We start from the raw sequence: 230,686 nt of genomic DNA, 5'->3' as shown, positions 1-230,686 counted from the left end.
TATGTGTATAGTTACATCTTCAAGGTATTGGTCTCTTTCGCCACTTTTATCAGCAAATTTAATATTGTAATTACCCACTTCATTAAATTGACCTTCCGCTAAAAGCATTGCAGGTTTTAATTTAGCAATATTCCTTCGCAAATTATAGGAGTTAAGTTCTGCCCAAGGAATGACATTATTAGAGAAGAAAAAAGTAACAATAGCAAGAAAAACAATGAATATGCTTAAACCAGACATAGCCCGTTGTAGTGATATCCCCGTAGATTTCATTGCTGCGAATTCGTAGTTTTCGGCAAAACTACCAAATACCATAATAGAGGATAAAAGAATGGTTAAAGGTAAAACTAGCGGTATAAGTTTTGGCATGAAATAGACCAAGAATTTTACTATTACCATAATATCTAAATCTTTACCAGCTAACTCTTTTATATAAAGCCAAATAGTTTGCAAAATAAATATCAGCATGAGAATAACAAACACGCTGATAAAAGTTTTAAGATATGTGGTTAATATGTAACGGTCTAATATTTTCACACGTTTAAATTTTTCTAATTATTTGAAAATCAAATTAATTATAAAATTAAGAACGTGTGTAACCACTGCGTTCTCTTATTAAAAATCTTTAAAAAGATATTTTTAAAATTAGTTAATATTTGTTTCAAAGGACCTAATCTAATTTATTGATGTAATAATCTTTGTATTTATTAGCATCAAAGGTAAATAAGGATTTTGATAATAGCTCATTGGTTTTAAAAGAATTAACAGTCAACGTTGTTTTTGTACCGTTTTTTCCAACTTGAATTAAATTATAAATATGCTTGGTCTGCGCATCAATTCCTAAAAGAATATTTTTAATTTCAGAGTTAGAATCAATAGGTGTTAACTTTACATATTGAATTTTTCTTCCATTTATATTTTGCTCAATATCCATAGCGTAAGTATAGCCATCCTCATAAAAAGATAACATTTTACTTGGTGTTATAGCATCATTTTCATCATCATTTTCAGATGATATTGTAACTTCTTCATCTTCCGTACTAATACTGTATAGAGTTTTACCATCGAATAATCGTGTAACGCCTAAAATATTCAACCTGTATTTGTCTCCTTGCATCACAACATCTCCTTTAGTTTCTTGTTTAATATTTTCAGAAATATTTTCTAAAGTATATTTAAAATCGATAGAAATATTTTCATAGCTTTTTACTTTTTGAGACACTTCATTCAATAATGTTTTTGCTTTATTCTGAGCAAATGAATTGACTGAAAATACTAATAACAATACGGCTATAATTTTTCTCATTTTATATTTAAAATTAATTTTCATTTTCTAAAAGTTTATCTAATGCTGTTAAATCTGAAACCAACACTTGTCGTGCTTTACTACCTTCAAAAGGACCAACAATACCAGCAGCTTCCAATTGATCAATTAATCTACCAGCTCTGTTGTAACCTAGCTTTAATTTACGTTGCAATAATGACGCTGAACCTTGTTGCGCTGTGACTATAACTTCGGCAGCTTCTCTAAACAATTTATCTCTGTCAGATATATCTATATCAAGACTTGTGCCACTTTCTTCTCCAACATATTCGGGCAACATATAGGCTTCTGGATAGGCTTTTTGAGAGCCAATATAATCGGTTATTTTCTCAACTTCAGGTGTGTCAACAAAGGCACATTGCACCCTAATTACATCATTCCCTTGTGTAAATAGCATATCCCCACGACCAATAAGTTGGTCGGCACCAGATCCGTCTAAAATAGTACGTGAGTCAATTTTTGAAGTTACTCTAAAAGCTATACGCGCTGGGAAATTGGCTTTGATGATACCAGTAATAACATTTACTGATGGACGCTGCGTAGCAATAATTAAATGAATTCCAATGGCACGCGCTAATTGTGCTAATCGTGCAATAGGGGTTTCTACCTCCTTGCCAGCAGTCATAATCAAATCAGCAAACTCATCAACCACCAAAACTATATAGGGCAAGAATTGATGTCCTTCATTGGGGTTTAATTTTCTCGCCTTAAACTTTACATTGTACTCTGCAATATTTCTACACATAGCATTTTTAAGTAGTTCATAGCGATTATCCATTTCAATACAAAGGGAGTTTAACGTATGTATAACTTTGGTGTTATCTGTAATAATGGCCTCTTCACTATCTGGTAACTTTGCTAAGTAATGGCGTTCAATTTTGTTGAAAAGTGTTAGTTCTACTTTTTTAGGGTCGACTAAAATAAACTTTACTTCAGCTGGATGTTTTTTGTAAAGAAGAGATGTTAAAACAGCATTCAATCCTACTGATTTTCCTTGACCTGTAGCTCCAGCCATTAGTAAGTGAGGCATTTTTGCTAAATCAACAACAAAAGTTTCATTACTAATAGTTTTTCCTAAAGCAATTGGAAGTTGCATCTCGGAAGTTTGAAATTTCTTTGAAGCTATTACTGAACGCATTGAAACAATGGTTGAATTTTTATTGGGCACTTCAATACCAATAGTTCCTTTTCCAGGGATAGGGGCAATAATACGAATACCTAGTGCAGCTAAGGATAACGCAATATCATCTTCTAAATTTTTAATTTTTGAAATTCTTATTCCAGCATCTGGAACAATTTCATAAAGTGTTACAGTTGGTCCAATAGTCGCTTTTATACTGGCAATTCCAATGCTATAGTTTTTTAAAGTTTCTACAATTTTGTTTTTGTTCTCTTCAAGTTCTTCTTGATTTATTGTAATACCTTCACTATCATACTTCTTTAATAAATCTAATGGAGGAAATTGGTATTTAGCTAATTCAAGAGTTGGATCAAATTGCCCAAAATCTTCAACTAACTTGTTGGCTAAATTATCTGTTTCAGAGCTTTCCTCTTTTATATCTTCAACTTTTATTTCTAGTTCTTCTTCTTCAATTTTTTCTGGTTTTGAAACGTTAACCTTTAAAGGTGTCGACTCAACCTTTGGAGCATGGTTATCTTTATTATCGTCTACTGATAAATCAAATGCTGATTTAATAGCTTCGGCTTCATCAGATAAATTATTATCTAAAGAAACATAAGTATCATCTTTTAAATCTGAAAAATCATCTTTAATTTCTCTTTTAGCAGATTTAAAAATGCTGGTAAAATTCTCAAAAGTTACTTTAAAACGAATAGCTAGATAGGATATTAATCCAAACAATAATAGGAGAGAAGTTCCTATTATTCCTATATAATCTTGTAAAAAAGTATTGATTTCATAGCCAATGGTGCCACCAAGAACGTCGCTTTTGTCATTAAAAAAACCAAAGAAAATAGATAACCAAATAACAATTAAAATGCCCCAAAACCAATGTTTTCTTAATTTTGATCTTTTAAGGTTCATCAAAACATAAACTCCGGATAAGAAAATTAACCCAGAGAAAATAAAGGAAGCAATACCAAAACCACGTTGAATAAAAAAATCGCTTAACCAAGCTCCAGATTTGCTTAACCAATTTTGAGCATCTGCTTCACGCGACGTAAAATTTGATAAACTACTCTGGTCTGCTTCACCTGTGAAAAAGAAAGAAATAAAGGCAATGCAAAGTATTATTCCGAAAATTACTAGAAAGCTACCTAAGACCAACTTTTGCTGGCTAGATAACTTAGAACTAGGCATTTTTATTTTTTTTCTAGGTGATTTTTTAGTTTTGGGTTTGCTTTTAGCCATTAATGGTTTTTAGTTTGAACAAAAATACAAATTACTAACGTTTATCCTAGTGGGAATAGTATTTTAAAAAATCTTAGGAAGATAGATTATTAACCCTACAATTGACGCAAAAACAGAAGCAATAAAAACGGCTCCAGCCGCAATATCTTTTATTAAACCGATTTTGCTGTTATGTTCTGGGTGAATAAAGTTTGCTATTTCCTCAATAGCAGTATTTATACCTTCAATACTCATTACTAAACCAATAGCTAAAACTTGCAAAATCCATTCTACCGTTGAAATATTATAGTAAAACCCAGCAATTGTTACCAAAATAGCTATTGCAAATTGTATTTTTATACTAGCCTCAGTTTTTAAAAGTAAGAATGCGCCCTTGCAGGCATAACCTACACTTTTTAGTCTATTAATATAAAATGGTTCTTTTTTATTCATTATATAAAACGTCTAATGCTGCTTTATAATTAGGTTCTTGTCCAATTTCAGGAACTTGTTCGGTATATATAATTTTACCTTTTTCATCAGCTACAATAATACTTCTGGATAGTAAACCTTCAAAAGCTCCATTAACTATCATTAATCCATAGTCTTTACCAAATTTTCCTGTTTTAAAATCAGATAACATAACTACATTGTTTAAGCCTTCTGCAGCACAAAATTGGTCTTGGCTAAAAGGTAAATCTCTCGATATGCATAATATTTTTGTGTTTTCTAATTCACTAGCTTCTGTATTAAATTGTCTAACTGAAGTAGCACAAACTCTGGTATTGACACTTGGAAAAATATTTAAAATCAACCTAGTACCTATAAAATCATTTAAAGTTTTAGTTGAGAGGTCAGTAGCTACAAGTTCAAAATCAAATAGTTGATTATTTATACTAGGTAGACTGCCAGAAGTTTTTATTGGATTTCCACCCAAAGTAATATTTGCCATTATTTTCTTTTTAATTTTTTATAAAAGTAATAATAAATAAATGTCATGTTTTAAAAGCGATTATAAATTTATAAGTCTATTTGTTAATAAAATGTTAAAGCCTTATTTTTTAAAAACCTACTCTTAACAATATTCGTTAGTAGTGTAGAAACAAATAAAAGATTAGCATTATGAAGAAAACAAATTTATTGAGCGCAGTTATTTTAATCATGGCACTTTTTATTGGGCAAAACGTAATTGCTCAAAACGGCATGAAGAAAGAAGAAACAAAAATGGTAGGTGGAGCAGCTATGTATCCGAGTAAGAATATTGTTGAGAATGCAATAAACTCAAAAGACCATACAACATTAGTTGCTGCTGTTAAAGCCGCAGAATTAGTTGATACATTAATGAGTGATGGACCTTTTACGGTATTTGCTCCAGTAAATTCTGCATTTGACAAATTGCCATCTGGCACTGTGGATAATTTATTGAAACCAGAAAACAAAAAAACATTACAAACTGTTTTAACCTACCACGTAGTTTCTGGAAGATGGAACGCAAAAGATATTTTAAAACTTATTAAAAACGGTAACGGTAAAGCCGAAATTAAAACGGTTAGTGGAGGAACTATTACAGCTTGGTTAAAGGGTAAAGATGTTTATGTTACCGACGAAAACGGAAACTCTGCGATGGTAACAATAGCAGATGTTAATCAGTCAAATGGTGTGATACACGTAATTGATACGGTTCTATTACCAAAATCTTAGTAAATATATTGTTTTGTTTAGTTAGTTAGAAAGGCGACATCATATTTTTGAGGTTGCCTTTTTTTATAAATCAAAACTATAGTTTTTTATCCTTTGTATAAGTTTTATCAATTTTAATATAATTTATAAAAATTGATTTTATTTATTTTTTGCTATCTAATTATTAATTTTATAGAATAAAGATTTTCTAAAAAATATATTAAAACAATAGATTATGGATAATAAAACTTTTGATATTAACGAAGGTGATGCAAGTAAGTGCCCCTTTTTGAGTGGTAAACAAAATGCTTCTGCAGGAGGCGGAACGAGAAATCGCGATTGGTGGCCTAATGAATTAAAATTAAATATTCTTCGTCAACATTCGGAAAAGACCAACCCAATGGGTGAAGATTTTGACTATGCTAAAGAGTTTAACAGCCTTAATTTTAATGAACTCAAACAAGATGTTTTAAATTTAATGACAGATTCACAGGATTGGTGGCCAGCAGATTATGGTCACTATGGCGGATTTATGATTCGTATGGCATGGCATAGTGCCGGAACCTATAGAGTAGGTGATGGTCGTGGTGGTGCTGGTGGAGGTAATCAACGTTTTGCTCCAATAAATAGTTGGCCAGATAATGGAAATTTAGATAAAGCACGTTTGTTATTATGGCCAATAAAAAAGAAGTATGGTAAAAAGATTTCATGGGCAGATTTAATGATTTTAGCGGGTAACTGCGCTTTGGAGTCTATGGGATTCCCGACCTATGGATTTGCCGGAGGTCGTGAAGATATTTGGGAACCAGAGCAAGATGTGTATTGGGGAAGTGAAACCGAATGGGGAGCAAATGAAGCACGTTACGATGACAAAAGAGACTTAGAAGATCCTTTAGCAGCAGTAATGATGGGGTGGATTTATGTAAATCCAGAAGGTCCAAACGGTAATCCAGATCCAATGGGTTCTGCACATGATGTGCGAGAAACCTTTGGTCGTATGGCAATGAACGATGAGGAAACAGTAGCCTTAGTTGCCGGTGGTCATACATTTGGTAAGGCGCATGGTGCTGCAGACCCAGGGAAATATGTAGGAGCAGAACCTCATGGAGCACCGATTGAAGAAATGAGTATGGGTTGGAAAAATTCATACAAGAGTGGTGTTTTAGAAGATGCCATTACAAGTGGAATTGAAGGTGCTTGGACGCCAAACCCAACGCAATGGGATGCTGATTATTTTGACGTTTTGTTAAACTATGATTGGGAATTAACTAAAAGTCCCGCAGGAGCACACCAATGGACACCAACTGCTGAATCTAAAGCAAGAAAGGCGCCAAGTGCTGGTGGAGGAGGAACGCAGGCTTTGATGATGACTACTGCAGATATTGCATTAAAAACTGATCCTAAATATTTAGAAATATCTAAGCGTTTCCATAAAGATCATAAAGCTTTTGAGGACGCTTTTGCTCGCGCATGGTATAAGTTAACGCATCGTGATATGGGTCCTGTTGATCGTTATTTAGGTCCTGAAGTACCAAGTGAAGAATTAATTTGGCAAGATCCTATTCCAAAAGTTGATTACAAGCTAAGCGATTCAGATATTGATTCTTTAAAGAAAATGATATTAGCTTCTGGACTTACAGTTTCAGAATTAGTAAAGACAGCATGGGCTTCGGCCTCAACATATAGAGATTCTGATAAAAGAGGTGGAGCAAACGGCGCACGCTTAAGATTAGAGCCGCAGCGAAGCTGGAAAGTCAATAATCCAGAAGAATTGAATAAAGTTTTGAATGTTTTTGAAGGTATTCAAAAGGAATTTAACGGAACAATTTCAATGGCAGACTTAATTGTTTTAGGTGGTGTAGCCGGTGTAGAGGAAGCTGCAAAAAATGCAGGACATGAAATATCAGTGCCGTTTTCTCAAGGAAGAGGAGATGCAAGTCAAGAGCAAACAGATATAGAGCAATTTAATTACTTAAAGCCAGTTGGCGATGGATTTAGAAATTATGTAAATCCGAATGTATCTATAAAGGCAGAAGACTTATTAGTTGATAAAGCAAATTTATTATCATTAACAGTTCCAGAAATGACCGTATTGGTTGGTGGACTAAGAGTACTTGGAGCTAACTATGATAATTCGAACTATGGCGTATTTACTGATAGAGTAGGAAGTTTAACTAATGATTTCTTTACTAATTTATTAGACATGACCTACACTTGGGCAGCAACTTCAAATGATGATACTATTTTTGAAGGACGTGACCGCAGAACTGGTGAAGTTGTTTTTAAAGGAACTAGAGCTGACCTGATTTTTGGATCCAATACGGAGTTAAGAGCTATTGCAGAAGTTTATGGAGCAAATGATGGTCAGGAAAAGTTTGTGAAAGACTTTGTTGCGACTTGGACTAAAGTGATGAATTTAGATCGTTTTGATTTGAAATAATATGATTTGATTGATAAGTTAATTGGGATAGGTTTATATAAACTTATCCCAATTTTATTTTAATGCTTTGTAAAATGAATGAAATTGAAATCTTTTTTAGCGCTATTCAAAATAACAATATCGAGAACCTCAAGGCGCAAATTAAAAGGAATCCAGAATTAGTAAACACTCAAGATGCTCGAGGATTTACGCCTTTAATTTTTGCTTCTTATTTTGATAAAGAAGCTATTGTGAAATTATTGATTGAACATAATGCTCAAATTGATAATCGTGATAGTACTGGAAATACTGCGTTAATTGGTGTTTCTTTTAAGGGTAATGAGCCGTTAGCTGACTATTTAATAAAACAAGGTGCAAATATTAATGCCAAAAACTCAACTGGAGCTACTCCTTTAATATTTGCATCAATGTATAATAAACCCAATATTGTAAAACTATTGTTAAACAATAACGCGGATAAAACGGTTATTGATAACGAAGGTAAAACGGCTTTAGATTATGCAAAAACCAAAGGATTTGAAGAAGTGTTAAAGATTTTAGAGTAGAACTTACTTTTTTTCTACCATCATTTTTATCTTAAATCTTAAAGCAGCAAAAAGCAAAGTGGTAAACGGGCTCAACCAATTAAAAAATGCGTAGCCTGCGTAATGAAGTGTATCTACACCTAAAACACCGCTTTGATAGGCACCACATGTATTCCAAGGTATTAAAACAGAAGTGACGGTTCCAGAGTCTTCTAGTGTTCTACTTAAGTTTTGAGGAGCGAGACCTTTGTCATCGAATGCTTTTTTGAACATTTTGCCTGGAATTACAATTGCTAAATACTGATCGGAAGCAATAGCATTTAGTCCTAAACAACTTATAACCGTACTAGCAAATAATCCGAAAATTGTAGTTGCAATTGATAGTAATACTTTCGTTATTCTTGCCAATGCACCTATTCCATCCATAACACCACCAAAAATCATGGCGCAAATAATAAGAAATATGGTCCAAAGCATACCATTCATCCCACCTGCAGAAAATAAATCATTAAGCTTCTCATTGTCAGTTGTAATTTGAGTGTCTGTTAAAATAGCATTGAAAACAGACGCTAATTTTGAATCGCTTATACTATTTAAAATATCAGGTTGAAAAATAAAAGCAAATACTACTGCAATTAAAACTCCAGCACTTAATGCAACTAGAGGTTTGGTTTTCATAAGAATTAGGACAATTACAGCTACTGGAACTAAAAAGAGCCATGGTGTAATATTAAAAGTAGAGCCAATAGTAGATAAAAGGTTTTCTAAATTAGTTTCTCCAGATGTTTCAATAGTAGTACTTATAACGCTAAATATAACTAGTGTTACTAATACGGTTGGTACAGTGGTAATGGACATATAGCGTATATGTGTAAACAAATCTGTTCCAGCCACAGCAGGAGCTAGGTTTGTTGTGTCGCTTAAAGGTGACATTTTATCTCCAAAATAAGCACCAGAAATTACAGCACCCGCAATCATGCCAGTATGTATTCCTAAGGCAGTGCCAATGCCTACTAATGCAATACCTACAGTGGCTGATGTTGTCCATGAACTACCCGTTGAAATAGAAATCAAAGCACAAATAATAACACATGCTGGCAAAAATATACTCGGACTTAATACTTGTAACCCATAATATACCATGGCTGGAATAACACCACTAATTAACCAGGTTCCAGCTAATGCACCAACTAATAATAATATTAAAACGGGGACAAAAACACTTCTTAGGTTTTCCCAAATTTCTTTAAGCATCCTGCTTATCGGTACTTTGTTAAAAAAACCAACAACAGCCGCCACGAGTCCGCCTATTAATAGAATGATTTGATTAGAATATGCTCCAAGCATTTCACCATCAGCAAAAAATATGTTGTAAGCTAAAAGTCCCATTAAAATAATTACAGGAATTAAGGCTTCCCAAATATTTAACTCAGTATTTTCAATTATAGTTTGGTTGTCCGCTTTAAACTCCGAGAGGTTCTTGTCGTCTTGCATGTATTAGTTTTTAGTCGTGTAATGTTACGATTTTAAGAGAAGTTATGCAAATGGAAAGAGTTATGTACATTTGCTTGTTTTTTAAAATTAAGAATGGATTCATTAACTCAAATTGTTTTAGGGGCTGCATGTGGAGAAGCTGCTTTAGGAAAAAAAATTGGGAATAAAGCCTTATTGTTTGGTACGATTGGAGGTACAATTCCTGATTTAGATGTGTTTGTAGCCAATTTGCTGTATAGTAATGATATTGATGCGATGCTTTTTCATAGGGGTTTTATGCATTCTATACTATTCTCAATAATGGCATCACTAATTTTGGGGTGGATATCATATAAGGTCTTTAATAGGGGTAAACGATTACATATTACAAGCCAGAAAGATTGGATATGTTTATGGTTTCTGTCATTATTCACACATCCAATATTAGATTGTTTTACACCTTATGGCACACAATTATTCGCACCTTTTAGCAACGTCCGAGTAGCACTTAATAATATTGCGGTGGTCGATCCAATTTATACGCTACCTTTTTTAATTTGTTTAATTGTTTTAATGTTTTTTAAAAGAACTTCAAACAAAAGGAAATTATGGTTGAAATTGGGCTTTGGAATAAGCACTTTATATATGTTATTTACTTTAGGTAATAAGATCTATATAGATTCAGTTTTTAGAAAATCTTTGAAAGTAAACAACATTAACCATGTGCGATATAGCACACAACCCGCCATATTTAATAATATTTTGTGGTATGGAATAGCAGAAACGGAAAGCGCCTATTTTATAGCTGATTATTCACTTTTTGATTCCAAAAGTGAATTTTTAGAATTTATAGAATTGCCCAAACAACGAGATTTAAACCCTTCTGAATATAAAGACATCAAAGATTTAGCATGGTTTAGCAATCAGTATTATTCGGTTTATAAAATAAACGAAAGCGAATATCAATACAACGATTTACGTTATCCTATTTTAGACCAAAATAATCCTAACTCTTCGGTGTTTAGATTGATATTATATAAAGATAACGGTAGACTTAATACAAAACCTTTTGAACCTAAATTTGATGATATGGAAAATGTAATGTCAGATTTATGGGAACGCATCAAAGGGATTTAGAAATTTCCTTTTTTGTATTTAGAATATTAAGTTCTTCCATACATTGACGCATCATTTGATAAGTGCGTTCAATATCGGCATCTAAACCAATTGAGAAACGAATTAAGCCATCACTTAAACCCATTTCTTTTTGTTCATCTTCAGGAATTTCTGAAGATGTCGAACTTCCCGGTGCGCTAAACAAGGTTTTATAAAACCCTAAGCTTACTGCTAAATACCCCAAATTTCTATTTTGCATAAGTTCCATGAGTTGATTAGCCTTTTCACTAGAACCAACATCAATGGTAAGCATTCCGCCAAAACCATATTGTATATTCATCATACTTTTGAATAAATCATGCGACGGATGTGATTTTAAACCAGGGTAGACCGTTTTTAAACCATCGGCTTCAAATTTATTGGCTAAGAATAAACCGTTTTTACTATGTTGTTGCATTCTAATATGAAGTGTTCTTAAGTTCTTCAAAATAGATGCAGCTCTCATACTATCCATAGTAGAACCCAAAAGCATCGAAGCTCCATCGTTTACATTTCTTAGATTATTTATAAACTCTTGCGTACCACAAACAACCCCACCAACAGTATCGCTAGAACCATTAATAAACTTGGTTAAACTATGTATTACAATATCAGCGCCCAAAATAGCAGGCGAAATTGATAAAGGTGAAAAGGTATTATCCACAACTAGTTTTAAGTTATGTCTTTTGGCAATATCTGCTAATCCTTTTATATCAGCAACTTCTAAAAGTGGATTACTAACAGATTCACAGAATATTACTTTCGTGGTTTTTGTTATGGCTGCTTCAACTGCGTCAAGTTTTGTTATATCGACAAATGATGTTTTTATATCAAATCGAGGCATAAAATTTTTTAAAAAAGCATAGGTTCCCCCATATATAGTTCTGCTTGAAATAATATGATCACTAGCACCACATAATTGCATTAAAACTGGGGTAATAGCTCCCATTCCTGAAGCTGAAACATTAGCAGTTTCGGTTCCTTCCATAGCAGCTAAAGCTTCACCTAAATACAGATTGGAAGGAGAGGAGTGACGTGAATATAAATAACAACCATCTGCATTACCCTCGAAAGTATCAAACATGGTTTTTGCTGATAAAAAGGTATATGTTGACGAATCTGAAATAGAAGGATTAACACCTCCAAATTCTCCAAAATATTGTAAGTCCTGTATATTGTTTGCGGGTTTAAAAGACATAGTATTGTTTTTTATATTTAAATCAAATTTCTATATAAATAGATTATAATACAACATAAATATGTTATTAAAGACTATAAAACTATATTTAAATAAAAATATAGATATATTTTCTTTATATTTATAAATATTTATGATTTTAATGAAAAATTTTCGATTATGCTTTTAGATGAAATTGACAAAAAACTGTTAGAGTATTTACAAGCCGATAGTAAGAAAACAACTAAAGAACTGTCAAATAAACTCAATTTATCAGTTACAGCTGTGTATGAGCGTGTTAAAAAACTTGAAAGGGAAGCGGTTATTAATAATTATGTTGCCCTGCTTAACAAGGAAAAAATTGATAAAAACTTTGTAGTATTTTGTCATGTAAAACTAGTTCAGCATACTCAAGATTATGTTATAAAGTTTGAGAAAGAAGTGGCGAATTTAAATGAAGTATTGGAGTGCTACCATATTAGCGGTGATTATGATTATTTATTAAAAGTTTTGGTAAAGGATATGGCTGCTTATAGAGAGTTTATGGTAAAAAAATTAACCACGATCAATCATATTGGAAGTACCCAAAGTATGTTTGTAATAAATGAGGTAAAGCATACTACTACAATTAACTTTTAAAATGAATTCTATAGCTTATAAATACATTGAGTTTTTTTCATTTTTATTTTAATACCGATTAGTTATGTTATTGATTTTTCGGTTTGGGTAAAGTTGGGAATAGGAGGTGTTGGATTCGTTTATATTATCTATGTTTTATTAAGTGTTGAAGGAGAAAAATTTAAAATTTTGCCTAATTTAAATTGGAGACTATTTTGGTTGGAAACATTAGCAAAACTTATTGCAATAGCTGTTATTACTACTATTTTTGTGTACTTAACTGATAATGATGCTCTTTTTAATGTAGTACTAAACAAACCAAAACTGTGGTTTTTTATATTGTTTATTTATAGCATATTCTCGGTATATCCTCAAGAACTAATTTATAGAACCTTTTTCTTTAAACGCTATTTAAAACTTATTAATAACAAAGCAGTATTAATTTTTGTAAATGCTATTGTTTTCTCTTTAGCACATTTGTTCTTTAAAAATGCGTTAATTTTAGGGCTAACTTTTTTAGGAGGCGTACTATTTGCAATCACATACAACAAAACAAAATCTACTGTATTAGTGTCTATTGAACATGCTGTTTATGGTTGTTGGTTGTTCACCGTTGGTATGGGAGACATGTTAGGTTTTCCTGCATAAATTATTACATAAAATCCTACTTAATTGATTCTTTTTGCTATTTTAGAGGAGCTATTATTAATCAATTAAATTAAAAACATGAAAAAACTAACGTACATTATTTTAGGATTTATTATTGGAGCTGTATTGACTTACTATTTCTGTCCACGGCCTGACAATTTGAATGCTATGGACTCCAAAGTTAAAATCCCAAAAGACACCATTTCTGTAGCAGAGGCTAAACAATTTAGTAAAAATTGGGAAGAACGCAATCCTATCGAGATTGATTCTACAATAGAAGTAGAGGGTGCTAGAAAAGTGACCCGTTCAGTTAAGTGGCCTTTAGAAGAGATTAATGATTATTTAATATATGCTAAGGCAAAATCTGATACTTTAGGCTATAATATGACAGGTGTACGCGTGTACTTAGGCAACTATGGTGAAAATGCTGAACCATCTAAAAAGAACAGAAATACCATGTTTATAGTGCCTACTGGTAAAAAGAAGAAATCAGAAGCTAGTATGAATCCGCTTAATTTTCAAGGCGATGACGAGGATATTCTTGTTCCGCCTTTAAATAACGGTAGTGGAGGACCGAACGGATATCCTAATTAATAATTTTGGAACAATTTATATTAAAGAATTATACTTTACTGACTCATTTAGTGGAATTTTTAGCTGCAATAACTGGATTATTGGTGCTAAAAAAGTACAAAAATAATTCAGTAAAGTATTTTATTTGCTTTCTTGTATACTTATTTATTTGCGATTCATTAAACAACTACACTAGGCTAATAAAAAACAATGGTGTTCTAAGTTTTTTAGAGGGAACAGTTTTCGAAAAAAACTATTGGTGGTCAACTTCTTTTTGGAAAGTTGGAGCCATATTATTTTTTGTTTTTTATTATCGTCTTATTTTAAAAAATGAAATATTTAAACGGATACTAAAATATGCGGGTATTATTTTTTTAATTGTTTCTGTAACTCACATTATTCAAAATTGGGAATATTTTTTCTCAAGATTTTTTCCAGTAATAAGCATTATGGGCGCCATAATAATATTTTTGTGTACCGCTTTTTACTTTTTCGAAGTATTACAAAGTGACAGAATTTTAAGTTTTTATAAATCTATTAATTTCTATATAAGTGTAGCTATTTTTATTTGGTGGTTAATAATTACTCCAATAGTATTTTATGATATTTATGGAGAGTATCGAGATCTCGTTTATATCGAGTTGAGGCGCTATATTTACCTATTTGCCAATATATGTATGTATCTAACATTTACCTTTGCTTTAATATGGTGCAAGCCTGAAAACGATGAATATTAGAACTTGAGTTGGTATTCTTTTCTTATTTTAAAAACTTCGTAAAACATAATTAAATGAGTAGAAAATAGAATCTTTAATAATTCATGAAAGAGTTTTTATTAAAAAACTACACCTTATTAACACACTCAGTAGAAGTTATTGCAGCTTTTACGGGTGTTGTGTTATTAAAAAAATATAAAAGTAAGCACAATAGATACTTTATTTTTTTCTTAGTTTATGTAGTTATCTTAGAGTTTATTGGTGATTATTCAAAGTTTGTGCACCCTAACAGGAGCCTCAGTTTTTTAGTAGGAACTCGTATTGAAAAGAATCATTGGCTGTTTACTTCTGGCTGGAGTATAGGAGCCATAATGTTTTTTGCTTTTTATTATAGGAAAATTTTAAAAACTAGAATTTTTAAAAAAATTATTGAGTTATCGAGTTATTCGTTTTTAGTTATATCAATCATTTATATTCTTTTTAATTGGAATAGATTTTTTTATACTTTTTTCCAAACAATAAGTATTCTAGGAGCTTTAGTTATTTTTTTATGTGCGGTTTTATATTTTATCGAAACCTTAAATAGTAATAAAATATTGTCGTTTTATAAATCTCTAGATTTTTATATAACGTCTGCTATTTTTATTTGGTGGCTAATAATTACTCCAATCGACTTCTATGATGTTTATTTTACTTACGAAATTGGAAACCCTAATCGAGATTGGGATTTCATGTTTTTAAGATGGCAAATTTATTTATTTGCAAACATACTAATGTATTCAACCTTTACCTTTGCTTTAATTTGGTGTAAGCCTGAAAACGATGAATATTAAGGCTTTAATCAACATTCACCTTCACTTTTACATTAATATCATGTAAATCTGACAATAATATGAATTTAGACTAATAATTTGAACAACTTCCTTATAGAGCATTATAGTTTGATAACCCATTTTGTGGAGATTTTGGCAGCGGTTACGGGTCTTTTGTTATTTAATAAATATAAAGGATCAAGCACCAAGTATTTTATTTATTTTTTAGTGTTTATAACCCTGTCGGAGCTAGTTTCAAGATATACCTATTTGGTTAAAGAAGGGGGATTATTAAGCTTTTTAGACGGCACTGTATTTCAAAGAAATTATTGGTGGGGAACCTTGTTTTGGAGTCTAGGTAGCGTTATGTTTTATTCATTTTTTTTCTTAAAAATTATAAAGACAAAGCGCTTTAGGGTCATACTAAACGTAAGTCGTTATTCATTTCTAGTTTTCTTCTTCTTATATATAATAATAAATTGGGGTGACTATTTTATAAGACCTTTTCCTGTAATTAGTATTCTTGGAGCCATAATCATTTTCATGTGCTCCATATTCTATTTTTTAGAAATTTTAGAAAGCAATACCATTTTATCCTTTTATAAATCTATAAATTTTTATATTGCAGCTACAATATTTATTTGGTGGCTCATTATAACTCCCATTGTATTTTTTCATATTTATTACAGAAATATAGATTGGAATTTTATTCACCTCAAATGGATGATTTTTTTAGTTGCTAATATTTTTATGTATTTAACCTTTACATTCGCTTTAATATGGTGCAAACCGCAGAACGATTAACAAGTACAGCCTCAGAGCGCTATTTACTTATATATATGATTGCTGTTTTGGTAATTGTAACCTCGCTGGTAATAATATTTTTTGTGGTTTTTCAAAAACGTAAAAACAAATTACTTTTAGACAGAATTAAGCAACAACAGGCCTTTGAAGAGGAAATAACCCAAGCCCAAACAGAAACCCAAGAGCAGACTTTGAAGAATATTGGTTGGGAATTGCATGATAATATTGGTCAATTACTGTCATTTGCAAGCATGCAACTTAGTATTTTAAAGATGCAAGTAACGGACGATGTAAAAGAGAAATTTAAAGACACATCCGAAGCTCTTAAGGAAAGTTTAACTGAAGTTCGTGCGTTATCTAAAACCCTTAACAATGAAGTAGTTTTAAACATTGGCTTTGAGAAGTCTATCAATAATGAATTGAATAGATTAAAGAAGATGAAGTTTACTTCAGCAGAACTAAAAATAATAGGGGAAAAGGTTGAGTTTAAAGACAGAAAGCATGAGATAATTTTATTTAGGATTATTCAAGAATTTTTGTCCAATTCTGTTAAATATTCCGAAGCAAAAAACTTAGCCATCACTTTAGATTACCAACCCAAAAAGCTAATCATTATTGCAACGGATGATGGCAAAGGATTCGATGCTAATAGCATTGAAAAAGGTTCGGGCCTAATAAATATGAAGAGTAGAGCGGCTTTAATTCATTCGGATTTTCAATTAGCCTCTAAACCAAATGAAGGTGTAAAACTAACTATTATTTATCCCTTTCCAGATTAGTTAGCCAAAGTATTTAAATAGTTTTTTTAGTATTCCCAGTTTTCCTTTGTAAGGAGCATATCGAAATGGAGGATCCATCCAGTTTCCACGTTTAATTATAGGTTTGTGATGAGTAAATGTATCAAAGCCATGCTTTCCGTGATATCTACCCATTCCACTCGCCCCAACACCTCCAAAAGGTAAACGATGATTTCCAAACTGAATTAATAAATCATTAATTACGCCACCACCAAAACTAAATTTTTCAATGCAATTTTTTACAAACCTTTTATTGTTTGAAAACACATAAAGCGATAAAGGGTTTTTATTGTATGAAACAATATTTTCAATATCCTCAAAAGCATTATAAGTTAATATTGGTAATAGGGGTCCGAAAATCTCTTCAGACATAATACCACTATCTAACTTAGGTTCATCAACTATAGTTGGTGAAATGTAATGGTCGTTTTCATCAATATCACCTCCAAAAACAACGGTTTCATTTTCAATTAACCCTTGCAATCTTATGGTGTTTTTTTTATCAATGATTCTTGCTAAATCTGGAGATTTTTTTGGATTTTCACCATAGCTTCTAATTATCTCAGATTTTAATGCATTAATCAATTGCTCTTTTATTTCAGATTTTGCTATGATATAATCAGGTGCAATGCAAGTTTGCCCTCCATTTAAAAACTTACCCCAAACAAGTCTTTTTGTAACAAGTGTTAAATCGACGGTGTCATCAATAATACAAGGAGATTTACCTCCTAATTCTAAAGTAATAGGTGTTAGGTTTTTGGCTGCTGCCTCAGCTACAATTTTACCAACTTTGGTGCTTCCAGTAAAAAATATGTAGTCCCACTTTTGTGCGAGTAATTCAGTTGAAACTTCAACACCACCTTCAACAGTTTTTACGTACTCTTTTGGAAATGTATTGCTAATAATTTTAGTTAAAATTTTTGAGGTATTCGAAGTGAGTTCACTTGGTTTTAAAACTACCGTGTTTCCCGCTGCCACCGCCATAACTAGGGGCTCTAGGGCTAATAAAAAAGGATAATTCCAAGGAGCAATTATTAATACATTGCCATATGGTTCTTTATATATATAATCTGAGGAAGGAAATGTTAAGATTGATGGCCATATACGTTTAGGTTTTGACCATTTTTTTAAATTTTTTATGGTCAAACTTAAGGATGACTTAACTAATGCGTATTCGCTTAAAAAAGTTTCAAATTTCGATTTTTTAAAATCTTTATATAGTGCATCCATTATATCTTTCTCATTTGATATAATTTCACTTTTTAGCTTTTTCAAAAGTGACAAACGAAAAGACACTTCTTTAGTTTTTTGTGACTCAAAAAACGCTTTCTGATCTGATAATATTTTTGGTATGTTGTACATTAAATATTCTTAATTAAGTAAACAGGCATCCCAAACAGGATCATTGGGTAAAGGAGCAGTTATATGAAGAGGTTCTTTTTTTACAGGATGAATAAAACTAATATATCGGGCATGTAAATGAATACTCGCATCCGAATTACTTCTATTAAAACCATATTTTAAATCACCTTTTATTGGACAACCAATAGTTGATAGTTGCGTACGGATTTGATGATGTCTACCAGTTTCCAAATCAATTTCCAGTAAAAAATAATGGTCTAATTTTTTTAATAATTTATAATGAAGAATAGCTTTTTTACTATCCTTAATTTCATTCAAATGCGTGTATGATTTGTTGTTTTTTGGATTCTTTTTTAACCAGTGTATTAAAGTGTCTTCATGCTTTGGTGGTTCGTTTTTTACAAGAGCCCAATATGTTTTTTTTGCGTCTTTTTCAGCAAAGAGTTTATTTAATCTCGGTAATACCTTGCTTGTTTTAGCAAAAATAACAAGACCAGTAGTGGGTCTATCTAACCGGTGAACAACACCTAAGTAAACGTTTCCTGGTTTATTATATTTATCTTTTATATAGCTTTTAACAACTTCGCTTAATGGTTTATCACCTGTTTTGTCACCTTGAACAATATCCCCAGCACGCTTGTTTACAATGATGATGTGATTGTCTTCATATAGAACTTGAAGATTGTTTTTATCTGAAAGTGTTTTTTCGGTCACTAATTGCCAAATTATTTTCGTTAAAAGTGATTAATATTGCTCCGAATCATTGGGAAAATCTAACATCTTTACATCATTAACATATTGAGATATTGCTTTGGTCATTTCTTCATATAAGTGCAAATAACGGCGTAAAAAACGAGGATTGAATTCATGTGTCATTCCTAACATATCATGTAAAACTAAAACCTGACCGTCCACACCATTTCCGGCACCAATGCCAATAATAGGAATGCTAACGCTTTCAGCAACTTCTTTAGCTAGTTTAGCAGGAATTTTTTCTAAAACTATTGCAAAACAACCAATACGTTCAAGCGTTTTTGCGTCTTCAATTAAATCAGCTGCTTCTTGTTCTTCTTTGGCCCGAACGGTATAAGTTCCAAACTTATAAATAGACTGTGGTGTTAACCCTAAATGCCCCATTACAGGGATACCAGCGTTTAGTATACGTTTTATAGAGTCCTTTATTTCACGACCGCCTTCTAATTTTACAGAGTGAGCACCGCTTTCTTTCATAATTCGAATAGCAGAACGTAATGCTTCTTTTGGGTCGCTTTGGTAGCTTCCAAAAGGTAAATCGACCACTACTAAAGCGCGTTCGATAGCTCTAATTACTGAAGATGCATGATATATCATTTGATCTAAAGTAATAGGTAAGGTCGTTTCATGCCCCGCCATAACATTACTTGCAGAATCACCAACTAAAACAACATCAATGCCAGCACCATCAACAATTTTCGCCATGGTATAATCATAAGCAGTTAACATGGATATTTTTTCACCATTAGCTTTCATGTCAACCAATGTTTTTACTGTTATGCGTTTGTATTCTTTTTTAGCTACAGACATATTTATAGTTTAGTTTATTAGATTGCTCGTAAAAATAATAAATTAAGTAGATACTGTTAAACTTTTCTTTAAAGGGATCAATACCTGAGAATGATGTTTTAATTTAGTTAAAACTTTTATTATGGCACGTTTAGTATTCTATTTAGTTTTTTTGATTACAGCAGCAGTTTTTGGTCAGAATGAAGAAGAGTTCAAGGTAAAGTCTGCTGTTGATACTTTTTTTGATGGATTCCATAAAGGTGATACGACTCTTATGAAATCTGTTATGATGGATAAAATTCTTATGCAAACCGCATATAAAAATAAAGAAGGAAAAGATATTTTGGTTACAGATGAACCAGGAAAAATGCTAAATGCCATTGCAACAAGAACTGCTGACCAAAAATGGGACGAACGGTTGCTCGATTATAGTATTCAGGTTGATGGTAACATGGCCAATGCTTGGACACCTTATGAGTTTTGGTATAATGATACGTTTAGCCATTGTGGTGTAAATTCATTTCAGCTATTTAAAGATGGCGGACAATGGAAAATAATCTATTTAATAGATACTAGAAGAAAAGTAGGTTGTGGTACAAATAGCGATTAACAATCTGATAGATGCACGCCAACAGCTAAGCCACCTTCGCTAGTTTCTTTATACTTAGTATTCATATCTTTTGCCGTTTCCCACATAGTTGCGACAACCTTATCTAAGGGTACCTTTACGTTTTCGGGATTAGTATCCAACGCTAACTCTGCAGCATTTATAGCTTTGATAGCGCCCATGGCATTACGTTCAATACATGGTATTTGTACCAAACCACCAATAGGATCACAGGTCAATCCTAAATGATGTTCCATCGCAATTTCAGCAGCTACTAAAACCTGCTCGGGTGAACCACCCATTAATTCGCATAAGGCTGCAGCCGCCATTGCAGAAGATACACCAATTTCAGCTTGACAACCACCCATTGCTGCACTTATGGTCGCACCTTTTTTAAAGATACTACCTATCTCGCCAGCGACTAACAAAAATTGTTTAATATGGCTAAAGTTAGCTTCATGGTTTTCAATTACCATATAATACATTAAAACCGCTGGGATAACACCAGCGCTACCATTTGTAGGTGCCGTAACAACACGACCTAAAGAGGCATTGACTTCGTTAACTGATAAAGCAAAACAACTTACCCATTTTAATATTTGCCGAAATTTGACTTCGGTTTTTCTAATAGTTTCAAGCCATTCTTGTGGTGAGTTGTATGGTAAATCCCCTTTTAAAGTTTGATAAGTATCAAAAGCACGTCGTCTTACATTTAAGCCACCAGGTAAATTACCTTCGGTATGACAGCCAATATACATGCACTCTAACATGGTGTTCCAAACCCTATTCAATTCAAAATCGATAGTTTCAATAGGTCTAATGGATTTTTCGTTTTCTAAAACTACTTCTGAAATAGATTTGTTTAATTGATTACAATATTTTAATAAATCGTTACCCGTTTCAATGGGATATGGAAACGTGCAATAAAATATAATTTTGTTGGCTTTTGAAATTTTTCGTTCTTCCTGTACAACAAATCCACCGCCAATGGAGTAGTAGGTAGATTTTGATTTTCTACCATTGATTGTGGCTGAAAATTGCAGTGCATTAGCATGAAACGGCAAAAACTTTCTGTTAAAAACAATATTTGTTTCTGGAGTAAATGGTAAATCTTTTTCGCCATTAAAACTAATAGAGTTTGTACTTTTAATTTTAGAGATAATATCACCAATCGTTTCTGTTGGAATAGTTTCTGGGTTAGCACCACTTAAACCTAGCATAATGGCATAATCTGTAGCATGTCCTTTGCCTGTTAAAGACAAGGATCCGAACAAGTCCACAGAAATGCTTTCTACCTTGTTGAATTTATTAGTTTCCTTTAGCTCTTTAATCCAGCGCTCTGCAGCTCGCCAAGGTCCCAATGTATGAGAACTTGAAGGACCAACACCAATTTTTAACATGTCGAAAACAGAAATACACTCCATGTAACATATGCTTTAGTTTGACAAATATAAAGTGATTAAATTGAAAAAATGAGTAGTAATTTGGATATTAATTTTAAATGTATTTGCGTTAGGGATTGCAGCACGCTACCGTGTAGCGCGGAAAGCCTGACCACTTGTGGTAACGCCCATTTGATAAAAATATGACACTGTGTCAGTTTATTTGTGTTGGCATAATCATTGACTTATACATTCCGAATTTAAAAATGAACATTCAACACAATAAAAAATATATTATGAGTAAAATTATTGGAATCGATTTAGGAACAACCAACTCTTGCGTTTCTGTAATGGAAGGTAACGAACCTGTGGTAATCCCAAACGCAGAAGGTAAACGTACAACACCATCGGTGATTGCTTTTGTAGAAGGTGGTGAAATAAAGGTTGGTGATCCGGCAAAAAGACAAGCGGTAACAAACCCTACTAAAACTGTTTATTCTATCAAGCGTTTTATGGGGAATAAATATTCTGAGTCTAAAAAAGAAGCAGAACGCGTACCATATAAAGTAGTAAAAGGTGATAATGACACGCCTAGAGTTGATATTGAAGGGCGTTTGTATACACCACAAGAATTATCGGCTATGATTCTTCAAAAGATGAAGAAAACGGCTGAGGATTATTTAGGAACATCAGTAAGTCGTGCAGTTATTACAGTACCTGCTTATTTTAATGATAGTCAGCGTCAAGCTACAAAAGAGGCTGGTGAAATTGCTGGTTTAAAAGTAGAACGTATTATAAACGAGCCTACTGCTGCGGCATTGGCTTACGGACTAGATAAAAGAGGTAAAGACCAAAAAATAGTTGTTTTTGATTTTGGTGGAGGTACACATGACGTTTCTATTTTAGAATTAGGAGATGGTGTTTTTGAAGTACTTTCTACAGACGGTGATACACACTTAGGTGGTGATGATGTTGATGAAAAAATCATCAACTGGTTAGCTGACGAGTTTAATGCTGAAGAAGGTATGGATTTAAGAAAAGATCCTATGTCTTTACAGCGTTTAAAAGAAGCTGCAGAAAAAGCTAAGATTGAGTTATCATCTTCAGCTCAAACAGAAATCAATTTACCATACATAACAGCTACAGCTAGTGGACCAAAACACTTAGTGCGTACGTTAACGCGTTCTAAATTCGAACAATTAATTGACGATTTAGTAAAACGTACTATCGAGCCATGTGAGTCTGCTTTAAAGGCTGCTGGTTTAAGTAAAAGTGATATTGATGAAATTATTTTAGTAGGTGGTTCTACACGTATTCCTGCAGTACAAGCGGCAGTTGAGAAATTCTTTGGAAAAGCACCAAGTAAAGGTGTAAACCCAGATGAAGTAGTATCGTTAGGTGCTGGTATACAAGGTGGTGTTTTAACGGGAGATGTAAAAGATGTATTGCTTTTAGACGTAACACCATTATCACTTGGTATTGAAACTATGGGTAATGTATTTACAAAGTTAATTGAAGCGAATACAACCATTCCTACCAAAAAATCGCAAGTATTCTCTACGGCTGCAGATAATCAACCTTCTGTTGAGATTCATGTATTACAAGGAGAAAGAGCGATGGCAGCGGATAACAAAACGATTGGACGTTTCCATTTAGATGGAATTCCACCAGCAAGACGTGGTACACCACAAATTGAAGTAACGTTTGATATTGATGCCAATGGTATTATAAAAGTATCTGCAGAAGATAAAGCGACTGGTAAGAAACAAGATATCAGAATTGAAGCATCGTCTGGATTAACTGAAGAAGAAATCCAAAAGATGAAAGCGGATGCTGAAGCAAATGCTGAAGCTGATAAAAAAGCTGCTGAACAAGCTCAAAAATTAAATGAAGCAGATTCTATGATTTTCCAAACGGAAAAACAATTAGAAGAATTTGGTGATAAATTATCAGCTGATAAAAAACAACCAATTGTTGATGCTTTAGAAGAATTGAAAAAGGCTTATGAAACTAAAGATTTAGAGGTTATTACACCAGCTTTAGATAAAATAAACGAAGCTTGGAAAGTAGCTTCTGAAGAAATGTATAAAGCACAAGCTGAAGCACAACAAGGTGGGGCAGAAACGCCAGGATCTGATGCTAGCCAAAACGGTCAAGCAGAAGGTAGTGATGTGGAAGATGTAGATTTCGAAGAAGTAAAATAAAACATCATTCTGAACTTATTTCAGAATCACATAACATTAAAAAAGCGCAACTAGAAATGGTTGCGCTTTTTTATTTAATTCTGATAAACCATAAATTTTACTATGCATGCATAATATTTATTATATTTGCTGAAATCAGTTTATAATATGGAAACCAAACTTTGTCAATTACTAAATATTAAATACCCAATTATCCAAGCCCCTATGTTTTTAGTGTCTAATACAGCTATGGTAATTGAAGCTATGAAAGGCGGTATAGCAGGTTGTATTCCTGCCTTAAATTATAGAACCCTTGACGAGTTAAGAGCTGCTGCCAAGGAACTAAAATTGGCAAAAGTGAAAGGTGGTTCGTTTGGATTTAATTTAATTGTTAATAAATCAAACTTAAAATATAAAGAGCAATTACGTGTTATTTGTGAAGAAGGGTGCGATTTTATAATTACATCCCTAGGAAGCCCTGAAGAAACCATAAATCAGGCGCATAAAGTTGGTATTAAAGTGTTTTGCGATGTAGTGGATTTAAAGTTTGCAAAAAAAGTGGAATCTTTAGGTGCAGATGCTGCAATTGCAGTAAATAATGAAGCAGGTGGGCATCGAGGAAATTTGTCTCCAGAAGCTTTGATAAAAGAATTAAAAAGCCAATTGAATATTCCAGTTATTTCTGCAGGAGGTGTAGGGTGTAAGGCCGATATTGATAAGATGCTAAGTTATGGGGCTGATGGTGTTTCGGTAGGAAGTCCATTTATAGCCTCTATTGAAGCCAATGTGACTGAGGAATACAAACAGGCATGTGTTGATTATGGTGCCGACGATATTGTAATGACAGAGCGTATTTCAGGAACTCCATGTACAGTGATAAATACACCTTATGTTCAAAAAATAGGCACCAAACAAACTTGGTTAGAATCCATCTTGAACAAAAACAGGAAACTAAAAAAATGGGTAAAAATGATTCGGTTTTCCATTGGGATGAATGCTACAAAAAATGCGGCAACAAAAGCCACATATAAAACTGTTTGGGTTGCAGGCCCTAGTATTGAGCACACTACAGAAATACTTCCTACCAAAGAAATCATAAATAAATTGATTAATTAATTTTTTATCATTTAATTTAACTACTTTGGTACTTACCTCTTTTTTATTTGATCGACCTACGGCTAATATTAGGTCGAAACATGATAAAATTTTTCCGTAAAATCCGCCAAGGATTACTTTCAAAAAACAAATTCAGTAAGTATCTACTTTATGCCATTGGTGAAATAATTCTTGTGGTTATAGGTATTTTAATTGCGCTATCTATTAACAATTGGAATGAAGAACGAAAAGCTGCAGAATATACAAAACTCCTATTTAAAAATACATTAGAGGAACTAAAATTCAACATTGAAAAAGCAAATGCCAAGGTTGCCTATTTCAGAAGCCAAAATTCTGCGTATTATGTTATTATTAATAAAAAAGCAACAAGACAGAATTTCAAAATCAATGGATTGGCATATTTATTATTTAGTGGTTATGAAGTAGAACTTTCTGATAATACATTTCAAAAATTATTAAGTTCTCATGAAAAATTAACTCAAGAGCAGGATGACCTTCTCTCTAAATTAAAGCTAGTCTACAATAATTACAAAGGAGAAGTAGACTTCTTAGACACTAAAATTGTGGATTTCATTTTTGACCTACACAAAAAATATAAGGACGAACAATCGTGGTACCCTAATTTTATTAGTAACAGTTCTATAAGTGACGATATGATTGATTATTTTTTAAATGATCCTGAATATATTAATGATGCATCATACTTTTATTCATTGGGTGCTGCTCAGCAAAATAGTAGCGTAAAGAGATTCAGAGATAATGCCATAATAACTTATACAGAATTAAGTAATCATTTAAACATTACTCCCGACACAGCGATTGTAAAAGATTTAACTAACTACAGACATTATTTGGGAACCTACAAAAGAGATAATTTAACACTTTATATTAAAGAAGAAGCTGAAGGTTTAATACAAACAATCATTGCTAATGAGGATACTGATAATTCTACAACGGTTAAGAATAGCATACTATACCTTGATTCCAAGTCCTATTTTACGGATAGAAATAATTTTGGTAAATTGATTTATGACAATGACAACAATGTCACTAAAATTGAGTACACAAGAGGAGCGCAAAAATACAACTTTGAAAAATCAAATAAAGATTTATGATATAATTCTTTTCTAAAATTATATTTAACCTCATTATACAAAACAGATAATACTTAAAGCAAAACTGTTTATAAATAGTCTAAAAATTAATTAGTTAACTAAAGCAATTTGTTTTCTTTTTTTAGCCTTGTTTTTACCAACAAACAAACTTAAGGATGTACTTACTACTAATCCGCCAACTGTAGCAGCAAATATTTCACCAGTATCAAACCTTTCGTTTTGACCAGCATCAATAACCTCTTTAGTAACACCCGCTAATGCCGATGCGCCCAAACTATACCAGAAGGCCTTTTTCTTGTTTTTAGTACTAGTATAAACTATTGTATAGGTTGTTCCTGAGATTAATGCTCCAGCAGCTAAATGTAATTTATCATCGCCTGAAATGAATTGAGCAGAACTTAAGCTTGTAAATGATAACGCCAAAAGTAAAAATGTGATTTTCATTTAAATGATTGGTTTGCAGTTATTTGAACATAATTATAAGGAAATTATATATGCTATTCATAAAATAATTGCCAAAATGCTTTTTTTTTGGATTAGATGATAGTTTGTAGAATTCAAAAACCCTTAAGGTGTACACCTTAAGGGTTTTGCTATAACAAATAACTTATTCTATTAATGATTATCTTTTGTTTTTCTTTTGCTTTTTTACTTTACCATTCTGTTTGTAATAGTAATAGTTATCATCATAATCATAATCATTATGATAATCGTCTCTATCATGCTGTTCTAGATTATCATAACATACATCACGATTGTTCCAATTTACATACCCTCTGGTATTTACAATTTCTCCCCAACGGTTGTAATTAACTCTTAATCCTCCAACTTGTGATACCGTTGCGTTTCGGCCTCTACCATATCGTATGTAAACAGATCCTACGCGAGTAATATTTCCATATCTATCATAATTTAAAAACACATTACCAATACGTCTTACTTTTCCATACCTATCTCTTATAATAGAAACACCACGGTTACTATTTCTTGAACTAAATTGGATATTAACATTAGGACCACGGTAAGAAGCGTTTACACTATTTCTTCGAGAATTATTTTTATAATACATGTCATCATAAAAACCATCATTTATATGCGTATTAAAATCAAAACTTCCATCAGGAAAAATTAAAAACTCAATGCCGCGTTCCATAAACATAATAGGTTGAGCATAACGATAACGTTTTGTAATATCTAATTGTTCATCAAATATGTGATGGTCTTGTTGTGTTGCTGATGCGGTTGTTAATCCTATTAACAAACCTGCAAATAATAGTACTAATCTTTTCATAATCATAGGATTTTACATTTTGCCTACTCTTTAGCTTTTCGGCTTTCGCTATTACTCAATACTTTTCAATATGCGTGCCAAAATTGTAATTATTTGATAATCAAAATTATAGAAATTCATATTTGTTTAATCTTTTTTTTTACTTTTATATAAACCAATCAGTTTAATGGAAAACCAATTAGAAACCTGTAAAAATTGCGAGCAACAATTTGAAGAAGGCTTTAAGTTTTGTCCGCATTGCGGGCAACAAGCCAAAGAAGAACTAACTGTTAAGGTATTATTTTATAATACTATAAGTAACTATTTTTCTTTTGATGCGCGATTTTTTAAGAGTTTTTTTCCTTTATTACTAAAACCAGGGTATTTGGCAAGACGCTTTGTAGAAGGAAAGCGTTTATTGTATTTACATCCGGCACAAATGTATTTGTTTATAACTGTAGTGTTTTTCTTTTTGTTCTCGTTTATTCAGCGTAAACAAGTACAAAGTTTAGATGAAACACTTGCCAAAACCTTAAAACAAGAAAAGGCTTTAGATACAATTAAAGATTCGCGGATAAAAGACTCTATATACGCCGTTAAATTATCTAAAAAGAAAAAAGAAGATTCTATAGCTAGAGCAAACGTTAGAAAAACTTTAGAAAACAATAAGATATTTCATGGTTTTTCAGATAATCAAATAGATTCAATTGTAAAATCAGATAACTTTAAAAAAAATGATGGGTTAAATTTTGATTTTAATGAAGCATCCGTTGATTCATTGATAGCTAGCGGAGCTTCAGATCAGGAAATTTATAAGCAAATGGGAATGAGTGATGATGCGGGGTCTTTTACAAGACGATTGTATGCACAAGCACTAAAGTTCTATAAGTCACGACAAGGTGGAAGTATTTTACAAGCGTTTTATGATACTATACCTATAGCTATGTTTTTTTTACTTCCAATATTTGCTTTGATTTTAAAAATATTCTATTGGAGAAGGGGTTTATATGCTCATCATTTGGTGTTTAGTTTTTATTATTTTTCGTTTCTATTTACTGTTTTTAGTATTATAATTGGAGTGAATTTTATAATTGATATTCCAGATTGGATAGATTTTCTTATAGCACTTTCTACGTTTGTTTACCTATTTTTAGCTTTAAAACGGTTTTATCAACAAGGGTGGTTTTTTAGTTTTTTTAAAGCGAGCGTTGTTAGTTTTTTCTTTTTATCATTCGTTGCGCCTTTGGCAGTTTTAATCCTCGGTATGTTTGCTTTTTTATTTTATTGAAATAAAAAGTCTGTTTCTAAAACATCTAACTATTTGGTTTTTAGGCAATTGTTTAGTAAATTTAAAAAGCTAATCAAAAACTATTAATCATGAAAAAAATCAATTCCCTCATTTCATTATGCTTTATTGTTACTTTAATTTCGTCATGTGCCGTTAGAGGAGGCTATCATGCAGGAAATGAAACATACCGTTATTCTGGTGGAATATCATCTGTGGTTGGTCCAACTCAAAAATCTGCTACTTCAAGCAAATCGTCTAGTGCTTTCCAGCAAATAAAGAATACCACATCTGAATCTGGATTTTTTATTGGCATTTATTTTACTGATATTGAGTTAAGTGAAAAATTAGAACTCCAACCAGAAATTGATTTTGTTGGTATAAAAGATTTAAACCAACTACAAGCTCCTGTATTAGTTAAATATGGTGTTGCAGAGAAATTTGACGTGCTAGCTGGACCAAATTTCGGATATCTTTTAGATGCACCAGACGGAATAAAATCATTCAATCTTGGGGTTGATGTAGGTGCTGCGTATGAATTTGTAGAAAATTTCAATTTGAACGCAAGATATGGATTTGGTCTAACCAATCTTTTAGAAAATACAGCGGGTGATGCATCTTCTAAGCTAAGCGGTTTCCAAATTGGTATCGGTTACAAATTTTAAAAAAAACTGTTTTAAAAGTAAAAAACGGAGGTTATTGCCTCCGTTTTTATGTTTAAAGCTTCTCTTTTAAGTATTTTCCAGTTTCGGAAATTTCTACTTTTACGATTACTTCAGGAGTTCCTGAGGCAACTAAATTTCCACCGTTTTCACCACCGCTAGGACCTAAATCAATAATATAATCAGCACATTTGATTAAATCTAAATTGTGTTCAACAACAATTATAGAATGCCCTTTTTCTATTAAAGCATTAAAGGATTTTAATAACTTTTGAATATCATGAAAGTGTAAGCCTGTAGTGGGTTCGTCAAAAATAAAAAGTGCTTTATCTTTATTATTGCCTTTTCCTAAAAACGACGCTAATTTTATACGCTGAGCTTCACCACCAGATAGGGTAGAAGAACTTTGCCCTAATGTTACATAGCCCAAGCCAACGTCTTGTAAAGGTTGTAATTTAGTTTTAATTTTAGTTTGATGGGTTGCTTCAAAAAACGTAATTGCATCATCAATGGTTAAATTTAAAATGTCATCAATATTTTTATCTGCAAAAGTAACTTCCAGAACTTCTTTTTTAAAGCGTTTACCCTTACAGGTTTCGCACTCTAAGTGAACATCTGCCATAAATTGCATTTCAATAGTGACTTCTCCTTCACCTTTACAAGTTTCACAACGTCCACCATCAACATTAAAACTAAAATGTTTTGCTTGATAATTTCTTATAGCGCTAAGTTTTTGTTTTGAGAATAAAGCACGAATATCATCATAGGCTTTTATATAGGTAACGGGATTTGAGCGCGACGAACGACCAATGGGGTTTTGATCAACAAACTCTATATGCTTAATGTTGCTAAAACTCCCTTCTAAAGAGGTAAATTGCCCTGGTTTATCTCCAAAATCAGTTAATTTTTTTTGTAATGCCGGGTATAAAATCTTCTTAACTAAGGTGCTTTTTCCACTTCCAGAAACGCCCGTAATCACTGTTAGCACTCCTAATGGAAAGTGAACATCAATATTTTTAAGATTGTTTTCTCTAGCGCCTTTTATTTCAACGTAATATTTAGATTCTCTACGCTTTTTAGGAACCTCAATCTCCAAAGCTCCATTTAAATATTGTGCAGTTAGCGAATTTGAATCTAGAATATCATGATAAGTTCCATTAGCAACTACATGACCTCCAAAAGTACCTGCTTCAGGACCTATATCTATAATTTCATCGGCAGCTTTCATTATATCTTCGTCATGCTCAACAACTATCACAGTGTTTCCTAAATCGCGTAATTGTTTTAAAACTAAAATTAAACGCTCGGTATCTTTAGGATGTAAACCAATACTAGGTTCATCTAAAATATACATTGAGCCTACTAAACTGCTCCCTAGAGATGTTGCCAAATTTATACGTTGGCTCTCACCACCTGATAATGTGTTCGATTTTCTGTTAAGCGTTAAATAATCTAAACCTACATTTGCGAGGAATGATAAACGGTTGTTAATTTCCTTTAGTAGCCTACTAGCTATTTGTGTATCATTATCATTTAACTCTAGTTGTTTAAAGAAGTTAGCTAACTTATCTAACGGCATTTCTACCAAATCAGTTATAGTTGCACCTCCAACTTTTACATAATTGGCTTCAACTCGCAGTCTTTTACCATTACAAGTTTTGCACTTTGTTTTGCCACGGTAACGCGATAACATAACCCGATTCTGAATCTTATAAGCTTTAGCCTCTAACTCAGCAAAAAAGGAATTCAAACCTTCAAAATACTGATTGCCATCCCAAATAAGTTGTTTTTGAGCATCACTTAACTCGAAATAAGGTTTATGAATTGGAAAATCGAATTTATGCGAATTATTAACTAACTGGTCACGATACCAGCTCATGCTTTCTCCGCGCCAGGGAAATATAGCGTTTTCATAAACAGATAGTCCTGTGTTAGGAATTACTAAATCGTCATCAATTCCAATTATATCCCCATAACCTTCACATTTTGGGCAAGCACCATAAGGATTGTTAAAACTGAATAAATGAATATTAGGCTCTAAAAAAGTGATACCATCTAACTCAAACTTATTACTGAAAGTTTGTTGTTTTTTATCTGCTAATGTTTCAATAGTACATGTTCCTTTCCCTTCAAAAAAAGCGGTTTGAACAGCATCGGCTAATCGATTGAAAAAATCTTCTTCTTTTTTAATAATAACCCTATCTACCACTAATTGAATTGAGGAATTCGTGTTTACGGATTCTATTTCATCAATCCTAAAAACCTCGCTATTTGCCTGTATTCTGGCATACCCTTGCTGCTGCAAAGTTTTAAGTTTGTCCTCTATAGTTCTACCTTCTTCTAAATAAATAGGAGCGAGGAGCAATAGTTTTTCACCTTCAGGAAATGATTTTAAAAAGTTTAAAACATCGGTTACCGTATCTTTTTTAACCTCGTTGCCAGAAATAGGCGAGTAGGTTTTACCAATTCTTGCAAATAATAATTTTAAATAATCATAAATTTCGGTAGTTGTACCGACTGTTGAACGTGGGTTTGTTGAATTCACCTTTTGCTCAATGGCTATGGCTGGTGCAATGCCTTTAATATAATCTACTTTTGGCTTGTTTAGCCTTCCTAAAAACTGACGTGCATAACTTGACAAGCTTTCTACGTAGCGTCGCTGTCCTTCCGCATAAAGTGTGTCAAAAGCGAGACTAGACTTACCAGAACCAGACAAACCAGTAATAACCACAAGCTTGTTTCGAGGAATGACAACATCGATATTTTTTAAATTATGAAGTTTTGCACCCTTAATGATGATGTTTTCTTTTGGATTTACTTCGGAAAGACTAGTGTTCATATGCTTTTATAGAAAATAAAGTGACAAAGATACTATAAGTCGTTCATCTTAAAAAATGTATTCTATTATAAGAATATTGTTAAAAAAAGTTGTTAATTTTTGTTTTTTAGGAATGATTGTTGTTATATTTGATTTATAATTAGCAATTTAATCAATATCTAGCCTATAGCAGAAAATTACTTTTTAAACATTTAACCCCAAGCAAAGAAGCCTTCTTCTGTGCACAAAAAGTAATTATTATGCAATACGAACTTATCTCAGATGCTACGCTTGTTAGCAACTATATTAAAGGCGATGAAAGCGCCTTGGAAATTCTGATTAAAAGGCACAAACAAAAAATTTACAGTTTTATTTATTCAAAAGTATACGATAGGGATGTTGCTGAAGATGTTTTTCAGGACACATTTATTAAAGTAATTCGTACTTTAAAACGAGGTGCTTATAACGAAGAAGGTAAATTTTTACCTTGGGTAATGCGTATTTCTCATAACCTAGTTATTGATTATTTCAGAAAAAATAACAGAATGCCTAAGTTTGATAACACAGGTGAGTTTAGTATTTTTTCAGTTTTAAGCGATACCAGTTTGAATGCAGAAAAAACCATTATTAAAGAACAGGTTGAGAATGATGTAAGACGTTTGGTTGATGAATTACCTGAGGATCAAAAAGAAGTACTTATGATGCGTATTTACAGTGATATGAGTTTTAAAGAGATATCTGATAAAACAGGTGTTAGCATTAATACAGCGCTAGGTAGAATGCGCTATGCATTAATTAATTTACGTAAGATAATTGATAAACATAATATTGTTTTAACAAACTGATGCAATAAAGTAAATTTTGCTACGTTATTGGTTTAAATAAACCCTTAACTTTATAAAATGGCAAAACTTTACTCTGAAAAAAATTCTATTAAAAATGAACTTGAACCGAAAGAGGAAACGGTTAATTTTCTTCTAAATTACTCAAAGGCTTTAAGTGTTATAAATTGTAATAAATTGAAGTTTGAAGCACTTCTAAACTAAGTTTTGAAAGTCCTAATAAATTGTTTGTTAGGACTTTTTTAATTTGTTGTAGTCATCAATTACAGATTTTCTCCCAATAGTTTTTGTTATAATGTCCTTTTCTAAATCCCAACCTCGAGCAGGAGAATATTCTCGACCATACCATATAATTTGAAGATGCAAATCATTCCACAAATCTTTTGGGAATAAACGTTTAGCATCTTTTTCAGTTTGTACTACATTTTTACCATTACTTAAATTCCAACGATACATTAAGCGGTGTATATGGGTGTCAACAGGAAACGCAGGTACACCAAATGCTTGAGACATCACAACACTAGCCGTTTTGTGACCTACAGCTGGCAATGATTCCAGAGCTTCAAAACTTTGAGGAACTTTTCCATCATATTTTTCAATGAGAATTTTGGATAATCCATAAATCCCTTTACTCTTCATTGGTGATAAACCAACTGGTTTGATGATGTCCCTAATTTCATCAACTGTTAACTTTACCATGTCATGTGGATTATCTGCTTTTTCAAACAGCAAAGGCGTAATTTGGTTTACTCTAACATCGGTACTTTGAGCAGACATAAGAACTGCAATTAATAAAGTATAAGGATCTTTATGGTTTAAAGGAATAGGAATTGTTGGATATAGTTCTTTTAAAGTTTTTATTACAAATTCTACCTTTTCTTCCTTAGTCATATTGTATTTTTGTCAAAAATCAAATTTAAGATTATGAAAACACTTAAACAAGGAGATACAGTTCCAAATTTTGAAGTATTTGATGAACAAGGTAATGTTGTTAAATTGTCTGATTACAAAGGAAAGAAGTTAGTTGTTTTCTTTTATCCTGCAGCAAATACGCCAACTTGTACTGTTGAAGCTTGTAATTTAAGAGATAATTACAAGGTTTTAGCCGATGCTGGTTATGAAATTTTAGGAGTCAGTGCGGATACTCAACGAAAGCAATCAAATTTTAAAAAGAAATTTAATTTTCAATATCCATTAATTGCAGATGTTGATAAAATTATGATTAATACATTTGGAGTTTGGGGACCTAAAAAATTTATGGGACGCACTTTTGATGGAATTCATCGTATAACTTTTGTGATAGATGAAAACGGTGTTGTAGAACGTGTTATTGACAATGTCAAAGCAAAAGTTCATACGGACCAAATACTAGAATAAACAAAAAAGCGACTTATTTAAAGTCGCTTTTTTGTTTCTATTTTGTTGCTTTCCTTTTTCTAACCAAGGTTAGTGGTCTACGGGTGTAACCAAATAAACGATAATCCTTTATTAAATCAGCAGTTCCATCAGGTACCATATCTTCCCAACCATGCTCTCCGCTAGAAATCATCTGAAGTATTTCTCTTGAGAAGATATTCATTATGCTCGTGTCGTATTCTTCAATATCTATAACTTTCCCATTGTATTTAAAGAACTTGTATAGTTCCTTCATTCTAGGATAGACCTTTAAGTTCTCACTAGTAATTAACTCACCCGTTTTATGATCAAGCATAGGGTATAGGTAAACTTTTAAATCTTTAAAGAATAACTTTCCGAAAGCTTCAAGAATTCCACCGCTAATATGGCGATAGTATTTCTCATCGAAAATATCAATCAGGTTGTTAACACCCATAACCAAGCCCATTCTAGCTTTGGTATAATTTGAAAAATATTCAACTACCTTATAATATTCCTGAAAATTTGAAATCATTACTGATTGCCCCAGTGAGCATAATAAATCTGCTCTATCAATAAAATCTTGCTCATCAATTTCGCCTTCAGCTCTCAAGTTTGATAAAGTAATTTCAAAAACTACAACTGTTTTATTTTCATCTACCTTATTTTCTTTAATAAACATGTTGTATGATTTCTCAAACATGGCCATGTTTACCTTCGTTACGGGTCTAAAACTACCACGTAAGGCTAATATGTTTTTCTTATAAAAAACTCTAGCAGGTAAAACGTTGGTGCCGTCAGGACCAAACATTACGGCATCTGTCATACCATTTTTCACTAGTTGCAGACTCATTAAACGATTATCCACATTACTAAATACAGGACCAGAAAAATTTATGGTATCAATTTCTATTTGATCTTTATCTAGGTGATCATATAGGTAACGTAATAATTTCTTTGGTTCATTATATTTATAAAATGCACCATAAATAAGATTAGTTCCTAATATACCAAGGGTTTCTTGTTGTAATCTAGCATCAGTTTCCTTGAAACGTAAGTGCAAAATAATTTCGTTATAATCCCCTTTTGCATCAATTTGATATTTAATACCAACCCATCCATGTCCTTTAAATTGCTTAGCAAAGTCAATTGTTGCAACGGTGTTGGCGTAAGTAAAGAATATTTTATTCGGATTTTTTTCACGCGTAAGCCTTGTTTCCATGAGGTTCATTTCATGAGAAAGCATTTTGCGTAAACGCGCTTCTGTAACATAGCGCCCGTCATCTTCAGCACCATAAATGGCATCACTAAAATCTTTATCATAAGCTGACATTGCCTTAGCAATAGTACCAGAGGCGCCTCCAGCTCTAAAAAAATGTCTACAAGTTTCTTGTCCTGCACCAATTTCAGCAAATGTTCCGTAAATATTTTCGTTTAAATTTATGCGAAGCGCTTTTGATTTTAAGGAAGGAATATCATCAAACTCTTTGTCGCCTTTTATGGTAATTTCCATATCTTTTTTAGGTTATAGCAATATAATACAAAGGTATTAAATAAGTAGAGCAAACAAAAAAATAAACTTATTTTTGTATTAAACTTAACTAAAATTTGAAAATCACTTTTCTTGGTACTGGCACTTCTCAAGGTATCCCTGTAATAGGGAGCAATCACCCAGTTTGTTTAAGTAAAGATAAAAAAGATAAAAGATTACGTGTCTCTATTTTAGTAGAATGGGATAATTACAGTTATGTAGTTGATTGCGGACCTGATTTTAGATATCAAATGTTAAGATCGGGATGTAGTAGGATTGATGGTATTTTATTTACTCATGAACATTCCGATCATGTTTTAGGTTTTGATGATATAAGGCCTTTTTATTTCAAACAAGGAGAAATCCCTATATATGCGCACAAACGCGTCTTAAAAGCTTTAAAAAAGCGGTTTGATTATGTTTTTAAAATTGAAAACAAATATCCAGGAGCACCTTCGGTTATTACGAATAAAATTAAAAACAAACCATTTCAATTAAATAATCTGGAAGTAATTCCGGTTAAAGGGGATCATGATGGTATTCAAGTTTTTGGCTTTAGGTTTAAGGACTTTGCATATTTAACCGATATGAAAACGGTTAAGGAAAAAGAAGTTAAAAAGCTTGAAGGAGTAAAGGTGTTGGTTGTAAATGCACTACGAATTGAACCTCATCGATCACATTTTAACTTAGAAGAAGCACTTCATTTTATAAAAAAAGTAAAACCAGAAACAGCCTATTTAACACACATTAGTCATTTATTGGGTTTTCATGAAGACGTTGAGAAAACTCTACCAGAAAATGTCTTTCTGGCTTATGACAACTTGCAAATAACTATTTAAATTTTCATTATGAAACAAAGAATTTTCATGTATCTATTCGTTTTTTCAGTTCTATTAATCATCTTTCAGTATGTTAACTCTAAACGGGTATTTGAAGATATGGATACTAAATTAACTAGCTATAAAGAACAATTTGAAAAATATAAAGATTCGGTGCTTGTTTTGCAAAATGAAGTTTTAGAAGTATCGCATTTTAATTTTGAAAGAAATGAAGATGCTATTTCATACTTTGAAAAAGATGGTTATAAAGTAGATGAATTAATTCCTTTAATCAAAGATCAACTTTATGCATTAAATGAAAAGAAGGGAGAGCATCCGGTAATCCCTTATGTGTCAAGTGAAGGCAGAAAAATGCTTATTAATACTGTGAAGTTATTAAACCATAAATGGATTATTGCTGATTTTTCAGATGGTGAATATTGGGGAGAAATATTTTTAAGATACTACGTTAATGAAGATAAAACGGTAGATTTTGAGCTTTCTGAATCGTTTTTATACCCGTTTGATTAATTAGCTTTATAAGCAACACCTTTTTGCTTCTTAGTTTCACCTACATAAGAATATTCATAGGTATAGGATGAGTCTGTAGTTGTTAAAATTTTTAAATGAATATCCTTTTGTTCAGCCATATTTTTAGGATTTATGGTTTTAAATATGACTTCACAATCATTTATCCACCGTATTTGCGACGAATCAGTTTTATTATTATAGGTTTCTATCTGAAGGTTTTTTGTTCTTTTAAAAGTTGATTTGTATAACACATCATCTATAACTATTTCGCTATAAAAATCACCTATTTTATAGTCCTGACAGTTACGTGTTGTTTGATAACAATTAAAAAATAGCAGAAACAGTAATAAATAAAAAAATCTCATATAAAATTTTAAAACAACAAAGCTAGTAAACAAAATGCTTAATTATTAAAGTTTTTAAAAGTTCCGTCTGAATAAAAAATAACAATTCTTTCAATTGATTTTTTGTTTTCCACCAGATCTTTATTGAATGTATTGTTTTCAAGTAGAGGAGAAGCTTCTTGTTTTTCGTCAGAATCAATTTGTTTCACTTTACCTTCTGAAGGGAATTCTCCTTTACCATTAAATAACCAATACAAATCAACTTCAGGGAAAGCCGATAGCACTTTTAAAATAAAATCTAAACTGGGCTTATTTCTTCCAGATAAAATATGTGAAATACTTGAACGTTGAACGCCAATTTTTTCAGCAAAAGAAGATGCAGATTCACCGTAATAATCAATTACTTTTTGAAGTCTTTTTACAAAATCATCAGTGTTTATCATTGTAAATCGTTCTTGGAGCATTTATGTGTTACAAATGTAATAATATAACTCAAAATATAATCTATTATTATATTTATTATTAAATTAAATATAAACTTAAACATTATATAAAAGTATATAAGTAACTAGTAAACAATAATATATGTTGATTATACCCTGTTTTAAATATTTTTGTTTACAGATATACATATTTAGCACTAAAACTGTATATAAATGTAAACAAATCATTCAATAATTATGTTTACAAATGTAAATTAGTAAATGTTTACATTTGTGACATAATAAATTAGCATGCAATTAGACGAAATAAAATCATTGTATTTAAAGCATAAAGAGCCGAGTCTTTTCCATCGGTATATAACCAATAACCATATAGAACCTTTATTGAATAATTTTAATGAATTCTTAAATATTGAAATTATAGGTAAGTCGGTTTTAAACGCTCCAATTTATGGATTGAACCTAGGTAATGGTGAGAAGCGAATTTTAATGTGGTCACAAATGCATGGAAATGAGTCTACAACTACAAAAGCACTTTTCGATCTTTTTAACACACTTTCAAGCAAACATGAAGCACTAAATATTTTGGATAATTGTTCGCTATATGTTATACCTATACTAAATCCAGATGGTGCTCAAGCATATACAAGAGTAAATGGAAACGAAATTGATTTAAATAGAGATGCTCAAGATTTATCGCAACCAGAAAGTAAAGTTTTAAGAAAGGCTTTCGAAACTTTTAAACCTCATTATTGTTTTAATCTTCATGGTCAGCGAACTATTTTTAGTGCAGGTAGTTTTAATAAGCCAGCAACAGTGTCGTTTTTAGCGCCGGCACAAGATAAAGCTTGCACTGTAACAGCGAATAGAAAAGTAGCCATGGAAGTTATTGGGGCTATGAATAATGCATTACAGGAGGTTATTCCGAATCAAGTTGGAGTCTATGACGATGCATTTAATTTGAACTGCGTTGGAGATACGTTTCAAAGCGAAAATGTACCAACCATATTGTTTGAAGCTGGTCACTTTAAAAATGATTATGCACGAGATATAACGCGTGAATTTATATACACTTCATACCTTATAGCTTTAAATTACATCTCTAATAATACAATAATCGGGGATAACTTTAATTCTTACTTTAAAATCCCAGAGAATGAAAAACTTTTTTATGATGTGATAATTAGAAACGCAAAAATTGAAAACTCCTTACTAGATATAGGTTTTTTATTTCAAGAAAAACTGGTAGATGGACATATTGAATTTGTACCTAAAATAGAAAAAATCGAGAAATTAGATGCGTTTTTCGGACATAGAGAAATTGATGCAAATGGTACGAGCGTTCTGAGTTTTGATGGCCAAAAGCTAAAAGTTGATTACGAAAACGTTTTCGTAATGATAAATAATGAGAAAATCTCATTATTTTCAAAATAAAACGTACCAATAATGTGTTATTTTTGATAAAAATGTATTAATTTTGATTTTTATTTAAGAATAATTAATTATGGGGAAAATTAAATTAGACGAAATCGATCATCAAATTCTTGATATGTTAATCGACAATACAAGAATTCCGTTTACAGACATTGCAAAAAAATTATTAATTTCTGCTGGTACGGTTCATGTGCGTGTTAAAAAAATGGAGGAAGCGGGGATTATTAGAGGTTCTTCTTTGATGCTTGATTATAAGAAACTTGGGTATTCTTTTATTGCTTATGTAGGTGTATTTTTAAATAACACCTCACAAACTAAATTTGTTTTAGAGCGTATTAATGAAATTCCATACGTAACGGTAGCTCATATAACAACAGGCAAGTTTAATATTTTTTGTAAAATAAGAGCCAGAAGTACAGAGCATGCAAAAGAAGTAATTTTTATGTTGGATGATATTGAAGGCGTTTATAGAACAGAAACCATGATTTCTTTAGAAGAAAGCATAAATGATAAAAAGCGTTTGATGCATACCATTTTTAATGAAATGTAGAAAACCTAAACTATAAATAAAGAGCCCTTTTAAGGGCTTTTTTTTATTTCTTTTCTTCACAACAAAAGCAATTATTGCGTTTGTAATAACCTCTTTTATGTAATGATTGAAAAATTCTTTCTTTAAGTATTAAAGTGTACATTTCTTTTTTCGTGTAGCCAAAGTTACTAACACTGATAGAAGAATCTAAAGCCTGAACATAATGCCACCATTTTTTTGGGATAAATAGCACATCTCCTGGTTCTAAAATAATAGTGTTAAATACAGTGTTTTTAAAGTTAGGAAACCTAGTATGGTCAAAATTATTAATATTTACGCTACATGCAATGGCTCCATATATGTGTTTGTTACTTGGGTACATGTTCTTATTGAATTCTGGAGAACAAATAATAAACATTTTTCGCCCTTTTATTTGAGCATAAACATTATTTGCGGTATCCGCATGAAAGTCTGATATGGTTCCAGAAGGCCCTATCCAAGCAGAAACATCATTAAGTTTCGTATGCTTTTCGTAAAAAGAAAAATCTAAATCTTCCTTTAATTCCGGGAAATAGTGAAAAATATTTAGGGTAGTTAAATAATCTTTTACCGTACCATTGTTTTTTTCAGCTTCTTTTAATTTTAATATATAATCTTTGAAAGAACCTTTTTTAAAACCATGGCTGTCTTGAATATAATTGTTATCTAATAATAAAATGTCTTTGTCTTCTTCAAAATTTAGAAAAAAATCTAAACTCCATTTTCTTGTAGCTCCCCAATTTTTAGCAAACCCTTTAATTAATAAAGGTTTTTGCTTATTAATATAATCCTTTTTAAATGTAATAGAATCAATTTCATTTATTACATCTATAGGCTTGCTATTTTCAACTATCTCAGATACTAAGTTCATTTAAGTGAAGTCTATATTGATTTAATAGGCTATTGTAAAAGTAGCAACAAAATTTATAATATAATCTGTAGCATATTGATATTAGTTAACTTACCAAATAATTCGATGTATATACTAGTTGAAATTTATCTTATTTAAGAAATAGGTTTTAAATTATGTTGATTAAAAGATATAATTGCAATTCAAAGAATTATTTTGCTTTTATAAAAGCATTATAGGACATTTAGTTAAATTTTTAAGCTAAAAAACCAGATTTCTTTATGGTATTTAACTCATTAGACTTTTTTATTTTTCTAGCAATAGTCTTTATACTTTATTGGTTTCTTTTTAAAAAGAGCGTTAAGCTTCAAAACATCTTACTTCTTATTTCAAGTTATATATTTTATGGCTGGTGGGATTGGAGATTTCTCTCTTTAATTTTATTAAGTACAATTGTTGATTATTTTGTTGGAATAATGATTCACTCTAGCGAATCCCAATCTAAAAGAAAACGGTGGTTGTGGGTTAGTGTAATATTTAATGTTGGCCTTTTAGGTTTCTTTAAATATTTCAACTTTTTTGTTGATTCTTGGATCGATATGTTTACAATGTTTGGCTATGAAATAAAAAGTACTTGGACATTGCAAGTTATATTACCAGTAGGGATATCGTTTTATACATTTCAAACAATGTCGTATTCGTTTGATTTATATTATAAAAAACTAAAAGAACCGACTAAAGATTTTTTATCATTTGCTGCTTTTGTTAGCTTTTTTCCACAACTAGTAGCTGGTCCTATAGAAAGGGCATCAAATCTATTATCCCAAATTACAAATAAGCGGTCGTTTTCTTATGAGCAGTCGGTTAGCGGTATAAAATTAATTTTATGGGGACTATTCAAAAAAGTAGTTATAGCTGACTCTTTAGCACCTATAGTTGATGATATTTTTGCGAATTACTCGACGTATCCTGCTTCAACACTTATTTTGGGAGTTACTATGTTTAGTTTTCAGGTTTATGGCGATTTTAGTGGATATTCAGATATAGCAATAGGAACAGCAAAACTTTTTGGAATAGAGTTAATGTCAAATTTTAAATTCCCTAATTTCTCTAGAAATGTAGCGGAGTACTGGCAACGGTGGCATGTGTCATTATCTACGTGGTTTAGGCACTATGTATATATTCCATTAGGTGGTTCTAGAGTAAGCAAATTAAAGTCAGTAAGAAACATAATAATTATATTTTTAGTTAGTGGTTTTTGGCATGGTGCTAATTGGACATTTATTTTCTGGGGTGCATTTCACGCATTAGCGTTTATTCCAGTTTTTTTAATGGGTAGAAATACTATTTATAAAAATAGTGTTGTAGGAGAGAACTCTATTTTTCCTTCATTAATAGAAATTGGACAAGTTTTATTAACGTTTTCAATAGTTACTTTTTCTAGAATATTTTTTAGGTCAGAGTCTATTACCGATGCATTTAATTTTATTAAGCGAATCACATCTAATTTCTCTTATGAAATTTACAATCATCCTATGGGCTATAGAATGATAGATTATTATATTCTTATAGGTGTTTTTATTTTATATGAATATAGAATTAGAAAAGATGAGCGTGCACCCTTTAAGTTTAAATCTAAAATAATTAGGTTTATTGTGTATACAATAGTTATATTATTGATGCTTTTATTTTTCGATAGCAATATTGATAGATCATTTATCTATTTCCAATTTTAAACGATATGAAAAAGTTATTTTTTAAAAGTTGCCTTTATGTTGTTTTAATTCTGATAACTTTAGAAATTATTGTACGGATATTTCATTTAAGTAAAGATAACCCATCTCGTTTTGTTGATGAGTTTAATGTTGAAAAATGGGTTCCTAATCAAGAAGGATATTCTGTTACTGGAAACAGACGACAAAATTTTTCCAAATTTTATATTAATAATTCTGGATATAATTCATATAGAGAGTTTGCACCAACGTTAAATAAAAAAGAATTAGCATTAGTTGGTGATTCATTTATAGAGGGTTTTCATCAAAACTACTATAACTCCATTGGAAAAAAAATTGAAAATAAATTACAAGATTTTGAAGTTTACGAATATGGTTATGCGGGTTACGATTTTGCAGACCAACTACATCTAATACATGCTTATAAAGAAACTTTTGATAAGATAGATTATGTTGTTTTAGGTTTAAAGTTTGAAAACGATTTAATGCGAAGTGAATATAATGTAGTGACCGATAGAATGCATTTAGAGTCGCCACTTTATAGAAATGCAAGAAAAATAAAACTATTGGTATATACACAAAACATAGGTGTTTTAGAACCTTTATGGAAACTAGCGGGAAGAATAGCATCCATTGGTAAAAAAGCTAATAGCAATGAAGAAAAAGAGGTTACAGAAGCCGAAATTCAATATCAACAGAACATTTATGTTGATAATTTTAAAAGTTTGATTGATAAATACGGATTTGATAAAACAAGGTTTATTCTTCTTTTAAATGTAGATGTAACCCCGCAACATTTTTTAGATTATTTAAATAAAAACAACTTTGAATACATAGATTTTGGGAATGCATTAAAACAATCGAAAAAACCTACTACACTTATTTACGATAGACATTGGAACAATCATGGAAGAGAAATTATTGCTAACTTAATTGCTGAACATATTAAAAAAAGTAATTAAAAAGCTAAGAATCATATCTGTATAATGGAAAGAAATTTGTTTTGTTATTCACGGATAAATTTTCTTTAACCAATGTATCATAAACGTCTACATTCGCAATAAACTTCCATATTTTAAATGGTTTAAAATCGTTAGAAAAAGACGATTTAAATTTAAATAATCCATCCTCAAGATTACCTAAACCGCCACCTAAATTAAAGTAAGTTTTGTTTTCTTTAGATGCTATAATTCTCATTTCATCAATTAATAATCTTATTGGTGATAAATTTAAAAACGCTTCTTTAGTACCAGATAAATGGTATTGTACAATGTTATCACTTTTTACCATTAATGCAGATGATATTATTTCGCCTGTGTCTTTCATTACAGCAAAAAGTATGTCAGTTTTATAGGCTTCGCTACTGATAAACTTTAAAAAATAGTCTTTAGTAAAATAGTAACGCTTTTTGGCATTTACACGTTCCATATTACTATAATATAGCTCAATAAACTTGTCAATATCTTCAGGAGAGTTACTTTTAATTACGTTACAATGTTTTCTACACTTATTAATATAGCGTTTAGTAGTTTTTGAGTACGCTTGGTATTGTTTATCTAAACTAAGTTTTAAATTAATATTTACAACCTTGCCAAGATTTTGTACTTCTCCAATGTTTTGTAGTACGTTATATTGATTATCTATGTAAGGATTTAATCTAGAGAATACCGAAATAATATTTTCTTTAATAAAATATTGTTGTAAAGCTTTAGAGAATTTAGAGTTGTTAAAATTAGTACTAATATTTTTTTGAACCGGCCCGGGATACCCATAAACAGAGGTTGCATCAAAAAAAACTGTATTATTTATTTTTCTTAATAACAGAGGAAAACAAATTAATTTATCATCTTCGCTGTATTTTAATAAAACAGGTTTTTCATCACTTAATTTCGATAAATAGTGGTAATCATAGGTATGATAAAAATCATGGTTACCAACCTCTTTTAAAACTTGTTCCCACTTATTCTTTTTATATATTATTTCTAAATTGTCTATCATATAAATAATACTCAAAATTGTACTATTTGAGAATTAGATTTACCAGTTATTAAATAAACTTTCGCTTGCTTAGGTTTTTCAAATACTGAAACATCCTTTTCATGTTCAATTTTTGAATACAAGAAATCAAATATTGCATTCTTTAAAAATTGATTTTCTGGTTTATTGTAATTTATTTTTATATAATCTTTTGCGTCAATATTTTTACTATCAAGAATTGTATAAGAGTCACTATAATCTTCAGTTTTTTTAAGTTTTGATTTAAAGTTTTTATAGCGTACATAAGCCAATTTATATATTAACTCTTTAAAATAAATCTTGAGATATTCTAAACAAGCGATTACTTTTAATTGAATGGATTTTTTAGGGTAAACAATATGGTGTTCAAAGTTATACACATTATTACTCCATTCACGTTTGTAACTTAAATCTCCCATACCCATTTCGTAGGTGTTATGGTTGTTGTTAATACACCATTCCAACTTTTTATAAATCTCAATATTACCTAAACTAAATTTCCCATAGTCAATATTGTATGACGACACAGAGCTAAACATTTTTCCGTTAAAATGATTGCTTATAGAAATACAAATGGGTTCGTTATTGTTCTTTATAACAAATAACGATGCTTTTTTGCTGTTAATTAAATCGAAAAATATTTTGTAATAATGCTCCCAGTTTAACAGGTTTTGACTTACGTCGCCTCTTTGTTTAAACCTTTTAATTATCATTAATTTTAGCTCATCCATATAAAAATCATAATCCTTTTGTGATATTTCACCAAAATAAAAATGATAACTTACTGAAAAACAATGCTCTAAACGTTTTACCTTTTTTAGTATTGATTTTGAATTTTTTTTAAAACGGAACTTTAAATACTCATCTATCGTCTTAAACTCATCAAGTTCTATGGCATAGCCTTTAAAAAATTGGCTTATTTTTTTTAATTTAAAGACTGTGCCATCTAAACTAGGTTGTATGTATGCAGGAACAAACATAACAGAGTTTACCTTTGTTTTACATTTATTTAAATTATAGCATGGGTTAGTGTAGACCTTGTTTCCTTGAGTATATAAAATTTCATGGTAAATTTCAGGGACATTACTTTTTTCATAATGTTCAAAGAAAAAATCCGAAACTGTTTTTTTCATTTTATTGCTATTAAACTACTATGAACTATCTTGGTTATTAAGTCTATATAGAGGAAAAAAGTAATTTTTCATTTCATCTTTATGAATATTTTCATAACCTTCAACATGACTTTGGCATAGAAAATCATATACTTCATGATTAATTATTTTTCGTCCAGTATAAAAAACTTTATCTTCATCTTTGGGAAAAAGACATTTTTTACTTTTATAAAGCCCGTCGCCGTCAGATAAACCTCCTCCTAAAACATAGTGTTTAAAGTTGTTTTTTATAGCCCACTTAATTACTTCAACTCTTAAGAAATCATTAGGTCTGTAATTGTAATAATTTGAGTCAGTACCACCTAAAAAGGCACTTAATGTTTTATTATGATTTATTATGAGTTCAGTAGATATTGCTACATTATCAACATGAACCATCGCTATGGAAAATTTTTCTAAATTGTTTAATATTAGATTTTTAAAGTACGTTGATGAAAAGAAATAGATTGACTTAGCATTATGCCTTTTCATTGTGCTTGTATAAATATTTGAAAATGTTTTTATGACTTCTTCATTAATTTCTTTATCACTATAAATTTTAAATTTGAGATTAAAGGATGAAGCTTTGCGATAGTTATTTCTAACTTTTGGCAAGAATGATTCCCATTGCTTTTCAAAATCGCTTGCTAACTTTCCTTTTACATTCAACAAGGTGTTTACTAAAAGACCAGAATAACCAGAATAATTTTCATTTAAGCTAAAACGAATAAACTCAGCTACTACATTATTTTTGTTATACCAATTATCTACTAGTTTCCAAAACGCGCTTAAATCTGAATCAGTTATTTCGTTAGAATTATAAAGTGGTCCACTGTAACCATACGGTGTAATTGCATCAAAATAATTGGTATTTTCATCATTAAAGTTTATTTCTCTAAATATTATGGGCATTAAAATTTTATTGTCATCATTAATTTTTAATAGAAAACACTTTAATGAGTTCGTGCTGTTTTCAAAATACTTTAAGTGGTCGTAGGCATAATATATATTATTGTCCCAGTTGTCTATTAATAAATCTTTATATTTGGTTATGGTTGATTCTTCATCAAGGTTAACAACTTCTAACTTATATTCCTTTTTTTCAACTTTTGTTTGGTCTAATAAATCTTTTGCCAGTATTTTTGATAATATTTTTGATATCCATATAATTCTCCCGCAGTGCTCAACATGCCATACAGCTTTGTTGTCTATAACATTTCCTGCTAGCATCGGTCCCATTATGTAAAGGTTTTTACTAGCTTCTAGTAATTTGTTAACATGAAAACCAATTTTAGAATTATTAGGCTCACAATACCCTTTGTTCATTAAATTTTTATGAAGTTGAGGTAAATGTTTGCTTTCTAAGTTTTTACTCCCAATACAGTTTATGACAATATGAAAATATTTGTCTAGAGTTTTTTCTTTTTTTGTGGCTGTATCGATATAGCATAAAGCATAATTTTCGTCTTTAGCTTTGCTTAACGTTTTAAACCTACCAGAAATATGCTCGAACTTTTGTTGTGATTTTAGATTTTCAACTACATTAGAGTAGTGCAGACCAGCACATCTTTGTCTTTTTCCTATGTCATTACCATATTGACAAGCAAAGATTTCAAGCTCTTTAGGGTCTAATTTTTCTAATAAAGCACCAAAATATTTAGAAATTGTATCGACTGTTGATGCGGGTCCTAAATTAATTTCATCGGCAACATCAAGATCTTTAAATGTTGCATCAGCTATTATTTTAGCTGTTAATTTTTTTTCCTTTTTTAGATTGTTTAAATTCTCTGGTATGAATTTGTTTTGTCGCTCATAATCTATTATTGCATCTGGCACTCTGCCTTGTGTAGATAAAAAGGTGTAAGTTATATTTTTTTCATTTTTAGGGCTTATGTCATTAATCTTGTAGAGGAGTTCTAAAGCACTGGCATTTGCACCAACAATTAATACGTTAGTTTTTATATTTTCTCTTGATTCAATAAAGTTTTTAATGTTATCTAAAATTACTTTTAATTCTGGTTTATAGGGGTTATTAACAAATAATATATTCTTTTCAGCAATTAAGTCTTTATTTTTCCACAGGTAATTGGTTGGTAGCGAGCCAATGGATAGTACAACTTTATTGGTGTCTATTCTTTCATTCTGGTTTTCTAAATAAACACCATATATACCTTTTTTCCGTTCAATATCAATAACCTCTCCTTTTATAAAGTTTACTTTTACATATCCTTTTTCGGTAAGTTTTTTAACTTTATTGTTAACCTTTAAGTTTATATAACACCCAAAAAATCGTCTAGGAATAAAAAGTTCTTCCCATCGGTTATTTTTTATATCCTTTTCATTGTCTTTTATCCATTTTTTTGATAAAATACCGCCTTCATTTTCAAATTCCTCTAATAGCCAACTTTTGTTTTCGTTTAACCACTTTATGAAATCACTGAGTTCAGGTTTTACTAAAAAGTTCCTCAACGAAGTAATTAAAAGTGTTGAAAAACCAGACCTAGAGCCGTAAGGAATACCTAAATTAAATTCCGAATACTTCTCAATAATATTGATAGATATAGGGTTGTCAATTTCGCCCCTTTTCTCAATAGCATTCAAAAAGTTAATTATACTAAAAGAGGTTGAAATTCCAGAACCAATAAAAGTTATATCTACTATTGTGTTATGTGTATTCAATTTTTAAACAGGTTTTTTTGTTTTTATAATTTTACCAGGATTTCCCACAACTGTTGCATAATCTGGTATATCTTTTATTACAATTGTTCCAGCACCAATGGTACACCATTTACCAATTTTTACTTTAGGTATTACAACTGCACCAACCCCAACATGACTTCCTTCACCAACCTCAACATGTCCACACAAAGCAGCTTTAGGTGAAATATGAGCGTAATCACCTATTATATTATCATGATCAACGCTAGCTCCAGTATTTATTATAACGTGCTTTCCGATTGTTGTGTTGGGTTGAATAATAGCTCCGGCAAAAACCACCGTACCTTCACCAATTTTTGAAGTATTTGAAATAATGGCAGACTCATGAATAGCTTTTTCGTATGTGGATTTTAAAAATTGTGCAATTTCTGCTCTTTCAGAATTAATTCCTACTGCTATTATAACTGGATCTCCTTCATGCGGAAAAGCACTTAAATCTTTTCTAGCTCCTATCGCTACATTTTTAGAAGCATAATGTACGCCTTCTGGTTTATCATCAAAAGTTTCTGTTACTATGTAATTATTCATAAGTAAAACTTCTTTAATAACCTGTGAGTGGCCTCCAGCTCCATATATTCTAACTTTCTTTTTAGAGGTTTGCTTCTCCATCTAGTTTTCTTTTTATATTTTTTATTAAATGTTATTGCCTTTCCAAACCTCCATTGTAACATTTTGGTTTGTATTTACCCCATCTTTTTTAATGACCTTTAAGATGGTTAAAAGTAAAATTCTCATATCTAAGGTAAAACTTAAATTTTTCACATACCATATATCATATTCAAATTTTTGGTTCCAGCTAATTGCATTTCTACCTTTTACCTGTGCCCAACCGGTAATTCCAGGCTTTACATTATGCCTGATTTTTTGATTTTCATTATACAAAGGTAAGTACTCTATTAGTAAAGGTCTTGGGCCAATTAAGCTCATATCTCCTTTAAGCACATTTACAAGTTGTAAAATCTCATCTAGCGAGTACTTTCTAATAAAAGAACCAATTTTTGTAACCCTATTTAAACTATGAATATCATTACTAATGTTTGGATCAATGTCTTTCATGGTTTTAAATTTTATTATTTTGAAAAGCTTTTCGTTTTTGCCTGGTCTTGTTTGAAAAAAGAAAGGTTTTCCTTTATTATTAAAAAATAACAAAACTATTATTATCAAAATAAATGGAGATAAAAATAATAAAGCAGCGAGAGCAAATAAGAAGTCAAAAATATTTTTAAAAAAATGTTTATACATTATTTTAAGTTTATGATACCTTTAATTCTGATTCTAAGCTGTCTAACAAGTCTCCAATACTATTCATATTCATCAAGTCCATGAGCTTAAATTTGATGTTAAAGTCATTTTCTATTTCTGAAATAATCATCATATGTGTTATTGATTCCCAACCATCTACATCATCGGCAGTTGTATTATTGGTAAGGGTGAAATTATTATGTTCTAATACTTTTGAAAAAGCTATTGTTACCTTTTCTAAAATGTCTTCTCTATTCATAAATTAACTTATATTAAAATGTTTTTTTAATGCTTTTCTATCAATTTTCCCATTGATACTATGTGGGAACACTTCTATAAACTCTACGTGCATTGGTATCATGTAATTTGGCATTTTTGATTTCATATACTCAAATATTTGAGTAGTATCAAAAGGATTTGATTCTATGGCGAGCCCTATTTCGGCGTTTCCTAGTTTATTATAAATATCTACGGCTACCATATTTACTTTTTTTTCAGATTTGGCCTTTGCATGATATTCAATTTCAGATAATTCCACTCTATATCCACGAATTTTTACTTGAAAATCGGCTCTACCAACATATAAAAAATCTCCTTCTTCGTCTTTTATACACAAATCACCCGTTTTATAATACCTAATTTGTTCACCATTTTCCTCTCTAGAAAAAAAACTAAGTTTGTTTCTTTCTTCGTTCTTCCAATAACCTGGTGTTATTTGTGGACCTCCTAAACAAAGCTCTCCTGTTGCACCAATAGGGACTTCTTTATTGCTATCGTCTACAACAAGATATAAGGTGTCTTTTTGAGGTTTTCCAATAGCAATAATGCCATTATAAGATTTTGTATGCGTTTCCTTATGATAAGGGTAAAATCCGCTATACACAGTAAACTCGGTAGGTCCGTAGTAATTAAAAATTTTACAGTTTGGTAAGCAGTTGCTCCATTCTTTAGCAATATCGGTATGCAATGCACCACCTCCAAAGCTACAGTACCTCACAGATTCTTCATTAATTTCATGAAAATAGGGGCGAAGGTAATTTATAATTGAAGGAACCATGGTGAGTACAGTAAGTTCCTTTTCTTTTATTAATTTAAAAATATAAAAATATTTAATGACGCCTTTAGGGATTGTATACATACAAGAGCCTGCGAGGATAGGGAAAAGGTAGGTAACTACCGAAAAATCAAATGTTAATTCAAACATTTGTAAGCATCTATCGGTATTGTTTAAGTTAAAAGTTGGTTCTTCGTCAATAGCGTTTACTAAAGCTTGAACATTATTAAATGTAATCGGTACACCCTTTGGTTGCCCTGTTGTGCCCGATGTAAATAGTATATATGCTAAATCTTCTCCTTCAATTTTTTTTGGATTTAAATCGGGATAAGACTCGGTTAGATTTAGTGGACTAATAACAATATGATTATTATAAACTGATTCTTTTGAGGAGTCAATAACATATTGTGTTTGGGTCGAGTTAAACACCTGAAGATTTCTATCTAACGGAACCTCTGGATTTACTGGTACATAAGCTTTACCTTCTAACCATAATGCTATTATACTAGCATAAGTTTGTATATCATCATTAGTAACTAAACCTATTAGTTTTTCAGTTGATTCTATAGTATTTGCAATAGCATATCTTATTTTTTTTATTTCGGTTGCAAAATCATTATAAGAATAAAACACATTATTAACACAAAGTACATTATGCTCAGAGTTATATTCTATTGAATTTTGTATGTTTTTTATAAACTTCATTTATTGCTATGCTCGTTTATTTTAATAAAAATGACCATCTCTATTGTTCAGAGAAACTGTGTCTAAAGTTAAATCTAAACTGTTGTGAGCCAATCCTTTTTTTAAAGACTTATGAGTAAAAACAGTAATAAATCTCTTTTTTATATTTTCTGCTAGAAAGGTGTCATCAGTAAATATATATCTAGCTTTTTTAATTATAAAATTCTCGATAAGAGCATCAACACATTCATCATAATCCCCTTCTTTTTCAACTAAAAAATATTTTACATTAAATTCATTATAATTAATTATATACGACAAAAAGCCTATAGTTTTATTCTCCTTTAAAATCTTCATATTATGAAGATAAATATTATTGCTTGTACCAATTTCGATAGTTTTATAACTAAACTTTTTTGAAACAGGTATTTGGGTAAATTGCTTAGCATCAAGCATCCAATTTACGTAGTCTTTAGTTTTAAGTATCAAATCATTTTTACACAGTGGTTCAATAAACCTCCATGTCGATTCGTCTATACTGTTAAGATATTCATACTTTAAATTAGCTGTGCTTTTTTTAAGTTTATGTTTATTAAATAAATTATTAATGATAAAGTAAACAGCATGGTCTAATGCATTAAAAATAAATTTAATAGGTTTTAAAAACTTAAACTTACCAATTAGCATGGATGGATCTAAACTTAAAAACAGGGTGTACCGATATCTTGAAGCAATAGTGGTAAAAGGCATTTTCTTGTAAAACGAATCTATATGTTCAGCATAAGATTTAATTACTATTTTGTTGTTTGTTAGTTTTAAGGCTTCATGAAAGGTATAGGTGCCTATTACTGTTTTTTCGACTTTAGGATTTACCCACCAAGAAACCATCCAATACACTTTTTTATCGGAGTTATTTTTTAGATTTAAAAAATCAGGTATTAATGAAATAAACGATAGTATTTGGTTGTTTTCTGAAGCTATAACCGCACAGTAGTCGTTATCGTCAATTCTTGGATTATTCAACATCCAAATTGCCTTACTTTTTGGCATTGGGGCAAAACCACTATTCCAATAAGTATTTTCATCAATGCAGTCTTTAAGCATTTTTTTGGTAAGCCCTATTACATTTAAATCGTTACTCATGATTAATTCTTACCATTAAAATATTCAGATGTTAATTCTTCAGATAGGTTCACGTCTTTCTTTTGTAATACTTTTATAAATGTTAATTTTAGTATTTTTAAATCTAGTTTAAAACTTATGTTTTCTACGTACCAAACGTCTAATTCAAACTTTTTTTTCCACGATATAGAATTTCTACCATTTACTTGAGCCCAACCGGTAATACCTGGTCTAACATTATGACGTTTTTTTTGTTCTTCATTATAAATAGGTAGATATTCAATAATTAGTGGACGGGGTCCAATTAAAGACATATCGCCAATAAGCACATTAAATAGTTGAGGGATTTCGTCTAGCGAGTATTTTCTAATAAATTTTCCAACAGCTGTGATACGATTCTTATCTGGTAGTAAATTGCCATTAGCATCCTTTAAGTTATTCATTGTTTTAAACTTAACAATTTTGAATATCTTTTCGTCTTTGCCTGGTCTCCTTTGAAAAAAAAATGGGGTGTCTTTATTTACTATTATCAAAATAATGGAAACCAATATTAAAATAGGTGACAATAAAATTAGACCTACCAAGGCAAAAATGGAATCTAATAGTCGCTTTACAAAATTTTTATACAAACTTTAAAGTTATAATTTAAATTATAATGTTGCTGCTATTAATCATTCTTAACTCAAATATATAACTATTAATAAAACTTCAGGTTTACATATGACTAAAACCGTTATTTTTAATTGTTTTATCGGTAAGTTACTCGCTCAAACTAATTTAAATACTTGATTTAATTATTTTGGAAACTGAAGATGTAAATAATTTTGCACCTTTATCATTTAGGTGTGATGCGTCATGAAATAAGTTGTATTTGTTTAAATAGTTGGGGGAATTTAAAAAATCAATAAAAATCACTTCTTTTGATTTTGCTATTTCTTTAATTTTAAGAAGTGATTCATTTTTAGTTATATCCCTAAGTATCAAATTTGGAGATGTAACGAATACAACTTTTATTTTTTTAGCTTGAGCTTCTTCAATGAAGTCTACTAAAGTATTTACAAAAATATCATCAATTACTTCCTCATACTCTTTTAAAGGTTCCCTCTTTTCTAAACTTTCAATTTTATTAGCAGTTGTTTCATCAAATAATGGACGATATCCTTTATAATCTTGTTGGGGCTTTAGATAGTATTTAATAACATGTACAAGCGTTGAATTTGTTTGATAAGATTTAAAAAGCATTTTAAAGTCAATCATACTTGAGTTTAATCTTAAAATTGGATGCAATTCGCTTTTATAATCCGAATAATAAGGGTGTAAATCAGATAATCGCTCAAATGCTATGTCCGATTTAAACAAAAAATTCTCATCAATATTTAAGATGATAATTTTAGGTGTAATTCTTTTAAAAATCATTTTCTGTAAGGCTCTGTGGAACAATAGTTGTTGCCCTTCAGCACCAGCATTATAACAACTTAGGGATAATTGTCTTTCGACCACTTCAGGGACATAATGTCTATGAGCATGTGAGCTACCAAAAATTAGTATATCATCTTTTGATTTTTTTATGGCGTAAGTCGTTCTATGAAATTTACCCGTTTTTTGACTAAAAAAAACTTCTTTCGCTATAAAGCCAAGGCCAAAGTCTATTATCATTAAAACAATTATAAATTTCAATAATTTTAGTATGGTTAATTTGATTTCTGACTTCATTATAATTAAAATTGAAAATATATAAATTGACTTTCTCCAAAAACACCTAAATACAGAATAATAAAAATTAGGCAAGAATATCCTATTAACCTTACAAATTCGATTCTGTTATTGGAAATAGAAAATAAACCATTAAAAAATTCTTTTTTAACTTCAATAATTAACAAAATGCTAATCGCTAAAACTGTATATAATGAAGCAGTTATATCATCACCACTACCAATGTATAAATTTCCTGGTTTGGTAAAGATTTTAGTTATTATTTTAAAAGCATTATCAATATTATCAGCTCTAAAGAAAATCCAAGCAAAATTTATTAAAATAAAAGTTACAAAAATACTTAATAATCCTCTTTTGTTTCTTTTTTTGAATAAAGCTTCAATTATTAAATAAATCCCATTTAAAGCACCCCAAATCACGAAAGTCCAGTTTGCACCATGCCATAAACCGCTAATTAAAAATGTTATAAATAAGTTGAATAACCAACGCCATTTTTTTGTTCTATTACCTCCTAAAGGAATATAAACATAATCTCTGAACCAAGTAGATAGTGATATGTGCCAACGTTGCCAAAACTCACCAATGGAAGCTGCAAAATAGGGGCGATTAAAATTCGTCATTAAATCAATTCCAAACATTTTTGCGACACCAATAGCAATTAACGAATATCCAGCAAAATCCCCATAAATTTGAAAAGAGAAAAATAAAGTAGCTACCAGGAAGCTTAATCCATCGTGATTTTCAATATTATTATATACGGCATTTACATATATAGCAGCTCTATCAGCGATAACTAATTTTAGAAAAAAGCCGAAAATAGTTAACTTAATTCCATTAGATAGATTTTGGTAAGTATACTTTCTAGAATTTAATATTTGAGGTAATAAATTTGATGCCCTTTCTATCGGACCAGCAACAAGTTGAGGGAAAAATGAAACAAAAGCCGCAAACCCAATGAAATTTTTTGTAGGCTTTATTTTTTCATTATAAATATCTATAGTATAGGACAACGTTTGGAATGTATAGAAAGATATTCCAACTGGTAAAATAATGTTTAGTGTCCATGAACTATGTATTGAAAAACCTAATGATAAGATCAAACTTGTAAAAGTCTCAATAAAGAAATTGTAATATTTGAAAAAACCTAAAACACCAATATTAAATATGACGCTTAATAATAGCCATTTCTTTTTAATTGCTTTATTACTAGACCTATTTAGCTGTATTCCAACGCAATAATCTACCAGTGTGCTTGTTAATATTAATGCTAAAAACCTATAATCCCACCAACCGTAAAAAACATAGCTGCTAATTAAAAGCAATAAGTTTTGAAACTTCAGCTTTTTCACCAAAGACCAATAGAGAAAAAAAACTATCGGTAAAAAGAATATAAAATCTATCGAATTAAATAACATTTATAAACAACGTTGTTAAGAATTTAAAAGTTGGTCCTCCTTATAAATTATTGTATTCTTTTAAAAGAGCCTCCCATATTCTTTTACGCTCAAATTTATTTACGATATTAAGCCTTGATTCTTTCCCCATTTTTATAGATTCTTCTTTATTATTAAGAACATAACTCATATTATTATAAATAGCGTCACTATCTTTAGTAGGAATAATAAAACCATGTTTTTTATCATCAATAATTTCATTGCAACCATTAATATCTGTAACGATGGCTGGTAATTCCATTGCTCCAGCTTGCATTACTACATTTGGAAACCCTTCTCTATAACTAGGGAAAACAAGTACATTGGAAATGGCAAAGTACGGTCTAACATCATCAACCCAGCCCGTAGAAATGATATTTTTGTTATTTTCTATTATCTCCATAGATTTCGGAAGAAGTGGGTCCAACTCATTTTCATAAGTGCCTACCAATAAAAGTTTTACATTTTTACTTTGACTATCTATTTTATCAAATGCGGGCAATAATTCATTTATACCTTTATCCGACACTAATCGGCCAACATAAACAAAAACATAATCTTTTTCAGTAATACCTAATGAAGTTCTAAATTCCAATTTACCTTTGGCATCACCAAAAAGCTTTGGGTCGAAATAAGAAGTATCTATACCATTAGAGCTTCCATTTGCAATTACTTTAAGCTTGTTTTTGTGGGTAAACTTATTTTCAAGTATAATATCTACTAATCCATAAGAATTAGGGTAAATTTTTGTTGCGCACCTATATGTGATTTTTTCTACTAAATTTAAAACAAATCTTTTAAACCCTCTGACTTCAACAAGAGGTAAGCCAGCTATGGTATGCAATCTGTGAGGTACTCCAGCAAATTTTGCTGCGAGCATAGATAGTGTTCCTGCTTTGGGCGTATGAGAATGTACTATAAATGGTTTTTCTTTTTTAAACAATTTATAAAGTTGCCATGTAGCCGCTAAATCTTTAAAAGGGGTTATTTTTCGTGTCATTTCAACTTGAAAGGTAGGGACACTTTCAATTTCTGAAACTCGTTGTAAGTCGTTGTTTTTTCCTTTTGAAGAGACAGCTAGAACATCAAAATAGTTCGACATAAATCTTAATTGACCGTAGAGTAAACCGCTTAAAGATAAAGGTACTGTAGTGATTCTAATAAGCTTCTTTTTCATAAAATGCGGTTTGCTTTTACAGGTTGCTTGTAAATATATTAAAGTATTTAGTCTTCATTTTATATTTTCTTTCTACTGCTAACTTTATGGATAAACAGTTTGTTTATTAGAAATTGACTAAAATTTAACTAAATGATATTATTTGGTAATGACCTTTCCCTTCTAACATGAAGGTATTTTGGTTTGATTTTTTAAAAACTTTCAAATCGCTTTTGTGATTTTCAGTTGTATATAAAAAATCGTGTACATACTTGTTTAAAAAGTTATAGGTTTTATTAGTAAACTCAATTTCGGAAAAATCTGTTTTGATTGTATTCTCCTTTTTGGTTATTTCTTTACATTCTGCATTATTTGTGGTTTCTACTTGTTTTTTTGTTTTGCCAACAAGTCTGAGTGAAACTTCATTAAGTTTTTTAGATTTTAAATATTCTTTTAATTGAAATTTTAAAATAAGCAGTTTAACTTTTATTGTGGGTTTGTTATAGACTATATAATGTTTGAATTGATAAATATTATTACTCCAGCGACGTTTATAATCCATTCCGCCAACACCCATTTCAAAAAGTATGTAATTATTATTTATACACCATTCAATTTGTTTGTAAATTTCTACATGACCTAAACCAAATTTAGAGTAACTTATATCGTAAGAAGATATGTAGCTAAATAATATTTTGTCAAAATGATAATTTAACGATATTTCTATGGGTCTATCTTCATCATAAATTACAAATAATGAAGCCTTTTTGTTTACTATTTCTTGATAAGTATTTGCATGTAGCTCGTTCCATTCATGTAAATTTTTATGAAGTTCGTTTCGTTCTTTAAATCTAGCAAGAATCATGTTATATAAAGCCTGCATAATGAAGCCATAATCTGATTCAGAAATCTTGCCATAAAACATTCTGTATTTTACATTGAAGCAACTTTCTAATCGTTTAACATACCTTGTGAAAATATTTCTTTTTTTTGAATTGAATTGCTTTTGCATAAAACCGTCCATGGAGTTAGCGTTATTTAGTAAAATAGAATAACCCCAGTTATGCTGTGCAATGACTTTAGTTTTTAGTGACGGGTTTCTTAAATGTAATTTAAAATATTCTGGAATCAAACGAAATGAATAATGCTTATAAGGTTTGATTTTTGAACTTTCTTTTAATAAAATTTTTAAGTCAAAGTACTCAATATTTTCATATAACTGTTGTATCATATCATCTCTGAATAATACAGGAAATACAGTTATTTTTTTTCTTTTGCTCATTTAATAAATAATATAAACTACTTGGTAATTGTTAGTTTTTGTTGGCTTTTTAGACCTTTAAAATAGTAAGTGTTATTTTCTTTTAAGCAAGAATACACTTTAACATTATCTACAAACTCTTGATTTTTATGTATGAAATAATTTAGTGGCTGTATTAAAAAAGCATTTTTATTAACGTCAATTAGCTGTAATTCTTCAGTTGTTGGAATTTGGGAAACATTGTAAATAGAAGTTATATTTTTTAAATCAGTATTATACGTAAGTCTGTATTTCAACTTTGCATATTTTCTATATACTTTATGAAAGTTGACACTTTTAAGTAGGTTTATTAATGTAAATCTAGTTTTTAGCTTAAGTATTTCAAAATAAGCTTTAAAAGTAGTAATGGCTGATTTAGAATTGTAAATCAAATGCTCTATATACATATACTTTTTATTAATATATTTTCTTTTATGTAGAAAATCACCACGACTCATATCGAACAATTTAAAACCATTGTTAAATGCCCAATCTAAATGGTTTACCATGTTAATATGTCCTAAATTAAACATTTGATAATCAATATCGTAGCAGCTATTCCAATGAAAAATTGTTTCGTTATCAATAAAATTAAGCGTTATGTTTATTGGTTTGCTTTTATGATATATAACAAATATACTAGCCTTTTTTTCTAAAATTAAAGGGTACATTATATCATGATAAATTTTTAAAAATGGTATTTCAAAATTCACCTCTTCTTTTTGTTTAAACCTACGCTCTGTAATAGATAATAATGCTTCAAAAATAGTATTGTATTCTTCTTTATTAATGGCTCCAAAGTAAATTTTATAATTTGGAGCGATGCATAAATCTAGCCGTTTTCTATACCTTTTTAATTGAGATTTTCTGGGGCTTCCTAAATGATTAGTAAGGTAGTCTTCTAAATCTTTGAAACAAGTTAAATCTATTAAATAGCCTGGGTAGAGTGGTGCCGTTAAAAGTTTAAAAGAATCAGGGCTACAAAACTCTGGTGTTAAATAGTTTGGTATATCATAAACGTTAAAAATAGAATAATTAGAATTTAAAATGATGCTTGTGTTATTTTTATAAATTAAACTATTCGTGAAAGTATTTGTGATTTTAGTATAACAACGAGGGAAGTCTTTCTTTTTAAAAAAAAGATCTAAAAAAAAACTAGCTCTAATATGTTTATTTTTATAACTCATTTATTTTTTGGATGAGCCGATTTTTAATAAAAAACATTTACTTCTTGATTGAATTATAAACGTATTCTGTGAATTAATTAATTCACTAACTGTAATATTACTTTTGTTTTCGCTATTTAAAAATAAAAAATCGTAAACAGGCCTTCTTAAGAACAAAAAAGAATCGTTTTTATCAATATCAATTTTATTCTTTTTGTCTAAATCATCTATGTTAATTTCTTTAAAAGTATATAGGGTGCTTTTTATTTCACTTTTGTGTTTAAAGCCATAGAATATTTTTTTTACACGCTTATATTTTTGAATTAAATTATAGTGCTTTAATACATTATAAGCATAATATTTAACCTTCTGTATTATAGAGGTATAATATCCTTTAATTGAATTAATACTATAAATAATATGATTGTAATAATAATGCGTTTTTGTAGCCCAATTTGATTTATAATAGTCGTAACCTTTTAAAAGATCATAAACTTTAAAGCGTTTATTTATACACCACTCAATGTTTTTTAACATATCAATGGAGCCTAAATGAAATTTAGAATAATCAGTATCATACCCACTTAAAATGTAATATGCTAAATATCCTTTAAACATGTTAATTCTTATGCTAATGGGATTGTTATTGTCATATATAACAAATAGGCTAGCTTCCTTACGTAATAACATGTCATATACAATTTGTTGATATTCGTCTAAATGCTGTAGTTCGTAATTAGTTTCTTGTTTTTGTTTAAAGCGCTTTATTAATAGCTCTTTTAAACTTACAAATAGCCTGTTGTATTCTTCTCTGCTTATATCACCGTAGTATGTTATACATTTAATATTAAAGCAAGTTTCGAGTCTTTTTACATAGCGTCTTAAATTCGACCTGCTTTTAGAACTAAACTTATTATTTAAATAGTCTTCAATATTTTTGAATTTATCGAGTTCTACCAAATGTCCTTTTAAAGTTTTTATTCTTTTTAGTACTGTTTTTGGTTTTTTAGCGGTTTCTATTGTGAAATAATCAGGAATATCTTTAACAATAACAATGTGCTTATTTGAGGTGTTTTTTTCGTTTTTTTTAATATTAAAATCATAGCCATTTGTATCCAAAATTTTAGTGTAAATAGGAGGTAGGCTATTTTCAAAAAGAAAAGCTTTTAAAAATGATATATTCAATCTTTTTCTCAAATTAGCGAACTTTTATTTGTTGTATTTGCTTCGTTCCTTTTACATAAAATGTACTTAAATCGTTTTTCAAATTGAAAACCTCTATGCTTTTTAATGATTCATCATAATGGTATAAAAACTTGTAAACCACTCGTTTTAAAAAGCTATAATCGTTATTATTTAAGTCTATTTTAATTAAGTCTTTGGTTGATATATCGAAAACATTTTCAACCAATATATTTGTCATTGTTTTATCAATTTTTCTTCGATAAATAAAGTTTGAAAACTTGCGATAAAGTATATCTATATTGAGGTTTTTTAAAATTTTAATTATACCATAATAAGTTTGCAATTTTAAAGCTAAAACATTTGCTGTATAAGTAGATAGCAAAGATTTTGAATTATAAATTATGTGTTTCTGATAGTAAAATTCTTCATCAATTAGCTTGTTCTTATAAGGGTAATTGCCTTTAAGTAAATCATAAACTTTAATATTGTTTTCAAAACACCACTGTAGTTGTTGTAAAAAGCTTATAAACCCAATTGAAAACTTAGAATAATCTATATCATAAGATTTAATATAGCCGTAAATAGTGTTTTGGTTTAAAAGATTTAAGTAGCAGCTAATAGGGGTTTTATCATTGTAAATTACAAATAAAACGGCTTCTTTATTATTAATTAATGGGTATGCCATTTCATAATAGTCTTTCCAACGGGTTAAATCATCATTTCTCTCTTCTTTTTCTAAAAATCTATTTTTTAGCATTTTATAAAATTCACTAAAGAGATAATCGTAATTATCTTTCGATATATTACCAAAATAGCTTTTATATTCAATATTAAAACTTGTTTCTAATTTGCTTTTATATATTCTAAATCTTTTTGGTGTCTTAAATTTTTTCTTTAAATAATCATTTGTATTGGTATAATTATCCAAAAGAATAACCGAGCCTTTATAGCTATTTATTACGTTAGTTTTCCAGTTTTCACTTATGGCTTCAGCTTTTAAGTAACTGGGGAAATCTGTTATATAGTATAGTTGCTTTTTAGAATAATTGTTTGAGTTGTGAATGATATTTTTTGAAAATGTATTTACCAAAGAGGTATAAATAGGTAATGCTTTTCTTTTTTCAAGAAATGCGCTTAAAAAATTTATATTTTCTGGCATTATACTTTTTAGCATGGTTCCCTATAAAAGTGTTACTTTTTGATTTTTTTTCTTGCCTACTATTAAATACGAGTTTGCATCATTTTTATATTTAAATAACTTAATGTTTTGAAAGTGCTCTTTACTACTATATAAAAAATTAAATATTAGTCTTTTAGGAAAATTTTTTGATGCTTCGTTTATATCTATATATTCTAATTCATCACTCAAGTTGATTTGAACATTGTTTGTAATTGTAACCTCTTTAAGATGATCTTCATTATTGTTATTTAACTCTTTATTCCGGTATTTGTAATTAATATACTTATAGTAAAGCTTATTAATTTTTACTTTTTTCAAAACCCTTACTAAGCCATAAAAAGCTTTGGTTTTGGTAGTAATAAAACTAGCAGAAATAGTTGACAAAACAGATGTTGAATTGTAAAGGATGTGCTGTTGAAAATTATATTGAGAATCAATTAAACGTAATTTATAAGGGTAACTACCTTTTAGTAAATCGAAAATTTCTATGTTATTCTCAAAACACCAGTCTAGTTGTTTTATAAAATCTGTAAACCCTAAATAGAATTTAGAGTAGTCTACATCATAAGTTCTTAGATAACCATAAATAGTTTGGTTTCTTACAAAGTTTAAACAAATGCTTATAGGTTTTTTGTTGTTAAATATAACAAACAATACAGCGTCTTTATTTTTAATAAGCGGGTAGGCAATATCGTAATACACTTGCCACCTAGTTAAATCGTAATTTTTTATTTTTTTTTCTTGAAAACGCTTTTTTATCATTTCGTGGAAAGATTCAAAAAGTAATTCATATTCATCTTTATCAATTTTTCCATAGTAGCTTTTATATTCAATATTAAAACACGTTTCTAATCTTTTTTGGTAGGTTCTAAATTTAGATCTTCTATCGCTGCTAAATTTGTGTTTTAAATAGTCATCAGTATTTTTATAGTTTTTTAATAAAATTAAAGAGCCTTTATAAACATTTATTACTTTTAATTTCCACTTTTTGCTATTGGTAATACCTTTTAAATATCCAGGGAAATCATAAATGCAGTATAAATTACTTTTACCATCTAATTCTAATTTAGTGCTTTCATAAATAGTGGTTCCAGAAATAGTGTTTACAATTTTGTTGTAAATTGGTAAAGCTTCCTTTCTTTCAAGAAAAGTACTTAAAACATCTAATGTTACTGGTTTTATTTTGTCTAACATGTAACTATTATTTAGCTGATTTCCTTTTAAATTTATACAGAAGTTTATCAAAATTAATGAAGTTTCCAACAATGTTTTTGTCTCTTAAAAATTGTATAAACTTTAATTCTAAGGCGATAATATTTACAAGTATTTTTGATAATAAAGATTTTCTTTTATAAAAAATATGGTAATAAAAAATATACTTGTAATTACTCCATTTTTCTTTATAATAAGTTTTTCCCATTGAAAGGTCAAATAAAGTAAAGTTATTATTTATCAGCCAATCAATATGATTAATCATACTAATGTCGCCTAAATTATATTTTGAGTAGTTTACATCGTAGGTTTGTATATGACTAAATACCACATCACCTTTATGAAAATTTAGTGTAATTAGTATAGGGTTTAACTCGTCGTAAATAACATGTAATGATGCCTTCTTGCTTAAAATTTTGTGATATGTTGATTTTTGTAAATCATCCCAGTTTGTTAAATACCTATTGAGCATTTTTTTTTCTATAAATCGCTTTTTTAATAGGCTATAAAAGATTTTAAAAATGCTATTATAATCATCTCTATCTATAGCTCCATAATAAAACTGAGACGTAATATTATGATTTTTAAACAACCTTTCCTTTTTTGAGTTTAAGTTTTTTCTATTTCGTTTGTTTAAATTGTCCAGAATAAAGGCATTCGAATTTTGATAATCCTTTAGATTAAGAAGATATCCATTATACTGCTTTATTGTTTTATAATGCAACCCTTCAGGTTGTTGAAGCTTAAAATTTAAATAACTAGGAACATCTTTTATAATTAATATCCTTTTAAAGTGATTGGAAATAACGTGGCTAAGATTAAAACTAGTATTAGATTGAATATTTATAACTTTCGAAGCATAAAATTCATTTAACCTATCTTCAATAAATAATTCAAAAATTAAATGACTACTTTTAAATGAAATAAGCTTATGCATCATACCTTAACTAAGTTGTTTCGTTTAAGAGAAAAAGTTTCTTGCTAATTATCCAGCATATTTTTTCTTATTGAGAATAAATTTTATTTCGTGAATTAGGTTTGTTAAGTGTTTTTTTCTTAAAAATAATTTAAACTCGAAAAATATTTTAAAAAACCTTGCTAAAGCTTTAGAAGTAAATGAATTTCTATCATAATAAATATGATACTCAAACCAATACGGTTTATTAGCCCATCGTTCTTTATATTCAAAATAACCTTTTGAAAAATCTAAAAACTTAATATTATTGTTAATACACCATTCAATTTGCGCCATAATACTAACAGTTCCTAATCTATACTTTGCAAATGCTATATCAAATGTTCTAATGACATCGAACATGGTATTATTACAAAAATTTAGCAATGTAATGGCTATTGGTATTTCGCCATTATAAACTACAAAAATGCCTGCTTGTCTATTTTTCATCATCGAAAAAGATACCTCTTTATAAAAAGACCATTCATCCGGATTTAAATTATTATTAATCGTTTTTTTGTCAAAGAATCTTTTCTTTAATAGGGTTTTAAATTTAATAAAAAGAACGTCGTACAATTCAGGAGTTATGTCATCAATATACATTTTATAACTTATGTTGTATGAAGATTCTAGTTTCCTTTTGTAACTATTAAACTTATACCTGCTTTTTCTGCTTAATTCTTTAAGCATGTAATCGTTTAAATTTTTGTGGTTACTCAAACCACATATGTATCCAGGGTATTGTTGAATTTTATAGTAACTTAATTTGTTATTATCATGTAAACTTTCAACTTCGGCTTTTTGTACATCATAAATTATAAATATTTTGTTTTTATAGTCGTCTAGAATCTTGGATGATAATTTATAGTCTATCCCTTTAGTGTTGGTCTTACCTATATTAAAATAAACTGGTAGCTTTTTATGCTTTACAAATGCTAGCTTTTCCACAAAACTAAATAAAACAGGTTCTTCTCCATCATTAAAATGATTTAGCCAAATAGTTTTAAAAGGATCCTGTAGATAGGGCATATTGGTAGTTTACAAATAACTATTCTTGTTTTGAATTAAAATATTCTTAATATCGTCACATAAAACCCTCGTGAATTTTTTTGCACTTTCTGATTCTAAGTGTGAGCCATCATAAGTTTTATATTCGTTAGATTGCTTTGAGTAATTAAGGTATGGAATGTTGAAAACTTTTGCAATGCTATCCATGTCTTTATCAAAAGTTTGCCAATGGCTATTTTCAATCTCAACAACATCCAAGTCTGATGGTACACGGGTTAAAAATACATGACCTTTAGTGGTTAAATATTTAAGGGTTTTTATAAAACAATCATATCTATATGGAGCAATATGTTCGGACTCTGCTTTTTTTGTATAAAATTTGATGCTTTCTGTTTTCCAATAATTTATAAGATTATCAGTAATAGTGTCGCTTTTAGTTTTTAGTATTATTTCATTCCAACCATTTTTGTGTGATACTCGATGATTCCATTGATCTAAATTATGAAAGGAACTATATAAGGGTAACCCATAAGTATTTATAATATAATTGTGGTTAGGATAGGAGGTAAAGTTTGTTATTTTACCCATTTTAAGTTTTTTATCAAAATCAAATATTTGATTTTCATCTAATCTTTTTGGCGCTGTAAAGTTTGCTGGACTTACAGAAATAATAAACAACCCGTTATCAGATTTTTTTATTTTCTTCTTAATCGTTTCTAAATAAACATCACCAAAATGAGCTTCGTTAATACCTAAATTCACAATAGGCCTATTTTGCCTAATAAAACTATCAAGCTTGCTTTCAACTATATAAGGTGAAATCCCTTCATTAGCTCTTGATAAACCTAATATTAAACCTCCAGCTTCTTGAGTAAACTTATAATAGTAAGGATCAACATACCCTTTTGATAGTTTATCAACAAAAAAATAATAAACCCCACAAAATGCTACTGCGAGTAATGTAAGCTTTAACAAGAATTTTTTTAAATCCATCTTAAAATTGAAAATATATAAATGTGTTTTGTCTGTTAATAGCAAATAAAACTATTATAAAAATATAAGCAGTATACATACTATACCTTATATATTTAGGGCGATTAGTTACTAATTCATAGATTTTATCATTTCCTTTAAAATAATGTATCGTTTGTACAGTAATAATTAAAATAAGGCATAAAGCTAACTCAAAATAATTGTTTAAAATATTTACATGCAACCCAGTTATATTAAACATTTGCTTTATGTATGAAAAGGCATCAGCAGTAGAAGCCGACCTAAAGAATATAAGTGTTATTAGTAAAAAATTAACCCCAAATATTCTGGCAAGTAAGTTTATTGTTTGTTGGTTTAATCTTAAAGATTTAAAAACTCGCCTTCTCAATGGTGTTGTTACAAATTCAAGTATTAATATTACAGCATTGAGTGCTCCCCAAATTATAAATGTCCAATTGGCACCATGCCATAAACCAACAGCAACAAAAAGTATAAAAACATTTCTTACCGTTTTTAGTTTAGACCCTTTTGACCCTCCAAGTGGAATAAACAAATAGTCTTTTAACCAATCCATAAGTGATATATGCCAGCGTTTCCAGAAGCTTGCAACCGTTGTAGCAAAAAAGGGTCTATCAAAATTTTGTATTAAATCAACTCCCATGATTTTAGCTGCACCTATAGCAATTGATGTGTAAGCTGAAAAATCATAATAAATTTGACCCGCAAAAAAGAGTGCTGCAATATAAAGTGGCAACCCATGATTACGTTCGGGATCAATAAAAGCAGCGTCAACATAAATACCTATTCTATCGGCAATAACAACTTTTAAGAAAAAACCCCATGCCATCATTATTAACCCTTTCTTAATATTAGAAATATTAATATTAACTTTTTTCTTTAGTTGCGGAATGAGCCTTGAAGCGCGCTCTATTGGACCTGCTACAAGTTGCGGAAAAAACGATACATAAAGTGCAAAAACGCCAAAATGCTTTTCTGGTTTAATTTTTCCTCTATATATATCAATAGTATAACTTAAGGTTTGAAACGTATAAAAACTTATACCCACTGGAATCAATATTTGATCAAAACTATAAGATCCTAAATTCTCTGATTTAGGTATATCTACCCCAAAAAAAGCAAATACCCCTTGGAGCGAAGTTGTAAAAAAGGACAAGTATTTAAATGCAAATAAAATACCGAGGTTAACAAAAATGCTTATAAGTAAATACAGTTTTTTATGGGCTTTACTGGCACTAGGTATTTTAAGACCACAGAAATAATCTACACATGTAGAAATAAATAGTAGAATTACAAGTTCTAACTCATGCGCTAAGTAAAAATAATAGCTACCAAGTAATAACCACAACCATCTATATTTATGCGGAAGTAGATAAAATCCAAAAATTACTATTGGGAAAAATAATAAAAATTCAAACGAATTAAATAGCATTTCTTAAGATTTGAGTTTGATTAATAGCAAACATAAATCAAAATATCAATACTATTTTTATAAATAAGTTCAAGTGAGAAAATATTAGTTGATTCACTTAATATGTTTATTTATTACTTTTTTATTAATATTCTTTTATAGGAATAAGGTATTAATTAGTTAATATGGTCACTATAATCATCTGGATGCTAACACTTTATTCAAATTAAGTTATTAATACTTATTAACAATTCTGTCATATTAAATACTAAGATTTTATTTTTGCTCGCTATTAAATTTTAGAAGTGATAATCCAAAATATATAATTACACGTATATAAACCTTTAACGATTTTTTATTAACATTTAATCGTTGAAATAGGTATTTAATCGATTTGTAAATGCGTTTAATCGAAAAATTAAACCACTTAATCGATAATTTAAAAAATATATTTACTATTGAAAAAATTTTATTAAGCCCCAAATTATGAGAACGATGAAAATGAATTTTAAAACGACGATGCTATTATTTATGTTCATGATATCTTTTTTATCATGCAACCAAGAAGAATTATTTGTTGAACCTATAGCTGAAGAAGAAGTTATAGATGATACGGATGAGGACAATGACGAAACCAATGATGGAGATGGAGAACCCGATACGGGAGGAGATAATCAAACAGATCCTACTTTACCTTGTGATTTTAACTTAAACAATGTTCAAGCAAATTCTACTATAGTTATTAATTGTGTTTTAGACTTAGAAGGACAAACAATAACGCTTCCAAGTAGTGTTACTATAGAGTATGAAGGTGGTGATATTATTAATGGAACCATAAATTTTTCTGACAATGGAGTGATTGATGGAAATTTATTGAATTCTACATTAACAATAGGAGGGTCAAGTCCTCAAGTGAAGGATACGGCGTTTAACTTTATACCTGAAAGATGGGGAATTGTTCAAGGAGTAACCACATCAGATATTGCTTGGAGCAATAATAAAATATTAGAGTCTACAATGGCACTGGTTAAAGAGCTAGGAGTTACCACTTTCAAAATTGATAAAATAGATGCCTATTTTGAGGGTTCTAGACCAACTCCACCAGAAACAAATTTTTATCCTCATAGAGAAGCTGTCAACATACCATCAGATTTTAATTTAGTAATGACGGATAATACGCATTTACGTATACAACCTGCAACTAGTCAAACAGAGCAATTGGATAATGGTGCAATCTTGTCTATAAATGATGCTTCTAATATTACTGTCACAGGAGGTACTCTGCACGGCGATAGACAAACTCGATATTTTTCCCCAAATGATGATGGATTGGAAGGGAGTCATTTATTCTATATTCAATCAGGGGTTAATGTTACTTTGGATGGTATTAAGTTTGTGAATGGTTCAAAAGGTGGATTAAGTATTAGTTCTATAGGATTTACTTACCAGCCTATCTATAAACCAACTAATAACATAAAGGTATTAAATTGCGAGTTTACTAATATCAGAAGAATGTCTGTTGCTTTAACGGATGGTAGAAATTTGCTTTTTGAAGGTAACACTTTTACTGATACTGCACAACCAGATGCGAATGCAGACGGAGGCGAAGTTGGTTATGCTATGAACATTGAAGCAGGTAGGGTTCGTGATGCCAACGGCGTATTAGTTGAAAGAGAAAAAGTAACAGACGTCATTATTAGAGGAAACACCGAAACAGGAAGTAGAGGAGGGTCCATTTCTGTACATATTGGACAGAATGTGACAATTGAAGATAATGATTTCGAAACTCAAGTGTCATACACTTATACAAATGGTACAAAAATTATTAATAACAGATTTTCAAAAGGATCATCAGATTCCAGTTATGCTATATTTGCTACTGGTAGTGGAGAAACAGTTTATAATAATGAAATAGGAGGTAATATAATTGATGGTTATACTACTGGGATTATTTTGAATTCAAATGATATAGATGTACACGATAATTTGATAACAGGAGTGGCTACTGGTGTTTTGTTAACAAAAACTATAAATTCGAGAGTTTATAACAATGATATTACTGCTTCTTATTCTGGAATTAGTGTTGGTAACACATGGCTTGATAATGTAGAAATTAAAGGCAATGAAATTTCTGCTGGAAGTTTAGGAATGTCGTTTACGCATAGTAATAACAAACCTGAACATGCTAATTATACATTTACAGTTACAGAAAATATTTTTAAAACTGATAAAAAAGTTAGCTTTTCAAATGTGAATGGAATCACTTTTAGTAAAAATGAGGTAGCTGGCATACAAATTGGGAATTGTAGTAATTTAACAATATCTGAAAACACGATTGCACCTACTGATTTTGATGGTATAAGACTTTATGAAGGACATACTAACATATCGCTTTTAAATAATACCATTTATGAACCAACTGGGGCAGATAGGTATGTATGTATAAACAATAGTTCTACCAATCCTAGTGAAATTAATGATACAGGGAATACTTGTAACTAAGTTAAGAAAGGACATTTATAAAAAAAGAAGGATTTAAATCCTTCTTTTTTTATAAATCAATTTTAAAATTTCTTTTTACTGCGTCAAATTTGCCGTTGGGGCCTAAAGGGATATCCTCAACGATATTTATTTGATAATTAATATTCTCTCCTAGTCTGTTTTTTAAATTATGCAGAAAATTAGATTTCATTTTAGAATCAAATTTACTATCAGCAATTAGGTTTACAATAATTTCGTTAGGATTTTCCTGAATAATTTGGCTTTTTATAATACCCTCTAATCCTTTATAAGCTGTATCCATTCTTCCTACATAGCCTTTTTCATCAGTCCATAAAATGTCATCCTCTCTACCAGTAAGTTTTTCAATAATTGGCATCATACAACCACAATCACAAGTCTTTTCGTTTTCAGCAAGTAAAACAGTATCTTCTATATTATACCTAATTAATGGCGTTTTTAAGTTGGTAAAGCTGGTAACTACTAATTGCGCTACTTCACCTGGTTTGGCTTTTTTTCCTTCATTAGTTATAAATTCAAATACTCCGGAATCTAAATTTAAATGCAAATAACCATTTACACACTCTGTTATAAATGGACTTCCTTCACTGGAGGCATATTGATTATAAACGTGGCAGTTAAAAGCTTTTTCAATTTCAATTCTTTGATAATCATAAAGTGTTTCCGCCGTAACAGCTATGGCTTTAGGCGTAAATAAAAATTTTAAATTATTTTCATTTACAAATCTGCTAATAATATAGAGAGCAGAAGGATAGCCATCTAGCAATATGGGTTTAAAAGTGTTCAGTTTTTTTATATAATGAATTAAATTTTCTTCCTTTAAATGATACGTAGACATTAGCAATTGTCTTTCAAAATAATTATAAACCCAAAAAGGCGGTTTTTTAGCATCGGGTCTTACCATTAATCTGCCAGAAAACCTAACTTGTCTTACTTTTTTTGTGTTAAGCCCTATAGCCTTATGAAATCTTCGCCATAAGGCAAAGGAGCGGTTTATAGATTCAGAATCTAAATAATTGATTGTTGGTGACCCCGAGGTGCCGCTTGTATAACCAATCCCATCTGTTTTGCGATTGGTATTAGCTATCAAATCCGCATTATTTTTTCTTTCTGATTTTTTTAGAATCGGCATCTTATTAAGCACCTTAAAAGGAGCATCTTCGATATTCTTTAAAGTAATTCCGAGATCTTTCATTTTATTGGAATACCACTTGGAGTACTGATATACTTCAGTAAGTAGTAAAATCAACCGTTCTTTTTGATATGTCTTTATAACAATCTCATCAGCATTCCATAAACTTATATACTCTTTTAAATAAGCATCAAACTCTTTTGTATAACGTTGATTAGAATTTTGGTACCCTTTAATATTTAGTAATACATATTTAAATGGATAGGGTAGATTATTATATATTTTTTCTTGAAGTTTCCCCATAATTTATGAGTTTGGTTGTTGCATATAAAATTCTTGAATATTTTTAGTGTTTGAAACTATATCATAATTTGCTTCAACAATTTCTTTACTCTGATCAACTTTTTTGTCTACATTTAATTCAACAATTTTACTTGCCCAAAAATCTGGGGAATCATTTATTGACAAAAACTGTATATTATTCGTTAAGTGTACCTCATTGGTAATCGTATCGGATGCTAAAATTTTTAAACTTGAAGCTTGAGCTTCAATTAAAGTAACGGGCAAACCCTCATAAAATGAAGGAAACACAAATACATCCATCATTTGACACAATTGAGGAATATCGGTTCTAACACCCAAAAAATGAGTTTTGTTTTTAATATTTAAGGCTAAAGCTTCTTCTTCCAAATTTTTTCGTAATGGACCATCACCAATTAATACTAAGCTTGAATGGGGTTTAATTTTTAACAATTCAGCAAAAACTTTCAAAAGATACGAGTGATTTTTTTGACTAACAAACCTACCAATATGACCAATTACAAGTTCGTCTTCAAGCTTGAATTCTTTTTTATACTTTGCTGATACTGCTTCATTATATTTAAATTTAGTAGTATCGATAGCATTATTCATTGTTCTAAATGAGGTATTTCCGAATAACCAATTCCCAGCTTTTTTTCCACATGAAAATAAATGTGTAGCATCATTTTTCACACGTTTTTTTAATTGAAGTTTAATTAGTTTTTTTAAAATTTCTTTTGGGCTTTCTTTCTGGTTTAAAAATGATGAAAGATTAACTTTATCAATAGCTATGTGAGCATGAGCTATTCTACAGGGTATATTAAACTCGCTCGCAATCTTTAAGGGAAAACAACTAAAGGTATTTAAATGCGAATGTATTATAGAATATTCTGGATGTTCTTTGAAGAACCTTCTTAAATTTCTGTAATATTTTTTTGGGAATAAAGGGTTTATAGCGTTAAACCTATATATTTTACCGCCTAAACTTTCTATTTCATCATCAAAAGCAGCTCTTTCCTGTCTATGCACTAAAAAATCGAATTGCACTTTTGTTCGGTCTATTTTTCGATAATAATTCATTATCATAGACTCAGCACCGCCACGGTTCATAATTGTAAATACTTGTAAAACTCTAATTTTAGCCATTAAAAATCATTTTTCGTTTTATAACGTATATATAAGTTTAATAAAACACCAAAAGGTATTGCAAGTATTGTTGTTAGTTTTTTTGGTGATTCCATTAAAAACCTCCCATTTTTAATGAACATAGAACTAGAAACATAATGTATGGCGTTTTTAAATTTATCTTTAAAGTTTTGTGCTAATTGCATTCTGCTTTTTCTTGAAAACGCGAAGCCTCTTGGATGCCTTCTGTACTGTTTTAGCATATTCATACTAGACCCATCTTGCATGTATTCTACAATGCAAAAAACTTCATTTACAGGAAACAATTTGTAGTCTTGATCAATTAATTGATATAAATAGCCCAGAGGAACAAAACGTTCTTCCTTAAAGATTGGGTAGGGTGGGTATTGTTTTACAACTTCAGTCCGTAGCACCAATTTTTTATCACCTAATACATGGTACTTATTATATAAATCGTAAAGGGTGGTTTCATTAAGTTTACTTGGTATTTTAGTTCCTATAATAGTTCCTGCTTTGTCGGCATCTAAGCCAACTAAGCCAGCAAAATGTTGCTTGTTAGCTATTTTTTTCCAATTTAATAGAATTTTTTCAATAGCATCATTAGGCATAAAGTCATCACTATCAATGCAAACATTTAAAGTGGTATTAATAAGTCGGTAGGCTGCGTTATGGCCACCATGCATACCTTGATTTTCCTGGAAATGGTACTGAATATCAATTTTATTTTCATCAATCCAGGATTGCACTAATTCTTTGGTATTATCAGTAGAACCATCATCAATGATAAGCCAAATAAAATCCTTGTTAGTTTGATTAACCAGACTTTGATAGCATTGATCTAAGCAATATGCTCTGTTGAATGACGGGGTAAATACAGTAATCGTTTTCATTTTTAATAAAATTAACCTGCATATAAATAATACATGGAATATGTGAATAAAAAATAGACAAACACTATTTTTCCGAGCATTATATGATGATTTTTAAAGAGACGCTCTTTTAACATAGGATATACAATTACTATAGCCATCATAAACCAAGATAAATAGGCAAACCTGTTAGAGAAATTAGCATTTATTACCAATATCCAAAACCCATTACAAATAAGATAGGTGTTTAAGAGTTGATTATAAAAACTATCAACAAATTTCTTTTTAAAAATAAAATACCACCCTGCAAAAACGGCAAAAGCACTATGGAATAAAAAATCCCAACGAAATCCAGTCTGCGAAAAAGTTCCTTCTTCTGCTTGAGTTGTTAAATAGCCCGCTAACCTATCATCATCTCCAAAACCTAAATTAGCAAATAATGCAATCCAAACACTGCCTAAAGCCAATGAAAGTGGGATACAAAGTAGCCAGCCTTTTAAATAAAACTTTGGACTATTATAAACATATGTTATAAGAAAAGCTGTTATTGGCAAAAACATCGTTTTATGAAATGACAGAGCTGCTAAAAAACATAGCCCCATTAATATTTTTTTGTCTTTAAAACTAACCCCTAACAAAAACAAGGAAGCAGCGGCACCATTTCTAATGCCATTAACTCCATAGGTATAAAATGAATAGGAGACTAAGAACATAAAAAAAGAATAATACCAATACTCTTTGAAAAAAACTTTTGAAATTCTTACTAATGGTAAAATGTATATCATGGCGCAAAGTGTAAAAAAACCATGAACAGAAAAGGCATATGATGATGCTTTCATAAAAACATGAAAAAAGATATCTTTAGTCCCTTTTATTTCAGCCCCCATTTGATAATCATAAAAATAAGTAACATAGGTTCTCATATCTCCAAAATACCTGCCGCTGATTGGTCTTTGCCCAATATAAAATATGACGAATACAAGTAATATATAACCTGCAATATTAATAAAAGCAATATTTTTTGTGTCATTAATTTTTAACACCCAGGTATGTAATAATGTAAACAATACCAAAAAAAGAAATGTATTTATCCATACATCAAAATAATCGCTTAAGGGTACTAACGTATTCATTTCTTTTTGAATATTAACATAAGGTTAGATTAATTATGCACAATAGAATCACATAAACTTTTAGTAAACTTATCACTATATATTTTACTTATGTGCATGCCATCAAGTGTTTTGTAAATTTCACTTTCATGTTTATAATTAAAATAATTGATATTATTTTTTGATGATAAGGAATCAATTAACTTGTCGAAATTAGGGTACATGCTTTCTTCCAATGGAAGAAAAATTGAATCAACAGGTAGTCTTGCTAAATGTACTTCGCCATATTGTTTTAGTGTTTTTATTAAGGTATCAAAACTTGCAAGCCGATATTTTGAAATTGAATATTTCTTTTCAAAATTATTATAACTATTTATCCACCAATCACGCCTCTTTTTATAATCTGCTTCGGTACTTGGTAAATTATTGTCTTGTAACCAACCATTTTTTTGCAATATTAAATTTTTTCTTAAAAAAGCTTTAAAATGAAAACTACTGTAGTTTTTAATCAAATATTCATAGTTGGGATTCATATCTACAATTTGCATATTATGAGGTGATAAACCAGCTTCAACGAACTCTCCTTTATAATTATTATGATCGTTTTCCGAAAGCAACATCAAGGGAGATATTGATATGATAAATAAGCCGTTTTTAGTATTGGTTTTTAATTTTTTTAATATGCTTTCTCTATACAGAGGACCAATTGGAGCTTGAGCAATAGTAAAACAGTAATTTGTTATTGGTAATTCATATCCTTCATTTTTCAGTTCTTCATTAATAATGTCAGGTCTAATACCGGTTAATCCTCTTGAATCACCAATAATCATTGAAGATGCCTTCGGTGTTGTGAATTTAACATAAAAACTATCTATAAATCCTCCATAACTTATTAAGAAAAAAGAAAATAGAGTGAAAACAAGTAAAATAATTATTACTATTTTTTTTATGAACTGTTTCATTTAAAATTGAAAATATATGAATGATTGAGATTTAGCACCAAAAATTATAATTATAGCTATTACTAGTATATAGATAAACCACCTAAAAGCGATGTAATTAATTGCTTTTAAATCCATTCCAAACTCTTTGTCTCTTTGAATCCATTCTACAAGTATCAAGCAGGGTATAAATAATATTATTCTGATATCTGGTAAATTAATATTGAAAATGTTATTATTTATTATTCCTTCTGATATTGCTACATTATAATTAATAGCTTCCGATAAATTAATTGATCTGAAAAAAATATATGTAAAACACACCATTGTAAATGTTAATAACATCTTAGGAATTTGGTTATATGAAACATTATTCTTCGTAACTATATTGCTAGTTGATATAGAACTGAATCGCTTTTTAGAAAAAATAATCGGAATATAAAATAACCCATGGAGACCTCCCCAAACGATATAGTTCCAACCCGCACCATGCCATAATCCAGAAATTAAAAATGTAATAAAAACTGCTGAAAAAATACCGTACTTTTTATAGTTCCTTAAGTCTATAGCTAATGGAGTAAATAAATAATCATTTAACCAACTAGATAACGAAATATGCCAACGTTTCCAAAAGTCAGATATGTTAGTTGAAAAATAGGGATAATTAAAATTTCTTTTGAACTGAAAACCAAATAATTTTGCTACTCCTATAGCAATGTCTGTGTAACCACTAAAATCTGCATAAATTTGAAAAGCAAACACCGCAACGCCTAAAACAAGTGTTCCTGCAGAATATTCTGAATAATTTTGAAAAACATCATTCACATATGATGCACAGTTGTCTGCAATAACAATTTTTTTAAATAAACCCCATAGGATTTGACGGGACCCATCTACCGCCATGATATAATCAAAGTTTCTTCTTTTAAAAAATTGCGGTAATAAATTAGATGCTCTTTCAATAGGACCAGCAACCAATTGAGGAAAAAAGGAAACAAATGTGGCAAAAGCTATAAAGTCTTTCGTTGGTTTTATCTTATTTTTACTTATGTCCAATGAATATGACATTGTTTGAAAAGTGTAAAAACTGATACCAACAGGGAGAATTATATTCAGAGAATAATAATCCATATTATAACCTATGGAATTAAAAGCGTCAATCCATGATTCAATAAAAAAGTTGAAATATTTAAAGAACCCAAGCAAGCCTAAGTTGAAACCAATTGATAACCAAAGCCATCTTTTCCTAGTTGATGAGTTTTCAGTTTTATAAATCTGAAGTCCTACAAAATAATCAACCACAGTACTCATTAAAATCAATGATAGGAATCTCCAATCCCACCAACCATAAAAAATATAACTAGCAATTAGCAGAAGAACATTTTGCATTCTTAAGTGTTTATTAAGCACCATCCAATACAAAACAAACACAATTGGTAAAAAAATAAAAAAATCGATAGAGTTAAAAAGCATATTTTCTCTTTATTTTTTATCTTGGATTGACTCAATAATTTCTCCTACATTTTTCCATTCTAATATTTGGGAACTCTTAAATTTAATGTTGAATTTTTTTTCAATTTCTACGACCAAATAAATATGATTTATGGAATCCCATTCATCAATATCATTTGCTGTAGTTTCTGGTTTAAGGTCAATACTCTCGTTGTCTAAAACTTCACGAAATAGTTCGTTTAAAATATCTAAATATTGGTTCATGAAATATGATTTTTAATTGGGTTAAAATGATTCAATTCAAGTTTATATTTAAAACCTTCATCTATTTTGGAAAACGAAAGGTTGTCAAGTAAATCTGAAACTAAATGGTTCTTTTGAGTTTCTAGATATTCACCAGTTAGTATAGATATGTTGCTATTTAAAAGATCCTTTACAATTTTGTTCAAAGCAAAAAATTCAACCCCTCTTTTTAATACTCTACAACTCATAATCCATGTATCGATGAAAAAAGTAGTTTTATTTATTTTTTTTAAAATTACTACAGATATTAACCCATAATCACCAAACTTATCTTTTAGTTTAATACTATAAGTTAAATAGTTATCAGAGTTCTTAAATCGGGTAATATCTTCGTCAGTATAGCGTTTAGTTCTCAAATTAAATTGATTTGAACGTTGTGTTAATTGTGCAATCCGAGGAATATCTTCAACTTTAAAACTTTCAATAGTCCCAACCATTTCTAATGACTTTAAATAGTCATCCATGTTAGTTACAGATGTAATTGATTTTCTTCTTTCGGCTTCTTGTTGGTATTGTAAAGTCCTATCTTTATCATTATCCGAGTATGATGCCGTTTCAAATAAATTTAAGCTACTTAAATATGGTAGATAGAGAGCTGGATCCTCTGGTAAGTCTGGAACTGTAACTAATGGTAAACTTTGTTTAACAATATCTCTTTCAGCTGGATTATCATCAATGAATACCATGGAGTCAAAACCTATATTTAGAACTTCTTGGATGTATCTAATATTGTCAGCTTTATTGTTCCAATTTGCTACAAAGACAGAAATATCTTCTAATTTAAGAATCATTTCAGAATGCTCTAAAAATGGTGTCTTCGCAACGTCTTCATTGTTTTTTGAGCATACTGAGATAATAATTCCCCTATCTTTTAATTCTTTTACCCATTTTTGGAGTTTTGTAAAAGCTTTTCCAATACCTAGCGCTCCAACTTGAATATTATCAATACCATCATCCCCTATAATACCACCCCAAATAGTATTGTCTAAATCAAGAATTAGACATTTCTTAAAATTACCCTTTAAGGCTTTTAGAAATAATGTTACATGATAGCTTAGCTCCGCAAAAGTGTCTATTGAGTAGTGCAAATCCGAATTTATATATGCAGGCCAATCCCTATGGTTTGTAGTACCGCTTAAGTGCTTATTAATATCAAATAAATAAAAACTATTCTCATTTTCAGATATATTGATTAGCGCATTGTTTGCTTTCCACAATTGATTATAAAAACTATGCGGAATTTTAGAAAATAAATTTCCGTAAAGAGCATCATCTATTAATTCATAAGATAAATAAATGATTTTAGCATTACAATTATTGTTCTTTAAATGTGATACTCTACTTTTTGCCTTATTTGATAATTGTTTATAATATTGAGATCGATCTAAATTCGATTTAATTGCGTAAAAATTATCTTTAATTGTTAATGTTGATTCAAATACAATTACGAATTCAGGGTTGAAATTATATAGTTGCGAAGATTCATCAATCAATGTCATATCAATTTGGTCGTAATCTCCTTCAAAAATGCTGGGGTCATAACCTGCTAAAAGCAAATGATTTTCTAAAGCTTTACAAAAAAAATTTGTAGTATGATTTCCGAGTACTGCAATTTTAATTGCGTTATTAGCTCTAGGTAAATCTTTAGCTAATTTATGAAGTTCTCTATAACTTAAATTTAAGTTCATTTTTGTTCAATTTAGGCTTTAAGTCTATAAAATTTGACAAACAAATATGTTGATTTTTTTTTCAAGATATGCGTAATAGCATAAAAATTCGTCTAAATGTGCTAAGAAATAGTTAAAGAGGGAAATTCTATATTTGTTAAAGTTTGAGAAAGCACAATTGTAAGCTAATGTAATAAAAACAAGTTTCTACTTAGTTTCTTTTTTTAAAAGACTACTCTGAATTAGATCACAGAGATCTTTAGAGAAAATTTTACCATCAAACTTATTTAAATGATGCCCATCATAGGTGCCGTAGCTGTTTTTTATATTATTAAAATTAAAATAATCCACATTCGTTAACTTAGAAATTGAATCAAGTATTTTATTAATCTCCGGAAAATACTTTTCTTCATAACCATAATATTCATTACTTATTGGCATTCTAAGTAAATACACATTTCCTTTTTCTTTTAATTGATTTATTAGTTCATGCAAACTTTCAATTCGGGTATTAGAGAGACTTGCCTTTTTTGCTTCTTTTAAAAAAACCTCAATCCCATTGCTTTTCCATTCTTCAAAGACTTTTTCATTCCTAGGTAAGTTTGTTTCTTCTAACCAACCATCTTTATGTGTTGTAGAACTTTTTCGAAACATTGCTTTAAAGTGAAAAAAGGAAAGGTTTTTAAAAAAATACTCGTAGTTAGGATTTACATCTACAAAAATCATATTATGAGGTGGTTGACCTTGTTCTCTAAACTCCCCATTTATATTGCTGTAACCATCATGCTCTGTTAGCATTTGTGGTGTAATTGATATAATAAAAAGACCATTTTTGGTTGACTTATCTAATTTTTTAAGGATACTTTTATTATATAGTGGGCCAATAATTGCTTGAGCAATAGTAAAACTATAATTAAACATAGGAAGTTCGACATTGCTATTTTTAAAATATTCATTTATTATACTTGGTTGGATTCCTTGGAAACTTCTTGAATCACCAATTATCATGGATTTAGTTTTTGGCGTTGTGAATTTTTCATAGAAATAATCAATATTTCCACCAAAGTTGAATAATAAGAATGAAATAATTGTCAAACATATTATTAAAAACAAGCATAATTTTATTACTAATGATTTCATAATTTAAAATTGAAAATATATAAATGTTTCTGATGTTTTACCAAAAATTAAAGTGAGAACAAATACGAAAGTATAACACGTCCATCTCACTACTAGTTTATAATTTCTGATATCAAAGTCATGGCTCTTTTCTTTATTTATCCACTCAATAAATAAAAAAAATAATACTAAGGCGAAAGTTATATAGGTAGTATTCCCCATTATGATTTCTGGCGAATAAAATAAACTTTTTGAAAAAATCCCTTGTAAATATTGAAACCCTAAAAAAACAGTATCCACTCGAAAGAATACATCGGTTAGCACAATTATCATAAAAAGAGACACCATTTTTATAGAATTTTTAAAAGATGGTATTAAGTTGTTTTCTGCTGTAGTTTTTGATGAGTTTAACTTTCCATAATAAACTAATGGAATAAAATATATACCATGGAGTAAACCATAAAAAACAAATGTCCAATTTGCTCCATGCCAAAAGCCTACTAAAACGAATGTAAAAACAATAGAAATAATCAAACCCGTTTTTTGATATTTTCTTAAAGTAAATGAAAGCGGTGTGAACACATAGTCCAACATCCAAGTAGTTAAAGATATATGCCATTTCCTCCAAAAATCGCTAATATTTTTTGAGAAAAATGGTGTTGCAAAATTCCGCATTAATTGAATCCCAAATAATTTCGATACCCCAATTGCCATATTTGAGTAACCAGAAAAATCGGCATATAATTGTATGGCATAAAATGTAGCCCCAATTAACAATACGCTTCCAGAATAATCCGTGTAATTATCAAAAATGAGGTCTACAAAATCAGCACAATTTTCTGCAATAACAACCTTAGCAAAGAGACCCCACAGAATCTGCCTTAATCCATCAACAAACACATCGTATGAAAAGTTTCTTTTTTCTTTAATTTGAGGCATCATTTTAGAAGCTCTCTCTATAGGACCAGAAAGTATTTTTGGAAAATAGCTTACAAATAATGAAAATTCTAATAAATTTTTACTTGGCTCAATTTCTTCATTATAAACATCAATTAAATACCCTAACGTTTGAAATGTAAAAAAGCTTATTCCTAAAGGAAGTAGTATCTGAAGTGAATTATAGCTTAAATCTGCTGAAAAAACATTCAAGACTTTTACGAAGCTTTCATAAAAAAAATTGAAATACTTAAAGTAAATTAATAATCCTATGTTAAATATTAAGCCTAAATATAAAAAACGGCGTTGAAGCACTTCTTTTTCTGCCTTACGAATTTTTAACCCAAGGTAATAGTTTATTATTATGCTTAAAACAAGTAAAATTAAGAACCTGTAATCTGCGTAAGCATAAAAAATTATGCTTGATACCAATAAGATCATGTTTTGGTATACTGAGCTTTTTTTGAAAAAAGCCCAATAAATAATTAGCACAGGAACTAAAAAAACTACGAAGCTAAAAGAATTAAATACCACCTATTTAAGTTTAGAGTTTACTTTGAATTACTGAAACAAGAGACCCCATATTTTTAAGCTTATTTAGATCCCTAAGTTTAAACTTAATATTAAAAGCTTCTTCAATTTTGGTTATTATCATCATATGAGATAATGAATCCCAACCATCTACATCTTTGGCGGTTAATTCATCATGCATTTCAAAGTTGTTATGATTTAGTATTGATTCCAATACTTGCCTGATAGTGTCCTTTATAGTTATGGTTTCCATTTTAATAATATTTATGCAAAAAGTTGAGTAAGCTTATTTCTATCGGTTTTGCCATTTGAATTCAATGGAAAACTTTCAATAAATTTTATTTGAGTAGGTATCATATATTTTGGTAATTTATCATTAAAATATTCAAATAATAGTTTTGTATCAATTGGATTTGACTCTATTACTAAACCAATCTCTGTGTTTTGAATATTATTGGTAAAAGCTAGCGCAACTACATTAAGTTTATTTAAAGTTGCTTTTGCATGATACTCAATTTCAGATAATTCTACTCTAAAACCCTGTATTTTGGCTTGAAAATCAACTCTACCTAAATACAAAACATCACCATCTTCATCAGCACAACACAAATCACCAGTTCTATAAAATCTAGTATTTGTTCCTTCATGATTCTTATAAAAGAATACTTTTTTATTTTTTTCTTCGTTTTCCCAATAACCAGTTGTTAGTTGTTTACCACTTAAACACAATTCACCAGGTTTTCCTATGTCTACTTCATTATTATCATCATCAACTATTATTGTAGATGTATTTATCATGTCTTTACCAATAGTTAAAATACCATTATGCGTTTTATTTTTTTCACCCCTTTTATATGTGTAATCCATACAATAAATAGTACACTCCGTTGGCCCATAAACATTTGCGATAGTAGCATTTGGAATACACTTACTCCATTCTTCTGTTACATCTAAGGGTAGAGCTTCACCACAAAACAAACTAAACTTCATGGATGGGCAATTAATTTCATCAAAATAGGGCCTTAAATAATGTAGAATAGAAGGGACCATTAAAGAATACGTTAGTTGATGATCTTCCATGAGTTCAAAAATATAACTATACTTTATTTCATCCTTTGGGATTGTATACACACAAGCGCCTTTAAGTAAAGGTGCTAAATAAGATACTACAGATAAATCAAAAGTTAGCTCGAACATTTGCAAACATCTGTCTTCATAAGTTATTTTATAATTTAACGCCCATTGGGCTTCAATAAAACTCGATAAATTACCAAAAGTTATAGGAACTCCTTTTGGCGTGCCAGTTGTTCCAGAAGTAAAAAAAATATATGCTAATGTCTCTTTAGTAACTGTATTGGGAGATAAATTAAATTCAGAGTCTTCTAAATTCAGGGTACGAATAGAATTAAATTGAGTGAAAATTGTTTTTTCTGATGAATCTAAGACAGAGTTAATATACGCTTGTTTAATAACCGTTAAGTTTCTATCAGTTGGAAAATCTGGATTCAAAGGGATATAAGCTTTTCCTTCTAACCATAGGGCTATAATAGAAGCATAAGTATATATATCATCATTAGTTATTAAACCAATATTTGTTTCTTTAGGATTACAAGATTTTTTTATAGAAATTCGAATATTAGACACCACCTCAGCCAATTGCTTATACGTATAAAACGTGTTGTTTATACAAAAAGCATTTCTATTGAGATTACTGTTTATAGATTGCTGTAGGTTGTCAAGTAAGTTCATTTTATTATTATATTATTACCATTAATAAACTAGAGTTCTAAAAACTTTGCATTTAGAAATAATTCTAATCCAGATGCTAATATTAATTTATTTCAGAGGGAAGACTAATAATAACGTTGCTAACATAAAGCATTTACGAAGTAGTTCAATTTTTAATCTATGAATTAACAATAATTTCGTTGTAATTATAGCAAACAATCAAATTGAAGTTTAGTTTGAGTTTTTATCCATTCATGTTTAGTTAATTACTCTGGCTGGATTTCCCACAACGGTACAATTATCTGGTACATCCTTAACAACTACTGACCCTGCACCAATATTAACATTATTACCGATTTTAATATCACCAATTACTATTGCACCTGTGTAAATGGAAACGTTATTACCAATAGTTGGTCTTTTGCCATTTATTTCACCAACTGTAACTAAATGGTTTACATAAAAATTTTCTCCAATGCTGTCGGCATTTAATATTGTGCTGTAAGGATGTCCAGTTAATATACCACCACCCAATTTTGTAGTCATGTCGATTCTGAAATATTTTTCTCGAGGGCAATACAAATTTAGTATGCTTGAAATAATACCCCGATTTCTAAAATAAAAAATGGTTCTAAAATCTGTTGAATATGCAAGAAAGTGTAGTAGTAACGATACTTTACTTCCACTTCGTTTTTTAGAATTAGCCCATCTATCAATATCCATATCAATCGCTTTTTTATTTCTACTCCTATTGTATAAAATAATGTGTGGAATTAGAAAAATTTTAAATATGTTAATTAATAGGTTCATTAAAAATTGTCTTTATTTGATACAAGATCTTTAAACATGTTTAACCACATTGCCATAATTTTATCTACGCTATAATTATAAGCATTTTTTCGTGCATTTTCTCCCATAATTTGTAATTCTTTACTCTCGCTAGCCAACTCAACTAGTTTATTTGCAAACAAATGAATATCGGACACAGGAATTAACAAACCATTATCTTTATTAATTATGTTTCGAGGTCCATGAGGACAATCAAAAGAAATAATCGGTAACCCACATGCTTGAGCCTCTAATAAAACAAGTGGAAAACATTCATTATGCGAGGTCATTACATAAATTGATGCATTGAGCATTTTAGCCTCAATATTGTCCGTTGAGCCTTTTAAACTTAAAGTATCTTGAAGGTTTAATGCCCCAATTTTATCTCGTAATTGTTTTAAGTATATTGAGTTGCCATCTCCATAAATATGTAATTCCCATTCCGGTAGCTTTTTGGAAGCATTTGCCCATATATCTATAAGCTTATCGTAACCTTTTACAGGTGCTATTCTTCCTGCCGAGATAATTATTTTACTATTTAAATTGGAAACTTTTTCTGGAAAAAAGGTAAGTGGGTTTGGTATTACAATAGTGTTATTACTTTTATAATACTTAGACTCATCTGGATTTAATATAATAATTTTATCATATTTTTTTTCAACATAATCTGTAAAGGAAAAAAATAATTTCTTTAAGGTAATTCCATGTTTGTTACGTTTGTTTTCTTCAATAGATTTTGAATAATGAAACTCTTTTATTTTAGGAATTGATTTGTTTATAAAAGGGACAAAATAAGTGTCGGAACTATGACTACATACAACTACCACATCTGGATTGATGTTTTTGATTGTTTTCTTTAATCTAAAAATATGCTTTATAGATTTTAATAAATTAAGTGGATGGAAATAAGACTTGCTTCTACAGTAATTTATTTTTAAATCTTTAAAAATTATGTTGTTATTGAAAGTATAACAAGGTTTTTTGTTTCTCTGCTCCGTTGTAATTATTGATATTTGATTATAATCAAGCTGTGACAAATAATTGGCCTTTATTGATAGCACCCGTTCGATGCCGCCATGTAAGTAAACTTGATCTATAATAAAAACAATTTTCATTTTATGTGGCTGTAGAAATTAAACTTTGAAACAGACTATGCCATTTAGCGACAATCTTGTTTGGTAGAAAATCCTCCACATCGTTTCTTGCTTCTTTACCCAGAGATTTTCTTAAATTAACATCTGTTATTAATTTAGAAATTTGGTTTGATAATGCATTAATATCCCCGTTTTCAACCAAAATACCGTTTTTATTGTCCTGAATGATGTCTGATGGTCCGTATGGGCAGTCAAAAGAAATACAAGGTACGCCATAAGCCATTGCCTCAATGAGCACCATACCAAAACCTTCATATCTAGAAGACATAACGTAAATTGATGATTCTTTATATTTATCTTGAATATTTTTAACTGGTTGAAAGAAATTGATAGAATTATCAACACCTAAACCTATTGCAAGTTGCTCTAGTCCAACATGTTCATTAATAGTACCGTAAATATCAAGTGTCCAATCAGGGTGGTTTGAAATTACTTTTTTCCAACTCCTAATTAATCGGTCATATCCTTTTTGAAAACTATGTTTACCTACTGTAATAACTCTTTTGCTTTCCAAAGAACTGATTTCAGTTTCCTTAGGAAAAAAAGATAAAGGGTTAGGTATAACTTCTAAATTATTTAAATTCCATTCGTTCTTATTGCCATTAGTAAGCACAATAAACTTGTCATAAAAGCTTCCACCTACATTCATTAATTTAAATTTAATAAAAGTTAGAAGTTTTTGAAAAACAGAGTTATTATCGTTTTTTATTTCAATGTTTTTTGAAACATGTCTTTCATAAATCATTGGACATTTTTTCCTAATAAATAGAGGTAAAAACAAGCCCTTTAACCCGTCATCACATACTGATATTACATCAGGTTTGATTATTTTTATATACCTTTTTATAGATTTTAAATACGTAGTAAAATATTTAATAGGGTTTCCTGAAGCTAAAATGTCGTGCTGAGAAATGTTTGGATGGAATTTATAAAAGGTGTCTGTGCTATTTTGGTTGATAGTTATTATATGCACTTCATAATTAAAATGTTCTACTAAATAACTTGCTTTTATTGATAAAACACGCTCTAAACCTCCCGGTCCAGATATTGCATTAGTTATATAGAGAACTTTTTGGGGCATATAGATTATTTCTTTATAACAATATCAAGATAAGGATAACAAAATCCACTATGTAATTTTTTATTTAATGATTTTAAGAATTTTATATAGCGTAAGCCTTTTAACCCCGTTTTCATGAAAGTTGTTTTTTCAAATTTCATTAATGAACTAACGACATTTAAGTCACCTAGTGGTGCAATGGCTAATTCAAATTCATGATAACTAGCACCTCGTCCCCAGCGAGAAAAGTTTACTAGGTTTTCATCGTTTAAATCTTTTTTATGAGTGTCTTGAAAGTTTTTTCTTTTTGAGAACTTTGAATAGTAAAAAGCTAATTCATCTGGTAACCAATCATAAAAAGGCATTGCCGCAGTGTGTGAGTCGAAATACCAAAGCCTATTGGGAGTTTCTATGACAGCTAAATACCCATCTTTAGGTAACATTTCCCATGCCTGTCTCAAAGAATCCAACCTTTCTTTTATCGTCATATGCTCTAAAACGGCATAATAAATTATAAAGTCAAAAGTTTCTTTTTTAAAATTTTCCTGGATTTCATCAGCATTTAATAAATGTAACTTGGTATTATCAAAGCCTGCTATTTTTAATCGATCTTTTGCTACAGCAAGTGCCCCAGCATCAACATCAACTCCAGTAACAATGGCTCCTTGTTCACTAAGTGCCTGTGTTGAAATTCCAGTACCACATCCTATTTCTAAAATTTTAACTCCTTTTAGGTTTTTTATACTATGTAACCAAGGTGCGATGCGATTTCTGTTGTAATGTAATCGCTCAAATAACTGCCCATTGACAGCTTTATTGTACTCTTCTTTTGATAGCTTACTTTTGGTATCCCCTCTATCTAAATAGTTTTTTTCAAGAGAATCTTTTAAATTATTAACCTGCTCATCAGTAAATACTAAATGCTTTTTCTGCATGGCTTTTGGTGCAGTGTAAAAAAGTTTTTTAGTAATAGATTTTAATACTGTTTTCATATCTATGATTTTTAGGATGGTTATAATTGTGATTTCACCTTTTCCTTTAAGGCTTTAGCCAAATCATGGTGTTTTTCTAGATTTTTTACACGGGTGTTCTTGTTAACTTTTCCACTCAATCCAAAATTGGACGTAAATTCACCTGTTTTACTATTGATGTCTATACGATTGAAAAGTTCTAAAATCCCATCAAACCTGCACGAGTCAACAAAACTGTCAAATCCGTTTACAAAAATTACAGGCGTACCAAGCGCCAAACAAGGTAAGGCACAATGAATTCTAGAAGTAATAACTAACTTAGCTTTTGCATATTTTTTTAAAAGCGTTTCAGCCATTTCAAATTTTTCCTCATCAGAATAAGTATTTGAAGGAGGCTCTTGATTTATAAATTCGGCTGTATTTAATAAGTCATCACTTATAAAATTTTTGAGGTGCTTTCTTTTTTTTGAGAGTTGAAAAGCTGTTCCATTTAAGATATTACGCAATGTAATCTTAGGATTATAAAATATCTTTTCAGGTCTGGGATAGCTATATAGCGGATCAACAATATAAATTTTGTCATCTCGTTCAGTATCATCAACTTTATAGGAATCAAGTGTAAGCGTTAAACAACCCGTAAAATACGCATCGATACCCTTTTCTTTAAGTATATTAACAGTAAATTGATCCCTACAACCTATGGGTTCATGCTTTTTTAAGTAAGCAATTCCATTTTCACTCAGCATAGCTGGTGCAGCGGTATTATTCATATGGAATGACACAAAGATAGGTGAGATATCATCTGATGGTGTCCAATTATGAATATTGTGGGTAAACCAACCATTCATTATTAATTTTACCTTATCGCCTTTATAGTCTGCTAGTTTTTCTCTGTTTAAAAACACATCTACTTTTGGCAAAAATTGTTTAGCCGCCAAACTTTGTATATTGTCTCCAACATTAAAAAAACGCTTATTTTCATCGTATTTAAGTAATCCGTATTTCATTTTAATTAATTTCTTAGCTTTTTAAAAAGTCTATAAAACGTAGAAAACTTATTTCTAGCAATAAACTTTAATTTATAAATGAACTTATTAGGGTTGTTAATTTTATAATCAATAAGTTCATGAATTTCACCATTTCTTATTCGATTTAACTCAACTTTTTCTATGTCTTCATTTTCAAATACATAGATAGTCTCACTGTTTTTGGCTTTCTCCATAAGTTCCCACCAAAAGTATTGCATACCTCTACTAGCTCCTCCAATATTTAGTACTTTAAACATCTCTGAATAAACATTTTTGTCAACTTTAAACCCATAATCATTGGGGTTTTTTCCATTTAGTATAATACCTAATATAGTGCGATAACATTTTTCGCAATGACTACAATTAAAATTATCTCTAAGCTCCGAATAGCACACACGAAGTTTGAAGTTAGTTTTAGTGTTGGTTGAGAACTGCGTAATTAGGTCAACCTTATCTTGTCGCTTAAGTTCATAGCCATCATGATGAATTTTAACTCCTGCCCAAGAAATACTTTCATCAATATTTGGTGTTGACCCCCAAGCAATATCTATATTATCTGTATAAGATGATGCAATATAAATATTAGTGTAGGAATTGACATAGGAAATAGGAGCAAGAGAACCTAATAACGATAAACCGTGTTGAACTTTTCCCCACCAACCAATATCTTTAAGTAACAATTCAACTTGATAAGTGTAAAAGGTCCTAACATTGGTTTCTATATATTCTTTTTTATTTTTATTTAAGAGCTTTTCGTTTTCAATAAAACTGGTAAATGTATTCCACTGTGATTTGTCTTCTATTTCAATATCAGCACCTAGAATAGTAACTAAATCTGGAGTGCTATCATATATTCTAATATAAGTTGCATATGCATCAACGCCTCCGCTAAATAACATAGCTGATTGATTACCGTTTATTTTATTTTTAACTAACCTTTCTGCAATTAAACCTCCTGTTAATTTATAGTCAGGGAATTGTTTTTCAAATTCGCTTTTGACAAGGTTCATGGCGTTAAAAAAGTCTTCATCAACTTCTGATAACTCAATATTAAAGCCTCCAAACCAAGCTATTGGAAGCATGTTGCATAAAAAAGGAATTGCTAAAATGCTTTGAGGAACCTCACTTACATTAACACCATATTTTATATAGTATGGATTCTTTAAATTAAGGTATTTTTGAACACCTTTGCTGGCGGTGTAATCAAAAAGAACTTTTCTGCCTTCTTCTTTAATATGGATATTTTCAAGTTTAAGCATTACTTGGCTAATTTTGTTAATTTGAATAGAGGGTTCAATGTTTTTTTAAACAAATCTTTTTCAAAAGCGATCATTCCAACATTGTAAGCTATGAAGCAAAATATAATAGAATAAATTATGGCTTTAATTATAAAATTCATCCAACCTATACCTGGTATTAAATTAATGAGAAACCCTATTACTAAAGAAATTATTACTACCAAAACTATTCTATTTAATAATTCTTTAAAAAACCTAAAGATATTAAGTCCTATTGTGTTATGATAATAGAAGTTCATCACGTTTTGAACTATTATCCATCCAATCACTGATCCTGCCATCATCCCAATGGCCCCATATTTATGAGCCAATAATGCTCCTAAGACAGTGCCTAGAAACATAAAGGAAAGATATAAAATGGCTTTAAACTTCAGTTTATTTTTAGCTTCTAAAATGGAATTACCAAATCCTTGAACAAGCGGTAATGTATAAGCCACCATAATCATTAAAGCAATTACCCACGATTGATGGCTTCCTTCTTCTCCTAATTCACTACCAACCCACAAATAAACGAATTGCTTACCGAAAAGAAAAAAAGACGTTAAAATAAACATAAGAACAATAAATGATAATCTTCCTATCTTAATCATCATATCGGTTAATTCTTCACCAGAGGCATTGTCAACGGACATTTTTGTAGCTCTGGGTAAAAAAACACTCGATATTGCTGTTGAGAAAGCACCGTAATAAGTGCCCAAAACAATTCCTATTCCATATATACTTAAAACTTCTGGAGGGCTAATTCTTCCTAGAACCCAATGACCAGCTTTCCATTGAAATATGCCTACTAATGCAAACACAAATATCCATACAGAATAACTAAAAATTTCTTTAATAAACTTAACTGAAAATGAATGAATTCTTATTTTGACTTTTAGATTTTTAAATACGAAGTAACTTGTAATTAAAATTATAAAAATATTAAATATGGTATCAACAATAACGAGAGCAATTGCTTTGCCACCTAAAAGTAATACTCCGACTATAACAGCGGACCTTACAATGTACTTTATAAGACCAAGTGTTTTTGGAAAAACAAATTTTTCATAACCATAGCATATACCAGTTAACGCACCACCCGGTAGACCAATGGCTACATTAAAAATTAATATCCCAAAAATAATCTTAGCGATTCTAATTTCTTCAGGAGTCATTTTGGTAAAATAGGTATCGATATAACCATAGAAAATAAAACCCGTAATAAGAACTAAAGATGAAATTCCCATGTATATAAGCATAGTTGTAGCAAGAAAATTTTCTTGCCCAACTTTATCTTCTTCTGCTTTATACTTGGCAACAAAACGAACTACTGTATTATTTAGTCCAAAATCCAATAAAGAAATCGTACCAACTAAAGCACCTATTGTTAAGTAAATCCCGTACTCTGCCTTACCTAAGTGGTTAAGAATAAAAGGAGTCATTATCAACCCAACCACATTAATAACAACGATAGTTGTGTAATTTAAAAAAGCTCCTGTTTTTAATTGACTCAAAATAGTAGGTATTAGTTAATAAATTTTATGGTAAAAGTAATTTACAATCTACCATTAACACGCTCTTTTAAAATTCCTTTAACATCGTACAAAACCCCATTAGAATTTAATAAAGCATTTAAATTTTCTTGAAGAAATTCTTTATGAGCAACCGTTAAAACAATAGCATCAAATTTGTCGTTTGGTAGTTGTTTTACAGTATTAAGGTTATACTCATGTTTTACTTCATCTGGGTTGGCCCAAGGGTCATATATTGTTACATCAGTTCCATAACTTTTTAGTTGATTTATAACATCAACAGCTTTAGTATTTCTAACATCAGGACAATTTTCTTTAAATGTGATACCTAATGCTAAAACTTTGGCTCCTTTAATACGAATATCATTTTGCACCATAAGTTTAATAACCTCTGAAGCCACATATTGTCCCATACTGTCATTAACACGGCGACCAGCTAAAATAATTTCAGGATGATACCCTACTTCTTGAGCTTTCTGAGCTAAATAATATGGGTCAACGCCAATACAATGTCCACCAACTAACCCGGGTTTAAAGGGTAAGAAGTTCCATTTTGTACCCGCAGCTTCTAAAACGCTGTGTGTATCAATATTCATTAAATTGAAGATTTTTGCCAACTCGTTTACAAAAGCAATATTAATATCGCGTTGCGAGTTTTCAATTACTTTGGCAGCTTCAGCAACCTTTATAGTAGGAGCAAGGTGGGTTCCAGCTGAAATAACACTGGCGTATAATACATCAACTTTTTTCCCTATTTCTGGTGTTGAGCCTGCAGTAACCTTTAATATTTTATCAACGGTATGCAATTTATCTCCAGGATTAATACGTTCTGGTGAATAACCAGCATAAAAATCTTTATTGAATTTTAGCCCACTAACTTTTTCCAACACTGGTACACATTCATCTTCGGTAACACCAGGGTAAACCGTGGACTCATAAATAACAATATCACCTTTTTTAAGAACTTTACCTACGGTTTCACTCGATTTATAAAGTGGTGTTAAATCGGGTCTATTATTTTTATCGATAGGAGTAGGAACTGTAACAACAAAATAATTACAGTCTTTTATATCATCTAAATCTGAAGAACAAAATAATCCCACCTCACTATTAGATTGTTCTTTTAGAACAGCCTTAAGGATATCTTCTTCAACTTCAAGTGTTGAATCGTTTCCTTGCATGAGTTCATTAATTCTTTTTTGATTAATGTCAAATCCTACAACGCAATATTTTGTTCCGAAAAGTCTTGCTAATGGTAAGCCTACATAGCCTAATCCAATAACAGCAATTTTAATATCCTTCATTTTTTATTTGGTAATAGCTTATTTTAAGTGTTTCCAATACCACGTAACAGCTTCTTTTAAACCACTGCTAATATCGTACTTTGGGTTATAATTTAATAGTTGTTTTGCTTTATTTATAGAAGCTAAGGAGTGAGGAATGTCTCCAATTCTATTTTCTCTATGTTTAATTTCAACGTCTTTTATGGATGCGTCGAATTCTGATAAGTAAGTCTTTAACAATGTAGCTAATTCAATTAAAGTTGTTCTTTCTCCAAAGGCTACATTATATACAGTGTTTAATGCTTCTTTATTACTTGTAGTTAAAGCATTTATATTCATTTGAATCACATTATCTATATAAGTGAAATCTCGAGAATAGCTTCCATCACCGTTAATGATAGGCGATTCATGATTTATAAATTGATTTACAAATTTAGGAATTACTGCTGCATAAGCACCATTTGGGTCTTGTCGTTTTCCAAAAACATTAAAATATCTTAACCCAATGGTATCAAAATCATAGGTTGTATGAAAAATATCGGCATATAATTCATTTACATATTTTGTTATTGCATAGGGAGAAAGCGGCTTTCCAATGGTTTCTTCAACTTTAGGAAGTGCTTCGTGGTCGCCATAAGTTGAAGAGCTAGCGGCATAAACAAATCGTTTTACACCAGCATCTCGAGCGGCAACAAGCATATTTAAAAAGCCTGAGATATTAACCTCGTTTGTTGTAATGGGGTCGTTTATTGATCGGGGAACCGAACCAAGCGCAGCTTGATGCAAAACATAGTCTGCATGAGCACATGCTTTTTGACAATCTTTTAAGTGCCGTATATCACCTTCAACCAGTTTAAAATTAGAATTACTTAAAAATGGTTCTATATTTTCGCGCTTTCCAGTAGAGAAATTGTCAAGACAAACTACTGATATATTGTTATTTAGTAAAACTTCACATAAATTTGAACCAATAAATCCGGCGCCTCCTGTTACTAAAACTTGATTTCCTTCTAATATGTCTAACTGGTCTTTAGTCATTTAAATTTGGGGTTGATTTAACTAATGACAAATATTAGAAAAATATATTTAAAAGGTTAACTAATTATATCAAGGCTTCATTTTTCCCGATGAAATTCAAGTTAATGTCAAAATCATCGATTAAGTAAGGGTTTATTTACCAAATAATAAAATATACGCATTGATTGATTTTACTTGAGTTTTTCCTCAATGTAAATTTGCTTATCTGTTTTATTTAGTAAATAACAACTCGTTTAAAAAAAATCGATAATCGGCATAGTTTTTCTTTTATGCAAAAACAGAAATGTATTTAGCCGATTATTATCAGGGTTTTAGCGAATTAAGTTAGGAGTACAGTGGATACATTAAAACAATTACTAAATTTACACCGTTAACACAAAAATTGAATTGATTAATAGCAAATTAATTTAATTAGTAAAAAAAGGATATTTAAAAAAGACACTTAAACTCTCAATTCTATTACAAACAGTTATAGATTATTTTTTTTAAAGTCATTTTGAACGATTAAATTAAGCTAATAATGTAAAAATTAATTTTGTTTAACTACATGAGGGATTCATCTAAATCATTTTATAATTGTTACAATAACATTGTTTATGTTGTGGGTGATTACTTATGTTCAAAATTCAAGTATAAATCTAAGTTTTAAATGTTGACTAAAACAAAAATATATTTATCATCTCCACATATGGGCGGTTCGGAACGAAAGTTCGTTGCTGATGCCTTTGATACAAATTGGGTAGCTCCATTAGGACCTAATGTGGATGGATTTGAAAATGATTTAAAGAATTATTTAGGAAACGAAAAATACGTTGCTGCATTAAGTTCTGGCACGGCAGCTATTCATTTAGCCTTAGAACTTTTAAATGTTTCAAAAGGAGATGAAGTTTTATGCCAGAGTTTTACTTTTTCTGCATCGGCTAATCCTATCTTATATCTTGGTGCGACACCTATATTTATTGATAGTGAGGCAGATACTTGGAATATGTGCCCTGAACTATTAGAAATAGCTATAAAAGACCGTTTAGAAAAGAATAATAAACCAAAGGCAATTATAGCAGTTCATTTGTATGGAATGCCTTATAAAGCTAATGAAATCAATGCGATTGCTAAAAAATATGACATACCAGTAGTTGAAGACAGTGCTGAAGCATTAGGTAGCACCTATTTTGATAAATTGTGTGGAACGCTTTCTGATATTGGAATTCTATCATTCAACGGTAATAAGATTATCACAACCTCAGGTGGCGGTGCCTTAATCACGAGTAGTAGAGCGTTAAAAGACAAAGCAGTATTTCTTTCTACCCAGGCACGGGACAATGCGCCACATTACGAACATTCATCCGTTGGTTACAACTATAGAATGAGTAATGTTTTAGCTGGTATTGGTAGAGGACAGATGGAAGTATTAGACGAAAGAGTATGTGCTAGAAGAAAAAATTATAATTTTTATAAGACAAATTTATCAAAATATAAAAATATTGAGTTTTTAGAAGAACCTCAAGGTTTCTTTTCAAACAGATGGATTACATGTATAAAAACAGACTCGTATGCTTTACGAGAAAAATTAAGGCTTGCTTTACTTCAAGATGATATAGAGTCTAGACCCTTATGGAAACCAATGCATATGCAACCCGTTTTTAATGGTTATTTACATTTTACAAACGGTATATCAGAAGATCTTTTTGAAAAAGGACTTTGTTTACCTAGTGGCTCTAATTTAAGTGAAGGTGACCTAAATAGAGTACTTAATATAATTACAAAAACCCTCATCTATGATAAATAATTACTTTACGTATCTCTCACAAAAGTATGCATCAAAATGGCTTGTTTATGCTATTGATTTGGCTATAGTTTTAACAACCTTTGTTGCTGTTTACTTTATACGTTTTAACTTTACTTTGAATTTTGATTTAAACCAGCTATTTATTCAACTACCTTTTATACTAGTTGTTAGTGGTTTAAGTTTTTTAGTGGTTGGGTCATTCAAAAGTGTAATAAGACATACTGGGTTTACTGATGTGGTAAATCTTTTTAAGTCAATTTCATTAATGACTGCGTTAACAATAGCATTTATTTTAGTTAATAAAGCAACCAACTTAATTAGTGGTTTTACAATACCTAGATCAATTCTTGTAATGCATGCGTTATTAAGTTTTGTGGCGCTTAGTGCAAGTAGGCTTTTATTTAAAATGCTTTTTAATCACTTGAAGTGCAAACTAATGAGGACTAAAAGAGTTTTGATTTATGGCACTGGCGATACTGGAATTGCTACTTACAATGCATTAATTAATAACACTAAACTAAAGTTTCAAGTTGTTGGTTTTATTGATGATAATTCTAATAAAAAGGGGAAATCTATTAACGGTATTCCCGTTTTACAAAAAGGTAAATTAACAAATACTTACATCAATTCAGAAAATATAGATGAAATTATTGTGGTTTCAGATAATATTAAAAATGATAACTTAGTAAGTTTAGTAGATTTAGATGCGAAGGTAACTAAAGTACCACCTATTGAGCAATGGATGAATGGTGAGTTAAACGTTCAACAAATAAAACAAGTACAAATTGAAGATTTATTAGGGCGTCCCCCAATTGAAATTGATAACCCTAACCTTCAAAATGAATTTAGAGGTGAAACTATTTTAATTACTGGCGCCGCTGGGTCAATAGGTAGTGAATTAGTGAATCAATTGTCAAATTTTGATGTCAAGGAATTGATTTTAGTTGATCAAGCTGAATCAGCTTTGTATGATGTACAGCAAGATTTAAAACGTTCTGGGAAATATAACTTTATTGCCATTGTTGCTGATATTAGAGATGGATTAAGAATAGATTCAATTTTTCAAAATCATAAACCAACTATGGTATTTCATGCAGCAGCCTATAAGCATGTGCCATTAATGGAAAAATCACCATATGAAGCTATTAAAATTAATGTAAATGGCACAAAACTTTTAGCTGATACGTCATCACGTTATAATGTTAAGAAGTTTGTGTTTATTTCTACAGATAAAGCGGTAAACCCAACAAGTGTAATGGGAGCCACTAAAAGAATGGCTGAAATGTATATTACTTGTCTTCAAAAAGAAAGTAAAACTAAATTTATAACAACTCGGTTTGGTAACGTTTTAGGTTCTAATGGCTCTGTTATACCTTTATTTAAAAAGCAAATTGAAAATGGTGTACCATTAACATTAACCCATAAGGATATAACTCGATACTTTATGACAATTCCTGAAGCTTCTCAATTAGTATTAGAAGCTGGAACCATGGGTAAAGGTGGAGAGATATTTATATTTGATATGGGAGAATCTGTTAAGATATTTGACTTAGCTAAGAATATGATTAAACTTTCTGGATTAAGATATCCCGAAGATATAGACATTAAGATTACTGGGTTGCGTCCTGGAGAGAAACTATATGAGGAACTTTTGGCTAATGGTGAGAATACTTTATCGACATATCACAAAAAGATATTAATAAATAAGACTAGAGAACTGGATTATAATAAAGTAAAATCTGAAATAGAAGAATTATGTATTACAAATCGTTTCCAAAACAATAATATTGTTATGAAAATGAAACAGTTAATTCCTGAGTACAGATCAAATAATTCAGATTATGAACGATTTGATAAACGCGTTCAAATTTATAAAAAGGTTAAAGGGGTTTCTGAAGATATATCTGATAAAACTTATAGTAACCTTTAAAAAAATTAATTTAATTTCATTATTTTCCCCAAATATTTTAAGAAATGACTTTTTCACTTTCAAGAGGTAAACTATTACTTGGCTTAATTGTAATTATCTTTTTTAATTCATGTAAATCAAAAAAGGATATTGTTTATTTTCAAAATGCTAAAAATTTTGAAACAATGGTTGATACAGATACTTTTACTGCAAAGCTAAAAGTAGGCGATATTATTAACATTTATGTATCAACACTTGATCAGACTGTTACTCAACCTTATAATATAGTTAGATCCGTTGGGTCACAAGGCACTTTAATTGATTATTTAATAGATGTAGACGGAAATATTGACTATCCTGTTTTAGGGAAAATCAAATTGCTGGGATTGACTGTTGAAGAGGCTAAACAGCTTTTTAAGAAAAAATTTGAAGAAGGAAAATTACTTAAAGATCCAGTAATTATTTTTAGAGTACAAAATTTTCGGGTGACGGTTGATGGTGAAGTGAGTAGTCCTGGTGTTTACCCTGTTTCTGGTGAGAGAATTTCTATTTTAGAGGCCTTAGGTATGGCTGGTGGATTAACCATAAAAGGGCGAAGAGATAACGTCATGGTAGTTAGAGACTTTAATGGTACAAAAACCTTTTCTAGAATTGATTTAACTACTAAGGAAGTTTTTAATTCACCGGTTTATTATTTAACTCAAAATGACTATGTTTATGTTGAACCTAATAATTCCGCCATTAGTGGAGCCACTGGTGATGCGAGAGTAGGCACATTAATATCAATTACTTCATTTCTTATCACTACAACATTGTTATTGATTACTAGAAGATAAACTATATGGCATTAATTGAAAATAACGATTTATCGAATACTTCATCAGGGAATTTTAATTTTGACCTGAAAAAAACTTTAAGCACCTATTTAAAACAATGGAAGTGGTTTGCTTTAAGTTGTCTTATCTGTATTGGGTTAACCTATCTGGATTTACGATATACAACACCTCAATACCTTGCTGTAGCTAAGATAATGCTGTTAGATGATAAAGATAACTCTTCAATGGGCGCTTTAAAAGATTTATCATTGTTTTCTGAAAAGGAAGACGCCATGGTTGAAGATGAAATTGAAGTAGTAAAATCTCGAAGCTTTCTAAGAAATATTATAAAGCGATTAAACTTAAACACAAAATATTATGTGAAAGGTAGAGTGGGCGAATCGGAGTTGTATAAGAATTCGCCTATTGTAGTGAATTTTATTGAATCAGATTCAATTATAAATAAAACGAGCTTTCAATTTTATGTTGAGGTTTTATCATCCACTGATTTCAATTACAGAGTAAATGAAGAGGATAATTCTAAACAATATGTTTTTGGAGAAACAATACCAACTTCATTTGGCGGGATAATAATATCCCCAAAAAGTAATAATTTAGAAAGTTTTATTGGTAGTGATATAAGGGTAAAAATCACACCACTTGAGTATTTAGCCGAATCACTAAAAAACAAAATTGATATTGACCCTATAGGTAAATCATCTAAAGTAGTTGAGGTTAGTATGGTTGACCCTGTAATAGAAAAAGCCAAAGATATAGTTAACACCTTAATTGACGAGTATAATAAATCGACTATTGAAGAGAAGAATGAAATCTCTAAGAGTACAGCAGATTTTATAAACGAACGTGTTGAGTTAATTGCTGAAGATTTAGTTAATGTTGATGATAGTATAGTAAGATTTAAAACTGGGAACAAAATTACAGATGTAGCTTCAGAAGCTGGACAATTTTTGAGCTCGAGTGTAGAAAATGAGCAACGACTTGACCAGGCAAAAACCCAAATAAGTCAATTAAACTACATGAAAGAAACTCTTGGAGATGATGCTTCTATGTATCAGCCTATTCCTTCAAATCTAGGTTTAGGCGACCCTACAATTACGGCACTCTCCATGAGATATAATGAAGTATTAGAAACCAGAAGAACATTGTTAAAAAGTGCAGGTGAACAAAATCCTGTAGTTATTCAATTAGATCAAACTTTAAATGGTATTCGTCAAAATCTTGGACAGAGTATCGACAATTCGAGTAAATCACTTCGATTGCAAATAAGTAGTTTACAGAGCCAATCCCAAAGAATTAATTCAAAAATTTCTGCAAATCCAAGGCAGCAAAGTCGTTTACGCTCTATTGAAAGATCTCAGGGCATTAAAGAATCTTTATACTTGTATTTATTAGAAAAAAGAGAAGAAGCAACTATATCATTAACAGCTACTTCACCAAGTGCTAAAGTGATTGATGAGGCATACAATAGTGCTGGTGGCCCCGTATCTCCAAATAAACAAATTGCCTATATTTCCGCCTTGTTTTTTGGATTAGCAATTCCTTTTGGGTTCTTTTATATTAAAAACTTACTAGACACAAAAATCCATAATAAAGAAGACATTGATAGAGAGTTAAAAAACATTACAGTTCTTGGAGAATTACCTAAAGTAAAAAGTAGTGGTAAATCGTTAGTTGAACGTAACGACCGATCTATTTTATCAGAGTCTTTCAGAATGATTCGTACTAATTTTGAATTTGTTAAGAATGGTAAAGAATCAAAAGAGTATAATAATGTGGTTTTTGTGACTTCAACAATTAATGGTGAAGGGAAATCATTCTTTAGCTTAAATATGGCGTTAACACTTGCAAATGCTAATAAGCGAGTATTACTAATTGGAGCAGACGTTAGAAATCCACAAATTTATCCAGCTCTCAAGAAAAATTATAGCAATGCTAGGTCTAATATTGGATTAACAGAGTTCTTAGTTGATAAGTCAATATTAGTTGGTGAAGCTATTAATACATATAAAATTAACGACATTAATATCGATATTTTATTATCTGGAAAAGTTCCGCCAAATCCTGCAGAATTATTAATGAATGATAGGCTAAAAGATTTGTTTGATCATGTTTCAGATCAATATGACTATGTAATTGTTGATACTGCGCCAGCAATGTTAGTTACTGACACCTTATTGATTAGTAAATATGCTGGACATACCATTTATTTAACCAGAGCAGGTTATACCGAAAAGCAAATATTAAACTTTGCCAAAGACTTACATCAAAACAATAAGCTTAATGGAATGATGTTAGTGGTAAACGATGTTAGAGAATCTAACTTTGGCTATGGAGCTCAGTATGGTTATTATGGTGCACCAGTAAAGAAAGGTTTTTTTAGAAGAAAAAGGGTTTAGCTTCTAATCAAATAAAATAACTGAGTATTAATTCGCGTAAAACTCAAACGCATCTATTATAATTTTGTCATCAACAATGCAATCTATTTTAGGTTTTCCAATTGCTTCTAATAGCACAAAGTTAATATTTCCGTGATTGTTCTTTTTATCGTATTTAAGTAATTCAATTATTGTAGAATGCTCACTTTTTTCAATAATTACTTTGCCATAGTAACCTATAAGTAAATTTTTAATATCATCTCTAGTATCTTTTGGGAATCCCGTTAATTCAGTTGATATGTAAGTGGCTAAAATCATTCCTATTACAATAGCTTCTCCATGTAATAAAGTCGTTTTTTCATCATTACTTAAAAAATAGGATTCTATTGCATGTCCAAGTGTATGACCAAAATTTAAAGTTTTTCTTAAACCATTTTCAAAAGGATCTTCTTCTACTACATGTTTTTTTATCATAACAGATTGATGTATTAAATCATCTAAATCGTTTAATGACAAATCTGACATATTTTTAAACTTATTCCAATAGTTTTCGTCACTAATTAATCCATGTTTAAGCATTTCTGCCAATCCAGAACGCATTTGGTTTTTGGGCAAAGTATCCAAAAATTGTGTGTCAATTAGCACCAAATTAGGGTTGCTTATAACGCCTATTTGATTTTTTAAATGCCCTAAATCTACACCTGTTTTACCACCTACCGATGCATCAACCATTGATAATAGCGTAGTGGGAACATTGATGTAAGCAATACCACGCTTAAATGTACAGGCTACAAAACCTCCTAGGTCGGTAATAACACCACCACCAATATTGATCATTAAACTCTTTCTATCCGCATCTAATTCCGAAAGTGCATTCCAAACGCCAACACAGGTTTCTATAGTTTTATTTACTTCGCCAGATTCTATTTCAATTATTTCAATAATCACATTAGTTTCTAACCTCTCTAAAAAACGGGGCAAACAATATTGATGCGTATTTTCATCCACTAAAATGAATATTTTAGAAAAATTATTTTCTTTAAGATGTTGATTTATAGATACGTAGCACTTGTCATTGAAATGAATAATACTATCGTTCGCTGTAATAGAATCCATAAAATAGATAATGTTTTTTAAGGCTGTTAAATTAAGGAGTTTTTGTATAAAATTATAACTTAGCTATAATTATCTTTGCTCAAATTTTATAAATGAATACAGATTTAATTTTTGATAACACCGAAATTGCCTTTTCCTTAAAGAGTGATTCTGAGTTAGAACGTGCTTATTTTTTATTTAAAATGATTTCTATAGAACCACTTGTTAAAATTGGTACAGCTGCAACCAATTTTGCAATTAAGGCTCATTTACCTATTGAAGGGCTTATTAGGTCAACTGTCTTTGATCACTTTTGTGGTGGTGTAAATGAAGAGGATTGCCTACCTGTCATTGAAAAAATGTATACAAAAGGAGTAAGCTCTGTTTTGGATTATTCTGTTGAAGGTAAGGCAGTTGAAAAAGAATTCGATTCTGCAAAGGATGTGATTATTAAAATCATTGAATTTGCAAGAGATAATGATGCAATGCCCATCGCCGTTTTTAAGCCAACAGGTTTTGGACGTATGTATTTATATAAAAAAATAGGAAAAGGAGAAACCTTAACAAAAGACGAAGAAGATGAATGGAATAGAGTAATGAATAGGTTCGATGAAGTTTGTAAAAAAGCAAAAGCTTGTGACATTGCTGTATTAATTGATGCAGAAGAAAGTTGGATGCAAGGTGCCGCTGACCAATTAGTTACCGATATGATGAAAAAGTATAATACAGAAAAGGCTATTGTATTTAACACTTTACAAATGTATAGGCATGATAGATTAGTTTTTTTAGAAAAAGAACATCAAAAGGCTAAGAAAGATAATTACTTTTTAGGTTATAAATTAGTTCGTGGTGCATATATGGAGAAAGAAAACGATAGAGCAGAAGCCAAAGGGTATTTATCTCCAATTTGCGAAAGTAAATTTGCTACCGATCAGAATTTCAATAAAGGGCTGCGTTATATTATGAACAATTTAGACTGTATTTCATTATTTGCCGGAACTCATAATGAAGATAGTTCGTATTTGTTAATGCAATTAATGCAGGACAAAGGTTTGCAAAATAACGATCCTAGAATTTGGTTTGGACAATTATACGGTATGAGCGACCATATTAGCTTCAACCTTGCTCATAAGGGCTATAATGTGGCAAAATATGTGCCTTTTGGACCTGTAAAAGATGTGATGCCTTATTTAATTAGAAGAGCAGAGGAAAATACATCGGTTGCAGGACAAACAGGACGAGAGTTAGCCTTATTATCAAAGGAAAAAATGCGTAGAAAGCATTTATAAATAGCTTTTAAGCAATAATTTTATTTCATTATTACTCAAATAGGGATTGATACTAAAGAGTTTATCAAAGTCTAAGCTTTTTATTTGTGAGTGTTCTTTTTTGTTAACCAAAAGAATATCATCGTCATTAGTAGGTGCTAAATTTTCTTCATGTTCTATCATTTCCTCATGGAGTTTTTCTCCTGGTCGTAATCCGGTAATTTTCATTTTAATGGCATTCCCATTAATTTCATATAATTGAAGTAATCTCTCAACTAAATCAACTATTTTAATGGGCTCGCCCATATTAAAAGCATATGTAGAGCTTTCTTTATTTAAAGTCGCGATTTTTAGTATTAAATAACAAGCTTTGTATTTGCTTATAAAGTATCTTGAAGCTAATTTGTCTGTTATAGTTATAGGACTTTCAATCTCTATTTGTTTTTTTAATAGTGGCAATACAGATCCATTGGAGCCCAATATATTTCCAAAGCGAGTTATCAAAAAGATAGTTTTACTACTTAAAGAAAGCTTATTTAAATATCTTTCAGCAATATACTTAGTTATACCCATAACACTTATGGGTTTAACTGCCTTATCGGTTGAAATAAACACAAACTTTTTCACATCAAATTCTATCGACAAATCAGCTAATAATTTTGTTCCAAGAATATTAAGTTTCACTGCTTCATAAGGGTTGTCTTCCATTAAAGGCACATGCTTGTATGCCGCTGTATGAAATATAACAGTAGGTTTATAAGTTTCGAAAAGCTTTCTTAATGATATGTCATCTGTGATATTAAAAATTATAAATTCTACAGAATTAGTATCTACAAACTCTAACTCTTTCATTAAATCATATAGCGGAGATTCCGCAATATCAACAAGTATAAGTTTGTTGAATTTAGTACTTATTAATTGTTTTGAAAGTTCACTACCAATTGAACCCGCAGCTCCAGTAATTAAAATGGTTTCATTAGAGAAATCAAAATTATTAGAAAGTTTTTTTGGTTTTCTTTTGTTTGGAAATAAACCAGAATCAAGTAATAGTTGATCTATATGATTTGAGGTTGATTTATTCATTGAGGCTTAACTTCGCTAAAACGTAAATTTTTTGGACGAATTACATTTGCAAAGTAGCAATAAATAACTTTTATACCAAATTGTTTAATTTAAAGTAAGGTTGAAAAGCTATTTGGTGATTACCTTTATTATAGTAATGAAAATTAGTTTCAAATCAAAAAAGAAATTGCGACGTTTAATATATTCCTTATTATACTTTAACTTATCAGGTATAATAGTATGTATAAAGAAATCCTCAGGGTCTTTAGCAGCTTTTAAAAGTTCTACTTCATTTCGGTATTTTAACGATGCAAGTCCCGTAATACCTGGCCTTACTACAAAAATTTTCATATCATCTTCGTTATAAAAATTAACATAGTATCTTAATTCTGGTCTTGGCCCTACAAAACTCATATCACCCTTTAAAATATTAATCAGTTGAGGAAACTCATCAATTTTATATCGTCTTAAAAAGTACCCAATTTTGGTAATTCTGGAATCGTTATTACCAAGCGTAAGCAACCCTTTAGTTTCAGATTGAATCCGCATAGTTCTAAACTTATAAATGTTGAAATCTTTGTTATTCTTACCAACTCTTCCTTGAATAAATAAAATAGGCCCTTTGGAGTCTAGTTTAATAAGAATAGAAATAATTATAAGGATAGGAGCAAGGACTATTAAACCAATCAGAGAGAAAACAACATCGAAACTACGTTTAATCATATTATTTTTCTACTATAATATTTAATACAGTTGATTTATTTTCACAATTTTCAACTGTAATCGTTACATCATTGTCATTATCTAACCCCTCTATTACGTAAATACCACATGGTTTTTGTCTTGTTTTACTCTTTGAAAAATTGATATCACCTTTTTTAAGAATATATGCTATTATTGTAGTATCTATAGCGTTACTTTCTATAAGAGATTCAACATCTTCGCTATACACAATAGTTTTCGAGTTAATATTTTTCAAAACTCTAGCTTCTGGTCCATAGCTACACGACGTCTTTTTTCCACTTAAAAAAAAGGCAAGAATTACTAATCCGATGGAAAAGCCACCAAGATAATATCCAATACGTTGAATGAGTTTCATTTTATAGGTTTAGAACACGATTTGAAGCTAGTTCAATTAAAAAATTAGCAAATTAACGTCGCTATATTTTAAATCAAACCATTCGGCAACAGATTTACTCGTTAAAATTCCGTGGTAAAAATACAATCCATTTTTTAAACCTCTATCAAATCTTAAAGAATTTTCTATTCCGCCATCCTCGGCTATCTTTAATAAATAAGGGGTAAAAATATTACTTATTGAAACCGACGAAGTTCTAGGATATCTTGCGGGAATATTAGGAACACAATAATGCAATACATTATGCTTAATGTAAGTTGGTTGTTTATGTGTGGTTACTTCGCTAGTTTCAAAACAACCTCCCATATCAATACTTACATCAATAATTATAGCGCCTTTTTTCATTGATTCTACCATAGTTTCTGATACAACAATGGGAGATCTATTCAAACCTCTAACAGCACCAATAACAACATCGCACCGCTTTAGAGCTTTATTTAAATTTTTGGGTTGAATAGTAGATGTAAAAAGAGTACGACCCAAATGTACTTGTATGCGTCTTAGTTTAGTAATAGAATTATCAAAGACTTTTACGTTTGCACCCAACCCAATGGCACTTCTAGCAGCAAATTCACCAACGGTGCCAGCACCTAAAATAACGACCTCTAAAGGAGGAACACCGCTAATGTTTCCAAACATTAGTCCGTTTCCGTTTTTGGTGTCAGAAAGCAATTCTGATGCAATTAAAACAGAGGCTGTACCAGCAATTTCACTTAAAGATTTAACTGCAGGATAAGTTCCGTCGGTATCTCTAATAAACTCAAAAGCAAGTGCTGTAATGCGTTTAGAAGCTAAGGCTTCAAAATACTTTTTTGTTTGTGTTTTAATTTGAAGTGCAGAAATAAGTATCGTTTGTGGGTTTATAAGTTTAATTTGCTCTAAACTTGGCGGTTCAACTTTAAGAATCATGGGGCAAGCAAAAACTTTGGCCGTATCTTTAGATATTTCAGCTCCGGCTTCACTATAATCTTTATCGCTAAAATTTGCTCCATCACCTGCTCCAGACTCTAATAAAACCCTATGCCCATTATTTACAAGTGCATAAACAGCATCAGGAGTAAGGCAAACGCGCTTTTCTTGAAACGCCGTTTCTTTTGGAATACCTATAAACAATTCGCCTTTTTTCTTAAAAATTTCCAAGGTTTCTTCTTGTGGTAAAAGTTGCTGCTTAGTAAAAGGTGAAAGCGGTTTTGTCATGGTTAGTGCAATTAATAAAAATCAAATTACAAATAAATTTTCTAATCATAATAGAAAGTAAAAAAATAATTATTTTAGCTATCCATTGCGAGCAATTTATTTATTATTAGTTTGCAGTTTAAATCAATTTATGATAAAAAAAATAACACCTCTTTTTTTACTCTTATTTTCTTTTCTAAGCTTTTCGCAAGAATACAACATTGTTGGAGATTTAAAAGACGAAACCAATTTACCAATCGAATTTGCCAATGTTGTACTACTAAATAAGGAGGACTCATCTCCTCTAATTGGAACTACAACAGATGATTTAGGAGCATTTATTTTGAATAACGTTAAGGCAGGGAAGTATACATTAAAAATTAGTTTTTTAGGATTTAATGAATATACTATTGACGTAGAACTTTCTAATGACATTAACTTAGGAACTATAGTCCTTAAAGAAGCATTGGAAGAACTAGAAGGTGTATCAATAGTCGCTAAAAGACCAACTGTAAAAAGGCTGGTTGATAGGGTGGTTTTTAATGTGGAGAATTCTACACTATCAAATAATAATGTATTAGATGTATTAAAACACACACCAGGTGTTTTGGTTTATGATGGAGCTATTACTATAAAACAATCTACTCCAACAGTTTATATAAACGATAGAAGGGTTCATTTATCTTCAAGTGAAGTGGCACAACTTTTGGAAAGCACACCAGCTAGCAATATTAAGTCTGTTGAAGTAATTACAAATCCTCCTGCAAAATATGAAGCTGAAGGAGGAGCTGTACTTAATATTATTACAACAAAGAGCATAGCTACTGGCTACAACGGTAGTATATTTGGTAATTATAGACAAGGCTTTGAGTTTCCAAAATATTCATTTGGCACTAGTCATTTTTTCAAAACAAAGAAATTAAATACCTATTTAAATTATAGTATTAGCCCAAGAAAAGATTACCGAAATAATGATGAGTTTATAAATTTTATGGACAATAATCAAATTTCAACAAGTTGGGAAACAGATTATAAAAGAGTTAGACAGTCCGAAAACCAAAATATAAATGCTAACATAGACTATGAAATAGATAAGAATAATAGTTTCGGGTTTTCCACCAATATGTTAATATCTCCAAGGGAAGGCACTAGAACTAATATAAATTCAATAACGGAAGTTTTTAACTCCAACCAAGTTCTAGACTCAACCTTTACAACTACAAACAAAGCCGTAGATGAAACATTTAACTTAGCGTTTACTTTAGATTATATTCATAAATTTAATAGACCTGGTGAAAAACTTTCTACAAGTTTGCATCATACGTATTATGATTTTTCAAACTTTCAAAATGTAGATACCGATTACCGTTTTCCAGATGAATCTTTAATTAGAAGTAACAGATTTCAAACCTTTACAAGTCAAGATATAAGGCTATATACGGGTCAAATGGATTATGAATTACCAGTAAATAAGTCTTCACAATTTGAAGCTGGTGTAAAAGTATCTAATATTAATTCTAAAAGTATTTTAAATCAATTCACTTTTAATAATGGAGTAAAAGAGGAAGATTTACAAAACTCGGATACTTTTTTCTATGATGAAATGAATTACGCCGTTTACACAAGTTTTTCTAAAGATTGGGATGCATGGAGTTTAAAATTAGGATTAAGAACTGAATATACAGACATAAAAGGTAATTCAATATCAACGAATCAAGTCAATGATAATAATTACTTAAAAGTTTTTCCTTCATTTTATTTATTGAGTAGAATTAACGAAAACAATGAGGTTTATTTTAATTATAATAAACGTATTCATCGCCCAAGATACAGTCAATTAAATCCGTTTAGATACTTTTTGAACGACAATACTTTTATAACAGGTGACCCAAACTTGAAACCACAATTAGATGATGTGTTTACTTTAGGTTATACACTTAATAACACGTATACCTTTGAATTGTATTACAGATACGAAAAAAATCCAGCATTAGAAATAGGCTTTCAAGATAATGACGAAAATATTATTAAATATATCAATACCAACATTAACAGAAGTATTTCTTATGGTTTTGATTTTACAACATACACATCATTAACCAATAATTGGAGTATTTATGCATTATCATCTATCTTTTATTACGATAATCAGTTTTTTGCTCTGCAAAGTAATAATGAAATTGAAAATATTGATAAATGGTCTGTATATGCACAAATGGTTAATTATTTTTCTTTCCTTAAAGACAAAAGCTTAACTGCCGATGTGTCATTTCTATATATATCACCTTTGGCTGAAGGCGTTTCAATAGCCAGTGATAGGTTTGGATTTGATGTTAATTTGAGGAAAACATTTTGGAAGAATAGAGCGTCCTTAAGTATGGGAGTAATAGATATTTTTAATACCCAAAACTTTAATAGAACAACTAAATATCTAAACCAAGATATTTTGGTAAACTACAGATTTGAAAACAGACTATTTACCATCGGTTTCAACTACAAATTCGGTAATTTCAGATTAGATTCCAATAAAAAGGATATAGACCTGATAGAAAGAGATAGATTAGGTAACAATTAAAAATATTGCTTTATTTTACCCCAAAAAGTTTTTGGTGATAACTTAAATTCATCTTCCAATTCTTCAAGCGACTTATTTACCTCATTTATTTTATTAAAAATTCTAGCTCTGATTAAATATATTGAAGGAATTATTACAGCCATTATTGGTATTAAATATATTAACTGATTAGAATCAACAAATGAGAAATCTTCATTAAGGGTAGTGAATATCTGGTAAACATACATAGAAATAGGTATCAGTAGAACATGATACCACCAATGCCTACAGGTAAAAAACCAGATAAATAGTAGGAACAAAGGAATTATTTTGCCTGTAAGTGTCCATGCTAAAACAAACACACTTTCGTAATATTGACTATTAAAAGTACCAAAAAAGGTGTTCCAAACTTTAACATCTGGAACACCTTCATATAAGTAAAATAAATAAGGAGTCGATGCTATAAAAGTAGCAACAATACTCCCTATAATCAAGCTTTTCTTATCCGTGTGTTGGAACCTTGATTCTGTCCTTTTCGATTTTAGCTGTTTGCTCTCCATCTAAGTTATATTGGTTTGCAGCTGAAGCCAAAAACAACATACCTCCGAAAATCGCAATTGCAATTACATACTTTTTTGTTTTCATTTTGTAAGGGATTTAATTAATTAATTACCCAAACTTAAACTAAAGAGTATCTTGAAGTTTTTGTTGAAATGTTAAAATTATGTTAAAACCAAACTTTTTTAAAATTTCTGCTGTGGGTTTCCCGTAAAACTTCAATATTCGAAGATTTTAAAGTTATTTTTTGCTTATAAACTGGTTAATTTAGGGTTAATATTTCTAATTTAATTTGACAATTCTTTGATTCTTTTTTCCTAATTTTAAATTGATTTCATCAAAATTTTCGTTAAGAATAGGCTTAATTATTTCCGGCCATTCAATCAACTTCCAACTATCTGAATCTAAATAATCTTCAATTCCAAAATTATATGTTTCTTCAATATCTTTAATTCGATATAAATCAAAATGATAAATTTTTTCAGCGCCCAATTCGTATTCATTGACTATTGAAAATGTTGGACTACTTACTTCATCATTACTTCCTAAAACCTTTACTAGTGTTTTTATTAAGGTTGTTTTTCCAACTCCCATATTACCATTAAACAAAAGTGTTTTAGTTTTTACATTTTTGATAAGCCGAATCGCAACGTCATCAACTTGATTCAAATCATAAGAAATTTCCAATACTATTAAAATTTATATGCAATATTAATGAATAAATTTTATAAAACCTAACAAAAAGTGTATTTCGTCGGTATTTTTTAACACTTTATGGATTATTTTGGATTAAATACCACAAACGGAATAATCATTTCCTCAAGTGAAACACCACCATGTTGATAGGTGTTTCTATAATAGCTTACATAGTGATTATAATTATTTGGGTATGCAAAAAACAAATCACTTTTTGCAAAAATGTATGAACTACTCATGTTAATTGAAGGTAAATGTAACTCTTTGGGATCTTTGCTAGCTAAGACATCTTTGTCTTCATACGTTAAGCTTCTGCCTGTTTTATAGCGCAGATTTAAACTAGTGTCTCTATCACCAATAACTTTTGATGGGTTTTTAACATTAATTGTTCCATGATCAGTTGTTAAAATTAACTTGAATCCCATTTGTTGAGCCTGCTGTATCATTTCTAAAAGTGGCGAATTTTTAAACCAACTTAGTGTTAACGACCTGTAAGCTTTATCATTTGAGGCTAACTCCTTTACAACTTCCATTTCTGTTTTTGAATGAGATAGCATATCTACAAAGTTGTAAACAATCACGGTTAAATCATTGTTTTTAAGAGCTTTAAAATTATCTGCTAACTTTTTTCCTGTTTTTAAATTAGTGATTTTATGATATTCATATTTTAAATGATTTAAACTTAAGCGTTTCATTTGAGTGCTTAAAAAATCAGCTTCGTGCAAATTTTTACCTCCATCATCTGTGTCATTTTTCCAATATTGGGGAAACAATTTTTCCATATCGCTAGGCATTAATCCAGAAAAAATAGCATTTCTAGCATATTGTGTTGCAGTAGGTAGAATACTGAAAAAGGCATCTTCCTTTTGCTTTTTATAATAGTTGTTTATTATGGGCTCAAAAACTTTCCATTGGTCGTATCGCAAATTATCTATTACAACTAACACGGTTGGCTGCTCTTTACTAATTTCTGGTACCACTTTTTCTTTAAATACTGTATGCGACATAATAGGAGCATCCGTATTGGGCAAAAACCAGTCTGCGTAATTTTTCTCTATAAATTTTCCGAATTGAATATTAGCTTCATTTTTTTGCGATTCTAAAATTTCAAACATGCTAGCATCTTCAATATCTTCTAATTGAATTTCCCAATAAATAAGTTTTTGATATAGATTTACCCATTCTTCATAACTATTAACCATAGATAAGTCCATAGCAATTTTTCTAAACTCTTGCTGGTAATTTGAAGTGGTTTTTTCTGAAACTAATCGAGAATGGTCTAAGTTTTTCTTTAAACTTAAAAGAATTTGGTTAGGGTTTACAGGTTTAATCAGGTAATCAGCAATTTTGTTGCCAATGGCTTCTTCCATAATATATTCTTCTTCACTCTTAGTAATCATTACCACTGGCAAATTATCTTTCTTCTCCTTAATTTCATTTAATGTTTCAAGTCCTGTAAGTCCTGGCATATTCTCGTCTAAAAATACAATGTCAAAGTTTTCATCATCCAAAGCATCGATTGCTTCGGTACCACTTTTACAGGTTGTGACCTTATAATTTTTGTTTTCAAGAAATAAAATATGCGGTTTTAATAAATCAATTTCATCATCAACCCAAAGTATTTTTATTTTAGACATATAGTTATATTTGTAAATATTATTGTAAAAAATTAAAGTTTGAACAAACTTAAAATATTAAACGACCCAATTTACGGATTTATTACTATTCCAAATTCGCTAATTTTCGATTTAATTCAGCATAAATACTTCCAACGCCTTCGAAGAATTTCTCAAATGGGAATGTCTTATTTAGTATATCCTGGGGCGCATCACACCAGATTTCATCATGCAATTGGTTGCGTGTATTTGATGCAGCAAGCGGTTAATGTACTTCGTTTTAAAGGAGTTACGATAACCAAAGAAGAAGAAACTGGTTTATATGTTGCTATTTTATTACATGATATTGGTCATGGCCCATTCTCGCATGCCATGGAACATAGCATTGTAAATAATGTATCTCACGAGGATATTTCGTTGCTTTTTATGGAGCGATTAAATGAAGAATTTAACGGAAGTTTAACGCTTGCGATAGATATATTTAAAGGAAAATACCCAAGAATATTTATGTGTCAGCTAATTTCTGGACAATTAGATATGGATAGAGCCGATTACCTAAAGCGTGATAGTTTTTATACAGGTGTAGCTGAAGGCAATATTAATAGTGAGCGTTTGATAACAATGCTTAATGTAGTGGATGATAATTTGGTCATAGAAGAAAAAGGCATCTATAGCGTTGAGAAATTTATAATTGCAAGGCGCTTAATGTATTGGCAAGTATATTTACATAAAACAAGTTTAGTTGCTGAACAACTACTAATTAGGGTTTTGCAACGTGCGAAAGAGTTATTTGATAAAGGAGAAGAACTAAAAGCAAGTGATGCATTGCTATTCTTTTTGAAAAATAAAATAACTATAGATAATTTTAATAGTGAAACTTTAGATGTATTTTCTAAATTAGATGATTACGATATTATATCCGCGATGAAAGACTGGCAATATCATAAGGATTTTGTATTAAGTAATTTGAGCGAAATGATAATCAATCGAAACCTGTTAAAAATTAAAGTGAAAAACAAAGCTATCAGCGAGAGTAGTTTAACCAAACATGCTGAAAGTTTAATGACTCGGTTTTCTATTTCAAAAGAAGAAGCAAACTATTTTGTTTTTACTGGGAGCATTTCAAACCAAGCTTATCAACTAAATACGAAGCGAATAAACATATTGCATAAGAGTGGAAAAATTCAAGATATTACAAAGGCATCCGATCATTTAAACCTTAAAGCTTTATCAAAACCTGTAACTAAATATTATATATGCTATCCTAAGCAAAAACTTTAGTACATTTTTCCTATTTTTGCCAAAATATATTATTAACAATTATCCTTAAAGTGTGAAATTTACAGCACAACAGATAGCAGAAATTTTAGAAGGTGATGTTGTGGGTAATTTAGATACAGAGGTTTCTAAATTATCTAAAATTGAAGAAGGTGTAACTGGGTCACTAACATTTCTTGCAAACCCAAAGTATACACCTCATATTTATACAACAAAAGCTTCTATAACTATTGTTAATAAAACATTCATTCCTGAAAACAGCCTAGATACCACTTTAATTAAAGTTGATGATGCCTATGCAGCGTTCTCGAAATTGCTAGAATATTATAACCTGGTAAAACTTAACAAAACAGGAATTGAACAACCCTCATTCATATCAGATAGTGCTAAACTTGGAGAAGATGTTTACATCGGAGCCTTTTCTTATATTGGAGAAAATGTTAAAATTGGTGACAACGTAAAGATATTCCCAAATGTATATTTGGGCGATAATGTTTCTATTGATGATAATACAGTTGTATTTGCTGGTAGTAAAATATACTCTGAATGTATTATTGGTAAGTATTGTGTAATTAATTCGGGTGCTATAATAGGTGCAGATGGCTTTGGTTTTACACCAAATGAAAATGGGGAATATAGTAAAGTACCTCAAACAGGAAATGTTATCCTTGAAGATTTTGTTGATATAGGCGCTGCCACAACTATAGATAGAGCAACTCTAGGTTCTACCATCATAAGGAGAGGAGTGAAATTAGATAACCAAATTCAAATTGCACATAATGTTGAAATCGGTAGAAATACAGTAATAGCAGCTCAAACTGGTATTGCAGGTTCAACCAAAATAGGAGAAAATTGCCAAATAGGAGGGCAGGTTGGTATTGTTGGGCATATTATAATTGGTAATAATGTTAAAATTCAAGCGCAATCTGGTATTGGAAGAAATGTAAAAGATGATGAAGTACTGCAAGGTTCTCCAGCATTGTCGTATGGTGATTATAATAAATCTTACGTACACTTTAAAAATTTGCCTAAAATTGTAAAAGATATTAACGATATAGAAAAAAAGATAAATGGGAATAGTTAATACCGAAATAAAGCAAAAAACTATTAAATCTGAAGTTTCATTAACAGGTGTAGGGTTACATACTGGAAAAGATGTTACTTTAGTTTTTAAGCCAGCTCCTGCAAATTCTGGTTTATCATTTAAACGTGTTGATCTAGAAGGAGAACCACTTATTGAAGCAGATGCAAATTACGTTACAAATACACAACGAGGCACTTGTTTAGAAAAAAATGGTGTGATTATTCAAACTTCAGAGCATGTACTTGCAGCTTTGGTAGGTATGGATATAGACAATGCAATAATAGAACTGAATGCCTCTGAACCACCTATAATGGATGGGTCTTCTAAGTTTTTTGTTGAAGCATTAGAAAAGGCTGGCATTGTTGAACAAGATGCTCTTAGAGAAGAATTTGTGGTAACAGATATTGTTTCTTATGTAGATGAAGAATCTGGAAGTGAAATATTAGTAATGCCATCAAACGAGTATCAAATAACAACGATGGTTGATTTTGGTACTAAAGTTCTGGGAACTCAAAATGCCACTTTAAATCACATTTCAGATTTTAAAAATGACATTTCAAACGCAAGAACATTCAGTTTCTTGCATGAAATTGAAATGCTTTTGGAACACGGATTAATAAAAGGAGGCGATTTAAATAATGCTATCGTTTATGTAGATAAAGCCTTATCGCCAAAAACTATGGAAAAGTTAAAGGTTGCCTTTAAAAAAGATTCCATAGCCGTAAAACCAAACGGCATTTTAGATAATTTAACTTTGCATCATCCAAACGAAGCTGCTAGACATAAATTATTAGATGTTTTAGGAGATTTAGCTCTTGTAGGTACACGTATTCGTGGTAAAATTATCGCTAACAAGCCCGGGCATTTTGTGAATACCCAGTTTGCAAAAAAGCTATCAAAGCTTATAAAAAACGAAAGACGTAATAACGTCCCTAATATAGATCTGAATCAACAACCTTTAATGGATATTACACAAATTATGGCGATGCTTCCTCATAGACAACCATTTTTGTTAATAGATAAGGTATTTGAACTTACAGATAGTGATGTTATAGCAACAAAGAATGTGACCATGAATGAAGAATTCTTCAAAGGTCATTTTCCTGGTGCTCCTGTTATGCCAGGAGTTTTAATTGTGGAAGCTATGGCACAAACTGGTGGAATTTTGGTATTAAATACAGTACCTGATCCTGAAAATTACTTAACATTTTTCATGAAAATGGACAATGTAAAATTCAAACAAAAAGTGATGCCAGGAGATACTTTAATATTTAAATGCTCGTTAATTACTCCTATTAGAAGAGGCATCTGCCACATGCAAGGTTATGCCTATGCAAATGGGAAACTATGTGCCGAAGCAGAACTAATGGCACAGATTTCAAAAGTTAAATAAATATATCCCTAGCAATAGGTTCATTATGTATTAAAAACAAAACCTTAAATTGCGAACACATTTTTACAGATTGATAAAATAATATTAAAAAAATGAATCAACCGCTCGCTTACGTTCACCCTGGTGCAAAAATTGCAAAAAATGTAGTTATTGAACCCTTTGCAACCATTCACAACAATGTGAAAATTGGAGAAGGTACATGGATAGGAAGCAACGTTACTATAATGGAAGGTGCTAGAATTGGAAAAAACTGTAACATATTTCCAGGTTCAGTAATTTCGGCAGTCCCTCAAGATTTAAAATATAATGATGAAGATACAACCGTTGAAATTGGTGATAACGTTACCATTAGAGAATGTGTAACCATTAATAGAGGAACTGTTGATAGAATGAAAACTGTAGTAGGAGATAATTGCTTAATTATGGCGTATTGTCACATTGCTCATGATTGTATTGTTGGTAATAACTGTATTTTTTCAAACAACAGTACATTGGCAGGTCATATTACTATTGGAGATTTTGTGGTTTTAGCGGGTATGACAGCAGTTCATCAATTTGTATCAATTGGAAATCATGCTTTTGTAACAGGAGGGTCATTAGTTAGAAAAGATGTGCCCCCTTACGTAAAAGCAGCACGCGAACCGTTATCTTATGTTGGAATAAATTCAGTTGGTTTGAGAAGACGCGGTTATACAACAGAAAAAATAAGAGAAATTCAGAATATTTTCAGGATACTCTATCAAAAAAATTATAATAATACTCAGGCTTCTGAAATTATAGAAGCTGAAATGGAAGCAACTCCTGAGCGCGATGAAATCCTACAGTTTATAAAAAATTCACATCGCGGAATTATGAAAGGTTATTTTAAATCAAACTAATTATATGGCTACTACAAGTGATATTAGAAACGGATTATGTATTCGTTATAATAATGATATTTACAAAATAATTGAATTTTTACATGTAAAACCTGGTAAAGGTCCAGCGTTTGTAAGAACAAAAATGAAAAGTGTTACTAACGGAAAAGTTTTGGATAACACTTTCTCTGCAGGGCATAAATTGGATGATGTACGTGTTGAAACACATAAATTTCAATATCTATATAATGATGGTGAGTTTTATCATTTTATGAATCAAGAAGATTACACTCAAATTAGGTTACTAGAAGCAGCATTAGACAATCCAAGTTTAATGAAAGAAGGAGAAGTAGTAACAGTTTTAATCAACACTGAAGATAATATGCCACTTTCAGTTGAAATGCCCGCGAGTGTTATTTTAGAAGTTACTCATACCGAACCTGGTGTAAAAGGAAATACAGCTACTAATGCCACTAAACCGGCCACTGTTGAAACTGGTGCTGAAGTTAATGTACCATTGTTTATTAATGAAGGCGATAAAATTAAAATTGAGACCGATAAGGGTACGTATAAAGAGCGTGTAAAGGAATAATTTTATGAAAAAAGGCATTTTTGCACTCATCATTATTTTACTCACCACGTCATGCGTAGATATGGTTAAAGGAGCAATGCAAGCCGCAGGAAATGAATTAGATTCAGCTCCCGTAACTACTTCAGAGTCAAATTATGTAACTGTTGGTGCCGATGATTTGTTTCAAGTAGATTTACCTTACTATATGAAACCCGTTTCTCAATTACACCCCGATGCATCATTTCAATATGCCAATATTTTTAAAGAGGCGTATTTTGTAATAATTCAAGAGGATAAAAATGAGTATATTGATACTTTCAAGCAATTTGGGGAATACGATGATGAACTTCCCGTAATTGAGAATTATAAAAATGCGCAAAAAACATTGTTTAGAGAAAGGTTAATTAACTCTAAAATTCAGGAATATGGATTGAATAATATAAATGACAATCCAGCTCGCCAATTAAAAATTTTAGGTCAAATTGAAGACATAAAAGCGGCTTATATCGTTACTTTCATTGAAGGTGAAAAAGATATATTCATGTTAATGAATTGGACTTTAGAAGACCGTTTTAAAAAGCTAGAAAATTCTTTCGAATATATAAATAGTACCTTTCAATTAATTGAAGAAAATAAATGAAGTTTCCTGAACCGTATACACTTAAACAAATAGCCACTTTAATAGACAGTAAGTTTGTTGGCGATGATGATTTTATGGTTCTAGGAATGAATGAAATTCATGTGGTTGAAGCTGGAGACATCGTTTTTGTTGACCATCCTAAGTACTACGACAAAGCTTTAAATTCTGCTGCCACTATTATTTTAATAAATAAGGAAGTAGATTGTCCAGAAGGGAAAGCATTATTAATTAGTGATGACCCTTTTAGAGATTTCAATAAGCTAACAAATGTTTTCAAACCCTTTAAAGCATCTAACAGCTTAATCTCACCATCAGCAAAAATTGGAAAAAACACCACAATACAACCAAATTGTTTTATTGGTCATAACGTAGTTATAGGTGACAATTGTGTTATACATTCAAATGTTAGCATTTATGATGATTCAATAATAGGTAATAATGTTACTATTCATGCTGGAACTGTTTTAGGAGCAAATGCTTTTTATTATAAAAACAGACCAGATGGGTATGATCGATTATTATCTGGGGGTCGTGTTGTTATAGAAAACAATGTAGACGTAGGTGCGGCATGCACTATTGATAGAGGTGTTACAGCCGACACCAGAATTTGTGAAGGCTCAAAAATTGATAATCAAGTTCAAGTAGGGCATGACACTGTTATCGGTAAAAAGTGCTTGATAGCTTCACAAGTAGGAATTGCAGGATGTGTCGTCATTGAAGACGAAGTCACCATTTGGGGACAAGTTGGTATTACTAGTGGAATTACCATTGGTAAAAAAGCTATAATCTCTGCAAAAGCAGGGGTTAGTAAATCTTTGGAAGGAGGAAAGAGTTATTTCGGAATTCCTGCCGATGATTTTCGTTCTAAATACAAGGAAATAGCGTCTATTAGACGTATTCCCGAAATACTTGAAAAACTAAAAAATCAAGAAAAAAACATGTGAAATAAAAGTTCTGTTTTTCTTTAAAATTCAAATTCGAAACGGTACTTTTGCAATGCTTTCTTTTAATAAATAACAAACAAATGAGTGTTTTAGTAAATAAAAAGTCAAGAATAATTGTTCAAGGTTTTACAGGTAGTGAAGGAACATTTCACGCTAGCCAAATGATTGAATATGGTACAAATGTAGTTGGAGGTGTAACACCTGGTAAAGGAGGACAAAAACATTTAGATAAACCCGTTTTTAATACAGTAGCTGATGCCGTAAAAGAAGTAGGTGCTGATACAAGTATTATTTTTGTGCCACCAGCTTTTGCTGCTGATGCAATTATGGAAGCTGCTGATGCAGGTATAAAAGTAATTATTACAATTACCGAAGGTATTCCTGTCGCAGATATGATAACTGCTTCTAACTACATTAAAAATAAAGATTGCCGACTAATTGGACCTAACTGCCCAGGGGTTATTACACCTGAAGAAGCCAAAGTAGGTATTATGCCAGGGTTTGTTTTCAAAAAAGGAAAAGTGGGTATTGTTTCAAAGTCTGGAACATTAACGTACGAAGCGGCAGACCAAGTTGTAAAACAAGGTTTAGGAATTACCACGGCCATTGGTATTGGCGGAGATCCAATTATTGGAACTACAACTAAAGAAGCAGTTGAACTTTTAATTAACGACCCAGAAACTGAAGCAGTTGTAATGATTGGTGAAATTGGTGGACAATTAGAAGCCGATGCTGCAAACTGGTATAAAGAAAGTGGTAGCAAAAAACCAGTTGTTGGATTTATAGCTGGCGAAACGGCTCCTGCTGGACGTACTATGGGACATGCAGGTGCTATTGTTGGAGGAAGTGATGATACAGCTCAAGCTAAAAAGAAAATTATGAGAGCATGTGGAATTCATGTTGTAGACTCTCCAGCTGAAATTGGCAAAAAAGTAGCTGAAGTTTTAGCTTAAAACATAAAAATCAAATGTTAAAACCTTACAAATCTTGTAAGGTTTTTTTATTTGAAGCCATTTGTATTTATTATATTTGAATATATCAAGATTAATCATAAACTAACTGAACTTATAGATGAAATTATTAGAAGGAAAAACAGCTATAATAACTGGTGCTAGCCGAGGAATTGGTAAAGGAATTGCTCAAGTATTTGCTCAACAAGGCGCTAACGTAGCGTTTACTTACAGTTCTTCAGTTGAAGCTGCCAAAGATTTAGAAAACGAATTAAATGCGTTAGGAATTAAATCCAAAGGATATAAAAGCAATGCGGCAAGTTTTGAAGAAGCTCAAAAATTAGCAGATGATGTTGTTGCTGAATTTGGAAGCATAGACATTTTAGTAAACAATGCTGGTATTACTAAAGATAATCTACTCATGCGTATTACTGAAGAAGATTTTGATACCGTTATTGAGGTAAACTTAAAATCGGTATTTAATATGACTAAAGCCGTTCAAAAAACTATGTTGAAACAACGCAAAGGTTCTATTATTAACATGAGTTCGGTTGTAGGAGTAAAAGGTAATGCAGGTCAAACTAATTATGCGGCTTCAAAGGCTGGTATTATTGGATTTTCAAAATCTGTTGCTTTAGAATTAGGCTCAAGAAATATAAGAAGCAATGTTGTGGCACCTGGGTTTATAGAAACCGAAATGACCGCCAAACTTGACGAAGAAGTTGTAAAAGGATGGCGTGCGGGCATTCCTTTAAAACGAGGTGGAACTCCTGAAGATATAGCAAATGTTTGCGTGTTTTTAGCAAGCGATATGAGCGCATATGTTACGGGGCAAACCTTAAATGTTGATGGCGGAATGCTTACTTAAAAAGAAGTCTTAAGTTTTAATGCAAACAGAAACACTAATTTACATTGTACTTGCTGGAATTGTTGCACTTATTATAGCAGGTTTTCAATATTATAAAAAAAAGAAAGGCATGTCTAAATTAAACATGCTTTTTTCTTTTTTGAGATTTATAAGTGTTTTTTCTATTCTTCTTTTGTTAATTAACCCTCGCTTTGACCAAATAAGTTTATCCGTAGAAAAACCAAATTTAGTAATTGCAGTCGATAATTCTAGTTCAATAAGCTATCTTAAACAAAATAAACAAGCTATTGATTTTATAGAAGTTTTAAAAATTAATGAGAATTTAAGTAGTAAATTTAATCTAGAATTCTACAGATTTGGTGAATCCATTAAAACACTAGATTCGTTAACATTTTCAGAAAAACAGACTAATATTTATAATGCATTCAGTCAATTAAACCAAATATATAAACAAACAATATCACCAACATTGTTAATTACTGATGGTAATCAAACCTATGGAAACGATTACCAATTTAGTTCGAGCTCTTATAATCAACCTATTTATCCCGTAATTTTAGGAGATACCATAACTTATTCAGATCTAAAAATAGAGCAGTTAAACGTTAATAAGTATGCCTATTTGAAAAATAAATTTCCGGTTGAAGCTATTTTGGTTTATAATGGAAGTGAAAATTTATCTACCAATTTTATTGTTACTAAAGAAAACTCAGTTGTTTACTCACAGAATTTAAACTTTTCTCAAACCAATAATTCAAAAGTTATTAACTTTAGTTTACCTGCTAATATTGTAGGTGTAGGTAATTTTAAAGCAAATCTCGTTCCTTTTGAAAATGAAAAAAATATTGTAAATAATACTAAGAATTTTGCTGTTGAAGTTATCAATCAAAAAACAAAAATAGCCGTAGTAAGCGATTTTCCGCATCCAGATTTAGGGGCTTTAAAGAAAAGTATAGAGGGTAACGAACAACGTTCGGTTTCATTTTTAAATTCAAAAGAAATAATAAATCAAATTAATGATTTTCAATTAGTTATATTATACCAACCAAATGATTCATTTAATGTTATATCAGAATATTTAGATTCGCAAAACAAAAATAAACTAGTAATTATTGGTGCTAAAACAGATTTAGATTTCATTAATCAAAATAATCCATTTTACGATATAGAAATAACAAATCAATTGGAAGACTACCAAGCTGTACTTAATGTTAATTATTCGCCTTTTTTAATTGATGATATAAATTTTGAGTCTTTTCCTCCTTTAAAATCTGTTTATGGAAGCGTTATCTTTTCAGTTCCATTTCAAACAATTTTAAATAAAACTAAAAATGGAATCTCCATTAACGAACCACTTTTAGCAACTATGGATGTTAATAATAGGAGAGAAGCTGTTTTGTTTGGAGAAAATATATGGAAATGGCGTTCACAAAGTTATTTAAATTCAAAATCGTTTAATCAATTTGATGATTTCATTGGAAAGTTAATCCAATACTTAGCTTCAAACCAACAAAAAAGTCGATTAAATATTGAATATGAATCGTTTTATAATGGTAGCAGCAATGTTATTATTAAAGCAGAATTTTTTGATAAGAACTATGTTTTTGATACACGCGAAAAATTATTTATAACTGTAATAGATAAGATTTCTAAAGAACAGAAAACTTTACCATTAATTTTAAGAAACAATAATTATCAAATAGATTTGAGCAGTTTACCTGCATCTGAATATGCATTTACTATCAAGGCAACTAATGAAAACTTGTCTAAATCTGGTAATTTTCAAATTTTAGAATATAATGTTGAGCAACAATTTTTAAGTGCTGATGTAACAAAACTTAATCAATTGGCTACAAATAGTGGAGGGTCTACTTATTTAATTGAAAATACAGAAAACCTAGTTAACACTCTACTTAATGATAATAGATATCAGCCTATTCAAAAAAGCAGTAAAAATACCATACCTTTGATAGATTGGAAATACCTACTCGCCATAATGGCAATAAGTCTAGGGCTAGAGTGGTTTTTAAGAAAATATAACGGATTAATTTAAACTAAAAAAAGAATGGAAAAATTACCTAAAGTAGCATTGCCTATAATAATTGTAGCAATAGTATTAGTAGTGTTATTAGCAAAATCTGCTGTTACCATAGATTCTGGTGAAGCAGGAGTATTATTTAAAACTTTTGGAGAAGGCGTAGTTGTTGATGAACCACCTATGGCAGAAGGGTTCCATATAGTTGCTCCTTGGAATAAAGTATTTGTATATGAAGTTCGTCAACAAGAACTTTTTGAAAAAATGAAAGTGTTATCGTCTAATGGGTTAGAAATTCAAATTGATGCATCAGCATGGTATGAACCTGTTTATAATGACTTAGGTAATTTACACCAGTCGCTTGGTCAAAATTACTTACAGCGAGTTATTCAACCTGCAATTCGTAGTGCAGCTCGTAGTGTTGTGGGGCGTTACACCCCTGAACAATTATACTCAAGTAAGAGAGATGCTATTCAAGATGAAATATATGAAGAAACAAAAAAAATACTTGAAAAGCAATATGTTCAATTAAATGAGGTTTTAGTTCGCGACGTAACTTTACCAGCAACAATTAAAGAGGCTATTGAACGTAAATTAAAGCAAGAACAAGAATCACTAGAATATGAGTTTAGATTAGTTACTGCAGCTAAAGAAGCAGAAAAAGTAATTATTGAGGCTGAAGGAAAAGCAGAATCAAATAGAATTCTAAGCGCCTCATTGACTGATAAAATTTTGCAAGACAAAGGCATTGATGCTACAATGAAATTAGCAGAATCGCCTAATAGTAAAGTAATAGTTATTGGCTCTGGAGATAGTGGACTACCTATTATTCTTGGAAATCAATAAAATTAAAAATAAAATAATTCAATTAATTCTTAACTATTTTTGAATTTTAAATAATTAATTGAATTAAAACTATCTTATTTTCAATAATTACAAGAAATGTAAGTTTAATTTGGAATTGTAAATATAAATTATAGATATTTGCACAAACAAAGGAAAACATGAGCTTTATTCAATCACATCATTATTTTCATATTTGCTCTCAAGCGAACTGAAAATGTATTGAATAAAATCAACATATATTTTTAAACCCGTTTGAGACAATCAAGCGGGTTTTTTAATTGTAAAATCATCTAGATTGTTTCAAACTCATAACAAAACAACATGAGTAAACTAAGAATTGCAGTACAAAAGTCGGGTCGATTAAACGAAGACTCGATGCAAATTTTAAAAGACATTGGTATTAATATTGATAACGGTAAAGATCAACTAAAAGCCTCAGCAAAAGGGTTCCCTGTAGAAGTTTTTTATTTAAGAAATGGTGATATTCCGCAATATCTAAAAGACGGTGTTGTAGACGCAGCTATTATCGGTGAGAACGTTTTAATTGAAAAAGGAAATGATATTAAAGTAGCTGAAAAATTAGGGTTTTCGACTTGTAGAGTCTGCATCGCAGTACCTAAAACTATGAAATACCAATCCTTAAATGATTTAGAAGGTAAACGTATTGCTACGTCTTACCCTAATACCGTAAAAAGTTACTTAAAAGAAAAGGGTATAAATGCTAACCTTCATATAATTAATGGCTCAGTTGAAATAGCCCCAAATATTGGTTTAGCTGACGCCATTTGTGATATTGTTTCCAGTGGTAGTACACTTTTTAAAAACAATTTAAAAGAGGTTGAAACTATATTGAAATCCGAGGCAGTTTTAGCTGTTTCACCAATTTTAAATGCTGATAAACAAGCTATTTTAGATAAAATTCAATTCAGAATTCAATCGGTTTTAAAAGGCAGACAATCAAAATACATATTGCTTAACGCTCCCAACGAAAAACTAGAAAGCATAATAAAAGTACTACCCGGAATGAAGAGCCCAACAGTTTTACCTTTAGCTGAAAAGGGTTGGAGTTCAGTACATTCAGTAATTAGCAAAAATGAGTTTTGGGAAGTCATTGATGACTTAAAGGCTAATGGAGCTCAAGGCATATTGGTATGCCCAATTGAAAAAATGGTACTTTAATTTAAGGTTATGCAGATAATAAATAATCCAAATAAAAGTCAATGGTTGGACATTGTAAAACGTCCTACTCAAACCTTAGATGATATTGAAGCAACGGTTATAGATGTTTTTAATGACGTAAAGCAAAATAAAGATAGTGCGATAAAAAAATATACTGAACGATTTGATGGTGTTGATTTAGTATCTTTTTTGGTAACTGATGAAGAAATTACAAAAGCTGTTGCTATAATTCCAGAAAACCTAAAAAAAGCTATTAAACAAGCTAAACAAAACATTGAAGCTTTTCATAAAGCACAAAAAACATCTAAAATTGAAGTTGAAACATCAAGCGGTGTTACATGTTGGCAAGAAAAACGCCCTATTCAAAAAGTGGGATTATATATTCCTGGAGGTACAGCACCACTATTTTCAACGGTTTTGATGTTGGCTGTTCCTGCCCAAATTGCTAGATGCAAAGACATTGTTTTATGCTCACCACCAAATAAAGAAGGCAAATTGGCTCCTGAAATTTTGTTTGCAGCTCAACTTTGTGGTGTAACAAAAATTATAAAAGTAGGAGGTATTCAAGCAATTGCTGGATTAACATTTGGAACCGAAACTATTCCTCAAGTCTATAAAATTTTCGGACCAGGAAATCAATTTGTAACCGTTGCAAAACAACTAGCAACCAAATTTGGAGTTGCCATAGATATGCCTGCGGGCCCAAGTGAACTGCTTGTAGTTGCAGACGAAACAGCTAATGCTTCATATATTGCTTCAGATTTACTAAGTCAAGCTGAACACGGTACGGATAGTCAGGTGATTTTAGTTTCTACATCAAAGCATATAATTGGAAAAGTTTCTGAAGAAATTGAAAGGCAATTAGAAGTGCTTCCTCGAAAAGTGATAGCTGAAAAAGCCATAGCTAATTCAAAATTAATTTTTGTTGAGAACGATAATATTGCGCTTGAATTAATTAATGAATACGGACCGGAGCATTTTATTATTTGCTCTAAAAATGAAAATTTTTATGTTGATAATATCATAAATGCGGGTTCTGTTTTTATAGGCGATTATACACCGGAAAGCGCTGGTGATTATGCTTCAGGAACCAACCACACCCTACCAACCAATGGTTTTTCAAAAGCTTACTCCGGTGTAAACTTAGATAGCTTTTTAAAAAGTATGACTTTTCAAAAAATATCTAAAAAAGGTCTTGTAAATTTAGGCAAAACTATTGAGCTTATGGCAGAGGCTGAAGGTTTGCAAGCTCATAAAAATGCAGTATCAATTAGATTGAAGGATTTGAAATAATGAATATTCAAGAATTAATTAGACCAACAATAAAAAGGCTAAAGCCCTATTCATCGGCACGTGATGAGTTCCAAGGAACAAGTAATGATATGGTGTTTTTAGATGCAAATGAAAACCCTTTTGAAAATGGCGTTAATCGGTATCCAGACCCACAGCAAAGAAAATTAAAAACTGTACTTTCAGAGATAAAAGGATTACCAACGCAAAATATTCTTTTAGGAAATGGAAGTGATGAAGTATTAGACCTTATTTATCGAGCATTCTGCGAACCAAATCAAGATAATATTATCACATTACCACCAACGTATGGTATGTACAGTGTGTTGGCAAATATCAATGCTATTGAAATTAAGGAGGTAAACTTAACTGATGATTTTCAGCTTCAAGTTGATAAAATATTGGAAGCTGCCAATAAAAACTCAAAGATTCTATTTTTATGCTCTCCTAATAACCCTTCAGGTAATAGTTTTAAAAATGAAGATATCGAGCAACTTTTAAAATTATTTAAAGGTATTGTGGTGATAGACGAAGCTTACATAGATTTTTCAGATAATCCAAGTTGGTTAGTTCGACTATCTGATTTTCCTAATTTAATTGTCACTCAAACGCTATCTAAAGCATATGGTATGGCGGGAATAAGGTTGGGTATTTGTTATGCATCAGAATATATTATTTCAGTTTTAAATCGAATCAAGCCGCCTTATAATGTTAACGAGTTAACACAACAAAAGGCAATCGAATTACTATCAAAAAAAGATATAGCTAACCAGCAAATTGAAAATATTTTAAAAGAACGTAAAAAATTGAATTCAAAATTAGAATTGGTTCCTTTTGTTTTAAAAACATTTCCATCAGATGCTAATTTTATACTAGCTAAGGTTGACGACGCCACAAAACGCTATAATCAACTTATTGAAAAAGGTATCGTAGTAAGAAATAGAACGACTCAAAAAGGATGCGAAAACTGTTTACGATTTACAGTTGGAACTTCTGATGAAAATATAAAATTAATAGATACATTAAAATCTATACAATGAGAAAAGTATTATTTATAGACCGCGACGGTACCATTATTAAAGAACCAGCCGATGAGCAGATAGATTCATTTGAGAAATTGGAATTTTACCCAAAAGTGCTCACTTATCTAGGTAAAATAGCAAAAGAGTTAGATTTTGAAATTGTTATGATAACAAATCAAGATGGTTTAGGTACGGAAGCCTATCCTGAAAATACGTTTTGGCTAGTTCATAATTTTATTTTAAAAACTTTTGAAGCTGAAGGCATCACTTTCGAAGAGCAATTTATTGATAGGACGTTTGCTAGAGATAATGCCCCAACGAGGAAACCAAATACTGGACTATTAACTAAATATTTTTCAGATGAGTACGATTTAGAAAATTCGTTTGTAATAGGCGATAGATTAACAGATATAGAATTAGCCAAAAATCTAGGTGCTAAAGGAATATTTATAAATGACGAAACCCACTTAGGAACCAACGAAATTACTGTAAAAAGGGAAGAGTTAAACAAGTTTATAGCACTAGAGACTAATGATTGGGCTAAAATTTATGCTTTTTTAAAGGCTGATGAACGAACTGGAGGCATTATTAGAAATACCAATGAAACTAAAATAGCTATTCAGTTAAATTTAGATGGAACAGGCAAAAGTAAAATAGATACTGGAATTGCATTTTTCGACCATATGCTCGATCAAATTGCAAGACATGGTCAATTAGATTTAACTATTAAAGTTGATGGCGATTTGGAAGTAGATGAGCACCATACTATTGAAGATACAGCAATAGCTTTAGGAGAGTTGTTTAATAAGGTTTTAGGCAACAAATTAGGAATTGAACGTTATGGGTTCTGTTTACCAATGGATGATTGTTTCGCACAAGCTGCGATTGATTTTGGTGGTAGAAACTGGCTAGTTTGGGAAGCTGATTTTAAACGTGAAATGATAGGGAAAATGCCAACAGAAATGTTTTATCACTTCTTTAAATCGTTTACTGATGGTGCTAAATGTAACTTGAATATAAAAGCAGAAGGCACAAACGAGCATCACAAAATTGAAGCCATTTTTAAAGCATTCGCAAAAGCAATTAAAATGGCGGTAAAACGGGATATCGAAAAAATGATTTTACCATCAACAAAAGGTATGTTGTAATGAAGTTGGTAATAATAAATTACGGAGCAGGAAATATAAAAAGCATACAGTTTGCATTTAAACGTTTAGGCTATGAGGCTATTTTATCAGATAATCCTGAAGAAATTATTGCTGCTGACAAAATAATTTTTCCGGGTGTAGGTGAAGCAGGTAGTGCAATGGCAATGCTTAAAGCGAGTGGGCTAGATATTGTCATTCCACAATTAAAACAGCCCGTACTAGGTATTTGCCTAGGTATGCAGCTTCTTTGCGAGTATACCGAAGAGGGAAACACTAAGGGGCTAGGGATTTTTAAAACTGTAGTAAAACGTTTTTCTAACAATGTAAAAGTTCCTCAAATGGGCTGGAATGTTATAAAAGACTTGAAGTCTGATTTGTTTAAAGGAATTAAGGAAAATGAATACATGTATTTAGTTCATAGCTATTACGCTGAACATTGCGATCAAACTATTGCAAAAACAGATTATGGAATTAATTATGCTTCTGCGCTTAAGCACAATAATTTTTACGGTGTACAATTTCACCCAGAAAAGAGTAGCTTAGCAGGCGAAAAAATATTAAAAAACTTTATAGAGTTGTAATATGAGAATTATACCAGCCATAGATATTATTGACGGTAAATGTGTTCGTTTAACAAAGGGGGATTATGGTACTAAAAAAATATATAGCGAAAGTCCTGTAGACATTGCCAAAACTTTTGAAGATTCTGGGATTCAGTATTTACATTTGGTGGATTTAGATGGTGCCAAAGCTAATCATATAGTCAATTATAAAGTTTTAGAGCAAATAGCCTCAAAAACAAGTTTAAAAATAGATTTTGGCGGTGGTTTAAAAACTAATGAAGACTTGCATATTGCATTTAATTCCGGGGCGAAACAAATTACAGGTGGTAGTATTGCGGTTAAAGATCCTAAAACTTTTGAAAGTTGGATCTCTAAATATGGTGCTGCAAAAATTATTTTGGGAGCAGATAGTGACGATGGAAAGGTATCCATTAGTGGTTGGATGGAGCAAAGCAAGGAAAGTGTTATCCCTTTTATAAAAATGTATCAAAAAAAAGGGATTCAGTATGTCATTTGTACCGATATTTCAAAAGATGGAATGCTTGAAGGCCCTTCAGTCGAACTATATAAGGAAATTATAGATGAATGTTCAAATAGCAGTCAAGGACAATCCATAAAGCTTATCGCTTCTGGTGGTATTTCACATATCGACGAACTCCCGATTTTAAGAGAAATAGGTTGTGAAGGCGTTATAATAGGAAAGGCTATTTATGAGAACAAAATCACTTTAAAGCAATTAGAAAAGTTTGTGTAAATGTTGACAAAAAGAATCATACCATGTTTAGATATTAAAAATGGGCGTACCGTAAAAGGCGTGAATTTTGTTGATTTACGAGACGCTGGCGACCCCGTTGAACTAGCAAAACAATATGCCGATTTAGGTGCAGATGAGTTGGTCTTTCTTGATATTTCGGCTACTTTAGAAGGTCGCGCTACTACGCTTGATATGGTTTTACATGTTGCTGAACAAGTCAATATACCATTTACCGTAGGCGGTGGTATATCATCCATTGAAGATGTAGATGCCCTTTTAAAGTGTGGTGCAGATAAGGTTTCAATTAATTCTTCAGCAGTAAAAAGACCAGAACTAGTTAATGAATTAGCTGATAAATTTGGGAGTCAATGTGTGGTAGTTGCTATTGATGCAAAAAAGATCGGTGATAATTGGAAAGTGCATTTAGCCGGTGGAAGCATTCCTACTGATATTGATTTATTTAAATGGGCAAAAGAGGTTGAATCAAGAGGCGCAGGCGAAATTCTATTCACATCAATGAATCATGATGGTACAAAAAATGGGTTTGCAAATAAAGCCTTAGCAAAACTATCTGAGGAATTAAATATTCCGATTATAGCTTCAGGTGGTGCTGGGAACGTTCAACATTTTGTTGATGCTTTTAAAAGCGGAAAAGCAGATGCAGCCTTAGCGGCAAGCGTATTTCACTTTGGCGAAATCCCGATTCCTGAACTAAAAAAAGAATTAAAAGAACATAATATAGAAGTGCGACTTTAATTGTCATACTGAACTCGATTTAGTATCTCACAAAGATAAAACATGAATATAAAATACGACTCAAACGGACTTATACCAGCCATCATTCAAGATGCCTCAACTAAAAATGTGTTGATGTTGGGCTATATGAATGAAGACGCTTATAACAAAACGCTAGAAACAAAAAAAGTCACTTTTTTTAGTAGAAGCAAGCAACGGTTGTGGACTAAAGGTGAAGAAAGTGGCAACTTTTTAAATTTAATAGATATAAAAAACGACTGCGATAATGATACATTACTTATTCAAGTAAAACCTGAAGGTCCTACATGCCATAAAGGAACCGATACTTGTTGGGGAGAAGAAAATGAATCTAATTTTGGTTTCTTTTCAACTTTAGAACATGTGATAGCAGACCGTATAAAAAACAAAGACATAAGTAATTCTTATGTGGCCAGTTTGTTTTCTAAAGGCATCAATAAAATAGCTCAAAAAGTAGGTGAGGAGTCTATTGAAACTGTTATTGAAGCTATGGATAATAATGATGAATTGTTCTTATACGAATCATCAGATTTATTATTTCACTATTTAATGTTGCTTCAAGCAAAAGGATTTACTTTAAAAGATATCGAAAACGAGCTTAAAAACAGGCATAAATAAAAAAGGTATCATTACAATGACACCTTTTAATAAAGTCTTTTAAATTGATTTTTTTAAGAAAGCCATCCTTTTGATGCTGACATTCTTGAAAACCATACAAATACAAATGCAAAAACAATAATCATGATGGTCATTGTCATATCTGATTGATACCCATTAATTAAAATATATCCCATTTGTACAATAACCGCAAGTAACGAAAGCGTCCAAAGTGTAGTTGCCCATTTTTTCCTTAATAAAAGTCCTATCGCTCCTAATGCACCCGCAAAAACGGCAATAGCAAAGGCTGCTGTTACCCAACTAGGCATATTTGCTGCAATTTCTAGTTGCTCTTCACTATACATAGCACGATAGCTTTCTGTATTGTAAGCCTGTTGTAAATAAGCATTAACGCCCATTCCGTTCCATATAAGTGCAATAACACTCACTATCCAAAACCAAATAGGCGGTTTGATTGTTGATTGATTTGTCATAATAATTAGTTTAGTTAATAAATGAAATACAATTTATAAATTTTTTGTTAGAATTAATAAATAACTTACTTTCAACCCTCTTTAAAAATTATGGCCAAAAAATATTTTTACCTTATAACTATTCAATATTTGGGGTATCGTTTTCACGGTTGGCAAAAACAACCCGACGTAAAAACCTTGCACTTAATGGTGGATAGAACTTTAAATTTTATTTTAGAATGCAAGCCCTTTAAAAGTTTAAGTTCTGGTAGAACAGATGCTATGGTGTCGGCAGAAAGTGCAGCAATCGAGTTGTTTTTGTCTGAACCCATTGAAGACGAAAATGCCTTTTTAGAATTGTTTAATTACAACTTACCTCAAGATATCAGAGCCTTAAGCATCAAAGAAGTTGATAAAAAATTCAATATAATAAACCATTCAAAACTAAAAGAGTACAATTACCTTTTTACATTTGGTGAAAAATGCCATCCCTTTTGCGCACCAATCATGACAACCATACTTGATAATCTCGATATTGATTTAATGATTCAAGGCGCAAAACTTTTTCAGGGTGAACATTATTTTAAATCGTATTGCTACAAACCATCCAATAATGGCGTTTATAACAGAGAAATAATGCTTTCCGAAATTATTGAAAACACCATTTATACCGCAAATTACTTTCCTGAAAAATCATACATTTTTAGAGTAAAAGGTAAAGGATTTATGCGCAACCAAATACGATTAATGATGGGTACATTAATAGATTTAGGTAAAGGTAAATTATCCCTTTTAGATATTGAAAACAGCCTGAAAAATGACAGTAATATTAAAATGGATTATATCGCCCCAGCATCAGGATTAATTCTCAGGAAAATAGATTTCATATAAAAACACTTACAGTATTTGTTCCTAATTTTTTTAACATATTAAGTTTTATTTAACATAAATTATGTTAAATAAAACTTAATAGAGTTAAAGCTTGTTAAATCACTTGACAAATCTAATATTCATCATAGTTTATATGTAGTAGAACAATAAAAAACAGATAAAAATTATGAGCTATTTGAATATGAAGGATGAAGAATTACTAACAGTTGTAGTAGAACTAAATGTATTATTAGCTGATTACCACATTTATTATCAGAAACTTAGGAGCAACCATTGGAACATTCTGGGTAAAAACTTTTTTGAACTGCACGTTAAATTTGAAGAGTTATACAATGATGCTCAAATAAAAATTGATGAAATTGCTGAGCGCATTTTAACTTTACGTTACCATCCAATGAGCAAGTATAGTGATTACTTAAAAGTATCATCAATTAATGAAGCAGCTCCATTACAAACTGATATTGATATGGTCACCGAAACTTTAAACGACCACAAGCTTTTGCTCAAACAAATGTCAAAAGTTATAGAAACTGCTACAAAAATTGGTGATGAAGGCACTATAGACTTAATTGGTGCTTATATAAGAGAACTTGAAAAATCAAGTTGGATGCTTGATGCTTGGAGTAAAAGCACAAAAGATTCGTTAAAATCAAGGGTCGTTGAAGTAGATTCTTAAAAAATAAATTCAAAAAAATCACGCTTTTTCTTTCTTAAAGAATTTAACATTTACACAAAAAATATCATAAATAATGTTAAACAAAAGTCTGCCCTTAATGGCAAAAGCGTATTTAAAACAAACACGTGTTTCAAATTGAAATGAGGTGTATTCTCTAAAAATTAGAGTAGGACCATGTTTTAGACATTGTCTATTAAATCCAAACTTAAAAAAATTAAATTATGTTACGTTGGACAATCACATTTGTAATAATCGCAATAATTGCTGGAGTTTTAGGCTTCGGAGGAATAGCAGGAGCATCTGCTGGAATAGCAAAAATATGTTTCTTCATATTCCTAGTATTATTCATATTATCCTTGCTAAGGGGAGTAATGAAAAAATAAAACTTATATAAACCATTAAAATTAAAATCATGAAAAAAATCATATTAGCATTAACATTATTATTCACTTTATCAATTGCATCAACAAGTTGCAGAGACGAAAAAAGTGCAGGTGAGAAAATTGAAGACGGCGTTGAAGAAGTTGGAGAAGGACTAGAAGATGCCGCAGATGATATTGAAGATGAAATAGATTAATAACCAAAAAAACTAGAAATAATGAAAAAATTAATATTAGCAATCGTATTTATATTAACAACCGCTATGGTGTTTACTGGATGCAGAGATCAAAAAACTGCCGATGAAAAAATTGAAGCAGCAATTGAAGAAGTAGGAGATGACATTGAAAATGCATCTGACGATGTACAAGATGCCATAGAAGATGTTAAAGATGAAATAAACGAAGTTAAAGAAGAATCCAAAAAAAAGAAAGATAACTCTTAAAATTAAAAAGATGAAAAATATAATATATGTATGTGCATTACTATTATGTACAAGTAGTTTAATGGCTCAAGAAAAGCCAAAAGAAACTAAAGAAGAAACAGAAGTAAAAGTTGTAAAAATAAAAGATGGTGACAAAACAACCGAGAAAAAAGTTAAGGTAGTTACCAGAGAAACAGCTTCTGTTAAATTAAATGAGAAAGACAAAAATAAAGTAAATCAAGATCGTGTAAATACCTCTACTAAAGTTGAAAAAATGGTTATGGTAGATAACGATAATGATGAAAATTATGATGTCTTGTCTAAAGAAACTTATTATAAAATTGGTGATAAAAATTATTTATTCAAACCAAGTGACCGAGGATTCGATATTGCTTTTAATAAAGATAAAGCCATGTTTATTCCTGTTGAAAAAGCATTAAATACTAATGCAAACGGACACTATTTAGTTAATGGAGAAAGTTATACTGGTATTGGATATTTTAACAAAGAAGGCAACTTTGTAATTCAATATTATGATAATGAAAAAGATAGTATTGAAACCAAAACCTATGTTTTCGCAGAGACAAATCAATAAAACTAGATAAACAATCATTCAAAAAGTCCTATTAATTTAGGACTTTTTGTATTTTTATAAAAAAGCAATTATCCATGAGTGTTACTGTACCAAAATCTGTTTTTCAATTTTTTAATCAGTTAGAAAAAAACAATAACCGCGATTGGTTTAATGAACATAAACCTGAATTTAAAGCTATTGAAAAAGAGGTTAAAGCTTTTTATAATAAGGTTTTAGAAAATTTGAATAAGCACGATGACATTGATAAACTCAAAATTTTCAGGATTTATAGAGATGTGCGATTTTCAAAAAACAAATTACCTTATAAAACCCATTTTGGAGGATCATTTCATCGAACAAAACCTAAGCTAAGAGGTGGTTACTATCTTCATATTCAACCTAACAATGAAAACTTTATTGCTACTGGTTTTTGGGAACCTGCTCCAGCAGACTTACTTAGAATGCGAAAAGAATTTGAAACAGATGATTCTGAAATACGTGCTATTTTAAAAGACAAAAAATTTAAAAGTGTTTGGGGAGATTTTGTTGGTGATGAAGTAAAAACTGCGCCAAAAGGATTCAGTAAAGATCACAAAGCGATAGATTTAATAAAAAAGAAGCAATATATCTTTATTAAAAAATTTACCGATAAAGAGGTTTTAAGTGATAACTTTATAAGTGAAGTTGACGAAGCATTTAAAGCTGTTCGTCCATATTTCAACTATATGAGTGATGTTTTAACTACTGATTTAAATGGTGTTTCCCTCATTTAATTTAAACAGCCTGTAGTACCTTTGGCTTTTCAAAAAGTAGCATATTACTTAGTAATCGCTCTTTAACAATATTCATCATACGCTTATTTAATGCTGAAGAGTTTTCAATATATAGCAAGTATTCTTCAACTGTAAATTGACCAATAATCATCCCTTTTAATGAATTTCTAAATTTCATGTCTTTTTGGATGGCATTCTCTATGTAGTCAATCCGCTTTTCTAAACTTAAATCATAAAAAACAGATTTATGTTTGGTTATGTAGTTTATAAAAACCTCAATTAATAATTCGTTTTGTAATTTAACTACTGGTCGTAAAACCAAATTCTGAAAACGCTCGTCTCTACTCATATCATCATTAATCGTTACGGTTTCAATGTCAGGTCTGATGCTCTTTAGATTGAAGTCTCTGGTGTTCATGTTTTGGAGTTTGGATTAAAAATATATATTATTAAACCTTATATGAATCTTTCAAGCTATAATTATTAACCACCTTATTAACAATAAAGATTTTTCTATCTTTAAATAAAATTATTTAAATGAAATTTGGAAGCGTAGAAAACCCTGTAAATATTGATTTTACTTTACCAAAAGACCATCCTGATACAAAGCTTGTGCTTAATAAAACAAAGGATGATAATATACCTGAAATTTACGTAGGATGCGCCAAATGGAATAAAGCAGACCTTAAGGGGTTTTATCCAAGAGGCACAAAAGATGAGCTGATTTATTATTCAAACCAGTTTAACTCAATTGAATTAAATGCCACATTTTATAGAATATTTTCTCCAGAGCAGTTTTCAACATGGTATGACAAAACCCCTGAAGGATTTAAATTTTTTCCGAAATTAAATCAAGAAATAAGCCATTGGAAGCGTTTAAATTAGACGCAACAAGTGGTTGATAACTATTTGTACAATGCATCAAATTTAAAAGAAAAGTTAGGGACCATATTTTTGCAAATGCATAACAATTTTGCTCCAAAAGATTTTGATAGAGTATTGGATTTTGTTGAAAGTTGGCCTAAAGAAATTCCGTTAGCTATTGAATTTAGACATACCAATTGGTATAATGATTTAGCAGTTTCAAAAGATTTATATGCGTTATTAGAAGAACATAATATATCTAATGTTGTTGTAGATACTGCTGGGAGAAGAGATTTAATGCACATGCGATTAACCAATGCAACGGCATTTGTTCGTTATGTTGGTGCTAATCATAAAAGCGACTATACGCGTCTTGACGATTGGGTATAGCGCTTAAAAACATGGAAAAATCAAGGAATAAAAGAAATCGATTTTTTTATTCATCAAAATATTGAAAAAGAATCGCCTTTGCTTTCTGCCTATTTTATTCAAAAATTAAATGATGAGCTAGGAAGTAATTTAATAATCCCAAAAATGGGAAATGATAAAGTAGAAACACTTTTTTAAATTTAGTAGTTAGGTATATTTAAACCTAAAATAATGTTTCTTTTTGCTTCTTTTAGTTCGCCTGTCCTTTTTAACGCAATAACACCTGAGCCACCTCTTGGGCGTGCTCTTACTTTTATGTTTTTTGTTAAGTAAGGGTCGTCATTAAAATAGAAATCCTCAACATAATACTCGGTTTTATCAGGTTCTTTTACTGTAATATGTATGTGTTGTGGCACGTTTGAATTTGGGTAAGATGCTGGTCTTGTTGTATAAAATGCATAAGTTCCGTTTTCACTGGTTTTTAACCAAGTGCGTAAATATCCATGACGCCTTTCCCAACCGTTAGAGTTTGCATTAGTTGGGTATTTACCTTTATTATCAGTGTGATAAATGTATAAAATAACATTTTTAGCTGGTGTTTTTCCATCCAATTGATAAACTACACCACTAACTTTAATTTTATTTCCTAATGTGTTAAATCCTGTGATGGTATCAACATGCTTTAATATTTTATCGCCATATTCATAAACAGCTTCGCAGCCTTCACATGGTCCTCCAACGATCTTGTTTTGAGATTCAATACAAGAAGAAAATATAGCAAAAGCAAAGAGTGTAAAATAGAGTTTATACATAATATTATAAGTTATGATACTAAAAATAGAACATCGATTTCACAAAGTTTGTATGTTTAAGAAAAGTTTAGAAAAAGATTAACAACACTTTATGCTTTTGAGACCCTGAAACGAGTTAAGTGTGACGGCCATATATATGATTGATAAATGACAAACCAAAACACATCTAGAATGAAATATAGAGTACTTTTTTTGTTTTAAATATTTCAAACAAATTTACCGTTCTATTGAATAAAATTCATTAAATATTATATCTATTGGCAATTTTATAAAAATACAATAACAAAGTCGCTTATAGTTTTAAATAACTTCAATATAGCATAACTTTGTTATCCTTTTTAGCATTAAATAAGTTATTATAAAAAATCAAGATATTTATGAGTAGTACATTGTTTGACAAAGTGTGGGACTCCCATGTAGTTAGAAAAATTGAAGGTGGACCTGATGTTTTTTTTATTGATCGTCACTTTATACATGAAGTTACAAGTCCTGTAGCATTTTTAGGTCTAAAGTCTAGAGGTTTAAAAGTGTTATATCCAGAGCGTACTTTTGCGACTGCAGATCATAATACACCAACAATCAATCAGCATTTACCGGTTGAAGATCCTTTATCTGCAAAACAATTAAAAGCTTTAGAAGACAACTCAAATGAATATGGCATTAGCCATTGGGGATTAGGTCATCAAAAAAATGGTATTGTTCACGTAGTGGGTCCAGAAAACGGTATTACATTCCCTGGAGCTACCATCGTTTGTGGTGATTCACACACATCAACACATGGCGCTTTTGGTTGTATTGCCTTCGGAATTGGTACTTCTGAAGTTGAGATGGTTCTTTCTACACAGTGTATTATGCAACCTAAACCTAAAAAAATGCGCATTAATGTGAATGGGCAATTAGGCAAAGGTGTTACACCTAAAGATGTAGCACTTTATATTATTTCGCAATTATCAACTTCCGGAGCTACAGGTTATTTTGTAGAATACGCTGGTGATGTGTTTGAAAACATGACTATGGAAGGTCGTATGACTGTTTGTAACTTATCTATCGAGATGGGAGCACGTGGAGGAATGATTGCGCCAGATGAAACAACATTTGCTTATTTAAAAGACAAACCCTTATCGCTTAAAGGTGAAGCATGGGATAAAGCAGTAGCACATTGGAAAACTCTAAAAACTGATGAAGGTGCTAAATTCGATAAAGAATTAACATTCAATGCAAGCGATATTGAACCTATGATTACCTACGGAACCAATCCAGGTATGGGTATTGGTATTTCAAAACAAATCCCGGATGCTGAAGCAGTAGAAGGTGGTGTTGCTACTTACAAAAAGTCATTAGACTACATGGGCTATAACGAAAATGATGCTATGATTGGTAAAAAAATTGACTATGTATTTTTAGGAAGTTGTACCAATGGTAGAATTGAAGACTTTCGTGCCTTCGCTTCTATTGTAAAAGGTAAGAAAAAAGCAGATCATGTAACTGCTTGGTTAGTTCCTGGTTCACATGAAGTTGAAGATAAAATTAAAGAAGAAGGTATTTTAGATATTATTACTGAAGCTGGATTTACATTACGACAACCTGGTTGTTCTGCATGTTTAGCTATGAATGACGACAAAATTCCTGCTGGAAAATACGCGGTAAGCACTTCAAATAGAAACTTTGAAGGGCGCCAAGGTCCTGGTTCCAGAACCTTATTAGCAAGTCCATTAGTGGCAGCAGCAGCAGCAGTTACTGGTGTAGTAACCGATCCAAGAGAATTATTATAATCATTGAATTTCATAAACAAATCAACGATTAAACACAAAATATAATATAAAAATGGCTTACGATAAATTCAATATATTAACAAGTACAGCGGTTCCATTACCTTTAGAAAATGTTGATACCGATCAAATAATTCCTGCACGTTTCTTAAAAGCCACCAAACGTGAAGGTTTTGGTGATAATCTTTTTAGAGACTGGAGATATAATAATGATGGCTCTCCAAAAGAAAGTTTCGTTTTAAATAATCCAATCTACTCTGGAAAAATACTAGTAGGAGGAAAGAACTTCGGTTCAGGTTCTTCACGAGAGCATGCTGCTTGGGCTGTTTACGATTATGGGTTTAGATGTGTTGTTTCAAGTTTCTTTGCCGATATTTTCAGAAACAACTGTTTGAATGTTGGTGTTTTACCAGTTCAGGTTAGTCCTGAATTTTCAGAAAAAATATTCACTGCTATTTATGACGACCCTAATACAGAGATTGAAGTACACCTGCCAAACCAAACAATTACAATAAAATCTACAGGAGCTCAAGAGTCTTTCGAAATCAACAGCTACAAAAAAGAAAATATGCTGAATGGTTTTGATGATATTGATTATCTGCAAAATATAAAAGGTGAAATAGAGTCATTTGCTAACGATTTGTTGTTGTAAATGAGTACTAAGCGGCGCATAGAAATAATGGATACGACATTACGCGATGGTGAACAAACCTCGGGTGTGTCGTTTTCTGCTTCCGAAAAACTAACCATTGCTAAGCTTTTATTAGAAGAATTAAAAGTTGACCGTATCGAAATTGCGTCTGCAAGAGTATCAGAAGGCGAATTTCAAGCAGTAAAAGATATAACCGATTGGGCTAAAGAAAACGGTTATTTAGATAAGGTGGAAGTCCTAACTTTTGTTGACAATGGAGTATCTATCGATTGGATGATTAAAGCAGGAGCCAAAGTGCAGAACTTATTAACAAAAGGTTCATTAAATCATTTAACTTATCAGCTTAAAAAGACTCCAAATCAGCATTTTAATGAAATAAAAAATAATATTGATTTAGCAAAATCAAAAGGTATTGAAACCAATGTTTATTTAGAAGATTGGAGTAATGGTATGCGTAATTCTAAAGATTACGTTTATGAGTATTTAGAGTTTTTAGCTACGCAACCTGTTAAACGCATTATGCTTCCTGATACTTTAGGAGTCCTAACGCCTTCTGAATCTTATACTTTTATTAAAAATATAAAAGATAAATACCCCGCATTACACTTTGATTTTCATGCACATAACGATTATGATTTAGGGGTTTCAAATGCCATGGAAGGTTTAAAAGCTGGTGCTGATGCTTTGCATTTAACTATTAATGGTATGGGAGAACGTGCAGGAAATGCGCCTATGGCTAGTACCATTGCTGTTATTAATGATTTTATGCCTCATATAGAAGTTGGTGTAAATGAAAAAGTGCTTTACACGGTAAGTAAATTGGTAGAAAACTTTTCAGGTATATTAATTCCTGCCAATAAGCCTGTAATTGGTGCCAACGTATTTACGCAAACAGCCGGGATTCATGCGGATGGTGATAATAAAAAGAATCTGTATTTTAGTGATTTAATGCCTGAACGCTTTGGTAGAAAACGTCAATATGCATTAGGAAAAGCTTCAGGAAAAGCTAATATTCAAAAGAATTTACAAGAATTAGGGCTTCAGCTTAATGACGAGGATTTAAAGGCAGTTACACAGCGCATAATTGAATTAGGCGATAAAAAACAAGTGGTTACTAAAGAAGATTTACCGTATATCATTTCTGATGTTTTAGATAGAACTTACGAAGAAAAGGTAAAGGTGAATTCCTATGTATTAACGCATTCCAAAGGATTAAAACCTTCTACCACCGTTTCAATTACAATTTTAAATGACACTTTTGAAGAACATGCTCAGGGTGATGGTCAGTTTGATGCCTTTATGAATGCAATAAGAAGCATCTTCAAAAAGAAAAAATTAGTACTACCAGATTTAATCGATTATGCGGTTAGAATACCTCCTGGTAGTCATTCTGATGCCTTATGTGAAACCATAATCACGTGGAAAAATTCAGAAAAAGAATTTAAAACGCGTGGACTAGATTCCGATCAAACCGTGTCGGCAATTAAGGCCACTGAAAAAATGTTAAATATTATTACAAATTAAATATATATGAAATTTAATATAGCCCTTTTAGCCGGAGACGGAATAGGACCTGAAGTTATTGATCAAGCAGTAAAAGTAAGTGATGCTGTTGCCAAAAAATTTGGCCATGAGATTACCTGGAAACCTGCCTTAACGGGTGCTGCAGCTATTGATGCCGTAGGTGAACCTTATCCCGATGAAACTCATGAAATATGTTTAGCTTCTGATGCTGTGTTGTTTGGCGCTATTGGGCATCCAAGGTTTGATAACGACCCATCGGCTAAAGTACGTCCAGAACAAGGGTTACTAAAGATGCGAAAGAAATTAGGATTATTCGCTAATGTGCGTCCAACATTTACGTTTCCTTCTTTAATAGATAAATCACCATTAAAAAAAGAACGTATTGAAGGCACTGACTTAGTGTTTTTAAGAGAGCTTACTGGTGGCATATATTTTGGAGAAAAGGGGAGAAGAGATGGTGGAGAAACCGCTTATGACAATTGTGTTTACACACGCGAAGAAGTTCAGCGATTAGCAAAAAAAGGATTTGAGTTAGCAATGACACGTTCAAAAAAGCTATGCTGTGTTGATAAAGCCAATGTATTGGAAACATCAAGACTTTGGAGAGAAACTGTTCAGGCAATGGAAAAAGACTATCCTGAAGTTGAAGTAAGTTATGAGTTTGTTGATGCCGTAGCGATGCGATTGGTACAATGGCCAAATAGCTATGATGTTTTAATTACTGAAAACTTATTTGGTGATATTTTAACGGATGAAGCTTCCGTAATATCGGGTTCTATGGGATTAATGCCTTCGGCTTCAATGGGAAGTGATATCGCTTTATTTGAACCTATTCACGGGTCTTACCCTCAAGCTACTGGCTTAAACATAGCAAATCCTTTAGCTACTGTACTTTCAGCGGCTATGATGTTTGAAACTGCATTCAACTTACCTAATGAAGGAAAAGCCATCAGAGATGTAGTAAACAAGTCTTTAGCTGAAGGCATTGTAACTGAAGACTTAGCAGATGGTGGTAAAGCCTATGGAACCAAAGAAGTAGGGGATTGGTTAGCCAAAAACATTTAATATAAAAGTTTAAAACAAAAGAGCCTGCTAAAATTTAGCGGGCATTTTTTTAAGGAGTATACTGATAAAGTTATTAACATCAGAATGCTATGTCAAAATTATTTCATAACTTTCTGATAATCTTTAACTTACCAAACCATGCAATCAAAATTACACTTCAAAACCCTAATCATTTTATTAGGCTTTCACTGCCTAAATGCTCAAAATATTGCTGATTTTACTTCAGTAACTCCGGCTTCACCAATTGACTCATTTGTTATTCCTAGTTCGCATACATTTCAAATGTTAGCTATAGCTGGAGATGTTTTAACTGCTGGCGGAACCTTACCAGATACACCAGATTTTACGGGATATGTTCCTATAGCCAATAGTAGTACTAATGGTTATTTAAGTTTGAATCACGAAAAAGCTCCAGGAGATGTTACGGTTTTTGATTTAAATTTAAACGGAACCACAAATCTTTGGGAAGTTACAGCCTCTCAAGCTATTGATTTTACGGCTTGGGGAGATACTGCTGCCAACTGTTCTGGTACCGTTACATCATGGGGAACTGTAATATCCTGCGAAGAGTTTGCATATATACCTGGAAATCTTATCGATTTTAATTTTGATGGCTATAATGATGTTGGTTGGAATGTAGAAATTGACCCAGCAACAAAAACTGTTATTGGAAAACATTGGGCAATGGGCAATATGGCACATGAAAATGTTGTAATACATTCAAACGATCGTACGGTTTATCAAGGTGCCGACTCTAATCCTGGATATCTATATAAGTTTGTGGCAAATACAGCGCAGGATTTAAGTTCTGGTGATCTATATGTTTTTTCAGGCTCTAAAAGTGGAGTAGGTGCTTGGATACAAATAAATAATACTACACAAGATGATCGAAATAAAACTATCGAGTTAAGTGCAGCAGCAGGAGCTACTGTATTTAATGGTATCGAAGATGTTGAAATAGGGCCAGATGGCATGGTTTATTTTGCTGTAAAAGGAGAAGGGCGAGTTTATCGTTTTTCAGATTCTGATGTTTTAGAAACAACGACATCAACGGTTACCATGGAGACCTATGTAGGAGGGATGAGTTACGATATAAATGATGGAAGTTCTACAACATCAGTAGCTTGGGGTAATGGTAACGACAATTTAGCATTTGATGGACAAGGAAATTTATGGGTTCTTCAAGATAGCGGTAACGCTTATATATGGGTTGTGAAAAATGGGCATACACAAGCAAGTCCTGATGTTGAAATTTTTGGAATTTCTCCAACAGGTTCGGAGCCTACAGGTATTACCTTTACACCCGATTTTAAATACTTATTTTTATCTATTCAACATCCAAGCTCTGGAAATGTAGCAAACCAAACAGATGCAGCTGGTAATGTTATAAATTTTGATGATGGCACAACCTTAGTTTTAGCAAGGAATGAAAATTTAGGCGCTCCTTTGTCTATCAATAACGAAATCAGCAAAGGTTTTAAACTATATCCTAATCCTATAAATGAAACCAAACAACTACATATTACTGGCAAAGACATAAAAAATGTCAGGTTGTATTCCATCTTAGGTGAAGAAATGCTTAATAGTGATTATGACAATGTAAGTGATGTAGATTTAATTATAAAAAATTATAATCCAGGGCTCTACTTACTTAGAATTAATAATCAATTTACATCGAAACTAATTATTGAGTAGTTTTTGATTGCTTAAAACTAGAATGACTTGGCAATTCAAAAATTTCCAAATCAAAATAAGGTAGTGATGCTATAAGGTGATCAAAAATATCAGACATGATATATTCGTAATTTTCCCAACGTTTATCACTACTAAAAGCATAAATTTCCATTGGAATACCTTGTGTTGTTGGTTCTAATTGTCTCGCCATAATCATCATGTCTTTGTTTATAGCAGAATGTTGTTTTAAATAGCTATCAATGTATTTTCTAAACACTCCTATATTAGTTAGGTTCCTTCCGTTTAGAAGCAACTCTTTATTAACGTTATGCTCTTTATTGTACGAAGCAATATCACCTTGTCTAGTTTCTAAATAAGAGGTGAGTAGTTGTATATTTTTAAGCTTGTCAACTTCGGCTTCTGTCAGATATTTTACACCTTCTTGTTCAATAAAAAGGGCTCTTTTAATTCGTCTGCCACCAGAATTCGTCATTCCTCTCCAGTTTTTAAACGAATCAGAAATTAAGGCATATGTAGGAATGGTTGTTATCGTCTTATCAAAGTTTTGAACTTTCACTGTGGCTAGATTTATTTCAATCACATCTCCATCAGCGCCATATTTCTCAAAAGTTATCCAGTCACCAATTCGTACCATATCATTAATGGACACTTGAATACTGGCAACGAATCCTAATATGGTATCTTTAAAAACCAGAATAAGAACTGCAGAAATAGCACCCAACCCTGTGGCAAACTGTATAAATGGAATGCCTGTAATAATAGCTATTGCAGACATAAAACCACCCAACCAAGCAAAAATCATAAACACTTGTATGTAACTATCTATGGGTTTATCTTTAAATGCTGGCAAGCTTTTTAAGTAATCTTTTAAGGTATTTAATAGGCTTCTAACTATCCAAAGCGCTAAAACAATGGCAAATACTATTAATCCCTTTTCAACAAAATTTTCAAATGAAGGAAAGTCAATGAAAACCGTTGGAATAATCTCTATTGCTATTAATAAAGGAATTATATGCGCAATGTTTCTAGGCACTTTATTGGTGATTAAAAGGTCATCAAAACGCGTTTTTGTTTTAATAGCTAATTGTATAAACGTAATTCGTATTAATTTTCTAACCACAAAATCGGTTATGGCAACAATAATTAACAATCCCAGTAACAGTGCCAGCATGTTCAAATACTTAGCCATAACCTCAGATGTACCAACTGATAGTAAATAATCGTATAGTAAATGTTTTAATGAATCCATTTATCGTGTTGTTGATTTAAAATATTTTCTGTCAATATAAAATGTACCAAATGGAATGATAGATGCTAAAAGTACGATGATAAACTGTTTTTTATTCCAATTAACATCATTCCTAATAACAAACGCCAGTGCTACGTAGGCTATAAATAGCATTCCGTGAGGCATACCTAAAAGCTTTACGAAATATGGATTGTCCGCAAAATACTTTATAGGCGTTGCAATAAACAGCAAAAGGATATAAGAAACACCTTCAAAAAAGGCAACAATTCTAAATATATTAACAAAGGAAAACATACTAATTTATTTTTGTGCAAAAGTAGAACACAAAACCATAAAAACAGTAGCTTTTAAGACTTTTTTAAAATTTATAAAACATTGAAAATAATAAGTCCGTAGATTAAAAAACGAACAAATCTTAAGGAGCCGTAAACCATTACGTTTCTAAAAGGAAATTCTATAATCCCTGCGGCAATACAAGCTATAGAAAAGGGCAGTGGCAATACTGCACCAACCATAATTAAAAAACCACCCCATTTTTTTGAGTTTTTAAGTTGCTTTTCCATCTTGGTTTCTAAATAATTATGAACCGAAGGCATTTTAGTAATAGAGCGTCCCATCCAATAAGATAATAAGCCGCCACTGTACGATAAAATTGCTAAAAGCGTTAAATATAACCAAGGCGCATACATTTTTCCTGCCCAAGCAATAAAAATTTCCGGTGGAATTAATCCTAAAAGCGTTTCAGAAACAAAAAAGAAGCTTAAAACACCATAAGCTGGTAAAATTTCAGTAAAACGAATTAAAGCCGCATTAATATCAAAAAAATGATTGACTGTATAAATAAGAACAACCGCAATAACAATGTAAGGAAGTGCTTTTATTATGGCATTCCAAACAAACTTATAAAAGCCAGTATAATTATAATACTGATGTAGAAGCTGTAAACGCGACTTGTTAGTTTTATTTGGTTTTGGTTTCATTTTATTCACACGTAGCAATAAAAGCGGAGCAAATATAAGACTAGAAATTTTATTTATGAGTTAGGAGAGTGTTAAAATATTCTATTTTACATAATATTAATTATAGTACATTTTACAACAATTAGCGAAATAGCGCTTTTGGGCGATATTTGACATAATTATAGATATAATGACACGCAGTGTTTTATATCGTTAATAATTATGTACAAGCTAATTGTGGTTTATAATGAAAAAACAATAATTTATTTTTTTCATATTCTATACAAAGCTCAAGAAAAAATCCTATATGCGATTCTCAGCGATTCTTATCGAAACGTACTTTTTATTAAAGTGTTATATCCAAATCCAATCATCCACTGGATAATTGCATTTGAATAGCCTAAAATATGAATGCTTTATTTCCCAGCCGCATCATCTGGCAGATTTAAATAATTGATGTATTAATCAATTATTTAAACTCCAGTTTTGACCAAAATATTACGAGGTCACAAGTTTAAAATTAGATTTTTTATTTTCAATTTTAACCTTAGGAATACTTTCTAATATTTTTGACAGAATGTAATAACCAATTAATGTTGGTCTTGGTATAGATTGATTAATAAAATCGACATTAATTAAATTTAATGGATCATGAAAACGGTACTCTTTTACTAAATGATTTTTTATGATAACTAACAATTCATCTGGTCCAATGATATTATTATCTTTCCGATAATTTGAAGTATTACAATATGCTTTTTGTAAATTTTCATGAGAAACTACTTTAGTTAAAGTAGAATTAATAAATAAGTCAGCCTTATTCTTGTCGTCATCATTTAACATAATTAAATTGAAATCTGGAGTAAACACCTTCATTCTTTTACCTTGACTGTAATGTATTTCAGTATTCCATTGATAAGACTCGTTTTTAAAATCGGAATAATGATTAGTAAGTTCTACTCTAAAGACTTTATGAATAAAATAAGGAATATGATACTTATATTTTGAATTTAGCCTCTTAACTTTCTCAGTGTTAATAGGAATATCTTCTGTTATGTTAATAAGCTCTATTTTATTTGAATGCTTTAATTTAATATATTTATTTAAAACATCTCTTCTTTCTTTCTTTAAGATAGCTTTTGCTAAAGCAAAAGACATTTTTGGAGGAACTGCATTTCCAACTAATTTATATTTTGACAATACTGAACTACCATAAAACTGATAGTCAATAGGAAAACTCATGAGAGTAGCTACTTCTCTAATAGTTGGAGCTCTAAAGCCATTTGTATTATATTTTAAAATAAAAGATTCCCTCGCAGAAAAAGACATTGTTGCCATAATTGTACGAGATGGCTTATCTAAATTTTCAGGTATTGACATTTTACCCATATAACCTTTATCTTGCTTCAATTGTTTTGCCTTCTTCCATTCAAAATCAGCTAATGGATGAAAATAATGGTGATCTGTTAACTTATTCCCTTTGGTGCTAAAATTATAATTAGGATCTGTAATTCTTTTATTTAATTTAGTTTTAGGTACACCGAGAGCCTTAAGAATTTTTTTTAAAGGTATAACTTCAGACTCTCTTAAAAAAACCTTTTCAGGTTCTGGAAAATCACCACAAAAATATCTTTTTCTATTTGAAGGTACTCCATAATATTTCATTTGGTAAACACCAGAATTAACATTTTTGACCTTCAAAGACCACTTACCCTTTAGTTTTAGGCTACTAGGTTTATACTCAGTTTTTATATGAGATTCAACTTTTGGAACATTTTCTAGAATCCAATATTTTAAAATTGAATTCTTTTTATATTTCTTTCTAGCTATAATTCTTAAATAAGCCTCAATTAATTCAATACCTTTCGACTTATCACCTTTACCAGACTTATTAGAATTAGAAAAATCCGTACACGGAGGTGATCCTATAATAATTTCAGAATCTGGAACTGTAGCTTCAAAATCTTCATCTGATAATTTTGATATTTTTATGACATCCATTTTTATAGCATTGCAACCAGGATGGTTACCATTATGCGTATCCACAGCAGGTTGCCATATATCATATGCCGCTATAACTTTAATCCCAGCTTGTCTAAATCCTTCAGAAAAACCACCTCCACCACAAAAAAAATCTACTGCTGTCATTATTTATAAAATTTCATCATAATAATTATCCTCTTCCAACATTTCTTGTTCTTCATAGTTTCGTTTAAACTCTTTTAAATAATTGTAAAAAGGGATAAATGCTCTATCCTTTTTATTTTTTGGTCTTATGATATTAAAATGATTTTTACTAGAAACTAATTTTACATTCTTGTTAGTACTATCTCTCATTGAAGCACTTTTTTTATCAACTACCCAATCATAGCCACCAAATATTCTAAAAAAATCAATTTTTGTATTTAATCCTAGTTTGTTCCAATCAGAATTTAAATCTTCTAAAAATTCGGAATTGGTTCTGCACATATCAACTATTTGCTTAGAATTACCGCTTCCCCATATGTAATGCAAAGGTGTAAAGATTGGCTTTAATAATAGTTTATAAAAAGTTGCCAATTTTGAACCATAGTGTGGTGTCGCATAAGTAAATAGGCATTTTACTTTACCTGTTGTCTTTGTATTTATTAATGTATTAACTAAATATTGTCTGGCAATTAAACCACCCATACTATGAGCTACTAAAATAACTCGTTTATGTTGTTTACATATTTCATCAATTGTATTACCTAGATGATTTGATAATTCAATTACTTGTGGACCTCCTTTTAAACCACTATAAATACTTCTTACTATTGGTACTTTTTTTAGTAATCCCATTTCAACAGTATAGCATTCGTATTCTAAATCATAGCAATCATCAACATCCCAATTTTTATGTAAACAATTTGAGAATTTATTCCAAGTTTTTTCATTGCCATTTAATCCATGAATAAAAACAATAGCATTTTCAACTGGTGGTTTACCAATTTGTTCAGGCAATTTTAATTCTCCCATTATTTAATCTTATGAATTATAGCTTCAATCTCGCCAATCAAGAGATTAATTTCATTATCACGAATATGGTTTAATTTTTCTAAATCTATTCTAGATAAGGAGTTTCTTGCTCTTTGTAGTAATCTAAGAGGAGCATAATCTGCAATAAAATCATCAATTACACCTGAATAGTATAAGAATATTTCGTTCAATGGTGCTTCTACTTGTTCTTTCCAATTATCTTCAACTTGCTTTATTAAACTCTCGTTTGTTTCTTCAGGATTGTCTTCACGCAATTTTTGCAAGCTAATTTCTTGAACATTATCAATTATATTATCCCGTTCTTGTACAAAACTTGACCAAATATCATGATGGCAAAAAAAGCTTCTTGATAAATTAGGTCTTGCAATTATACGTGCATTCATCACAGGAACACCTAACCTTATGTAGTCAAAATAAATATTTCTTAATTTAGTCACATCTGCATCAGAATACTCCCAATTAACATTGTTATTACCACCAGCATAGTTTCTTATATATTGCACTAAATCAACAAAATGACCCTCTTTTTTATCTAATTTTGTATACACATTAGGAGTTCCAGTATATGTTAAATAATTATCCATCAAATTAAGAATCTCTAACCAAGAATTAATTTTTTTCTCATCTTCAGCCATAATCGAGGATATTTGCTGGATACTGTAATATTCATTAAGCTCCTTGCATCTAATATATTTTTCAATTGGATTATAATCAACTTTGCTATCAACTCCCATTTGATATGAAGTCTCTAACTTGATTATTTCTTGAATATTATCTTGTAACTTATCCTCTAAAATAACAGCCTTAAACTTAGTGTTAGAGTTATTTTTTCTATTAATCATTCTTAGAAGTAAAGACCTTCTATTACCATCTATAACTACACCATCTTCTGTGATTATTCCCGATTCTTGCTGACCAATTTCTTCAATACTCTCTAATGTTTTTTCATTTCTACCTTTGGCTGAATCAAAAAGAAATTGCTCAATAATTGTTGCGTCATCATCGTTGCTAGGATCTAGTGCTCCAAATCTTTCCTCATGAGATCTCGTTCTACTTCTTATTCTGCCATTGACAACATTATAAACTAAATATTCCAATGGGATTAAATAAACAGGATAAGGCTTTATTTCTCCATTGTAATTTATTATTCTAACCTCTTCAGTTTTACTATCTGGATTATTTTTAATTTCTTGAATTGCAATAATTCTATCTGCTTGTGTCATTTGAAGCTATGTAAAAGATTGGTAAATAATTTTCTTAACTGTAATATAAGAAAATCAAATATAATATAAATGTTACATATTACACCATTCCACACACATTCCTACTCTCCTATCGTCGCTGCGTAAAAAGAGTGTTCCATTAACCTTGTAGAAGAAACATTTTAGAATAAATTTTTTAAAGAAACTGTAGTAACAACTTTCGCTTTTAACCAAAGCTCAAGTTACATAACGCAGAACATTATAGTACAAATGTTTAATTATCTAAACCTCCCTTCGTAATATTTCTAAAGGAGAACTATTCAATACACCTCTAATATTACTTAAGCCTATACCTAACACCAAAACTGAAATTGCAGGTAAAAACACCACAAACGGAATTATAGAAGGCACAAAAGCTTCCCTAAATACAAAAAGTGCCAACAGCAGCGCACTAACTAATGCCAATAAAATACCTACTAAACTCCCTACCATACCAAGTAATAGATACTCTAAAGCAGTAATTCTTAAAATTTGTTGGTTTTTTGCTCCTAAAGTTCTGAGTAGAACACTTTCTTTTATACGCTGATGTTTACTTGTACGCACTGAGCCAATCAATACAATAATACCAGTAATGATACTAAAGAATGCCATAAAATTGATGATCCAAGAGACCTTGCTTAAGATATCATCTACAATGGTAAACACTTGTCTTAAATCAATAATGGTAACGTTAGGAAAATCAGCAACAACAGTACGTTGCAGTTGCGCTGAACTTGCCTCTGTAGGTGCATTTGTAGATAACACTGTAAATTGTGGAGCGTTTTCCAATACACCTTTAGGGAATAGAATATTAAAATTAAGTTGTAATTGTCCCCAATCTACCATACGAATACTACCTACTACGGTTTCCATAAGTACACCTTGTACATTAAAAACAATGTTGTCACCAACCGTAACTTTTGCAGATTCTGCAACATTCTCTGAAATTGAAATTGGAATGACATCACCAGAATTGACCTCAGGAGTCCATTCTCCTTCCAGTAGTTCTTCGGAAGCAACTAAATGATTGCGATACGTTGTTCTAAATTCATGATTATATACCCAACGTCTAATTCTGAGGGTGCTATCCTGCTCTGCTTCATTTGCTTCTACACCATTTCTACTATGAATACGCATGGTCACCAATGGAATATTGTCTATTATTTCCATTTGATTGGCTGCAATGGTTTTTTCTATAGCCTCGGTTTGTTCGGGCTGTACATCTATTATTATAATATTAGCTTTACCAGAACTGTCTCCTATGGCAGTCTTAGACAACAAAATATCTTTTGTAAAATATAGGGTGCTGATTAAAAATGTACCCAAACCTATAGCAACGATAAGCACTAAGGTTTGGTTATTAGGTCTAAAGAGGTTTAATAAACTTTGTCGTGTTGTATAACCCCAAGTTTTAGGAAACCAAGCCTTTATCATTTTCATGGTCAACGTTGCAATTCCTGCCAAAATAGCAAAGGTGATCAGCATACCAACCACAAACGCAATAGCGTATAGTACATTGTCGAGCAACCAGTACGAAAACAGAAAAAGAAAAACAATGATGAGCGCAAATACAATAAGTTTGGCTTGTTTAGGTGTTTTTTGAGTGCTCGTATCACTGATGCGTAACGCTTGTAATGGTGATACATACCAGGTATTAAGTAATGATAATAAAGCGAAGAGCACAGCAATTAAAAACCCTAATACTATTCCAAAAATCAGTGGTTGAACCGTTATTGTAATGTCTACATCAAAGGGTAAAAATTCTTTTAGGATATAAGGGAAGGATTCTTGTATAACAATGCCAATGGCGCCACCTAAAACACCTCCCAATATTCCGATACCAGCAATTTGAATGAGATAAATTAAGAAACTTTGTTGTCGCGACGCTCCTAAACATTTTAGAACTGCAATATGCGTTAATTTTTCACGAATGTAAATATGTACAGAACTGGCAATGCCTACACATCCTAGAAGTAAGGCAATAAAAGCCACAAGATTGAGAAACTTGCCCATGTTTTCATAGCGTCTTCCCAAACGTCTGCTTGTGCTGGTATGTGTATCTAAATCGGCACGCTCTGCATCGAGCATCGGTTCTAATGTATTTTCAAGTTGTATGAAATCCGTTTCTGATGTCGCTTTATAAAAGTATTGGTATTCTTTTCGACTCCCGAATTGCAATAAATTGGTCTCACCAACCAAATGCCTAGGAATCACCACTGGAGGAGCAACCGAAGAGGTTACTGCCGAATTTCCTGGCATACTGCTTAAAGATCCAACTACAGGCAAGGTCAACTCCCCTACTTTTATAGAATCTCCTGTTTTAATATCATACTGCAATAACAAGGTTGCATCTACTAAAGCACCACCTTTTTGCTGATAGGTAGTTGCAGCATCTTCGGGTTGTGTTACCATTTTTCCATAAATGGGAAAAGGGCCTTCAATTGCACGAACACGCGCTAATTTAGTCCCTCCATTTTTAGGAAAGACCACCATGGAAACAAAATTGACTTCGGATGCAACAGGGTTTAACGAATCGATAATGGCTTGTGCACGTTCATTGGGCGTTTCGTTAATGTCAATGAGATAATCTGCACCCATTAATGATTTGGACTGGTTTTTAATATTGTCCTGTAGATTATCACGAAACAACTGAATGGAAACCACAGCCGCAATTCCCAATACGATAGATGCTGTAAATAATAGCAAACGCATCCGACTTGCTTTAGCATCGCGCCATGCCATTTTAAGTAACCATGGTAAATCTAATTTAGTTGAGAGCTTGTCTGTTTTCAATGTGTAGCAGTAGGTTGATTCGTAATTATTTCACCACCTTTTAGTCGTAAAATCTGTTGCGTACGATTGGCTAAATCTAAATCGTGTGTTACAATCACTAAAGTGGTATCTGAGGCTTTGTTTAAATCAAATAATAATTTAATTACCTTTTCTCCGGTTTCATCGTCTAGGTTTCCTGTAGGCTCATCAGCAAATAAAATTGAAGGCGAATTACTAAATGCCCGAGCCAAAGCTACACGTTGTTGCTCTCCACCTGAAAGTTGGGATGGATAATGGTGAAAACGATCTGCTAAACCAACCTCATTTAAGAGCTCCATGCCACGTTTTGCAGCATGTTTTACGCCTTGTAATTCTAAGGGTACACTTACGTTTTCTAAAGCTGTAAGCGTTGGTAGTAGTTGGAAATTCTGAAAAATAAATCCTACTTCCCTATTGCGTAATTGAGCACGTTCATCTTCGTTTAATGTATTAAAATCATAACCACACAATTCTACACTTCCAGCATTTGGCGTGTCTAGTCCAGCACATAATCCTAATAAAGTGGTTTTACCACTACCTGACGGACCTACTATTGAAAAGGTTTGTCCCTTTTCAACATCAAAGGAAATGTTTTGTAAAACGGTTAATTGTCTAGATCCGCTTGTATAGGTTTTCTCTAGACCATTTATCTTTAATATCTTTGACATAAATATTATAAATTTTGTACGACTTATGAATGACGCTCAAAATACTGAAATGAATTTAAATACCAATACTTTCCATACACAGAAACTCTTAAAGTTTTGTTATTTAATCTTGATAAGTGTGTTCTTGTTTTCTTGTGGTAATAAGTCTAGTAAGGACAATAATGAAGCTGATGAAAACGTCAGTGTTGAAGAAGCTGATGAAACTGTGAAGTCCATAGATAAGAAAACCATTCTCTTTTTTGGTGATAGTATAACGGCAGGTTATGGATTGGATACAACGGATGAAGCTTTCCCAGCCTTAATACAAGAAAAAATAGATTCGTTACAATTGAATTATACCGTTATAAATTCGGGTGTTAGTGGAGAAACCTCATCTGGTGGTAGAAATAGAATTGATTGGATCTTAAATCAGGATATTGATGTGTTTGTTTTAGAACTCGGTGCAAATGACGGCTTAAGAGGAGTCCCTTTATCAGAAACACGTAACAATCTGCAAGCCATTATAGATGCTGTAAAGCAAAAAAAACAAAGCACTGACATAATTTTAGCTGGTATGGAATTACCACCAAATATGGGACAAGCATACACCTCTGAATTTAGAAATGTGTTTGCTAATTTGGCAGAAAAAAATGATGTGGTTTTTATTCCATTTATTTTGAAAGACGTTGGTGGTATCAAAGAACTTAATCAGAATGATGGCATTCACCCAACTGCTGAAGGACATGAAATTATTGCGAATACAGTTTGGGATTATTTGAAACCATTGTTATGAGATCATTTAATAATCAGCTCATACTATTTATCTTTTGCTTTACGTAAAATTTTAACAACGCGACTGTGTGTTATTTCTAAGAGATTCCATTGGTAGCCTTCAAAATCGGTAGTATTCATAAATTGAACAACCACAGCATCAATATCTTTATGATATTCTGCCATGCATTGGTAACCAGGAACCAATCCGCCATGATTAAACTCATAAAGCGAGCTGTAGAGTTTCATTTCGCTTTCATTAAGTAATGTACCATCGTTTAATGCTCTCAAGAATTTACCAACATCTTCTGCTGTAGCTATCATGCCTTGATCTTCAGTCTTAAAATCATCTTCAATACCAACATAATAACCACTCATCACATCGTCTAGATTTTTTACTTCATCAAGAGAACCAAACGTATTGTTTAGTCCAAGTGGTATTAAAATTTCAGTCTTAAAATAGTCTTGACGAGGACCTCCTGTAACTTGTTCAATAATTCTTGAAAGCAACAAATAATTGGTGTTGGAATAGCCATAATCTTTGTTTGGCTCAAAATTGGCTGGTAAATCAAGTGCATATTGAAGCACATCTGTATTGGTGTTGGGTTGATTTTTCCAAAAGTCAGGGTTGTCAGTAAAATTAGGAATACCACTTCGATGTTGTACCATCATGCGTATCGTGATTTCATTGGCATTTTCTATTCTACCTTCAAGTTCTGGGAAAAAATCAGTCAGTGTTTTATCCAATGACAATTGATTAGTATAGGCTAATTTGGTTATAGCAACTGCAACATATAACTTGCTTATACTAGCAATTTTGAATAAAGCATTTGGTTTGGCAGGTATTTTCTGTTCTTTATTATGATAACCAGCTGTGTAAAATGCTGGTGGTTTGCCTGCTTCATCTACATAGACAATAACGCCGTCAAAACCATAACTTAAAGTTTGATCTACTTGCTCCTGAACAGTTTTTGGTAAAGGTAATATCCATGCTTTTACCAGAATCCATGGCACAAACCATAAAGAAATGAATGTACCAACTAGTAATACAATTCTAAAAACTTGTTTTCCTTTACTTGGCTTTTGTTTTGCACTTTTCATGATTCTATTAAGATACTTATTTCTACTCTATTTGTATTTACAGGACAAATATATTTAAGATTGTAATACATGTAAATTGTAGATTACTGAACTGTAATATACTATGGATGAATTGATTTTTTAGGGTTAAATAGGTAAATAATTTACTGTATATTTAACAGTATCAGACTATTGCTAATTAACAAAGGCTATGGGTAAAGTAAACGTGAATAGAAAACCACATAAATTTGGCACCTTTCTAGGAGTTTACACACCTAGTATATTAACTATACTAGGTCTGATTATGTATTTGAGATTTGGTTGGGTGGTTGGTAATGTTGGCTTCACTAAAACTGTTATTATTGTTTTAATGGCTAGTTCTATTACTTTTATTACAGGATTGAGTGCTTCGGCTATTGCAACAAATATTAAAGTTGGTGTTGGAGGCGAATATTTTATGATTTCTCGAAGTCTTGGTCTCGAACCTGGAGGGGCTATTGGTATTCCTTTGTATTTATGTAGAACTTTAAGTGTTACATTTTATTGTTATGGTCTATCAGAAGCAATTCTAGTATTGTGGCCAGAAAGTCGAGGTATTTTGCCTTCATATGCCTTACAGGTATTAACTATTGGATTTATAGTTTTAGTGACAGCTCTATCTGGTAAAAGTGCTAAACTGGTTTTAAAATCTCAAATACCCATCATGATTATTGTTGGAGCTTCTATTCTGGCTTTAATTATTGGCGTATTGAGTCAAGATATTCATGCACCAATTACTGAAGCGAGTTATCAAACTGCACCGGAAGGGTTTTGGTACGTGTTTGCTGTATTTTTCCCTGCAGTTACAGGGTTTACGGCTGGTATCGGATTAAGTGGTGATTTAAAGAATCCTCAAAAATCAATTCCAAAGGGAACATTAGGTGCAGTAGTTAGTGGTGCTATTATTTATCTTATTATTCCACTGCTTCTAGCAATTACTGGAGCCTTAACTATAGAACAATTGGCAGACCCAGAAGCTGGTGTAACGATTTGGACACGTTTAGCAATTTTCGGTCCTTGGATTGTTTACCCCGCAGTTTGGGGTGCTGTTTTATCGTCAGCTTTTGGGAGTATTTTAGGAGGTCCTAGAATTCTTCAAGCATTGTCTATGGATGGTATTGTTCCCAAGTTTTTATCAAAGCTTTCTAAATCTGGACAACCTACAATAGCAACGTGGATAAGCGGCATTATTGCAATAGCCGCTGTTTTTCTAGGTGGTTTAAATACTATTGCGCAATATGTTTCAGTATTGTTTTTAACACTTTATGTTGCCGTTAATGTAAGTGCAGCTACCGAGCAACTCATTAAAGAGCCTTCCTATCGCCCAAAAATACATGTGCATTGGATGATTTCTCTTTTGGGAGCTATTGCAGCAATGGTAGTTATGTGGTTAATAAACCCTTTGGCATTTTTGTTTGCGCTCGGATTGGAAGCACTAATTTTTATTTATTTAATAAGCAAAAAACTAGAACAACAATGGGGAGATGCCTCAACTGGAATATGGATGCATCTGAGTAGATATGCTTTATTACGATTAAACACAAAAAAGATACATTCTAGGAATTGGCGACCTATTGTCATATTATTTATTCGAGATATTAAAGAGCATATTCAATTGGTGAAATTTACTGAAATGCTCGGTCAAAACAGTGGTTTACTAACTATTTCTAAACTGGTTACCATTAATGATACAAGTGAAGTGGAACGTCGAAACGAATTTGCCTTTGAGATGCAAAAAGATTTGGCTAAACAAGGATTGCAAGCTTTAACAGAAGTAAATGTAGTTGAGGATTTTAAAAGAGGTATGTTAGAAATTGCTGCTTCACACGGTGTTGCTGGAATAAAAACCAATACCGTAGTATTTGGTTGGTCGAGTTCAAAAGATGGGAAAGCTCAAGAGTTACAAATTATTAATGCCTTATCATTAACAGGAAAGAATATTTTAATGGCACATTTTAATAAACCATTTAGTGTTCGTATAAAAAAACGCATTGACATTTGGTGGAGAGGTAAGGATAATAATGCTGATTTGATGCTCCTTCTCTCCTATTTAATTAAACTAAACAGTAAGTGGAAAAAAGCTGAAATAAATATTTTCTCTATTGTAGATTCAGAAGAAGAAAAACACAGAATGGATCAATATATCCAATTTTCTACGCGAGAAGCACGTATTGATGCTGAAATTCATATTTTAATCAATAATAACAAAGATGTCGTGGACTTGCTTATTGAAAACAGCAGTAGAGCGGATCTTGTTTTTTCTGGTTTAGCTCGTGGTAATGCTAATTTAGATAAGCGCATTGAAATTATAGAGCGTATAACATCTAAATTAAAAGCCGTTATTTTTGTTCAAAATAATGGTATGGAAAACGAAATCCCGATTATTTTTAATGCTTCAAAAGGTGATGTTATATGATGTCCATTGGTATTTTACCAATAAACAGAAACTATTTATAATGGTAACACCTTACCTATTCATGACAAATAAGTAAGGTGTAATTGAATTGCTATTAAATCAATTCTAATTCTACTTTTGGAAAATCTATTGGAACCTTAGCAACTTCATTTAAGTAATTTGTAAATGTAATATCTGTGATTACTAAAACTAAATCTACCAATGCTTTTTCAGAATACCCGAGGTTATAAAATTCTTCAAGTAGTTCTTCTGAAGCTCGTCCTCTATTCGTTACAATTTCAGCTGCTAACCTTGTAAGAACATTTAATTTAGAGTTATTACTGGTTAATTGCCTAAACGACAAGGCTTCTTCATCTGTAAAGCCATTCATTTTCGCTATTGCGGTGTGTGCCGATAAACAATAATGACACCCATTAACTTGTGAAACGGCTAATTTAATGGCTTCTAATTCTTTATTGGAAAAACTACCCTTTCCCGCCTTATTGGTCATATTTATATGTAACGCTAAGCTTTCGGATGAATACCCTGTAACGGCATATACATTAGGGAGCATACCAATTTGTTTTTTAATAGAATCAAAAATTTGTTTTGAATCATTATTTACTTCGTTTATAGTTGGAACTGTTATTGTCTTCATGTTTCTATTTTAAAGATTTAAACATCTGTAAGCCTTAATTAGGACAAAGACCTACAGATATTTATTGCTATTATTAAATTAATTATAGGTTTTACTTAATTTTTTCCAGTTAGTATTGGCAACTGATAGTAATTTGTTATGGTTATTTTCCGCTAGCCATAATTGCTGAGCGTCTAACTCGATATTATACAAGTACAAGAAGTATTTACCATCTTTTACAATAAACTTGTTTGGGTCCGGTCTAAATTTAGCTCCGGCGTAAACACCAAAAGCACAAAATCCGCCAAACTGAGGTAAATATTTATCTGGGTTTTTATCGAATTTTGCTTTTTGATCACTCGATGTAAAGTAATAGACTATCTTATTGTGCTCTGTTTTGTATTGTTTTAATCCTCTTTGAGCAATACCTAAATCTAGATATGATACAGGACTATAACCTTGCAGAGCAATATTACTATTATCAATATTATTGGCTTTGTTATCTTGTGCAAAAGTTGTGGTCGCAACCATAATTGCCAATATTAAAACTGTTGATTTTACTAATTTCTTCATTTTTTTAATTTTTAATTGTTTTATTTTTTAATAATCGTTTTCGCTTAATGAAACTACTGTAAAAACAACAGCAGCATTAAACAGGTAGTAGTTTGCTTCTATGCCATTAAACCCTAAAGCAAATGGAATAATCATAAAAACTATAGCAACTACTAAATCTATGGCTAAATGCCCTTGAAAAGGGATTGATCTGAATGCACCCAATTTATAATCTGTTAAAAGGCTTACTCCTAAAACGGCAATTCCAGTTATGATAGAAATCCAAAGTGATGCAGGGTTTGTGCTACCTAATCCTAAAAGAAAAGGAACCGTAATAAGGCCTAAACCAGCTGAATAATCGGCTACACCATGAAGTGTTGGCGATATAAATCGAAATTTCATTTTAATTAGCTTTAAAATATTCTTCTCGAATTACTTTACCTTCATCGTTCCATGTACGAAGAATGATTTCGTGCCAATAGATTTTAGTCTCATCCTTCATGTCAAAATCAAATGTAAATTCTGATGCCGAAACATTGCCGTCAAATAGTGTATGATATTTAGTAATACCATTTACTTTAGCAATAGCTTCAGCAAAACCTTCCATTTTTTCTACCATTTGTGCCTTATTGGTAGTTTCTAAGTCATTGTAGTCTGACGTTGTAGCATCTTCAGCAAAAAATTGTTTTACAGCATCTACTATCGCCCCTTGAGCAACAATACTGTCCATTTTTTCCGTTAATGATTTAATGTCCATTTTAATTATTTTTAATGTTAAACAAAATTTTAGTTTGTAATTACATTGCAAATATCAGAATGGAAACTCAGCACCTGTTTGCGAAAAAAACGCTATTTATTGTACTTTTTGAATTTTAAATTGGGAAGGAGAAATCCCAGTTTGGTGTGTAAAGAAATTTGAAAAATGGCTTACTTCTTCAAAGCCTGTAATAAGTGAAACATCTTGTATGCTAATATCCTCAAGCAATAAAGTTTTTGATGTGGTGATGATTTCGTGTCTTATTAATTTTCCTATAGAAGTATGCATTTTGTCTTTTACCTTTTTTGATAAGGTTTTAACAGATACATTCATTTTTTGCGCATAAAACTCTAATTGATGCTCTTCTTTATGATGTAATTTTATAAGCTCAATGAGATCTGAAACAAAACGATTTCTACTTTCAAAATCGAAATCTGTTCGAAACTTATTAGGTGTCTGCCCTACTTGATTAGTAAACACACGATTAAAGTATGCAGGGTCGTTATATCCTAAATTATATGCCACTTCTTTTATGCTTTTATCTGTAAAGGCAATCTCCTTTTTGCTTTCTAACACTTTCCTATTATCAACCATTTTTTTTAAAGAAATGCCTATTTTGTCTTTTATTAAATGCTGAATATTATAACCATTGGTATTAATTAAATCCGCTAAATCTTTACTGGTTAGGTTATTTTTAAATTCTTGGTCAATAACGTCTTTAGCATCAAAAATAAGTTGATATTCTTCTTTATTAGCTTGAAACGGATTCTGCCAATACCATTGTTTTGCAGATATATCAATAATGCTATGATTTTCAGTATTAAAAACAGTGCTGGTTAAATACTTTTGACATTCTGTACATTCCTTAAAATTGATATAACCTAAAGCAATTAAATGCTTAAACAACACACGGACGTCTTTAGATTTGAACAGAATTTCATCGGGAAATTCAATTAAGCGTACAGTAAAATCATCAGATAGGAATTTAATATATTGCCCTTTAGATAAATATATAGCTTTGTCTTCCCAATCGGTATAATTTAGAAAATCTACTTCTATACTTCCTGTCCCGGAAAGTATGTGAACCAAAGTATATTTGTTAATAAAGTAAACTTTGTTTATTTCGGCAATAAGTTTTTTAACCATTTCTAAACCTTAAGTCTTGAAATAGTCGTAGATACTATTTAAACTTGACAAAATGAATCCTTTGCAACCACTTTATACTTCTTCTCTCCTATGTCGTTGCATAAAAAGAGTTTTTTATGCTTTTATTAAATAAGTTTATCAATAGTTACTTTCATTTATCCTATATTGAGAATTCAAAATCAAAATCTTATAAACAGGAAAGATTATTATATGCTGTTTTTTTACTATTTAATTTTCTTATTCGTTTTTACTGTATTATTGAGACCGTTTTCAACGTTAATCCATGAATTAGGTCATGGCATTCCTGCTTTGTTACTAACAAACAAGAAAGTTACTCTGTATTTAGGTTCTTATGGAGATCCAAAAGAAAGTTTTAAAGTAGAAATTGGTAGGCTAGAGCTTTTTTTTAATAAAAAACCTTTCCACTGGAAAATTGGACTTTGTGTATTAGAACAACAAACGCTTTCAATAAATAAGCAAATTTTTATTGATTTAATGGGACCTTTAGCATCGTTAGCTTTATCTCTAGTTTTAAGTTACTTTGTTTTCCTTAGTGATATAAACGACAACGTTAAAATTATTTTATTCTTTTTTAATGTTTCCACTTATTATGATTTTTTCATAAACATTGTTCCAAGCAGGAAGGTTATTGAGCTCCATGATGGTTCTGCTGTTTATAATGATGGTAAACAAATATTAGATTTATTAAAGCTTAAAAGTATGCCTAAAGAATATAGTATTGCTGTTAATTATTACAACAATCAAGAATATCGTCTCGCAGCAGTAGAACTAGAAAAAGTTTATAAAAAAGGGTATCGTGAAGGAATCATTTATCAATTATTAATTAGTGCATATCTACAGGTAAAAGATTACTCAAATGCATTAAGAGTAAATGATTTATATACTAACGATTTAAAAAATAAATTTAACTCCAATGATTACAACAATTCAGGTTTAATTAAATCATTTTCTGGTTCATATAATGAAGCGTTAATTGATTACCAAAAAGCTATTGAACTTGACCCAAAGAATAGTACAGCTTTTAATAATCGAGGCTATACATATAATGTAATGGGAAATTATAAAAATGCAATAAAGGATTTTGAAAAAGCAATATCTCTAGAAGAAAGTTTTGCTTATGCACTGAATAATAGAGGTTTTGCAAAGATTAAACTTGGTTTGAAAAAAGAAGGTCTAAGGGATCTTGAGAAATCAATGACATTGGATGGTACCAACTCTTATTGTTATCTAAATTTCGGTATTTATCATTATGATAATGGTGAATATGAAAAAGCTTTAGAATACTACTATAAGGCAAAAGAACTTGATGAAAAAACTTATTTACTTGACAATTACATAAAAGAGGCTAGAGATCAATTAATATTGTAACTCCTATTCCATTCTACACACATTATGCTTCTTTCCTTGCATTGTTCTGTAAAAGAAGTGCTTTATTTAAAATACTTATTCCTATATCTATGTCTTCTTTACTAATAGTTAATGGTGGTGCTATTCTAAATACACTACCATAACCTTTCACGCGGACAATATTCATGTTTAACCCCAACTCAAGACAAGTATCGCATATACGCATTCCTAAATCATCATCAGGTATTTTCGTTTCCCGGTCTTTTACTATTTCAACGCCTAATAAAAGACCATTACCCCGCACATCGCCAATACATTCATGTACTTTTTGCAATTCTAATAATTGGTGCTTTAAATACGCTCCCATGCTTAAAGCTTTCTCCGCTAGATGCTCTTCATGAAGTATTTGTAACGCAATTAACCCAAAGGATGCACAAAAAGGGTCTGATACGTGCGAGGTCATATAAATAAACCCTTGCTCGTGACAATATGCCTCAATTTTATCACTGGTTATAGTTGCTGCAAGCGGTAACCCGCCACCAAGTGTTTTTGACAGCGTAACAAAATCTGGAGTTATATCATAATTTTCGAAAGCAAAGGTTTTTCCAAGTCTTCCCAATGCTGTTTGGGCTTCATCGAGTATTAGTAAAAGTCCGCGTTCCTCACAAAGTGCTTTTAATCGCTTTACATAATTTGGCTTTAATTCTATCATTCCCGCAGCACTCAATAAGGGTTCTGCAATGAGGGCAGCATATTCACCAACCGATTGTTGATCTACCATTTTAATACCAACCTCTAAACACGTATTATCACAAGTGCCCTTGCAATGTGCTATAGGGCATCTATACGCATAAGGTGCAGGTATCATTAAACTACCAGGAATCGTGGGGCCGTAGCCTTTTCTGGTTTTTGAATAGGTATATGATTGAGCACCAGCTGTCATACCGTGCCATGAACCTGAGAACCCAATAACTTCGAAGCCACCCGTATAAAGTTTTGCCATGCGTATAGCGACTTCGTTAGACTCCGATCCGGTATTTAAAAAAATGCACTTCGATAAGGATTCTGGTAGTTCTTGAGTTAGTTTCTTCGCTAAATCAATGACAGGAGGTGATAAAATACTACTTAATAAGTGAATGGCTTTGTCTCCTGATTTTTTTAACTGTTCAACAAATTTAGGGTGGTTGTGCCCAAAAACCGAACACATTTGACCTGAAGTAAAATCTAAAATGGCTTTACCCCTTTTATCGTACATATAGCTCCCAGAGGCTTTTTCGGCAATAAAAGGTGAAAATTCACCACAATAACGTATTAATGATTTTTGTGCTTCGGTTATTTCGTCTTGTAAATTTTGCATACTATTTTTTTATGCAAATTCACATTTTTTAAAATTTAAAAATTGTAAAATTCAATCATATTTTAATAAAGTCGGCATAACGTTTTGGAATCATTCCTACATTTATTTTAAAGTACTTATTAAAATGGCTTTGGTCATAAAACCCCGTTTCGTAAGCTACTTCAGTAAAGCTATCTTTATTCTTAATGTATTCCTTAGCTTTTTCAATTCTTAAATTTAATAAATAACGCATGGGAGAAATGCCTATGTTTGATTTAAATAAGCGCTGAAAATGACTATCGCTCATACAAGTTATATCTGAAAGTTCTTCAACCAAAATGGGTCTATTATAATTGTTTTCAAAAAGTTGAAGAGCCTTTTTTAAAATAGCTCTAGACTTACTGTTTCCGCCTACATTGTCAATTAAGAATCGCTGAAATACCTCAGGAACATTATTACAAACATCCTCATTGCTTGTGTTTAAATTATTTCTAATGGATTCAAACCAATTATTGAAATGTGCTTTATAAGAAAAACAGTTTTGTATTATAGTTAAACCTAATTGATTATTGGAAACATTAATAAAAGGATTGAATTTAGGAACTCTTATAACCTTATAATGGAAAAAATGGTCTATCATGGTTTGATGAGCCACAAATGGTGGAACAACCACTAAATCATTTGATTTAAGCTTAAAAACATTGTCGTTACAGATAAGATTCGCACCTCCGTTGATTACAAAACTAAAGGTGTAACGGTCCGGATGCAAATGCATTGGAAAGTAATGCTTTTTATCATAATATATGGTTGCACATTCCATTACCTATTTTTATAAACACGGTTATGTAAATATAGATAATTACAAAAAAAAAGAACAACCATGACGATTGTTCTTTTATAAACTATGTTGTTGAACTGTTTTTAAAACGAAGCATTTTCTTCTTTTCCTAATATAATATCGCGCTTCGCAACGAATAACCCTTCTTTTTTATCAAGTTTAAGAATTCTATTAGGATTTGTTTGTTCTATTTTTTCACGACAAGCATCTTTTAATAAGGGGTCGTCATCAAAAACAAAGGTTTCAATTTTTTGCTCTGGTTTTCCTGGTTCTTTTATAATAGGAAGTATTTGTCTTAACTCGTTGCCATAAATATAACTTCCAGGAACAAACGTATAAAATGTATATTGTCCGTCGTCATTAGTCTTTACCCAACCTCTGTGGTGAACATAACGTTTTTTGTTTTCTCTTTTTAATTCAAAATTCCCATCTTCATCGGCTTGGTGAATAAAAAGTAAAACGTTTTTTGCTGGTGTTACACCATCGCTTTCATAAATAGTTCCTGTAATCTTCAATTTATTTGATTTTGAAGCAAAATCAGGAATAGTATCTACGTTGTTTAATTGTTTTTCAGAGTAGTCGTAAATAGGACTACGCTTTTTATAATCTTGTGGAATTTCATTCGATGCTTCGGCAGATTCTTGTGCATCAATCGTTTGAAAAGTAGCTATAAAACTTACTAAACAAAAAAGAGTTATTAATTTTTTCATGGGGCATTAATTATTAATTCACTCAAAACTAACCAACTAAGCCTTTTCGAAATAAAAAAATCGTTTGAACCCTAAAATTTTCGATGAATAGATGAAATACACTTTTGTAACAAATTTTGATTGTGGCAATAGTTTTATTCTGTAACAGGTTTAACCATTCCCGAATATCTTATCCCAAATCGAGAGGCACTTATAAGCCTTATATTACTTTTTAATGATGGCCAAAGCGTTATATTTACTTTGAAATTTTCAGAATTGCTATCTGCCTCAAATGCTATATCATAACCATTATCTTTCCGTTTTACAACTTGATAATTTTCTATAGCACCTTTAAACTCAATGGTACCATCCCTACCACCATAGGCCACATTCATTTGACGTTCACCAAAATAAGGTAAATAGGATGAAATACTATCACCAGAAATTTTTAAAAAATTAGGGTTTCCAATTAAATTTATGCTTGCAGAATTATTTCCAGGTTGTAATAATCCAGAATTTATAACCTGTTGCATGGCTCTTGTAGTTTGTGGATAAGCCCAATCTGATTCAATAACATACTGCTTTCCTTCAACTAATGCTGTCAATGCTTGTATTTCAGAATCCGTTGTGTGTTCTTTTGAAGATCCACAAGAAAACATAATTATAAAAAGAAAGCTGATTATATAATAATAAGGTTTCATAAGTCTACTTTTTTCTTTCTAAAATACAAAAAATTCAGATTAAAGATTTCCATAAACAATTAATTATGAAACCATTAACAATAAAAAAACCAGTACACTGTTGCATACTGGTTACAATTAATTTGTTTTAGACTTTTTAAAGAAGTTTTGCTTCCAATTGTATATCAGCCTTTAAAAGCTTTGAAATCGGGCATATAGCCTTAGCATTATTGGCAATTTCGATAAACTGTTTGCTATCAATATTTGGTACATCCCCTTTTAAATCTAATAAAACATGCGTAACATTACCATCTTCAAACTTAACTGTGGCATCAACATCTAATGTTGTAGCCGTAAATCCAGCTTCATTTAATAAAAAACTTAATTGCATTGCAAAACACCCTGAGTGCGCTGCTCCTATTAATTCTTCTGGGTTTGTTCCTTTTTCACCATCTTCAAAGCGCGTATGAAATGAATATTGGGTGTTTTCGAGTACTTTACTACCTGTAGTTAAAGTTCCTTTTCCTTCTTTACCACTACCCTTCCACTGCGCTTTTGCTTTTCTTGTAAATTTCATATTGTTTATTTGTTAAATGTTTTATTTAATAAGTTTTGTAATGCTTCCCACGATTTTGCATCGGCCTCGGCATTGTATTCTAAAGGTAATTTAAATTTTTCTCCCATAGCATCGGCTCCCCTGCTAGTATAAGCATGTTTTGCGCCTTCGTAAGCAATGTACTCATAATCTGCCTGAATACTATCCATAGCTTTTTTAAAGTTCACTACCGACTCTTCAGAAACAAAAGGATCGTCTGCTCCGTTTGCGACCAATACCTTGGCTTTCAATTTATCATTTGGCATAATTGGTAATTGCACGCCACTATGAAATGCCGCAACAGCATCTAAATCTTTACCAGCATTCGCCATAGTTAATACTACACTACCTCCAAAACAATACCCGATAGCCGCAATTTGCGTAGTATCAACCGAAGGGTGGCTTTTTAATACTTCCATAGCTGCGTCAAAACGGGCTTTAGCTAAATCGATGTTTCTCATAACCATACCAGAAAATTTTCCTGCATCTTGTGGATGTGCTGCTTGCTTACCATCGCCGTACATATCAATCGCAATAGCTGTATAGCCTAAATCTGCCAGCATATCAGCACGCTCGCGGGTATAATCGTTATGTCCCCACCATTCATGCACCACAATAATCCCTGGTCGTTTTGCTTCTATGTTTTTATCATAAACTATATAGCCTTTCATCTGAGTGCTATCTGCACTATATTCAACCTCTTTGGCTTCGAGTTTAATTTCTTTTATTTCTACATCTTCAACTTTTTCTTTGGATTTGTCTTTACAAGACACTAATACGCCAAAAATCATGAATACCATGAATAAATTCTGAATATTTTTAAAATGTAGTCTCATATTTATTAGGTTTAGAGTTAGATATTTATTTCTTATAAAGATAAAACAACAAAGAAACAAATCCCAGAAGAAGTTATAAGATATTTTTATTTAAGGATTTTATTAATAGATACTATCCAATCATCTATGGAGGTTTCGTTTGTATTAAGGGCAACACTACCATTTCCGTATGGTGCATAAATGCTAGGTTGTGTAACTGAGAAAAAACCAACCGTTGGTGTTAATGACGCACTCGCTAAATGCATAACACCGTTATCCGCTGCGATAAAAATTGAAGTGTTTTTAATAATAGCTCCCATTTCACGAATATCTTTACTGTAAAAGTTAGGCGCTTTAAAGCTAATTTTTGAAATGTTTTCAATAGGCAACATTTCAATAATGTTGTAGTTTGGGTATTCTTTCAACAAACGAGCATAAAAAGTTTCCCACCATGTTTCCGAATAGCATTTATCACCAGTTGCATTGGTATAAATACAAATAGTTTTACGGTTATTATTAATAATACCATCTAATATTATTTTTCCATCTGCAATTTCTTGCGTACTGAGTTTTATATTTAAAACGGGTAAACTACTTGTATTTTTTTCGAATCCTAGTTTTACTAAATATCGTCTTAAATTATAAATAGGGTATTTTGAAATGTGTGTATAATCAGGAAATTCTGCTTGTATATCTTCGTGTACATCACCAAACACCTTAAATCTAGCTTTACTAATTTGCGTGAGCAACCTACCAGAAGACGAATCTTTATCACCATTAATAACCAAATCATAACGCGTTTGCTTAACAGATGCCCAAACCATCATATATTTAAACAAATGATTAAAAGGCTTTTTAGGAAGCTGAATGATTTTATTGATTTGAGTATAATTTTGAAACACAGGATTTGCAACACCTCCTTTAACGAATAAATCGATTTTACAATTAGGAAAGGTATTGATAACCTCTTGCACGATAGGTGTTAACAATAATTGATTACCCAAACGGTGATTAGGACGTATAATGAGTACTTTCTGAATGTTTAGTGGTTTTGAAGTATCAACAACGGGATCTTTATATTTTTTTCCTATATTTTTAGTAATGCTATGCATCACACGTCGCCTAATATTATTGACACTTTTTGGTATTTTCACAACCTAATCTTTTTTTGTTTGAAGTTTTGACTTGTAATTAACATTTAAAACTAATCCTAATATTATTAGAGCAATACCTAATAAACTCCACATAGTATAAATTTCTGTAAATATAAAGATGCCAAATAATACCGTAAAAATAACTTCCATGTATTTAAGTGGGGCCACTTGATTTGTTGATGCTACCTGAAATGCTTTCGTCATGTAAACCTGTCCAAAATACCCAAAAACACCCAAACCAAATAGTAGTAGCCATTCTTCTCCAACAGGATTAACCCAATTATTTATAGCTCCTAAACCACCAACAATGGTTGCAATGACCATAAAATAGTTTACCACTACCACAGGATGATCACCCTTTCCTATTTTACTTAACAAAACATAAACCATTCCACTAAATAGAGCCGCAGCCAGAATAAGAATCAGTCCATAAGTGTTTATTTGTGCATCAAAACCTTTTAAAATAATCACTCCAGAAAAAGCAATAAAGAAAAATACCCATTGCCATGACTTAATTTTTTCTTTTAGGAAGAATACTGCTAAAATAGCTGCAAAAATTGGAGCTAAATAACGCAATGACACAGCGGTTCCTATGGGTAAGTATTTCGTAGACATAAAAAATAAACTCATAGATGTAACACCGACGATTCCCCTTAAGATTAGAAGTTTTTTGTTATTACCTAAAATGGGGATTTTATTTTTAAAAAGGAATCCGAATGTAAAAAACAAAGAGCTTAACGACCTAAAAAATACAATTTGAAACGCATCAACATGTACAAGGTACTTAACGGTGCCATTCATACAAGCAAACGCTATGGTACTAATAAGCATATATTTTATGGCTAGTTTAACGTCCAATGCCTCGAGGTTTTATTACACGGTTAGTATTAATAAAATAAACTCCCGTAAGTAACACAATAGCTGCTATAATAGATTGAAGCGTGATGGTTTCATTTAACACCCACCAGCCCAAAATTAATGCTATAATAGGGTTTACATAGGTGTTTGTTGCTACTTTTTCGGGTGATACTTCTTTAAGTAAAAAATTAAATGCGGAAAATGCTATAATGCTTCCAAACAAAATAAGTCCAAGCATCGACCATTGTACATCGGTATTCCAAGTTGATGGTAGGGTCCACGTTTCTCCTAAAATCATACTAACTATAAAAAGCATAATACCTCCAGTAAGCATTTGGTAACCTGTATTTACAAAATAATTTGAAGGCAAATTTGCTTTTCCAACAAATAAACTCCCGTAACCCCAACTTATCATACAAGCAAATATCATTATCATACCTATAATTTGACCTTCTTGACTTACCAGTTCTTTTTGACTTACCAAAAGATAAATACCAATAAAGCCTAAAACAACACCAATATAAGCCATTGTTGATATTTTTTTACCCTGTATAATACGCATTAAAATAAGTACTACTAAAGGTTGTGCCGATATTTCTAACGCTGCAAAGCCACTATCAACAAATTTTAAAGCCCAAACAACAACCCCATTTCCAAAGGTTAAAAATAAGAAACCTGCAATGGCAGTGTTTTTTAGTTGTTCCTTGGTAATGGAAATATTAATCTTTAAGATTTTAGCAATAATAAATATGAGAATTGCAGCAATAACAAAACGTATGGATGCTAGTTTAAAAGGAGGTAATTCTGAAACGGCAATTTTATTAAGAAGATAAGTAGAACCCCATATTACGTAAATGGCAAAAAATGCTAATACAATCGTTAAGGTCTTTTTTTGTATTGCCATATTTAAAAACTCAGTTTTAAAATTCTAAGGTAGTTAGAAACGATCAATTATAAATTATTTACTTAAGCACTCTTTAAGGCTTTCATTGTCAAAAACTTCTGAAACTATAGATTTATCAAGCTCCAGTCGCTCTCCTGTTTCACCTTTCTTATCGTAGTCAAATCTATTAACTACATATCTAATCACTTCTTTTCTAGCAACGTCGCGTTCATTTCCATTAATAACAATCCAAGGCGCATTGGGTTTGCCGGTTTTTTTAAACATGGCTTCTTTATACTTTGTAAAATCTTCCCATTTTGATTGCGCTGCTACATCCACACTACTCAATTTCCATTGTTTTAAAGGATTATGAACACGCTCTTCTAATCGTTTTTTTTGTTCTTCTGCGCTAATTGAAAACCAAAATTTAAACAAATGGATACCATCTTCAACCAGTAATTTTTCCAGTTGTACCACTTGCTTATTAAATAAATTGTATTGCTTTTTGGAACAAAAGCCCATTACAGGCTCTACAACCGAGCGGTTATACCAACTGCGGTCAAAAAGCACCATTTCTCCCGGACCGGGTAAGTGCTCAATATAACGTTGAAAATACCATTGCCCAAGTTCACGCTCTGTAGGTTTTGAAAGTGCTACAACTTTAAAAAGACGCGGGTTTAAAAAGCGAATAAAACGCATAATAGCACCACCCTTACCTGCAGTATCTCTACCTTCAAATAAAATAAGTACGCGTTGGTTGGTTCCTTTAATGTGTTGTTGTAGTCTAACTAATTCTGTTTGGAGATTTATATATTCTTCATCCTCTTCAAGTGTATGAAATCTCAAGGACATAAATAAAGCAGTTTATTAAATAAAATTATGTGCTAAATCTTTTTTACTCTTACGGCATTCATTCCTTTTTGTCCACGCTCAAGCTCATAAGTAACTTTATCATTTTCCTGAATTTCATCAAGTAAACCGCTTACATGAACAAAATATTTTTCTTGATTAATGCTGTCAAGTATAAAACCGAACCCTTTTGAATGATCAAAGAAAGATACTTTACCTTCCTTAGCGGTTGGCTCCTCTTCTCCTCTATCTTCTTTTTTAGGAATACCCAATTCAATGCTTTCAGCATCTACTTTTACTTTCATATTTGGGTCTGGTGGTGTATCGGTTAAATTTCCGTTAAAATCTACATATGCAAATTGAATACCTTGAGGATTTTCTTTGGCTAAAGCTTTTCTTGCCTCTTTCTTCTTTTGTTTCTCTTCTCTTTTCTTTAAGCGTTTCTTTTCTTTTTCTATTTTATTAAAAGTAACTTGTGATTTAGCCATAGTTTAAGGTATCCTGCTGTTTTTTTGTGAATAATAGGCAGTAAAGATACATCTTATTTTAAGGATGGAATAATTAATTGGTGGTAAATTGTTCCGAAATACTATTCTACCGGTGGATAACCATGAATTTCCTCAAAAACTTCATCAAAATTAGCACGTAAATAGGCATTTAGTTTTTTTCGATAATCTCCTTTTAGCCATTCTACAAAATTAAAAGTGCTCTTACTGATGCATTTTGTGTAACGTTGAATTCTGAAATCTATATCTTCTCCTAACATTTTTGCTAGTCCAATAGCATCATATACATCTTCACTATTTTCAATACAAATTTTAGCATGTTGCTCAATAGAGCGTTCTAAAACAACTTTTGATGACTCACCATTTCGAATAGAATCCACATAAGTTTTTTGGATGTCGAAATACACTTCTTCTGATTTTGAAAACTCAGCACGTAATTCATCAGGCATTTCATATCTGAAATTACTTTCTAAATCTTCATCACTTAAAATAGAATCTAAATAATAATTTGGCGATTTAAAGATGCGTTGCCAATCTAAATCATCACCCCATGGACCGAATCGATGGAAGTTATTTCCTAAATCTACAACAGTAAAGGACTTTTTGTTTTTTAATACACGTGACCCTCTACCAATCATTTGGTAGTAAAGCGTTAATGATTTTGTTGCTCTGTTTAATATAATACTATCTACAGTGGGCTCATCAAATCCGGTTGTTAGAATACTCACTGACGTTAAAATAGCATCTGGAGTTTTCTTAAACCATTTTAATATAGCAGCACGCTCTTTTTTTGTATTCGTATTATCTAAATGAGCAACAGGATAACCTGCTCTTCTAAACGTATCGTAAACATGTAAAGAGGTATTAATACCGTTATTAAAAATCAATGTTTTTTTACCTTTTGAACGTTCTTCATAAGCTTGTAAAAGCTTGGTTAACATATCGTTATCGGTGTATAGATCTTCTGAAGATTTAACTGTATAATCTCCATTTGCACCAACCACCAGAGACGTTAATCCTACGTTGTAAGTATACATTTCGGCACGTGCCAAAAAACCATTTTCAATAAGGGATTCTATGCTTTCTCCAACAATTAATTCATCGTAATTATCGGTCATTGGTAACTCAATACTCGAACTTAAAGGGGTTGCAGTAACTCCTAAAATAAAAGATTGACTAAAAAACTTAAATAATTTAGTAAATGAATTGTAATGAGCCTCATCAATAATTACTAACCCAATATCAGAAATATCTAATTTATCGTCATGTAACCTGTTGTTTAAGGTTTCAACCATGGCCACGAAGCAACTATAATTGGCTTGATCGCTTAAATCGGCTTTACTATCTATTACTTTATTAACAACACCAAATTCGGTAAGCATATTTGATGTTTGCTTACATAACTCAATACGGTGCGTCATAACTAAAACCTTCTTTTGATGGTGTTTTAGATATTGCCTAACTATTTCAGAGAAAATAACTGTTTTTCCACCACCTGTAGGCAATTGATAAAGCAAATGATAATCATCTGGTGATTCTTCGAAGGCTTTAAAAATTTTATTAATAGCCCCTTTTTGGTAGCTATATAAGTCTTTTCCGGTTTTTCTTTCTTCTAACTCTGTTTTAGAAATGGACATAATTTCATTTTACTGACGTGCAAAAATAACATCTTTAAAGGGTTTATTTAGCATGTTTACCATGAAAATTATTAAGGAATATTAACAAGTGTACTTTACCACTCATTTTTTAAGAATTAATCGTCTTGATATTGGGAATAGTATTAATTTCAAATAATTCTTTAATTATATTGTAACATATTTAATTTTTTGGCTTCTAACTGAATATCTAGCTTAATTAAAATTAATTTTAATAACAAAACTCAAATGAAAACTACAATTTTAAAACTAACTGGTACATTGTTCCTTTTTTTAGGGATGATTACCCAAATTAATGCGCAAGACATTGCTGGTTCTTGGGAAGGAAAACTATCTGTACAAGGCACAGAAATACCTTTAGTATTTAATGTTAAAAACGAGGATGGCAATTATTCTTCTACAATGGACAGCCCTTCACAAGGTGCTACCGATATCCCTATGGATGAGACAAGTTTTGTGAATGACACACTTACTATCAAGTTTAAGCAAGCAGGGATTAAGTTTGTTGGCACTCCAAAGGAAAACACAATCTCTGGTACCTTTTTTCAAGGAGGTATGGAGTTGCCACTAACATTGGCAAAAACAGTAAAAACACTTCCTGGTAATACCGCTTTACCAACCTCTGATGAAGATTTAGAAAAATTAGCAAATTGGAATCCTACAAACTATAAGTACTCTGTTGAAGATTATTTTGCGAGACCTAAGGCTCGATCTTTTAGTTTTTCTCCTAATGGAACGTACTTATCATATCGAGAAAAGGACGAAAACGCTAAAAATCATGTATATGTTAAAAATCTTGAAACCAACGAAGTAAAAAGAGTTATAGAAGAAAAAGAAGAATTAATTCGTGGATTTGGATGGGCAAATGATGAACGCTTGGTTTATGTTATGGATAAAGGTGGTAACGAAGACTACCACTTATTTGCAGTAAATATTGATGGGTCTAATCAAAAAGAACTAACTCCTTTTGATGGGGTAAAAGTGAATATTTTAGAAGGATTGAAAGAAGATAAAGACCATATGATTATTTCAATGAATCAAAATAATCCACAAATTTTCGAACCTTATAAAATCAATATAGTTACTGGTGATTTAGTACAATTATATAAAAACGATGATGCCGCTAACCCTATTAACAGTTATGAATTTGACAAAGATGGTAACCTTAGAGGGTTTGCTAAATTAAGAGATGGCGTAAATATAGATTTATACTATACACTAGATGGCGATAATTTTGAAGTAAAAAAACAACTAAGCTGGAAAGATAATTTTGGTATTTCTTCATTTAACTATGCGACCGATTATCCTCATGATGCCTATGTAATATCAAACCTAGATAGTGATAAAACTGAAGTTTTGTTGTATGACTTAAAGGAAGATAAAGTAATTAAAAAGCTATACTCTAATGATAAATATGATGTATCAGGTCTGGGCTTATCAAGAAACAGAAATTACGAACTAGATTATTTTTATTATGAAGGTGAGAAAAGTGAAATTATTCCTGTTAGCGATTATTACAAAAAACTACACAACCGCATAACTACAAAATTTCCAGGATATAATTATTCAATTCCTGATGCTACCGACGATGAAAGCAAGTATTTAATATTTCTTCAAAGTGATAAATTATATGGTACCTACTACTCTTATGATGCTAAAAAGGACGAATTTAAATTACTTTATGATTTAATGCCTAATCTAATTGAAAGCGATATGGCTGAGATGCGCCCGATTACTTTTAAAAGTAGAGATGGTAAAACAATACACGGATATATTACTCTACCAAAAGCAGCGCTTAATGGACAAAAAGTTCCTGTAATTGTTAATCCACATGGAGGACCACAAGGTATTAGAGATTCTTGGGGCTTTAATCCAGAAGCTCAGTTATTTGCTAGCCGTGGCTATGCAACATTACAAGTTAATTTTAGAATTTCTGGTGGTTATGGAAGAGAGTTTTTAGAGTCTGGATTTAAAGAAATTGGTAGAAAAGCCATGGATGATGTGGAAGATGGTTTAAAATATGTTGTCGAGCAAGGATGGGTTGATAAAGATAACGCAGCTATTTATGGAGGTAGCCACGGTGGTTATGCTGTATTACGTGGATTGACTAAAACACCAGATTTATATGCTTGTGGTGTTGACTATGTTGGTGTATCTAACTTATTTACTTTTATGAATACAATTCCTCCATATTGGAAACCGTATTTAAAAATTATTAAAGAAATATGGTATGACCCAGATGTACCAGAAGAAAAAGCTATTATGGAAGAGGTTTCTCCTGTATTCCAAATAGATAAAATTAAAAAACCGCTTTTTGTAGTTCAAGGGGCCAATGATCCAAGAGTAAATATTGATGAATCTGACCAAATTGTTGAAGCTTTAAGAGCGAAAGGTTTTGACGTGCCATATATGGTGAAATATGACGAAGGACATGGATTTGGAAAAGAAGAAAACAGAATTGCACTTTATGAAGCTATGATGGGCTTTTATGCAAAACACCTGAAACAAGAAATCAAACAACCTTTAAAAGACTAATATTTTAAATTAATAAATCAAAAAGCCTTCAGAAAATATTTCCTGAAGGCTTTTCTTTTTCTAAAAGTAAAAACTAATTAATACATTTACACTATAAACAATAAAAAGCATGCAAATTAACGACAAATCGGGAGTACAGAGGTATGTAGCAGACGCTAAACGTTATGATTCAATGACTTACAAAAGATCTGGAAAAAGTGGTGTTTTATTACCTGCAATTTCTTTAGGCTTGTGGCATAATTTTGGGTTTGTTGATAGCCTTCAAAATGGTAGAGATATATTAAGAACTGCTTTTGATTTAGGAATTACGCATTTTGATTTGGCAAATAATTATGGTCCTCCATTTGGTTCTGCTGAAGAAACTTTTGGAACTATATTTAAAAATGATTTTAAGTCTTATAGGGACGAACTTTTTATAGCAACCAAAGCTGGTTTTGATATGTGGCCTGGTCCCTATGGTAATTTAGGGTCTAGAAAATATTTGATGGCGAGTTTAGACCAAAGTTTAAAGCGAATGGGGCTTGATTATGTTGATATTTTTTATCATCACAGACCAGACCCCGATACACCTTTAGAAGAAACCATGGGTGCCTTAGCAGATATTGTAAGACAAGGAAAAGCTTTATATGTAGGCATTTCAAATTACCAACCTCAAGAAACAGAGCAAGCAGCTGAGATTTTAAAACGCTTGAATGTACCTTTTATACTGCATCAAGCCAGATACTCTATGTTTGATAGATGGGTTGAAGATGGCATTTTAGATACTTTAGAGCAAAATGGTGTGGGTTGTATTGCGTTTTCTCCTTTAGCTCAAGGTTTATTAACTGATAAATACTTAAAAGGAATTCCAAAAGATTCCAGAGCTGGTAAAGATTTAACTTATTTAAATTCAGAAACTGTTACCAGTCAAATCGATAAGATTCAGAAATTAAATGATATTGCCAAAAAACGTGATCAGAAACTATCTCAGATGGCCATTGCATGGATTTTAAGGCAAAAACAAGTAGCATCGGTATTGGTTGGTGCTAGTTCGTCAAATCAATTAAAAGATAATGTAAAAGCCTTGGATTGTTTAGAGTTTTCTGAAGAAGAATTAAGGCTAATTGAAAAGATAATTTCTTAGTTACTCCTTCACAACAATAATCGTTGCTTTAACACCAGTGGCTAAATTCCATTGATTGTGCGATACTATATGTCCTGCATCATCAATTACTTGAAATTCTGCCGTATTGGGTCCGGATTCTCCTTGATTCAAAGCTAAAAAGTCTATTTTGTTAAAGCCTTCTTGTAAATCAAGTTTAAATCCTTTATAACCGCCTGTTAAATAAACTCTTGGGTAAATAATATCGTCATTTACTAATACTTGAATTAAGTCACCATCTGTATAACCATGGTCTCTATAAATGACGTTAACAAATTTCGATTTACTTTTAAAATCCCCTAAAAATTGATCGGTTGAACTACCATTGCGTTGTTCGACCTCAGCAGGAGATAATTTTAAATCTTCTATATTTTTATCAATCCGTTTTACGTACAACTCTCCTGGATTTCCAAATTCCTCCTGAGGAAACATAGAAAATTCCTTTTTTGGAAATTCTAAAATCGGAGAAAAATTGGGCTTTTTAACCCCTAGGTTAGTATTCTCTATGGGTTTTGAAGGTGTTAAAGGAGTAATATCTGAAGAATCTTTTTCACTTTCAACAGCTGGTATAGCAACCGATTTCTTTTTATTATCTACTTGCGCATTTATAGATAACGAAAAGAACATTAGTAAAATACATACAATATAAGGTTTCATCAATCGTATATCATTTTTAAGGTTTAATCCTTTAAAGGTTCAAAGATATTTTTTTCTGTCAAAAGAAACTCATCACCTTTCATTTTTTATAAATCGTTTAACACAAAAACTATTCCTAAAGTTATTTAGACGCAAAAATGTATTAGTACTTGTGCCCTATTTCAATATAAAATAGTTAAAATTTGTTAATTTATTACTTTGTTATACATAGTACTGTAACATTTTTTAGTTGTGGTCGTCTATCTAGTATAAAACAATTAAAAAATAATCATTAATCAAAAATCAAACAATCATGAGAACTTTAAACAACAATCAATTATCAGGAACCTTAAACGGTACAAAAAGCAACGAATGGAACAGTAAAAGACGTTACAGATAAGTAACGTCTTTTCTTCCAAATCTTTCATCTATCAAATCTTAAAAAAATGAAATCAATTCATAAAATATCGAGACATCTAAATAACATCACACAAGAAAATTTATTTGCAAATAGTCGCATTATAGATTTCAACACTTCTAACACTTGTGTTTGGAAAGGCGCTAAGCGTTACGCACATTAAATACGGTATTGTTTTTGTGATTTAAGTTTCTATTAACATTTAAACTATAATCATGAGACATTCAAAATTAGTACCCGAAGTAAATGCGGGGTCTATGGCAGACATCGCATTTTTATTACTCATTTTCTTTCTTGTTACAGCAACCATATCGACAGATGAAGGCATTAATAGGCTATTGCCAAAAGATTGTCCTACTGGCGATTGCACTAACCCAATTCATGAGCGGAATATACTCCGCATTGTAATTAACAATAATGACGAAGTAATGATTGAAAATGATATTGTTGCTCTAGAAGATTTAAAAGAAATTACCAAATCTTTTATTGATAATAATGGCGATGGAAGCTGTAATTATTGTTATGGAGAAAAGGATTCGAACGCTTCTGATAATCCAAAGGAAGCAGTTGTTTCATTACAAAATGGAAAAAACACAACTTACAAGCAGTTTATTGCCGTACAAAACGAGTTGACAAAGGCCTATTACGAATTGCGAAACACTTATAGCATTAATGTGCTTAAAAAACCATCAGACAAATTATCAAAAGAAGAACTCAATCAAGTAAAAGAGGCTTATCCGTTTATACTTTCGGAAGCTGAAATTAAATAAAAATCAATCCGCTTTTGGTATACCATAGTCAATGCAAACCATTCTCCTGCCCCACTGTTTTGCAGCTTTTACATCAACACCCATGTAAATATCTATGTGGTTTTTATAACGAACATTCATTTTATCTTTTACAAAAAATACCCCTTTAAAGCCTTCAATCTTTACAGGGGTATTGTGTTTTAAACCTTTGCGTAATAAATCTCTAGATACCGCAATATATTTTAAACCAGGTTTTAAACTATCTCCAAACGCGGTAATATGCGGATTTGAACTAGTTTGGTAGGCTAAAGAATTATATGCAGAAGCCATAACAATTCTGGAGTTCCAGTCATAGTCCTCTTCAAAATTAGGTTCCTTTTTACAACCTACAATGCATAATATCAATACAAATATTGGCCAACGCATGAATTAAATATACAAATTTTGATATTCAAAATCATAAAAGCATATTTTGTATATTCACGAGATTAACTTTAAATGTAAAAACATAATGAAGCAATTTGCTCTAATTATCTGCTTAGCAGTTTTTTTTTCTTCTTGTAAAAATAAATCTAATTCTTCTAAAGACTCTATGACAAATAATGATTCTATTGCGCTTTTAGAGCGAGCTAAAGCCATTCATGACCGCGTTATTACATTAGATACACATTGCGATATAAACGTAAAGAATTTTACAGACTCTATAAACTATACGCAAAATTTAGAATCGCAAGTTAATCTCCCAAAAATGAAAGCTGGCGGATTAGATGTTGCATGGTTTATCGTTTATACTGGGCAAGACTCTTTAACGGATACCGGCTACAAGAAAGCTTATGGCAATGCCATGTCTAAATTTAATGCTATTCATAAATTGGTTAAAGAAATTGCTCCAGATGCTATTGAATTAGCAACAACTTCTGAAGATGTTAGACGCATTTATAAATCCGGTAAAAAAGTTGCCATGATTGGTATTGAGAATGGCTACCCTGTTGGTTTAGATATTAAAAATGTAGAAAAATTTTATAATCTTGGTGGACGTTATATGTCGCTTGCTCACAATGGGCATAGTCAACTAAGCGATAGTAATACTGGTGAAGATGATGATGTTTGGTTACATAATGGATTAAGTGAATTAGGTAAAGAAGTGATTAAAGAAATGAATCGATTGGGAATGATGATTGATGTTTCTCACCCCTCAAAAGAAGCCATGAGACAAATGATTGAACTGAGCAAAGCACCCATTATAGCGTCGCATTCCTCGGCAAGAGCATTATGTAATCATAGTCGAAATTTGGATGATGAACAGCTAGAATGGCTAAAAGAAAATGGTGGCGTTGTACAGACCGTTGCATTTACATCATATTTAAATACAGAAAAAGTTGAGGCTCGATCTAAAATAGAAAAGGAAATTGGAACAAAAATCATGGACTCTTTGGGTGTAAAATGGGTTGACAGAAAGGATATTAAAAACTTACCCAATGACGAGCGGGAAATTTATTATGATCATTATAGCGTGATGCGCACACTTTTAAAAGAAAAGCTAAGTAAAATGAAGAATTTACCTCCTGCGGTGGATGTTTCAGATTTTGTAAACCATATTGATTATTTAGTTGACAAAATAGGTATTCAACATGTTGGAATCAGTAGCGATTTTGATGGTGGTGGCGGCATTGAAGGCTGGAGTGATGCTTCCGAAACCTTTAATGTTACATTGGAGCTTGTAAAACGCGGCTACACTGAAGATGAAATAGAAATGCTTTGGAGCAGTAATTTACTTCGTGTTTTAGATGAAGTACAGGCTGTTGCTAAAACATTAAATTAATAATCTATTAAATTTTTAAGCTCAGCTTCAAACCTGTTTTTTGGTAAATACTGATTTTCAAGTTGTTTAGCAAATGGTATGGGTGTTTCCATACTTGCCACTCGTTTTACCGGTGCATCTAAGTACTCAAAACATTGTTCCATAATAAGCGCTGAAATATCACTTGCAATACCACCAAATAAGGAATCCTCTTGTAATATAATAGCCTTCCCTGTTTTTTTTACAGACGCATAAATGGTATCCATATCTAATGGCTGAAGTGTTCTTAAATCTAATACATCTGCTGAGATTTCAGGATTATTGGCTAAAGTTTCTAAAGCCCAATGTACCGCAGCTCCATAAGATATAACGGTAACATCTTTTCCTTCTTTTAATAACGAGGCTTTCCCGAAAGGAAGTGTATAATAATCAGTTGGTACGTCTTGACGTATGCTTCTGTATAAGCCTTTATGCTCAAAGAATAAAACAGGATTGGGGTCATTAATTGCCGTTGCCAATAAGCCTTTTGCATCGTAAGGAAACGCTGGATAAGCCACTTTTAACCCTGGAGTTTTTGTAAACCATGCTTCATTAGTTTGCGAATGAAATGGTCCAGCTGCAACGCCACCACCACAAGGCATTCTTATTACAACGTCCGCATTTTGACGCCATCGGTAATATGATTTAGCAAGATAGTTAACTACAGGATTAAAACCCGAACTTACAAAATCAGCAAATTGCATTTCTACAACACTTTTCATTCCCGAGATTGATAGCCCCATGGCAGCTTCAACGATAGCAGATTCACAAATAGGCGTATTACGTACACGTTCTTTACCAAATTGTTTAACAAAGCCCTCAGTTATTTTAAAAGCACCTCCATATTCAGCAATATCCTGCCCCATGATGACCAAATCTTCATGCTGCTCCATACTTTGTTTTAGGCCATCAGAAATAGCATCAATAAAACGAACTTCATTTAATTCTGAATTATTTATAACTTCCTGATAATTATAATTTTGATATACATCATTTAATTCTACACTTTCACTTGGAATAATATCATCTTCATTAAAAGCAATATCTAAATGCTCGTTAATTTCATTTATTATTTCATCTTTAAGCTGTTCATTTTCTGTGTCATTTAAAATATTTTCATTTAACAAAAATGCCTCAAAATTTAATACAGGATCTTTCGCAGCCCAAGCATCCATTAATTCTTGTGGAACATATTTTGTACCACTAGCCTCTTCATGCCCACGCATTCTAAAAGTTATAAATTCTATTAAAACTGGACGAGGGTTTTTGCGCACACTTTCCGTAATGCTTGCTAATTTATTATAAACTTCTAAAATGTTATTCCCGTCGATAATATGCGATTCCATACCATAACCAACACCTCTGTCTGCTATATTCTCACAATTATACTGCTCTTTTGTTGGCGTAGATAGTCCATACCCATTATTTTCTACACAAAATAATACGGGTAATTGCCACACCGAAGCAACATTTAAAGCTTCATGGAAATCGCCCTCACTGGTTCCTCCTTCTCCTGTAAAAACAGCTGTAACCTGACTCTTCTTGTTCAATTTTGAAGCCAAGGCAATCCCATCAGCAACACCCAATTGTGGTCCCAGATGAGATATCATTCCAACTATTTTATACTCTTGCGTACCAAAATGAAAAGATCGATCTCTACCTTTTGTAAATCCAGAAGCTTTTCCTTGCCATTGAGCAAACAATCTATGTAGTGGAATATTTCTAGTTGTAAAAACGCCTAAATTTCGGTGCATTGGCAAAATATATTCATCGCTATTCAAGGCCATAGTAACACCAACTGAAATAGCTTCTTGCCCGATTCCTGAAAACCACTTACTTATTTTACCTTGGCGCAGTAAGACAAGCATTTTCTCTTCTATTAGCCTCGGTTTCAGCATGTTTTTATACAATGCCAATAAGGTTTCATGATTTAAATTGTCGATGTTATATTTCATGCTATCAGAAACTGTTGAGGTTTTCATAAAAATTTGACTATTTCTTTATCAAATATACCATAAAAAGAAAATATCGATAAAAAAATTGAACATTATTCAATGCAAAAAACTTTGCAATGTTTTGTACATTTGTAATAGATTATTTTTAAACATATCAACTCATGAATACAATCCCTAGTGTTAATTTAAATGATTTTACTTCTAACGACCCTGTTAGAAAACAAAATTTTGTAAACGCCATTGGAAAAGCTTATGAAGAAATAGGTTTTGTAGCCTTGAAAGGTCATTTCTTAGACGATGCTTTAGTTGACAACTTATATAAAGAAGTAAAGAATTTTTTCGATTTACCAGTTGAAACTAAACAGAAATATGAGATACCTGGAATTGGCGGACAGCGTGGTTATGTTTCTTTTGGAAAAGAAAGCGCTAAAGGAAAAAAAGAAGGGGATTTAAAAGAGTTTTGGCATTTTGGGCAATATGTTGAAAATGATGATGCTTTAAAAGCTGAATATCCTGATAATGTTATTGTTAAAGAACTCCCAGAATTTAATAAAATTGGAAAAGAAACCTATAAAATGCTAGAGAAAACAGCAAAATATGTTTTAAGAGCTTTAGCATTGCATTTAAATTTGGAAGAAACTTATTTTGATAAATATATTCATAATGGAAACTCCATTTTAAGACCGATTCATTATCCACCAATTAAAGAAGAGCCTAAAGATGCTGTTCGTGCTGCTGCACACGGAGATATCAATTTAATCACACTATTAATGGGCGCCCAAGGAAGAGGTTTACAAGTGCAAAATCATAAAGGAGAATGGATTGATGCCATTGCAGAACCAGATGAATTAATGATAAATGTTGGTGATATGCTTTCAAGACATACCAACAATAAACTAAAGTCAACCATACATCGTGTGATTAATCCACCAAGAGAGCTTTGGGGAACATCAAGATACTCTATTCCGTTCTTTATGCATCCTATAAGCAGTATGAAGCTAGACGTATTGGAAGGATGTATTGATAAAGATAATCCAAAAGGTTTTGATGATATTACAGCTGGCGAATTTTTAAATGAGCGTTTAGTAGAGTTAGGACTTATTAAAAAATAACGTCATGGATCTTCAAGATCAGCTTAAAAATTTATTTCCTGATCATATTCAGGAAGAAGACTCAAGTACAGAGGAATCCTCTAATATTTGGATGCAAGATGACCCCATAATTTGCAAATACGAAAAACGAAAAGGTAAGCCTATTACTATTCTTGAAGGTTATACTGGAGCAACCGAAGATTTTAAAATTCTTGCTAAGGAAATTAAAACTAAATTGAGTGTTGGTGGTAGTTTTAAAGACGATAAGATTATTATTCAAGGAGATTATCGTGATAAAATAATGCGAATTCTGAAGGATAAAGGTTTTCAAGTAAAGCGCGTAGGCGGATAATAATGAACAAACTACCACTTCATATTACCAACGGAGACGTATTAACTAATTTTCTTAATGAGTTAGGATTTGATGGTGAAATATTAACATGGCAGGAAATGCTTTGTGAAGGCCCAACTATAGAAAAAGTAGGTTCTAACGCCTTTCTAAAAACTCGACAGGATTTTTTTAGTTTATTTTATAATATAGATTTAGATACTGAAAAAATTAAAAAAGAGTTAGAAAAGTTAAATCATCTGGACAACTATTCCGAAATTGTTTTGTGGTTTGAATACGATTTGTTTTGCCACATTAATATGGTTGCAGTTATCAGCCTTTTACAACAAAAAAAAATAGATGCTCCAATATTTCTTGTATGCAGTGGAAGAATTGAAGGAAGCAAAAACCTAAAAGGTTTAGCAGAGTTAAATTCTGAACAGCTAATGAAACATTTTGAAAATAAGGTTTTATTGAATGAAGATGATATAACTATGGCAACTACCGTATGGAGTATTTACTGCGGAATTGACCATAATTTACTAAAACCTTTTATTGTAAAACCGTCTTCATTTAAATACTTAAGTAATTGCTTAAAAGCACATTTAGAGCGCTTCCCCGACTCCGTTGATGGTTTAAATGTTCTTGAAAAAAACATACTAGAAATTATTAATAAAAAGGAAATTACATCAAAAAATCAGTTGTTAGGCTATGCCTTAAATTATCAAGGTTTTTATGGATATGGTGATTTACAAATAGAAAGAATTATTAACAAATTAAGCATATTTTTTACTTTTGAAGATGGTAAAATCAAATTGAATAGAGACGGACATGAGGCGTTACTAGGTCAATATAATTTTTCATCAAAACTTAACAATAATATGATTTTCGGAGGTGTTAAAAAGTCTGATTTCCAATTTAGCAAATCCGAAAACAGACTTATAAAATCCGTTTAAATGTACATAAAGGAATCTGAACTTATTTTAAATCACGATGGTAGTGTTTATCATTTAAACTTAAAGCCGGAACATGTTTCTGAAACCATCATCTTTGTTGGAGATCCGGATCGAGTAGAAAAAGTAACAAAGCATTTTGACTGCATTGAATTTTCCACCCAAAAAAGAGAGTTCAAGACTCAAACAGGAACATATAAAAACAAACGAATAACAGTAATTTCTACAGGAATAGGTCCGGATAATATTGATATTGTTTTAAACGAACTAGACGCTTTATTTAATATCGATTTACATACTAGAAAACTAAAGAAAACCCTCAAAAGTTTAAATATTGTTAGAATTGGCACATCTGGTTCATTACAAGAAGATATCCCCGTAAATTCATTTGTCATCAGTGAATACAGCTTAGATTTAAACGGTATGCTTCACGCCTATAAATTAGATTCTTTTGGCAATCCTGAAATTGAAAATGCGTTTGTTTCTCAAACCAATTGGAGTAAAAACAAATCGAAACCCATTGTTGTTAGTGGTAGTGAATTGCTTATTAATGCTTTCTCAAGTTCTCAAACGCAAAAAGGACTAACAGCAACTGCAGGGGGTTTTTATGGTCCGCAAGGACGCGTTTTAAGGCTTCCCATTCAAGACCAGAATTTGAACTCAAAAATGGATGCTTTTAATTTTAAGGGTATAAGAATTACGAACCTTGAAATGGAAACATCGGCCATTTATGGGTTGTCTAAACTATTAGGCCATCAAGCCATATCTCTAAATGCGATAATAGCTAATAGGGCTTCTGGTACTTTTAGTGATAACCCATCTCAAGTTGTAGAAGATTTAATAATATATGCGCTAAATAAAATTGTAGAACAAATAGATTGATTTAATGAAGAAAGTTAATATTGGTGGGGTGCCTGAACATTTTAATCTGGCTTGGTACCTAACTCTTAAAAACGGAGAATACAAAGAAAAGGATATTAATTTGCGATGGCACGATTACCCAGGTGGTACAGGAGCCATGTGTAAAGCGTTACGAAATAAAGATATAGATATAGCTGTAATCCTTACTGAAGGAATTATTAAAGACATAATTGACGGTAACCCGAGCAGAATAGTACAAACGTTTGTGCAAACACCACTTGTTTGGGGCATTCATGTTGCAAAAAATTCATCATACAAAACCATTAGCGATTTAAAAGGAACTAAGGCAGCCATAAGTAGATTCGGTTCTGGTTCTCATTTAATGGCTTTTATAAATGCTGAAAACAACAACTGGAATTTAAATGAAGATTTAAATTTTGAAGTCATTAAAGACCTAGAAGGTGCCGTTGAAGGTTTAACAGATGGAACTGCGGATTATTTTTTATGGGAAAAATTCACCACAAAACCTTTGGTAGATGATGGTACTTTTAGACGTATAGGTAATTGCCCTTCTCCATGGCCATGTTTTGTAATAGCTGTAAGAGAAGATTTTATTAATTCAAATAAAGAGGATTTAGAAACGATTTTAAATATTATAAACAACACCACAGCTGATTTTAAAGATATTCCAAGTATAGATAAAACTATAGCAAATCGATATAAACAAAAGCTTGATGATGTACAAGAATGGTTAAGTATTACCGAGTGGTCTCAATCATTAATTGATAAGGAAACAGTATTAACCACTCAAAAGGAGTTATTTGCACTTAATATTATTCCTGAAATAGTAGATTACAATAAGTTAACGTATAAACTTTAAATGTTAATTTTTAACTAAAAACCACAACTCTCAACCTCAAATACATATTTTTGATAATAAAAATATGAAATGCCTTTTTACAAAAATTAAACGAATGAAAAAACTGCTTATATTATCATTAGCCATTGCAATAATTGCTTGCAAAGAAGAACCCAAAGACTACGCTTCATTATCTGGAAAGATCACTAATAAAAACAGTGACTCTATTACTATAAGTACACGCACCTACTCAAAAACTATTAAAGTGAATGAAGATGGCACTTTCAACGATACATTGAAAGTTGAAACTGGTGTACATACTTTTTACGATGGAACCGAAGCCACATCTGTTTTTCTTAAAAATGGATTCGATTTAAATATTACTCTAGACACTAAAAAATTTGATAAAAGCGTCGAATTTACTGGTATTGGCGCAGAACACAGTGATTTTTTAGCTAAAAATAGGCTACTACAGCAAGAGCTTCTTGATTTAGATGCATTAAGAAATTTAGATATGGTAGGCTTAGAAAATGAACTTAATAATATAGAATCAAAACTATCGGATTTTTATGCTTCAAATTCTCAAATAGACACCTCTATTACCAACGTTTTAAAAAAGAATTTAAAGCCTATGTTAGGCTCTTATAAAAACTATTTAGCAGGTTCTATTATTTTAAAAACTGAATTACCAAAAGGGTCTCCATCACCTAGTTTTGAAGATTATGAAAATTATAAAGGTGGTACAACATCCTTATCTGATTTAAAAGGAAAATATGTGTATGTTGATGTGTGGGCTACTTGGTGCGGACCATGTAAAGCCGAAATTCCATCGCTGAAAAAATTAGAAAAAGATTATCATGGTAAAAACATACAATTTGTTAGCCTTTCAGTGGATGATGGTAGAGGTTACAGAGCAGAAACCAAAGAAGAAGCTGCTACTTTAGCAAAAGAAGGTTGGAAAGCCATGATAAAGGAAAAAGAATTAGGAGGCATACAGATAATTGCTCCTGAAGGTTGGCAATCACAATTTGTTAGAGATTACAAAATTAACGGAATACCTAGGTTTTTATTAATAGATCCTGAGGGAAATATAGTGTCGCCAGATGCACCTAGACCATCTAGTGAATCTATCACAAAGTTATTCACAGAGTTAAACATTTAAAATTAAAAGCCGCAAATTGCGGCTTTTTTTATTCGTTCGATTTTTCTTCAGGGGTCTGCTTGTTGAACAGGTTCTGGTTGTTTAAATAAATCTAAGTAGGCTTCCCCTAAATACTCTATCACATGGCTGGCAATTAAACTTTGATATCCCAAATCTTCAACAGCAATGTCAGCAGATTTTCCATGTAAATACACACCAATAATACTAGCTACTACGGGGTTATACCCTTGAGATATTAATCCTGTTATAATACCCGTTAATACGTCACCACTACCTGCAGTTGCTAATCCTGGGTTACCAGTTGTATTTACGTAAAGTTTGTCATCATAAATCGTTATGGTGTGTGCTCCTTTTATAAGCAAAATAACATCGTACTTTTTTGAAAATGCTTTAGCTTTTTTTAATTTATCGAAATCATTACTCCATGCTCCAATTAAACGCTCCAGTTCTTTTGGATGTGGAGTTATCACTGTTTGAGGAGGCAACAGCTTTAACAATGTCTTCTTTTTAGAAAGGATATTAATCCCATCTGCATCAATCACTAATGGCACCTTATTAGTTTTTAAAAAAACTTCAAAGGCACTTACAGTTTTTGAATGAGTTCCTACACCCATTCCAATACCAATTACCGTAGGCTCTAAATCAAAATCAATTGAGGTTATACGCTCTTCATCAACATCAGTAATTACCATAGCTTCTGGAAGTGACGATTGCAATACTGTATAACCGCATTTAGGAATGTAAGCTGTTACCAAACCTGCTCCCGCAGATAAAGCCGCTCTGCTGGATAAAGTAACGGCACCTATTTTTCCATACGTCCCACCAATTATTAGCGAGTGACCAAATTGACCTTTATTTGCGAACTTTTCTCTTGGAATGTAATTTGGTAATACTTCAAACTTTCCAATTAATTCAGCTTCTGTTTGAGTTGTATGCAAAAACTCTTGGTCTAAGCCAATATCTAAAACTTCCCATTGCACAGTATATTTTGCAGTTTCAGGTAAAAAGAATACCAATTTTGGAGATGCAAAACTTAAAGTGTAACCTGCCCAAACTACAGCATTTTCATCTTCAATTACTTTATCTGTTAGCAAACCAGATGGAATATCGATTGCTAAAGTAAAGGCTCTACTAGCTCTAAAATGCATAAATAAGTTTTTAACCCACTCATCAACAGGTCTATTTAGACCTATCCCAAATACAGCATCAACAATAATATCTTCTGGATTAATTTCAGGGAAATCTTCTTCACATTTTAATAGGATTGGCCACTTTTTAGTTACATTCTTGATACGATCATAATTAACCAAAAAGTCTTTTGAACGCTTCTCACTGCAATTAACAACATACGTGTTAACATTATATCCATCTAAAATTAAATGTCTTGCCAAAACCAAACCATCACCTCCATTATTACCTATTCCACAAAAAATATGAATAGGAACTTGTGCTCCTTGCATACGCATATGCATCCAATTAAAAATTTGCGTTCCTGCCCGTTCCATTAAATCTGTAGAAGAAATATTTTGGCGTTCGGCGGTTAATTTATCGCCTTCATAAATTTGCTCTTTTGAAAAAATTTTCATGAAATTTAGATGTTTTTTAATCGTCATTAATATTACGCATTTTTAAATTTTAAATCAAACAACAATTATATAAATGAAAAAATCCTCAACACAAAATAGGTCAAGGATTCTTATATTCTTTAAAAGTTAAGGTATATAAAGAAGCTTTACTTAATTTTTAATAAACTTAATTATTTCAACGTCTTCTAATTTTAAAAGGTATAGCCCTTTTTCTAAAAACCTAATATCAATTTTATTGTTAAAAGATATTTGACCTCTAGTTAGTTCTTTTCCTTTCATATTATAAATAATATAATTTTTGGTTTCCATTAGTCCGGCAAGACTAATATAATTTGTAGAAGGGTTTGGATAAGTTTTTAGTTTAGTATTTAAAGTAACATCAATACTTGGTTGAGAGCTTGTATCAATAATATTTAAACTACCATAAACCACCCCATTTTTGTTAATTATGTATGGTCTTATATTATAAAAGGTATTTTGTAATAAATCCGTTAATTTACTTTTGAAAATTCTCTCATTGCTTTCATTGATAATTTTAGTGTCGTTTATTGTTGGAAGATTTTCAGTAGTACTATAAACAAACCCTCTTTCAATAATATCATTGCTATCAAGATTGGTAACTTCACCCCTCATATCAATCTCGTTTGTTACATCATTCAAACCAGCACTACCTACAATATGTAGTTGCAAATTAAGTTTTTCCTTTAAAGGATTCGTGGGTTCTTGCGCTTGACATAGCACAACTAAAAATAAACAGACTAAGGTTAAGTATGACTTTGAGTGTATTTGGGGATACATGTTAAAGGGTTTTAATGGATTAACTCTGCAAATATAAGAAAAATTGCATACAAATTACATTTTATCGTAAAAATATGTATTTAAACGATATTTAGCTTGAAATTACTTCATTCAGTTCTATAATTTTAACGTTAATAATTGAATTTTTGTTGTTAAACAACTTAGAAGTGATAATGCTCTCAACAGAACTATATTAAAGATTTTTTAATGCTTATTTTAAAAACCGAATTTTCTTAAATTAAACTTGACTGATAATAAGAATACCGCAAAAAAAATTAATTAGTTTTTTTATTAAGCTAAATGTGATACTTTTGGCTAGTATTATATTAAGTATAATGAATCATTCAAGCCAAAATACAACTGTTCTTACTTCTTTTTCATTAAAAGGAACACCTTCTATTTTTGCTACTTATACAAATACTACAACCCTTTGGGGTTGCTAGTTATATATTCTTCAGGCTATTTTTGTAATTTTTTAAATTACAGTGTTTCAAGTATTATTTTTAATTATCAATATATTAAAACATGAAAGTTTTAAAATTTGGAGGAACTTCTGTAGGTTCGTCAAAAAACATAAATAATGTCATCAATATTTTAGAAAATTATTCTAAAAAAGATACGGTTGTCTGCATAGTTTCTGCAGTTGGTGGAATCACAGATAAACTGTTGCTTGCTGGAAGACAAGCACAAAATAAAGACAATGGTTACATAGAGACTTTTAACACCATAAAAGACATCCATTTTAATATCATTAACGAATTAAATCTCGATAAAAGTTCACCAATTGTAGAGTCAGTAGATATTAAATTAAATGCTCTTAAAAGTCTATTAGACGGTATTTTCTTAATAAATGAATTATCACCTAAAACATCTGATAAATTAGTAAGTTTTGGTGAAAAACTATCTTCTTTTATCATAGCTGAAACTATGAAAAACAGAGCGTTATCAGTTGAGCACAAAAACTCTCAAGATTTAATAACAACAAATTCAAACTTCACCAAAGCTGAGGTTTATAGCAGCATAACAAATAAAAGTATTCAGGATTATTTTAAATCTGCTACTCAACGTATAACCATTTTACCAGGATTTATTTCTAAATCTAAATTAGGTGAAGAAACCACATTAGGTCGTGGCGGATCAGACTTTACAGCGGCAATTGTTGCTGCTGCATTAAAGGTTGAACAGTTAGAAATTTGGACAGACGTAAGTGGTATGTTTACCACAAATCCGAAATTAGTAAAACAGGCCTACCCTATCGAAAAAATTTCATATCAAGAAGCCATGGAGTTGTCGCATTTTGGTGCTAAAGTTTTATATCCTCCAACAGTTCAGCCAGTATTAGATTTAAATATCCCAATTCATATAAAAAACACCTTAGAACCTCATGCCGTAGGAACTATAATTTCGAATGATGTAGCTAACGGAAATTATACCGTAAGAGGAATTAGTAATATTGAAAACATTGCTTTGTTAACATTACAAGGTAGTGGAATGGTTGGCATTCCAGGGTTTTCTAAACGTTTGTTTGAAACCTTATCACAAGAAAAAATCAATGTGATTCTAATTACTCAAGCGTCTTCAGAGCATTCAATTTGTTTGGGTATTGATGAAAACGATGCCGAAATTGCAAAAACGACTATTGACGCTACTTTTGAAAACGAAATTGCTTTACACAAAATAGATCCAATCATAGTAGAAAAAGAGCTTTCTATCATTGCTTTAGTTGGTGATAACATGAAAAGCCACCAAGGTATTAGCGGTAAAATGTTTAGTACGCTCGGAAAAAACAATATTAACATTAGGGCGATTGCTCAAGGAGCTTCTGAAAAAAACATTTCGGCAGTTATTGCCAAAACAGATGTAAAAAAAGCACTCAACTCATTACATGAGCAGTTTTTTGAAGCCAAAACAAAACAGCTTAATGTGTTTATTACTGGTGTAGGTAATGTAGGAGAAAAACTTGTTGATCAAATTAAACAACAACGCAAATATTTAAAAGACAACCTTAAAATTAACATGCGAATTGCCGGCTTATCAAACTCCAGGAAGATGATTTTTGATGAAGATGGTATTGATTTAAATACTTGGAAAGAGCAATTGGCAGAAGGTGAAAAAGCATCACTAAACGGCTTTTTTGAAAGCACTAAAAAGTTAAACTTACGTAATAGTATATTTGTTGATGTTACAGCTAATAACGAAGTAGCAACCCTCTATGAAAAATATTTAAGACAAAGTATTGGCGTTGTTGCTTGTAATAAAATAGCGTGCTCTAGTGATTTAGAAAATTACAAATTATTAAAACGGTTATCTTTAAAATATAACGCACCATTTTTGTTTGAAACTAATGTTGGAGCAGGTTTACCAATTATTGATACACTCAATAACTTAATTGCATCTGGAGATAAAATCACTTCAATTCATGCAGTTTTGTCAGGAAGTCTGAATTTTGTTTTCAATAATTTTAATGATTCAACAAAGTTTTATGATGTAGTTAAACAAGCTGCCGCTGAAGGTTATACTGAACCTGACCCTAGAATTGATTTGAGCGGTGTTGATGTAGCTAGAAAAATATTAATTCTTGCTCGTGAAAGTGGTGTTGAAATGAATTTAGAAGACATTGAAAACACACCATTTTTATCAAAATCAGGACTTGAAAGTGGTTCCGTTGATGATTTTTACAAAACTTTGATAAAAGATGAAGCACATTATCAACAGTTATATGCGTCTGCAAAAGCCAAAAATTGTCAGTTAAAATATGTGGCTCAATTTAATAATGGTAAAGCAAGTGTGGGCTTGCAAGAAATTCCAATAGGTCACCCATTTTATAATTTAGAAGGGAAAGATAATATTGTGATGTTCTATACCAAACGATACCCTGAGCAACCTATGATTATTAAAGGTGCTGGAGCAGGAGCCGATGTTACAGCTTCAGGTTTATTTGCAGATATTATAAGAATTGGAAACGATTAAATAATGAACGAAATAAAAATATTTTCTCCAGCTACCGTAGCAAATGTATCCTGCGGATTTGATGTACTAGGGTTTTGCTTAGACAGTGTTGGTGATAACATGGTAATTAGAAAATCTGGCAAAAAAGGTATTCATATTACTAAAATTGAAGGTTTTGATTTGCCTTATGAAACTGTATCGAACGTTGCTGGTGTATCTGCATTGGCAATGTATGATAAATTAGACGTAGATTTTGGTTTCGAAATTGAAATATATAAAAACATAAAACCAGGTAGCGGAATTGGTAGTAGTGCTGCCAGTGCTGTGGGTAGTGTTTTTGGAATGAATGAACTTTTAGGAAGACCTTTTAATAGAACACAATTGACCCAATTTGCCATAAAAGGAGAAGCATTGGCTAGCAAATGCGAACATGCTGATAACCTTGCTCCTGCCATTTTTGGTGGTTTTACTTTAGTGAAAAGTATTTCTCCGTTAGAAATTTTGAATATTCCTTCACCAAATAATTTATACGCTACTATTATTCATCCTCAAATTGAAATAAAAACATCGGAGGCTCGTGCCATTTTACCTAATGAAATACCTTTAAGTAAGGCCATAACACAATGGGCAAATTTTGGGAGTTTAATACACGCTTTACATACAAATGATTACGAATTAATTGGAAATTCTTTAAATGATGTGGTTGTAGAACCCTACAGAAGCAAACTTATTCCTCATTTTGATGACGTCAAAACCGAAGCAATAAAAGCTGGCGCTTTAGGAGCTGGAATTTCTGGTTCTGGGCCTTCAATATTTTCATTAAGCAAGGGATTAGTTAATGCAATGAATGTGAAAGAAGCAATTAAAAATGTATACTCTAAAACAGAAATTACTTTTGATATCCATGTTTCAAAAATTAACAATGAAGGTATTAAAATTTTGAATTTAAAATAATGAACTATTACTCATTAAATCATAAAGCTCCCATTACATCATTTAAAGATGCTGTTATAAAAGGATTAGCACCAGACAAAGGCTTGTATTTTCCTGAATCAATAACACCTTTACCTCAAACGTTTTGGGATAATATTGATAATTTATCTTATGCAGAAATTGCTTTTCAAGCCATTAATCAATTCGTTTCACCTGAAATCCCCGAGGATACATTAAAAACGATTGTTGAAGAAACTTTATCTTTTGATTTTCCTGTCGTCAAATTAAATGACAATATTTCAACTTTAGAGCTTTTTCACGGACCAACTATGGCATTTAAAGACGTTGGCGCTCGCTTTATGGCGCGTTGTTTGGGGTATTTCAATGAAAACAATAGTAATGAGGTTACAGTACTTGTAGCTACTTCAGGTGATACGGGTGGCGCCGTTGCTAATGGTTTTTTAGGTGTTAAGGGTGTTAATGTGGTGATACTTTACCCTAGCGGAAAAGTAAGCGATATTCAAGAAAAACAGCTTACAACACTTGGTGAAAATATAAGAGCCTTAGAAGTTAATGGTACATTCGATGATTGTCAAGCCATGGTAAAAAAAGCTTTTTTAGACGAAAGCTTAATTAGTAAAATGCAATTAACTTCGGCAAATTCAATTAATGTAGCACGATGGTTACCGCAATTATTCTATTTTATATTTGCATACAAACAATTACATAATCAACATAAAAATATTGTGTTTTCAGTCCCTAGTGGTAATTTTGGTAACATTTGTGCGGGAATTATGGCGCAACAATTAGGATTGCCAATAAAACATTTTGTAGCATCAAATAATGCCAACAATGTAGTAACAAGGTATTTAATTTCGAAGCTTTACGAGCCGAAACCTTCGGTACAAACCATAAGTAATGCTATGGACGTTGGTGCACCAAGTAATTTTATTCGCGTTCAGGAAATTTATAAAAATGATTTCAAAGCTTTAAAGAATAATCTCTCCTCATATAGTTTTACAGATAACGAAACCAAAGATGCCATGTTAGAAATTTATAACAATTTTAATTATGTAGCAGATCCTCACGGTGCCGTTGGTTATTTAGGATGTAAGACATATTTAAAAGATAATCCCGATGCACATTGCGTGTTTTTAGAAACAGCGCATCCAACCAAGTTTTTAGATGTCGTTGAAGAAGTAATAAAGGAGGAACAAGTATTACCAAAACAAATCCAATCGGTTATGGGTAAAGAAAAAGAATCAACCGTTATTTCTACTTATGATGAATTGAAAGAGTTTTTATTAAGTTAATATTACCATTTCTAATTTGATGTGGAATCAACTTTAAAAAACACGTACTATAATGACATTAATAGACTGGATAGGATTTATAGGTGTATTTCAAATACTATTGGCATATTTTTTAAATGTTATTGGTAAAATCTCCAATACACATATAGCATTTATTTTACTTAATCTTGTTGGGGCTTCTATGGCATGTTTAGCCTCTATTCTTATAAACTATTGGCCTTTTATAATACTAGAAGCAGTTTGGGCTTTGGTGTCTTTATATGCCCTTTTTAATTATAAAAAGAATCATTAAATTAAGAACGTTTTTTCTTTTAATCAAATTTGACTTTGTTAGAAAAAAAAGATAACTTCGTTTACTTGTGCTGAACTTGTTTCAGTAACTCCGGACATGAGCATTTAAAAAAGGTCATATCATAGCATTAACTACAATTAAAATGAAACAAATAATCTTTATTTTGTTGACTTCAATAATATTGAGTTGTAATCAAAATCATAAAAAAGATGACTTTTTGGGAATTTGGGATGTTGTATCTTCAACTGATTTTGAAACGGGGGAAGTAGAATTGCTAGAAAAGGAGTTTGTGGAATTTAAATTAGATTCACTTTATTTGATTTCGGATTTTGAGGTGAATCAAGTTTTTGCATGGCGAATTGAAGGTGATTCTATATTTTTAGATGAGGATGGTTCTGTTTATATTAAAGAGTTGACGGCCAATAATCTGGTTGTAGAATATGATTTTTTTGGTAAAATACAATTGGTGTTAAATAAAAGAAAGTAGTTAACATCGTGTAAAAATAACCGCTTGGTTCTAGCCTATTCCGAAAATCCTGATGACTTCCCCCTGGTTCGTTTCATTTTTATTAAATTTAGTTGCTTAACCACGACTTACAATTCACAAGCTGGTTAAGTAAACTTCATAAAACAACTCTAAAATCTAAAACTAATTCTAGAAGCTTTTCATTCTTCCACGAAAGTAATATCTATAAATTTTCAATACATTTGCCCATCATAATATTTTATTCAAAAAAAGCAAATGAAAAATACTGCATTATCATCAACTCACGAAGCGTTAGGAGCTAAAATGGTGCCTTTTGCGGGCTATAATATGCCTGTCCAATACGAAGGTGTAAACACAGAACACGAAACTGTTAGGAATGCTGTAGGTGTGTTTGATGTATCGCATATGGGTGAGTTTTTAATTGAAGGCGAATATGCGTTAGAATTGATTCAAAAAGTATCAAGTAATGACGCTTCAAAACTTACTGTTGGAAAAGCACAATACAGCTGTTTACCAAATGATGATGGTGGCGTTGTTGACGATTTAATTATTTATCGCGTAAAGGAAGACACCTATTTACTGGTGGTAAATGCGAGTAATATTGAAAAGGATTGGAATTGGATACAATCTAAAAATGATGTAGGTGCTACGATGCGGGACTTAAGTGAAAACTATTCACTTCTTGCCATTCAAGGTCCAAAAGCTATTGAAGCCATGCAATCTTTAACAAGTCATGATTTATCTGCTATCAATTTTTACAATTTTGTAGTAGGTGATTTTGCAGGTATCGAGCATGTTATTATTTCGGCTACAGGATATACTGGAAGTGGCGGATTTGAAATTTATTGTAAAAACAACGAAGTCAAGCAAATTTGGGATAAAGTTTTTGAAGCTGGTGCTGATTTTGGTATCAAACCTATTGGGTTAGCCGCACGTGATACATTGCGCTTAGAAATGGGATATTGTCTTTATGGGAATGATATTGATGATACGACCTCGCCTATTGAGGCTGGCTTAGGTTGGGTATGTAAATTCACAAAAGATTTTACAAATTCTGAAGCCTTAAAAAGAGAAAAAGAACAAGGTCCGGAGCGCAAATTAATAGCTTTTGAATTAGATGAACGTGGTATTCCGCGACATGGTTATGATATTGTTGACAGCAATGGAAAAACGATAGGCATAGTAACTTCCGGTACGATGTCTCCAAGTTTAGGAAAAGGCATTGGTTTAGGATATGTTCCAACTGTTTTTGCTGACATTGGTAGTAAATTAAATATTCAAATACGGAAAAATGCCATTCCTGCAACAGTTGTAAAACTCCCCTTTTATAAAAAATAATATTTTCTTGGTTAATGAAAGAGACGGGGAAAGAAAGTAAACATACCATACTGATATTAGGTGCTAGTGGCTTTTTAGGGAGCGCTATTTATAAAGAACTATGCCCCTATTTTAAAACTTTTGGCACCTACAATACCAGCAATAAATCTTTAGAAAAAAACCATCACTTCTTTGAATATAATTTTGAAGATGATGATATTTTTGAAATTCTTGAAATAGTAAAACCGTCCATCATAATTTCAGCGCTCCGTGGTGATTTTTCAAAACAAGTACTGCTTCATCAACACCTTTCTGAGTATATTTTTAAAAACGATTCTAAACTTATTTTTCTATCGTCTGCTAATGTTTTTGATGCTTACAGCAAATACCCAAGTTACGAACAAGACAAGACCTACAGTAATAGTATTTACGGGCATTTCAAAATAAAAATTGAAAACATGCTTTTGCGTTTACCAAAAAAGCGAGTCGTAATTTTAAGATTACCTATGGTATTTGGAAATCAATGTCCTAGAATATTAGAAATGCATCAACATATTAACGAAAATAAACCCATTGAAATATTTCCTAATTTAATCATGAATGTTAATTCAGATAATAAAGTAACACAACAAATTCACTATATCATTAATAGAAATAAAACGGGCATATTTCATTTAGGAAGTTCAGATTTAGTGCATCATGATGATTTTATAAAGGAAATTATTTCAACCCTAAATTTAGAAACCAAAGCAATATTTAAACACGTTTACACTACCAATGACGAAAGATATTTAGCAGTATTGCCAAAATACAACCTATTGCCTAAAAATTTAAATTTGAACAGTCAGGAAATATTAAATGAATTAAAAGTTTAAGTCATAACCTCTTCAGCTTAAAAACCAAGCGCTTTATTTGACTTTAAAAGCGTAAATGATTACATTGTATTAAAATATAATTCGATATTATTATGGATAAATTATCTGATCAAGACATAGAAAAAAGAATCCTTCGTTTCCCTGATTGGGAATATTATGACAATGCGTTACACGCTGAATTTGAATTTGAAAACTTTAAAGATTGTTTTAGTGCCATGAGCAGAATAGCCTTTGAATGTGAAGCATTAAACCATCATCCAAACTGGTCAAATGTTTATAATGTTTTAACCATTTCATTATCCACACATGATGCTAATGGAATCACAGAAAAAGACTTTAAGCTTGCTGAAGCCATTGAAAATATTGTTGAGCCAGAAGACGAATAAATAAACACATAAATTATTTGGGTTAGTAGATTTTTTTAAATTTGCCATCAAATAAATCAAACTATTATACTATGGGAAGAGCTTTTGAATTTAGAAAAGCAAGAAAGATGAAACGTTGGTCTGCCATGAGTAAAGCTTTTACTCGCATTGGTAAGGATATTGTTATGGCTGTAAAAGAAGGAGGTCCAGACCCAGATAGTAATGCCCGTTTAAGAGCAGTAATACAGAATGCAAAGTCTGTAAACATGCCTAAAGACAATGTTGAAAGAGCGATTAAACGAGCAAGTGATAAAAACCAAGGTGATTACAAAGAAGTTATTTTTGAAGGCTATGCTCCGCACGGTATCGCTATTTTAGTAGAAACTGCAACAGATAATAACACCAGAACTGTAGCCAACGTGCGTAGTTATTTTAATAAATGTGATGGAAGTTTGGGAACATCTGGGTCGGTGGTTTTTATGTTCGACCATACTTGCAATTTTAGAATAAATGGAGAAGGCTTAGACCCTGAAGAAATAGAATTGGAATTTATTGATTATGGCGCTGAAGAAGTTTTTGTTGATGATGATGGCATTTTAATTTATGCTCCTTTTGAAAGCTTTGGTGCTATACAAGCGGCACTGGAGGAAAAAGGTATTGAAATACTATCTTCGGGTTTTGAACGTATTCCACAGGTTACTAAAAAGTTAACACCAGAGCAAGCAGAAGATGTTGAAAAACTTCTTGAAAAACTTGAAGAAGATGATGATGTACAAAACGTATATCACACCATGGAAGAAAGTGAAGAATAATAATTAAGATAATTAAAAAGAGAGTACTAGTACTCTCTTTTTAATTTTTATATGAGCCAACAAAAGAACATAATAAATTGGGGTATTATAGGTTGTGGCAATGTAACTGAAATAAAAAGTGGTCCAGCATTTAAAAACACAGAGGGTTTTAATTTAGAAGCTGTTATGCGTCGTGATGCAGAAAAAGCTGAAGATTACGCAAAAAGACACACTGTAAAAAAATTCCATACCGATGCTGATGAATTAATAAACGATAGTGATATTGATGCAATTTATATTGCAACACCTCCCGATACACACCACTATTACGCATTAAAAGTTGCCAAAGCAGGAAAACCTTGTTGTATTGAAAAGCCTATTACACCCAATTATCATGAAGCCTTAGAAATATATGAGGTGTTCAATAAAGCAAACATCCCACTATTTGTAGCCTATTATAGACGCTCTTTACCCCGCTTTTTAAAAATAAAGGAATGGTTAGATGACAAATTAATTGGTGAAGTAAGGCATATAACCGCTCATTTAAGCAAACCTGCAAGTAAAGTTGATGTAGCAAAATCATACAATTGGCGAACTGATGCCAACATTGCAACTGCTGGTTATTTCGATGATTTAGCGAGTCATAGTTTAGATTTGTTCACATTCTTTTTAGGAAATATTAAAGAAGCATATGGCGTAAGCATCAACCAACAAAATCTTTATACCGCAAATGATGCGGTTTCAAGCTGTTGGTTACACGAAAATGGAATTACAGGCTCTGGAACTTGGAATTTTGGTTGTAATGACCATGTTGATGATGTTGTTATTTATGGGAATAAAGGCACTATAGAATTTTCAATTTTTCATGAAAACCCTGTAGTTTTAAAAAGTAGTTTAAAAAATGAATCTATTTTTATAGAAAACCCTAAGCATATTCAAACACCTCATGTAGAAAACATGAGAGACTATCTTTTTGACAATAGTAAAGTGCATCCATCTACAGGTGCTACTGCTTTACATACTAGTTGGGTAATGGATAAAATTCTTGGAAAAATTTAATTTTTATTTCTTACATAAATAAGTTTAAATCGCCCGTTACTTTGGTCACGTTGTTCCATTTCAAACTGAGGTAGCGATTTAAAAAGAGGGGTTAGTTTTTGAAACCCAAAATTACGAGAATCAAAATTAGGTTGTTTTTTAAGTATTAACGAACCAACATCACCTAAAAATGCCCAACCATCATCATCGGCAGCATCATCAACAGAATTCTGAAGTAGTTTTATCACTTTAGGTGTTATATTATATAAGTTTTCCTTTTTGGCTTTTCCACTCTTAGCTCCTTTTTCACTTTCGTCGGATGCCAAAATTTCCAAATAAATAAACTTATCGCAAGCAACAATAAATGGATTTGGAGTTTTTTTCTCTCCCATACCGTAAACGACCATGCCTGCTTCACGCAAACGTGTTGCCAATTTAGTAAAATCACTATCAGATGATACTAAACAAAATCCGTTAACTTTTTCTGAATACAAAATATCCATGGCATCTATTATCATTGCAGAATCAGTTGCATTTTTACCGGTAGTATAACCATATTGTTGTATAGGTGTTATGGCGTTTTCAAGTAGAATATGCTTCCATTTTGACAAATGCGGTTTGGTCCAGTCTCCATATATTCTTTTTATCGTAGGTGTACCGTATTTCGTGATTTCTTCCATCATTTCGGAAATGTATTTTGAAGGGATATTATCTCCATCTATTAATACGGCAATTTTTGTGTCTTTTATCATAGTTTATAAAGATACTGAAATATAACAGAAGCCTACGAATAGACAGAAATAAATATTTTAACTTTTATTTAGACATTTTAACATTTGTTTATCATTATTTTTACTTCCGACTAATTCAAATAACAAGGATACTTTCCTAAAATTATTTCAATATGAAACTAAAACACACTATTAAATTTGCAATGTTACTCTTTGTAACTGGTTGCTTTTTAACTTCAAATTCTGTTGAAGCACAAAACAGAAAAAAGAAAAAAGATAAAAACCAGACCGAAGCAGCAGTAGCACCAGAAAAAAAGTCGAAAGAGAAAACGATTAAGGATTTAACTAAATCTAGTAAAAAAATCGAAGGACTATTTACCATGTATCAAGATACCATTACGGGGTCTTTACAGTTACTAATTTCAGAAGATCAAATCGGTAAAGAATATATTCACTTCAGCCAGGTTGCTGATGGTGTTTTAGATGCTGGAAGAATTAATAGAGGCTCATACCGAGGTTCTAAAGTATTTAAAATTAAAAAGTATTTTGACAAAATAGAGTTTGTTACTCAAAATACCTCCTTTTATTTTGACCCAGAAAGTCCTTTGGCAAAATCGAAAGATGCCAACATAAGTTTGGGTAATATGGCTAGTTTAAAAATTGAAGCTCACGACAAAAAAGATGGTCTTTATTTAGTAAAAGCGGATGATTTATTTTTAAAAGAAACATTGTTACAAATAAAGCCTCCATCAAGACCTGGAACTCCTCCTACAGCTTTTAAGCTTGGGAGTTTAGATAAAGGAAAAACAAAAGTAAATGAGATAAAAAACTACCCAAACAACACTAATGTGAAAGTAGAATATGTATACTCATCACCTTCGGTTTTAAATGGTGGTTCTAATGCCGTTTCAGATGGTAGAAATGTGAGTATTAAAGTATTGCATGATTTAATTGAAATTCCAGATAATAATTATAAGATTAGATTGGATGACCCAAGAGTGGGCTATTTTACTACTCAAGTTGAAGATCAAACCTCAACGAGTTCGACACCTTATAGAGATTTGGTTCACCGATGGAATTTGGAAAAGAAAAATCCTGAATTAGCAATATCCGAACCAGTTGAACCAATAACCTGGTGGATTGAAAATTCAACACCAATGGAATGGAGAGAAACTATTAAAGAAGGTGTTTTACAATGGAATGAAGCCTTTGAAAAAGCAGGTTTTAAGAATGCTATGGTTGTAAAAATTCAACCAGATGATGCCGATTGGGATGCTGGTGATATAAGATATAACGTATTAAGATGGACGTCTTCTCCACGACCTCCATTTGGTGGTTACGGACCAAGTTTTGTAAATCCTAAAACAGGTCAAATTTTAGGGGCTGATATTATGCTTGAGTTCGTTCATTTTACAAATAGAGTTTTCTATGATAAAGTTTATGAATTAGCTACCGCTGAAGAACCTTATGAGTACAATGATTTTAATGAGAAAGACAATTTTTATTGTTCGTTAGGTCATTTAATGCATGATGATATCATGTTTGCCAATGCAGTGGCATCAGCAACTGGTACTTCTGATATGGAAATGGAACGCGTTAAGAGAGAATCGATGTTGGCTTTAATCATGCACGAAGTTGGGCATACTTTAGGGTTGAATCATAATATGAAAGCAAGTTATTTATATTCGCCTGAGCAATTAGCTGACCCTGAATTTATTAAAGGAAAATGTTTAACAGCTTCAGTAATGGATTATGCTACTTTAAACATTACAAGAGATAGAAGTAAACAAGGACAGTATGATGATGTTGCCGTGGGACCTTATGATATTTGGGCCATTCAGTTTGGTTATATGCCTTTTAAAACGCAAGAAGAAAGAGAAAATTTATTAAAACAATCAACAAAGCCTGAACTTATTTTTGGTAATGATGCTGATGATATGCGTTCTCCAGGTAAAGCGATTGATCCAAGAGTTATGACTAATGATCAATCTAACGACGCTATAAGATACTCTATAGATCGTATAGAATTGTCAAATGACCTAATGAAAACAGTTAAGGATAAATTTATTAAAGATGATGAATCGTATCAAGAACTTAGACGTGTTTATTATTTATTAAGTGGCCAAAAAGCTGGTGCAGCTAATGTAATTTCCAGATATATTGGTGGTGTTTATGTAGATCGGGCTATGGCAGGACAAGAAGGAGCGCAACAACCTTACACACCTGTGAGTCTTGCAGACCAAAAACGTGCTATGTCAGCATTAAACAAATATGTTTTTGCACCAGATGCCTTTGATGCACCGAATGATTTATATAACTATTTAGCAATGCAAAGACGTGGATTTGGTTTCTTTAGAGGACCTGAAGACCCTAAAATTCACAATCAAGTTTTAAATTATCAAAAAAATGTGCTAAATCATATTTTACATCCAAATACTTTACAACGTATAACAGACTCGGAATTATATGGAAATAAGTACACTTTGTCTTCATTTATGACTGATTTAAATAATTCAATTTTTAAAACGGATATTTATGGTAACGTGAATACATTTAGGCAAAATCTTCAATTAGAATATACAAATATGCTAATAGGAATGCTTACGGGTAAACAAAGTGGTAATTATACTAATAATGCTAAATCTATGGCATTATATAATTTAAAAGCCATAAGAAATATGGCTAACCCTTCTGGGGATGTGTCATCAATAGCGCACAAGCACCATTTAAGAACGCTCATAGATAATGCTATGAAAGAGATAAAATAGAATCTTTGATATGATTCTTAATTAAGAAAAAAAGCTACTCATAATGAGTAGCTTTTTGTTTTATGTAGCCAATGTTTCTTTTTAGGAACAAATAATTGTTTACTTTATGTTTCATAGCTACAATATCTATACGACAATTTTAATGCCAAGGTTTTTTATTTGAAAAAAAAATTAAGAATATTTGGGAATTTTGCCCTTTACATCTTTAAAAAAATTATGCATAAACTTAAAATCAGCTTCCATATCATCCGTAGGATAAAAAGGTTCTGAAATTTTGTTTTGTTTGTTTTCAAAATCAAAGGTAATCATGATAATTGGTACATTGGCCTTTTTTGCAATATAATAAAAGCCTGTTCTCCATTTATTTACCTTTTTTCTCGTTCCTTCGGGTGCCATCGCCATTCTAAACTCCTCTTTTTCGTTAAACAATTTAGCTATTGCGTCAACTTTATTTTCTTTTGTATGTCTGTCTATTGGCGCACCTCCTAAAGCTCTAAAAAACCAACCAATTGGAAATACAAATAATTCTTTTTTACCAACAAAATTTGTTTTTAAGCCAACTACAGAACGTAAGAGAATCCCAATATAGAAATCGTGCCAACTCGTATGCGGGACTGCAATAATTACTGCTTTTTTTATTGACTCTTTTGATAAATCGGTATTGCCAACAACTTTCCAGCCTAAAAGCTTCAAATAGATAAATTTGGCTAACCACTGCATATTACATTTTCAGATATAAATTCTTTAATTTATCAGGAGTAATTATTTTTTTCCAACCATCACCTAATGCATTTTCCCATAGAGGAACAAGACTAAGAGCAACATTAATCATGGTATCCAATTGAGTATCATTTAAATTAGCACAAATACCTTTAGGTAATTCAATATCATGTTTTGCCATCATTTGTTTAAAAAGCTTCACCCCTTCCGGGTAAAATTCTTCTAAATGATTAAAAACAATACAATTACCAATTCCGTGTTTTGTACCAAGTAAATAAGATAGCCCATAACTCATTGCGTGAGCAATACCAACTTGAGAATACACAATGCTCATGCCACCATGCCATGAGGCCATCATAAGCTTTTCTTGAGCTTCAATATTTGAAAGATTATTTTCAAAATAGATTTCTTTACACAACTCTAAAGCCATATTTCCATAACTTTCACTAAAGGCGTTTAGGTAAGTACCCGTTAAAGATTCTACACAATGAATATAACAATCCATACCCGTGTAAAACCACTGATCTTTTGGCACATCTTTAGTAAGTTCAGAATCTAAAATAACCTGGTCAAAAGGTGTATAATCTGAATTTATTCCCAATTTTTTTTCTGGTCCTGTGAGCACAGTCGTTCTTGAGACCTCGGCTCCAGTTCCGGATATAGTAGGAATCCCAACGTGATAAATTGCTGGGTTTTTTACCAAATCCCATCCTTGATAGTCTTTAGCTTCACCCTTATTTGTAAGCATAATAGATACTGCTTTGGCTAAATCTAACAAGGTCCCTCCTCCAATTCCTATGATTCCTGAAGGTCTATCTTTACTCATTAATATTATATCTTCAACAAGGGCGTCGACCTGAGAGGTTTTCGGTTCTTCTTTAGCTGAAATAAAGATAATTCTATCACCGTAGGCTAATTGTATTCTAGATGTTAACCAAGCATTGCTTTTAAACACATCATCAATTAAAAATATAAATGGAGCGTCAATGCTTAAGCGTTTTGGGGCTAAAACTTCGTTTATTTGATTAAAACTACCTCTACCAAAAATAACTCTTGGTACCATTGGAAAGTTCTTATAACTCATGTAATTCGTTTTCTTTTTCGATTGATAAAAATACCATTATTTTATAATCTATTGGTTTAAATAGCTTTGAAATTTTTCTGAAAATAATCCAATATGATATCCATCAACTAATGCATGATTCACGTTAATAGATACATTCATTATCAATTCGTTATTAACAGTTGTTGCTTTGCTAAAAGCTATTTTGGGCACTGAATCTAATATACCAGATACGGGTTCTTTTGTGCTTGAAAAATTAAACCAAGGCATTGCAGAACAATGTATACAGTCTAAACCGTTCTTTGGCGGATATAAATCATCCGTATTATTTATTCTATTTTTTTCACTTTCAATATTTTTAATAAACACATGCAAATCTTCATCATAATTAATGAATGAAAAACCATATGTATTATCACTTCTCATTATGGTTGGAGAAGCATGAATAAAATCATACTCAACCACGTTATTGTTTTCAATTCTATATTTTAAGTTATCTACCGAATTAATTGCTCGCATACAATCGTGCAAATATTTTGCAAAAAAGCTAATACCATTTTCTTTTGAGAAGTTATATGCTTTGGTAACATTAAAAGGTAAAGTAATTGCGAAATACGGGTCTGATAAAGCTGAAAAATGCTCGAAATGACGTTTTCTATTCCATGTATTTAAATCAATAATCCTCAAAATGCTAATTCAATATTTTTAATAATTCTGTTAAGGTATTTATAGTTTTATAAGCTTTCCCATTGGTTTCGGCTTCACTTACTTGCTCATGTGCCCAAGTTGTATGGAAAGGAATATGAATAGCGTGTGCCTTGATATTTACTAGTGGTAAAATATCTGATTTCAATGAATTTCCGATCATTAAGAACTCCGAAGGTTTTATGTCTAAATGATTTAACAGTTTTGAATAATTGGCTTCTTTTTTATCGCTCAAAACTTCTATATGATGAAAATAATCAGTTAAACCAGATTTTTCTAGTTTACGTTCTTGGTCAAGTAAATCGCCTTTTGTAGCTAAAATTATTCTATATTTTTTTGATAATGTTTTTAATACTTCTTCAACCCCATCCAATAATTCAACAGGCTTATTCAACATGTTTTTACCAATGTTTAGAATAGCCTCAATAGTTTTTGTAGAAACCTGATGATTTGATATCTCCAGAGCCGACTCTATCATTGACAAGATAAAAGCCTTAACACCATAACCATATAAATCTAGGTTTTTCATCTCCATTTTAAAGAGTTCTTGGTCTATTTTATTAATAGTTTCATAACTAGATAATAGCTTCCCAAACTCTATTTCGGCATCTCTAAAATACGTTTCATTTACCCAAAGGGTATCGTCAGCATCAAAGCCAATAACTTTTATTTTTTTATAATCTATTTCCATAGTTTTTTGGCACGTTCTAAATCTTCAGGAGTATCAATTTCAACTCCTTGTACATCGGTCTCAACCATTTTAATTCGCTTGCCGTATTCTAAATAACGTAACTGTTCCAGTTTTTCAGAAGCTTCAAGCGTTAGCATCGGTAAACGATAAAAATCTAAAATGGCTTGTTTTCTAAAGGCATAAACACCTTTGTGTTTATAATATTTCACATCTACTGTTTTATCTCTTGGGTATGGAATTGGGCTACGGGAAAAGTACAACGCAAAATTATTGTTATCGACAATAACTTTTACGGTATTAGGATTATTAATTTCGTCCTCATCGGTAATATGCACCATTAATGAAGCTAAGTCTACTTCCTTATTCGGGTCACTTTTAAAAACATTTATAAGCTTAGATAAAGATTCTCTATCCGTAAATGGCTCATCACCTTGTACATTAATAACCACATCAATATCTAAAAACTCAACTGCTTCAGCTATCCTATCACTTCCACAATCATGCTCTTTTTTACTCATTATGGCTTTACCTCCATGATTTGTTATTTCGTTATAGATAATTGAATTATCGGTTACAACAAACACATCATCAAATAAATTGGTAGCAACGGTTGCTTCGTAAGTTCGAAGAATTACTGTTTTACCATTAAGGTCTTGCATAAGCTTACCTGGAAACCGCGTTGCACTATAACGTGCAGGAATCATGGAAATTATTTTCATCTACATTATTAAAATATACTTCAAAAATACTATAAATATTAAAGATTTTAAGTTTTAGACGGTCTAAACTTTATATATAATTTGTAAATAACAAACAAGATTATAATAACTAAAATAAAAGCTAGAAATGGTAAAAAAATTGAAATTATAGACATAACTAGTGATGTACCAGTTTCAACGGTTGAAACAATTGGATTTGCAAAACCACCAGTAGTTGCTGTTGAAGTTATTCGTGTTGCACTTGATGACCCCGAGATAGCCGCGGCCGTTCCACCACCAGCTATAATAGCTAATGACCAAGTAATTACTGGGCTTAAATCGGCAACCGTAGATAACATAATGGCTGTTCCGGCCAATGCTGCCAAAGGCACTGAAATCGTATCCAGTAAATTGTCAATATATGGAATGAAATAAGCAAATATTTCTACCAAGGTAGCAACACCTAAAGTAATTAATGCCGTAGCACTACCAATCCATTGCCAAGATTCATTGAGTTGCCAAACATCAAAATAAGAAGCAAGACTCAACGCAAATAATGGCAGAAAAACTCTGAAACCCACAGATGCGGACAAACCAATACCCAAACAAATGCTAATAATCGTCTCAAATGTCATATAAAAAGTTTAGTCTTCAAAAAAATCATCTTTAAAGCCAATAAGATACAATTTTTCTTTGGCTCTGGTAACGGCGGTATATAGCCAACGTAAATACTCTTTGTCTATACCATTTGGTAAATAGGGTTGCTCTACAAAAACTGTATGCCACTGTCCTCCTTGAGATTTATGACATGTAATTGCATACGAGAATTTAACCTGTAAAGCGTTAAAATGTTTGTTTCCTTTAATCTTTAAAAATTTTCGATAATTACTGGTTTCATCTTCATAATCTTTTTGCACTTCTTGGTATAATCTATTTGAATCTTCGTAAGGCAATGAAGGTGATTCTGCTTCAATAGTATCTAACAACAAAACGGTTTCAAAAGAACGCATTTTAGGGTAGTCTACCATTCTAACTTTAACTTCTGCAAAGCGGAATCCATATAACTCTTCAATTTTGAATATTTCGAGTACCTCAATAATATCTCCATTAGCAATAAAACCTGCTTCGGTTGTTGGTTTTATCCAGAAATAATTGTTTTTAACCACCATTAGATAGTCACCTGGAGTCAGCTCATTTTCATTAAATAAAATACGATTTCTAATTTGTTGATTATACAAATTAGCGCGTTTATTACTTCTTACAATTATAGCTGTTTCTTCTTTTCCTAAATCGCTGTAAGCATCATTTATTGCATCCATAATTTCATGCCCATCAATTAGCCTAATAATATCTTTAAATCCATTTATGTCAAATTTAAATGAGTTATGAAAAGAATTAGATAAAGCTTCTCTTAAAACCGTCGCATTTTCAAGAATCCCTGAGTTTTGTTCTTGTCTTACAACTTCGTCAAGTTCCATTTTTGTAACCAGTTTATTGTAGTTTAAACTCAGTGAATCTTCATTAAGGGCAGGGCTTAAGTCTAATTTAACAGGTGGTAATTGGGCTGTATCACCAATTAAAAGTAATTTACATTGATGCCCCGAATAAACATATTGCATTAAATCATCAAGCAGCGAGCCATTTTCAAAAAGTTTAGATTCTCCAGGTGTATCGGGAATCATTGACGCTTCATCTACTATAAAAATGGTATTTTTATGTTTATTTGGTTGTAATACGAATTTAACACCCCCATTTTTTTCCTTTTTAGGAAAGTAAATCTTTTTATGAATTGTAAATGCTTCTTTTCCTGAGTAATTTGATATTACTTTGGCGGCTCTACCTGTTGGAGCCATTAAAACAGCACTCTTTTTCGCTTTCCAAAGATTAGTTACAATACTACCAATAATCGTTGTTTTACCAGTACCAGCATAGCCTTTTAATAAATATAGTGCATTGTTGTCCTTACTAAAAATAAACTCCGAAAGTTGTTGAAGGACAATATTCTGTTTTATGGTTGGATGGAACGGAAACTGTTGTTTTATAATGGAATAGAATTCGGATGCGGTCATTTAAAGAGGTTCCTTTTAATAAATTATTCAAAGATAGAAATGATTTTTACTACTATTGGTTTTTACGATTAAAAAAAAATTGTAGATTTGCTAAATACCATTAATAACTTTTTTAATTAAAACAGACTATGTTAAAATTTATTCTTGTTGCCGTTGCAGTGATATTAGTTACAATTGGCTTAGTGAAGTTAGTTGATAAATTCATACCTCAAAAATTTAAGCCTATACTAAACGTAGTCTTGTGGGTATTAATAGCATTTTTAGGTTACCAGACCTATATGTCTATCTACGAACCTATTCAGTTCAACAAAGTTAAGAACAAGCGTTATGCTGTAGTAATTGAAAGTTTAAAAGATATAAGAGATGCCCAATTAGCTCATAGACAGGTAACTGGTAAGTTTGCTGATAATTTTGATAATCTGGTTAAATTTATAGATACTGCGCAATTTACCATTACACAACGTCGTGACTCGAGTATCCTTGATGTAGAGTTAACAAAAAGATATGGTGTAGATACACATAAAGATATTGTAGTAATTGATACTTTAGGGTTTGCATCTGTTAAAGATTCTTTATTTAAAACATCCCCTAGGTATAAGACTATGATGAATGTACCTGTTGGTGAAGACGGGGCAAAGTTTAAATTACAAGCTGGATTTATTGAGCAAAACAATATTAAAATACCAGTTTTTGAAGCTTCGGTTTTAAAAAATGTTATTTTATTTGATCAAAATAAAGACCTCCTAATGCAAGAAAACCAAGTTGTATCGGTGGATGGTGTTAATGGCGATAAGTTGAAAGTAGGTTCAATGGATGAAGTAAACACAAACGGAAACTGGCCAAAAACTTATGGCTCTGCAGAATAAAAGTTCTAACAAGCTAACAAATTTAAAACTGTCCATTCAAATAAGTTTGAGTGGACTTTCTTTTTGTATCCTAAATTCTAATGACAATACAATAACGTTTTTAAAAGAAATTCACTTTAGTAAAAACTTAAATCCGTTACAGATTTTAGATAATTTAAAAGCAGAATTTAGCAAAGAAAAAGCATTATCTGGTCCGTTTTCAGAAGTTTGTGTTGTACATGATAATGATATTTCTGCATTAGTACCAAAACCATTATTTAAAGAAGATTGCTTAGCAGATTATTTAAAATTTAATTCTAAAATACTCAAATCAGACTTCATAACTTACGACGAACTTTTGGTAAATGATAGTGTAAATATTTATGTGCCATACATAAACGTGAATAATTTTATCTACGATAAGTTTGGTGCTTTTACATATAAACATGTATCTACTATATTAATTGAAAATATTTTACTTTTAGAAAAGCATTCAGAAACTGTAAAAGTTTATGTTAATGTAAGTAAAAACCATTTTGAAATTATTATTGTTGATAAAGCCAAATTATTACTTTATAATACATTTAAATACCAGACAAAAGAAGATTTTATATACTTTATCCTTTTTACTGCTGAACAGTTAGAACTTAATCCAGAAACCTTTAATTTAATTTTTCTTGGAGACATTACAAAAAACGACGAATTATATAAAATTGCCTATACGTACATTAGAAATATTAGTTTTAGCGATAGACAAGACTCTTATACTTTTGAAGATAAACCAAAATCAAGCTATTCAAATTTTGCTTTAATAAAAAGTTTTTAATGCGCATAATATCAGGAAAATACAAAAGTAGAAAAATTATTGCGCCAAAGAATTTACCTGTGCGTCCAACCACGGACATGGCAAAAGAATCGTTATTTAATATTATAAATAATCTTTATTATTTTGATGAAATTTCTGTGTTAGACTTGTTTGCTGGAACTGGCAATATTAGTTACGAATTTGCATCAAGAGGCGTAGAACAGATAACTTGTGTTGACCAAGATTTTGGATGTATTAAATTTATCAACCAAACATCTGAGGCATTTGAAATGCCAATTCAAACTATTAAGAGTGATGTGTTTAAGTTTTTAGAAAAATCTTCATTACAAACAGATATTATTTTTGCAGACCCTCCTTACAGTTTTTCTGATGAGGAGTTTTCAAAAATTCCAGAGCTCGTTTTTCAAAAAAATCTATTGTTTGAAAATGGTATTTTAATTATTGAGCACTCAAAGCATACTAACTTATCTCAGCTAAAAAACTTTAATTATTCAAAAAACTATGGCGGAAGCGTATTTAGTTTCTTTGAATAACTAAGCCTATAAACTTTATTTCTATAATTCTCTTTTTTTTCAGTATATTAGTATTCTCCTTAAGAGTCCCAGACTCTATACATACTTTTCACTCTGCAATAAAAAGTCATTCTTTTTATAACATTTGTTTATGGTATTAATTTTAATACTAACTTTTTAAACCATAAATAATATGAGAAAACTTTTTTTTATTGGATTAGCATTAATAGTATTTATTGCTTGTCAAAACAAACCACAACGTTATTTCGCTGATTCAGCTGAAATTGAAACAGTAAAGGCTGGAATAGCAGCTTACGAAAAAGGTGATTGGGACACGTGGAAAAGCCATTTTGCTGATACCGCAAAAATTTATGTGAATTCTACTAAACCAGTCAACATTGAAGATAGGGTAGTCGCATTAAAAGCAATGACGAGTGCTATGTCTTCATACGGATTCAATCATGAAAAAGAATACATCGAGATGGTTCTTGACAAAGAAGATGAAACTTGGGTTTACTATTGGGCTGCCCACAAAGGCACGTTTGCTGCGAGCAATAAAGAAATAATTATACCTGTACATCTCGCTTTACAATTTGTAGATGGGAAAATGGTGGAAGAGCATGTTTACTTTGATGCTACCGAGATGAATGCTGAATTTGCAGCTTTAGCCGCCGCTGCAGAAGCTCAAGAAACAGAATCTACCGAAGAAGAATAACAAATAGCTATTAACCAAAATTACAAATTATGAAAACTATTAAATCGACACTATTACTAGCATTAGTCTTTTGCATTTCTGTTAGCTCTTTACAAGCACAACAGATGTTTCAAGTCCATCAAGACAACGTAAACCCATCAAAAATTATGGAATATGAAGCAGCTGCTAAGGCATTTAATGAGGCTTGTAAAGAACATAATGTTCAAGTATCATGGGTTACAGCTACTACTAATGATATGAGGTATTTGTACATATCTCCTCTTGAAAACTTTGCTGAATTAGATAAAAATCCATTTTCAGATATGGCAAAAGCCATGGGTGATAAATTTGGTGAAATGTTTCAAGCGTTTGATAAATGTTATGATTCGCATACAACGTACACCATAACTTTGGTTGAAGATTTGACCTATATGCCCGAAGGTATTTCAATGACTCAGGATGGTCAGAATTATCGCAAATTTTTCTACATTTATTTTACACCTGCCAATGCAGCTAAAATAAGAGAAGGTATGAAAGCAGTAAAAGAGCTTTATTCTAAAAAAGGGTCGAAAGAATACTATCGCGTTTATAGAAATGGGTTTGGTACCGCTGAGGACTTTTATTTGGTAGCTGTTTCAGCTAAAGATGAAATTGATGGTGCCACTCGAGCAAAAGCAAATGAAAAGGTACTAGGAACTCAAGAAGAACGTTGGGAAGTATTTAGTAAAGTAATGAATTATGCTTCAAGATTTGAAGAAGTTTCTGGAGAGATGCGTCCAGACTTAGATTATTCGCCAAAATAATTCTTAACCCTAACTTATTAAATGGTAAACCCTTCTATAAGCATAGAAGGGTTTATTTATTTTTAAGCAAATCTATAAGCCGAATTCTGTTCATTCTGAACTTGTTTCAGAATCTCTTCTAAATAAATTCAAAATTACCTTATCATTTATCTGAATGTATTGTTACCAATACATTTTAGCTATCTACCCTCCAACAATCGAGCGTGCAGCCCTCAAACGTTGGTATACATGATATTGCACCACATAGAGTTTACCTGGTTTCACTACAGCATTACCTGTACATACTTTCTGTTGCACTTTTCCTAGCCTCACGGCTGGTGGCTATTAGCCACTATGTTGCACTACGGTGTTCGGACTTTCCTCCCTTAGTGCTGAACTTGTTTCAGTACCCTTTCAAATTAACTTTAAAGTCAAAAAGAATAAGATGCTGAAATAAATTCAGCACAAGAGCGATAAGGCGATTTACTTAAGTACAAAAATACAATAAACAAGTTTCTAATTCCAAAAATGAAATATATTAAAATGTACTTAACTTTAATATTTTCATAAAAACAACTATATTTTATTTTTTAAAGTGACTTTTTTTAAACAATGCAGTCATAATAATATAACTAACAATTAAATACTTGAAAACTGAAAGTAAGTTCCAAAATCTAACTGATGAGGAACTTGTAGAACAAATAACAAATACTAAAAACGACATCCTTTTTGAAGTTTTATATGAAAGGTATGTACATATAGTATATAACAAATGTTATGGTTTTACAAAAACTAGTATGGAAGCCGAGGACTTGTCGCAGGATGTTTTTGCTAAACTATATATAAAATTAAGTTCGTTTAAAGGAAAATCTAAATTCTCAACCTGGTTATATGCTTTTACATACAATATGTGTGTAGATTATGTTAAAGAGAAGGCTAAAAAGAAATTTGAACCTATTAAAAGAGATATTGAAGATTACGACAATTTACAAATAGACGTGGAAGACTCTTCCTTATTTCAATTAAAAGAGGATACCTTAAAGCTTGCACTAGAAGCAATTGCTCCAGAAGATAAAATGATTCTATTGCTAAAATACCAAGATGATTTTTCAATTAAAAATATCATGGAGGTTTTAAACATAAGTGAGAGCGCCGTAAAAATGAGGCTTAAACGAGCAAAATTGAGAATAATAGAAGCCTACAATAATTTAAGATAAGAGTATGCAAAACCCATTTAAAAAAATCTCTTTACCACCTCAAGAGGTGCCCAAAACATTAAAAAGTAAAGTGATGGCTGATGTTGCAAGAATTAAACTATTTATGGAAATAACTGAATTGTTTTCTTCTAACTATTCCTCGGCAGCTAAAGCATTTTTTGAAAAAAAGAAGAAAAAATAAAATAACTATTTAACTAAATAAAAATTAAAGATGGAAACAATTACAAGTATTCAGGAGTTAACACTTAATTCGCTTAATCAAATGGCAACAAACATCGCAGAAGTGGCTCCAAAGGTGTTATTTGCAATACTAATACTTATTATAGGGTGGCTAGTAACCAAAGTTATAGTCTTTATTTTAAAGCGAACTTTAAAATTTGCCAAAGCAGATAAGTTAACCGATATAATTAATGAAAAAGACTTGTTTGGAAAAACCGATCTTAAGTTTAATGTAACTTCAGTAATTGTAGGGTTTGTAAAATGGGTCATGTTTTTAGTGTTTCTTATAGTTGCTTCTGATATTATGAATTGGGAAATAGTATCTATCGAGATTGGAAACTTACTTCGTTATTTGCCTAGACTATTTAGTGCAATCGCCTTATTTATGATTGGCTTATATATAGCAAATTTTATTAAGAAAGCAATAAGAGGATTGTTTGAGTCATTTGATTTAGCTGGTGATAGAGCAATAAGTAGCTTAGTTTTTTATGTGATTATTATTACCATTACAATTACAGCATTAAACCAAGCGGGTATTGATACTGAAATTATAACTAATAACCTAACAATTATCTTAGGTGCTTTATTACTTACAGCAGCATTAGGTTTTGGGTTTGGATCTAGAGACATTATAAAAGGTCTTTTATTATCATTCTATTCGAAGAAAAATTTTGAAGTAGGTCAAACAATTAAACTTGATGATATTTCTGGAGAAATAATATCAATAGACAATATTTGCGTAAATGTAAAAGTAAAAGAAAATGAAATTGTCGTAATTCCAATTAAAGAATTAGTAGAAAATAGAATTACAAAAAAGGATTAATAATAACTAAAGGATTTTTATTGGAACCTGCAAAACCTAATCTAGTAAACAAAAGTGGTTGATTAATAGCAGATCTTCCTAAAAGATGAGAACGATTATTCTATACGTAATAAGCTTAATTCATCACCGTACAACGGATAATCGTTTCTCTTTAAATTAAAAAACAAAATGAAAACAATGAAAAGAATAATAGCTTTAATAGTATTAATAACCATACTTTTTTCATTAAAGCTGTCAGCACAGAAAAAAGAAAAAATAAAAGGAAATGGTGAGGTAACCGAAACGTTTAAAAACCTAGATAATTTCTCTCAAATAGAGATTTCTGATGATTTAGAGGTCTTTGTTACACAGTCATACAGTAACGGCTATCGTTTAAAAACAGATGCCAATTTAATAAATGTGATTAAAATTGAAGTGGTAGATAGTATTTTAAAAGTATATACTACCAGTAAAATAAAATCTAGTAAGAAGCTAGAAATTTATCTAACATTCCAAGAAATCGATAAAATAACTCTTAGACAGAGATCGAAATTAACGGGGCAGAATTATATGCGATTACCTAATATGCAATTAAGTTGTTATGACAACGCTGAATTTGAATTAGATATAGAATCATCTCAATTACGGTTAGAGATGAACAATGGCACCAATGGAAAAATAAAGCTAAAAAGCAGCAATACTAATATAACGTTAAATGATAATGCGTTTTTAAAAGGCACCCTAACTTCTGAAACCTTGGATTTATCCATATATAAGAGAGCCGACATGAATGTAGAAGGTTCTTGTGATAATTTTAATTTAGTAACTACCGGTTCATCTGATGTTAAAGCAAAAAAACTACATGCCACAAATGTTAGTATCAATGCATCTAATACATCTGATATTTTTGTACATGCTACCAAGCAATTAAGTGTATTCGCTAAAGGCAGAAGCTATGTTTATGTGTATGGAAATCCAGAAATTAAAGTTGATGGCTTGAACGATAAATCTCAAATTATTAAAAAATAATTAAATGAAATTTAGAACCTTTGCAGCTATCTTTTTTGCTACTGCTATTGTTATATTTTCTCTTCAAAATACCGAAGTAACCGACGTGAAGTTTTTAACGTGGAAAGTTTCAATGTCTAGAGTATTAGTTATTCTAGGAAGCTTTATTTTAGGCATAATAGTTGGAATTTTAATTAAAAAGAAGAAACGAATACATTACTAAATATCACAGTTTAAACAAGTTTAAAAATGGCAAAAATCGAATCAGTCTCTTTAAAATCTATACCAGAAACTATTAATGTTGGAGACGAAATAAGTGATATTATAGTGGTTACAAAGATTAAGTTTCATCAATTGGATTTCAATCTGAGTATGGAATATCTTTTACACTTATTTGTATATGATATTCATGGAAGTGTCGATGTCCCTATTATAATTAATAATTGGGATGATAGTAATGTAATTGGAGTGAAAGAAGATGCTAAAGATGATTTTTTAGGAAAAAAAACTGTAACGATTCATGCTTCCGATGATATTATTAAAACCTTTGAAACTCCAATGACTTTAAAATTGGGAAATCTTAATGGAAGCCACTCATATTATAAGAGAAAACTAGAAGTTTTGGCAACAATTACCCCTGCTATTGGAAGAGCAAGCAAATGGTCAGAACCTTTTGAAACTAACCTAGTATTTTAATTTTCTCTTCAGAAAACCATATTTTATGACACCACTTTACAAAGTTGAACTTCTTAATTTTTCAACAATTACTGAATTACCAAATGCTTGGAATGAACTTCAGTATAAAGTTTATTAGAAATGATGGAGTATGGAGATACTTCAGATATTTCTTTAAACGATTTAAAGGAGACTTGTTTAATACTGCTTTCGGAGTATGAACCTGAAGAGGCAGCTGAAATTGTTTTAAAATATATTTTTAAAAACAAGTTAAATCAAGGCCAAATTGGGAATATTTCTCATGAAATGCAAGACGAAAAAATGTGGGAAGAATATGCGGACTTATCATTTCATGAAGATTTTTTTAACGCAACTCAAATACTCTACAGAGCTTACAATGGAAAATTCCCTCATCCTGAAGCTGTTCAATTTAAAATTAAAGTAAGTACGAATAGTATTGAAAGTTTATCCGTTTTTAAAGCTAAATCCGAAGCGGCCCTTATTCGATTACTAGCCAAAGGAATGCCTCCAAACACTCTTATTAATAGATTGTATCAAGAAGAACTAAAAGGAGTCGAATTTGAAGAAGCTAAAGATATTATTTGGCAATTACAAAAAGTTGAACTAGAGAGTAATTCAACGGAATTTACAGTAATATCTTCCTCATATTGGTTTAAAGATCTTAAATACATTGAAGACTTCGAAGCTTCTACACATCCAGACGTATAAAACTTATTGATTATACGTGTTTATTATTAGTACTTGTTCTATGTAACTTGTTAATAACTCTTGTTAAATTTCGAGTGCATACTTAAGATTTTCCAATTGAATTTTTAACTTTGTTTACTAAAGAATTTTCAATGGAACACTTTATAGTATCGGCCAGAAAATATCGTCCTCAAACGTTTAAAGACGTTGTTGGACAACAGGCTATTACGAATACTCTTTTAAATGCCATTGAAAACAATCATTTAGCACAAGCATTACTGTTTACAGGTCCTCGAGGTGTAGGTAAAACTACTTGTGCTCGTATTTTGGCAAAAATGATTAACAGCGATGGAACAGAAACAACTGATGAAGATTTTGCTTTTAACATTTTTGAATTAGATGCTGCCTCCAATAACTCGGTGGATGATATTAGAAACTTAACGGATCAAGTTCGTATTCCGCCACAGGTTGGAAAATACAAAGTTTATATTATTGACGAGGTACATATGTTGTCGCAAGCGGCTTTTAACGCTTTTTTAAAAACCTTAGAAGAACCGCCTAAGCATTGTATTTTTATACTAGCAACTACAGAGAAGCATAAAATTATCCCAACCATTTTATCACGCTGTCAAATTTTTGATTTTAAGCGTATTACGGTTACCGATGCTAAAAACTATCTGAAATATATTGCTGATGAACAAAATATATCAGCAGAGGATGACGCCTTACATATAATTGCTCAGAAAGCAGATGGCGCTATGCGTGACGCATTGTCTATTTTTGATAGAGTTGTTAGTTTTTCTGGTAAAAATTTAACAAGACAAGCCGTAACTGAAAACCTAAATGTACTTGATTATGAAACCTATTTTGAGAGTACCGATTTAATTTTAGAAAATAAAATACCTGAATTACTGCTACAATTTAACAACACACTTGCAAAAGGCTTTGATGGGCATCACTTCATTGCAGGATTAGCATCTCATTTTAGAGATTTGTTGGTTAGCAAAACCCAAGAAACTATTGAATTACTTGAAGTTGGTGATGAAACCAAAACAAAATACTTAGAGCAATCTAAAAAAGCATCTCAAGAGTTTTTAATGCAAGGAATTAATCTCGCTAACGATTGTGATTTAAAATATAAAACAAGCAAAAACCAACGCTTACTTGTTGAGTTATGTTTAATGCAGCTTGCCTCTATCACTTTTGATGGAGAAAAAAAAAATAGCAAACACTATATAATACCAGCTTCATATTTTAAAAGCAAAGGTATTACGCCTATTCCTGTTAAAGTTCCTAAACTTAAAGAACAAAATACATTTTCAGAGAATCTAAAGGAGGAAGATGAGTTGGAAGTATCTAATTCTAACACAGCCACAATAGAAGCCTTACAAGTAAAGGAGCCACCAAAAATTATATTAAAACAAGATAGTAAACGAACTTCTGGCCTTTCTTTAAGAAGCATAAAAGCTAAAAAAGAACATCTCATCAAGCAAATGGATGTTATTATAAATGAAGAAGACTTACCAAAAGACCCTTTTACTGAAAAAGAACTTATAACGGTTTGGAATAATTATATAAAGGAATTGAAAAATGATGGGAAGCATATTTTAGCCTCAATTTTATCAATTGATACGCCTAAAGTTATAGATACAACTATTAATTTAGAGTTCCCCAATGAAACCAATAAAATAGAAGTTGAACGGCAGCAGTATGATTTATTAGCTTACATTAGAAAGACTTTGAATAACTTTGATATTAATTTGTCAATTACCGTCAATGAGATTTTAGAAAAGCAATATGTTTACTCCACAAAGGAAAAATTTGAGAAATTAAAAGAGAAAAATCCAAATATAGCTATTTTAAGAAAAACTTTCGATCTAGATGTTTAAAATATTAAAATTCAATAAGTTAATAGTTTTAACATTAGGAGTTACACTAGTGCTATTAGCTTGTAATGGTGGTAAAACAAAACGTGATGCTTTAAATGAATCTATTTCAAAATTTAAAGATTCTATTGAACCCATTGAGATTGTAGAATACATTCCTAAAGAATATTCAGAAGTTGTTACTGATACTATTTTGAGTAATGGTTTTAGTGTAAAGATTAAGTCTTTTACTAATATGAATGAATCGGTTTTATACACCTTTACTTCGAACACCAAAAATTCAAATCATTACTTCAGAAAAATTGATTCAGAGATTATTGTTTACAAAAATGAAAAGGAAATTTTTTCAGAAGTGCTTAATAAGGAATTTTTACTTAGGCATTTTCCAGATATTGATAATTTAGAAGATTTCGTCACTAGTGAAATTTATATAGATCAATTAGAGTCTATTCAAACTAATAAATTGGTTTTAATAGCCTCGCAATGTTTTCCAACACAAAATGATACTTGTCCAATTTATAAAATAGTAATTGACGACTTTGGACAGTATAATACAAGTAAGATATATAATCATGCTAGGACTTAAACTTCCCACAGACCCGCGTTGGGTGAATATTGTTGAAAAAAATATTGAAGAAATATTAACCGATCATGCGTTTTGCGAACAAAAGGCAGCAAGTACCGCCATTTCACTTATAGTAAGTTTTCCTGAGTATACCGAGTTAGTTCAAGAAATGACCGCTTTAGTTAAAGAAGAAATAAGTCATTTTAAAATGGTGCACGATAAAATAATTGAACGTGGTTGGACATTAGGCAGAGACAGACGTGATGATTATGTTATTGATTTGGTTAAATTTTTTCCAAAAGGTGGTAGCAGAACTACCCAATTAGTGCATCGTTTGCTCTATGCTGCTTTAATTGAAGCCAGGAGTTGTGAACGCTTTAGACTACTTTCGGAGGAACTAGAAGATAAAGAATTGGCTAGTTTTTACCGAAATCTAATGGTAAGTGAGGCAAATCATTATACTATGTTTTTAGGGTTCGCACGTAAGTACGGAAACAAAAAAGAAGTTGATACCAAGTGGCAACAACTTCTAGAATATGAGAGTAAAATTATGAGTGAATTAGGAAAGAATCAGGCTATACACGGTTAAAATTTATAACCAACTCCTAACTGAATGTTAGTGTTTTTTGCTTCTATTCCTAATTGGTCATCAAAAATATTTCTTAGTCCGTAAATGTATCTTACATCGGCAAAAATCGCGTGGTTTATTTTATATTCTACTCCAGCAACTGCCGAATATGCAAAGTTATGAATACCATCTTCAAACTTATGTACTTTCAGTCCTACCTGAGGACCAAAACCTGCATGAATCTTTTCGCTAAATCTAAACATTAGCATAACAGGTGCCTGAATATAATCCAAATGTAAAGGTTCAGCGTTCGCTCCCTCTGGAGAAAATTGTAATTCTGGTACTAAAGAAATTGTTCTGGATAAGCCAATATTCGCAAAAAAACCAATATAAAAACTGTTTCTGTGCTTATTTTCCATAGTAGGAGCACCTTCAAAATCTAAATTAGATATAGTATAACCGCCTCGAACTCCAAATTTAACTCCATGGGAGGCAGAACTCTTAGCATTAGCCTCAGGATTTGGAATACTATCGCTAGGTTTTATATTCTGTGAGAAACCATCAATAGAAAAACTAAGTAGGACTATAAGTAGTAATATTTTTTTCATAATAACATAGGTTTGGGTTATAATTTCTATAAATTATATATGCACGAAGATATATTATAATATTAAAACTGTGCAATTATTAAAGGTAAAGTGCAAAATTTTACTGTGTATTGCTAGAAACCGTGTCATAATAAATACTTTTTATGATACCGTCTGCTAATCCAATTTTAGGGACATAAATGTTTTTTGCTCCACTCCACTTCATGGATGAAAGGTAAATTCTCATGGCAGGAATTATAACATCTGCTCTATCTTGATTTAAATCTAATTCTGTAATACGCTCTTCGTATGAATAGGTTTGAAGCATGTTGTAATAAGAGGTCATATAGAAGTAAGACAGTGGTTTTCCCATAGCTTTTCCTGATATTTTAAATATCTTATTTATGTTCCCACCAGAACCAAGAACATCAATTTTAGCATATGATTCTGTGCTTTTTCTTATCCATTGCTCTAACTCTAACCAGGATTCTTTTGAAACCATGTCATTAAGCAGTCTTACCGTACCAATTTTAAAGGATTTTGATGCTATTTGATTGCCCTGATCGATTATAGTAAACTCTGTACTGCCACCACCTACATCCACATACAAATAGGTTTTATTATTATCAATGAACTTATTTAAATCCGTTGCTGCAATTATAGCCGCTTCTTCTTCCCCTTCAATAACATCAATACTGATGTTACATTTTTCTAACACTAAATCAACAACTTGTTTGCCATTACTCGATTCTCTCATGGCTGATGTAGCACAAGCTTTATACTTAACTACTTTATGAGACTTCATAAGCAATTTAAAAGCAAGCATTGTATCCACTATTCTTTGTGTGTTTTCTTTAGAAATTCTATTCTTTATAAATACATCGGCTCCTAAACGAATTGGAACTCGAACCAACGAATTTTTTTTAAACTGAACTGGTTTTCCTTTTTGTTCTATAATATTTGAAATAAGTAGTCTTACAGCATTTGAACCAATATCGATGGCAGCGTATTTTTTAATTGAAAGCATTCTAGTTTTCTAGTTTTTTTAAATAATAATCATACATAGCGAATTGAGATCTCACTTTCTCTTTATCGTTTATCCTATATACATTTTCTTGCGAATCATTTAATAATCTAGCTTTAACATTATCACTCCAACTAATATTAAACGTATCTATAATTTCTTTTTTAACATCGGCGTCATAAATTGGACAGCTAACCTCTACTCTATTCTCAATATTTCTGGTCATCCAATCGGCAGATGATATATAAAGCTTTGAGTCTTCTCCATTACCAAAAATATAAACTCTAGAATGTTCTAAAAACTTGTCTACCACACTAATAACTTCAATATTTTCGCTCATTCCTTTTACACCAGGAATTAAACAGCAAATTCCTCTAACAATCATTTGAATTTTAACTCCTGCTCTACTCGCTTCATATAGCTTATCTACCATTAAGTAACTAGACAAACTGTTCATTTTTAATCTTATTAAACCTTTTTCGCCATTTTTTACCTTATCAATTTCGTTATCGATTAATTTAAAAATGGCCTTTTGTGTATAATGAGGAGATACGATAAGATGTTTATACCTGAATATTTTATAGTTAGTCTCGAAAAAACTAAATATTTTCATGACGTCCTTCAGTATTTTTTGATTGGAAGTAAACAAGGTATAATCAGTATATATTTTAGCGGTAGATTCGTTGAAATTACCAGTACTTATAAATCCATAGCGCTTTAATTTTTTACCTTCTTCCCTTTCAATAATACACATTTTACTGTGCACTTTTAATCCTGCAACTCCAAAAATTAAATTTATACCTTCATCTTCCATTTGTTGAGCATAATTAATATTGGCTTCCTCGTCAAATCGTGCCTGAAGTTCAATTGAAACTGTTACAGATTTTCCATTAATGGCCGCATTTATTAAGGAACTTGCTATATGAGAAATTTCAGCAAGCCTGTAGATTGTAATTTTTATTGCTTTTACGCTAGGATCAAGAGCTGCCTCTCTTAAAAACTTTACTATGTATGAAAACGTTTGATACGGTGCATGAAGTAAATAGTCCTTTTTTGATATAGCTTCAAATATGCTATCCTGCAAACTAAGTCCTTTGATTGGTAGAGCTTCTATTTTTTCATATAACAAATCTGTTCTTCCTAAACTAGGAAAACCCATATAATCTCTTCGGTTGTGATATCTCCCTCCAGGAATAATACTATCGGTATTATCAATGCCCATTTTAGTCATTAAAAACTCAAGTGTCTCCTTATGTAAGTTTTTATCATAAACAAACCTTACTGGCTCTCCAACCTGCCTGTGCTTAACACTATCAGATATTTTCTCAATAAAACTTTTACTCAAATCACTTTCAAAATCTAACTCTCCATCTCGAGTTATTTTAATCATATGAGCAGAAATAGATTTATAATCGAAAATATTAAAGATGTCACTTAAACAATGACGCAGCAAGTCATCAATAATTATGATAAAGCTTTTATCTTCTTGATTTGGTAATTCAATAAATCGATCAATAGATTTAGGAATTTCTATTAAAGCAAATTGTTTTTTATCTTCTGGCATTACCATGCGTACAGCTAAATATGCAGCACTGTCTTTTAAATTGGGTAACACCACAGAATCATTAAGAATAATGGTTACTAACGCTGGACTTACTATTCTTAAAAAATAATTTTTTATAAAATCATGTTGTAAACCATTAATCTCGGTTTCATCAATTATATAAATATTTTCCTCTTCAAGTCGTTTTTGAATAGTTTCAAGAATATCTAAACTCTCACTTTGCTGTTTAATAACTATTTGAGTAATAATTTCAAGTAGTTCTTTTGCTCTTATTCCACCTAATTCACTTTTTCCTCCCTTTCCAGCTTCAACAATACGTTTTACGGTGGCGTAACGTACTTTAAAAAACTCATCTAAATTATTAGAAAATATACCTAAAAAGCGAAGTCGTTCAATTAGAGGAACTGTCTCGTCTGACGCCTCTTGCAAGACCCTAGCATTAAATTGTAACCAACTAATTTCTCTGTTAACATAAGTATTGTTCGCCGTTTCAGTTTTTATCATTAAAAAGTAAATTATATATACGTACAAATATATTCTTTTTAAGATTAATTATTAAGTAGAAGGTGCCAAGTAATTTGCAATATGTAAAAGTTATACCGCTTATTTAAATGTTTATGATATAAAAATGAATAAACTATTTCAAATCTCTTGGGAAAATAGTCTTTATTGTTTTGCCTTTGCGTAAGTCACTCCAATTTTCAATATCAAATTGCAATGCAACGAGACCACATGTAGGAACATTATCTATATATAAATCTCCAAAGCTGTTTACAAAATATGTAATGGCATGATTATGTCCAAACAGCATGAGATTGTTTACGGAATTCCTGACAGACTTAATAACATTAATTAAATCATTTCCCGAAAAATCATATAAATCATGGTTTAGACTAACCATATAATCACTGATTTTCAAGGTATTAACAAAAATATCAGCTGTAGTTCTGGCTCTTACAGCGTCGCTTGAAATAACAAGATCAATAGCAGTGTTACTTTCTTTAAAAGCTTTTGAAACTAAATTAGCGTCATTTACACCTCTGCTTTTTAACGGTCTTTCATGATCAGACACATTAAATTCCCATGAAGATTTGGCGTGTCGTACTATTATTATATTTTTCATATTACTCGATTAAATGCAAATAATATCGATTAAAAGTTGTTTTTCTCGATAAAATTCAATTAATTTGCTTTATAAATTTAATGTAAAACTGGGAAATAAAAAATAGAGTTAATTTAAAAATGGAAAATTAGTTACAATGAGTGGTTATACCGTGTTCGCTAAAAAACTTTTTATATCGGTAAAAGGATACACAAAAGCTTTTAATCGAATATATGGGTGATTTGCCATATATTTTTGAACAACCGAAACAGTATGATTTCTTTTGCTCTACCTACAAAAATTTGAAAATATGACCCTAAATCGAAATATTGCTCTCAATTACTCCATTGTTATACAATGTAACTCCCTCTTTTTTTTTCCCTCAAAAAACGTTTTAACTGTTTTAATTATTAAAATGTTTGGTATTTAATTTAAATACTAAACATAGTTATTGTTATAAATAAAAATTTAGTAAACATGAAAACTAAACCTGTTGCAATATTATACACTTTTATAATAACTTGCTTTTTTGCTCAATTTTCTTTGGCTCAACATGACAAAAGAGTTGATAATACATTTGAATTAGATATAATAAATTATAGTGATCAACCAGATGGTAATTTAGAACATTATCATTTATTAAAGGTTAAAAATAATTCAGCAAATAGTCAGACTTTCAAACTGTCAAGCTATGCAATTAGTTGTGATGACAATTACAACAATATTATTGAAAATAAAAATGGTAAGGTTGAAAATGCGGGTAATGGGAATTCAAATAAAAAAAATAGTAACGATTTATCTATAGATTTTTATACAAAAAACTCTAACACAAAATTTGAGGAGATTACTTTGTCATCAAATGAAGTCATTGAATTTTATGTAAAAACTACTAGACAAATAAATGCCGAAGTAAATAATTGGAATTGTAACAAAATAGTTACATCTATTTCTCGTGCTAATCAGAATATTAAAAAATATGTAGTAATAAGATCTTATAATCCAGACCCAACTATTTCTGGAGAGTAAATTGATTTTATTAAAAAATATTAATTAGTTAATTAAAGGCTTATGAAAATCTTTACTAAATATATAAATCTCCACAATGCTATTTTGGTGGTTTTTCTTTTTACTTGTGTTTTGGCGAATGCACAGTTAAAGACACCTTTCACACCTAGATTTAATGAGGCGGTCAATGGTGATTTTACAATTATTGCCAATAACATGATTTCTACTACAGCTACAGGGAATTATACAGGTGGCAGTAACAACCATAATTTATCAAACCTGGTTTACGTAGATATAGATGGTAATAGCGGTATAGGTAGCAGCACTTTTAATTCAAGTAGTGCAAACTTTGCTAATCCTTCCCCTTCATCAGGTTGTTTAACCATTAGAAAAGCATATTTATATTGGGCTGCTTCTGATAAAGAACCCGATAGTAATAATCCTAATTCAGAAAATCAACCTAGTTGGAATTATAATGATATAAAACTAATGTTACCGTCAGAAACGGATTATACAACTTACACTGCAGATGAAGTTATATATAGAGGAAGAGAAGATCATATTGGACCTCCTTATGATGGTCACTTTAGTAACGACCCTTATATATGTGTTAAAGATATTACAGCTTCAATCACAAACCTAGTGGATAACAGTATTAGTCCTTATGGTACTTACCAAGTCGCTAATGTGGAAGGTAAAATAGGATCATTAGTTGGGCATGATGGTACAACTATTGGTGTTTCCGGTGGATGGCAAATTGTTTTTGTTTATGAAAGTCCTTTATTACCGCTCAAAAATATTTCAATATTTGATGGCTATGGTCATGTTGTTAATGGAACTGGTGGCTACGATATTAATTTTAATGGTTTCCAAACGGTCCCATCCGGTAATGTTAATGCAAACATTCTTATTGGTGCTCTTGAAGGCGATCAAGGATTAGGTGGTGATAGACTTCAAATACAAAATACAGCAAGTGCTTTTGTGGACCTATCAACGGCAACAGTAGCTCCAATTAGACCAACTACTAACTTTTTCAATAGTAGAATAACAATCGATAATGCAAATTTTTTAGATAGAAACCCTGCAAGTACAAATACGCTTGGTTTTGATGCCGCCGTTTTCCAATTATCAAACCCATTTAATACTATAATGGGTAATAATCAAACTTCAGCAACAATAAGACTTTTATCAAATGCCGAAACCTACGGATTGTATTTGTTAGGTCTATCAGTAGACGTGTGGTCTCCAAGCTTAAGTCCTATTCACCTAACATTGGACTCTCCTTCTGGCACAAAAAACCCAGGAGATACAATAGGTGCTGGTTTTACCATAGAAAACAAAGGTAATGATGATGCTGTAAATTTAGAAATCTCAACAACACTTCCTCCTCAAGTAAGTTTAGTTGAACCTATTTCTCCTCCTCTTCCGTCTGGAGTTACTTATAATTATAATTCAACTACTAATCTTTTAGAATTTTTTATTGAGGATGGTATCGCTGATGCAGGTTCTCCTGCTTTAAGTGTTGAATTTGACTTACAAATTAAAGATGAATGCTATTTTTTAGAAACTAGTTGCGACCTTCAATTTGAATTACAATTGGAAGCAACGTATAACGGTGATCAAAACCCAGCTGCACAATCTACTTCTAGTTCTGCAAGTTTAGATGCTTGTGGTGTTGGAGTTCAAGATCCAGTAATTGTTGATGTTAATCAACCTACAATTTCGTGGCAAACTTTAGCCAATAGTTTAGATAGAACCTTAGAATGTAATGATACTTCTGGGTTAAATAATGCTCAAGTTTTAGAGCCAGTTGCTAATAAATGTAATTTAACTTTAACCAAAACATCTGGAGCATTTGTGCCTGATGCAGGATGCCCGAGTACTGGTACCTATACAAATACGTGGAACTTTACGGATGCTTGTGGTGTTACTATTAGTGATTTTACACAAACTATAACAATAATCAATTCTACAGCTCCTATAGTACCTGCCAATGACAGTAGTACCGTGGAGTGTCTGAATCAGGCTACACAACCAGCTGCACCCGTAGTAACTGATACCTGTGGAAATGATATAACACCTATAATCACTGAAAATGCGGACCCTGTTTGTGAAGGCTATAAAATATACACCTTCACTTACACCGATTGTGCCGGCAACAGCTCTGTTTACACTTATACTTACACTATAGATGACACTATAGCACCTACTGGAACAGCACCTGCTGATATCACTAATTTACAGTGTATCACAGATGTACCTGCTGCTAATATTAATGATATTACCGATGAAGCCGACAATTGTGGTGGTACTGTAACAGTTACGGTAAATGATACCAACAATGGTGGATCGGGTTGTAATGCAGACCCTTATATTGTTACAAGAACGTACACACTTACAGATTGTAGTGGTTTAACTACTGACTTAGTTCAGACTATTACTGTACAAGATACTACAGCACCTACTGGAACAGCACCTGCTGATATCACTAATTTACAGTGTATCACAGATGTACCTGCTGCTAATGTTAATGATATTACCGATGAAGCCGACAATTGTGGTGGTACTGTAACAGTTACGGTAAATGATACCAACAATGGTGGATCGGGTTGTAATGCAGACCCTTACATTGTTACAAGAACGTACACACTTACAGATTGTGGTGGTTTAACTACTGACTTAGTTCAGACTATTACTGTACAAGATACTACAGCACCTACTGGAACAGCACCTGTTGACATCACTAATTTACAGTGTATCACAGATGTACCTGCTGCTAATGTTAATGATATTACCGATGAAGCCGACAATTGTGGTGGTACTGTAACAGTTACGGTAAATGATACCAACAATGGTGGATCGGGTTGTAATGCAGACCCTTACATTGTTACAAGAACGTACACACTTACAGATTGTGGTGGTTTAACTACTGACTTAGTTCAGACTATTACTGTACAAGATACTACAGCACCTACTGGAACAGCACCTGCTGACATCACTAATTTACAGTGTATCACAGATGTACCTGCTGCTAATGTTAATGATATTACGGATGAAGCCGACAATTGTGGTGGTACTGTAACAGTTACGGTAAATGATACCAACAATGGTGGATCGGGTTGTAATGCAGACCCTTACATTGTTACAAGAACGTACACACTTACAGATTGTGGTGGTTTAACTACTGACTTAGTTCAGACTATTACAGTTTCTACTGAAGCTATAACTTATACAGCGCCTGTGAACGCTAGTTCGGATGCTTGTGATTATGCAGACCAATCGGAAGTCGATACTGCCTTTAATAATTGGGTGGCTGCGCAAACCAGTGCCTTTGCTATTGCTAATGGATGTTCACCTGTTTTAACTAACGATAGTGCTTCTGCTACTATCCCTGAGTTATGTAACGGTGGTACTGCAACAGTAACTTGGACGATCACTGATTTATGTGAAACTATTAATGTATCTGCTGATTTCTCTGTAACAGCGCCTACGGCTATAACATACACAGCACCTGTGAACGCTAGTTCGGATGCTTGTGATTATGCAGACCAATCGGAAGTGGATACTGCTTTTAATAATTGGGTGGCTGCGCAAACCAGTGCCTTTGCTATTGCCAATGGATGTTCACCTGTACTTACCAATGATAGTGCTTCTGCTACTATCCCTGAGTTATGTAATGGTGGGACTGCAACAGTAACTTGGACGATCACTGATTTATGTGAAACTATTAATGTATCTGCTGATTTCTCTGTAACAGCGCCTACGGCTATAACATACACAGCACCTGTGAACGATAGTTCGGATGCTTGTGATTATGCAGATCAATCGGAAGTTGATACCGCCTTTAATAATTGGGTGGCTGCGCAAACCAGTGCCTTTGCTATTGCTAATGGATGTTCGCCTGTACTTACTAATGATAGTGCTTCTGCTACTATCCCTGAGTTATGTAATGGTGGGACTACAACAGTAACTTGGACGATCACTGATTTATGTGAAACTATTAATGTATCTGCTGATTTCTCTGTAACAGCGCCTACGGCTATAACATACACAGCACCTGTGAACGCTAGTTCGGATGCTTGTGATTATGCAGACCAATCGGAAGTTGATACTGCCTTTAATAATTGGGTGGCTGCGCAAACCAGTGCCTTTGCTATTGCTAATGGATGTTCGCCTGTACTTACCAATGATAGTGCTTCTGTTACTATCCCTGAGTTATGTAATGGTGGTACTGCAACAGTAACTTGGACGATCACTGATTTATGTGAAACTATTAATGTATCTGCTGATTTCTCTGTAACAGCACCTACGGCTATAACATACACAGCACCTGTGAACGCTAGTTCGGATGCTTGTGATTATGCAGATCAATCGGAAGTTGATACCGCCTTTAATAATTGGGTGGCTGCGCAAACCAGTGCCTTTGCTATTGCCAATGGATGTTCACCTGTACTTACTAATGATAGTGCTTCTGCTACTATCCCTGAGTTATGTAATGGTGGGACTGCA

At 31.3% G+C, this 230,686-nt stretch carries 220 protein-coding genes, 1 other RNA gene and 2 pseudogenes (1 of these 223 cut by a window edge); 105 read left to right on the top strand and 118 right to left on the bottom strand.

The genetic code is table 11. The features are described 5' to 3' along the window. The 5 genes from L3X39_RS09390 to tpx all read right to left on the bottom strand — a co-directional run. Positions 1–534 carry the beginning of an LptF/LptG family permease gene (locus L3X39_RS09390; RefSeq protein ID WP_369411637.1) on the bottom strand. It extends 1,449 nt beyond the left edge of the window, so the window shows 534 of its 1,983 coding nt (coding positions 1–534); it begins with the start codon at positions 532–534; the stop codon falls past the left edge of the window. Positions 535–667: 133 nt separating this feature from the next. Next, complete coding sequence (gene lolA1 / locus L3X39_RS09385; RefSeq protein ID WP_237231529.1) at positions 668–1,303, bottom strand: outer membrane lipoprotein periplasmic chaperone LolA1; 636 nt, start codon at positions 1,301–1,303, stop codon at positions 668–670. Between the two features lie 13 nt (positions 1,304–1,316). Further along, positions 1,317–3,692: a DNA translocase FtsK gene (locus tag L3X39_RS09380; protein WP_237231528.1), complete on the bottom strand. Its 2,376-nt coding sequence runs from the start codon at positions 3,690–3,692 to the stop codon at positions 1,317–1,319. A 63-nt stretch (positions 3,693–3,755) separates the two neighbouring features. Continuing rightward, on the bottom strand, positions 3,756–4,124 hold the full coding sequence (locus L3X39_RS09375) for a diacylglycerol kinase (protein ID WP_237231527.1): 369 nt from the start codon (positions 4,122–4,124) through the stop codon (positions 3,756–3,758). Further along, positions 4,117–4,623 (bottom strand): thiol peroxidase, encoded by a 507-nt coding sequence (gene tpx / locus L3X39_RS09370; protein WP_237231526.1) that lies wholly within the window; start codon positions 4,621–4,623, stop codon positions 4,117–4,119. The genes L3X39_RS09375 and tpx overlap by 8 nt, the downstream gene beginning before the upstream one ends. Before the next feature lie 170 nt (positions 4,624–4,793). Here tpx and L3X39_RS09365 point away from each other — a divergent pair, with 170 nt between their 5' ends. The 3 genes from L3X39_RS09365 (at position 4,794) to L3X39_RS09355 (ending at position 8,336) form a co-directional block, all read left to right on the top strand. Then, positions 4,794–5,372 carry a fasciclin domain-containing protein gene (locus tag L3X39_RS09365; RefSeq protein ID WP_237231525.1) on the top strand — a complete coding sequence of 193 codons (579 nt, stop codon included), beginning with the start codon at positions 4,794–4,796 and terminating at the stop codon, positions 5,370–5,372. Between the two features lie 214 nt (positions 5,373–5,586). Beyond that, the gene (gene katG, locus L3X39_RS09360) at positions 5,587–7,791 is read left to right on the top strand and encodes a catalase/peroxidase HPI (protein ID WP_237231524.1); all 2,205 of its coding nucleotides are present in this window, start codon (positions 5,587–5,589) and stop codon (positions 7,789–7,791) included. Positions 7,792–7,865: 74 nt separating this feature from the next. Then, positions 7,866–8,336 carry an ankyrin repeat domain-containing protein gene (locus tag L3X39_RS09355; RefSeq protein ID WP_237231523.1) on the top strand — a complete coding sequence of 157 codons (471 nt, stop codon included), beginning with the start codon at positions 7,866–7,868 and terminating at the stop codon, positions 8,334–8,336. 3 nt (positions 8,337–8,339) lie between these two features. Here L3X39_RS09355 and nhaC read toward each other — a convergent pair whose 3' ends face one another. Further along, entirely contained in the window at positions 8,340–9,809 is a 1,470-nt protein-coding gene (nhaC, locus tag L3X39_RS09350) for a Na+/H+ antiporter NhaC (RefSeq protein WP_237231522.1), read from the bottom strand. Positions 9,810–9,902: 93 nt separating this feature from the next. Between nhaC and L3X39_RS09345 the strand changes: the two genes are divergently transcribed. Next, a complete protein-coding gene (locus L3X39_RS09345) occupies positions 9,903–10,925 on the top strand; it encodes a metal-dependent hydrolase (RefSeq protein WP_237231521.1) in 1,023 nt (340 codons plus the stop codon). On the opposite strand, the gene L3X39_RS09340 is transcribed toward L3X39_RS09345, so the two are convergent. Further along, on the bottom strand, positions 10,912–12,141 hold the full coding sequence (locus L3X39_RS09340) for an aminotransferase class I/II-fold pyridoxal phosphate-dependent enzyme (protein ID WP_237231520.1): 1,230 nt from the start codon (positions 12,139–12,141) through the stop codon (positions 10,912–10,914). The two genes, L3X39_RS09345 and L3X39_RS09340, sit on opposite strands and share 14 nt — an antisense overlap. A gap of 159 nt (positions 12,142–12,300) precedes the next feature. Here L3X39_RS09340 and L3X39_RS09335 point away from each other — a divergent pair, with 159 nt between their 5' ends. The 6 genes from L3X39_RS09335 (at position 12,301) to L3X39_RS09310 (ending at position 17,070) form a co-directional block, all read left to right on the top strand. Next, the gene (locus tag L3X39_RS09335) at positions 12,301–12,759 is read left to right on the top strand and encodes an Lrp/AsnC family transcriptional regulator (protein ID WP_237231519.1); all 459 of its coding nucleotides are present in this window, start codon (positions 12,301–12,303) and stop codon (positions 12,757–12,759) included. Between the two features lie 168 nt (positions 12,760–12,927). Next, positions 12,928–13,386 (top strand): CPBP family intramembrane glutamic endopeptidase, encoded by a 459-nt coding sequence (locus tag L3X39_RS09330; protein WP_237231518.1) that lies wholly within the window; start codon positions 12,928–12,930, stop codon positions 13,384–13,386. Positions 13,387–13,464: 78 nt separating this feature from the next. Further along, positions 13,465–13,980 (top strand): hypothetical protein, encoded by a 516-nt coding sequence (locus L3X39_RS09325; RefSeq protein WP_237231517.1) that lies wholly within the window; start codon positions 13,465–13,467, stop codon positions 13,978–13,980. A 799-nt stretch (positions 13,981–14,779) separates the two neighbouring features. After that, positions 14,780–15,508 carry a hypothetical protein gene (locus tag L3X39_RS09320; protein ID WP_237231516.1) on the top strand — a complete coding sequence of 243 codons (729 nt, stop codon included), beginning with the start codon at positions 14,780–14,782 and terminating at the stop codon, positions 15,506–15,508. A gap of 78 nt (positions 15,509–15,586) precedes the next feature. Beyond that, positions 15,587–16,291 carry a hypothetical protein gene (locus L3X39_RS09315; protein WP_237231515.1) on the top strand — a complete coding sequence of 235 codons (705 nt, stop codon included), beginning with the start codon at positions 15,587–15,589 and terminating at the stop codon, positions 16,289–16,291. Then, a complete protein-coding gene (locus tag L3X39_RS09310; RefSeq protein WP_237231514.1) occupies positions 16,267–17,070 on the top strand; it encodes a sensor histidine kinase in 804 nt (267 codons plus the stop codon). Before L3X39_RS09315 ends, L3X39_RS09310 begins: the two co-directional genes overlap by 25 nt. Here the strand turns inward: L3X39_RS09310 and L3X39_RS09305 are convergent, their stop codons facing one another. Genes L3X39_RS09305 through panB form a run of 3 tightly spaced genes read right to left on the bottom strand, consistent with a single transcriptional unit; the run spans position 17,071 to position 20,013 of the window. Then, a complete protein-coding gene (locus L3X39_RS09305) occupies positions 17,071–18,450 on the bottom strand; it encodes an aldehyde dehydrogenase (protein ID WP_237231513.1) in 1,380 nt (459 codons plus the stop codon). It lies immediately after the preceding gene. A 9-nt stretch (positions 18,451–18,459) separates the two neighbouring features. After that, positions 18,460–19,164 (bottom strand): RluA family pseudouridine synthase, encoded by a 705-nt coding sequence (locus tag L3X39_RS09300; RefSeq protein WP_237231512.1) that lies wholly within the window; start codon positions 19,162–19,164, stop codon positions 18,460–18,462. Positions 19,165–19,194: 30 nt separating this feature from the next. Next, positions 19,195–20,013 (bottom strand): 3-methyl-2-oxobutanoate hydroxymethyltransferase, encoded by an 819-nt coding sequence (gene panB / locus L3X39_RS09295; RefSeq protein WP_237231511.1) that lies wholly within the window; start codon positions 20,011–20,013, stop codon positions 19,195–19,197. 121 nt (positions 20,014–20,134) lie between these two features. On the opposite strand from panB, the gene L3X39_RS09290 reads away from it, so the two are divergent. Next, positions 20,135–20,602, top strand: a complete 468-nt coding sequence (locus L3X39_RS09290) for a nuclear transport factor 2 family protein (RefSeq protein WP_237231510.1) — start codon at positions 20,135–20,137, stop codon at positions 20,600–20,602. Here the strand turns inward: L3X39_RS09290 and L3X39_RS09285 are convergent. Then, entirely contained in the window at positions 20,599–22,023 is a 1,425-nt protein-coding gene (locus tag L3X39_RS09285; RefSeq protein WP_237231509.1) for an L-serine ammonia-lyase, read from the bottom strand. The two genes, L3X39_RS09290 and L3X39_RS09285, sit on opposite strands and share 4 nt — an antisense overlap. A 254-nt stretch (positions 22,024–22,277) precedes the next feature. On the opposite strand from L3X39_RS09285, the gene dnaK reads away from it, so the two are divergent. From dnaK to L3X39_RS14730, 3 genes are all read left to right on the top strand, one after another. Next, positions 22,278–24,185, top strand: a complete 1,908-nt coding sequence (gene dnaK / locus L3X39_RS09280) for a molecular chaperone DnaK (RefSeq protein WP_237231508.1) — start codon at positions 22,278–22,280, stop codon at positions 24,183–24,185. Between the two features lie 147 nt (positions 24,186–24,332). Next, on the top strand, positions 24,333–25,280 hold the full coding sequence (locus L3X39_RS09275) for an NAD(P)H-dependent flavin oxidoreductase (protein WP_237231507.1): 948 nt from the start codon (positions 24,333–24,335) through the stop codon (positions 25,278–25,280). 80 nt (positions 25,281–25,360) lie between these two features. Next, a complete protein-coding gene (locus tag L3X39_RS14730) occupies positions 25,361–26,395 on the top strand; it encodes a DUF6090 family protein (RefSeq protein WP_262910973.1) in 1,035 nt (344 codons plus the stop codon). A gap of 90 nt (positions 26,396–26,485) precedes the next feature. On the opposite strand, the gene L3X39_RS09265 is transcribed toward L3X39_RS14730, so the two are convergent. After that, complete coding sequence (locus tag L3X39_RS09265) at positions 26,486–26,839, bottom strand: hypothetical protein (RefSeq protein WP_237231506.1); 354 nt, start codon at positions 26,837–26,839, stop codon at positions 26,486–26,488. A gap of 178 nt (positions 26,840–27,017) precedes the next feature. Continuing rightward, positions 27,018–27,686 (bottom strand): hypothetical protein, encoded by a 669-nt coding sequence (locus L3X39_RS09260; protein WP_237231505.1) that lies wholly within the window; start codon positions 27,684–27,686, stop codon positions 27,018–27,020. A 166-nt stretch (positions 27,687–27,852) separates the two neighbouring features. On the opposite strand from L3X39_RS09260, the gene L3X39_RS09255 reads away from it, so the two are divergent. Together L3X39_RS09255 and L3X39_RS09250 are read left to right on the top strand one after the other, a co-directional pair. Beyond that, positions 27,853–28,953, top strand: coding sequence for a DUF3667 domain-containing protein (locus tag L3X39_RS09255; protein ID WP_237231504.1), 1,101 nt, complete (start codon positions 27,853–27,855; stop codon positions 28,951–28,953). An 89-nt stretch (positions 28,954–29,042) separates the two neighbouring features. Continuing rightward, positions 29,043–29,615, top strand: a complete 573-nt coding sequence (locus tag L3X39_RS09250; protein WP_237231503.1) for an outer membrane beta-barrel protein — start codon at positions 29,043–29,045, stop codon at positions 29,613–29,615. 52 nt (positions 29,616–29,667) lie between these two features. On the opposite strand, the gene uvrA is transcribed toward L3X39_RS09250, so the two are convergent. Then, positions 29,668–32,451, bottom strand: coding sequence for an excinuclease ABC subunit UvrA (gene uvrA / locus L3X39_RS09245; protein WP_237231502.1), 2,784 nt, complete (start codon positions 32,449–32,451; stop codon positions 29,668–29,670). Positions 32,452–32,690: 239 nt separating this feature from the next. Here uvrA and L3X39_RS09240 point away from each other — a divergent pair, with 239 nt between their 5' ends. Beyond that, entirely contained in the window at positions 32,691–33,275 is a 585-nt protein-coding gene (locus L3X39_RS09240) for an RNA polymerase sigma factor (protein WP_237231501.1), read from the top strand. Positions 33,276–33,503: 228 nt separating this feature from the next. On the opposite strand, the gene L3X39_RS09235 is transcribed toward L3X39_RS09240, so the two are convergent. Beyond that, the gene (locus tag L3X39_RS09235) at positions 33,504–34,163 is read right to left on the bottom strand and encodes an endonuclease III domain-containing protein (RefSeq protein ID WP_237231500.1); all 660 of its coding nucleotides are present in this window, start codon (positions 34,161–34,163) and stop codon (positions 33,504–33,506) included. A gap of 33 nt (positions 34,164–34,196) precedes the next feature. Here L3X39_RS09235 and bcp point away from each other — a divergent pair, with 33 nt between their 5' ends. Then, positions 34,197–34,649 (top strand): thioredoxin-dependent thiol peroxidase, encoded by a 453-nt coding sequence (gene bcp, locus L3X39_RS09230; protein ID WP_237231499.1) that lies wholly within the window; start codon positions 34,197–34,199, stop codon positions 34,647–34,649. Between the two features lie 37 nt (positions 34,650–34,686). On the opposite strand, the gene L3X39_RS09225 is transcribed toward bcp, so the two are convergent. Further along, on the bottom strand, positions 34,687–36,159 hold the full coding sequence (locus tag L3X39_RS09225) for a TonB-dependent receptor (RefSeq protein WP_237231498.1): 1,473 nt from the start codon (positions 36,157–36,159) through the stop codon (positions 34,687–34,689). Between the two features lie 95 nt (positions 36,160–36,254). Here L3X39_RS09225 and L3X39_RS09220 point away from each other — a divergent pair, with 95 nt between their 5' ends. After that, on the top strand, positions 36,255–37,016 hold the full coding sequence (locus L3X39_RS09220; RefSeq protein WP_237231497.1) for an MBL fold metallo-hydrolase: 762 nt from the start codon (positions 36,255–36,257) through the stop codon (positions 37,014–37,016). A 9-nt stretch (positions 37,017–37,025) separates the two neighbouring features. Next, positions 37,026–37,526, top strand: coding sequence for a hydrolase (locus L3X39_RS09215; protein ID WP_237231496.1), 501 nt, complete (start codon positions 37,026–37,028; stop codon positions 37,524–37,526). Here the strand turns inward: L3X39_RS09215 and L3X39_RS09210 are convergent. Together L3X39_RS09210 and L3X39_RS09205 are read right to left on the bottom strand one after the other, a co-directional pair. Then, positions 37,523–37,891, bottom strand: coding sequence for a DNA topoisomerase IV (locus L3X39_RS09210; protein WP_237231495.1), 369 nt, complete (start codon positions 37,889–37,891; stop codon positions 37,523–37,525). The genes L3X39_RS09215 and L3X39_RS09210 overlap by 4 nt on opposite strands. 38 nt (positions 37,892–37,929) lie before the next feature. After that, entirely contained in the window at positions 37,930–38,313 is a 384-nt protein-coding gene (locus L3X39_RS09205) for a helix-turn-helix domain-containing protein (protein ID WP_237231494.1), read from the bottom strand. 291 nt (positions 38,314–38,604) lie between these two features. Here L3X39_RS09205 and L3X39_RS09200 point away from each other — a divergent pair, with 291 nt between their 5' ends. Together L3X39_RS09200 and L3X39_RS09195 are read left to right on the top strand one after the other, a co-directional pair. Beyond that, positions 38,605–39,747 carry a M14 family metallopeptidase gene (locus L3X39_RS09200; RefSeq protein ID WP_237231493.1) on the top strand — a complete coding sequence of 381 codons (1,143 nt, stop codon included), beginning with the start codon at positions 38,605–38,607 and terminating at the stop codon, positions 39,745–39,747. Positions 39,748–39,817: 70 nt separating this feature from the next. Further along, positions 39,818–40,297 (top strand): Lrp/AsnC family transcriptional regulator, encoded by a 480-nt coding sequence (locus tag L3X39_RS09195; protein ID WP_237231492.1) that lies wholly within the window; start codon positions 39,818–39,820, stop codon positions 40,295–40,297. 43 nt (positions 40,298–40,340) lie between these two features. On the opposite strand, the gene L3X39_RS09190 is transcribed toward L3X39_RS09195, so the two are convergent. Next, positions 40,341–41,186, bottom strand: a complete 846-nt coding sequence (locus tag L3X39_RS09190) for a cupin-like domain-containing protein (RefSeq protein WP_237231491.1) — start codon at positions 41,184–41,186, stop codon at positions 40,341–40,343. Positions 41,187–41,446: 260 nt separating this feature from the next. Between L3X39_RS09190 and L3X39_RS09185 the strand changes: the two genes are divergently transcribed. Both L3X39_RS09185 and L3X39_RS09180 read left to right on the top strand, forming a co-directional pair. After that, a complete protein-coding gene (locus tag L3X39_RS09185; protein ID WP_237231490.1) occupies positions 41,447–42,901 on the top strand; it encodes an MBOAT family O-acyltransferase in 1,455 nt (484 codons plus the stop codon). A 5-nt stretch (positions 42,902–42,906) separates the two neighbouring features. Continuing rightward, positions 42,907–43,860, top strand: a complete 954-nt coding sequence (locus L3X39_RS09180; RefSeq protein ID WP_237231489.1) for a hypothetical protein — start codon at positions 42,907–42,909, stop codon at positions 43,858–43,860. Between the two features lie 4 nt (positions 43,861–43,864). On the opposite strand, the gene L3X39_RS09175 is transcribed toward L3X39_RS09180, so the two are convergent. The 21 genes from L3X39_RS09175 to L3X39_RS09075 all read right to left on the bottom strand — a co-directional run bounded on the left by L3X39_RS09175 (position 43,865) and on the right by L3X39_RS09075 (position 67,636). Beyond that, positions 43,865–44,911 carry a peptidoglycan bridge formation glycyltransferase FemA/FemB family protein gene (locus tag L3X39_RS09175; RefSeq protein WP_237231488.1) on the bottom strand — a complete coding sequence of 349 codons (1,047 nt, stop codon included), beginning with the start codon at positions 44,909–44,911 and terminating at the stop codon, positions 43,865–43,867. Beyond that, on the bottom strand, positions 44,908–46,047 hold the full coding sequence (locus L3X39_RS09170; RefSeq protein ID WP_237231487.1) for a GNAT family N-acetyltransferase: 1,140 nt from the start codon (positions 46,045–46,047) through the stop codon (positions 44,908–44,910). Before L3X39_RS09170 ends, L3X39_RS09175 begins: the two co-directional genes overlap by 4 nt. 18 nt (positions 46,048–46,065) lie before the next feature. Beyond that, entirely contained in the window at positions 46,066–48,744 is a 2,679-nt protein-coding gene (locus L3X39_RS09165; RefSeq protein WP_237231486.1) for a GNAT family N-acetyltransferase, read from the bottom strand. 3 nt (positions 48,745–48,747) lie between these two features. After that, the gene (locus tag L3X39_RS09160; protein ID WP_237231485.1) at positions 48,748–49,392 is read right to left on the bottom strand and encodes an acetyltransferase; all 645 of its coding nucleotides are present in this window, start codon (positions 49,390–49,392) and stop codon (positions 48,748–48,750) included. A gap of 24 nt (positions 49,393–49,416) precedes the next feature. Further along, on the bottom strand, positions 49,417–50,025 hold the full coding sequence (locus L3X39_RS09155; protein WP_237231484.1) for a sugar transferase: 609 nt from the start codon (positions 50,023–50,025) through the stop codon (positions 49,417–49,419). Between the two features lie 10 nt (positions 50,026–50,035). After that, entirely contained in the window at positions 50,036–50,284 is a 249-nt protein-coding gene (locus tag L3X39_RS09150) for an acyl carrier protein (RefSeq protein WP_237231483.1), read from the bottom strand. 3 nt (positions 50,285–50,287) lie between these two features. Then, positions 50,288–51,784, bottom strand: a complete 1,497-nt coding sequence (locus L3X39_RS09145) for an AMP-binding protein (protein WP_237231482.1) — start codon at positions 51,782–51,784, stop codon at positions 50,288–50,290. A 21-nt stretch (positions 51,785–51,805) separates the two neighbouring features. Next, positions 51,806–52,906, bottom strand: a complete 1,101-nt coding sequence (locus L3X39_RS09140; RefSeq protein WP_237231481.1) for a hypothetical protein — start codon at positions 52,904–52,906, stop codon at positions 51,806–51,808. Positions 52,907–52,908: 2 nt separating this feature from the next. Then, positions 52,909–53,514, bottom strand: coding sequence for a sugar transferase (locus tag L3X39_RS09135; protein WP_237231480.1), 606 nt, complete (start codon positions 53,512–53,514; stop codon positions 52,909–52,911). 148 nt (positions 53,515–53,662) lie between these two features. Next, the gene (locus L3X39_RS09130) at positions 53,663–54,598 is read right to left on the bottom strand and encodes an SGNH/GDSL hydrolase family protein (RefSeq protein WP_237231479.1); all 936 of its coding nucleotides are present in this window, start codon (positions 54,596–54,598) and stop codon (positions 53,663–53,665) included. Between the two features lie 5 nt (positions 54,599–54,603). Further along, positions 54,604–55,947, bottom strand: a complete 1,344-nt coding sequence (locus tag L3X39_RS09125; protein ID WP_369411635.1) for an MBOAT family O-acyltransferase — start codon at positions 55,945–55,947, stop codon at positions 54,604–54,606. 106 nt (positions 55,948–56,053) lie between these two features. Continuing rightward, positions 56,054–57,208, bottom strand: coding sequence for a glycosyltransferase family 4 protein (locus L3X39_RS09120; protein WP_237231477.1), 1,155 nt, complete (start codon positions 57,206–57,208; stop codon positions 56,054–56,056). A gap of 124 nt (positions 57,209–57,332) precedes the next feature. Further along, positions 57,333–58,469: a GNAT family N-acetyltransferase gene (locus L3X39_RS09115; RefSeq protein WP_237231476.1), complete on the bottom strand. Its 1,137-nt coding sequence runs from the start codon at positions 58,467–58,469 to the stop codon at positions 57,333–57,335. A 17-nt stretch (positions 58,470–58,486) separates the two neighbouring features. Continuing rightward, a complete protein-coding gene (locus tag L3X39_RS09110) occupies positions 58,487–59,674 on the bottom strand; it encodes a GNAT family N-acetyltransferase (RefSeq protein WP_237231475.1) in 1,188 nt (395 codons plus the stop codon). Beyond that, positions 59,675–60,850: a GNAT family N-acetyltransferase gene (locus L3X39_RS09105; RefSeq protein WP_237231474.1), complete on the bottom strand. Its 1,176-nt coding sequence runs from the start codon at positions 60,848–60,850 to the stop codon at positions 59,675–59,677. 1 nt (position 60,851) lies between these two features. Then, positions 60,852–61,997 (bottom strand): GNAT family N-acetyltransferase, encoded by a 1,146-nt coding sequence (locus L3X39_RS09100; protein WP_237231473.1) that lies wholly within the window; start codon positions 61,995–61,997, stop codon positions 60,852–60,854. A gap of 21 nt (positions 61,998–62,018) precedes the next feature. Next, positions 62,019–63,212: a GNAT family N-acetyltransferase gene (locus L3X39_RS09095; protein ID WP_237231472.1), complete on the bottom strand. Its 1,194-nt coding sequence runs from the start codon at positions 63,210–63,212 to the stop codon at positions 62,019–62,021. A 7-nt stretch (positions 63,213–63,219) separates the two neighbouring features. Then, on the bottom strand, positions 63,220–64,170 hold the full coding sequence (locus L3X39_RS09090) for a GNAT family N-acetyltransferase (protein WP_237231471.1): 951 nt from the start codon (positions 64,168–64,170) through the stop codon (positions 63,220–63,222). 45 nt (positions 64,171–64,215) lie between these two features. Further along, positions 64,216–65,214 (bottom strand): GNAT family N-acetyltransferase, encoded by a 999-nt coding sequence (locus L3X39_RS09085; RefSeq protein WP_237231470.1) that lies wholly within the window; start codon positions 65,212–65,214, stop codon positions 64,216–64,218. Positions 65,215–65,223: 9 nt separating this feature from the next. After that, positions 65,224–66,186, bottom strand: coding sequence for a hypothetical protein (locus L3X39_RS09080; protein ID WP_237231469.1), 963 nt, complete (start codon positions 66,184–66,186; stop codon positions 65,224–65,226). A 1-nt stretch (position 66,187) separates the two neighbouring features. After that, positions 66,188–67,636: an MBOAT family O-acyltransferase gene (locus tag L3X39_RS09075; RefSeq protein WP_237231468.1), complete on the bottom strand. Its 1,449-nt coding sequence runs from the start codon at positions 67,634–67,636 to the stop codon at positions 66,188–66,190. Between the two features lie 474 nt (positions 67,637–68,110). Between L3X39_RS09075 and L3X39_RS09070 the strand changes: the two genes are divergently transcribed. Next, positions 68,111–70,117: a right-handed parallel beta-helix repeat-containing protein gene (locus L3X39_RS09070; RefSeq protein ID WP_237231467.1), complete on the top strand. Its 2,007-nt coding sequence runs from the start codon at positions 68,111–68,113 to the stop codon at positions 70,115–70,117. 49 nt (positions 70,118–70,166) lie between these two features. On the opposite strand, the gene L3X39_RS09065 is transcribed toward L3X39_RS09070, so the two are convergent. The 21 genes from L3X39_RS09065 to L3X39_RS08965 form a co-directional block, all read right to left on the bottom strand. Beyond that, complete coding sequence (locus L3X39_RS09065) at positions 70,167–71,570, bottom strand: phenylacetate--CoA ligase family protein (RefSeq protein ID WP_237231466.1); 1,404 nt, start codon at positions 71,568–71,570, stop codon at positions 70,167–70,169. 3 nt (positions 71,571–71,573) lie between these two features. Continuing rightward, complete coding sequence (locus tag L3X39_RS09060; RefSeq protein ID WP_237231465.1) at positions 71,574–72,713, bottom strand: glycosyltransferase family 1 protein; 1,140 nt, start codon at positions 72,711–72,713, stop codon at positions 71,574–71,576. Further along, positions 72,713–73,603 carry a glycosyltransferase family 2 protein gene (locus tag L3X39_RS09055; RefSeq protein ID WP_237231464.1) on the bottom strand — a complete coding sequence of 297 codons (891 nt, stop codon included), beginning with the start codon at positions 73,601–73,603 and terminating at the stop codon, positions 72,713–72,715. The genes L3X39_RS09060 and L3X39_RS09055 overlap by 1 nt, the downstream gene beginning before the upstream one ends. 11 nt (positions 73,604–73,614) lie before the next feature. Next, positions 73,615–74,715 carry an EpsG family protein gene (locus L3X39_RS09050; protein ID WP_237231463.1) on the bottom strand — a complete coding sequence of 367 codons (1,101 nt, stop codon included), beginning with the start codon at positions 74,713–74,715 and terminating at the stop codon, positions 73,615–73,617. Positions 74,716–74,744: 29 nt separating this feature from the next. Then, positions 74,745–75,656, bottom strand: a complete 912-nt coding sequence (locus tag L3X39_RS09045; protein ID WP_237231462.1) for a hypothetical protein — start codon at positions 75,654–75,656, stop codon at positions 74,745–74,747. Continuing rightward, the gene (locus tag L3X39_RS09040; protein WP_369411633.1) at positions 75,657–77,024 is read right to left on the bottom strand and encodes an MBOAT family O-acyltransferase; all 1,368 of its coding nucleotides are present in this window, start codon (positions 77,022–77,024) and stop codon (positions 75,657–75,659) included. A gap of 93 nt (positions 77,025–77,117) precedes the next feature. Continuing rightward, complete coding sequence (locus tag L3X39_RS09035; RefSeq protein ID WP_237231460.1) at positions 77,118–77,351, bottom strand: acyl carrier protein; 234 nt, start codon at positions 77,349–77,351, stop codon at positions 77,118–77,120. Next, entirely contained in the window at positions 77,348–79,078 is a 1,731-nt protein-coding gene (locus L3X39_RS09030; RefSeq protein WP_237231459.1) for an HAD-IIIC family phosphatase, read from the bottom strand. Before L3X39_RS09030 ends, L3X39_RS09035 begins: the two co-directional genes overlap by 4 nt. 186 nt (positions 79,079–79,264) lie before the next feature. Further along, positions 79,265–80,197 carry a hypothetical protein gene (locus L3X39_RS09025; protein ID WP_237231458.1) on the bottom strand — a complete coding sequence of 311 codons (933 nt, stop codon included), beginning with the start codon at positions 80,195–80,197 and terminating at the stop codon, positions 79,265–79,267. A 3-nt stretch (positions 80,198–80,200) separates the two neighbouring features. Next, a complete protein-coding gene (locus L3X39_RS09020) occupies positions 80,201–81,544 on the bottom strand; it encodes an MBOAT family O-acyltransferase (protein ID WP_237231457.1) in 1,344 nt (447 codons plus the stop codon). A gap of 112 nt (positions 81,545–81,656) precedes the next feature. Further along, entirely contained in the window at positions 81,657–81,896 is a 240-nt protein-coding gene (locus L3X39_RS09015; RefSeq protein WP_237231456.1) for an acyl carrier protein, read from the bottom strand. Positions 81,897–81,907: 11 nt separating this feature from the next. Further along, complete coding sequence (locus tag L3X39_RS09010) at positions 81,908–83,392, bottom strand: AMP-binding protein (protein ID WP_237231455.1); 1,485 nt, start codon at positions 83,390–83,392, stop codon at positions 81,908–81,910. 237 nt (positions 83,393–83,629) lie between these two features. Continuing rightward, positions 83,630–84,181, bottom strand: coding sequence for a serine O-acetyltransferase (locus L3X39_RS14770; protein WP_305070110.1), 552 nt, complete (start codon positions 84,179–84,181; stop codon positions 83,630–83,632). Beyond that, positions 84,181–85,314, bottom strand: coding sequence for a glycosyltransferase family 4 protein (locus L3X39_RS09000; protein ID WP_237231454.1), 1,134 nt, complete (start codon positions 85,312–85,314; stop codon positions 84,181–84,183). Before L3X39_RS09000 ends, L3X39_RS14770 begins: the two co-directional genes overlap by 1 nt. A gap of 1 nt (position 85,315) precedes the next feature. Continuing rightward, a complete protein-coding gene (locus L3X39_RS08995; protein ID WP_237231453.1) occupies positions 85,316–86,434 on the bottom strand; it encodes a glycosyltransferase family 4 protein in 1,119 nt (372 codons plus the stop codon). Between the two features lie 5 nt (positions 86,435–86,439). Beyond that, positions 86,440–87,405 (bottom strand): class I SAM-dependent methyltransferase, encoded by a 966-nt coding sequence (locus L3X39_RS08990; RefSeq protein WP_237231452.1) that lies wholly within the window; start codon positions 87,403–87,405, stop codon positions 86,440–86,442. A gap of 20 nt (positions 87,406–87,425) precedes the next feature. Beyond that, positions 87,426–88,391, bottom strand: coding sequence for a polysaccharide pyruvyl transferase family protein (locus L3X39_RS08985; protein WP_237231451.1), 966 nt, complete (start codon positions 88,389–88,391; stop codon positions 87,426–87,428). A 5-nt stretch (positions 88,392–88,396) separates the two neighbouring features. Beyond that, positions 88,397–89,671, bottom strand: coding sequence for a hypothetical protein (locus L3X39_RS08980; protein ID WP_237231450.1), 1,275 nt, complete (start codon positions 89,669–89,671; stop codon positions 88,397–88,399). Continuing rightward, positions 89,671–91,203 (bottom strand): lipopolysaccharide biosynthesis protein, encoded by a 1,533-nt coding sequence (locus tag L3X39_RS08975; protein ID WP_237231449.1) that lies wholly within the window; start codon positions 91,201–91,203, stop codon positions 89,671–89,673. Before L3X39_RS08975 ends, L3X39_RS08980 begins: the two co-directional genes overlap by 1 nt. 41 nt (positions 91,204–91,244) lie before the next feature. Then, on the bottom strand, positions 91,245–92,525 hold the full coding sequence (locus tag L3X39_RS08970; RefSeq protein ID WP_237231448.1) for a nucleotide sugar dehydrogenase: 1,281 nt from the start codon (positions 92,523–92,525) through the stop codon (positions 91,245–91,247). Between the two features lie 18 nt (positions 92,526–92,543). Then, on the bottom strand, positions 92,544–93,542 hold the full coding sequence (locus L3X39_RS08965) for an SDR family oxidoreductase (protein WP_237231447.1): 999 nt from the start codon (positions 93,540–93,542) through the stop codon (positions 92,544–92,546). A gap of 649 nt (positions 93,543–94,191) precedes the next feature. Here L3X39_RS08965 and L3X39_RS08960 point away from each other — a divergent pair. From L3X39_RS08960 to L3X39_RS08945, 4 genes are read left to right on the top strand one after another with little or no spacing between them, the layout of a single operon-like run. Next, positions 94,192–95,328: a DegT/DnrJ/EryC1/StrS family aminotransferase gene (locus tag L3X39_RS08960; protein ID WP_237231446.1), complete on the top strand. Its 1,137-nt coding sequence runs from the start codon at positions 94,192–94,194 to the stop codon at positions 95,326–95,328. Further along, the gene (locus L3X39_RS08955) at positions 95,318–97,258 is read left to right on the top strand and encodes a polysaccharide biosynthesis protein (RefSeq protein WP_237231445.1); all 1,941 of its coding nucleotides are present in this window, start codon (positions 95,318–95,320) and stop codon (positions 97,256–97,258) included. Before L3X39_RS08960 ends, L3X39_RS08955 begins: the two co-directional genes overlap by 11 nt. Before the next feature lie 44 nt (positions 97,259–97,302). Beyond that, positions 97,303–98,073: a polysaccharide biosynthesis/export family protein gene (locus L3X39_RS08950; RefSeq protein ID WP_237231444.1), complete on the top strand. Its 771-nt coding sequence runs from the start codon at positions 97,303–97,305 to the stop codon at positions 98,071–98,073. A gap of 5 nt (positions 98,074–98,078) precedes the next feature. Then, entirely contained in the window at positions 98,079–100,469 is a 2,391-nt protein-coding gene (locus L3X39_RS08945; protein ID WP_237231443.1) for a GumC family protein, read from the top strand. Positions 100,470–100,496: 27 nt separating this feature from the next. Here L3X39_RS08945 and aroB read toward each other — a convergent pair whose 3' ends face one another. Then, positions 100,497–101,564 (bottom strand): 3-dehydroquinate synthase, encoded by a 1,068-nt coding sequence (gene aroB / locus L3X39_RS08940; protein WP_237231442.1) that lies wholly within the window; start codon positions 101,562–101,564, stop codon positions 100,497–100,499. A gap of 92 nt (positions 101,565–101,656) precedes the next feature. On the opposite strand from aroB, the gene L3X39_RS08935 reads away from it, so the two are divergent. Then, entirely contained in the window at positions 101,657–102,832 is a 1,176-nt protein-coding gene (locus L3X39_RS08935; protein ID WP_237231441.1) for a proline dehydrogenase family protein, read from the top strand. On the opposite strand, the gene L3X39_RS08930 is transcribed toward L3X39_RS08935, so the two are convergent. The 4 genes from L3X39_RS08930 to L3X39_RS08915 form a co-directional block, all read right to left on the bottom strand. Next, complete coding sequence (locus tag L3X39_RS08930; RefSeq protein ID WP_237231440.1) at positions 102,827–103,894, bottom strand: SDR family NAD(P)-dependent oxidoreductase; 1,068 nt, start codon at positions 103,892–103,894, stop codon at positions 102,827–102,829. The genes L3X39_RS08935 and L3X39_RS08930 overlap by 6 nt on opposite strands. A gap of 108 nt (positions 103,895–104,002) precedes the next feature. Beyond that, positions 104,003–104,596: a sugar transferase gene (locus L3X39_RS08925; RefSeq protein ID WP_237231439.1), complete on the bottom strand. Its 594-nt coding sequence runs from the start codon at positions 104,594–104,596 to the stop codon at positions 104,003–104,005. 1 nt (position 104,597) lies between these two features. Further along, positions 104,598–104,972 (bottom strand): hypothetical protein, encoded by a 375-nt coding sequence (locus tag L3X39_RS08920; protein ID WP_237231438.1) that lies wholly within the window; start codon positions 104,970–104,972, stop codon positions 104,598–104,600. A gap of 36 nt (positions 104,973–105,008) precedes the next feature. After that, on the bottom strand, positions 105,009–106,208 hold the full coding sequence (locus tag L3X39_RS08915; protein WP_237231437.1) for an alanine dehydrogenase: 1,200 nt from the start codon (positions 106,206–106,208) through the stop codon (positions 105,009–105,011). Positions 106,209–106,338: 130 nt separating this feature from the next. Between L3X39_RS08915 and L3X39_RS08910 the strand changes: the two genes are divergently transcribed. Continuing rightward, positions 106,339–108,762: an outer membrane beta-barrel family protein gene (locus L3X39_RS08910; RefSeq protein WP_237231436.1), complete on the top strand. Its 2,424-nt coding sequence runs from the start codon at positions 106,339–106,341 to the stop codon at positions 108,760–108,762. On the opposite strand, the gene L3X39_RS08905 is transcribed toward L3X39_RS08910, so the two are convergent. From L3X39_RS08905 to porX, 4 genes are all read right to left on the bottom strand, one after another. After that, positions 108,759–109,235: a hypothetical protein gene (locus tag L3X39_RS08905; protein ID WP_237231435.1), complete on the bottom strand. Its 477-nt coding sequence runs from the start codon at positions 109,233–109,235 to the stop codon at positions 108,759–108,761. The genes L3X39_RS08910 and L3X39_RS08905 overlap by 4 nt on opposite strands. 7 nt (positions 109,236–109,242) lie before the next feature. Further along, positions 109,243–109,386 (bottom strand): hypothetical protein, encoded by a 144-nt coding sequence (locus L3X39_RS08900; protein WP_237231434.1) that lies wholly within the window; start codon positions 109,384–109,386, stop codon positions 109,243–109,245. Between the two features lie 195 nt (positions 109,387–109,581). Next, positions 109,582–109,986, bottom strand: a complete 405-nt coding sequence (tsaE, locus tag L3X39_RS08895) for a tRNA (adenosine(37)-N6)-threonylcarbamoyltransferase complex ATPase subunit type 1 TsaE (protein WP_237231433.1) — start codon at positions 109,984–109,986, stop codon at positions 109,582–109,584. Between the two features lie 92 nt (positions 109,987–110,078). After that, positions 110,079–111,632 carry a T9SS response regulator signal transducer PorX gene (gene porX, locus L3X39_RS08890; RefSeq protein WP_237231432.1) on the bottom strand — a complete coding sequence of 518 codons (1,554 nt, stop codon included), beginning with the start codon at positions 111,630–111,632 and terminating at the stop codon, positions 110,079–110,081. A gap of 39 nt (positions 111,633–111,671) precedes the next feature. Between porX and L3X39_RS08885 the strand changes: the two genes are divergently transcribed. The 19 genes from L3X39_RS08885 (at position 111,672) to hisIE (ending at position 130,425) form a co-directional block, all read left to right on the top strand. Further along, a complete protein-coding gene (locus tag L3X39_RS08885) occupies positions 111,672–112,892 on the top strand; it encodes an HD domain-containing protein (protein ID WP_237231431.1) in 1,221 nt (406 codons plus the stop codon). A gap of 52 nt (positions 112,893–112,944) precedes the next feature. Beyond that, entirely contained in the window at positions 112,945–113,973 is a 1,029-nt protein-coding gene (lpxD, locus tag L3X39_RS08880; protein WP_237231430.1) for a UDP-3-O-(3-hydroxymyristoyl)glucosamine N-acyltransferase, read from the top strand. Next, positions 113,960–115,366: a bifunctional UDP-3-O-[3-hydroxymyristoyl] N-acetylglucosamine deacetylase/3-hydroxyacyl-ACP dehydratase gene (locus L3X39_RS08875; RefSeq protein ID WP_237231429.1), complete on the top strand. Its 1,407-nt coding sequence runs from the start codon at positions 113,960–113,962 to the stop codon at positions 115,364–115,366. The genes lpxD and L3X39_RS08875 overlap by 14 nt, the downstream gene beginning before the upstream one ends. 92 nt (positions 115,367–115,458) lie before the next feature. Further along, positions 115,459–116,244 carry an acyl-ACP--UDP-N-acetylglucosamine O-acyltransferase gene (gene lpxA / locus L3X39_RS08870; protein ID WP_237231428.1) on the top strand — a complete coding sequence of 262 codons (786 nt, stop codon included), beginning with the start codon at positions 115,459–115,461 and terminating at the stop codon, positions 116,242–116,244. Between the two features lie 4 nt (positions 116,245–116,248). Beyond that, positions 116,249–116,815, top strand: a complete 567-nt coding sequence (efp, locus tag L3X39_RS08865) for an elongation factor P (protein WP_237231427.1) — start codon at positions 116,249–116,251, stop codon at positions 116,813–116,815. A gap of 4 nt (positions 116,816–116,819) precedes the next feature. Continuing rightward, positions 116,820–117,434, top strand: a complete 615-nt coding sequence (locus L3X39_RS08860) for a hypothetical protein (RefSeq protein ID WP_237231426.1) — start codon at positions 116,820–116,822, stop codon at positions 117,432–117,434. Next, positions 117,431–118,378 (top strand): UDP-3-O-(3-hydroxymyristoyl)glucosamine N-acyltransferase, encoded by a 948-nt coding sequence (locus L3X39_RS08855; RefSeq protein WP_237231425.1) that lies wholly within the window; start codon positions 117,431–117,433, stop codon positions 118,376–118,378. Before L3X39_RS08860 ends, L3X39_RS08855 begins: the two co-directional genes overlap by 4 nt. 80 nt (positions 118,379–118,458) lie before the next feature. Beyond that, entirely contained in the window at positions 118,459–119,331 is an 873-nt protein-coding gene (sucD, locus tag L3X39_RS08850) for a succinate--CoA ligase subunit alpha (RefSeq protein WP_237231424.1), read from the top strand. A 118-nt stretch (positions 119,332–119,449) separates the two neighbouring features. Further along, complete coding sequence (fabG, locus tag L3X39_RS08845; RefSeq protein ID WP_237231423.1) at positions 119,450–120,196, top strand: 3-oxoacyl-[acyl-carrier-protein] reductase; 747 nt, start codon at positions 119,450–119,452, stop codon at positions 120,194–120,196. A gap of 19 nt (positions 120,197–120,215) precedes the next feature. Further along, positions 120,216–122,249, top strand: coding sequence for a VWA domain-containing protein (locus L3X39_RS08840; RefSeq protein WP_237231422.1), 2,034 nt, complete (start codon positions 120,216–120,218; stop codon positions 122,247–122,249). Positions 122,250–122,261: 12 nt separating this feature from the next. Further along, positions 122,262–123,077 carry a prohibitin family protein gene (locus L3X39_RS08835; protein ID WP_237231421.1) on the top strand — a complete coding sequence of 272 codons (816 nt, stop codon included), beginning with the start codon at positions 122,262–122,264 and terminating at the stop codon, positions 123,075–123,077. A gap of 321 nt (positions 123,078–123,398) precedes the next feature. Then, positions 123,399–124,256, top strand: coding sequence for an ATP phosphoribosyltransferase (hisG, locus tag L3X39_RS08830; RefSeq protein ID WP_237231420.1), 858 nt, complete (start codon positions 123,399–123,401; stop codon positions 124,254–124,256). A gap of 9 nt (positions 124,257–124,265) precedes the next feature. After that, positions 124,266–125,549: a histidinol dehydrogenase gene (gene hisD / locus L3X39_RS08825; protein ID WP_237231419.1), complete on the top strand. Its 1,284-nt coding sequence runs from the start codon at positions 124,266–124,268 to the stop codon at positions 125,547–125,549. Continuing rightward, positions 125,549–126,586, top strand: a complete 1,038-nt coding sequence (gene hisC / locus L3X39_RS08820) for a histidinol-phosphate transaminase (protein WP_237231418.1) — start codon at positions 125,549–125,551, stop codon at positions 126,584–126,586. The genes hisD and hisC overlap by 1 nt, the downstream gene beginning before the upstream one ends. Next, complete coding sequence (gene hisB / locus L3X39_RS08815) at positions 126,583–127,716, top strand: bifunctional histidinol-phosphatase/imidazoleglycerol-phosphate dehydratase HisB (RefSeq protein ID WP_237231417.1); 1,134 nt, start codon at positions 126,583–126,585, stop codon at positions 127,714–127,716. Before hisC ends, hisB begins: the two co-directional genes overlap by 4 nt. Beyond that, on the top strand, positions 127,716–128,297 hold the full coding sequence (gene hisH / locus L3X39_RS08810) for an imidazole glycerol phosphate synthase subunit HisH (protein WP_237231416.1): 582 nt from the start codon (positions 127,716–127,718) through the stop codon (positions 128,295–128,297). The genes hisB and hisH overlap by 1 nt, the downstream gene beginning before the upstream one ends. A 1-nt stretch (position 128,298) precedes the next feature. Beyond that, positions 128,299–129,033 (top strand): 1-(5-phosphoribosyl)-5-[(5-phosphoribosylamino)methylideneamino]imidazole-4-carboxamide isomerase, encoded by a 735-nt coding sequence (gene hisA / locus L3X39_RS08805; protein ID WP_237231415.1) that lies wholly within the window; start codon positions 128,299–128,301, stop codon positions 129,031–129,033. Beyond that, entirely contained in the window at positions 129,034–129,789 is a 756-nt protein-coding gene (gene hisF / locus L3X39_RS08800) for an imidazole glycerol phosphate synthase subunit HisF (RefSeq protein ID WP_237231414.1), read from the top strand. 42 nt (positions 129,790–129,831) lie between these two features. After that, positions 129,832–130,425, top strand: coding sequence for a bifunctional phosphoribosyl-AMP cyclohydrolase/phosphoribosyl-ATP diphosphatase HisIE (gene hisIE, locus L3X39_RS08795; RefSeq protein WP_237231413.1), 594 nt, complete (start codon positions 129,832–129,834; stop codon positions 130,423–130,425). A 53-nt stretch (positions 130,426–130,478) separates the two neighbouring features. Here hisIE and L3X39_RS08790 read toward each other — a convergent pair whose 3' ends face one another. Continuing rightward, positions 130,479–130,898, bottom strand: coding sequence for a hypothetical protein (locus L3X39_RS08790; protein WP_237231412.1), 420 nt, complete (start codon positions 130,896–130,898; stop codon positions 130,479–130,481). A gap of 90 nt (positions 130,899–130,988) precedes the next feature. Between L3X39_RS08790 and L3X39_RS08785 the strand changes: the two genes are divergently transcribed. The 7 genes from L3X39_RS08785 (at position 130,989) to L3X39_RS08755 (ending at position 134,593) form a co-directional block, all read left to right on the top strand. Then, positions 130,989–131,768, top strand: a complete 780-nt coding sequence (locus L3X39_RS08785) for a tRNA pseudouridine synthase A (protein ID WP_262910972.1) — start codon at positions 130,989–130,991, stop codon at positions 131,766–131,768. Positions 131,769–131,934: 166 nt separating this feature from the next. Continuing rightward, entirely contained in the window at positions 131,935–132,444 is a 510-nt protein-coding gene (locus L3X39_RS08780; protein ID WP_237231411.1) for a Dps family protein, read from the top strand. 221 nt (positions 132,445–132,665) lie between these two features. Next, positions 132,666–132,827 (top strand): DUF1328 domain-containing protein, encoded by a 162-nt coding sequence (locus L3X39_RS08775; RefSeq protein ID WP_237231410.1) that lies wholly within the window; start codon positions 132,666–132,668, stop codon positions 132,825–132,827. A gap of 29 nt (positions 132,828–132,856) precedes the next feature. Beyond that, positions 132,857–133,021: a hypothetical protein gene (locus L3X39_RS08770; RefSeq protein WP_237231409.1), complete on the top strand. Its 165-nt coding sequence runs from the start codon at positions 132,857–132,859 to the stop codon at positions 133,019–133,021. Between the two features lie 21 nt (positions 133,022–133,042). After that, positions 133,043–133,267: a hypothetical protein gene (locus tag L3X39_RS08765; protein ID WP_237231408.1), complete on the top strand. Its 225-nt coding sequence runs from the start codon at positions 133,043–133,045 to the stop codon at positions 133,265–133,267. Between the two features lie 10 nt (positions 133,268–133,277). Further along, entirely contained in the window at positions 133,278–133,841 is a 564-nt protein-coding gene (locus tag L3X39_RS08760; protein WP_237231407.1) for a hypothetical protein, read from the top strand. Between the two features lie 74 nt (positions 133,842–133,915). Then, positions 133,916–134,593: a DUF2461 domain-containing protein gene (locus L3X39_RS08755; protein WP_237231406.1), complete on the top strand. Its 678-nt coding sequence runs from the start codon at positions 133,916–133,918 to the stop codon at positions 134,591–134,593. 1 nt (position 134,594) lies between these two features. On the opposite strand, the gene L3X39_RS08750 is transcribed toward L3X39_RS08755, so the two are convergent. Next, positions 134,595–135,011, bottom strand: coding sequence for a glyoxalase (locus tag L3X39_RS08750; protein ID WP_237231405.1), 417 nt, complete (start codon positions 135,009–135,011; stop codon positions 134,595–134,597). Positions 135,012–135,130: 119 nt separating this feature from the next. Here L3X39_RS08750 and L3X39_RS08745 point away from each other — a divergent pair. Then, a pseudogene (locus L3X39_RS08745) lies at positions 135,131–136,024 on the top strand (DUF72 domain-containing protein). Between the two features lie 2 nt (positions 136,025–136,026). On the opposite strand, the gene L3X39_RS08740 reads toward L3X39_RS08745, so the two are convergent. Further along, complete coding sequence (locus L3X39_RS08740; protein WP_237231404.1) at positions 136,027–136,638, bottom strand: dioxygenase family protein; 612 nt, start codon at positions 136,636–136,638, stop codon at positions 136,027–136,029. A 377-nt stretch (positions 136,639–137,015) separates the two neighbouring features. Here L3X39_RS08740 and leuC point away from each other — a divergent pair, with 377 nt between their 5' ends. The 5 genes from leuC (at position 137,016) to L3X39_RS08715 (ending at position 143,343) form a co-directional block, all read left to right on the top strand. After that, positions 137,016–138,410, top strand: coding sequence for a 3-isopropylmalate dehydratase large subunit (gene leuC, locus L3X39_RS08735; RefSeq protein ID WP_237231403.1), 1,395 nt, complete (start codon positions 137,016–137,018; stop codon positions 138,408–138,410). A gap of 52 nt (positions 138,411–138,462) precedes the next feature. Beyond that, a complete protein-coding gene (gene leuD / locus L3X39_RS08730; protein WP_237231402.1) occupies positions 138,463–139,059 on the top strand; it encodes a 3-isopropylmalate dehydratase small subunit in 597 nt (198 codons plus the stop codon). After that, the gene (locus tag L3X39_RS08725; RefSeq protein WP_237231401.1) at positions 139,060–140,583 is read left to right on the top strand and encodes a hydroxymethylglutaryl-CoA lyase-like TIM-barrel protein; all 1,524 of its coding nucleotides are present in this window, start codon (positions 139,060–139,062) and stop codon (positions 140,581–140,583) included. Between the two features lie 6 nt (positions 140,584–140,589). After that, positions 140,590–141,648 carry a 3-isopropylmalate dehydrogenase gene (gene leuB / locus L3X39_RS08720; protein ID WP_237231400.1) on the top strand — a complete coding sequence of 353 codons (1,059 nt, stop codon included), beginning with the start codon at positions 140,590–140,592 and terminating at the stop codon, positions 141,646–141,648. 138 nt (positions 141,649–141,786) lie between these two features. Next, a complete protein-coding gene (locus tag L3X39_RS08715) occupies positions 141,787–143,343 on the top strand; it encodes an alkaline phosphatase PhoX (RefSeq protein WP_237231399.1) in 1,557 nt (518 codons plus the stop codon). Here the strand turns inward: L3X39_RS08715 and L3X39_RS08710 are convergent. From L3X39_RS08710 to L3X39_RS08675, 9 genes and pseudogenes are all read right to left on the bottom strand, one after another. Further along, complete coding sequence (locus L3X39_RS08710) at positions 143,333–144,592, bottom strand: mechanosensitive ion channel family protein (RefSeq protein WP_237231398.1); 1,260 nt, start codon at positions 144,590–144,592, stop codon at positions 143,333–143,335. The genes L3X39_RS08715 and L3X39_RS08710 overlap by 11 nt on opposite strands. Continuing rightward, entirely contained in the window at positions 144,593–144,886 is a 294-nt protein-coding gene (locus L3X39_RS08705; protein ID WP_237231397.1) for a DUF3817 domain-containing protein, read from the bottom strand. A gap of 71 nt (positions 144,887–144,957) precedes the next feature. Beyond that, positions 144,958–145,572 carry a YqaA family protein gene (locus L3X39_RS08700; protein WP_237231396.1) on the bottom strand — a complete coding sequence of 205 codons (615 nt, stop codon included), beginning with the start codon at positions 145,570–145,572 and terminating at the stop codon, positions 144,958–144,960. 477 nt (positions 145,573–146,049) lie between these two features. Beyond that, the gene (locus tag L3X39_RS08695) at positions 146,050–147,699 is read right to left on the bottom strand and encodes a DNA cytosine methyltransferase (protein WP_237231395.1); all 1,650 of its coding nucleotides are present in this window, start codon (positions 147,697–147,699) and stop codon (positions 146,050–146,052) included. Positions 147,700–147,702: 3 nt separating this feature from the next. Then, entirely contained in the window at positions 147,703–148,548 is an 846-nt protein-coding gene (locus L3X39_RS08690; protein ID WP_237231394.1) for an esterase/lipase family protein, read from the bottom strand. Beyond that, positions 148,548–149,792: a hypothetical protein gene (locus L3X39_RS08685; protein ID WP_237231393.1), complete on the bottom strand. Its 1,245-nt coding sequence runs from the start codon at positions 149,790–149,792 to the stop codon at positions 148,548–148,550. The genes L3X39_RS08690 and L3X39_RS08685 overlap by 1 nt, the downstream gene beginning before the upstream one ends. Positions 149,793–150,053: 261 nt before the next feature. Then, a complete protein-coding gene (locus L3X39_RS08680) occupies positions 150,054–151,748 on the bottom strand; it encodes an ABC transporter permease (RefSeq protein WP_379840238.1) in 1,695 nt (564 codons plus the stop codon). Positions 151,749–151,916: 168 nt separating this feature from the next. Continuing rightward, positions 151,917–152,522, bottom strand: a pseudogene (locus L3X39_RS14790) (ABC transporter permease); the annotation flags it as partial. Positions 152,523–152,599: 77 nt separating this feature from the next. Continuing rightward, positions 152,600–153,289 carry an ABC transporter ATP-binding protein gene (locus tag L3X39_RS08675; protein ID WP_237231392.1) on the bottom strand — a complete coding sequence of 230 codons (690 nt, stop codon included), beginning with the start codon at positions 153,287–153,289 and terminating at the stop codon, positions 152,600–152,602. 25 nt (positions 153,290–153,314) lie between these two features. Here L3X39_RS08675 and L3X39_RS08670 point away from each other — a divergent pair, with 25 nt between their 5' ends. Continuing rightward, positions 153,315–154,061, top strand: coding sequence for an arylesterase (locus L3X39_RS08670; protein ID WP_237231391.1), 747 nt, complete (start codon positions 153,315–153,317; stop codon positions 154,059–154,061). Positions 154,062–154,084: 23 nt separating this feature from the next. On the opposite strand, the gene L3X39_RS08665 is transcribed toward L3X39_RS08670, so the two are convergent. Continuing rightward, entirely contained in the window at positions 154,085–155,140 is a 1,056-nt protein-coding gene (locus L3X39_RS08665; protein WP_237231390.1) for a serine hydrolase domain-containing protein, read from the bottom strand. Positions 155,141–155,330: 190 nt separating this feature from the next. Between L3X39_RS08665 and L3X39_RS08660 the strand changes: the two genes are divergently transcribed. Beyond that, on the top strand, positions 155,331–157,574 hold the full coding sequence (locus tag L3X39_RS08660) for an APC family permease (protein ID WP_237231389.1): 2,244 nt from the start codon (positions 155,331–155,333) through the stop codon (positions 157,572–157,574). Between the two features lie 94 nt (positions 157,575–157,668). On the opposite strand, the gene L3X39_RS08655 is transcribed toward L3X39_RS08660, so the two are convergent. The 5 genes from L3X39_RS08655 to L3X39_RS08635 form a co-directional block, all read right to left on the bottom strand. Continuing rightward, positions 157,669–158,211, bottom strand: coding sequence for a carboxymuconolactone decarboxylase family protein (locus L3X39_RS08655; protein WP_237231388.1), 543 nt, complete (start codon positions 158,209–158,211; stop codon positions 157,669–157,671). Between the two features lie 78 nt (positions 158,212–158,289). Then, positions 158,290–158,763: a YHS domain-containing (seleno)protein gene (locus L3X39_RS08650; RefSeq protein WP_237231387.1), complete on the bottom strand. Its 474-nt coding sequence runs from the start codon at positions 158,761–158,763 to the stop codon at positions 158,290–158,292. Positions 158,764–158,790: 27 nt separating this feature from the next. Then, complete coding sequence (locus tag L3X39_RS08645) at positions 158,791–159,144, bottom strand: SPW repeat domain-containing protein (RefSeq protein ID WP_237231386.1); 354 nt, start codon at positions 159,142–159,144, stop codon at positions 158,791–158,793. A gap of 1 nt (position 159,145) precedes the next feature. After that, positions 159,146–159,499, bottom strand: a complete 354-nt coding sequence (locus L3X39_RS08640; protein WP_237231385.1) for a hypothetical protein — start codon at positions 159,497–159,499, stop codon at positions 159,146–159,148. A 96-nt stretch (positions 159,500–159,595) separates the two neighbouring features. Beyond that, positions 159,596–160,645 (bottom strand): helix-turn-helix transcriptional regulator, encoded by a 1,050-nt coding sequence (locus L3X39_RS08635; protein ID WP_237231384.1) that lies wholly within the window; start codon positions 160,643–160,645, stop codon positions 159,596–159,598. A gap of 258 nt (positions 160,646–160,903) precedes the next feature. Here L3X39_RS08635 and L3X39_RS08630 point away from each other — a divergent pair, with 258 nt between their 5' ends. After that, positions 160,904–162,034 (top strand): tetratricopeptide repeat protein, encoded by a 1,131-nt coding sequence (locus tag L3X39_RS08630; protein WP_237231383.1) that lies wholly within the window; start codon positions 160,904–160,906, stop codon positions 162,032–162,034. A gap of 22 nt (positions 162,035–162,056) precedes the next feature. On the opposite strand, the gene L3X39_RS08625 is transcribed toward L3X39_RS08630, so the two are convergent. From L3X39_RS08625 to L3X39_RS08570, 12 genes are all read right to left on the bottom strand, one after another. Beyond that, positions 162,057–163,370, bottom strand: a complete 1,314-nt coding sequence (locus L3X39_RS08625) for an aspartate aminotransferase family protein (RefSeq protein ID WP_237231382.1) — start codon at positions 163,368–163,370, stop codon at positions 162,057–162,059. 55 nt (positions 163,371–163,425) lie between these two features. Further along, positions 163,426–164,169 (bottom strand): AraC family transcriptional regulator, encoded by a 744-nt coding sequence (locus L3X39_RS08620; RefSeq protein WP_237231381.1) that lies wholly within the window; start codon positions 164,167–164,169, stop codon positions 163,426–163,428. Between the two features lie 101 nt (positions 164,170–164,270). Further along, on the bottom strand, positions 164,271–164,897 hold the full coding sequence (locus L3X39_RS08615; RefSeq protein ID WP_237231380.1) for a peptidase associated/transthyretin-like domain-containing protein: 627 nt from the start codon (positions 164,895–164,897) through the stop codon (positions 164,271–164,273). Positions 164,898–165,031: 134 nt separating this feature from the next. Continuing rightward, entirely contained in the window at positions 165,032–165,577 is a 546-nt protein-coding gene (locus tag L3X39_RS08610) for a DUF4251 domain-containing protein (RefSeq protein WP_237231379.1), read from the bottom strand. Positions 165,578–165,713: 136 nt separating this feature from the next. Further along, complete coding sequence (locus L3X39_RS08605) at positions 165,714–166,133, bottom strand: OsmC family protein (protein ID WP_237231378.1); 420 nt, start codon at positions 166,131–166,133, stop codon at positions 165,714–165,716. A gap of 5 nt (positions 166,134–166,138) precedes the next feature. Beyond that, on the bottom strand, positions 166,139–166,987 hold the full coding sequence (locus L3X39_RS08600; RefSeq protein ID WP_237231377.1) for a dienelactone hydrolase family protein: 849 nt from the start codon (positions 166,985–166,987) through the stop codon (positions 166,139–166,141). 86 nt (positions 166,988–167,073) lie between these two features. Next, positions 167,074–168,120 (bottom strand): glycosyltransferase family 9 protein, encoded by a 1,047-nt coding sequence (locus L3X39_RS08595; RefSeq protein ID WP_237231376.1) that lies wholly within the window; start codon positions 168,118–168,120, stop codon positions 167,074–167,076. 3 nt (positions 168,121–168,123) lie between these two features. Continuing rightward, positions 168,124–168,951, bottom strand: coding sequence for a DMT family transporter (locus tag L3X39_RS08590; protein WP_237231633.1), 828 nt, complete (start codon positions 168,949–168,951; stop codon positions 168,124–168,126). 16 nt (positions 168,952–168,967) lie between these two features. Beyond that, the gene (locus L3X39_RS08585; protein WP_237231375.1) at positions 168,968–169,882 is read right to left on the bottom strand and encodes an EamA family transporter; all 915 of its coding nucleotides are present in this window, start codon (positions 169,880–169,882) and stop codon (positions 168,968–168,970) included. Positions 169,883–169,936: 54 nt separating this feature from the next. Next, complete coding sequence (gene ppk2 / locus L3X39_RS08580) at positions 169,937–170,713, bottom strand: polyphosphate kinase 2 (RefSeq protein ID WP_237231374.1); 777 nt, start codon at positions 170,711–170,713, stop codon at positions 169,937–169,939. A gap of 32 nt (positions 170,714–170,745) precedes the next feature. Further along, a complete protein-coding gene (locus L3X39_RS08575) occupies positions 170,746–171,198 on the bottom strand; it encodes a cold-shock protein (RefSeq protein WP_237231373.1) in 453 nt (150 codons plus the stop codon). Between the two features lie 101 nt (positions 171,199–171,299). Further along, positions 171,300–172,853, bottom strand: coding sequence for a DEAD/DEAH box helicase (locus L3X39_RS08570; RefSeq protein WP_237231372.1), 1,554 nt, complete (start codon positions 172,851–172,853; stop codon positions 171,300–171,302). Positions 172,854–173,099: 246 nt separating this feature from the next. Here L3X39_RS08570 and L3X39_RS08565 point away from each other — a divergent pair, with 246 nt between their 5' ends. Continuing rightward, a complete protein-coding gene (locus tag L3X39_RS08565; protein WP_237231371.1) occupies positions 173,100–175,406 on the top strand; it encodes a S9 family peptidase in 2,307 nt (768 codons plus the stop codon). 109 nt (positions 175,407–175,515) lie between these two features. Further along, entirely contained in the window at positions 175,516–176,529 is a 1,014-nt protein-coding gene (gene mgrA / locus L3X39_RS08560) for an L-glyceraldehyde 3-phosphate reductase (protein ID WP_237231370.1), read from the top strand. Here the strand turns inward: mgrA and L3X39_RS08555 are convergent, their stop codons facing one another. After that, a complete protein-coding gene (locus L3X39_RS08555) occupies positions 176,530–177,204 on the bottom strand; it encodes a hypothetical protein (RefSeq protein WP_237231369.1) in 675 nt (224 codons plus the stop codon). A gap of 425 nt (positions 177,205–177,629) precedes the next feature. On the opposite strand from L3X39_RS08555, the gene L3X39_RS14725 reads away from it, so the two are divergent. After that, positions 177,630–177,764: a hypothetical protein gene (locus L3X39_RS14725; RefSeq protein WP_262910971.1), complete on the top strand. Its 135-nt coding sequence runs from the start codon at positions 177,630–177,632 to the stop codon at positions 177,762–177,764. 52 nt (positions 177,765–177,816) lie between these two features. Further along, positions 177,817–178,371 carry an ExbD/TolR family protein gene (locus tag L3X39_RS08550; RefSeq protein WP_237231368.1) on the top strand — a complete coding sequence of 185 codons (555 nt, stop codon included), beginning with the start codon at positions 177,817–177,819 and terminating at the stop codon, positions 178,369–178,371. Positions 178,372–178,374: 3 nt separating this feature from the next. On the opposite strand, the gene L3X39_RS08545 is transcribed toward L3X39_RS08550, so the two are convergent. Then, entirely contained in the window at positions 178,375–178,776 is a 402-nt protein-coding gene (locus tag L3X39_RS08545; protein WP_237231367.1) for a 3D domain-containing protein, read from the bottom strand. Positions 178,777–178,861: 85 nt separating this feature from the next. On the opposite strand from L3X39_RS08545, the gene L3X39_RS08540 reads away from it, so the two are divergent. After that, positions 178,862–180,172 carry a dipeptidase gene (locus L3X39_RS08540; RefSeq protein ID WP_237231366.1) on the top strand — a complete coding sequence of 437 codons (1,311 nt, stop codon included), beginning with the start codon at positions 178,862–178,864 and terminating at the stop codon, positions 180,170–180,172. Here the strand turns inward: L3X39_RS08540 and L3X39_RS08535 are convergent. Further along, entirely contained in the window at positions 180,169–182,145 is a 1,977-nt protein-coding gene (locus L3X39_RS08535; protein WP_379840152.1) for an alpha-ketoacid dehydrogenase subunit alpha/beta, read from the bottom strand. The genes L3X39_RS08540 and L3X39_RS08535 overlap by 4 nt on opposite strands. 161 nt (positions 182,146–182,306) lie before the next feature. Here L3X39_RS08535 and L3X39_RS08530 point away from each other — a divergent pair, with 161 nt between their 5' ends. The 6 genes from L3X39_RS08530 to L3X39_RS08505 all read left to right on the top strand — a co-directional run bounded on the left by L3X39_RS08530 (position 182,307) and on the right by L3X39_RS08505 (position 187,399). Further along, positions 182,307–183,257, top strand: a complete 951-nt coding sequence (locus L3X39_RS08530; RefSeq protein ID WP_237231364.1) for an isopenicillin N synthase family dioxygenase — start codon at positions 182,307–182,309, stop codon at positions 183,255–183,257. A gap of 4 nt (positions 183,258–183,261) precedes the next feature. Then, a complete protein-coding gene (locus tag L3X39_RS08525) occupies positions 183,262–183,588 on the top strand; it encodes a translation initiation factor (protein WP_237231363.1) in 327 nt (108 codons plus the stop codon). A 2-nt stretch (positions 183,589–183,590) separates the two neighbouring features. Then, the gene (locus L3X39_RS08520; RefSeq protein WP_237231362.1) at positions 183,591–184,520 is read left to right on the top strand and encodes a DUF1835 domain-containing protein; all 930 of its coding nucleotides are present in this window, start codon (positions 183,591–183,593) and stop codon (positions 184,518–184,520) included. Continuing rightward, positions 184,521–185,399, top strand: coding sequence for a nucleoside phosphorylase (locus tag L3X39_RS08515; protein WP_237231361.1), 879 nt, complete (start codon positions 184,521–184,523; stop codon positions 185,397–185,399). A gap of 4 nt (positions 185,400–185,403) precedes the next feature. Then, a complete protein-coding gene (locus tag L3X39_RS08510; protein WP_237231360.1) occupies positions 185,404–186,258 on the top strand; it encodes a substrate-binding domain-containing protein in 855 nt (284 codons plus the stop codon). A 94-nt stretch (positions 186,259–186,352) separates the two neighbouring features. Continuing rightward, positions 186,353–187,399 (top strand): TlpA family protein disulfide reductase, encoded by a 1,047-nt coding sequence (locus tag L3X39_RS08505; protein ID WP_237231359.1) that lies wholly within the window; start codon positions 186,353–186,355, stop codon positions 187,397–187,399. A gap of 47 nt (positions 187,400–187,446) precedes the next feature. Here the strand turns inward: L3X39_RS08505 and L3X39_RS08500 are convergent, their stop codons facing one another. Together L3X39_RS08500 and L3X39_RS08495 are read right to left on the bottom strand one after the other, a co-directional pair. Beyond that, positions 187,447–188,985, bottom strand: a complete 1,539-nt coding sequence (locus L3X39_RS08500) for an NAD(P)H-hydrate dehydratase (RefSeq protein WP_237231358.1) — start codon at positions 188,983–188,985, stop codon at positions 187,447–187,449. Positions 188,986–189,135: 150 nt separating this feature from the next. Continuing rightward, complete coding sequence (locus tag L3X39_RS08495; RefSeq protein WP_237231357.1) at positions 189,136–189,783, bottom strand: T9SS type A sorting domain-containing protein; 648 nt, start codon at positions 189,781–189,783, stop codon at positions 189,136–189,138. 525 nt (positions 189,784–190,308) lie between these two features. Here L3X39_RS08495 and thrA point away from each other — a divergent pair. The 10 genes from thrA (at position 190,309) to L3X39_RS08445 (ending at position 200,164) form a co-directional block, all read left to right on the top strand. Next, the gene (gene thrA, locus L3X39_RS08490; protein WP_237231356.1) at positions 190,309–192,753 is read left to right on the top strand and encodes a bifunctional aspartate kinase/homoserine dehydrogenase I; all 2,445 of its coding nucleotides are present in this window, start codon (positions 190,309–190,311) and stop codon (positions 192,751–192,753) included. 3 nt (positions 192,754–192,756) lie between these two features. Next, positions 192,757–193,686, top strand: a complete 930-nt coding sequence (locus L3X39_RS08485; protein WP_237231355.1) for a homoserine kinase — start codon at positions 192,757–192,759, stop codon at positions 193,684–193,686. After that, positions 193,686–194,978, top strand: a complete 1,293-nt coding sequence (gene thrC / locus L3X39_RS08480; RefSeq protein ID WP_237231354.1) for a threonine synthase — start codon at positions 193,686–193,688, stop codon at positions 194,976–194,978. The genes L3X39_RS08485 and thrC overlap by 1 nt, the downstream gene beginning before the upstream one ends. A gap of 52 nt (positions 194,979–195,030) precedes the next feature. Continuing rightward, positions 195,031–195,270, top strand: coding sequence for a CBU_0592 family membrane protein (locus tag L3X39_RS08475; RefSeq protein ID WP_237231353.1), 240 nt, complete (start codon positions 195,031–195,033; stop codon positions 195,268–195,270). A gap of 142 nt (positions 195,271–195,412) precedes the next feature. Then, complete coding sequence (locus L3X39_RS08470) at positions 195,413–195,757, top strand: hypothetical protein (protein WP_237231352.1); 345 nt, start codon at positions 195,413–195,415, stop codon at positions 195,755–195,757. A gap of 255 nt (positions 195,758–196,012) precedes the next feature. Then, the gene (gcvT, locus tag L3X39_RS08465) at positions 196,013–197,095 is read left to right on the top strand and encodes a glycine cleavage system aminomethyltransferase GcvT (RefSeq protein WP_237231351.1); all 1,083 of its coding nucleotides are present in this window, start codon (positions 196,013–196,015) and stop codon (positions 197,093–197,095) included. A 14-nt stretch (positions 197,096–197,109) separates the two neighbouring features. Beyond that, positions 197,110–197,949: a sugar nucleotide-binding protein gene (locus tag L3X39_RS08460; protein WP_237231350.1), complete on the top strand. Its 840-nt coding sequence runs from the start codon at positions 197,110–197,112 to the stop codon at positions 197,947–197,949. Positions 197,950–198,041: 92 nt separating this feature from the next. After that, on the top strand, positions 198,042–198,335 hold the full coding sequence (locus tag L3X39_RS08455) for a 4a-hydroxytetrahydrobiopterin dehydratase (protein WP_237231349.1): 294 nt from the start codon (positions 198,042–198,044) through the stop codon (positions 198,333–198,335). Positions 198,336–198,406: 71 nt separating this feature from the next. Then, entirely contained in the window at positions 198,407–199,126 is a 720-nt protein-coding gene (locus L3X39_RS08450; protein ID WP_237231348.1) for a YebC/PmpR family DNA-binding transcriptional regulator, read from the top strand. Positions 199,127–199,177: 51 nt separating this feature from the next. Next, entirely contained in the window at positions 199,178–200,164 is a 987-nt protein-coding gene (locus L3X39_RS08445) for a Gfo/Idh/MocA family protein (RefSeq protein WP_237231347.1), read from the top strand. Here L3X39_RS08445 and L3X39_RS08440 read toward each other — a convergent pair. Continuing rightward, the gene (locus L3X39_RS08440; RefSeq protein WP_237231346.1) at positions 200,161–200,895 is read right to left on the bottom strand and encodes an NYN domain-containing protein; all 735 of its coding nucleotides are present in this window, start codon (positions 200,893–200,895) and stop codon (positions 200,161–200,163) included. The genes L3X39_RS08445 and L3X39_RS08440 overlap by 4 nt on opposite strands. Before the next feature lie 152 nt (positions 200,896–201,047). On the opposite strand from L3X39_RS08440, the gene L3X39_RS08435 reads away from it, so the two are divergent. Continuing rightward, entirely contained in the window at positions 201,048–203,642 is a 2,595-nt protein-coding gene (locus L3X39_RS08435; RefSeq protein ID WP_237231345.1) for a zinc-dependent metalloprotease, read from the top strand. Positions 203,643–203,813: 171 nt separating this feature from the next. On the opposite strand, the gene L3X39_RS08430 is transcribed toward L3X39_RS08435, so the two are convergent. The 7 genes from L3X39_RS08430 to L3X39_RS08400 are packed head-to-tail and all read right to left on the bottom strand — an operon-like array spanning position 203,814 to position 209,588. After that, the gene (locus L3X39_RS08430) at positions 203,814–204,362 is read right to left on the bottom strand and encodes a 1-acyl-sn-glycerol-3-phosphate acyltransferase (RefSeq protein WP_237231344.1); all 549 of its coding nucleotides are present in this window, start codon (positions 204,360–204,362) and stop codon (positions 203,814–203,816) included. Position 204,363: 1 nt separating this feature from the next. Beyond that, positions 204,364–205,446, bottom strand: a complete 1,083-nt coding sequence (locus tag L3X39_RS08425) for an iron-containing alcohol dehydrogenase family protein (RefSeq protein ID WP_237231343.1) — start codon at positions 205,444–205,446, stop codon at positions 204,364–204,366. A gap of 48 nt (positions 205,447–205,494) precedes the next feature. Then, positions 205,495–206,112: a CatA-like O-acetyltransferase gene (locus L3X39_RS08420; RefSeq protein ID WP_237231342.1), complete on the bottom strand. Its 618-nt coding sequence runs from the start codon at positions 206,110–206,112 to the stop codon at positions 205,495–205,497. Positions 206,113–206,116: 4 nt separating this feature from the next. After that, positions 206,117–206,821, bottom strand: a complete 705-nt coding sequence (locus L3X39_RS08415) for an HAD family hydrolase (RefSeq protein ID WP_237231341.1) — start codon at positions 206,819–206,821, stop codon at positions 206,117–206,119. Then, the gene (kdsB, locus tag L3X39_RS08410; RefSeq protein WP_237231340.1) at positions 206,812–207,540 is read right to left on the bottom strand and encodes a 3-deoxy-manno-octulosonate cytidylyltransferase; all 729 of its coding nucleotides are present in this window, start codon (positions 207,538–207,540) and stop codon (positions 206,812–206,814) included. The genes L3X39_RS08415 and kdsB overlap by 10 nt, the downstream gene beginning before the upstream one ends. A 47-nt stretch (positions 207,541–207,587) precedes the next feature. Next, positions 207,588–208,154 carry a DUF4126 domain-containing protein gene (locus L3X39_RS08405; protein WP_237231339.1) on the bottom strand — a complete coding sequence of 189 codons (567 nt, stop codon included), beginning with the start codon at positions 208,152–208,154 and terminating at the stop codon, positions 207,588–207,590. A 9-nt stretch (positions 208,155–208,163) separates the two neighbouring features. Continuing rightward, positions 208,164–209,588 carry an ATP-dependent DNA helicase gene (locus L3X39_RS08400; RefSeq protein WP_237231338.1) on the bottom strand — a complete coding sequence of 475 codons (1,425 nt, stop codon included), beginning with the start codon at positions 209,586–209,588 and terminating at the stop codon, positions 208,164–208,166. A 128-nt stretch (positions 209,589–209,716) separates the two neighbouring features. Between L3X39_RS08400 and L3X39_RS08395 the strand changes: the two genes are divergently transcribed. The 5 genes from L3X39_RS08395 to L3X39_RS08375 all read left to right on the top strand — a co-directional run bounded on the left by L3X39_RS08395 (position 209,717) and on the right by L3X39_RS08375 (position 213,268). Next, positions 209,717–210,454: a hypothetical protein gene (locus L3X39_RS08395; protein ID WP_237231337.1), complete on the top strand. Its 738-nt coding sequence runs from the start codon at positions 209,717–209,719 to the stop codon at positions 210,452–210,454. Further along, a complete protein-coding gene (locus L3X39_RS08390; protein ID WP_237231336.1) occupies positions 210,438–211,259 on the top strand; it encodes a DUF3822 family protein in 822 nt (273 codons plus the stop codon). Before L3X39_RS08395 ends, L3X39_RS08390 begins: the two co-directional genes overlap by 17 nt. After that, positions 211,259–211,792, top strand: a complete 534-nt coding sequence (rsmD, locus tag L3X39_RS08385) for a 16S rRNA (guanine(966)-N(2))-methyltransferase RsmD (RefSeq protein ID WP_237231335.1) — start codon at positions 211,259–211,261, stop codon at positions 211,790–211,792. The genes L3X39_RS08390 and rsmD overlap by 1 nt, the downstream gene beginning before the upstream one ends. A gap of 172 nt (positions 211,793–211,964) precedes the next feature. Continuing rightward, a complete protein-coding gene (locus L3X39_RS08380; protein WP_237231334.1) occupies positions 211,965–212,486 on the top strand; it encodes a nuclear transport factor 2 family protein in 522 nt (173 codons plus the stop codon). 29 nt (positions 212,487–212,515) lie between these two features. Further along, positions 212,516–213,268 carry a hypothetical protein gene (locus L3X39_RS08375; RefSeq protein WP_237231333.1) on the top strand — a complete coding sequence of 251 codons (753 nt, stop codon included), beginning with the start codon at positions 212,516–212,518 and terminating at the stop codon, positions 213,266–213,268. Between the two features lie 59 nt (positions 213,269–213,327). Here L3X39_RS08375 and rnpB read toward each other — a convergent pair. Continuing rightward, an RNA gene (gene rnpB / locus L3X39_RS08370) (RNase P RNA component class A) lies at positions 213,328–213,648 on the bottom strand. 246 nt (positions 213,649–213,894) lie between these two features. Here rnpB and L3X39_RS08365 point away from each other — a divergent pair. The 10 genes from L3X39_RS08365 (at position 213,895) to L3X39_RS08320 (ending at position 220,916) form a co-directional block, all read left to right on the top strand. Beyond that, a complete protein-coding gene (locus L3X39_RS08365) occupies positions 213,895–214,464 on the top strand; it encodes an RNA polymerase sigma factor (protein WP_237231332.1) in 570 nt (189 codons plus the stop codon). Positions 214,465–214,468: 4 nt separating this feature from the next. Next, positions 214,469–214,645, top strand: a complete 177-nt coding sequence (locus tag L3X39_RS08360) for a hypothetical protein (RefSeq protein WP_237231331.1) — start codon at positions 214,469–214,471, stop codon at positions 214,643–214,645. A 30-nt stretch (positions 214,646–214,675) separates the two neighbouring features. Next, positions 214,676–215,506, top strand: coding sequence for a mechanosensitive ion channel family protein (locus tag L3X39_RS08355; protein WP_237231330.1), 831 nt, complete (start codon positions 214,676–214,678; stop codon positions 215,504–215,506). 177 nt (positions 215,507–215,683) lie between these two features. Beyond that, on the top strand, positions 215,684–216,514 hold the full coding sequence (locus L3X39_RS08350) for a head GIN domain-containing protein (RefSeq protein WP_237231329.1): 831 nt from the start codon (positions 215,684–215,686) through the stop codon (positions 216,512–216,514). A 4-nt stretch (positions 216,515–216,518) separates the two neighbouring features. Continuing rightward, positions 216,519–216,716 carry a lipopolysaccharide assembly protein LapA domain-containing protein gene (locus L3X39_RS08345; protein WP_237231328.1) on the top strand — a complete coding sequence of 66 codons (198 nt, stop codon included), beginning with the start codon at positions 216,519–216,521 and terminating at the stop codon, positions 216,714–216,716. A 26-nt stretch (positions 216,717–216,742) separates the two neighbouring features. Further along, positions 216,743–217,189, top strand: coding sequence for a hypothetical protein (locus L3X39_RS08340; RefSeq protein ID WP_237231327.1), 447 nt, complete (start codon positions 216,743–216,745; stop codon positions 217,187–217,189). A 120-nt stretch (positions 217,190–217,309) separates the two neighbouring features. After that, the gene (locus tag L3X39_RS08335; protein ID WP_237231326.1) at positions 217,310–217,897 is read left to right on the top strand and encodes a hypothetical protein; all 588 of its coding nucleotides are present in this window, start codon (positions 217,310–217,312) and stop codon (positions 217,895–217,897) included. A 131-nt stretch (positions 217,898–218,028) separates the two neighbouring features. Next, a complete protein-coding gene (dnaX, locus tag L3X39_RS08330) occupies positions 218,029–219,765 on the top strand; it encodes a DNA polymerase III subunit gamma/tau (RefSeq protein ID WP_237231325.1) in 1,737 nt (578 codons plus the stop codon). Continuing rightward, positions 219,758–220,348, top strand: a complete 591-nt coding sequence (locus L3X39_RS08325; RefSeq protein ID WP_237231324.1) for a hypothetical protein — start codon at positions 219,758–219,760, stop codon at positions 220,346–220,348. Before dnaX ends, L3X39_RS08325 begins: the two co-directional genes overlap by 8 nt. Beyond that, positions 220,335–220,916, top strand: a complete 582-nt coding sequence (locus tag L3X39_RS08320) for a MiaE family protein (protein ID WP_237231323.1) — start codon at positions 220,335–220,337, stop codon at positions 220,914–220,916. Before L3X39_RS08325 ends, L3X39_RS08320 begins: the two co-directional genes overlap by 14 nt. On the opposite strand, the gene L3X39_RS08315 is transcribed toward L3X39_RS08320, so the two are convergent. The 4 genes from L3X39_RS08315 to L3X39_RS08300 all read right to left on the bottom strand — a co-directional run bounded on the left by L3X39_RS08315 (position 220,913) and on the right by L3X39_RS08300 (position 225,193). Next, positions 220,913–221,503, bottom strand: a complete 591-nt coding sequence (locus tag L3X39_RS08315) for a porin family protein (protein WP_237231322.1) — start codon at positions 221,501–221,503, stop codon at positions 220,913–220,915. The genes L3X39_RS08320 and L3X39_RS08315 overlap by 4 nt on opposite strands. A gap of 100 nt (positions 221,504–221,603) precedes the next feature. Beyond that, positions 221,604–222,509 carry a Ppx/GppA phosphatase family protein gene (locus tag L3X39_RS08310; RefSeq protein WP_237231321.1) on the bottom strand — a complete coding sequence of 302 codons (906 nt, stop codon included), beginning with the start codon at positions 222,507–222,509 and terminating at the stop codon, positions 221,604–221,606. A gap of 1 nt (position 222,510) precedes the next feature. Beyond that, positions 222,511–224,574, bottom strand: a complete 2,064-nt coding sequence (gene ppk1 / locus L3X39_RS08305) for a polyphosphate kinase 1 (RefSeq protein WP_237231320.1) — start codon at positions 224,572–224,574, stop codon at positions 222,511–222,513. Between the two features lie 133 nt (positions 224,575–224,707). Then, complete coding sequence (locus L3X39_RS08300; protein WP_237231319.1) at positions 224,708–225,193, bottom strand: SixA phosphatase family protein; 486 nt, start codon at positions 225,191–225,193, stop codon at positions 224,708–224,710. Positions 225,194–225,649: 456 nt separating this feature from the next. Between L3X39_RS08300 and L3X39_RS08295 the strand changes: the two genes are divergently transcribed. Beyond that, entirely contained in the window at positions 225,650–226,198 is a 549-nt protein-coding gene (locus tag L3X39_RS08295; RefSeq protein WP_237231318.1) for a hypothetical protein, read from the top strand. Between the two features lie 42 nt (positions 226,199–226,240). Continuing rightward, on the top strand, positions 226,241–230,686 hold a 4,446-nt coding region (locus tag L3X39_RS08290), incomplete at its 3' end, for an HYR-like domain-containing protein (RefSeq protein ID WP_237231317.1).

The sequence above is a fragment of the Flaviramulus multivorans genome (genome assembly GCF_021728415.1).
Lineage (GTDB): Bacteria > Bacteroidota > Bacteroidia > Flavobacteriales > Flavobacteriaceae > Sabulilitoribacter > Sabulilitoribacter multivorans.
Note: the sequence above shows the minus strand (reverse complement) of the source record. Positions and strands in the feature narration are given on the sequence as shown.

Excerpts from the sequence above, each read along its gene's own strand:
- lolA1 (WP_237231529.1), bottom strand. The coding sequence starts at position 1,303 with ATGAGAAAAATTATAGCCGTATTGTTATTAGTATTTTCAGTCAATTCA.
- L3X39_RS09380 (WP_237231528.1), bottom strand. The coding sequence starts at position 3,692 with ATGGCTAAAAGCAAACCCAAAACTAAAAAATCACCTAGAAAAAAAATA.
- L3X39_RS09375 (WP_237231527.1), bottom strand. The coding sequence starts at position 4,124 with ATGAATAAAAAAGAACCATTTTATATTAATAGACTAAAAAGTGTAGGT.
- tpx (WP_237231526.1), bottom strand. The coding sequence starts at position 4,623 with ATGGCAAATATTACTTTGGGTGGAAATCCAATAAAAACTTCTGGCAGT.
- L3X39_RS09365 (WP_237231525.1), top strand. The coding sequence starts at position 4,794 with ATGAAGAAAACAAATTTATTGAGCGCAGTTATTTTAATCATGGCACTT.
- katG (WP_237231524.1), top strand. The coding sequence starts at position 5,587 with ATGGATAATAAAACTTTTGATATTAACGAAGGTGATGCAAGTAAGTGC.
- L3X39_RS09355 (WP_237231523.1), top strand. The coding sequence starts at position 7,866 with ATGAATGAAATTGAAATCTTTTTTAGCGCTATTCAAAATAACAATATC.
- nhaC (WP_237231522.1), bottom strand. The coding sequence starts at position 9,809 with ATGCAAGACGACAAGAACCTCTCGGAGTTTAAAGCGGACAACCAAACT.
- L3X39_RS09345 (WP_237231521.1), top strand. The coding sequence starts at position 9,903 with ATGGATTCATTAACTCAAATTGTTTTAGGGGCTGCATGTGGAGAAGCT.
- L3X39_RS09340 (WP_237231520.1), bottom strand. The coding sequence starts at position 12,141 with ATGTCTTTTAAACCCGCAAACAATATACAGGACTTACAATATTTTGGA.
- L3X39_RS09335 (WP_237231519.1), top strand. The coding sequence starts at position 12,301 with ATGCTTTTAGATGAAATTGACAAAAAACTGTTAGAGTATTTACAAGCC.
- L3X39_RS09325 (WP_237231517.1), top strand. The coding sequence starts at position 13,465 with ATGAAAAAACTAACGTACATTATTTTAGGATTTATTATTGGAGCTGTA.
- L3X39_RS09320 (WP_237231516.1), top strand. The coding sequence starts at position 14,780 with ATGAAAGAGTTTTTATTAAAAAACTACACCTTATTAACACACTCAGTA.
- L3X39_RS09310 (WP_237231514.1), top strand. The coding sequence starts at position 16,267 with ATGGTGCAAACCGCAGAACGATTAACAAGTACAGCCTCAGAGCGCTAT.
- L3X39_RS09305 (WP_237231513.1), bottom strand. The coding sequence starts at position 18,450 with ATGTACAACATACCAAAAATATTATCAGATCAGAAAGCGTTTTTTGAG.
- panB (WP_237231511.1), bottom strand. The coding sequence starts at position 20,013 with ATGTCTGTAGCTAAAAAAGAATACAAACGCATAACAGTAAAAACATTG.
- L3X39_RS09290 (WP_237231510.1), top strand. The coding sequence starts at position 20,135 with ATGGCACGTTTAGTATTCTATTTAGTTTTTTTGATTACAGCAGCAGTT.
- L3X39_RS09285 (WP_237231509.1), bottom strand. The coding sequence starts at position 22,023 with ATGGAGTGTATTTCTGTTTTCGACATGTTAAAAATTGGTGTTGGTCCT.
- dnaK (WP_237231508.1), top strand. The coding sequence starts at position 22,278 with ATGAGTAAAATTATTGGAATCGATTTAGGAACAACCAACTCTTGCGTT.
- L3X39_RS09275 (WP_237231507.1), top strand. The coding sequence starts at position 24,333 with ATGGAAACCAAACTTTGTCAATTACTAAATATTAAATACCCAATTATC.
- L3X39_RS14730 (WP_262910973.1), top strand. The coding sequence starts at position 25,361 with ATGATAAAATTTTTCCGTAAAATCCGCCAAGGATTACTTTCAAAAAAC.
- L3X39_RS09265 (WP_237231506.1), bottom strand. The coding sequence starts at position 26,839 with ATGAAAATCACATTTTTACTTTTGGCGTTATCATTTACAAGCTTAAGT.
- L3X39_RS09260 (WP_237231505.1), bottom strand. The coding sequence starts at position 27,686 with ATGAAAAGATTAGTACTATTATTTGCAGGTTTGTTAATAGGATTAACA.
- L3X39_RS09255 (WP_237231504.1), top strand. The coding sequence starts at position 27,853 with ATGGAAAACCAATTAGAAACCTGTAAAAATTGCGAGCAACAATTTGAA.
- L3X39_RS09250 (WP_237231503.1), top strand. The coding sequence starts at position 29,043 with ATGAAAAAAATCAATTCCCTCATTTCATTATGCTTTATTGTTACTTTA.
- uvrA (WP_237231502.1), bottom strand. The coding sequence starts at position 32,451 with ATGAACACTAGTCTTTCCGAAGTAAATCCAAAAGAAAACATCATCATT.
- L3X39_RS09240 (WP_237231501.1), top strand. The coding sequence starts at position 32,691 with ATGCAATACGAACTTATCTCAGATGCTACGCTTGTTAGCAACTATATT.
- L3X39_RS09235 (WP_237231500.1), bottom strand. The coding sequence starts at position 34,163 with ATGACTAAGGAAGAAAAGGTAGAATTTGTAATAAAAACTTTAAAAGAA.
- bcp (WP_237231499.1), top strand. The coding sequence starts at position 34,197 with ATGAAAACACTTAAACAAGGAGATACAGTTCCAAATTTTGAAGTATTT.
- L3X39_RS09225 (WP_237231498.1), bottom strand. The coding sequence starts at position 36,159 with ATGGAAATTACCATAAAAGGCGACAAAGAGTTTGATGATATTCCTTCC.
- L3X39_RS09215 (WP_237231496.1), top strand. The coding sequence starts at position 37,026 with ATGAAACAAAGAATTTTCATGTATCTATTCGTTTTTTCAGTTCTATTA.
- L3X39_RS09210 (WP_237231495.1), bottom strand. The coding sequence starts at position 37,891 with ATGAGATTTTTTTATTTATTACTGTTTCTGCTATTTTTTAATTGTTAT.
- L3X39_RS09205 (WP_237231494.1), bottom strand. The coding sequence starts at position 38,313 with ATGATAAACACTGATGATTTTGTAAAAAGACTTCAAAAAGTAATTGAT.
- L3X39_RS09200 (WP_237231493.1), top strand. The coding sequence starts at position 38,605 with ATGCAATTAGACGAAATAAAATCATTGTATTTAAAGCATAAAGAGCCG.
- L3X39_RS09195 (WP_237231492.1), top strand. The coding sequence starts at position 39,818 with ATGGGGAAAATTAAATTAGACGAAATCGATCATCAAATTCTTGATATG.
- L3X39_RS09190 (WP_237231491.1), bottom strand. The coding sequence starts at position 41,186 with ATGAACTTAGTATCTGAGATAGTTGAAAATAGCAAGCCTATAGATGTA.
- L3X39_RS09185 (WP_237231490.1), top strand. The coding sequence starts at position 41,447 with ATGGTATTTAACTCATTAGACTTTTTTATTTTTCTAGCAATAGTCTTT.
- L3X39_RS09180 (WP_237231489.1), top strand. The coding sequence starts at position 42,907 with ATGAAAAAGTTATTTTTTAAAAGTTGCCTTTATGTTGTTTTAATTCTG.
- L3X39_RS09170 (WP_237231487.1), bottom strand. The coding sequence starts at position 46,047 with ATGAAAAAAACAGTTTCGGATTTTTTCTTTGAACATTATGAAAAAAGT.
- L3X39_RS09160 (WP_237231485.1), bottom strand. The coding sequence starts at position 49,392 with ATGGAGAAGCAAACCTCTAAAAAGAAAGTTAGAATATATGGAGCTGGA.
- L3X39_RS09155 (WP_237231484.1), bottom strand. The coding sequence starts at position 50,025 with ATGTATAAACATTTTTTTAAAAATATTTTTGACTTCTTATTTGCTCTC.
- L3X39_RS09150 (WP_237231483.1), bottom strand. The coding sequence starts at position 50,284 with ATGAATAGAGAAGACATTTTAGAAAAGGTAACAATAGCTTTTTCAAAA.
- L3X39_RS09145 (WP_237231482.1), bottom strand. The coding sequence starts at position 51,784 with ATGAAGTTTATAAAAAACATACAAAATTCAATAGAATATAACTCTGAG.
- L3X39_RS09140 (WP_237231481.1), bottom strand. The coding sequence starts at position 52,906 with ATGAGTAACGATTTAAATGTAATAGGGCTTACCAAAAAAATGCTTAAA.
- L3X39_RS09130 (WP_237231479.1), bottom strand. The coding sequence starts at position 54,598 with ATGAAGTCAGAAATCAAATTAACCATACTAAAATTATTGAAATTTATA.
- L3X39_RS09120 (WP_237231477.1), bottom strand. The coding sequence starts at position 57,208 with ATGAAAAAGAAGCTTATTAGAATCACTACAGTACCTTTATCTTTAAGC.
- L3X39_RS09115 (WP_237231476.1), bottom strand. The coding sequence starts at position 58,469 with ATGAGCAAAAGAAAAAAAATAACTGTATTTCCTGTATTATTCAGAGAT.
- L3X39_RS09110 (WP_237231475.1), bottom strand. The coding sequence starts at position 59,674 with ATGAGTTATAAAAATAAACATATTAGAGCTAGTTTTTTTTTAGATCTT.
- L3X39_RS09100 (WP_237231473.1), bottom strand. The coding sequence starts at position 61,997 with ATGCCAGAAAATATAAATTTTTTAAGCGCATTTCTTGAAAAAAGAAAA.
- L3X39_RS09095 (WP_237231472.1), bottom strand. The coding sequence starts at position 63,212 with ATGTTAGACAAAATAAAACCAGTAACATTAGATGTTTTAAGTACTTTT.
- L3X39_RS09090 (WP_237231471.1), bottom strand. The coding sequence starts at position 64,170 with ATGATGCATAAGCTTATTTCATTTAAAAGTAGTCATTTAATTTTTGAA.
- L3X39_RS09085 (WP_237231470.1), bottom strand. The coding sequence starts at position 65,214 with ATGCCCTATCTACAGGATCCTTTTAAAACTATTTGGCTAAATCATTTT.
- L3X39_RS09080 (WP_237231469.1), bottom strand. The coding sequence starts at position 66,186 with ATGGATTTAAAAAAATTCTTGTTAAAGCTTACATTACTCGCAGTAGCA.
- L3X39_RS09075 (WP_237231468.1), bottom strand. The coding sequence starts at position 67,636 with ATGCTATTTAATTCGTTTGAATTTTTATTATTTTTCCCAATAGTAATT.
- L3X39_RS09070 (WP_237231467.1), top strand. The coding sequence starts at position 68,111 with ATGAAAATGAATTTTAAAACGACGATGCTATTATTTATGTTCATGATA.
- L3X39_RS09065 (WP_237231466.1), bottom strand. The coding sequence starts at position 71,570 with ATGGGGAAACTTCAAGAAAAAATATATAATAATCTACCCTATCCATTT.
- L3X39_RS09060 (WP_237231465.1), bottom strand. The coding sequence starts at position 72,713 with ATGGCTAAAATTAGAGTTTTACAAGTATTTACAATTATGAACCGTGGC.
- L3X39_RS09055 (WP_237231464.1), bottom strand. The coding sequence starts at position 73,603 with ATGAAAACGATTACTGTATTTACCCCGTCATTCAACAGAGCATATTGC.
- L3X39_RS09050 (WP_237231463.1), bottom strand. The coding sequence starts at position 74,715 with ATGAATACGTTAGTACCCTTAAGCGATTATTTTGATGTATGGATAAAT.
- L3X39_RS09045 (WP_237231462.1), bottom strand. The coding sequence starts at position 75,656 with ATGAAACAGTTCATAAAAAAAATAGTAATAATTATTTTACTTGTTTTC.
- L3X39_RS09040 (WP_369411633.1), bottom strand. The coding sequence starts at position 77,024 with ATGCAAAATGTTCTTCTGCTAATTGCTAGTTATATTTTTTATGGTTGG.
- L3X39_RS09035 (WP_237231460.1), bottom strand. The coding sequence starts at position 77,351 with ATGAACCAATATTTAGATATTTTAAACGAACTATTTCGTGAAGTTTTA.
- L3X39_RS09030 (WP_237231459.1), bottom strand. The coding sequence starts at position 79,078 with ATGAACTTAAATTTAAGTTATAGAGAACTTCATAAATTAGCTAAAGAT.
- L3X39_RS09025 (WP_237231458.1), bottom strand. The coding sequence starts at position 80,197 with ATGAAATCATTAGTAATAAAATTATGCTTGTTTTTAATAATATGTTTG.
- L3X39_RS09015 (WP_237231456.1), bottom strand. The coding sequence starts at position 81,896 with ATGGAAACCATAACTATAAAGGACACTATCAGGCAAGTATTGGAATCA.
- L3X39_RS09010 (WP_237231455.1), bottom strand. The coding sequence starts at position 83,392 with ATGAACTTACTTGACAACCTACAGCAATCTATAAACAGTAATCTCAAT.
- L3X39_RS14770 (WP_305070110.1), bottom strand. The coding sequence starts at position 84,181 with ATGAACCTATTAATTAACATATTTAAAATTTTTCTAATTCCACACATT.
- L3X39_RS09000 (WP_237231454.1), bottom strand. The coding sequence starts at position 85,314 with ATGAAAATTGTTTTTATTATAGATCAAGTTTACTTACATGGCGGCATC.
- L3X39_RS08995 (WP_237231453.1), bottom strand. The coding sequence starts at position 86,434 with ATGCCCCAAAAAGTTCTCTATATAACTAATGCAATATCTGGACCGGGA.
- L3X39_RS08990 (WP_237231452.1), bottom strand. The coding sequence starts at position 87,405 with ATGAAAACAGTATTAAAATCTATTACTAAAAAACTTTTTTACACTGCA.
- L3X39_RS08985 (WP_237231451.1), bottom strand. The coding sequence starts at position 88,391 with ATGAAATACGGATTACTTAAATACGATGAAAATAAGCGTTTTTTTAAT.
- L3X39_RS08980 (WP_237231450.1), bottom strand. The coding sequence starts at position 89,671 with ATGCTTAAACTTGAAAATATCCATATTAAAGAAGAAGGCAGAAAAGTT.
- L3X39_RS08970 (WP_237231448.1), bottom strand. The coding sequence starts at position 92,525 with ATGAAGGATATTAAAATTGCTGTTATTGGATTAGGCTATGTAGGCTTA.
- L3X39_RS08965 (WP_237231447.1), bottom strand. The coding sequence starts at position 93,542 with ATGACTAAAGACCAGTTAGACATATTAGAAGGAAATCAAGTTTTAGTA.
- L3X39_RS08960 (WP_237231446.1), top strand. The coding sequence starts at position 94,192 with ATGTTGACTAAAACAAAAATATATTTATCATCTCCACATATGGGCGGT.
- L3X39_RS08955 (WP_237231445.1), top strand. The coding sequence starts at position 95,318 with ATGATAAATAATTACTTTACGTATCTCTCACAAAAGTATGCATCAAAA.
- L3X39_RS08950 (WP_237231444.1), top strand. The coding sequence starts at position 97,303 with ATGACTTTTTCACTTTCAAGAGGTAAACTATTACTTGGCTTAATTGTA.
- L3X39_RS08945 (WP_237231443.1), top strand. The coding sequence starts at position 98,079 with ATGGCATTAATTGAAAATAACGATTTATCGAATACTTCATCAGGGAAT.
- aroB (WP_237231442.1), bottom strand. The coding sequence starts at position 101,564 with ATGGATTCTATTACAGCGAACGATAGTATTATTCATTTCAATGACAAG.
- L3X39_RS08935 (WP_237231441.1), top strand. The coding sequence starts at position 101,657 with ATGAATACAGATTTAATTTTTGATAACACCGAAATTGCCTTTTCCTTA.
- L3X39_RS08930 (WP_237231440.1), bottom strand. The coding sequence starts at position 103,894 with ATGAATAAATCAACCTCAAATCATATAGATCAACTATTACTTGATTCT.
- L3X39_RS08925 (WP_237231439.1), bottom strand. The coding sequence starts at position 104,596 with ATGATTAAACGTAGTTTCGATGTTGTTTTCTCTCTGATTGGTTTAATA.
- L3X39_RS08920 (WP_237231438.1), bottom strand. The coding sequence starts at position 104,972 with ATGAAACTCATTCAACGTATTGGATATTATCTTGGTGGCTTTTCCATC.
- L3X39_RS08915 (WP_237231437.1), bottom strand. The coding sequence starts at position 106,208 with ATGACAAAACCGCTTTCACCTTTTACTAAGCAGCAACTTTTACCACAA.
- L3X39_RS08910 (WP_237231436.1), top strand. The coding sequence starts at position 106,339 with ATGATAAAAAAAATAACACCTCTTTTTTTACTCTTATTTTCTTTTCTA.
- L3X39_RS08900 (WP_237231434.1), bottom strand. The coding sequence starts at position 109,386 with ATGAAAACAAAAAAGTATGTAATTGCAATTGCGATTTTCGGAGGTATG.
- porX (WP_237231432.1), bottom strand. The coding sequence starts at position 111,632 with ATGTCTAAAATAAAAATACTTTGGGTTGATGATGAAATTGATTTATTA.
- L3X39_RS08875 (WP_237231429.1), top strand. The coding sequence starts at position 113,960 with ATGGGAATAGTTAATACCGAAATAAAGCAAAAAACTATTAAATCTGAA.
- lpxA (WP_237231428.1), top strand. The coding sequence starts at position 115,459 with ATGAATCAACCGCTCGCTTACGTTCACCCTGGTGCAAAAATTGCAAAA.
- efp (WP_237231427.1), top strand. The coding sequence starts at position 116,249 with ATGGCTACTACAAGTGATATTAGAAACGGATTATGTATTCGTTATAAT.
- L3X39_RS08860 (WP_237231426.1), top strand. The coding sequence starts at position 116,820 with ATGAAAAAAGGCATTTTTGCACTCATCATTATTTTACTCACCACGTCA.
- L3X39_RS08855 (WP_237231425.1), top strand. The coding sequence starts at position 117,431 with ATGAAGTTTCCTGAACCGTATACACTTAAACAAATAGCCACTTTAATA.
- sucD (WP_237231424.1), top strand. The coding sequence starts at position 118,459 with ATGAGTGTTTTAGTAAATAAAAAGTCAAGAATAATTGTTCAAGGTTTT.
- fabG (WP_237231423.1), top strand. The coding sequence starts at position 119,450 with ATGAAATTATTAGAAGGAAAAACAGCTATAATAACTGGTGCTAGCCGA.
- L3X39_RS08840 (WP_237231422.1), top strand. The coding sequence starts at position 120,216 with ATGCAAACAGAAACACTAATTTACATTGTACTTGCTGGAATTGTTGCA.
- L3X39_RS08835 (WP_237231421.1), top strand. The coding sequence starts at position 122,262 with ATGGAAAAATTACCTAAAGTAGCATTGCCTATAATAATTGTAGCAATA.
- hisG (WP_237231420.1), top strand. The coding sequence starts at position 123,399 with ATGAGTAAACTAAGAATTGCAGTACAAAAGTCGGGTCGATTAAACGAA.
- hisD (WP_237231419.1), top strand. The coding sequence starts at position 124,266 with ATGCAGATAATAAATAATCCAAATAAAAGTCAATGGTTGGACATTGTA.
- hisC (WP_237231418.1), top strand. The coding sequence starts at position 125,549 with ATGAATATTCAAGAATTAATTAGACCAACAATAAAAAGGCTAAAGCCC.
- hisB (WP_237231417.1), top strand. The coding sequence starts at position 126,583 with ATGAGAAAAGTATTATTTATAGACCGCGACGGTACCATTATTAAAGAA.
- hisH (WP_237231416.1), top strand. The coding sequence starts at position 127,716 with ATGAAGTTGGTAATAATAAATTACGGAGCAGGAAATATAAAAAGCATA.
- hisA (WP_237231415.1), top strand. The coding sequence starts at position 128,299 with ATGAGAATTATACCAGCCATAGATATTATTGACGGTAAATGTGTTCGT.
- hisF (WP_237231414.1), top strand. The coding sequence starts at position 129,034 with ATGTTGACAAAAAGAATCATACCATGTTTAGATATTAAAAATGGGCGT.
- hisIE (WP_237231413.1), top strand. The coding sequence starts at position 129,832 with ATGAATATAAAATACGACTCAAACGGACTTATACCAGCCATCATTCAA.
- L3X39_RS08790 (WP_237231412.1), bottom strand. The coding sequence starts at position 130,898 with ATGACAAATCAATCAACAATCAAACCGCCTATTTGGTTTTGGATAGTG.
- L3X39_RS08785 (WP_262910972.1), top strand. The coding sequence starts at position 130,989 with ATGGCCAAAAAATATTTTTACCTTATAACTATTCAATATTTGGGGTAT.
- L3X39_RS08780 (WP_237231411.1), top strand. The coding sequence starts at position 131,935 with ATGAGCTATTTGAATATGAAGGATGAAGAATTACTAACAGTTGTAGTA.
- L3X39_RS08775 (WP_237231410.1), top strand. The coding sequence starts at position 132,666 with ATGTTACGTTGGACAATCACATTTGTAATAATCGCAATAATTGCTGGA.
- L3X39_RS08770 (WP_237231409.1), top strand. The coding sequence starts at position 132,857 with ATGAAAAAAATCATATTAGCATTAACATTATTATTCACTTTATCAATT.
- L3X39_RS08765 (WP_237231408.1), top strand. The coding sequence starts at position 133,043 with ATGAAAAAATTAATATTAGCAATCGTATTTATATTAACAACCGCTATG.
- L3X39_RS08760 (WP_237231407.1), top strand. The coding sequence starts at position 133,278 with ATGAAAAATATAATATATGTATGTGCATTACTATTATGTACAAGTAGT.
- L3X39_RS08755 (WP_237231406.1), top strand. The coding sequence starts at position 133,916 with ATGAGTGTTACTGTACCAAAATCTGTTTTTCAATTTTTTAATCAGTTA.
- L3X39_RS08750 (WP_237231405.1), bottom strand. The coding sequence starts at position 135,011 with ATGAACACCAGAGACTTCAATCTAAAGAGCATCAGACCTGACATTGAA.
- L3X39_RS08740 (WP_237231404.1), bottom strand. The coding sequence starts at position 136,638 with ATGTATAAACTCTATTTTACACTCTTTGCTTTTGCTATATTTTCTTCT.
- leuC (WP_237231403.1), top strand. The coding sequence starts at position 137,016 with ATGAGTAGTACATTGTTTGACAAAGTGTGGGACTCCCATGTAGTTAGA.
- leuD (WP_237231402.1), top strand. The coding sequence starts at position 138,463 with ATGGCTTACGATAAATTCAATATATTAACAAGTACAGCGGTTCCATTA.
- L3X39_RS08725 (WP_237231401.1), top strand. The coding sequence starts at position 139,060 with ATGAGTACTAAGCGGCGCATAGAAATAATGGATACGACATTACGCGAT.
- leuB (WP_237231400.1), top strand. The coding sequence starts at position 140,590 with ATGAAATTTAATATAGCCCTTTTAGCCGGAGACGGAATAGGACCTGAA.
- L3X39_RS08715 (WP_237231399.1), top strand. The coding sequence starts at position 141,787 with ATGCAATCAAAATTACACTTCAAAACCCTAATCATTTTATTAGGCTTT.
- L3X39_RS08710 (WP_237231398.1), bottom strand. The coding sequence starts at position 144,592 with ATGGATTCATTAAAACATTTACTATACGATTATTTACTATCAGTTGGT.
- L3X39_RS08705 (WP_237231397.1), bottom strand. The coding sequence starts at position 144,886 with ATGTTTTCCTTTGTTAATATATTTAGAATTGTTGCCTTTTTTGAAGGT.
- L3X39_RS08700 (WP_237231396.1), bottom strand. The coding sequence starts at position 145,572 with ATGAAACCAAAACCAAATAAAACTAACAAGTCGCGTTTACAGCTTCTA.
- L3X39_RS08695 (WP_237231395.1), bottom strand. The coding sequence starts at position 147,699 with ATGACAGCAGTAGATTTTTTTTGTGGTGGAGGTGGTTTTTCTGAAGGA.
- L3X39_RS08690 (WP_237231394.1), bottom strand. The coding sequence starts at position 148,548 with ATGGGAGAATTAAAATTGCCTGAACAAATTGGTAAACCACCAGTTGAA.
- L3X39_RS08685 (WP_237231393.1), bottom strand. The coding sequence starts at position 149,792 with ATGACACAAGCAGATAGAATTATTGCAATTCAAGAAATTAAAAATAAT.
- L3X39_RS08675 (WP_237231392.1), bottom strand. The coding sequence starts at position 153,289 with ATGTCAAAGATATTAAAGATAAATGGTCTAGAGAAAACCTATACAAGC.
- L3X39_RS08670 (WP_237231391.1), top strand. The coding sequence starts at position 153,315 with ATGAATGACGCTCAAAATACTGAAATGAATTTAAATACCAATACTTTC.
- L3X39_RS08665 (WP_237231390.1), bottom strand. The coding sequence starts at position 155,140 with ATGAAAAGTGCAAAACAAAAGCCAAGTAAAGGAAAACAAGTTTTTAGA.
- L3X39_RS08660 (WP_237231389.1), top strand. The coding sequence starts at position 155,331 with ATGGGTAAAGTAAACGTGAATAGAAAACCACATAAATTTGGCACCTTT.
- L3X39_RS08655 (WP_237231388.1), bottom strand. The coding sequence starts at position 158,211 with ATGAAGACAATAACAGTTCCAACTATAAACGAAGTAAATAATGATTCA.
- L3X39_RS08650 (WP_237231387.1), bottom strand. The coding sequence starts at position 158,763 with ATGAAGAAATTAGTAAAATCAACAGTTTTAATATTGGCAATTATGGTT.
- L3X39_RS08645 (WP_237231386.1), bottom strand. The coding sequence starts at position 159,144 with ATGAAATTTCGATTTATATCGCCAACACTTCATGGTGTAGCCGATTAT.
- L3X39_RS08640 (WP_237231385.1), bottom strand. The coding sequence starts at position 159,499 with ATGGACATTAAATCATTAACGGAAAAAATGGACAGTATTGTTGCTCAA.
- L3X39_RS08635 (WP_237231384.1), bottom strand. The coding sequence starts at position 160,645 with ATGGTTAAAAAACTTATTGCCGAAATAAACAAAGTTTACTTTATTAAC.
- L3X39_RS08625 (WP_237231382.1), bottom strand. The coding sequence starts at position 163,370 with ATGCAAAATTTACAAGACGAAATAACCGAAGCACAAAAATCATTAATA.
- L3X39_RS08620 (WP_237231381.1), bottom strand. The coding sequence starts at position 164,169 with ATGGAATGTGCAACCATATATTATGATAAAAAGCATTACTTTCCAATG.
- L3X39_RS08615 (WP_237231380.1), bottom strand. The coding sequence starts at position 164,897 with ATGAAAAAATTAATAACTCTTTTTTGTTTAGTAAGTTTTATAGCTACT.
- L3X39_RS08610 (WP_237231379.1), bottom strand. The coding sequence starts at position 165,577 with ATGAAACCTTATTATTATATAATCAGCTTTCTTTTTATAATTATGTTT.
- L3X39_RS08605 (WP_237231378.1), bottom strand. The coding sequence starts at position 166,133 with ATGAAATTTACAAGAAAAGCAAAAGCGCAGTGGAAGGGTAGTGGTAAA.
- L3X39_RS08600 (WP_237231377.1), bottom strand. The coding sequence starts at position 166,987 with ATGAGACTACATTTTAAAAATATTCAGAATTTATTCATGGTATTCATG.
- L3X39_RS08590 (WP_237231633.1), bottom strand. The coding sequence starts at position 168,951 with ATGCTTATTAGTACCATAGCGTTTGCTTGTATGAATGGCACCGTTAAG.
- L3X39_RS08585 (WP_237231375.1), bottom strand. The coding sequence starts at position 169,882 with ATGGCAATACAAAAAAAGACCTTAACGATTGTATTAGCATTTTTTGCC.
- ppk2 (WP_237231374.1), bottom strand. The coding sequence starts at position 170,713 with ATGTCCTTGAGATTTCATACACTTGAAGAGGATGAAGAATATATAAAT.
- L3X39_RS08575 (WP_237231373.1), bottom strand. The coding sequence starts at position 171,198 with ATGGCTAAATCACAAGTTACTTTTAATAAAATAGAAAAAGAAAAGAAA.
- L3X39_RS08570 (WP_237231372.1), bottom strand. The coding sequence starts at position 172,853 with ATGTCCATTTCTAAAACAGAGTTAGAAGAAAGAAAAACCGGAAAAGAC.
- L3X39_RS08565 (WP_237231371.1), top strand. The coding sequence starts at position 173,100 with ATGAAAACTACAATTTTAAAACTAACTGGTACATTGTTCCTTTTTTTA.
- mgrA (WP_237231370.1), top strand. The coding sequence starts at position 175,516 with ATGCAAATTAACGACAAATCGGGAGTACAGAGGTATGTAGCAGACGCT.
- L3X39_RS08555 (WP_237231369.1), bottom strand. The coding sequence starts at position 177,204 with ATGAAACCTTATATTGTATGTATTTTACTAATGTTCTTTTCGTTATCT.
- L3X39_RS14725 (WP_262910971.1), top strand. The coding sequence starts at position 177,630 with ATGAAATCAATTCATAAAATATCGAGACATCTAAATAACATCACACAA.
- L3X39_RS08550 (WP_237231368.1), top strand. The coding sequence starts at position 177,817 with ATGAGACATTCAAAATTAGTACCCGAAGTAAATGCGGGGTCTATGGCA.
- L3X39_RS08545 (WP_237231367.1), bottom strand. The coding sequence starts at position 178,776 with ATGCGTTGGCCAATATTTGTATTGATATTATGCATTGTAGGTTGTAAA.
- L3X39_RS08540 (WP_237231366.1), top strand. The coding sequence starts at position 178,862 with ATGAAGCAATTTGCTCTAATTATCTGCTTAGCAGTTTTTTTTTCTTCT.
- L3X39_RS08535 (WP_379840152.1), bottom strand. The coding sequence starts at position 182,145 with ATGAAATATAACATCGACAATTTAAATCATGAAACCTTATTGGCATTG.
- L3X39_RS08530 (WP_237231364.1), top strand. The coding sequence starts at position 182,307 with ATGAATACAATCCCTAGTGTTAATTTAAATGATTTTACTTCTAACGAC.
- L3X39_RS08525 (WP_237231363.1), top strand. The coding sequence starts at position 183,262 with ATGGATCTTCAAGATCAGCTTAAAAATTTATTTCCTGATCATATTCAG.
- L3X39_RS08520 (WP_237231362.1), top strand. The coding sequence starts at position 183,591 with ATGAACAAACTACCACTTCATATTACCAACGGAGACGTATTAACTAAT.
- L3X39_RS08515 (WP_237231361.1), top strand. The coding sequence starts at position 184,521 with ATGTACATAAAGGAATCTGAACTTATTTTAAATCACGATGGTAGTGTT.
- L3X39_RS08510 (WP_237231360.1), top strand. The coding sequence starts at position 185,404 with ATGAAGAAAGTTAATATTGGTGGGGTGCCTGAACATTTTAATCTGGCT.
- L3X39_RS08505 (WP_237231359.1), top strand. The coding sequence starts at position 186,353 with ATGAAAAAACTGCTTATATTATCATTAGCCATTGCAATAATTGCTTGC.
- L3X39_RS08500 (WP_237231358.1), bottom strand. The coding sequence starts at position 188,985 with ATGAAAATTTTTTCAAAAGAGCAAATTTATGAAGGCGATAAATTAACC.
- L3X39_RS08495 (WP_237231357.1), bottom strand. The coding sequence starts at position 189,783 with ATGTATCCCCAAATACACTCAAAGTCATACTTAACCTTAGTCTGTTTA.
- thrA (WP_237231356.1), top strand. The coding sequence starts at position 190,309 with ATGAAAGTTTTAAAATTTGGAGGAACTTCTGTAGGTTCGTCAAAAAAC.
- L3X39_RS08485 (WP_237231355.1), top strand. The coding sequence starts at position 192,757 with ATGAACGAAATAAAAATATTTTCTCCAGCTACCGTAGCAAATGTATCC.
- thrC (WP_237231354.1), top strand. The coding sequence starts at position 193,686 with ATGAACTATTACTCATTAAATCATAAAGCTCCCATTACATCATTTAAA.
- L3X39_RS08475 (WP_237231353.1), top strand. The coding sequence starts at position 195,031 with ATGACATTAATAGACTGGATAGGATTTATAGGTGTATTTCAAATACTA.
- L3X39_RS08470 (WP_237231352.1), top strand. The coding sequence starts at position 195,413 with ATGAAACAAATAATCTTTATTTTGTTGACTTCAATAATATTGAGTTGT.
- gcvT (WP_237231351.1), top strand. The coding sequence starts at position 196,013 with ATGAAAAATACTGCATTATCATCAACTCACGAAGCGTTAGGAGCTAAA.
- L3X39_RS08460 (WP_237231350.1), top strand. The coding sequence starts at position 197,110 with ATGAAAGAGACGGGGAAAGAAAGTAAACATACCATACTGATATTAGGT.
- L3X39_RS08455 (WP_237231349.1), top strand. The coding sequence starts at position 198,042 with ATGGATAAATTATCTGATCAAGACATAGAAAAAAGAATCCTTCGTTTC.
- L3X39_RS08450 (WP_237231348.1), top strand. The coding sequence starts at position 198,407 with ATGGGAAGAGCTTTTGAATTTAGAAAAGCAAGAAAGATGAAACGTTGG.
- L3X39_RS08445 (WP_237231347.1), top strand. The coding sequence starts at position 199,178 with ATGAGCCAACAAAAGAACATAATAAATTGGGGTATTATAGGTTGTGGC.
- L3X39_RS08440 (WP_237231346.1), bottom strand. The coding sequence starts at position 200,895 with ATGATAAAAGACACAAAAATTGCCGTATTAATAGATGGAGATAATATC.
- L3X39_RS08435 (WP_237231345.1), top strand. The coding sequence starts at position 201,048 with ATGAAACTAAAACACACTATTAAATTTGCAATGTTACTCTTTGTAACT.
- L3X39_RS08430 (WP_237231344.1), bottom strand. The coding sequence starts at position 204,362 with ATGCAGTGGTTAGCCAAATTTATCTATTTGAAGCTTTTAGGCTGGAAA.
- L3X39_RS08425 (WP_237231343.1), bottom strand. The coding sequence starts at position 205,446 with ATGAGTTATAAGAACTTTCCAATGGTACCAAGAGTTATTTTTGGTAGA.
- L3X39_RS08415 (WP_237231341.1), bottom strand. The coding sequence starts at position 206,821 with ATGGAAATAGATTATAAAAAAATAAAAGTTATTGGCTTTGATGCTGAC.
- kdsB (WP_237231340.1), bottom strand. The coding sequence starts at position 207,540 with ATGAAAATAATTTCCATGATTCCTGCACGTTATAGTGCAACGCGGTTT.
- L3X39_RS08405 (WP_237231339.1), bottom strand. The coding sequence starts at position 208,154 with ATGACATTTGAGACGATTATTAGCATTTGTTTGGGTATTGGTTTGTCC.
- L3X39_RS08400 (WP_237231338.1), bottom strand. The coding sequence starts at position 209,588 with ATGACCGCATCCGAATTCTATTCCATTATAAAACAACAGTTTCCGTTC.
- L3X39_RS08395 (WP_237231337.1), top strand. The coding sequence starts at position 209,717 with ATGTTAAAATTTATTCTTGTTGCCGTTGCAGTGATATTAGTTACAATT.
- L3X39_RS08390 (WP_237231336.1), top strand. The coding sequence starts at position 210,438 with ATGGCTCTGCAGAATAAAAGTTCTAACAAGCTAACAAATTTAAAACTG.
- rsmD (WP_237231335.1), top strand. The coding sequence starts at position 211,259 with ATGCGCATAATATCAGGAAAATACAAAAGTAGAAAAATTATTGCGCCA.
- L3X39_RS08380 (WP_237231334.1), top strand. The coding sequence starts at position 211,965 with ATGAGAAAACTTTTTTTTATTGGATTAGCATTAATAGTATTTATTGCT.
- L3X39_RS08375 (WP_237231333.1), top strand. The coding sequence starts at position 212,516 with ATGAAAACTATTAAATCGACACTATTACTAGCATTAGTCTTTTGCATT.
- L3X39_RS08360 (WP_237231331.1), top strand. The coding sequence starts at position 214,469 with ATGCAAAACCCATTTAAAAAAATCTCTTTACCACCTCAAGAGGTGCCC.
- L3X39_RS08355 (WP_237231330.1), top strand. The coding sequence starts at position 214,676 with ATGGAAACAATTACAAGTATTCAGGAGTTAACACTTAATTCGCTTAAT.
- L3X39_RS08350 (WP_237231329.1), top strand. The coding sequence starts at position 215,684 with ATGAAAAGAATAATAGCTTTAATAGTATTAATAACCATACTTTTTTCA.
- L3X39_RS08345 (WP_237231328.1), top strand. The coding sequence starts at position 216,519 with ATGAAATTTAGAACCTTTGCAGCTATCTTTTTTGCTACTGCTATTGTT.
- L3X39_RS08340 (WP_237231327.1), top strand. The coding sequence starts at position 216,743 with ATGGCAAAAATCGAATCAGTCTCTTTAAAATCTATACCAGAAACTATT.
- L3X39_RS08335 (WP_237231326.1), top strand. The coding sequence starts at position 217,310 with ATGATGGAGTATGGAGATACTTCAGATATTTCTTTAAACGATTTAAAG.
- dnaX (WP_237231325.1), top strand. The coding sequence starts at position 218,029 with ATGGAACACTTTATAGTATCGGCCAGAAAATATCGTCCTCAAACGTTT.
- L3X39_RS08325 (WP_237231324.1), top strand. The coding sequence starts at position 219,758 with ATGTTTAAAATATTAAAATTCAATAAGTTAATAGTTTTAACATTAGGA.
- L3X39_RS08320 (WP_237231323.1), top strand. The coding sequence starts at position 220,335 with ATGCTAGGACTTAAACTTCCCACAGACCCGCGTTGGGTGAATATTGTT.
- L3X39_RS08315 (WP_237231322.1), bottom strand. The coding sequence starts at position 221,503 with ATGAAAAAAATATTACTACTTATAGTCCTACTTAGTTTTTCTATTGAT.
- L3X39_RS08310 (WP_237231321.1), bottom strand. The coding sequence starts at position 222,509 with ATGCTTTCAATTAAAAAATACGCTGCCATCGATATTGGTTCAAATGCT.
- ppk1 (WP_237231320.1), bottom strand. The coding sequence starts at position 224,574 with ATGATAAAAACTGAAACGGCGAACAATACTTATGTTAACAGAGAAATT.
- L3X39_RS08300 (WP_237231319.1), bottom strand. The coding sequence starts at position 225,193 with ATGAAAAATATAATAATAGTACGACACGCCAAATCTTCATGGGAATTT.
- L3X39_RS08295 (WP_237231318.1), top strand. The coding sequence starts at position 225,650 with ATGAAAACTAAACCTGTTGCAATATTATACACTTTTATAATAACTTGC.